The sequence below is a fragment of the Pseudodesulfovibrio senegalensis genome (assembly GCF_008830225.1).
Classification (GTDB): domain Bacteria; phylum Desulfobacterota; class Desulfovibrionia; order Desulfovibrionales; family Desulfovibrionaceae; genus Pseudodesulfovibrio; species Pseudodesulfovibrio senegalensis.
This window is the reverse complement of the sequence record NZ_WAIE01000006.1, coordinates 1-200,622: the sequence shown is the minus strand read 5'-3', so window position 1 is coordinate 200,622 and position 200,622 is coordinate 1. Positions and strand designations below refer to the sequence as shown.

The 200,622-nt window shown below is 60.3% G+C and carries 179 protein-coding genes and 2 riboswitches; of the genes, 85 read left to right on the top strand and 94 right to left on the bottom strand.

Annotated features, from left to right (window positions below; all coding sequences use genetic code 11):
• Positions 1-85 precede the first annotated feature (85 nt).
• The 3 genes from F8A88_RS13375 to F8A88_RS13365 form a co-directional block, all read right to left on the bottom strand.
• A complete protein-coding gene (locus F8A88_RS13375; RefSeq protein WP_151151672.1) occupies positions 86-463 on the bottom strand; it encodes a CGGC domain-containing protein in 378 nt (125 codons plus the stop codon).
• A gap of 14 nt (positions 464-477) precedes the next feature.
• Positions 478-1,011, bottom strand: a complete 534-nt coding sequence (locus F8A88_RS13370; RefSeq protein WP_151151671.1) for a NifB/NifX family molybdenum-iron cluster-binding protein — start codon at positions 1,009-1,011, stop codon at positions 478-480.
• 342 nt (positions 1,012-1,353) lie between these two features.
• Complete coding sequence (locus tag F8A88_RS13365) at positions 1,354-2,346, bottom strand: Gfo/Idh/MocA family protein (RefSeq protein ID WP_151151670.1); 993 nt, start codon at positions 2,344-2,346, stop codon at positions 1,354-1,356.
• Between the two features lie 124 nt (positions 2,347-2,470).
• Between F8A88_RS13365 and F8A88_RS13360 the strand changes: the two genes are divergently transcribed.
• Positions 2,471-3,211: a DUF4197 domain-containing protein gene (locus F8A88_RS13360; RefSeq protein ID WP_161598426.1), complete on the top strand. Its 741-nt coding sequence runs from the start codon at positions 2,471-2,473 to the stop codon at positions 3,209-3,211.
• A 389-nt stretch (positions 3,212-3,600) separates the two neighbouring features.
• On the opposite strand, the gene F8A88_RS13355 is transcribed toward F8A88_RS13360, so the two are convergent.
• Complete coding sequence (locus F8A88_RS13355; RefSeq protein WP_151151668.1) at positions 3,601-4,152, bottom strand: hypothetical protein; 552 nt, start codon at positions 4,150-4,152, stop codon at positions 3,601-3,603.
• Between the two features lie 202 nt (positions 4,153-4,354).
• Here F8A88_RS13355 and F8A88_RS13350 point away from each other — a divergent pair, with 202 nt between their 5' ends.
• On the top strand, positions 4,355-5,182 hold the full coding sequence (locus tag F8A88_RS13350; protein ID WP_161598425.1) for a transporter substrate-binding domain-containing protein: 828 nt from the start codon (positions 4,355-4,357) through the stop codon (positions 5,180-5,182).
• Positions 5,183-5,215: 33 nt separating this feature from the next.
• Positions 5,216-5,364, top strand: a riboswitch (FMN riboswitch).
• Between the two features lie 115 nt (positions 5,365-5,479).
• A complete protein-coding gene (gene ribB, locus F8A88_RS13345) occupies positions 5,480-6,124 on the top strand; it encodes a 3,4-dihydroxy-2-butanone-4-phosphate synthase (protein WP_151151666.1) in 645 nt (214 codons plus the stop codon).
• A 341-nt stretch (positions 6,125-6,465) separates the two neighbouring features.
• On the opposite strand, the gene F8A88_RS13340 is transcribed toward ribB, so the two are convergent.
• A complete protein-coding gene (locus F8A88_RS13340; RefSeq protein ID WP_151151665.1) occupies positions 6,466-7,119 on the bottom strand; it encodes a DUF2959 domain-containing protein in 654 nt (217 codons plus the stop codon).
• An 83-nt stretch (positions 7,120-7,202) separates the two neighbouring features.
• Entirely contained in the window at positions 7,203-8,093 is an 891-nt protein-coding gene (locus tag F8A88_RS13335; RefSeq protein WP_151151664.1) for a LysR family transcriptional regulator ArgP, read from the bottom strand.
• Positions 8,094-8,196: 103 nt separating this feature from the next.
• Between F8A88_RS13335 and F8A88_RS13330 the strand changes: the two genes are divergently transcribed.
• From F8A88_RS13330 to F8A88_RS13295, 8 genes are all read left to right on the top strand, one after another.
• Entirely contained in the window at positions 8,197-8,808 is a 612-nt protein-coding gene (locus F8A88_RS13330) for a LysE/ArgO family amino acid transporter (RefSeq protein WP_151151663.1), read from the top strand.
• A gap of 64 nt (positions 8,809-8,872) precedes the next feature.
• A complete protein-coding gene (locus F8A88_RS13325) occupies positions 8,873-9,688 on the top strand; it encodes an AraC family transcriptional regulator (protein ID WP_161598424.1) in 816 nt (271 codons plus the stop codon).
• A gap of 100 nt (positions 9,689-9,788) precedes the next feature.
• Positions 9,789-10,688, top strand: a complete 900-nt coding sequence (locus tag F8A88_RS13320; protein ID WP_151151661.1) for a DMT family transporter — start codon at positions 9,789-9,791, stop codon at positions 10,686-10,688.
• Between the two features lie 192 nt (positions 10,689-10,880).
• Positions 10,881-11,198, top strand: a complete 318-nt coding sequence (locus F8A88_RS13315; RefSeq protein ID WP_151151660.1) for a cereblon family protein — start codon at positions 10,881-10,883, stop codon at positions 11,196-11,198.
• 156 nt (positions 11,199-11,354) lie between these two features.
• Positions 11,355-12,173: a substrate-binding periplasmic protein gene (locus F8A88_RS13310; RefSeq protein ID WP_151151659.1), complete on the top strand. Its 819-nt coding sequence runs from the start codon at positions 11,355-11,357 to the stop codon at positions 12,171-12,173.
• Positions 12,174-12,272: 99 nt separating this feature from the next.
• A complete protein-coding gene (locus tag F8A88_RS13305; protein ID WP_241667457.1) occupies positions 12,273-12,845 on the top strand; it encodes a YigZ family protein in 573 nt (190 codons plus the stop codon).
• A gap of 232 nt (positions 12,846-13,077) precedes the next feature.
• Positions 13,078-14,814: a carbon starvation CstA family protein gene (locus tag F8A88_RS13300; protein ID WP_151151657.1), complete on the top strand. Its 1,737-nt coding sequence runs from the start codon at positions 13,078-13,080 to the stop codon at positions 14,812-14,814.
• A gap of 164 nt (positions 14,815-14,978) precedes the next feature.
• Positions 14,979-15,428, top strand: coding sequence for a hypothetical protein (locus tag F8A88_RS13295; RefSeq protein ID WP_151151656.1), 450 nt, complete (start codon positions 14,979-14,981; stop codon positions 15,426-15,428).
• A gap of 50 nt (positions 15,429-15,478) precedes the next feature.
• On the opposite strand, the gene F8A88_RS13290 is transcribed toward F8A88_RS13295, so the two are convergent.
• Complete coding sequence (locus tag F8A88_RS13290; protein ID WP_151151655.1) at positions 15,479-16,354, bottom strand: PHP domain-containing protein; 876 nt, start codon at positions 16,352-16,354, stop codon at positions 15,479-15,481.
• Between the two features lie 188 nt (positions 16,355-16,542).
• Between F8A88_RS13290 and F8A88_RS13285 the strand changes: the two genes are divergently transcribed.
• The 4 genes from F8A88_RS13285 (at position 16,543) to F8A88_RS13270 (ending at position 18,770) form a co-directional block, all read left to right on the top strand.
• A complete protein-coding gene (locus tag F8A88_RS13285) occupies positions 16,543-17,496 on the top strand; it encodes a chemotaxis protein (protein WP_151151654.1) in 954 nt (317 codons plus the stop codon).
• A gap of 82 nt (positions 17,497-17,578) precedes the next feature.
• Positions 17,579-17,770, top strand: coding sequence for a Trm112 family protein (locus F8A88_RS13280; protein ID WP_151151653.1), 192 nt, complete (start codon positions 17,579-17,581; stop codon positions 17,768-17,770).
• Between the two features lie 208 nt (positions 17,771-17,978).
• Positions 17,979-18,392 (top strand): Hsp20/alpha crystallin family protein, encoded by a 414-nt coding sequence (locus F8A88_RS13275; protein ID WP_151151652.1) that lies wholly within the window; start codon positions 17,979-17,981, stop codon positions 18,390-18,392.
• 12 nt (positions 18,393-18,404) lie between these two features.
• A complete protein-coding gene (locus tag F8A88_RS13270) occupies positions 18,405-18,770 on the top strand; it encodes an Hsp20/alpha crystallin family protein (RefSeq protein ID WP_151151651.1) in 366 nt (121 codons plus the stop codon).
• 127 nt (positions 18,771-18,897) lie between these two features.
• Here the strand turns inward: F8A88_RS13270 and F8A88_RS13265 are convergent, their stop codons facing one another.
• Entirely contained in the window at positions 18,898-19,560 is a 663-nt protein-coding gene (locus tag F8A88_RS13265) for a response regulator (protein ID WP_151151650.1), read from the bottom strand.
• A gap of 142 nt (positions 19,561-19,702) precedes the next feature.
• Positions 19,703-21,154 carry an alpha/beta hydrolase family protein gene (locus F8A88_RS13260; protein WP_151151649.1) on the bottom strand — a complete coding sequence of 484 codons (1,452 nt, stop codon included), beginning with the start codon at positions 21,152-21,154 and terminating at the stop codon, positions 19,703-19,705.
• 187 nt (positions 21,155-21,341) lie between these two features.
• Between F8A88_RS13260 and F8A88_RS13255 the strand changes: the two genes are divergently transcribed.
• Positions 21,342-24,230: a response regulator gene (locus F8A88_RS13255; RefSeq protein WP_161598423.1), complete on the top strand. Its 2,889-nt coding sequence runs from the start codon at positions 21,342-21,344 to the stop codon at positions 24,228-24,230.
• Between the two features lie 21 nt (positions 24,231-24,251).
• Here the strand turns inward: F8A88_RS13255 and F8A88_RS13250 are convergent, their stop codons facing one another.
• Positions 24,252-25,193 (bottom strand): bifunctional enoyl-CoA hydratase/phosphate acetyltransferase, encoded by a 942-nt coding sequence (locus tag F8A88_RS13250; protein ID WP_151151647.1) that lies wholly within the window; start codon positions 25,191-25,193, stop codon positions 24,252-24,254.
• Between the two features lie 210 nt (positions 25,194-25,403).
• Here F8A88_RS13250 and F8A88_RS13245 point away from each other — a divergent pair, with 210 nt between their 5' ends.
• Positions 25,404-26,075: a CBS and ACT domain-containing protein gene (locus F8A88_RS13245; RefSeq protein ID WP_151151646.1), complete on the top strand. Its 672-nt coding sequence runs from the start codon at positions 25,404-25,406 to the stop codon at positions 26,073-26,075.
• Between the two features lie 385 nt (positions 26,076-26,460).
• On the opposite strand, the gene F8A88_RS13240 is transcribed toward F8A88_RS13245, so the two are convergent.
• From F8A88_RS13240 to F8A88_RS13215, 6 genes are all read right to left on the bottom strand, one after another.
• Entirely contained in the window at positions 26,461-27,222 is a 762-nt protein-coding gene (locus tag F8A88_RS13240) for a substrate-binding periplasmic protein (RefSeq protein WP_161598422.1), read from the bottom strand.
• A 120-nt stretch (positions 27,223-27,342) separates the two neighbouring features.
• Positions 27,343-28,077, bottom strand: a complete 735-nt coding sequence (locus tag F8A88_RS13235; protein WP_151151644.1) for an ABC transporter ATP-binding protein — start codon at positions 28,075-28,077, stop codon at positions 27,343-27,345.
• Complete coding sequence (locus F8A88_RS13230) at positions 28,074-28,841, bottom strand: ABC transporter ATP-binding protein (RefSeq protein WP_151151643.1); 768 nt, start codon at positions 28,839-28,841, stop codon at positions 28,074-28,076. Before F8A88_RS13230 ends, F8A88_RS13235 begins: the two co-directional genes overlap by 4 nt.
• A 12-nt stretch (positions 28,842-28,853) precedes the next feature.
• On the bottom strand, positions 28,854-29,867 hold the full coding sequence (locus F8A88_RS13225) for a branched-chain amino acid ABC transporter permease (RefSeq protein WP_151151642.1): 1,014 nt from the start codon (positions 29,865-29,867) through the stop codon (positions 28,854-28,856).
• Positions 29,868-29,888: 21 nt separating this feature from the next.
• Positions 29,889-30,803, bottom strand: a complete 915-nt coding sequence (locus F8A88_RS13220; RefSeq protein WP_151151641.1) for a branched-chain amino acid ABC transporter permease — start codon at positions 30,801-30,803, stop codon at positions 29,889-29,891.
• A gap of 102 nt (positions 30,804-30,905) precedes the next feature.
• Entirely contained in the window at positions 30,906-32,030 is a 1,125-nt protein-coding gene (locus tag F8A88_RS13215) for an ABC transporter substrate-binding protein (RefSeq protein ID WP_421958118.1), read from the bottom strand.
• Positions 32,031-32,721: 691 nt separating this feature from the next.
• Here F8A88_RS13215 and F8A88_RS13210 point away from each other — a divergent pair.
• Positions 32,722-35,397 (top strand): cobyric acid synthase, encoded by a 2,676-nt coding sequence (locus F8A88_RS13210; RefSeq protein ID WP_277752591.1) that lies wholly within the window; start codon positions 32,722-32,724, stop codon positions 35,395-35,397.
• 906 nt (positions 35,398-36,303) lie between these two features.
• Here F8A88_RS13210 and F8A88_RS13205 read toward each other — a convergent pair.
• The 5 genes from F8A88_RS13205 to murI all read right to left on the bottom strand — a co-directional run bounded on the left by F8A88_RS13205 (position 36,304) and on the right by murI (position 39,647).
• Positions 36,304-36,945 carry a TPM domain-containing protein gene (locus tag F8A88_RS13205; RefSeq protein ID WP_151151640.1) on the bottom strand — a complete coding sequence of 214 codons (642 nt, stop codon included), beginning with the start codon at positions 36,943-36,945 and terminating at the stop codon, positions 36,304-36,306.
• Between the two features lie 45 nt (positions 36,946-36,990).
• A complete protein-coding gene (locus F8A88_RS13200) occupies positions 36,991-37,728 on the bottom strand; it encodes a TPM domain-containing protein (RefSeq protein WP_206666411.1) in 738 nt (245 codons plus the stop codon).
• Positions 37,729-37,793: 65 nt separating this feature from the next.
• Positions 37,794-38,393 carry a LemA family protein gene (locus F8A88_RS13195; protein ID WP_151151638.1) on the bottom strand — a complete coding sequence of 200 codons (600 nt, stop codon included), beginning with the start codon at positions 38,391-38,393 and terminating at the stop codon, positions 37,794-37,796.
• 90 nt (positions 38,394-38,483) lie between these two features.
• The gene (locus F8A88_RS13190) at positions 38,484-38,705 is read right to left on the bottom strand and encodes a hypothetical protein (RefSeq protein ID WP_151151637.1); all 222 of its coding nucleotides are present in this window, start codon (positions 38,703-38,705) and stop codon (positions 38,484-38,486) included.
• A gap of 90 nt (positions 38,706-38,795) precedes the next feature.
• Positions 38,796-39,647 (bottom strand): glutamate racemase, encoded by an 852-nt coding sequence (gene murI, locus F8A88_RS13185; RefSeq protein WP_151151636.1) that lies wholly within the window; start codon positions 39,645-39,647, stop codon positions 38,796-38,798.
• Between the two features lie 103 nt (positions 39,648-39,750).
• Here murI and F8A88_RS13180 point away from each other — a divergent pair, with 103 nt between their 5' ends.
• From F8A88_RS13180 to F8A88_RS13170, 3 genes are all read left to right on the top strand, one after another.
• Positions 39,751-40,434, top strand: a complete 684-nt coding sequence (locus F8A88_RS13180) for a queuosine precursor transporter (RefSeq protein WP_151151635.1) — start codon at positions 39,751-39,753, stop codon at positions 40,432-40,434.
• A gap of 33 nt (positions 40,435-40,467) precedes the next feature.
• On the top strand, positions 40,468-41,535 hold the full coding sequence (gene waaF, locus F8A88_RS13175; protein ID WP_241667456.1) for a lipopolysaccharide heptosyltransferase II: 1,068 nt from the start codon (positions 40,468-40,470) through the stop codon (positions 41,533-41,535).
• 67 nt (positions 41,536-41,602) lie between these two features.
• Entirely contained in the window at positions 41,603-42,025 is a 423-nt protein-coding gene (locus F8A88_RS13170) for a DUF4079 family protein (protein WP_151151634.1), read from the top strand.
• A gap of 67 nt (positions 42,026-42,092) precedes the next feature.
• Here F8A88_RS13170 and F8A88_RS13165 read toward each other — a convergent pair whose 3' ends face one another.
• Both F8A88_RS13165 and F8A88_RS13160 read right to left on the bottom strand, forming a co-directional pair.
• The gene (locus F8A88_RS13165; RefSeq protein ID WP_151151633.1) at positions 42,093-43,301 is read right to left on the bottom strand and encodes an HDOD domain-containing protein; all 1,209 of its coding nucleotides are present in this window, start codon (positions 43,299-43,301) and stop codon (positions 42,093-42,095) included.
• Between the two features lie 24 nt (positions 43,302-43,325).
• The gene (locus F8A88_RS13160; RefSeq protein ID WP_151151632.1) at positions 43,326-44,198 is read right to left on the bottom strand and encodes a CheR family methyltransferase; all 873 of its coding nucleotides are present in this window, start codon (positions 44,196-44,198) and stop codon (positions 43,326-43,328) included.
• 220 nt (positions 44,199-44,418) lie between these two features.
• On the opposite strand from F8A88_RS13160, the gene F8A88_RS13155 reads away from it, so the two are divergent.
• Positions 44,419-46,467, top strand: a complete 2,049-nt coding sequence (locus tag F8A88_RS13155) for a GAF domain-containing hybrid sensor histidine kinase/response regulator (protein ID WP_161598421.1) — start codon at positions 44,419-44,421, stop codon at positions 46,465-46,467.
• Between the two features lie 50 nt (positions 46,468-46,517).
• Here F8A88_RS13155 and buk read toward each other — a convergent pair whose 3' ends face one another.
• The 3 genes from buk to ilvN are packed head-to-tail and all read right to left on the bottom strand — an operon-like array spanning position 46,518 to position 49,010.
• Positions 46,518-47,597 (bottom strand): butyrate kinase, encoded by a 1,080-nt coding sequence (buk, locus tag F8A88_RS13150; RefSeq protein ID WP_151151630.1) that lies wholly within the window; start codon positions 47,595-47,597, stop codon positions 46,518-46,520.
• Positions 47,594-48,529: a bifunctional enoyl-CoA hydratase/phosphate acetyltransferase gene (locus tag F8A88_RS13145; protein WP_151151629.1), complete on the bottom strand. Its 936-nt coding sequence runs from the start codon at positions 48,527-48,529 to the stop codon at positions 47,594-47,596. The genes buk and F8A88_RS13145 overlap by 4 nt, the downstream gene beginning before the upstream one ends.
• 1 nt (position 48,530) lies before the next feature.
• On the bottom strand, positions 48,531-49,010 hold the full coding sequence (gene ilvN / locus F8A88_RS13140; protein WP_151151628.1) for an acetolactate synthase small subunit: 480 nt from the start codon (positions 49,008-49,010) through the stop codon (positions 48,531-48,533).
• Between the two features lie 422 nt (positions 49,011-49,432).
• Between ilvN and argS the strand changes: the two genes are divergently transcribed.
• Complete coding sequence (gene argS / locus F8A88_RS13135) at positions 49,433-51,076, top strand: arginine--tRNA ligase (RefSeq protein WP_151151627.1); 1,644 nt, start codon at positions 49,433-49,435, stop codon at positions 51,074-51,076.
• Positions 51,077-51,096: 20 nt separating this feature from the next.
• On the top strand, positions 51,097-51,804 hold the full coding sequence (locus F8A88_RS13130; RefSeq protein ID WP_151151626.1) for an SPOR domain-containing protein: 708 nt from the start codon (positions 51,097-51,099) through the stop codon (positions 51,802-51,804).
• A 345-nt stretch (positions 51,805-52,149) separates the two neighbouring features.
• On the opposite strand, the gene hcp is transcribed toward F8A88_RS13130, so the two are convergent.
• Positions 52,150-53,787 carry a hydroxylamine reductase gene (gene hcp, locus F8A88_RS13125; protein WP_151151625.1) on the bottom strand — a complete coding sequence of 546 codons (1,638 nt, stop codon included), beginning with the start codon at positions 53,785-53,787 and terminating at the stop codon, positions 52,150-52,152.
• Positions 53,788-53,997: 210 nt separating this feature from the next.
• On the opposite strand from hcp, the gene F8A88_RS13120 reads away from it, so the two are divergent.
• Genes F8A88_RS13120 through F8A88_RS13110 form a run of 3 tightly spaced genes read left to right on the top strand, consistent with a single transcriptional unit; the run spans position 53,998 to position 60,014 of the window.
• Positions 53,998-57,528, top strand: coding sequence for a PAS domain S-box protein (locus F8A88_RS13120; RefSeq protein ID WP_151151624.1), 3,531 nt, complete (start codon positions 53,998-54,000; stop codon positions 57,526-57,528).
• Positions 57,529-57,586: 58 nt separating this feature from the next.
• Entirely contained in the window at positions 57,587-58,753 is a 1,167-nt protein-coding gene (gene ercA / locus F8A88_RS13115; RefSeq protein WP_151151623.1) for an alcohol dehydrogenase-like regulatory protein ErcA, read from the top strand.
• A 1-nt stretch (position 58,754) separates the two neighbouring features.
• On the top strand, positions 58,755-60,014 hold the full coding sequence (locus F8A88_RS13110) for a PAS domain-containing sensor histidine kinase (RefSeq protein WP_151151622.1): 1,260 nt from the start codon (positions 58,755-58,757) through the stop codon (positions 60,012-60,014).
• Positions 60,015-60,032: 18 nt separating this feature from the next.
• Here the strand turns inward: F8A88_RS13110 and F8A88_RS13105 are convergent, their stop codons facing one another.
• Positions 60,033-60,797 carry a substrate-binding periplasmic protein gene (locus F8A88_RS13105; protein WP_151151621.1) on the bottom strand — a complete coding sequence of 255 codons (765 nt, stop codon included), beginning with the start codon at positions 60,795-60,797 and terminating at the stop codon, positions 60,033-60,035.
• 140 nt (positions 60,798-60,937) lie between these two features.
• Here F8A88_RS13105 and F8A88_RS13100 point away from each other — a divergent pair, with 140 nt between their 5' ends.
• The 5 genes from F8A88_RS13100 (at position 60,938) to F8A88_RS13080 (ending at position 69,258) form a co-directional block, all read left to right on the top strand.
• On the top strand, positions 60,938-65,056 hold the full coding sequence (locus tag F8A88_RS13100) for a PAS domain S-box protein (protein WP_151151620.1): 4,119 nt from the start codon (positions 60,938-60,940) through the stop codon (positions 65,054-65,056).
• Positions 65,057-65,061: 5 nt separating this feature from the next.
• Positions 65,062-65,871: a glycosyltransferase family 2 protein gene (locus tag F8A88_RS13095; protein ID WP_151151619.1), complete on the top strand. Its 810-nt coding sequence runs from the start codon at positions 65,062-65,064 to the stop codon at positions 65,869-65,871.
• A 123-nt stretch (positions 65,872-65,994) separates the two neighbouring features.
• A complete protein-coding gene (locus F8A88_RS13090) occupies positions 65,995-66,957 on the top strand; it encodes an HD-GYP domain-containing protein (protein WP_241667455.1) in 963 nt (320 codons plus the stop codon).
• A 127-nt stretch (positions 66,958-67,084) separates the two neighbouring features.
• The gene (locus tag F8A88_RS13085) at positions 67,085-68,137 is read left to right on the top strand and encodes a GGDEF domain-containing protein (RefSeq protein ID WP_151151618.1); all 1,053 of its coding nucleotides are present in this window, start codon (positions 67,085-67,087) and stop codon (positions 68,135-68,137) included.
• Positions 68,128-69,258, top strand: coding sequence for a type 1 periplasmic-binding domain-containing protein (locus F8A88_RS13080; RefSeq protein ID WP_151151617.1), 1,131 nt, complete (start codon positions 68,128-68,130; stop codon positions 69,256-69,258). Before F8A88_RS13085 ends, F8A88_RS13080 begins: the two co-directional genes overlap by 10 nt.
• On the opposite strand, the gene F8A88_RS15795 is transcribed toward F8A88_RS13080, so the two are convergent.
• The 16 genes from F8A88_RS15795 to larC form a co-directional block, all read right to left on the bottom strand.
• Positions 69,242-69,403 (bottom strand): hypothetical protein, encoded by a 162-nt coding sequence (locus F8A88_RS15795; RefSeq protein ID WP_161598420.1) that lies wholly within the window; start codon positions 69,401-69,403, stop codon positions 69,242-69,244. The two genes, F8A88_RS13080 and F8A88_RS15795, sit on opposite strands and share 17 nt — an antisense overlap.
• Positions 69,404-69,423: 20 nt before the next feature.
• Positions 69,424-71,997, bottom strand: a complete 2,574-nt coding sequence (locus F8A88_RS13075; protein ID WP_161598419.1) for a methyl-accepting chemotaxis protein — start codon at positions 71,995-71,997, stop codon at positions 69,424-69,426.
• 169 nt (positions 71,998-72,166) lie between these two features.
• The gene (locus tag F8A88_RS13070) at positions 72,167-73,189 is read right to left on the bottom strand and encodes an HD-GYP domain-containing protein (protein WP_151151615.1); all 1,023 of its coding nucleotides are present in this window, start codon (positions 73,187-73,189) and stop codon (positions 72,167-72,169) included.
• Between the two features lie 69 nt (positions 73,190-73,258).
• Positions 73,259-73,486: a competence protein ComEC gene (locus tag F8A88_RS13065; protein ID WP_151151614.1), complete on the bottom strand. Its 228-nt coding sequence runs from the start codon at positions 73,484-73,486 to the stop codon at positions 73,259-73,261.
• Positions 73,487-73,631: 145 nt separating this feature from the next.
• Complete coding sequence (locus F8A88_RS13060; RefSeq protein ID WP_151151613.1) at positions 73,632-75,074, bottom strand: DNA integrity scanning protein DisA nucleotide-binding domain protein; 1,443 nt, start codon at positions 75,072-75,074, stop codon at positions 73,632-73,634.
• Between the two features lie 86 nt (positions 75,075-75,160).
• Positions 75,161-75,646, bottom strand: a complete 486-nt coding sequence (locus F8A88_RS13055) for a KdsC family phosphatase (protein ID WP_151151612.1) — start codon at positions 75,644-75,646, stop codon at positions 75,161-75,163.
• 3 nt (positions 75,647-75,649) lie between these two features.
• Positions 75,650-78,865, bottom strand: a complete 3,216-nt coding sequence (locus F8A88_RS13050) for an efflux RND transporter permease subunit (protein ID WP_151151611.1) — start codon at positions 78,863-78,865, stop codon at positions 75,650-75,652.
• Between the two features lie 18 nt (positions 78,866-78,883).
• Positions 78,884-79,969 (bottom strand): efflux RND transporter periplasmic adaptor subunit, encoded by a 1,086-nt coding sequence (locus F8A88_RS13045; RefSeq protein ID WP_241667454.1) that lies wholly within the window; start codon positions 79,967-79,969, stop codon positions 78,884-78,886.
• A 16-nt stretch (positions 79,970-79,985) separates the two neighbouring features.
• A complete protein-coding gene (locus tag F8A88_RS13040; RefSeq protein WP_151151610.1) occupies positions 79,986-80,618 on the bottom strand; it encodes a TetR/AcrR family transcriptional regulator in 633 nt (210 codons plus the stop codon).
• Between the two features lie 119 nt (positions 80,619-80,737).
• Complete coding sequence (locus F8A88_RS13035; RefSeq protein ID WP_151151609.1) at positions 80,738-81,238, bottom strand: DUF2867 domain-containing protein; 501 nt, start codon at positions 81,236-81,238, stop codon at positions 80,738-80,740.
• On the bottom strand, positions 81,228-81,878 hold the full coding sequence (locus tag F8A88_RS13030) for a TetR/AcrR family transcriptional regulator (RefSeq protein WP_151151608.1): 651 nt from the start codon (positions 81,876-81,878) through the stop codon (positions 81,228-81,230). Before F8A88_RS13030 ends, F8A88_RS13035 begins: the two co-directional genes overlap by 11 nt.
• A gap of 487 nt (positions 81,879-82,365) precedes the next feature.
• Entirely contained in the window at positions 82,366-83,274 is a 909-nt protein-coding gene (locus F8A88_RS13025; protein WP_241667453.1) for a M48 family metalloprotease, read from the bottom strand.
• Positions 83,261-83,779: an SH3 domain-containing protein gene (locus tag F8A88_RS13020; protein WP_161598418.1), complete on the bottom strand. Its 519-nt coding sequence runs from the start codon at positions 83,777-83,779 to the stop codon at positions 83,261-83,263. The genes F8A88_RS13025 and F8A88_RS13020 overlap by 14 nt, the downstream gene beginning before the upstream one ends.
• Before the next feature lie 110 nt (positions 83,780-83,889).
• Positions 83,890-85,119, bottom strand: a complete 1,230-nt coding sequence (locus F8A88_RS13015; protein WP_151151606.1) for an ABC transporter permease — start codon at positions 85,117-85,119, stop codon at positions 83,890-83,892.
• A 60-nt stretch (positions 85,120-85,179) separates the two neighbouring features.
• Positions 85,180-85,845, bottom strand: coding sequence for a DUF3431 domain-containing protein (locus F8A88_RS13010; RefSeq protein WP_151151605.1), 666 nt, complete (start codon positions 85,843-85,845; stop codon positions 85,180-85,182).
• On the bottom strand, positions 85,835-86,626 hold the full coding sequence (gene larC / locus F8A88_RS13005) for a nickel pincer cofactor biosynthesis protein LarC (protein ID WP_151151604.1): 792 nt from the start codon (positions 86,624-86,626) through the stop codon (positions 85,835-85,837). Before larC ends, F8A88_RS13010 begins: the two co-directional genes overlap by 11 nt.
• 297 nt (positions 86,627-86,923) lie before the next feature.
• Here larC and thiC point away from each other — a divergent pair, with 297 nt between their 5' ends.
• On the top strand, positions 86,924-88,228 hold the full coding sequence (gene thiC, locus F8A88_RS13000) for a phosphomethylpyrimidine synthase ThiC (protein ID WP_151151603.1): 1,305 nt from the start codon (positions 86,924-86,926) through the stop codon (positions 88,226-88,228).
• A 216-nt stretch (positions 88,229-88,444) separates the two neighbouring features.
• On the opposite strand, the gene larB is transcribed toward thiC, so the two are convergent.
• The 5 genes from larB to F8A88_RS12975 form a co-directional block, all read right to left on the bottom strand.
• Complete coding sequence (gene larB, locus F8A88_RS12995) at positions 88,445-89,191, bottom strand: nickel pincer cofactor biosynthesis protein LarB (protein ID WP_151151602.1); 747 nt, start codon at positions 89,189-89,191, stop codon at positions 88,445-88,447.
• Entirely contained in the window at positions 89,184-89,963 is a 780-nt protein-coding gene (larE, locus tag F8A88_RS12990; RefSeq protein WP_151151601.1) for an ATP-dependent sacrificial sulfur transferase LarE, read from the bottom strand. Before larE ends, larB begins: the two co-directional genes overlap by 8 nt.
• Before the next feature lie 30 nt (positions 89,964-89,993).
• A complete protein-coding gene (locus F8A88_RS12985; RefSeq protein WP_241667452.1) occupies positions 89,994-91,415 on the bottom strand; it encodes an MATE family efflux transporter in 1,422 nt (473 codons plus the stop codon).
• 315 nt (positions 91,416-91,730) lie between these two features.
• Positions 91,731-92,717: a glycosyltransferase family 2 protein gene (locus F8A88_RS12980; RefSeq protein ID WP_241667451.1), complete on the bottom strand. Its 987-nt coding sequence runs from the start codon at positions 92,715-92,717 to the stop codon at positions 91,731-91,733.
• A gap of 28 nt (positions 92,718-92,745) precedes the next feature.
• Positions 92,746-93,600 carry a ChbG/HpnK family deacetylase gene (locus tag F8A88_RS12975; protein ID WP_151151600.1) on the bottom strand — a complete coding sequence of 285 codons (855 nt, stop codon included), beginning with the start codon at positions 93,598-93,600 and terminating at the stop codon, positions 92,746-92,748.
• A 120-nt stretch (positions 93,601-93,720) separates the two neighbouring features.
• Here F8A88_RS12975 and F8A88_RS12970 point away from each other — a divergent pair, with 120 nt between their 5' ends.
• From F8A88_RS12970 to F8A88_RS12955, 4 genes are all read left to right on the top strand, one after another.
• Positions 93,721-94,203, top strand: coding sequence for a MarR family winged helix-turn-helix transcriptional regulator (locus F8A88_RS12970; RefSeq protein WP_151151599.1), 483 nt, complete (start codon positions 93,721-93,723; stop codon positions 94,201-94,203).
• 58 nt (positions 94,204-94,261) lie between these two features.
• Positions 94,262-95,878 (top strand): ArnT family glycosyltransferase, encoded by a 1,617-nt coding sequence (locus F8A88_RS12965; protein WP_151151598.1) that lies wholly within the window; start codon positions 94,262-94,264, stop codon positions 95,876-95,878.
• Positions 95,879-96,051: 173 nt separating this feature from the next.
• Positions 96,052-96,297: a helix-turn-helix domain-containing protein gene (locus tag F8A88_RS12960; protein WP_151151597.1), complete on the top strand. Its 246-nt coding sequence runs from the start codon at positions 96,052-96,054 to the stop codon at positions 96,295-96,297.
• A 10-nt stretch (positions 96,298-96,307) separates the two neighbouring features.
• The gene (locus F8A88_RS12955; RefSeq protein WP_151151596.1) at positions 96,308-96,700 is read left to right on the top strand and encodes a hypothetical protein; all 393 of its coding nucleotides are present in this window, start codon (positions 96,308-96,310) and stop codon (positions 96,698-96,700) included.
• A gap of 343 nt (positions 96,701-97,043) precedes the next feature.
• Here the strand turns inward: F8A88_RS12955 and F8A88_RS12950 are convergent, their stop codons facing one another.
• The 3 genes from F8A88_RS12950 to F8A88_RS12940 form a co-directional block, all read right to left on the bottom strand.
• On the bottom strand, positions 97,044-98,369 hold the full coding sequence (locus tag F8A88_RS12950) for an ATP-dependent 6-phosphofructokinase (protein WP_151151595.1): 1,326 nt from the start codon (positions 98,367-98,369) through the stop codon (positions 97,044-97,046).
• 64 nt (positions 98,370-98,433) lie between these two features.
• A complete protein-coding gene (gene rfaE1 / locus F8A88_RS12945; RefSeq protein ID WP_241667450.1) occupies positions 98,434-99,426 on the bottom strand; it encodes a D-glycero-beta-D-manno-heptose-7-phosphate kinase in 993 nt (330 codons plus the stop codon).
• A 142-nt stretch (positions 99,427-99,568) separates the two neighbouring features.
• Positions 99,569-100,483, bottom strand: a complete 915-nt coding sequence (locus F8A88_RS12940; RefSeq protein ID WP_151151593.1) for a ParB/RepB/Spo0J family partition protein — start codon at positions 100,481-100,483, stop codon at positions 99,569-99,571.
• A 95-nt stretch (positions 100,484-100,578) separates the two neighbouring features.
• Between F8A88_RS12940 and F8A88_RS12935 the strand changes: the two genes are divergently transcribed.
• Positions 100,579-100,998: a hypothetical protein gene (locus F8A88_RS12935; protein WP_151151592.1), complete on the top strand. Its 420-nt coding sequence runs from the start codon at positions 100,579-100,581 to the stop codon at positions 100,996-100,998.
• A gap of 56 nt (positions 100,999-101,054) precedes the next feature.
• Here the strand turns inward: F8A88_RS12935 and F8A88_RS12930 are convergent, their stop codons facing one another.
• The 8 genes from F8A88_RS12930 to F8A88_RS12895 form a co-directional block, all read right to left on the bottom strand.
• The gene (locus F8A88_RS12930) at positions 101,055-101,837 is read right to left on the bottom strand and encodes a ParA family protein (RefSeq protein ID WP_151151591.1); all 783 of its coding nucleotides are present in this window, start codon (positions 101,835-101,837) and stop codon (positions 101,055-101,057) included.
• A 214-nt stretch (positions 101,838-102,051) separates the two neighbouring features.
• Entirely contained in the window at positions 102,052-103,056 is a 1,005-nt protein-coding gene (locus tag F8A88_RS12925; RefSeq protein ID WP_151151590.1) for an NAD-dependent epimerase, read from the bottom strand.
• Positions 103,053-103,844, bottom strand: a complete 792-nt coding sequence (locus tag F8A88_RS12920) for a slipin family protein (RefSeq protein WP_151151589.1) — start codon at positions 103,842-103,844, stop codon at positions 103,053-103,055. The genes F8A88_RS12925 and F8A88_RS12920 overlap by 4 nt, the downstream gene beginning before the upstream one ends.
• Positions 103,845-103,870: 26 nt before the next feature.
• Positions 103,871-105,196 (bottom strand): NfeD family protein, encoded by a 1,326-nt coding sequence (locus F8A88_RS12915; RefSeq protein ID WP_241667449.1) that lies wholly within the window; start codon positions 105,194-105,196, stop codon positions 103,871-103,873.
• A gap of 44 nt (positions 105,197-105,240) precedes the next feature.
• Entirely contained in the window at positions 105,241-105,942 is a 702-nt protein-coding gene (locus F8A88_RS12910; protein WP_151151588.1) for a hypothetical protein, read from the bottom strand.
• A gap of 32 nt (positions 105,943-105,974) precedes the next feature.
• On the bottom strand, positions 105,975-107,192 hold the full coding sequence (coaBC, locus tag F8A88_RS12905; protein WP_151151587.1) for a bifunctional phosphopantothenoylcysteine decarboxylase/phosphopantothenate--cysteine ligase CoaBC: 1,218 nt from the start codon (positions 107,190-107,192) through the stop codon (positions 105,975-105,977).
• Between the two features lies 1 nt (position 107,193).
• The gene (locus F8A88_RS12900) at positions 107,194-107,664 is read right to left on the bottom strand and encodes a hypothetical protein (RefSeq protein ID WP_151151586.1); all 471 of its coding nucleotides are present in this window, start codon (positions 107,662-107,664) and stop codon (positions 107,194-107,196) included.
• 18 nt (positions 107,665-107,682) lie between these two features.
• The gene (locus F8A88_RS12895; protein WP_151151585.1) at positions 107,683-108,360 is read right to left on the bottom strand and encodes a MerR family transcriptional regulator; all 678 of its coding nucleotides are present in this window, start codon (positions 108,358-108,360) and stop codon (positions 107,683-107,685) included.
• A 300-nt stretch (positions 108,361-108,660) separates the two neighbouring features.
• On the opposite strand from F8A88_RS12895, the gene queA reads away from it, so the two are divergent.
• The 5 genes from queA to F8A88_RS12870 are packed head-to-tail and all read left to right on the top strand — an operon-like array spanning position 108,661 to position 112,424.
• Positions 108,661-109,761 carry a tRNA preQ1(34) S-adenosylmethionine ribosyltransferase-isomerase QueA gene (gene queA / locus F8A88_RS12890; RefSeq protein WP_151151584.1) on the top strand — a complete coding sequence of 367 codons (1,101 nt, stop codon included), beginning with the start codon at positions 108,661-108,663 and terminating at the stop codon, positions 109,759-109,761.
• A 43-nt stretch (positions 109,762-109,804) separates the two neighbouring features.
• Positions 109,805-110,041: a 4Fe-4S binding protein gene (locus tag F8A88_RS12885; RefSeq protein ID WP_151151583.1), complete on the top strand. Its 237-nt coding sequence runs from the start codon at positions 109,805-109,807 to the stop codon at positions 110,039-110,041.
• On the top strand, positions 110,041-111,108 hold the full coding sequence (locus tag F8A88_RS12880; RefSeq protein ID WP_151151582.1) for a 3-methyl-2-oxobutanoate dehydrogenase subunit VorB: 1,068 nt from the start codon (positions 110,041-110,043) through the stop codon (positions 111,106-111,108). The genes F8A88_RS12885 and F8A88_RS12880 overlap by 1 nt, the downstream gene beginning before the upstream one ends.
• Positions 111,109-111,879: a thiamine pyrophosphate-dependent enzyme gene (locus tag F8A88_RS12875; RefSeq protein ID WP_151151581.1), complete on the top strand. Its 771-nt coding sequence runs from the start codon at positions 111,109-111,111 to the stop codon at positions 111,877-111,879.
• Positions 111,879-112,424 carry a 2-oxoacid:acceptor oxidoreductase family protein gene (locus F8A88_RS12870; RefSeq protein ID WP_151151580.1) on the top strand — a complete coding sequence of 182 codons (546 nt, stop codon included), beginning with the start codon at positions 111,879-111,881 and terminating at the stop codon, positions 112,422-112,424. The genes F8A88_RS12875 and F8A88_RS12870 overlap by 1 nt, the downstream gene beginning before the upstream one ends.
• Before the next feature lie 260 nt (positions 112,425-112,684).
• On the opposite strand, the gene F8A88_RS12865 is transcribed toward F8A88_RS12870, so the two are convergent.
• Positions 112,685-114,355: a glycosyltransferase gene (locus F8A88_RS12865; protein WP_161598417.1), complete on the bottom strand. Its 1,671-nt coding sequence runs from the start codon at positions 114,353-114,355 to the stop codon at positions 112,685-112,687.
• A gap of 194 nt (positions 114,356-114,549) precedes the next feature.
• On the opposite strand from F8A88_RS12865, the gene F8A88_RS12860 reads away from it, so the two are divergent.
• The 3 genes from F8A88_RS12860 to F8A88_RS12850 all read left to right on the top strand — a co-directional run bounded on the left by F8A88_RS12860 (position 114,550) and on the right by F8A88_RS12850 (position 118,505).
• A complete protein-coding gene (locus F8A88_RS12860) occupies positions 114,550-115,791 on the top strand; it encodes a glycosyltransferase family 2 protein (RefSeq protein ID WP_151151578.1) in 1,242 nt (413 codons plus the stop codon).
• 395 nt (positions 115,792-116,186) lie between these two features.
• The gene (locus F8A88_RS12855) at positions 116,187-117,239 is read left to right on the top strand and encodes a glycosyltransferase WbsX family protein (protein ID WP_151151577.1); all 1,053 of its coding nucleotides are present in this window, start codon (positions 116,187-116,189) and stop codon (positions 117,237-117,239) included.
• A gap of 147 nt (positions 117,240-117,386) precedes the next feature.
• Positions 117,387-118,505, top strand: a complete 1,119-nt coding sequence (locus F8A88_RS12850) for a twin-arginine translocation signal domain-containing protein (protein ID WP_151151576.1) — start codon at positions 117,387-117,389, stop codon at positions 118,503-118,505.
• Positions 118,506-118,602: 97 nt separating this feature from the next.
• On the opposite strand, the gene F8A88_RS12845 is transcribed toward F8A88_RS12850, so the two are convergent.
• A complete protein-coding gene (locus tag F8A88_RS12845; protein ID WP_194163286.1) occupies positions 118,603-121,116 on the bottom strand; it encodes a methyl-accepting chemotaxis protein in 2,514 nt (837 codons plus the stop codon).
• A gap of 524 nt (positions 121,117-121,640) precedes the next feature.
• Between F8A88_RS12845 and F8A88_RS12840 the strand changes: the two genes are divergently transcribed.
• A complete protein-coding gene (locus tag F8A88_RS12840) occupies positions 121,641-122,984 on the top strand; it encodes a glutamine synthetase family protein (RefSeq protein WP_151151575.1) in 1,344 nt (447 codons plus the stop codon).
• 93 nt (positions 122,985-123,077) lie between these two features.
• Here F8A88_RS12840 and F8A88_RS12835 read toward each other — a convergent pair whose 3' ends face one another.
• The 7 genes from F8A88_RS12835 to F8A88_RS12805 form a co-directional block, all read right to left on the bottom strand.
• Entirely contained in the window at positions 123,078-125,069 is a 1,992-nt protein-coding gene (locus F8A88_RS12835) for a sensor histidine kinase (protein WP_151151574.1), read from the bottom strand.
• A 151-nt stretch (positions 125,070-125,220) separates the two neighbouring features.
• A complete protein-coding gene (locus F8A88_RS12830; protein ID WP_151151573.1) occupies positions 125,221-126,846 on the bottom strand; it encodes a glutamate synthase-related protein in 1,626 nt (541 codons plus the stop codon).
• Positions 126,847-127,223: 377 nt separating this feature from the next.
• Positions 127,224-128,006, bottom strand: a complete 783-nt coding sequence (locus F8A88_RS12825; RefSeq protein ID WP_151151572.1) for a tetratricopeptide repeat protein — start codon at positions 128,004-128,006, stop codon at positions 127,224-127,226.
• Entirely contained in the window at positions 128,006-130,447 is a 2,442-nt protein-coding gene (gene gyrA, locus F8A88_RS12820) for a DNA gyrase subunit A (RefSeq protein ID WP_151151571.1), read from the bottom strand. The genes F8A88_RS12825 and gyrA overlap by 1 nt, the downstream gene beginning before the upstream one ends.
• A gap of 139 nt (positions 130,448-130,586) precedes the next feature.
• Positions 130,587-132,977, bottom strand: coding sequence for a DNA topoisomerase (ATP-hydrolyzing) subunit B (gene gyrB / locus F8A88_RS12815; RefSeq protein WP_151151570.1), 2,391 nt, complete (start codon positions 132,975-132,977; stop codon positions 130,587-130,589).
• The gene (gene dnaN, locus F8A88_RS12810; protein ID WP_151151569.1) at positions 132,978-134,147 is read right to left on the bottom strand and encodes a DNA polymerase III subunit beta; all 1,170 of its coding nucleotides are present in this window, start codon (positions 134,145-134,147) and stop codon (positions 132,978-132,980) included.
• Between the two features lie 142 nt (positions 134,148-134,289).
• On the bottom strand, positions 134,290-135,597 hold the full coding sequence (locus F8A88_RS12805; RefSeq protein ID WP_151151568.1) for a DnaA ATPase domain-containing protein: 1,308 nt from the start codon (positions 135,595-135,597) through the stop codon (positions 134,290-134,292).
• A gap of 253 nt (positions 135,598-135,850) precedes the next feature.
• On the opposite strand from F8A88_RS12805, the gene F8A88_RS12800 reads away from it, so the two are divergent.
• The 5 genes from F8A88_RS12800 (at position 135,851) to F8A88_RS12780 (ending at position 140,976) form a co-directional block, all read left to right on the top strand.
• A complete protein-coding gene (locus F8A88_RS12800; protein ID WP_151151567.1) occupies positions 135,851-137,020 on the top strand; it encodes a homocysteine biosynthesis protein in 1,170 nt (389 codons plus the stop codon).
• 115 nt (positions 137,021-137,135) lie between these two features.
• The gene (locus F8A88_RS12795) at positions 137,136-138,293 is read left to right on the top strand and encodes an NAD(P)/FAD-dependent oxidoreductase (protein ID WP_151151566.1); all 1,158 of its coding nucleotides are present in this window, start codon (positions 137,136-137,138) and stop codon (positions 138,291-138,293) included.
• An 85-nt stretch (positions 138,294-138,378) separates the two neighbouring features.
• Positions 138,379-138,927 carry an aminodeoxychorismate/anthranilate synthase component II gene (locus tag F8A88_RS12790; RefSeq protein ID WP_151151565.1) on the top strand — a complete coding sequence of 183 codons (549 nt, stop codon included), beginning with the start codon at positions 138,379-138,381 and terminating at the stop codon, positions 138,925-138,927.
• On the top strand, positions 138,896-140,206 hold the full coding sequence (locus F8A88_RS12785; RefSeq protein WP_151151564.1) for a chorismate-binding protein: 1,311 nt from the start codon (positions 138,896-138,898) through the stop codon (positions 140,204-140,206). The genes F8A88_RS12790 and F8A88_RS12785 overlap by 32 nt, the downstream gene beginning before the upstream one ends.
• Complete coding sequence (locus F8A88_RS12780) at positions 140,203-140,976, top strand: aminotransferase class IV (protein WP_151151563.1); 774 nt, start codon at positions 140,203-140,205, stop codon at positions 140,974-140,976. The genes F8A88_RS12785 and F8A88_RS12780 overlap by 4 nt, the downstream gene beginning before the upstream one ends.
• Positions 140,977-140,983: 7 nt before the next feature.
• Here the strand turns inward: F8A88_RS12780 and F8A88_RS12775 are convergent, their stop codons facing one another.
• Both F8A88_RS12775 and F8A88_RS12770 read right to left on the bottom strand, forming a co-directional pair.
• Positions 140,984-141,529 carry a WbuC family cupin fold metalloprotein gene (locus tag F8A88_RS12775; RefSeq protein ID WP_151151562.1) on the bottom strand — a complete coding sequence of 182 codons (546 nt, stop codon included), beginning with the start codon at positions 141,527-141,529 and terminating at the stop codon, positions 140,984-140,986.
• A 9-nt stretch (positions 141,530-141,538) separates the two neighbouring features.
• The gene (locus F8A88_RS12770; RefSeq protein ID WP_151151561.1) at positions 141,539-143,200 is read right to left on the bottom strand and encodes an NAD+ synthase; all 1,662 of its coding nucleotides are present in this window, start codon (positions 143,198-143,200) and stop codon (positions 141,539-141,541) included.
• Positions 143,201-143,381: 181 nt separating this feature from the next.
• Here F8A88_RS12770 and F8A88_RS12765 point away from each other — a divergent pair, with 181 nt between their 5' ends.
• The 6 genes from F8A88_RS12765 to F8A88_RS12740 all read left to right on the top strand — a co-directional run bounded on the left by F8A88_RS12765 (position 143,382) and on the right by F8A88_RS12740 (position 150,113).
• Positions 143,382-144,407 (top strand): elongator complex protein 3, encoded by a 1,026-nt coding sequence (locus F8A88_RS12765; protein WP_151151560.1) that lies wholly within the window; start codon positions 143,382-143,384, stop codon positions 144,405-144,407.
• Between the two features lie 94 nt (positions 144,408-144,501).
• Complete coding sequence (locus F8A88_RS12760) at positions 144,502-144,843, top strand: hypothetical protein (RefSeq protein ID WP_206666410.1); 342 nt, start codon at positions 144,502-144,504, stop codon at positions 144,841-144,843.
• A gap of 3 nt (positions 144,844-144,846) precedes the next feature.
• Complete coding sequence (locus tag F8A88_RS12755; RefSeq protein ID WP_151151559.1) at positions 144,847-145,983, top strand: amidohydrolase family protein; 1,137 nt, start codon at positions 144,847-144,849, stop codon at positions 145,981-145,983.
• Positions 145,984-146,310: 327 nt separating this feature from the next.
• Positions 146,311-147,243, top strand: a complete 933-nt coding sequence (locus F8A88_RS12750; protein ID WP_151151558.1) for an aspartate carbamoyltransferase catalytic subunit — start codon at positions 146,311-146,313, stop codon at positions 147,241-147,243.
• A gap of 175 nt (positions 147,244-147,418) precedes the next feature.
• A complete protein-coding gene (locus F8A88_RS12745; RefSeq protein ID WP_151151557.1) occupies positions 147,419-148,708 on the top strand; it encodes a dihydroorotase in 1,290 nt (429 codons plus the stop codon).
• Between the two features lie 82 nt (positions 148,709-148,790).
• A complete protein-coding gene (locus tag F8A88_RS12740) occupies positions 148,791-150,113 on the top strand; it encodes an HD domain-containing protein (protein WP_151151556.1) in 1,323 nt (440 codons plus the stop codon).
• Between the two features lie 163 nt (positions 150,114-150,276).
• Here the strand turns inward: F8A88_RS12740 and F8A88_RS12735 are convergent, their stop codons facing one another.
• A complete protein-coding gene (locus F8A88_RS12735; RefSeq protein WP_151151555.1) occupies positions 150,277-151,143 on the bottom strand; it encodes a DMT family transporter in 867 nt (288 codons plus the stop codon).
• A gap of 300 nt (positions 151,144-151,443) precedes the next feature.
• Here F8A88_RS12735 and F8A88_RS12730 point away from each other — a divergent pair, with 300 nt between their 5' ends.
• Both F8A88_RS12730 and F8A88_RS12725 read left to right on the top strand, forming a co-directional pair.
• The gene (locus F8A88_RS12730) at positions 151,444-153,603 is read left to right on the top strand and encodes a methyl-accepting chemotaxis protein (protein WP_151151554.1); all 2,160 of its coding nucleotides are present in this window, start codon (positions 151,444-151,446) and stop codon (positions 153,601-153,603) included.
• A gap of 87 nt (positions 153,604-153,690) precedes the next feature.
• Positions 153,691-153,765: riboswitch (cyclic di-GMP riboswitch) on the top strand.
• 102 nt (positions 153,766-153,867) lie between these two features.
• A complete protein-coding gene (locus F8A88_RS12725) occupies positions 153,868-154,869 on the top strand; it encodes an HD-GYP domain-containing protein (protein WP_161598416.1) in 1,002 nt (333 codons plus the stop codon).
• Positions 154,870-154,943: 74 nt separating this feature from the next.
• On the opposite strand, the gene F8A88_RS12720 is transcribed toward F8A88_RS12725, so the two are convergent.
• From F8A88_RS12720 to yedE, 8 genes are all read right to left on the bottom strand, one after another.
• On the bottom strand, positions 154,944-155,204 hold the full coding sequence (locus F8A88_RS12720) for a hypothetical protein (RefSeq protein ID WP_151151552.1): 261 nt from the start codon (positions 155,202-155,204) through the stop codon (positions 154,944-154,946).
• 101 nt (positions 155,205-155,305) lie between these two features.
• A complete protein-coding gene (ald, locus tag F8A88_RS12715; RefSeq protein ID WP_151151551.1) occupies positions 155,306-156,418 on the bottom strand; it encodes an alanine dehydrogenase in 1,113 nt (370 codons plus the stop codon).
• A gap of 54 nt (positions 156,419-156,472) precedes the next feature.
• Positions 156,473-156,955 (bottom strand): Lrp/AsnC family transcriptional regulator, encoded by a 483-nt coding sequence (locus F8A88_RS12710; RefSeq protein ID WP_151151550.1) that lies wholly within the window; start codon positions 156,953-156,955, stop codon positions 156,473-156,475.
• A gap of 222 nt (positions 156,956-157,177) precedes the next feature.
• Complete coding sequence (locus F8A88_RS12705) at positions 157,178-157,396, bottom strand: hypothetical protein (RefSeq protein ID WP_151151549.1); 219 nt, start codon at positions 157,394-157,396, stop codon at positions 157,178-157,180.
• A gap of 23 nt (positions 157,397-157,419) precedes the next feature.
• Positions 157,420-158,325 (bottom strand): carbohydrate kinase family protein, encoded by a 906-nt coding sequence (locus F8A88_RS12700; RefSeq protein WP_151151548.1) that lies wholly within the window; start codon positions 158,323-158,325, stop codon positions 157,420-157,422.
• The gene (locus F8A88_RS12695; RefSeq protein ID WP_151151547.1) at positions 158,313-158,861 is read right to left on the bottom strand and encodes a putative Se/S carrier protein; all 549 of its coding nucleotides are present in this window, start codon (positions 158,859-158,861) and stop codon (positions 158,313-158,315) included. Before F8A88_RS12695 ends, F8A88_RS12700 begins: the two co-directional genes overlap by 13 nt.
• Before the next feature lies 1 nt (position 158,862).
• Positions 158,863-159,078: a sulfurtransferase TusA family protein gene (locus tag F8A88_RS12690; RefSeq protein WP_151151546.1), complete on the bottom strand. Its 216-nt coding sequence runs from the start codon at positions 159,076-159,078 to the stop codon at positions 158,863-158,865.
• Between the two features lie 79 nt (positions 159,079-159,157).
• Positions 159,158-160,240, bottom strand: coding sequence for a YedE family putative selenium transporter (yedE, locus tag F8A88_RS12685; RefSeq protein WP_151151545.1), 1,083 nt, complete (start codon positions 160,238-160,240; stop codon positions 159,158-159,160).
• A gap of 398 nt (positions 160,241-160,638) precedes the next feature.
• Here yedE and F8A88_RS12680 point away from each other — a divergent pair, with 398 nt between their 5' ends.
• Together F8A88_RS12680 and htpG are read left to right on the top strand one after the other, a co-directional pair.
• On the top strand, positions 160,639-161,250 hold the full coding sequence (locus F8A88_RS12680) for a MerR family transcriptional regulator (protein WP_151151544.1): 612 nt from the start codon (positions 160,639-160,641) through the stop codon (positions 161,248-161,250).
• 116 nt (positions 161,251-161,366) lie between these two features.
• Positions 161,367-163,265, top strand: a complete 1,899-nt coding sequence (gene htpG / locus F8A88_RS12675) for a molecular chaperone HtpG (RefSeq protein WP_151151543.1) — start codon at positions 161,367-161,369, stop codon at positions 163,263-163,265.
• A gap of 430 nt (positions 163,266-163,695) precedes the next feature.
• On the opposite strand, the gene F8A88_RS12670 is transcribed toward htpG, so the two are convergent.
• On the bottom strand, positions 163,696-164,088 hold the full coding sequence (locus F8A88_RS12670) for a DUF2721 domain-containing protein (RefSeq protein ID WP_151151542.1): 393 nt from the start codon (positions 164,086-164,088) through the stop codon (positions 163,696-163,698).
• A 300-nt stretch (positions 164,089-164,388) separates the two neighbouring features.
• Between F8A88_RS12670 and F8A88_RS12665 the strand changes: the two genes are divergently transcribed.
• From F8A88_RS12665 to F8A88_RS12650, 4 genes are all read left to right on the top strand, one after another.
• Positions 164,389-164,883 carry a rubrerythrin family protein gene (locus tag F8A88_RS12665; RefSeq protein ID WP_151151541.1) on the top strand — a complete coding sequence of 165 codons (495 nt, stop codon included), beginning with the start codon at positions 164,389-164,391 and terminating at the stop codon, positions 164,881-164,883.
• Positions 164,884-164,962: 79 nt separating this feature from the next.
• Positions 164,963-166,474, top strand: a complete 1,512-nt coding sequence (locus F8A88_RS12660) for a catalase (RefSeq protein ID WP_151151540.1) — start codon at positions 164,963-164,965, stop codon at positions 166,472-166,474.
• Positions 166,475-166,701: 227 nt separating this feature from the next.
• Positions 166,702-167,421, top strand: coding sequence for a glycosyltransferase (locus F8A88_RS12655; RefSeq protein ID WP_151151539.1), 720 nt, complete (start codon positions 166,702-166,704; stop codon positions 167,419-167,421).
• Between the two features lie 291 nt (positions 167,422-167,712).
• Positions 167,713-169,257, top strand: coding sequence for a YifB family Mg chelatase-like AAA ATPase (locus F8A88_RS12650; protein ID WP_151151538.1), 1,545 nt, complete (start codon positions 167,713-167,715; stop codon positions 169,255-169,257).
• On the opposite strand, the gene F8A88_RS12645 is transcribed toward F8A88_RS12650, so the two are convergent.
• Positions 169,254-169,592 carry a carboxymuconolactone decarboxylase family protein gene (locus F8A88_RS12645; protein ID WP_161598415.1) on the bottom strand — a complete coding sequence of 113 codons (339 nt, stop codon included), beginning with the start codon at positions 169,590-169,592 and terminating at the stop codon, positions 169,254-169,256. The two genes, F8A88_RS12650 and F8A88_RS12645, sit on opposite strands and share 4 nt — an antisense overlap.
• Positions 169,593-169,760: 168 nt before the next feature.
• Between F8A88_RS12645 and F8A88_RS15790 the strand changes: the two genes are divergently transcribed.
• The 14 genes from F8A88_RS15790 to F8A88_RS12575 all read left to right on the top strand — a co-directional run bounded on the left by F8A88_RS15790 (position 169,761) and on the right by F8A88_RS12575 (position 182,249).
• Positions 169,761-170,192 carry a FecR family protein gene (locus F8A88_RS15790; RefSeq protein ID WP_161598414.1) on the top strand — a complete coding sequence of 144 codons (432 nt, stop codon included), beginning with the start codon at positions 169,761-169,763 and terminating at the stop codon, positions 170,190-170,192.
• Positions 170,193-170,234: 42 nt separating this feature from the next.
• Positions 170,235-170,825, top strand: a complete 591-nt coding sequence (locus tag F8A88_RS12635; protein WP_151151535.1) for an OmpA family protein — start codon at positions 170,235-170,237, stop codon at positions 170,823-170,825.
• A gap of 177 nt (positions 170,826-171,002) precedes the next feature.
• Positions 171,003-171,452 (top strand): flavodoxin, encoded by a 450-nt coding sequence (locus F8A88_RS12630; RefSeq protein ID WP_151151534.1) that lies wholly within the window; start codon positions 171,003-171,005, stop codon positions 171,450-171,452.
• 165 nt (positions 171,453-171,617) lie between these two features.
• On the top strand, positions 171,618-172,466 hold the full coding sequence (locus tag F8A88_RS12625) for a zinc metalloprotease HtpX (RefSeq protein ID WP_151151533.1): 849 nt from the start codon (positions 171,618-171,620) through the stop codon (positions 172,464-172,466).
• Positions 172,467-172,468: 2 nt separating this feature from the next.
• Complete coding sequence (locus F8A88_RS12620) at positions 172,469-173,803, top strand: trypsin-like peptidase domain-containing protein (RefSeq protein ID WP_151151532.1); 1,335 nt, start codon at positions 172,469-172,471, stop codon at positions 173,801-173,803.
• A gap of 466 nt (positions 173,804-174,269) precedes the next feature.
• On the top strand, positions 174,270-175,397 hold the full coding sequence (locus F8A88_RS12615) for a glycosyltransferase family 4 protein (RefSeq protein ID WP_151151531.1): 1,128 nt from the start codon (positions 174,270-174,272) through the stop codon (positions 175,395-175,397).
• The gene (locus F8A88_RS12610; RefSeq protein WP_151151530.1) at positions 175,394-176,056 is read left to right on the top strand and encodes a sugar transferase; all 663 of its coding nucleotides are present in this window, start codon (positions 175,394-175,396) and stop codon (positions 176,054-176,056) included. The genes F8A88_RS12615 and F8A88_RS12610 overlap by 4 nt, the downstream gene beginning before the upstream one ends.
• Positions 176,053-176,475 (top strand): universal stress protein, encoded by a 423-nt coding sequence (locus F8A88_RS12605; protein ID WP_151151529.1) that lies wholly within the window; start codon positions 176,053-176,055, stop codon positions 176,473-176,475. Before F8A88_RS12610 ends, F8A88_RS12605 begins: the two co-directional genes overlap by 4 nt.
• Before the next feature lie 239 nt (positions 176,476-176,714).
• Complete coding sequence (locus tag F8A88_RS12600; RefSeq protein WP_151151528.1) at positions 176,715-177,284, top strand: hypothetical protein; 570 nt, start codon at positions 176,715-176,717, stop codon at positions 177,282-177,284.
• Positions 177,281-177,775, top strand: coding sequence for a hypothetical protein (locus F8A88_RS12595; protein ID WP_151151527.1), 495 nt, complete (start codon positions 177,281-177,283; stop codon positions 177,773-177,775). Before F8A88_RS12600 ends, F8A88_RS12595 begins: the two co-directional genes overlap by 4 nt.
• A 6-nt stretch (positions 177,776-177,781) precedes the next feature.
• Entirely contained in the window at positions 177,782-178,534 is a 753-nt protein-coding gene (locus tag F8A88_RS12590) for a hypothetical protein (protein WP_151151526.1), read from the top strand.
• Between the two features lie 11 nt (positions 178,535-178,545).
• Positions 178,546-180,798, top strand: a complete 2,253-nt coding sequence (locus F8A88_RS12585; protein WP_151151525.1) for an STT3 domain-containing protein — start codon at positions 178,546-178,548, stop codon at positions 180,796-180,798.
• A gap of 14 nt (positions 180,799-180,812) precedes the next feature.
• The gene (locus F8A88_RS12580) at positions 180,813-181,946 is read left to right on the top strand and encodes a DegT/DnrJ/EryC1/StrS family aminotransferase (RefSeq protein WP_151151524.1); all 1,134 of its coding nucleotides are present in this window, start codon (positions 180,813-180,815) and stop codon (positions 181,944-181,946) included.
• A gap of 3 nt (positions 181,947-181,949) precedes the next feature.
• Positions 181,950-182,249, top strand: coding sequence for a hypothetical protein (locus F8A88_RS12575; RefSeq protein WP_151151523.1), 300 nt, complete (start codon positions 181,950-181,952; stop codon positions 182,247-182,249).
• An 89-nt stretch (positions 182,250-182,338) separates the two neighbouring features.
• Here F8A88_RS12575 and nhaB read toward each other — a convergent pair whose 3' ends face one another.
• Positions 182,339-183,979: a sodium/proton antiporter NhaB gene (gene nhaB / locus F8A88_RS12570; protein ID WP_151151522.1), complete on the bottom strand. Its 1,641-nt coding sequence runs from the start codon at positions 183,977-183,979 to the stop codon at positions 182,339-182,341.
• A gap of 403 nt (positions 183,980-184,382) precedes the next feature.
• Between nhaB and F8A88_RS12565 the strand changes: the two genes are divergently transcribed.
• Entirely contained in the window at positions 184,383-185,381 is a 999-nt protein-coding gene (locus F8A88_RS12565; protein ID WP_151151521.1) for a glycosyltransferase, read from the top strand.
• A 355-nt stretch (positions 185,382-185,736) separates the two neighbouring features.
• Here F8A88_RS12565 and F8A88_RS12560 read toward each other — a convergent pair whose 3' ends face one another.
• The gene (locus F8A88_RS12560; RefSeq protein WP_151151520.1) at positions 185,737-187,449 is read right to left on the bottom strand and encodes a Na+/H+ antiporter NhaC family protein; all 1,713 of its coding nucleotides are present in this window, start codon (positions 187,447-187,449) and stop codon (positions 185,737-185,739) included.
• 326 nt (positions 187,450-187,775) lie between these two features.
• Between F8A88_RS12560 and F8A88_RS12555 the strand changes: the two genes are divergently transcribed.
• Positions 187,776-188,360 (top strand): peptidylprolyl isomerase, encoded by a 585-nt coding sequence (locus F8A88_RS12555; RefSeq protein ID WP_151151519.1) that lies wholly within the window; start codon positions 187,776-187,778, stop codon positions 188,358-188,360.
• Between the two features lie 298 nt (positions 188,361-188,658).
• Here the strand turns inward: F8A88_RS12555 and F8A88_RS12550 are convergent, their stop codons facing one another.
• Genes F8A88_RS12550 through F8A88_RS12540 form a run of 3 tightly spaced genes read right to left on the bottom strand, consistent with a single transcriptional unit; the run spans position 188,659 to position 191,083 of the window.
• Positions 188,659-189,396 carry an adenosylcobinamide-GDP ribazoletransferase gene (locus F8A88_RS12550; RefSeq protein WP_151151518.1) on the bottom strand — a complete coding sequence of 246 codons (738 nt, stop codon included), beginning with the start codon at positions 189,394-189,396 and terminating at the stop codon, positions 188,659-188,661.
• Positions 189,393-190,205, bottom strand: coding sequence for an SAM hydrolase/SAM-dependent halogenase family protein (locus tag F8A88_RS12545; RefSeq protein WP_151151517.1), 813 nt, complete (start codon positions 190,203-190,205; stop codon positions 189,393-189,395). The genes F8A88_RS12550 and F8A88_RS12545 overlap by 4 nt, the downstream gene beginning before the upstream one ends.
• Positions 190,205-191,083 (bottom strand): YitT family protein, encoded by an 879-nt coding sequence (locus F8A88_RS12540; RefSeq protein WP_151151516.1) that lies wholly within the window; start codon positions 191,081-191,083, stop codon positions 190,205-190,207. The genes F8A88_RS12545 and F8A88_RS12540 overlap by 1 nt, the downstream gene beginning before the upstream one ends.
• Positions 191,084-191,277: 194 nt before the next feature.
• Between F8A88_RS12540 and F8A88_RS12535 the strand changes: the two genes are divergently transcribed.
• Positions 191,278-191,790, top strand: coding sequence for a PocR ligand-binding domain-containing protein (locus F8A88_RS12535; RefSeq protein ID WP_151151515.1), 513 nt, complete (start codon positions 191,278-191,280; stop codon positions 191,788-191,790).
• Between the two features lie 123 nt (positions 191,791-191,913).
• Here the strand turns inward: F8A88_RS12535 and F8A88_RS12530 are convergent, their stop codons facing one another.
• From F8A88_RS12530 to F8A88_RS12520, 3 genes are all read right to left on the bottom strand, one after another.
• Complete coding sequence (locus tag F8A88_RS12530; RefSeq protein ID WP_151151514.1) at positions 191,914-192,660, bottom strand: substrate-binding periplasmic protein; 747 nt, start codon at positions 192,658-192,660, stop codon at positions 191,914-191,916.
• Between the two features lie 166 nt (positions 192,661-192,826).
• Positions 192,827-193,360, bottom strand: coding sequence for a hypothetical protein (locus tag F8A88_RS12525; protein ID WP_151151513.1), 534 nt, complete (start codon positions 193,358-193,360; stop codon positions 192,827-192,829).
• Between the two features lie 87 nt (positions 193,361-193,447).
• Positions 193,448-194,164: a class I SAM-dependent methyltransferase gene (locus F8A88_RS12520; RefSeq protein ID WP_151151512.1), complete on the bottom strand. Its 717-nt coding sequence runs from the start codon at positions 194,162-194,164 to the stop codon at positions 193,448-193,450.
• A 440-nt stretch (positions 194,165-194,604) separates the two neighbouring features.
• Between F8A88_RS12520 and F8A88_RS12515 the strand changes: the two genes are divergently transcribed.
• The gene (locus F8A88_RS12515) at positions 194,605-194,835 is read left to right on the top strand and encodes a hypothetical protein (RefSeq protein ID WP_151151511.1); all 231 of its coding nucleotides are present in this window, start codon (positions 194,605-194,607) and stop codon (positions 194,833-194,835) included.
• A 377-nt stretch (positions 194,836-195,212) separates the two neighbouring features.
• Here the strand turns inward: F8A88_RS12515 and fmt are convergent, their stop codons facing one another.
• From fmt to hisS, 4 genes are all read right to left on the bottom strand, one after another.
• Positions 195,213-196,187: a methionyl-tRNA formyltransferase gene (gene fmt / locus F8A88_RS12510; protein WP_151151510.1), complete on the bottom strand. Its 975-nt coding sequence runs from the start codon at positions 196,185-196,187 to the stop codon at positions 195,213-195,215.
• A complete protein-coding gene (def, locus tag F8A88_RS12505; protein ID WP_151151509.1) occupies positions 196,187-196,681 on the bottom strand; it encodes a peptide deformylase in 495 nt (164 codons plus the stop codon). Before def ends, fmt begins: the two co-directional genes overlap by 1 nt.
• 92 nt (positions 196,682-196,773) lie before the next feature.
• Positions 196,774-198,597 carry an aspartate--tRNA ligase gene (aspS, locus tag F8A88_RS12500; RefSeq protein ID WP_151151508.1) on the bottom strand — a complete coding sequence of 608 codons (1,824 nt, stop codon included), beginning with the start codon at positions 198,595-198,597 and terminating at the stop codon, positions 196,774-196,776.
• Positions 198,598-198,687: 90 nt separating this feature from the next.
• Complete coding sequence (gene hisS, locus F8A88_RS12495) at positions 198,688-199,929, bottom strand: histidine--tRNA ligase (RefSeq protein ID WP_151151507.1); 1,242 nt, start codon at positions 199,927-199,929, stop codon at positions 198,688-198,690.
• A 475-nt stretch (positions 199,930-200,404) separates the two neighbouring features.
• Here hisS and F8A88_RS15915 point away from each other — a divergent pair.
• A partial coding sequence (locus tag F8A88_RS15915) for a hypothetical protein (RefSeq protein WP_206666409.1) occupies positions 200,405-200,622 on the top strand: 218 nt, incomplete at its 3' end.

Genomic DNA, 200,622 nt, shown 5'->3' with positions numbered 1-200,622 from the left:
CCAAGGCCGACGCGTACAACACGTACGCGAGGGGTTGGTCTTTTTGCATCAACGAAGCCGTCGGCCCCGTATCGGCAGCCTGATGTTATTTCACGACTTCGGGCTGGTAATCCCTGGGCAAATGCGCGGTTCCCTTGACCACGGGAATGTCCGCGTCATTGGCGGCGCGTTCCAGAAGGTCGTCCACCTTCATGCACAGGCCGTCGCCCAGAAACCATTCCCCGCCCTGCTTGTTGGCGAAGCTGCAGGTGGGAACGTGGACCACCTCCGCGCCCTTGGCCTTGAGCGTGCGCACCAGCGTGCTGAAATTGTCACCGGGACAACGGCAGGTAAACACGCCCACAGGCACACATTCCTCATAGTCCGCAAACCCCTCGCGGGTTTCCATCAGACATTTGAGGCAATTGGTCATGGGGCACCGTTCCTCGTTCTTTTCGCAACGTATGATTCCGATCTTGGTCATGCCTTCCTCCATTATCATGAACCGCGATTGCGGCCCATGCCGCCACCGCCTATTCCACGGCCGCCCATGCCGGTTCCGCGACCGCCCATGCCGCGTCCGCCACCGCGGCCGCCACCGCGCCCCATGCCCATGCCCATGCCGGAACCGCCGAGCCTGCGGCAACCCTGGCCTCCGGGCGTGGCCGGAGCCGCACCATATCCCATGGCCGGATCACCGGCCGAAACCTGCAACTGGTTGTTCTTGAAGCGGGCCACGGCTTCGCTCACCGAGCAGCCCGAGCAGTTGTGCACCGGGATATTGCCCGCATTCAGGGCCTGCGCGGCCTTGGGGCCAACCTGTCCGGTGATCACGGCCTTGACCCCGCGCGCAGCGAGATTCTGGGCCGTCTGGATCCCGGCGGCCTGCGGCAGGCCCGCGTTGGCCGCATTGTCCATATAGGTATATTCGCCGGTTTCCGTATCGTGGATCAGGAAGCCGGAAGCCCTGCCAAAACGCTCTTCCATGGGAGCGTCCGGGCTTTCGCCCGTTGCGCTGATAGCAATAATCATATTCTGCCTCCTTGGCGTTGTATTCATTTCCCACTCTGCATGCACAATCAACGCCAAAAGAAAAAAACATTTTATTTTAGCATATTACAAAAAAACACTCCCGCGAACGGCGCAACTTTCGCCCATATGGCACTGCCGCCGGGCTCATCCTGCTGAGGCCAGCACAAATCATCGGGCGAAAAACCCGCCCAACTCGGGGCAGGCAGCATGATTTGGGCAGCCATGCACTGAGCAGCCCATGCGCTCCGGCTTTCCCCATCCGCAAAAAAACGCCGACTTCAACAATGAAACCGGCGCATTGGCTGCCAACGAAAGGCCGAAGGCTTGCTGGCTAGCATGAAATCAAAGCGTTTCGTGTTTGCCGCCATTGCGCGCACTGCGCATCAGGGCCTCGTGCACCCGCAGATTGGCCTCGGCGTCGGACAGCGGCATGGGCACGGGTGCGTCGTCCAGCACGGAGCGGGCAAACGCTGCGGCCATGGCCGCATACTGGTCGCACTCGAACCGGATTTCCTCCACGCCACCGCCGTACGACAGAAATGCCGATGTTTCGCCGTCCTGCGGCGGATTGAAGGGAAGCAGCAGCTCCATGCGTCCGCGCGTTCCCAAGATGTCCACACGCTGATGGGCTTCCAGCTGTGTGGAGCAGGTGAACGAGGAGACTCGGGCCCCGAACTGCATGGTGCCGCAGAACAGGCGGTCCGTGCCGAAATCCGGGTCCATGTCCACGGTGCCGCGCACCATGTCCGGCTCGGCACCCAAAAGCCAGCGGGAAAGCGAGATGCAGTAGCAGCCGATGTCCATCATGGCCCCGCCGCCCATGTCCGGACGGTTGCGGATATTGGCCGGGTCCGTATTGTAATAGGAAAACACCGAACGGATGGCGCGTACCTTGCCCAGACTCCCGTCGTCCACCAGCCGCTTTGCCTCCCGCCACTGGTCGTGGTGCCGGTACATGAACGCCTCCATGACCTTGAGCCCGGGATGCCGTGCAGCTTCGTCCGCCAGCTCCCGGGCCTGTTGCGCGCTCATGGCCACAGGCTTTTCGCACAACACGTGCTTGCCCGCGCGCAGGGCCTTGATGGCCCACAGCACATGCATATGGTTGGGCAGGGGAATATAGACCGCATCGATATCCGGGGATTCCAGCAATTCTTCATAGCTGCCCATGACCTGCCCGATCCCGGCCTCCCGGGCCGCCTGCTCCGCCCTGGCCCGGTTGCGCGAGGCAATGGCCTGCACCCGGCACAGGGATGATTCCTTATGCATGGCCGGTATGGTGCGTTTTAATGCTGTACCGGCCGTACCCATGACGCCCATGCGAACATATTCCATGATCATGCCTCCGTTCTTGCGAAACGCGATTTCCCGGCCCGCGTTTCATTGCTTGCCCGCAACCTGTCTGTTCACGTATGCTATCATGAGAGACAAGGAAACACTGCAACAGGATGTAAAAACCATGAGACAAGTATTCTGTGCCGTGGCCGTGACTGTTGCCCTGCTTGCGGGGCCTGCCTATGCCGGCTGGCAAAACAACCTGCAAAACGTCATCACCAACACCCTGACCGGTCCGGACCGCTCGTCCGCAGACTCCCAGACCGCGCAGGGTCTCAAACAGGCTCTGGAAAAAGGTGTGGATGTGGCCGTAAAACGGCTGGGAGTTGTGGGCGGTTATCTGGACAACCCCAGCGTGCGCATCCCCCTGCCCAAGGACGCGGCAACCGCTGCCGACGCGCTCAGGCTGGTGGGCCGGGGCGACATGGTGGACCAGTTCATGGAAAGCATGAACCGTGCCGCGGAAAAGGCCGCGCCCCACGCAAAGGATGTCTTTCTTGATGCCATCACGGCCATGACCTTCCGCGATGCGCGCAGAATCCTCACCGGCCCGAACAACGCGGCCACCGCATATCTGGACCGCACCACGCGCGACACCCTGTTCGAAAAGTTCCTGCCCATCGTCAAACAGATGACCGATCGCTACAACGTGACCAGCCAGTACAAGGCCTTGGCGGCAAGCGCCAGCGGCGTCGGAACCATGCTGGGCAGCAAGGACCCCCTGCTCACGGACATCGATGCATACGTCACCGACAAGGGACTGGACGGCCTGTTCACCATCATGGCCCAAGAAGAAAAAAACATCCGCGAAAACCCGGCCGCACGCACCACCGAACTGCTTAAAAAGGTTTTCGGCTCCAACTAACCTGCCGTTCCCGCACGGCCGAATACGAACTGAAATACATAACAACGGCAAAACCGGCGTCGCTTTGTATGAGGCGGCCACGCAAATCTTTTCCCTCAATCCGGCGGGGGGGCTGCAAACATGCGAGCGCAAGGCGAAAAAAAGACCAAGGGCGAAGCGTACTCACGTACACGAGCCTTTGATCTTTGTGCATTAACGCAGCGATCGTGCCTGTGTCGGCAGCCGAAAGGCGCAAAGCCTTTCACCGGATTGATCACGAATCAATCAGGAAGGCTGTCGAGACCGGTGCGAGCGCAAGGCAAAAAAAAAGACCAAGGGCGAAGCGTACTCACGTACACGAGCCTTTGGTCTTTTTGCATTAACGCAGCGATCGTGCCTGTATCGGCAGCCTAACCGAAGGAACGGGCAAACAGGTCCTGCAAGGCCTTCTTGCCGTTTTCTTCAATAAAACGGGTTCCGGTTCCCGTGAACCGGGCCGAGGTGATGACCGGATTTTCCACGGTCTCCCATTCGCCCTTGTTCCATTTGAACCAGGCGTTGCGGGCCTGGCCGAACACGTAGAGCGGCTTGTTGCAGATCTTGGCGAATTCGGCGCCCCAGCCGGTACCGCCCTTGACCGTGCCATCATCCTGAATCACGCCCACGATGAAAACCTCGTGGCCGGAATCAACCTGATACATGATGGTCTGCAAGACCTTGCGCATCTTTTCCGCGTTGGTGAACGAACGGTTCAGCAACCGGGAGACGTAGGTCAGGCTGACATCCTTGCGCACCAGTTCATCGTCGCTCAGCACGCGCAGGCCCTCGGTGCGGTCGTTGCTGTGACCAGCAAAGGTAAAATTCACTTCCGTCACGCCATATTGGGCCGCCAGACGGCCGAACTCGGATTCCGCGCCACGAGCCGCCCCACTGTACAGGGTGCACGATTCAGGTTTGAGCATGGGTTCTCCTTGTTTTCATTTCAATGTCGGTAATGGCACACGATGCCCCACTCTAAGGCGCAACCCGTGCCCTGACAACGCAAAAGGCGTTATTATCTGTGGGAAAAGCCTTGCCCCGGCTGGACAGATCGGCTTCTCCCCACTAACAGTATATGTTCTTGTAACCGCCCAAGCCCACATGGGCAAGCATACGGGATCGTTCATGCGTACAACAGTCTTACTGCTACTTGCCACGGTCTGCCTGCTCGCCTTTTCCCCGGCGCATGACACCCATGCCGCAGGACAGGTCGTTCACGTTGTCACCCTGAACGGATATGCCCCCTACTGCTTTACCTATCCCCCGTCGCGCATCGTCAGTGGCGAGACCATCCCTCCGGGAAAGGACTCCCGTTACCTGCAGGGCTACAGCTGGGATGTGGTGCGCGAAAGCCTGCACTCGCAAGGCCTGACCATTGTGCTGAACGTGGCGCCATGGGCCCGCGCCATGGCCCAACTGAAAGAAGGCAAGGCCGAACTTCTTTTCCCTGCCGGGGAAAACAAAATACGGCGCAAGCTGTACGCCTATTCGGAAATGCCCGTCAACACCGCACGCATGCTCATCTACACGCGGTCGGATTCAACCCTGAACTGGAACGGCCTGAAACAACTGAACAACGTAACCATCGCCGCACTTCGCGGGTTCAATTACGGCGACCAGTGGAACGAACTCGACCCGCTACGCGTGAACAAATACGCCGTAAACACCATCCGCACCGGATTCAAAATGCTCCGGGCCAGACATGTGGACGGTTTTATCGGCTACGAGGCCAACTGGGACTACGTCATCCGCGCCTTGGGATGGCACGGACAATTCGTCAAGCAGCCCGTGTTCCACGAGGCGAAAGAGTACTGCATAACCCTGCTTGAAAACGTCGGAGCGCAATCGTATCTGAGGGACTTTGACCGGGGAATGGAAATTCTGAAAGAAAATGGCACCCTCGAGGTGCTCCGCAAACGCTGGGACATTCCGGAACAGCCCACCATCCATTGACAAAACCCGCTGACGGGTGCATTGACTTTCCTATCTTACTTCTCAGGGCGGGGTGCAATTCCCCACCGGCGGTATCCCGGCTCGGCCGGGGAGCCCGCGAGCGCTCCTGCATGGGCAGGAGGTCAGCAGATCCGGTGAAACGCCGGAGCCGACGGTAACAGTCCGGATGGAAGAGGGTAAGACAGACCGGCCTCCATGGCCGTGCGCTCCTGCGCACGGTCGCCTGCTGTCCGTTTTTCGGACGCCTGTCTCTTCCTGCGCCCTGATTCATGTTTCAACGGTTCAAGGAGAACTGCCATGAATCAGACTTTGCTTTCACGTTTTGGTGCGCCCCGCGAGCGCGTGGAGCGGGCTTTGGCCTCGCTTGCCGCGGGCAGCGGCGTGCTTGTCACGGACGACGAGAACCGCGAGAACGAGGGCGACCTCATCTTTGCGGCCGACTCGCTCACCAATGAACAGATGGCCATGCTCATCCGCGAGTGCAGCGGCATCGTCTGCCTGTGCCTGCCCGAGGAACGCGTGAGCCAGCTGGGCCTGCCCATGATGGTGGAAGAAAACACCAGCCGATACGGCACGGGATTCACCATCTCCATCGAGGCTGCCGAAGGCGTGACCACCGGGGTTTCGGCCGCGGACCGCGTGGCCACGGTCAAGGCCGCGTCCCGTCCGGACGCGCAACCCTCGGACCTGCACAAACCCGGACACATCTTCCCGCTGCGGGCGCGCTCCGGCGGCGTGCTGGAACGCGACGGCCACACCGAGGCCACCGTGGACCTCATGCGCCTTGCCGGGCTCAATCCCTGCGGCGTGCTCTGTGAACTGACCAACCCGGACGGCACCATGGCCCGACTGCCCGAGATCGTGGACTTTGCAAGGCAACACGACATGCCCGTGCTGTCCATCAACGACCTTGTCAAATATCGTCAGTCTTCCAATAACTAGAAAAAACTGACTTCTCTCCTTACTGAAAACCTACCGACACTGTATACCGACAACAGTCTGCCAATAGGTTCGGCCCCTCTCCGAACGGAGAGGGGCCGTTTTTTTGTGCCGCCTTTCCGGGGAAAAGGCAGGGCCCTGCACCCGCAAGGGACACGTCCCTTGACTTTTCTCCGTTTTGCATTCTGCGAATGCAAAACGGTTTGGCGCTCTTGAAAAAAGCTGACCAACCACCCAAAACCAGCGGCCCGGTCAGCATCGCTGACCGGGCCGCTGGCCAAAAAGTTTGCGGGGAAGGGGGCTTTGCAAAGCCCCCTTCCCCGATTTCCCGAAATATTCACACCCTACTTGCCGGACTCCATGCTCTTGATGAACGAGTCGGCTTCCTTGATGGACCGCTCCATGTCCCGAATGAGCACGGACACGTCGGAGCGGATGGAACTCAGTTCACCCTTGAGCGAAGCCACGGCACGGGCGTTGAGATTGTGCTTGAGAAAGAGCACCTGATCCTTGAACGCGGCCAGCACCGGGTCCATCTTGGCCGAGGCGCGTTTCATGGACTTGATCAGCCGGTTGTAGCGGGTCTTGGTGTCGTTCATGACCTTGCGGCTCTTGGAGCGCAGGCTGGCACTGGTATATTGGCCGATCTCCTCTTTCCATTCCCTGAACAGGGCCTCGGCCACGTCTTCCACGTTGGCAATGCGCTTGCGCACGGTCTCGGCCCGGTCCTCACAGTCCTCATATTCTGAATTCAGGGCATCGTAGCGTTCTTCCAACTCGCCGCCGTCCACCTGCACCACGGAACGGAACCGCTCCAGCGCGTCGGCAAACTGCTCCTTGGCGTCCTGATTGGCTTCACGGGTGTCTTCCACCCTGTCCACCAGGATATCCCTCTTGTGGTATCCCACGGACTCCATGGTTTTGTAATACGCGCTCTGGCAGGCGGTCAGGCTGGCGACCATGACCACAAGGAACAGCAAACGAATGATACGGCGCATGAACGCTCCTTGATTGTTCTGTTTCAAAAAAATGCAAACGCCCCCGTCAATACCCCAAGCCGGTCCGGAGTGCAAAACCATGATTACCGGTTTCGGGCAAGCAGCCGGGAGGCTCCGGCCTTGAGCGCGCGGGAAAAGGAATCCATCACCGAAGATTCGATATTCCAGCAATGCCAGAAAAGATCGACTCGCTCGCTCTCCCCGGGGATGAGGTTCACGAGCCGCCCTTGGGCAACGAGTTCCCCGCACTGCTGCTCGGGCAGCATGCCGCAGGCCAAACCCTGTGCGATGAAATCCGCAAAACGTCCCGAAGACGGCACATAAAAAGGATTCAGGTCCGGACACGCTCCCAGCACGCGCTGCAACAGGAGCACGTGCATTTCGTCCTTGCGGTTGTAGATGAGCATGGGCGCACGACTCAGGGACTTTGCCGAAAACCCTCCGGAAAACCATTTGTCCCGGAATCCGGGGCTGGCCAGGAGCCTGTAGTCCATGTGCCCGAGATAGTCGCACCGGCAACCCTGAAACGGCTCGCTCCGGGAAGACACGCAGCCAAGCACCACGCCGTCGCGCAGCAAGCGGTGTGTCTGGTCCTGATCATCGGAGCGCAAATCCAGCAACACCGGCCTTTCCGCAAGGTAATCCTGCATGGCCGGGAGAAACCATGTTGCGAGACTGTCCGCATTGATGCCCACGGGCAGGGTGGTGAACGAATCCCCGGCCAGATTCAGGTCCACGTCCAGATCGTCTTCGAGCCTGCGGACCTGGCGGCAATGCTTGAGCAGGCGCATGCCCGCCTCGGTGGGCTGCGGCGGATGGGAACGGACCAGAAGAATCTGCCCGGACTGCTCCTCCAACAGCTTAACCCGCTGCGACACCGCCGACTGGGTCAGGTGCAACACGCGAGCAGCGCGTTCGAACCCGCCTTCATCCACCACTGCGGCCATCGCTTCCAGCAATTTGTAGTCGAGCATGGTTAATTATTACTGTTTCTAATCTAAAATCAATACCATTAAATTTACTTTTATAACAGCTCCCACTATTATGCCCGCTAATCACTTCTTGGGGGTTTTACCAATGTATTCAGTATTTTTTGAGGGTTTCGGCATGGGCGGCAGCCTGATCGTGGCCATTGGGGCACAAAACGCGTTCGTGCTTTCGCAGGGCGTGCGCCGCAACCACCACCTTGCCGTGGCCCTGCTGTGCACCCTGTGCGACGTGATCCTGATTTCCGTGGGCATATCCGGCGTGGGAACGGCGGTGGCGAGCAATCCGCAACTCGGGCAAATCGCGGCATTCGGCGGCGCGGCGTTCCTGTTCTGGTACGGCTTTGGCGCATTGCGCTCGGCCATGAAGGGCCAAAGCCTGCAAACCGACGACCACGCGCCCGACTCCCTGCGTGCAGTGCTCGCCCTGACCCTCGGGGTCACCCTGCTCAACCCCCACGTATATCTGGACACCGTGGTGCTCATGGGCAGCATCAGCGGCCAATATCCGGCAACAGCCCGGACCCTGTTCGGGCTGGGGGCCATGAGCGCGTCGCTGGCATGGTTCCTGTTGCTGGCCCTCGGCGGTCAGGCATTGGCCCCGGTCTTCCGCAGGCCGGCCACATGGCGTATGCTGGACGGAGCCGTTTGCGCCACCATGTGGTTCCTTGGAACGCGGCTGATCCTCTCCACCCTGGCCTGAAAGCAATTTTTTACAAGACATCCGCAGCCACCCCGGCTAGGCTTCAATGCCGAGGATAATCGCCATGGACAAGGAACATATACGCTATTGGCGCGATCCGGATCTGCATTCGCTGGAAATCCGCCTTTCCGCCAACTCCGCGCACAGCTTCCCTCACCACACCCACGACTGCTACACCATCGGCGTCATGGAACAGGGACGCTGCTTCGTGCTTGGCCCCGGGCACGGCTCCATCCACATCGACCCGGGCCAAATGTGCCTCATCAACCCCGGCCAGGTGCACTCCGGCATCATCATGGACACCGATGCACGGGTGACCTACCGCATGTTCTTCGTGCAGAACCACTGGCTCCGGCGCATGGCCGGGGACCTGCGCGACGGCCGGGACGCCCTGCCGGAATTTCACGACCTCACCGCGCACACCCCGGTGCTTTCCGCGCGGCTGCAAAAGCTGAACGCGCTGGTGCACGGCCACGCAGAGCCGCTGGAAAAGGACGCGGCCATGATGCAGGCCATGGCCGGGCTGTTCTTTGCCCACGGCGGCATTCACCGGCCCCGCACCGGCAACGAACCTGCAGCCGTGCGGCGCGCCCGCGAGTACCTCAACGACAACCTCAGCCACAGGGTTTCGCTGGACACGCTGGCCACGGTCAGCGGATTGAGCCGCTACCACTTCCTGCGCGTGTTCAAGAAAGCCACGGGTCTGCCGCCCCACCGCTTTCACCTGCAATGCCGGGTGGACCGCGCCAAGGGGCTGCTGCTTTCGGGCATGTCCATTGCCGAGACTGCGCAGGAAACGGGCTTTGCGGACCAGAGCCATTTCACCCATAAATTCAAGTTGTTCACAGGGGCCACGCCCGCGCAGTACGTCCGGGGCTGACGCATACCCGCGCCCGAGGCAATAACGCACAAGACGCTGAAGCACCCCCCATGGCAAAAAGCCGTTGCAACCCACCGATACTCGCAACCAAGGATTTCGCATGAGCAAGTCAGCAACCGCCCGGCAGCCCGCCGCGCTCATATCCCTGCCCACCATGACCCTGCTCGGGGCCGTGCTGTTCTGGGGCAGTTCGTTCCCGGCCATGAAGGCCGCCCTGCGCGTGCTGGACCCGTGGAGCATCATGTGGCTGCGCCTGACCGTGGGCAGCCTGATCCTGACCCCGGTGCTCGGCCGCATCGTGCAGCCCCGGGTCATACTGAACCGGTGGAAACTGTTCCTGCCTCTGGCCGCGTTACAGCCCTGCCTCTATTTCCTGCTGGAGTCCTACGCGCTCAAATACACCACCTCGGCGCAGGCCGGGATCGTGGCCGCATGCCTGCCCATCATGGTGGCTGTGGGAGCGCGCGTATTCCTTGCGGAAAGAATCAGCCCCCGAGCCTATGCGGGGCTGCTGCTTTCGGTGCTCGGCGTGGTCTGGCTCACGCTGGCCGGCACGCCCTCGGGCGACGCGCCGAACCCGCTGCTGGGCAACCTGCTGGAACTTGGAGCCATGGCCGCGGCATCCGGCTCCATCCTGATCATCAAGCACCTGAGCGAACAATTCGGCCCATGGACCATCACTGCGGTGCAGACCCTTGCGGGCGCGATCTTCTTTCTGCCCGGCATCGGCCCGCTGCTGCACGTTCCGGCCGCAGACCTTGCGTCCGTGCTGCCCGTGGCCGCGTACCTCGGCTCCTGCGTCACGCTGGGCGCGTTCGGCCTGTACAACATCGGGGTCGCACGCATCCCTGCCAGCCGGGCCTCCGTGTTCATCAACCTCGTGCCCGTGGTGGCCGTGTTCTTTGCGTGGCTCTTTCTGGGCGAAACCCTGAACCCCATGCAGCTTCTGGCTGCCGGGTGCATCTTCCTCGGGGTCTGGGTCACGCAGAAAAGCGCATGACCGATTTGGGGCCCCTGCGATTCCGCACTTGCCGTCCAGGCATAATGCGGTATCATGGGGGCCATTATGCACGCCTTCACGCAATCATCCCTCGTGCCCCTGCTGACAAAAAAGCAACACGAAACACGCCCGGGCCCGCCACGCCGCCCCCGGGCGAATCCGCAACGACGCAGCGCGGATCACGAAGGGCCCATGGTCCTGTGCCGCGCCTGCGGGGCCACCATTGCCCCGGCCTGTTCCCGCATGGCCGTGAACGGCAGCAACACCCACGTATTCTTCAATCCCCACGGCCTTGTCTTCGAGGTCTCCTGCTTTGGCCCGGCGCCGGGCGCAACCCCGGTGGGCCGAGCCACCATCGAATACACGTGGTTTGCGGGCCACGTCTGGCGCATCGCCCTGTGCGCCTCCTGCCAGGCGCATCTGGGCTGGCATTTTCAGGGCGAGGGCAACAGCTTTTTCGCCTTCATGACCAAGGCCATCCGTGAACACTCATCGCCGTCCAAAGCCTGACACCCGCCACAGACTCCCTACTGCACGAAAATCCTACTTCTCTGTAATTATTCACACTCTAATTCATTTACATTTTTTTCACACTCATTTGCATTACCCCCTTGATCCAAAGGCTGTATACGCATATTGTCTTCCGCAAAGAATTCGGAGTGATACATGAACTCGGCCTCACGAATTGCGGCTGCCATGCTTTTCTGCATGGTCCTGCTGACAGCCCATTCCAGCCTTTGCGAACAGAAAGGCATGCACCTGGTTTTCGAAAACCAGCCCTATGCCGGATACATTTGCGGGGACGGGTACACTGTTCCAAAGAATCGCCCCGGGCTGGCCGTGGAACTGATCACCATGACCGCCAAACGTCTTGGCATCGCCCTCTCTCTGGAACGCATGCCCTGGAAACGCTGTCTGTACACGGTCAGGAGCGGACAGGCCGACGGAATTTTCCCGGTCAGCCAAAACAGGGACCGCAGCCGGTTCCTGGCCTTTCCCTCCGAGGCCCCGGGCCAACCGAAAACGACCATGGCCCTCTGCAACCGCTCCCATTCCTTTTTCACGCTCAAACAATCCCGCATCAGCTGGGACGGCATGGAATTGCGCAACCTCGGCAGCGCGCCCGTGGCCACAGGCACGGGGTACACCTTCATCCACACCCTCGACAGCATGGGCATCCGCCATGTGGAATTCCCCACACAATCGGAATGTTTCGAAAAACTGCAGCAGGGGCTGGTGGGAGCCGTGGCTACCCTCGACGACATGGGCCAAAGCGTGCTGGCGGAACACCCGGAGCTGCTCCGCAACGTGGTCAAGCTTTCGCCTCCCATCGGCTCGAACCATTATTACCTCGCCTTTTCCCGCAACTTCGTCCGCCACAACCCTGCGTTGGTGCAGCGCTTCTGGAAAACCATGTACGCCGTGGCCCGTTCAAAGGAATTCTCGTCCATCAGAAACACCTACGCGGCCAACCTGCCGCATTGACCCCGCCCCGGGCCGCGCGTACATCTTTTGTCCATGCCAGAAGTACCGCCTGACACGCCAAACGGACGTTACGACATCCCGGCAGAACCGGAACATTCCGTGCTCGAGACCATCAAACGCTCCCGTTTCATCTGCACCGTGGCCCACGCCCCGGACATGGAATCGGCGCGGGATTTCGTGGCCCGCACAAAAGCGCGCTACCCGGACGCCACCCACAACTGCTGGGCCTTTGTTGCCGGCCCGCCCGGCGATACGGCCCGCATCGGCATGAGCGACGACGGTGAACCGCACGGTACCGCGGGACGCCCCATGCTCAACGTCCTGCTCCACTCGGGCGTGGGCGAGGTGGCCTGCGTGGTGACCCGCTATTTCGGCGGCACCAAACTCGGCACCGGGGGGCTGGTCCGCGCCTACTCCGGCATGGTCTCCATGGCCCTGGAAACAATGCCCCGGGCACAGCACGTCCGGACAGCCGACGTCGAAGCCGTAATCCCCTATGATGCGATAACCCTGTTCAAACGCCTGCTCCCGGAGCACGAAGCCCGCATACTCCACGAACAGTTCGACGTGGACGCATCCTTTTCCCTCAGACTTCCGGCAAGCAACGTTTCCCGTCTCGAAACCGCATTGCAGGAACTGACCAACGGCAACCTTCTCTTCAGTACCGAATAATATTCACCCACGTTGCTTTTTCGCTGATTCGGCGTTACGGGTAGTCAAATGCGCACAGTTTGTGCGCTTATTCACATACTGCACCGTCCTGTTCACACGATGCAGTATGGCAAAGGCTACAACCATTCGACGCGACTCCCAGGAAGCCCGGATGGCTTAGATCTGGCAGCGGCTTGCACCGTGTGGGGCGGCGCACTTCATCCAACCCGACCATCCCTCAAGGGGGGGCAAAATGAATTCTTTAGTGATTGCGGCACTATGCTTTGTAGGCTATTTCGTGGCCTACTACACCTACGGAAAGTTCCTTTCCAAGAAAATTTTCAAAATCGACGAGGCGCTGGAATGCCCGAGTTGTTCGCTGCGCGACGACAAGGACTATGTTCCGACCAAAAAGGAAGTGCTCTTCGGACACCACTTCACGTCCATCGCCGGCCTCGGCCCCATCGTGGGCCCGGCCATCGCCATCATCTGGGGATGGGTGCCGGCCGTGATCTGGGTCTTTTTCGGCGCCGTGTTCATGGGCGCGGTCCATGACTTCGGTTCCCTGATGGTCAGCATGCGCAACCAGGGCCGCTCTGTGGGCGACGTTGCCTCCAAGCTCATCAGCCACCGCGTGCGCACCCTGTTCCTGCTGATCATCTTCTTCGAGCTGCTCATCGTCATCGCGGTGTTCGCGCTGATCATCGGCATTCTCTTCAACATGTACCCGGCATCGGTCATCCCGGTCTGGGGCGAAGTACCCATCGCCGTCCTGCTGGGCTATCTGGTCTACAAAAAAGGCCAGGGACACACCATGTGGGGCATCGTGGCCCTCGTGATCATGTACGTCACCGTGGTCATCGGCGCATACGTCCCCCTGACCATGCCCTCCATCGCCGGGCTCAACCCCATCGTGGTCTGGGTGCTGATCATGCTGGCCTACGCCTACATCGCCTCGGTGCTGCCGGTCACCACGCTGCTGCAGCCCCGCGACTACATCAACGGCCACCAGCTGCTCGTGGCCCTGACCCTGCTGGGCCTCGGCGCGGTGGTGGCGCATCCCACCTTCGTGGCTCCCACGGTGAACATGTCGCCCGAAGGCGCGCCCCCAATCCTGCCCTTCCTGTTCGTGGTCATCGCCTGTGGCGCGATTTCCGGGTTCCACTCCCTTGTTTCCTCGGGAACAAGCGCCAAGCAGTGCGAATCCGAAAAAGACTGCCTGTTCATCGGCTACGGTTCCATGCTCACGGAATCCGCGCTCTCAACCCTGGTCATCGTGGCCGTGGGCGCGGGCATCGGTCTGGGCATGACCCAGTCCGACGGCAGCATCCTCACCGGCACGCAGGCCTTCACCACGCACTATGCCTCCTGGTCCTCGGCCGCCGGCCTCGGCGCCAAGCTGGGCGCATTCGTGGAAGGCTCGGCCAACCTCATGGCTTCCTACGGCATTCCCAAGAACATCTCCCTGGCCATCATGGGCGTGTTCCTGGTGAGCTTCGCGGCCACCACGCTGGACAGCGCCACCCGCATCCAGCGCTATGTGGTGGGTGAGCTGGCGCAGGCATACAAGATGCCCGCACTGGCCAAGCCCAACGCAGCCACCTTCATCGCCGTGGGCACCGCCGCAGTGCTGTGCTTCAACGGCGGCTTCGGCATTGCCGAGGTCAAGAAGGGCGCACTGGCCCTGTGGCCCCTGTTCGGCACCGTGAACCAGCTCATGGCCGCCATGGCCCTGCTGGTCATCACCGTGTACCTTGCGCGACGCAAGGCTCCGGCCTATATCACCGGCATCCCGCTGGTGTTCATGATCGCCATGACGGGCTGGGCCATGGTCTACAACCTCCAGAACTTCATGACCAAGGGCAACATGATGCTCTTCGTCATCGGACTCATCGTCCTGCTGCTGGAAGTATGGATGATCTTCGAGACCCTCGTGGTCATGAAGAAGGTCGCCAGCGGCGAGGCCGAGCCCGTCGAGGACTGCGCCTAACCGCACCGCCTGAAAACATCGAAGGCCGCCGGATTTTCCGGCGGCCTTTTTTTTCGGCAAAAGGATCAATGTTTGCGATCAATGCGGACGCTGTTCACAGCCACTTTTTTTTCTGCTAGCGTATAGAAAAAATCTAGACACAGTGCCCGGGGAGGCGGAAATCCATGTCGATGCATAAAATCAGGGCAGTATTCAAAGACCTTACCGCAAAAGTGGACAGGGACAGGGAGGCCGCACTTTTCGAGGTGCAGGAACTCAAAAAGGACCTCGGCGAAATGCAGCGCCATCTTTCGGGGCGCAAGAAACAGACCTCGCTGGAGCCCGAGGATTTCATCCGCTCGGCCTACGACATTGCCCACCATTTCCGGGGCATGAAGCAGCGTCTGGCCATTCTTCAGGAACTGGAAGAGGAGATGAGGGTTGCAGACGCCCTTGAGTATCTGGAATCCCGGGGCGCGAAAATGCTGCAGCGGCCGGCCGGATGGCACTGGACCAGTTCACAGGACGAACGATTCCTGCTGCACGAGGATGATCCGCTCAAGGCCGAAAAAAAGCTGCGCACCCTGCTCGCCAACGGCAAGCGACGGAAAAAAACCAGAAAAAAGAAAAAATAAGGCGCGACAAGCCTGCCTGCCGCGCCCGGAAAAAACCCATACCGAATGACTCAGCCGTGCACCCGTTCGGTGATCCACTGGCCCTTTGCCATGCGGTATTCCTTCATGGCCTGCACCAGATCATAGGAAATGTTCAGGTTGCCCTTGCCCACCCCCAGCTCGATGTGCGGCTTGACCGATCCGTGGTAATCCGAGCCGCCGCTCTTGAGCAGCCCCAGCCTGTCCGCCAGTTCACCGAACCGGCGCGTGGTCACTTCGTCATGCTCGGAATAATAGACCTCCATGCCTTCGAGACCGAGGTCGCGCAGATTGCCCACCACCGACTCCACCAACGGGAATGACGGCCCGATGATGTAGGGATGCGCGAGTACGGATGTGGCCCCGATCTCGGCCAGCACGCCGAGGGCCTGCTCCTGATTCAGCTTGCGCTTGGGCACATAGGCCCGGCCGTTGTCGCCCAGATAACGCCCGAACGCCTGCTGCACGTTGTCCACCACCCCGAGGGAGACCATTTCCTGCGCAATGTGCGGCCGCCCCACCGTCCCCCCGGCACGGGCCGCCACGCCCTCGTAGGTAATGTTGACGCCCAGCCTGCGCAGCTTGGCCACTATCTCGTGGTTGCGCACGCGCCGTCCCTCCTGCACCCATTCAAAGGCCTTGAGCAACGGCTCGGGATTCTCGGGAACCCACAGGCCCACGATGTGAATCCAGCCGGCGCCTTCCGGCGACTCCACGCTCAGTTCGCAGCCCGGAATGACCTCCACCCCGAATTCCTTTCCGGCCTCCATGGCCTCGGGCAGCCCCTGAATCGTGTCATGGTCGGTCAGGGCCAGGGCCTCGATCCCGGCTTGTGCGGCCCTGCGAACCAGCTCCCGGGGAGAAACCGTGCCATCCGATGCCGTGGAGTGCGTATGCAAATCAATCATCGTCAATAATCCTGTTGTATTTGATAATCTATCGGGCCTCACGTATGTTCGGCAAGAGGACTAGATGTACCGTGTTGCGGGGCAAAAGGCCACAACACCAGAGACCAAGGCATGATTATACTTCCCACCGCAACCATGCCCCCGTATATCTGGCTCAGAGTGGGAAACCTTTCATCAGCGAGGGCACCATGGACATAAAAAAGGAAATCCTGCTGGAGACCGGAACCAACGAACTGGAAATCCTTGAATTCTTCATCAACGAGCCGGGGAAAAACGGGCAAATGGATTCCTGTTATTTCGGGGTCAACGTTGCCAAGGTCATGCAGGTCATCGAAAGCCCGGACCTTGAACCGCCGGAATCCGCGCCCCACCCGTGCTTCATGGGCACCATCCCCCTGCGCGGACATATCCTGCCGGTGCTGGACCTTTCCATCTGGCTGGGCATGGACAGGGTCAAGGACCCGCTGGACGTGGTCATCGTCACCGAATTCAGCCAGTCCGTAACCGGATTCCTCGTGTCGGGCGTCACGGAAATCCACCGCGTGGGCTGGCCCGAAGTCATCCCGCCCCAGGGCGTGCTCAGTACCGCGGATCAGAACACCATCATCGGCCTCGTGGACATCAACGACCATTTCATCCAGCTGCTCGACCTGGAGCACATACTCTCGGCGCTGGACCCCACGAGCCAGGATGCCCTGTGGACCGCGGACGTGCGGGCCGAAAACCAGGTCACCGCGCTGGTGGCCGACGATTCCGCGACCATCCGGGCCATGCTCAAGAACAATCTGGAGGCCGCCAACTTCCGCATCATGCTCACCAACACGGGCGAAGAAGCCCTGAACAAGCTGCAGGAACTCAAGGCCACGGCAGAGGAACAGGGCAAACGCGTTAATGATTTTCTGGACATCGTCATTGCCGACATCGAAATGCCGCGCATGGACGGATTCACCCTGACCAAGAACATCAAGGAAGACAATGCCCTGCAAAACCTGCCCGTGATCCTGTATTCGTCCATCATCACGGACGAGTTGCGACACAAGGGCGACTCGGTGGGCGCAAGTGCGCAGATATCCAAGCCGGACATGGACAAGATGGCCGGACTGGCCATCGACCTGCTGGGCAGGGAAGCCGGGGCGTCCTGACCCTCTGCCCCCAGTTTGGCGTTGCCCTGCGTTGCGGACGCAGGTACAACCACGGGCAGAAACCAACCCGGAGGAACAACCCATGGCTTTGAACAAGGAACTGCTGGATATATTGGCCTGCCCGGAATGCAAGGGCGAACTGACCCTGCTGCCGGACGAGGACGGCCTGTACTGCCCGAAATGCGCTGTGGTCTATCCCGTCAAGGATGAAATCCCCATCATGCTCACGGATCAGGCCGTAGCCTATGACGATTGGGAAGGCAGCAAGGCGTAAGAACGTTCCATCACGGAAGGCCAGGGCCCGGCGGACACAGTCCGCCGGGCCCTGGCCGTTTTATGTGTTATTTTTTTGCCCCTGCCCCTTGCCTTGCGTGCCCCGCGGATTATTCTTGAAAAAGTTATCCACAACACGTGGCGGCATGTTGACAATACGATAGGCAGTCTTATTTATCTCCATGTAAACGACGACAAGGAGGTTGGATATGGTACTTGATTTCAATACGTTGTATTCGCCCTTCGACCGTTTCGACAAACTGTTCGAAGAATTTCTGAGCCCGGGGGTGGCCGGCCGCAAGAGCATGGCCTACCCGCCCCTGAACCTGAGCCAGGACGACGACACCATCTACGTCCGGGCGGAGATTCCGGGTGTGGACATGAGCGGCATCGAGCTGACCCTGACCGACAAGACACTGGTGCTCAAGGGAGAACGCAAGGCCGAGGAAGGCAAATACTATCGCCAGGAACGGCCCGCCGGAGTTTTCCACAGGGTTATCAACCTGAACATCCCGGTGCAGCGCGACAAGGTCAACGCCACCATGAAGGACGGCCTGCTCACCGTGGCCCTGCCCAAGGCAGAGGAAGTCAAGCCGCGCACCATCAGCATCGACGTGAAGTAAAGGAGGCAAGCCATGAGTGACGTCATGAAAAAGGAAGACAAAAGCCTGCCCACCTTCCGTCCGGCAACGGACATTCTGGAACGCGAGGACGGCTTCTACATCTATATGGACCTGCCCGGCGTGCACAAGGACGCCCTTGTCATCGACCTGCAGGAAAACGACCTGACCGTGTCGGGAAAAACCTCGTATCCGGCCCCGGAAAACGAACGGTATTCGGAAATGCAGTTCGGCAACGGCGAATACCGGCGAAGCGTGTCCCTTTCGGACATCGTGGACCGTGAACGGATCAGGGCCAACCTCAATGACGGCGTGCTGGAACTCTATCTGCCGCGCGTGGAAAAGACCCAGCCCAAACGCATCGAGATCACCAGCGGGTAACCCCGCATACCTTCCCCCACAAAAAAGCGAGGCTGCCGTTTTCGGCAGCCTCGCTTCATATTGAAATAAAAAATTTCTTGACTATCGATAACTTTTCGAAAGCTATTGTTTAGCCATACAGGCCCAATCAGCTCGACCATGTGTCCAGATCAATGACCCCGGTGCGCGCGGCAAAGCGCAACAGTTCCACCGTGGAGGAAAATCCGAGCTTGCGCATCATGTTGGCGCGATGATTTTCCACGGTTTTGGGGCTGATGAACAATTCCTCGGCAATCTCACGCGTGGTCTTGCCCTCCACCACATGCTGCATGACCTGCCGCTCCCGAGAGGTCAGCAGGGAGACGGGGTCATTTTCGCCTTCGTCCTCGTCGCTCAGGTTCACGAGTCGCTGCATGACCTCGGCGGAAAGCGCGCTGTCCAGAAACATGCCGCCCGAGGCAACGGATTTGAGACCTTCAAGCAGCTGGGTTCCTGCGGATTTCTTGATCATGTAGCCGTTGGCCCCGGCCCGAAAGGCCTCCACAATGTAATCGGCCTCGGAATGCATGCTGATGACAACATACTTGGTGTTCGGCAACTTGCTGCGCAGTTCCGCAATGGTCTGGATGCCGCTCTTGCTCGGCAGGGCTATGTCCATGAGCACGATGTCCGGCCTGTGTTCAAGGGCACGATCCATGGCCTCGGTTCCGCTTCCGGCCTCGGCCACCACCGAAAAGCCCTCAGCCTCACGCACAATCGCCTTGAGCCCCTCCCTGAACAGAGGGTGGTCGTCAACTATCATCACCCGCATATGTCTCGCTCCCCTTACGGCCCTTCGCAACAATCCCAAACCGTGGACACGGCTTCCGTAAAATACGAACATGCCCAGCAAGGCACAGTAACCGATTCCCGCAGAGAAATGAAGTGGACCATCCGCCCCCTGCAGATCGACCTCAGCGCGCCTTCAGGCCCGCTATCCACGAAGCTGCCAGGGATGCATGCCCGGCCGAAACCGCCTGTACCAGCGACCCGGCTTCCCCTGTTTCGACATCACCCTTGTTGCCCGGAACCACGGACGGAGCTTTTTTCAGGTCATCCACCACCACGGTAACGGGTTTGCCGCGCTTGTCGCGCAATGTTTCCAGCCCGCTGCGAAACGAACGCCATGCGCGTCCGGAAGGAACAATCCACAGGGACGGCACGCCCAGCCGCGCCACCTGTTTCAAATCCGGCGCTGCGCCCCTGGCCTCTGGCAGGCAGATCAGGAAGTCCGGATTGCTCCCCGGCAAAAGCGTTGCGCGCACAGCTTCGGCGCACCCTTCGCCAACCCCCAGATATCCTGAAAGGCTGTTGCCGACTTCCGGATGTTTTCTCAAATTTTCCAAGACTTTGACAGCATCTCCGGCAGCGTCGGGCGCCCGCTTGACGCCCTCCTGCCCGCATCCCTGCGGCGAAAAGGCCATGAGTACGGTTCCGTGCATGCCCAATGCGCGCACAGCCCCCTGCACCAGCGCCGGCGGAATGCACTCGCTGCCATGCAACAGCACCACGCCCGGATAGGTTCCCTTGGTGGGAGGCAGGGTCACGATGCCGTCCACCTCGGCCTTGCCCGTGGCAACACGCACCTTTTCCTCGCGAAAATGAATCTTGGACGGAAACAGCCCCTTTTCTCCGTCCGGCAGATAGATGAACCGCTCGATGCGGTCGTCCTTGGCCAGGAACGTCACCGAACCCGTCACCGGTTCGTCCTTGTCCAGCGATGGCCCTATGGTATAAATATATTTATTGAATTTCTTGAGTCTGCGCAACTCGCCCCGATAGGAATCATAAATCAGAAAGCGGCCGTAGGCCGTGTTGCGCGCATCGATGATGGTCACGACCCTGCCCCCTTCCACACGGAACTGGCCCGCGAACTCATCCGGGGAATAGGAATAATAGTCCGCAAACATCATGCGCCCGAACCGCGCCTCGGCACCGCGGTGGGCCACCGCGTCCATCTGGATGTGATGGACGCCTTCCTCGGATTCATCCGAAAACGTGGGCGCCGGAGTTGGGCTGATGTCCTTGACGCCGGGCTCCGGTTCGACAATTTCCGCCGGGGCGGGCGCCGAGTCCGATACCGTGGGCAACAACGGCGGGGGCTTGCGGGTCAGCACCACGGTTTTATCCGCAGGCAGGCCGGGTTTCCGGGCCTGCAACGGGTCCTTGGACGGAGCAGGCATGGACGCAACCGGAGCAGGAACCGGTGCAGGCATTGGCATCGGTGCAGGTTCGGGCTCCACCTCGGTCAGTTCCACGTCGATGATGGACAGGTCTTCGGGCTCGAAAGAGCCCACGGCGGAGACAAGCACCACTGCGGCCGCCGCGTGTATCAATAACGACAATATCCAGCTCAACGTTCGCATGGAAATCCCGAGAAAAGCTTTGGCGGCCGGGAATGACTGCCTTCAAACAATGTAGCCACCCATTTGAAATTATGCAAGAAGCCCGGAACATTTTGCCCATTGCCGTAAACAGGCACGCCGACAGCGCACATGATGCCGTCGCCCCGGCGGTATGGACTGCCCCGGCGTATTGCGTTACCCGACAAATATGAACATCGCGTCGCACACTATCTGGGTTTCCAGTCAGGACACGGACCTTGTGAACAGGCTTGGAAAACTGCTGCGCTCCCGGCCGGAATACACACTCCGCCCAGTGAACGGAACGGGCGCCATTCCCCGCCCCGATACGCCGCTGCACACCACCGCGGTGATCGCCGTTCCCGCCTGCGCCCCGGACCGTCTGCCCGATTTCGTGAAGCGCATGACCGGGGAAACAGACGGCATCCCGCTCATCGTGCTCGCACCACAGGGCACGAACAGGGAAAACCAAGCGCTGGCCGCCGGAGCCCTGGAGTACCTTGAAGACGACGAAGCCCTGGAAAAAACGCTGCCCATGGCCTTGCGCCATGCCCTGTCCGGCTCCCGGCAGGCAGGCATGTGCCCGGAACACGCGGGCATGGCCCAGCAAATGGCCCGCACCGGAAGCTGGCACATGGACGGCAACAGGCAAGTGACCTGGTCCGAGGGCATGTACCAACTGCTGGACTGCAGGCCCGAAGATCTGACCGGATTCGAATCCCTGCGCAACTACATCCACCCGGACGACAGAAACACCTTTGACCAGGCCAACCGGGCCACCCTCGACCAGGGCTGGCCGCTGGATTTCGAATACCGAATCCTGCGCCGAAACGGCGAAGTCCGCCATATGCACATCAGGCGGCATGTGGAGATGGACTACGCCGGGCAACTGGTATGCGCCCACGGCATTGCACGGGACATCACGGCGCAGAAATACTACGAACGAACGCTGGAACAACGGGACAACGTGCTCCACGCCGTGAGCCGCGCGGTGGGGCTGTTCCTGCGCGATCAGGACATCAGCACCGGGGCCGGCGGCGTATTGCAGGCTCTGGGCCTGTCGCTGGGGTGCGACGCCTGCCTGCTGCTTGGAAATCACAGGGAATCCCCCAACCTGCCCGGCACCACGGAACATCAATGGCTGGCCGAGCCCCTTCAAACGTCGGCAAAGGAACATGCCTCCCTGCAGCTGGACCGTTTGCCCCGCTGGCAGGAACGACTCGGCGCAGGCAAGGGCGTCATGGGGCAAACCAGAAACTTTCCGGCCCGGGAACGGGACGTGCTCGCCAGCAACGGAATCAGCTCTGTGCTGGCCGTGCCGGTGTTCGTGGACGGCAACTGGTGGGGCACCCTGTGCGCCCTGCATTTCCGAAACGAACGCGAATGGCAGCCCACCGAGGCCGAATCGCTGGCCGTGGCAGCGGAAATCATGGGCAACGCCATACTGCGTGAACGCATGCAGCAGAAACTGGTTGCCGCCAACGCCGCCGCCGAACAGGCTTTCAGGGACGCAGAAGAGGCCAACAAGGCCAAAAGTCGTTTTCTGGCCAACATGAGCCATGAAATCCGCACGCCCATCAGCGGCATCATCGGGCTCGCGGAAATGACCATCACCACCGGCCTCAAGCCGGAACAGCGCAACAACCTGGACATGATCCGCGACGCCGCAAAATCCCTGCTGGCGCTGGTCAACGACGTGCTGGACATCTCCAAGATCGAAGCGGACAAGATGACCCTTTCCACGGGCGACTTCGACCTCGTGCCCGCGCTGGAACGCATGGTGCAGCCCTTTCAGGCCCAGGCCCGGCACAAGGGGCTGGCCATGGACATGCGCATCGACGAGGACGTTCCCCGGCGCGTGCATGGCGACGAGGAACGGCTGGGCCAGATCATGCGCAACCTGCTGAGCAATGCCGTCAAATTCACGGATGCGGGCCACGTGGACATCTCCGTGGAATCGGGCGCCTCGAACAAAGACCGTTTTTCCGTGATCTTCCGGGTGGCGGATACGGGCATGGGCATTCCCGCAGACAAGCAGGACACCATTTTCGACAGTTTTTCCCAGCTGGAAAGCCCCAAGGGAAAACTGCATCAGGGCACGGGACTTGGCCTGGCCATCACCAGTGAGCTGGTGGCGCTCATGCACGGCGACATCACAGTCTCCAGCGTACAGGGGCGCGGCAGCCTGTTCACCTTTGAAATCTGGTTCTCACAGCCCGCCAGCAGCCACGACAAGGCTCCTGCGCAGGCGGAAATCCTGCCGTCGCTCATGAACCTGCGCCTGCTGCTGGCCGAAGACAATCCCCTGAACCAGAAATTCCTGACCCACTTCCTGACCATGTTCGGGCATACCGTGGTGCTGGCGCACAACGGGGCGGAGGCGCTGGAAGCCCTGCGCAACGAAAAAGAGCCGTTCGACCTGATCCTCATGGATGTGCAGATGCCGGAAATGGACGGGCTGGAAACGGCCCGGGCCATCCGCAAGGGAAAGGCGCGCACCACGCACCGCAACACGCCCATCATCGCCCTGACAGCCTATGCCATGAAAGGAGACCGGGAAAGGATACTGGCCTCGGGCATGGACGATTACGTAAGCAAACCCGTGGACATGAAAAAGCTCTCCAACGCCATTTCCCGGTTGGTGCAGGCCGCCAGAAAGCCGACCGGACACGCCTGCGCCCTGCCGCGCCGCACCATGCCCAGAACAAAATCGACAGCGGCAACGCCCAACAGTTCGCCGCTGGACATGGCCGCCCTGACAGAACGTTTTCAGGGCAATACGGAACTGCTGGTCGAAATTCTGGAGCTGTTTCTCAGGGAAGCACATGAAAAGGGTGAACAACTCAACGAGGCGCAACAGGCGCACGATGCGGCCGGGCTTGCCAAGGCCCTGCATTCCATTTCCAACATGGTCAGCCATGTGCACGCGCTGGACATCATGAACGAATCGCGCCAGCTGGAGCGCTGGGCCACGCAGGGGCGCATGGACCTGGCCTGCAGCGGGTTGCAGGGGCTGCGCCAGCGCTTCAACCGGGTTGTGGAAGCCGTGCGCCTCCATTTGGCGAAACTCAGGAAATAGCCCCGGCCAGCCCGCCCGGGATCAAATCATTCCCCGGGCATGGGCCATGACCACGCCCAGGGCCATGGCATTGAGCTTGGTCTCGTCCGTGTCTGCGCGTGAATTGAGCACCACAGGAGCGCGGGTTCCCACCACCACGCCCGCAGCACGGGCCCCGGCAAAATACATGAGCCCCTTGTAGAGGATGTTTCCGGCGGCCAGATCCGGGGCCAGCAGAATGTCGGCGTTACCGGCCAGAGGGTCGTCCATGTTCTTGTGCTGTGCGGCGTGCACGGAGACCGCGTTGTCCAACGCATACGGTCCGCCCACCCGGCAACCGGGCAACCGCCCGTCCCGGTTCATGGCCACCAGTTCCTGTGCGTGGACCGTGGCCTCCATCTTGGGATTGACCTTTTCGGACTCGGCCAGCACGGCCACCACCGGGTTCTCCAGCCCCAGGGCGTGGGTCACCTGCAGTGCGTTGGTGACCATGAGCGCCTTTTCCTCCAAACTCGGCTTGATGGCCATGGCCGCGTCCGTGAGATAATACATGCGCCCGGCAGCGGGCATTTCCATGAGCACAGTATGGCTGATCATGGCCTGCTCGCGCAACCCGCACTCCCGGTTGAGAACGGCGCGCAGAAATACGCCGGAATCCAGAAAACCCTTGAGCAGTACGTGCGCCCGGCCCGAGGCGACCAGTTCCACGGCCTTTGCCGCGCCCTGTTCCTCGCCCGGGGCGTCGTGTATTTCGCACCCGGCCACGCACACGCCCAGTTCCCGGGCAAGGGTGCGGATGGCTGCCTCCTCGCCAACAAGGTCGAAACGGCCGATGCCATGTGCCTGCGCACGGCCCACGGCCTTGAGCACTTCGCGGTCGTGGGCGCAGGCAACGGCAATGCGCGCGCGGCTTCCAAGGCGTTCGGCCTCGTCCAGCAAGGCGTCCATGTTCCGGATCCGGGTACGGTTCTCGACACAATCCATGGGGAATCTCCGAAAATGCGGGGATGTTCTCGGTCGGCGGCCCGGCCCGCATGCACGGCCACATCTTGAGCTAATACGTGATGTTCGCTTTTTCAAGCCCGCAAACAACGTTTTGCGAATTTCAAGGACATCTTCTTTGCTATTTCGCGGCAAACCGAATACAACAATGTGACGCATACTCTACGTATAGTCACACATGAGGAGGGAGCAATGCTTGTACGCGAATGGATGACCTGCAATGTCATCACTCTTGGTGTAAATTCTTCTATCCTTGATGCTGCCGAAATATTGAGGGAAAAGAACATCCGTCAGTTTCCGGTAATCGACGATGACAACCAATTGGTCGGCATCGTTTCCGACCGCGACATCCGCGATGCCATGCCGAGCAAGTACGTGCCCGGGGACGGGGCTGCCAACGGCGGCCTGACCACGCTCACCGCGGCCGACATCATGACCCCGGACCCCATCTCCACCAACTCGGACACCTGCATGGACATCGTGGCCGAGGCCTTGGTCAAGAACAAGGTGGGCGGCCTGCCCGTTGTGGACAACGGCGTGCTCAAGGGCATCATCACCCAGGCCGACGTCATGCGTTTTCTCTGTAGCACCACGGGCGTGATCCGGGGCGGCATCCAACTGGCCTTCCGGCTCGAAGCCCGGCCCGGACCGCTGGCCGACCTGCTGAGCGACCTGCGCGACAAGGGCGTGGTCTTCACCAGCGTGTTCACGGCCTATGACCTGGACAATCCGGGCTACCGCCACGCCTATCTGCGCGTTTCCGACACCGGTGACCGCACCGTGGAAAAACTGGTGGAACATTTGCAGGCAGCCTATGAACTGCTCTATTACGTCAACGAGGGCGTGACCATCGATCTGGCCTAGCGCGGCCACCGTCACTGCACAAAACAAGGCCCCGGACGCATGTCCGGGGCCTTGCTATTCGGCCAGCTGTTGCAAACAATATGCGCCCAATGAAAGCCTGCACTGGCGTTGCGGTGCCCACGCACCGACGGCACGGCCGTACCGCCCCATGCTTCCTGCCGCGTCCACCCTGCAGCCCCAAGCATCCAGAAAATGCTCTTTTTTGCATCAAGGCGATCATCGTGCCGCGGTATACACAGACCCGCCTCCCTGCCATCCTACAGGCTGTCGAGAACAGTGCGAGGGCAAGGCGAAAAAAAAAGCAGGGCCTCGCGTACTCCGTGTACGCGAGGCATTGCTCTTTTTGCACCAACGCAGCCATCGTGCCGTTATCGGCAGCCTGCGGTTACTGTAAATATTCCAGATAGCGAATCTTGATCTGCTCCCGCCGGCCTGCTTCGGTGAGTTCGCGCATGACCGCGTTGAACTCCTTCAGCCGCGGGGCAAACCGGGATGTCGACGAGAGCACCATGTAGACCTTGTTTTCGGCCTGATACACGTAGGGGGCCTGGACAATGCAGTCCGCATAGCGATTCTTGCGCAGCAGCAACCGACCGGTGACCTCGGACAGGGCCACCACGTCGAGCCTGTGATTCTTGAGCTTTTCCAGATTGAGGAGCGCCTTGCGCACCGGCTCCTTGGTCAGCTTCATGTCGTTGTCAAACCGCGGAAAATACCGGGTGCCGAACGTGGTGCCGATGCGTTTGCCATACAGGTCGTCAAAACGCCGCACGGTATCGCGGTCCTCGCGGCGCACGAAAAAGGCCTTGTTTGAACTCGAATCGTAGGAAGGCTCGATGAACAGCAGGAATTCCTCGCGCTCCAGGGTCTTGAGCACCCCGGTCATCAGGTCGATCTCACCCTTGCGCATGAGTTCCAGCCCGCGTGCAAAGGGAACATGCACGAACTGAACGTCAAGGTGCAGCCGGTCGGCCAGTTCACGCATGAAATCGATGTCCACCCCCCGTTCCTTGCCCGGACTGCCGATCTTCCAGGGAGTCATGCGGCTGAACTGCACACGCAACACATCGCGTTCCTGCGCCCGCACCGGCGGGCTGCTCAGGAAAAGCATGCATGCGACAATGATACCCGCAACTATTCCTTTCAAGAAAGGCACTCCCGAAAACATGGTTCAAGCCAGCCCCGGCCAGCCTCCATTCTGATCATAAACAAAACGACGCCAAAGGGAAAACCCCTTGGCGTCACTAATTTTATTGACTTTAATTCCCTACCCGCCCAAATAGGCCTTTTTGACTTCCGGGTCGTCCATGAGCTGGTCGCTCGGTCCCTGCGCCACGATTTCGCCGGTGTCGATGACATACCCGCGGTCCGCGAACTTGAGCGCAAGGTTGGCGTTCTGCTCGATGAGCAGAATGGTCATGCCTTCCCTGTTCAATTCCTTGAGGGCGCGGAACATGTCGTACATGAGCAGCGGGGCCAGCCCCATGCTCGGCTCGTCCAGCATGATGAAGGTGCACCCGGACATGAGCGCGCGGCCCACGGCCAGCATCTGCTGCTCGCCGCCGGAAAGGGACTCGCTCTGCTGCTTGCGCCGCTCGTGCAGGCGCGGAAACAGCGAGTAGACGCGCTTGTAATCGCGCTCCACGTCCGTGGGCGTGTCCTTGCGGGCATAGGTAGCCAGCCGCAGGTTCTCCTCCACCGAAAGGTTGCCGAAGATGCGCCTGCCCTCGGGCACCAGCGCAAGGTGCAGGTCGGCCACGATCTTGTCCGGCACCCAGTCCAGCAGGGATTGTCCGTCATACAGGATGTCGCCTTCGATCACCTTGGGAGCCTCGGGCGGGGGCAATCGCGAAATGGACATGAGCGTGGTGGATTTACCCGCCCCGTTCGCGCCGATAAGCGTAACGATCTCGCCCTTGTCCACGTACAGGGAAACACCATGCAGGGCTTCGATGTTGCCGTATTTGACCTTGAGGTCCCTGATTTCAAGTAGCTTACTCATATGTTGTCGTCTCCCAGATACGCCTTGATGACCGTGGGATCGTTCTGAATCTGTTCGGGCGTGCCCTCGGCGATGGTTGCGCCGAAGTCGATGCACTTGATGTACTGGCACAGGCTCATGACCACCTTCATCTGGTGTTCGATCATCCATATGGTGATGTCGAAATTGTCATGAATCCAGCGCACCAGCTTGATGAGCCCTTCCACGTCCGCGGAGTTCAGGCCCGCGGCAGGCTCGTCCAGCAGCAGCAGCTTGGGCTTGGTGGACATGGCCCGGGCTATTTCCACGCGGCGCTGCAACCCGTAGGGCAGGTTGGTGGGCAGTTCATGCGCGAATTCCTTGAGGTCCATGGCCTCCAGCATTTCCCAGGCAATGCCGTCGATGCGCGCCTCGCCCTTGCGGTACCGTCTGGTGCGCAGGAACGAATCGAACACCGAATACCCCAGCCGGTAGTGCTGGGCGACGCGGATGTTGTCCAGCACGCTCATGTCGTGCCAGAGCCGGATGTTCTGGAACGTGCGGGCAACGCCCATGGCCGTTACCTGATGCGGCTTGAGCCCGCGCGTGTCCTTTCCGTCAAAGGTGATGGAACCCTCGGTGGGCTGGTAGAACCCGGACACGAGGTTGAAGATGGTGGTCTTGCCCGCGCCGTTGGGACCGATCAGCCCCACCAGCTCGCCGCCCTCAAGCTCCATTTCGAACTTGGAAACCGCCTGCAGCCCGCCGAAGCGCTGCGTCATCTCGTCTATGGTAATCAGTGACATTGTGCGGCCTCCCTATTTGAACCTGAAGTAGCGTTTCAGCCGGGGGAACACGTCGCTCAGTTCCTTGTTGCCCAGTATGCCCTCGGGCCTGAACTGCATGAGCAGCACCAGAATCAGCGGGATGATGACCCACTTGACGATCTGCAAGGGCCGCAGCGCCTCCAGCAGCAGGGTGAACAGCACGGCCGAAAGCACCGAGCCGGACAGGGAGCCCATGCCGCCCAGATAGACCATGACCATGCATTCCGTGGACTTGAGGATGTTGAACGACTGCGGGTTCACATAGCCGATCACGTGGGCGAACAGCCCGCCCGCGACTCCGGCCAGCCCCGATGAAAGCATGAAGGCCACCAGTTTCATCTTGTTGGTGTTCACGCTCATGATCTCGGCCGCGATCTCGTCCTGACAGATGGCGGAAATGCCCTTGCCGTACGTGGAGGAGACGAACCGGCGGATGATCCAGATGGTGAACACGGTACCGAGAATGGTCCAGATCATCATCCACGGGATGTCCACCACGTCGCCCATGGCGTAGACCACCTGCTTCATGCCCATGAATCCGCGCGAACCGCCGATGATCTCGAGGTTCTCGATGCCGGAGATGACCATGTAGTTCACGGCGATGGTGATGATTGCCAGATAGTCGCCGCGCGTCTTGAAGGACGGCACGGCCACGAGTATGCCCACCAGTGCGGCCACCACGCCGCCCGCCAGAATGGCCAGCGGCATGAAGAACACGGCCATGTCCGGCGGCAGGATTGGCGCGCCGAAGATCTTGTTCTGGGCGAAGAGCACCACGGTGATGACCGAGGACACGTATGCGCCCACGCACATGAAGGCCGCGTGGCCGCAGGAGAATTCGCCCATGTAGCCGTTGACGATGTTCAGGCTCGAACTCAGGATGATGTTGATGCCCATGAACATGATCACCGACTGCACATACAGGTCCACCATGCCGAACTGTGCGGCGAGGACTATCAGCAGGCAGCCGGCGAAGAATGCGATATTGATTGCGTATTTTTGCATTTCGTATTCCTTGCGGTTGCCCTAGATTTTCTGGTGCCGGGCCACACCGAACAGACCGGTGGGTTTGATCCACAAAATGAGCAGCAGGATGGAAAAGGCGATGAGGTCGCGGAATGTGGAGGGGAAGACCGCCACCACGCCCACCTCGATGAACCCGAGCAGGAAACCGCCCACAAAGGCACCGCGAATGTCACCGATGCCGCCCACCACGGCCGCGATGAACGCCTTCCAACCGATGAGCGCGCCCATATAGGGCTCGAGGATCGGGTAGGACATGGCGAAGAGCATGCCCGCCAGCCCGGCGAACCCGGAACCGAGCACGAAGGTGAACACGATGACCGTGTCCACGGGAATGCCCATGAGCGGAATGGCGAACTTGTCATAGGACACCGCGCGCATGGCCATGCCGATGCGTGTACGGGTCACGATGAAGTTCAAAAACGCGAACGTGGCGAACGCCGCCACGATGACGATGACCTTGAGGTTGGTCACGGACACGTTGCCAAACGTCCAGATGGTCTTTTCCATGAGTTCGGGAAATTTCTTGCGGCTGGCGCCCAGCAGGGCCAGGTTCCCGTTTTCAAGGATCAGGCCGCACATGAGTGCGGTGATGACCACGTAGAGCCTGTGCGCCCCTTTCCGGCGCAGGGGCCGGTAGGCGATGCGCTCCAGGGTTACGCCCACGCCGGCGGTCAGGACCATTGTCAGCGGCACGCCGCAGGCCAATATGGCCCAGTTGGGCAGGTCCAGCCCCTGCGTGCCGAGCACGAACACGGACACGCCGAACGCGATGTACGCGCCCACCATGAAAATATCGCCGTGGGCAAAGTTGATCAGCAGGAGCACGCCGTAGACCAGCGTATAGCCCAGCGCGATGAGCGCATAGAAGCTGCCCCACTGCAATGCGTTGATGATGTTTTGAAATAAAGCTTCCACGTTGTTCCCCTGTCCACGCGCTTGCGGGATGAATCACGAAACGGGCGGGAGCCGGTAAACCGGCTCCCGCCAACAATTACCCGATTGTCGTTGATCGTCTCCCTAGGGGCAGACGGATTCCGCAAACACGAACTGGCCGTTCTCGTCGATGCGGACCACCACGGCGCACTTGATGGGGTCGCCCTGCGCGTCGAACTTCATGTTGCCGGTAACGCCGGCAAACTGCTTGACCGCGGCCAGGGAGTCGCGAATGGCCTTGCGTTCCTTGCGCACGTCGGAATCGATGGAACCGGCGTCCTGAATGGCCTGCAGCACGAGGCGGGTGGCGTCCCAGGTCAGAGCGGCCACGTCGTCAGGCGTGTAGCCGTACTTTTCGGTGTAGCGATCGATGAAAACCTTGGTGTCGCCCTTGGCGCCGGCCGCAGCATAGTGGGTGGAGAAGAACTGGCCCTTGCAGTCGTCGCCGCACAGGGTCATGAGCTCCGCGGAGCCCCAGGCGTCCGAGCCCATGAACGGGCCGTTCCAGCCGAGGTCGTGGGCCTGCTTGATGATCAGGGCCACCTGGTTGTAGTTGTCCGGAAGGAAGATGAAGTCGGGCTTGGCGGACACGATCTTGGTCAGCTGTGCCGAGAAGTCCTGGTCCTTGGTGCCGTGGGACTCAAAGGCCACCACAGCGCCGTCGCCGAACTTCTTGTTCCACTCGTCGCGGAAGATTTCGGCCAGCCCCTTGGAGTAGTCGTTGGAGATATCAAACAGCACGGCCGCGGTCTTGGCGCCGAACTGCTTGGCAGAAAAGTTCACGGCCACCGGACCCTGGAACGGATCGAGGAAGGCGGCGCGGAACACCCACGGACGGTCCTTGGTGGTGTCCGGGTTGGTGGACCACGGCGAAATCATGGGCACGCGGTTGTCATTGCAGGTGCCGCCTGCGGGCACGGCCTGCTTGGAGGAGTTGGGACCGATGATGGCCACAACCTGATCCTGCTCGATGAGCTTCAGGGCCGCGTTCACGGCAGATTCAGCCTTGGATTCGTTGTCTTCGTACACGAATTCCAGCTTGTACTGCTTGCCACCCACTTCAAGTCCGCCCTTGGAATTTATGTCTTCCTTAAGCATTTCGGCAGCATACTTGGACGCCTCGCCCACCTTGGGGATATCACCGGTCATGGGAATGTTGAAGCCGATCTTGATGGTATCGCTATCTCCACCGCCGCAACCGGCCAGCATGAACGCCCCCACAATGAGAAGAGCGGCCATCAGACCGAGTTTACCGAAAAAATCTTTCATACTGCCTCCTGGTACTTGTTGTGTCGAACGATTGTGGCGCAAACCCTCAGAAGCCAATACACAATTTAATAATAAACACAAAGCGTTGCGACGTATGTACCGCCGCACGGCACCTATGCGATGCGAAAGCATCGCATAGGTTTATTGCGCAAAAGACAAAAAAACAGCGCTTTCATTTTTCGTTTGAATCTTTTTTTAACTTTTTTGAAAAAATCGACACTTTTTTTGTTCTTCACTCCCTCCCCGAGAGGCGGCCCATCAAACAAATCCCGCAGATACACCGGCGAGCGCCAGCCTGTGGTCTTGCGGTTGCCCCTGATGCAGCGCCCGCTCCACAAACGCACCGGCCATGCTGTCCTCAAAAGGGCGGCCCGGACGGATTCGCTCAAATGCAAAAGACCACAACACAAAATAATCGATTATCATACCGAAATAAAATGATATAAGTTTAAAACCAACTTTCGACCGCAATGTGAAGCAAAGCACAAAACAATCGTCGGCGATCGAATCATCCTGCTGTCGTGTGTTGCATCTTGTGGAAGTCGAGTTTTCCGAGTACAAGGGTACAACATCTTGAAAAAGTCTAGACATCAGCCGGGCCAACTTGGGTTCGGATTTGGTGGAGGTAGATTTGAAGCAGAGCGTATTTGACGGTTTTCCGCAGGTGCTGGAGCAGCAGCGATACGCCCACGGCGGCAACCTGACAAAAATGGCCGAACAGGCCGGGTGCGCCGCGGACGAGATCTTGGACTTTTCCGCCAGCATGAACCCGCTCGGGCCGCCGGAATGGCTCGGCTCCGAGGTGGGGCGCGCGCTGAACGAGGTGACACACTATCCGGACCCGGACTGCACGGACCTGATAATGGCCGCGTGCGAGGCCTACAAGGTCTGGCCCGCGCAGGTGCTGCCCGGCAACGGCGCGTCCGAACTGCTGCAGGCCGTGGTGGGGCTGGGCGGGTATCGCCGCGCCGTCATCCCCTCGCCCACCTATGTGGACTATGAACGGCTGTGCGCGCTGCACCGGCTGGAAACCGAACACCTGCCCCTGAAGCTGGAAAACGGCTTTCAGGTGGATTTCGTCAAGCTGGGTTCCATGCTTACCACCCCGTCGCTCGTGTTCCTGTGCCAGCCCAACAACCCCACCGGGCAGGCGTTCGACCCGGCCGACCTGCGCGAAGTGGCCGCCATGTTCCCGCAGTCACGGTTCATCGTGGACGAATCCTACGCCGAATTCATGCAGGGTCACCCGGACCGTCTGGTCAAGAACCGTCCCTCCAACGTGATCACCATCATTTCCCTGACCAAATTCTTTTCCATCCCCGGGCTGCGTCTGGGGCTGGCCTTTGCCGATCCGGAAACCATCCTGCGCATGAAGAACCGGCTGCCTGCGTGGTCGGTCAACGCCATGGCCCAGCGCGTGGGCGCGCGCGCCCTGCGCGACACGGACTATGCCGAACGCACCCGCGAGCAGACCCGCCTGCTGCGCAACAGCCTGGCCTCGGCCCTGCGCGAACTGCCCGGCATCCAGGTCTTTCCCTCCAACGCAAATTTCCTGCTCTGCAAGATGGACCGGCTGGGCATGGATGCTCTGCCACTGTATGAAAAGCTGCTCAAGGACAAGGTCGCCATCCGGCTGTGCGGCAACTTCGAGGGGCTGGACAACCAGTGGTTCCGCATTGCCGTGCGCGGCGAGGACGACAACGACCGGCTGGTCCGGGCTCTGCGCCGCGCCACCGGTGTTTCGCGCGGGCCCGTGGTCAAGCGCAACCGACGCACCCCGGCCATCATGCTGCAGGGCACCTGCTCCAACGCGGGCAAAAGCGTGCTGGCCGCAGCCCTGTGCCGCATCCTGCTGCAGGACGGATTCCGCGTGGCCCCGTTCAAGGCCCAGAACATGTCGCTCAACTCCTATGTCACGGCCGACGGCGCGGAAATGGGACGGGCACAGGTCACGCAGGCGGCCGCCTGCCGCCTCGGGCCGGACGTGCGCATGAACCCGGTGCTGCTCAAGCCCGGCTCGGACGTGGGCTCGCAGATCATCGTCATGGGCAGACCCGTGGGCAACATGAGCGTGCGTGAATACGTGCAGTTCAAGCCCCGCGCATGGGAGGCCGTGAAGACCGCCTACGACTCGCTGGCCAACGAGCATGAGGTCATGGTGCTGGAAGGCGCGGGCAGTCCGGCGGAGATCAATCTCAAACACCACGACATCGTGAACATGGCCATGGCCAGGCATGCGGACGCCTCGGTCATTCTCGCGGGCGACATTGACCGCGGCGGGGTGTTTGCCTCGCTGGTGGGCACCATGAACCTGCTCACCCCGGCCGAACGCAAACGGGTGCTGGGTTTCGCCATCAACCGCTTCCGAGGCGATGCCTCCCTGCTGGACCCGGCCCTGAGCTTCACTTTCCAGAACACGGGCAAGCCCGTGCTGGGCGTTGTGCCGTACATCCACAACCTCGGCCTGCCGGAAGAGGATTCCGTGTCCTTCAAGGACGGTTTCCGGCCCGACGAAAAGGACAAGCTGCCCCCGGACCAATGCGTGGACATCGCGGTCATCGACCTGCCGCGCATCTCCAATTTCAACGACATCGACCCGCTCTACGCCGAACCGGACGTGCATGTACGCATCGTGGACTCCGCGCTGGAATTGGGCACGCCCGATGCGGTCATCATTCCGGGCAGCAAGAGTACGGTGCCGGACATGAAGGCGCTCAAGGGCATGGGCATGGCTGCGGCCATCCGCTCTCTGGCCCAAAACGGAACTACCCGCATCATCGGCATTTGCGGCGGTTTCCAGATGCTGGGCGAACGCGTGGACGACCCCTTCGGGCTGGAATCCGACTGCATCCGGCAGGAAGGGTTCGGGCTGTTGCCCGTGCAGACGGAGCTGACGCAGGACAAGACCCTCAAACGCACCGTGGGCGTGCATTGCAAAAGCTCCATGCGCGTGCACGGTTACGAAATCCATCATGGCGAGACACGCCCCCTGTCCTCCGAACTGCGCGTGGCCCTGCGCGACCGCGAGGACCAGCCCCTCGGATTCGGCCTGCCCGACGGCCGGGTCTGGGGAACGTATCTGCACGGCCTGTTCGATTCCGACGACTTCCGCCGCTGGTTCGTGGACCAGTTGCGCATGGACAAGGGGCTGGAGCCGCTGGAACACGTGCAGACCACCTTCAACATCGAGGCCGGGCTTGACCATCTGGCCAGCGTGGTGCGCGAATCGCTGGACATGGACCAGATCTACAATGCGCTTGGGTATGGCCCGTGTTGCAGGCAGGCGCCGCTTATCTACAAGTTGTAGCCTCCGGCGGGCCAAGGGGATTCCCTTGGCAATTCCTTTTGGGCGGCGGAAGGACTCATCTTTCGGGTGGTTGCGCTGACGCGCAGTGAAAAACTCTTTTTTATAGTTCATGCATGAGACGGTTGCGCTGACGCGCAGTCGGACACCGTAGAAGCACCTCTATTGAAGGTTTCGCCCTCCAGGGCGACCTTCTTTTTCTGCTGGCGCAGAGAAAAAGAAGGCAAAAAGCTGCGCTTGACCCGCAGCAGCCCGCGTTCCCTCTCGGCAAGTGCCGTAAACCTTCGCTCCGGGCCGAGCCTTGCTCGGCGAATCCTCCGCTCGCTTAAACGGCACTACGCCTCGTGGGTTTGAGCGGGGTTCGAGGGAAATCAATAGGCTGACCGACGAACAGGCGACGAGTTAATTGATCGAACGGACGCATTTGGTTGCCGCACAATTCCGAAGGACTTTTCCCTCTATTCCGAGTGTCGACTGGAATCGAGCCATCGTATGGCTCGGTGCGATGCTGTACGCACGAGGTCGGTGGTACAAGGTCTAGAAAATCAGCGAGGCACTTCAAATTGCCGACGCAGGGATTGGTTCGTGGGGAGGGAGAGGAAGGTAGGTCGCAGGAAGGGAGGAGAGGGAGGGGGACGCCCCCTCTCTTTCCTCCCTTCCTCAAATGGTTCTCGACTGATAGGTATAAAATACCCCTGTGCGAATGCGCGTCAGCGCAACCCAAAGAACTGAAAGGCTTGTCAATTTCATTGTTGTGCTGACGCGCAATCGTGCAGTGACACGTTGCACCAATCAAAGTAAAAAACTACGCCGAACAATTTCCCACACGCGTGAACGCACCACACAAAAAAGACCCGTTCAGATAAAACGGGCCTTTTCTTTCGTGCGCAAACGCGCAGGTAAAAACAACTACCCCTTGGCCACGCCATCCACAATCAGGTTGGGCAGCTCGTCCGTGTCGTCGGACTTGATGGGGAAATGCTCGGTGATGAGCTCGCCGCAACGCTGCACGGCCGTGCAAATGCCCTCGGCCGGGTTGCGCTCGCGCATGCTGCGGGTAACGATGCCCACAACCTCCTGCCAGACTTCAGGGCTGACCTTGTCGTTGATGCCCTTGTCCGCCAGCACCTGCACCATGCGCTCGTACACGGAAACATAGATGATGATCCCGGTCTGGTCGCGCGTGCGGTGCAATCCGTTGAGGAAAAAACTGGTTATGGCGGCCTCGTTCACTTCCTCTGCCATCTGGCGCTTGGAAAGAAACGGCTTCCTGAACACGGGAACCGTCCGCAATATAACCTGAAAAACAAGATAGCAGGCCAGAAACGCGGTCAGAAACATCCACATGTCGTTCGTGCCGAACCCTGTGCACAGGGCCAATGCCCCGGCCACGCCCAGCACCAGCGCCCCGAAGGCCACGGCCGCGGGATACTGGTAGCTCTCGGCCGCGATGACCGGCACGATCTCGCCGGACGTGCGCGTTTCCACGTCCCTGACGCATTCGATAATGCGCTTCTGCTCTTCCGGAGTGAGAAAACCTTTGGCACCCATTGCAGTTCCTTGAAGTCGTTTGTAGTTGATGGCGAAAAACCGATTCTACCAGCCGCCGGACGCGCCGCCGCCGCCGAATCCGCCGCCACCGCCGGAAAACCCGCCGAAACCGCCGCCACCGAACCCTCCCGAGGACCGGGACGAACCGCTCATCATGGACCCGGCGATAAGCAGCGGCAGTATGCCGCTGGAACGTCGTCCGCCGCGCCTGCCCAGACTCCCGAACATCCAGATGGGCACGAACAGGGCCAGAAAGACCAGCTTGAAAATGGACCCTGCGCCACCCGAACGTTCCCGTTTCAGGCCGCTGCCCTTGTATTCGCCGCGCACGGCCTTGGCCATGGCCGTGGTGGCCATGAGAAAGCCCTCGTCAAACCGGCCGGCCTTGAACGCGGGAGTCAGCACATTGTCGATGATCTGGCCGGAAAGCACGTCCGTGAGACGTCCTTCCAGACCGTAGCCCACCTCGATGCGCATCTTCCTGTCGCCCTTGCTGACCAGCAGCAGGGCACCGTTGTCCTTGCCCTTTTGCCCGATGCCCGCAGCCTCGGCCACGCGCAGGGAGAAATCCTCGAGGGAATCGCCCTGCAGCGAGGGAACCGTGACCACCACAACCTGCGTGGAGTCCGAGGCCTCCAGCTGCGTCAGCATGGCGTTGATCTGCTGTTCGGTCTTGGGTGAGATCATGTTCGCGTAGTCGTTGACCCGCGCCTTGACCTCGGGAACGTCCAGCGCCCGGGCCGACGGCGCGGCAAGAAAAATCGCGCATGCGAACGCGACCATTCCCAATACGGCCGTCAGGTGTCTGTGCATGAAGTGTGTGTGCATGGTGTGCCTATGGATTCCCGCTAGCTCTTGGACCCGAAGTCAACCTTGGGTGCGTTCTTGGCGCCGCTTTCCGCCGCAAAGAATTCCTTGCGCTCCAGATGCAACAGCATGGAGTTGGTCAGGGAATTCGGGAATTTGCGGATGGAGAAGTTGAACGCCTTGACCGCATCGTTGTAGCGCTTGCGGGCCACGGCTATACGGTTTTCCGTGCCTTCGATCTGGTGTTGCAATGCAAGAAAATTCTGGTTGGCCTTGATTTGCGGATACCGCTCCACCACCACCATGAGCCGGGACAGGGCCGAACTCAAACCGCCCTGCGCGTCCGCAAACTTCTGCAACGCTGCCTTGTCGCCCAATTGCTTAGGAGTGATGGTGGTTTGGGTAGCCTTGCTGCGCGCTTCCACAACAGCCTGCAAGGTATCCTTTTCGTGGGCTGCCGCCGCCTTGACCGTTTCCACGAGGTTGGGAATCAGGTCGGCACGGCGTTGCAGGGCCGCTTCAAGATCGCCCCATGCGCCAAACACGTTTTCCTCGCCCTGCTGCATGGAGTTGTAGCCGCACCCGGTCAGGGGCAGGCAGAAAAGGGCCAGGGCCAGCAGCATGACAATGCGTTTGATCATATTGGAATCCCGTTGTTTTCAAGTTTACGATACGGAACCCTAATACCCAACCCCCAGCAGTGCCGCAAGGGAAATGATCCGCTTTTGCACCTACGCTTTTTCCGGCGTGCCCGGCAAACAGAATGACCGATCATGGTCCGGCCTGTGCGCGGCTTTTTGTCTGGTTCCGGTCTTTGGCCCCGATTCCATGCGCTGCAGGGCTTCGGCCAGCATCTCCGCATTGGGGCTGCGGGGTCGCAGAAAACGAAACGCCGTGAACACCGCCACCACCAGAACCAGCCCCACGGCCATGTCCAGATGAATGCAAACCATGGTCTCCTCCCGTGCTGATCGTCCATGATCAGACAATCACACGGGAGCTACAACCGTGCGGCAATCCGGTGCCAATTCGGTTAAGGCGGGCTACAGGTCCACCAGCTCCACCTGCTCCGGGCCGATGTGCGTACCCAGAAAGCGCGTGCCCGTGCGCGCGAACCGCTCCACGTCGTCCGTGGTCAGGAAACGCGCCTTGCCCAAACAGCCGGACTCGGCCAGCATGCCGGATTCGACCAGCCGGTCGTGGACCACCTCTGCAGTGGTGGCTGCGGAATCCACAATGCGCACGCCCTTTCCGAGCACGGCGCGAATGGCCGGTTCCAGCAACGGGAAATGGGTGCAGCCCAGCACCAGCGAGTCCGGGCGCTCTTTTTCGGGAAGGGAAAATATCGGCTCCAGATAGCGGGCGGCAACAGCCTCGGCAATGGGACCGTCCACCCAGCCCTCCTCGGCCAGCGAGACAAACAGGGGACAGGGCTGCCCCTTGATATGCGCTTCCGGCCGGATGTGTGCGATGGCGCGGTGATACGCCCCCCCGGCAATGGTGCCCTCGGTGGCCACCACCGCGATGATGCCGTTGCGCGAGGCTGCGCAGGCCGCGCGTGCACCCGGCTCCACCACCCCGACCACGGCAAGGCCCGGATAGGCCTCGCGCACCGCGTCCAGAGCCACGGCACTGGCCGTGTTGCAGGCTACCACCAACATCTTGATGCCGCGCCGCACCAGTGCCCCGGCCGCCTGTACCGCATAGCGTGTCACGGTCTGCGGGCTCTTGGTGCCGTAGGGCAGGCGCGCGGTGTCGCCCAGATACAGGACATCCTCGCCGGGCAGCCGTTCGCGCAGGGCCTTGAGCACGGTCAGCCCGCCCACGCCGGAATCGAACATGCCCACGGGCTGTGCGGAATCAATGGGTATTTCAATAAAATCGTCTGCGTTCATGATGGGGGACTGCACCACATTTCCGGCCAAAAACCAAGAACAACCTGCACGCCCGGCCCGCCCGGATTTGACACGGCCGTGAAATGGGGGCAAAGGAACGCCCATGAACGAAATCCTCTGGCTTGTTTTCGCGGTCATGGACCTGTGTCTGGTTCTGGCGGTCTACCGTCTTTTCGGACGCACCGGCCTCTTTGCCCTCATCGTCTTCAACCTGCTGCTGTGCAACATACAGGTCATGAAAACCGTCGAGCTGTTCGGGCTGACCACCACGCTGGGCAACATTCTCTATGCCAGCGTGTTTCTGGCCACGGACATGATCAGTGAATTCTACGGCAAGAAAGACGCCAAAAAGGCGGTCATGCTGGGATTCGTGACGCTGCTCATGATGGTGGGCTACATGCAGCTGGCCCTGCTTTTCCAGCCCGCAGCCGACGACTTCGCCCAGCCGCACCTTGCGGCCCTGTTCGGGTTCATGCCCCGCATCGCGCTGGGCAGCCTCGCCGCCTACCTTGTTTCCCAGATGCATGACATCTGGATCTTCCACATTATCAAGGAACGCACCGGCGGCAAGCATCTCTGGCTGCGCAACAACCTGAGCACCATGTCCAGCCAGCTGCTGGATTCGCTGGTCTTCTGCTCCATCGCCTTTCTGGGCCTGTTTCCCATGAACGTGTGGTGGGAGATCGTGATCTCCACCTACGTCATCAAGCTGGCGGTGGCCGCTCTGGACACGCCGTTCATGTACCTTGCCCGCCGCCTGTTCCACAGGCCCGAGGCCACGGCCTAAAAGCCGGAAGACCCTGCCCGGAAAGACCGCCACATGAAGGACAAAAACCGGAACATGCACGAATACAGAAAGATAGGCGTCTGGCAGACCGCGTTCATCGGCGATGCCGTGCTCACGCTGCCCCTGCTGGCCGCCCTGCACCAACGCCACCCCGAAGCCGAAATCCATCTCTGGGTACGCGCCGGGCTGGAACCGCTCTTTGCCGGGCAACCCGGCGTGCATGCGGTCCACGGCTTCGACAAACGCGGCACGGACCGCTCCCTGTTCTCGGCCATGCGGCTGGGCAGACAGATCCGCGCACAGGGTTTCGACCTCTGGATATCCGCACACCGCAGCCTGCGCAGCGCACTGGTGGCCCGCAGCACCGGCATTGCCACGCGCATCGGTTACGACACGCCGTGGTTCAACCGCATGGCATACACCACAACCGTTTCGCGCCGCTTTGACCAGCTGGAGGAAATCGAGCGCCTGCACCAGCTGCTGGCTCCGCTGGGCATTTCCCTGCCCGCACCCCAGGCCCGGCTGACGCTGCCGCAGGCGGAACAGGACCGGGCCGAAAAATTCTGGCACGAAAACGGACTGGTCGGGGACCGCGTCCTGGGCGTGCACCCCGGTTCCACATGGCCCACCAAATGCTGGCTACCCGAATATTTCGCGAAAATCATCCGCAAGGCCGCCAACCACGGCATCACCGTGCTCGTTTTCGGCGGTCCCGAGGAAACCAGACTGGTGGCGGACATCATTGAAAAGGCAGGAGGCACGGGCCGCTATGTGCACAACCTCGCGGGCAGGCTCTCGCTGGTGGAACTGGCCGCGGCCATAGGCCGCCTCGATGCCTGCCTGACCAACGACTCCGGCCCCATGCACCTTGCATGGACACAGGGCGTGCCGCTGGTGTCCCTGTTCGGCCCCACTGTGCGCAAGCTGGGCTTTTTCCCGCGCGGGGAAGATTCCACGGTTCTCGAGGTCGAGCTGGGCTGTCGGCCCTGCGGCCTGCACGGCCCCAAACGCTGCCCCAAGCGCCACCACAAATGCATGAAAGCCATTACCCCGGACATGGTCTGGGACGCCCTGGCCCCCCTGCTGGACGAAGAACTGTAACGTCCCCCTTGAAACCGGCGGATAATGCGGTAGTATCAAGCGAAACCGGAACAACATCGGAGGCGTCATGCTTTGGATTCATCCCCTGCTTCAGGCCGTGGCCACCCTGTTGGCCCTGAACGTGGCCTATCTCGGCGTGGAACGTTTTGCCGGACGCCACCTCGGCGCACGGCGCACCTTTCTCTGGAAACGCCACGTACGCCTCGGCCTGATCGCGGAACTGCTCTGGCTCGGCGGGCTTGTTGGCGGCCTGCTCATGGTCCGCATGTCATGGTCCGCAAACTTCGTGACCGGCAATCACTACAAGGTGGCCTTTGCCATGCTGCCGTTCATGGCCCTGAGCATGGGCACGGGCCTGTTCATGAACAGCAACAGGAAAAAACGCACCCTGCTGCCGCTGGTGCACGGGGCCGCCGGGGGCATCCTGCTGCTCATGGCCCTGTATCAGGTGGTGTCGGGCTGGCGAGTGGTGCAGGACTTCCTGCTCTGAAAAACAAGACCGCAACTCATCATTGTAGAGAGTTGCGGTCTTTCAACCTGCCGATTTACTTTTTCATTCAAAAAAAGGCGTGCTGAATCTGGTCTATCTGCTCATCGTAGGCCGAGATGGCCTCGCGCAAAAAGCCCACGCCGGTTCCCATCAATTCCCACGCGCCTTCGGCCATGCCCGGCACCACGTACATGCCACCTTCGGCAATGCTCACCGCGTTGGCGATATTGTCGGCCACGTTGACGATGGCCGGCTCCAGAGGATTGGGATAGGCCATGGGGTCATGGTGGTAATTGATGATCTCCGAAAGCCCCTGCGGGAACTTCCATTCCGCCAGAAGGTGGCGGCTCACGTCGGTATGGTCGAAGCCGATGACCTCCCGCTCGGCCTCATGCAGGGGAATGCTGTTTTCACGTGCGAACAGCATGGCCTCCCGCGAGGCGTAGGGGATTTTCTTGAACATGATCAGGCGGCCCACGTCATGCAGCAACCCGGCGATGAACAACCGCTCGGGCTGCAGTCCGTTCTGCTTTTCCGCCAGCAGGCGTGCAAACACACCGCAGGAAATGGAATGCCGCCAGAACTGCTCCATGTTGATCAGTTCGGGCGGGATATCCTTGAAATAGCTGATGGTCGAAATGCCCAGCGCCAGCGTGGAAAGCTCCTTGCCACCCACAAGCGCCACGGCCCGGCTGATGGAATCGATGGATGAGGTAAACCCGTAGAACGGGCTGTTCACCAACTTGAGCAGCTTGGCGGAAAGCCCCACGTCCGTGCTGACCACCTTGGCGAGCCTGTCTGCGGACACGTTGGGGGAGTCGAGCACTTCCCGAATGCGGAAATACACGTCCGGAAAACTTTCCAGCTCGGTTTCGTGTTTCACGATATCGGCCGGGGTGCCCATATCCTTGAGAAAGATGTCGTCCATGTGTTCCACGGTCTGCGCCCTGCGTTCCTCCTCGGAAGGCAGGTTCCAGCCCGAAGCAACGGCCACGGCGGTCCTGTCCAACGAAATGCGGAACAATTCGAGCATGGGGGCGTGGTCGGGATTCACATACAGATAGAAATCCCGGACATATTCCTCCAACGCTCGGACCATGTCCGCGTTCAGCTCTGCCTTGGGGGCATCGACCTCCACATCTTCGATGCCCGCGCGCACAAGCATCTGAATGTGCCTGTCAGTCAACTCAAGCCCCCTGGGCAGCAGCATCCTGCCGTCCGAGGTCTTGAGGTCGCACGACAGGACCATTCCTGATTGCAGCTCGTTTATGCGCATTCTCTGTCTATCCTCCCCGCTCCCCTATTCCTTCCTGTAGGCAATGGTGCCGGGATGAAACTCCGGCTTGAAGGCCTTGGTGATCTTGTGCAACGACTCGGAATGGCCGAGCATGAGGTATCCGCCCGGCACAAGGTTGTCGTAAAACGAATTGATCACCTTCTTCTTCATGGCTTCGTCGAAATATATGATCACGTTCCGGCAAAACACGATGTGGGAACGCGGAATCCGCTTCAGTGCAAGGGGGTCGTTCAGGTTCATGAGCCTGAAATCAACTAGTTTGGCCACTTCGGGCTTGATGCGCAAGCCATCGGCTTCCTTGGTGAAATACTTTCTCTGAATGGCTTCCGGCGTGGTCTTCATGGCGTAGTCGTTGTAAACGCCCTCACGGGCCTTCTTGATCATGGCCATGGAAATGTCGTTGGCGTTGATGCGGATGCGCCATTGCGAAATGGTCGGGCCGAGCAGTTCGAAAAGCAGAATGGCCAGCGTGTACGGCTCCTCTCCCGAGGAACACCCTGCGGACCAGATGTTCAATTCCTTCTTGCCCAGTTTGCGCTGGCCGTCCAGCACCGACGACAGCACCTTGGAGGAAAACGCCTCCAACTGCCTCACATCGCGGTAGAAGCTGGTCTCGTTGGTGGTGATCATCTCGAACAACCGGACCATCTCGTCCTTGCGGCTCGAATCGAACTTCAAAAACTTGAGATAATCGCCGAAGCTGCCAAGCCCCAATTCCTGCAGACGCTTCCTGAATCGACTTTCGAAAAGATACTTGCGCTTTTCATCAACAAAGATACCACTCTTTTCATAGATGAAGTCGCGCAACTGGACGAACTCGTCGTCCGTTATGGAGACTCCCTTGCGAAGAGAAATGGAACTTGAAAACAGGGACATTCAGCTTCCTCGTTGCACTTTGCCTTCAAATAAAACAGGCCGTTCTAACCTATTCAATATCTTCTTAATCGGGAAATGGCAATTCCCACCACCCTGCGGCGGAAAAGCATGCCCTGTCCCATTAGGCGTCATTGCGAACCAGCATGCAATTATATGCTCTTCTGCATTCGATGTTTTTCAGGTACTACCTTCCCAGCACCACCCAAGGGAGAAGACTACCATGCCCGGAACTGATTACTCGCCCACGCTGTCGAAACTCAACGCCCTGTTCGGCGAACTGGGCACCAATCCGGATGAAAACATCCAGCGCATCGTCCGCGCCACAGGCGAGATACTGCAGGGAGCCTGCACCCTGTTCAACAGGCTGGACAATCAGGAACAGTCCCTGTGCGCCTGGGCCGCGCACAACGCGCCCCACGACCTTCCGGAAAGCGACCCGGCCTGCGGCCACATATGCTACGAGGCAACCATCACCGGCCAGGATCGGCCCGTGTCCATTCCCGACATAAACGAAACCCGCTTCGCCACCACCGATCCCTATGTCCGGCGCTACGGTCTGCGCAGCTACCTCGGCCATCCGGTGCGGTTGCAGGGCAAGGCCATCGGCGCCCTGTGCATCGTGGACATGCAGCCCCGGGAATTTTCACGGCGCGACATAGACACCATCTCCACATTGGCCAAGGCCATATCGCTGGAAGAAGAACGCAAACGCATTCAGGACGGGTTCGAGAAATCCCGGAGCATGCTCGAGGAAATGCAGAGCCTTGCCGCCATCGGTGGCTGGGAAGCCGACCCCGTGACCCTCAAAAGCACATGGACCCCGGAAATATACCGCATTCTCGAAATCACCGGCACCCAGCCCCCCCCGGGCATGGAGCTTCTGGGCATGTGCGCCGGGCCGCGCCAGCGCCGGCGGGTGCTGGCGGCCATGCAACGCGTACGCCGCGGACAAAGCCCCCAGACCACGGAATTCAAAATCCGCACCCCCAGGGGAACCCTCAAGTGGATCCGGGCCTCGGCCCGTGCCCACGCGGACAACGGTGTCATTCACAAGATTTTCGGTTCGGTGCAGGACATTACCGCCAGCAAGGAAGCAGAGCGTGCCCTGAAACGCGCACGCGACGAGGCCCAGGCCGCCAGCACGGCCAAAACCGAATTCCTGGCCAACATGAGCCACGAGGTGCGCACCCCGCTCAACGGTGTGCTGGGCATGCTCCAACTCACGCTCAGGACCGAACTGGACCAGGAACAGCGCGAATACATGGACATCGCCCTGCATTCCTGCCGCGGCCTGCTGACCATCATCAACGACCTGCTGGACCTTTCCAAGATCGAGGCCGGAAAAATCACGCTGGCCCGCGATCTGGTGGACCTGCCCCAGACCGTGAACGCGGTTGTGCAGGGCTTCCGGCATCAGGTGGCGGACAAGGACGTGAACCTGAGCTACTCGCTGGACAGCCGCATACCGGACAATCTGGTGGGGGACGGCGGACGCCTCCGGCAGATTCTATTCAATCTGGTGGGCAATGCCGTAAAATTCACGCCCTCGGGAACCGTGCGCCTGGACGTGACCCCGCTGGCCCGCAACAAGGACACGGCCCATATCCTGTTTTCGGTTTCGGACACGGGCGTGGGCATACCGGACGAGGCCCTGGAACGGATATTCGAACCCTTTGAGCAGGCGGACACCGGGCTGCAACGCTCCGTGCGCGGAACCGGGCTCGGGCTGGGCATCGTGCGCAAGCTGGTGCACCTCATGGGCGGCACCCTGACCCTTGCCAGCGAACAGGGCAAGGGCACCACCATCTATGCCTCCATTCCGCTGGGCCTGCTGGAGGCGCAGGAAGACGAGCAGCTCTCCCCGACAGACCACGCCCAAGGCGAGGGCCTGAACATCCTGCTGGTGGAGGACAACCCCGTAAACCGCACCGCGCCCAAACTGTTTCTGGAAAAACTGGGCAACACCGTGCGCTGGGCGGAACACGGACGCCAGGCCCTGAACCTTATGCAGGAAAACCGCTTTGACGTGGTGTTCATGGATCTGGAAATGCCGCACATGGACGGCATAGAAACCACCAAACGCATCCGCGCGGCAACGGACATGGCCACCCCGGCCTCTGTGCCGGTCATTGCCATCACCGCGTTCGCCTTTCCTGCAGATCGCAAACGATGCTTTGACGCGGGTATGGACGCCTTCCTGACCAAACCCGTGGACTTCAAGGAGCTGGAACAGATCGTGCGCAGCATCCACAAGGCACCGGCCCGCTGACAAAAAAAGGCCCCGGAATCCCGGGGCCGTGCAAGCGAAAACGATCTGCCCTATCCGGCATAGGTCCGCACGGGCTCGCTGCCGGCAAGGGCCATGCACACGCCAAAGGCCAGCGCCGCCATTTCCACGCTTCCGGGCACCACCTTCACCGGAGCCAGACACGAAAGCATGCGGGTGAGTTCCTGCACCAGAGCGGTACTGCGGGCCATGCCCCCGGTGAGCACGATGGCGTCCAGCCGGTCCTGCACGCCGTCCAGAGCGGAAGGCACCATGGCCCCCACATGCTTGGCTATGCTGTAGGCCATGGCCTTGAAAATCGCGATGCAGTGTTCGTCGCCCTCGTTCATGCGCCGTTCCACCTCGCGCATGTCGTTGGTGCCCAGATGCGCCCACAGTCCGCCCTCGCGCAACACGGTCAGGCGCAGGGACTCGAAGCTCTGGCCGTTGTGCATGCGCTCCAGCATGGGCAGTACGGGCAGGGTCCCGGTGCGTTCGGGCGTAAACGGCCCTTCGCCGTCCAGACCGTTGGTAACGTCCACCACCCGCCCCCTGCGGTGCGCGCCCACGGACATGCCGCCGCCCATATGCGCCACCACCAGACAACAATCCTCGTACACGCGGCCTGCCAGTCGCATGGCCCTGCGGGCGGCCCCGCGCTGGTTCAGGGCGTGAAACACGCTGCGCCGTTCCAGCCCGGGCATGCCGGTGACCCGGGCGCGCGCGTCCATTTCGTCCGTAACCACCGGATCCACGATGTAGGCGGGCACGCCCCATTTCTGCGCCAAGTCACGCGCAAGCCCGGCCCCCAGATTGCAGGGATGTGAGCCATACTTGCTGGCTGCCAAATCGTCCAACATATTGTCACACACTTCGTAAACCCCACCTTCAAGGGGTGCCAGCAGGCCGCCACGGCCCGCGACCGCGTCCACATCGGATCCGTCCACGCCGTGATCGGCCAGCACCTTTTCGATGGCCAACATGCGCAGGGGGGCCTGCCCGCTCACGCTGCCGCAAGCGGCCAGCTCTTCCTTGGAATGCTGCAATTCCTCTTCGAAAAGCTCTTCACGCTCGCGAAACAGGGCCAGCTTGGTGGATGTGGAACCGGGGTTGATGACAAAAACCGTGCTCATTGTTGCGCTCTCCTGCCCAGATAGGCCGCAAGGGCGAGTGAATAGAATTTGGACTTGTCCGAATCGCCGCGGGACGGCACCACCACGGGAACGCGGCTGCCCACCACCACACCGGCAATGGTCACCCGGCAGAACGAACTGAGGGACTTGTACAGAATGTTGCCGCTCTCGATGTCCGGGGTCAGCAGTATGTCCGCCTGCCCGGCCACGGGACCGGAAACGCCCTTGCAGGCCGCGCTGTCCAGATTCACGGCCAGATCCAGCGACAACGGGCCATGCACCTCGGCCTCGCCGAATTCGCCCTTGGAGGCCATCTTGGTGATCACGTCGCCGTCCAGAGTGGCGGGCATGGCCGGATAATTGACCTTTTCCGTGGCGGCCAGCAGTGCGCAGCGGGGCTTTGCTATGCCCAACGTGCGGGCCACGCCAATGGCGTTCTTGAGGATGTCCACCTTGCGCTGCAGGTTGGGCGCAATGTTCACGCCAGCATCGGTCACGAACATGATGCGCTCGTCCGTGGGCGACGTGAATACGCCCACATGGCTGAGGATGCCGGTCTCGGGCGGCACGCCGGTTTCCTTGTTGAGCACGGCCTTGAGCAGCGTGGCCGTAGGCACCAGCCCTTTCATGACAAAGGAGACCTCGCCCTCGCGGAACAGGCGCACGGCCTCGGTCACGGCCTGCCCGTCATCGGGCATGTGGATCATGCGCAGGCTGGAAATGTCCAACCCGTTCCTGTCCGCCACCTCGCGGGTCTTGTCCGCATCGCCGATGAGCACGGGTTCGGCAACGCCCTGTTCATAGGCATGCAACCCGGCCCGGAGCACGAAATCCTCTGCCGAGCGGGCAATGGCCACCCGGGGCATGTCACCCAACGACTGAACGGCCCGGACAATATCGTCCAGGCTCCTGATAATCGGTAGGCTGTCCATGCTATTCGTCCCCGCGCTTCAGGGCGATCATGCCGGAACGGCACATGCTGCGGATGCCGTAGCCCGCCAGCATGTTGATCAAACCGTTGACCCGGTCCTGATCGCCGGTCATTTCCACGGTGATGGTTTCTTCGCCCATGCCCACCACGTTGGCGCGGAAAACCTCGAAAACCTGCATGAGCTGGCCGGTCTTTTCCCGGTCCATGTCCACCTTGATCATCACCAGCTCGCGGTCCACGAACTCCTTGCGGGCAAGATCGTCCACCTGCACGATGGGCTCCATGTCCTCCAGTGCGCGCGTGATGGTGTCGATTTCCGCTTCCTCGCCCTCCACCTGAATAACCAGGCGCGAGACCTCGGGGTTCTCGGTTTCCCCGGCCGCCATGGACCGGATATTGGCATTGTATTTTCCGAACTCCGCCGTCATTTCGGCCAGAACGCCGGGGCGGTTCTTGGCCAGAGCGCTGATGGTTCGCAACATTATTTCGTCTCCTGTATTTTGGGATTTTTCCGTGTATACGCTCATGGGCAAAAAAACGAAAGTCCGGCCCCAGAAACCGGACCGGGAGAAAGTCCCAACCCGAAGGCCATTGCATAAGCGTACCCTTCCTGCGGCAACGCCAGTGTGCCGCCTGCACACCCAGCGGCACCCCCTCCCGGACTCCGAACCCGAAAGCTCCCCGGTCTCCGAGGCTGGCGGGAACCGTGCGAAGACGATGCGCAAGAAACGGACAGGGACGACGCGTACACAACGTACGCGAGGATCTGACCGTTTTGACGCAACGCCGCCAGCGTGCGGTTCCCGCCAGCCGGGGGGAGCCGTGCAATAAGACTTGGATTAGCAAACAAAAGGTGCTACGCCCACTTCCACGACGATATATTTCCATAGGAGATGCACGAATAATGCGAGCAAAACTGCACCTGGAAGAGATTCTCAGGCAGATTGTGGCCGAATGCGGCTGGGAGTGGCCGGAAAAGGCCGTCATAGAACCGCCCAAGGACAAGCAGTTCGGTGACATGAGCGCCAACGTGGCCATGATGCTGGCCAAACAGGCCAAGAAGGCCCCGCGCCAGATCGCCGAAGACATTGCGGAAAAGGCGCGTCAGGACAGGCATGTCGAATCCGTGGACATTGCCGGGCCGGGCTTTCTGAATTTCACCATGGGCCGCGACTTCTGGCAGGAGACCGCGCGCATCGTTGCCGAGCAGGGCGCTGACTACGGCACCCTGACCGTGGGAAAGGGCACCAGAGTTCAGGTGGAATACGTTTCCGCCAACCCCACCGGGCCGCTGCACATCGGCCATGGCCGCGGCGCGGCTCTGGGCGACAGTCTGGTGCGCATTCTGGAAAAAGCCGGGTACGAGGTGGAGGCCGAATACTACGTGAACGACGCGGGGCGCCAGATGCTCATTCTGGGCCAGTCCATTCTCTATCGCCTGCGCCAGATCAAGGACCTGAACCCGGCAGAGCCCGAGGACTACTACAAGGGCGACTATATCCGCGACATCGCCGCGCAGGTTTTGGAACTGCATCCCGGCATTCTGGACGGTTCCGAAGAGGATGCCGCGGAAATCTGCAAGAATATCGGCATGAACGCCATTCTTGACGGCATCCGCGAGGACCTGGCCGCGTTCGGCGTGCGCCACGACGTGTGGTTCTCGGAAAAAAGCCTCGTGACCGACGGCATGGTGGACGAGACTTTCAGCGATCTGCGCAAATCGGGCCTCGGCTTCGATGATGACGGCGCCTTCTGGTTCAAATCCACGGATTTCGGTGACGACAAGGACCGCGTGCTGCGCAAGTCCAACGGCGACACCACCTATTTTGCCTCGGACATCGCCTACCACGACAACAAGTTCAAACGCGGCTTCGACGTGGTCATCGACATCTGGGGCGCGGACCATCACGGCTACATCCCCCGCATGCAGGCGGCCTGCGAGGCCATCGGCAACAAGGGCAAGCTGCACGTGATCCTGGTCAACCTCGTGAACCTGCTGCGCGACGGCACGCCCATCGCCATGAGCACGCGCGCCGGGCAATTCGAAACCCTCAAGGACGTTGTGGACGAAGTGGGTGCGGACGCGGCCCGGTTCATGTTCCTTTCCCGCAAGTCGGATTCCGGCCTTGATTTCGACCTTGAACTGGTCAAGCAGAAAACCATGGACAACCCGGTCTACTATGTGCAGTACGCCCATGCGCGCATCTGCTCGCTCATGCGCAAGGCGCAGGAACAACAGGCAAAAAAGGCCGACCCCACCCCAGAGGCACTGGCCCTGCTGAACACGAAACACGATTTCGAACTGCTGCAGTTGCTGGACCGCTACCCCGACGCCGTGGAAGCGGCCGCGCGCGGCGAAAGCCCGCACATCATCAGCATTTATCTGCGGGAACTTGCCTCCACCCTGCATAGATACTATACCAATTGCCACGTACTTTCCGCCGAGGCCGAACTCTGCGCCGCCCGACTGCTGCTGCTGGACTGCGTTGCCGGAGTGGTGGCCAACGGCCTGGGACTGCTCGGCGTGGGCGCTCCCGAACGAATGTAACGACCGTCCCGGAGGGATGCATGACGGCCAGCAAGGAAAAAAAGAAATACAACGTGCGGGTCCCCAAAATGCCGGGGGAACAAAAGACATGGACTTTTACCCTGTCACTTTCCGGTATGATCACGGTGCTTGGCTCCGTGGGTGTGGCCCTGAGCCTGTTTTTCATTCTCGGCCTGCTCGTGGGACGCGGCTACCAGCCGGAACAGTCCGTGCCGCAGCTTGCGGCCATCATGCCCAGCCAGCACGGCGCGGCCAACGCCACCAAGGCGCCCTCCGTGCTCAAGGCCGAAGAGCTGACCTACCCGGAAACGCTGGCCAAGGCCCCCAAACAGGTGGGCCAGCCCGAAGAAGCCGAACCGGAAAAGCCCAAGCCGACCACGACAAGAAAAGCGAAACCGGCAACAACCGCTCCCAAAGCTGAACAGGCCGCTCCGGCAGCCAAACCCGAGGCGCAGACCGCCGCCGGGCAGAAAATCTACGACTACACCTATCAGGCTGCATCGTTCCGCAAGCAGGACATGGCCGAATCCCTGCGCACCAAGCTGGCCGGTGCCGGACTGAACGCGGTGCTCGAATCCGCGGACACTGCCAAGGGCACGTGGTACCGGGTGCTGGTCAGGCATCGCGGCACGCCGGATTCCACGGCTGCCATGAAGTCCACCTTGAACAAATTCGGCATTGCACGACCGCTCATGAAGCGCAAAAAACTGGTTGCCCCAGCCCAATAAGCACAACGGCCCCGGATGCACGTCCGGGGCTTTTTTTTATGCGCTGTGCTGACGCGCAGTTTTTTGCCTTCTTTTTCCTGCTCCATCAAAAAATGATGATCGCCCTAGGGGGAGCGAAGCCGCCCCCCGGTGTTCCACCGTGCGTAAGCGTACAAAACAAATGCAAACGCTGCGCCCCCCATCCTCTTCACGCAACAACCCCAAAACCAATCATTCAATCAGAGCCTTACACTATTTCTAGATATTTTCTAGAAATACGCCCGTATCCCGGAAACCACAAAAAAACGGGCGGAACAGCAACCGCTGCCCCGCCCGAATGACGTATCCCGATGCAACAGTAAGCGCCTAGCCCAGAATGGCTTTCAAGTCCTCATCCGGGGTGGAAATGGGCTTGAGATCGTACTTCTCCACAAGGAAGTTGAGCACGTTGGGCGTAATGAACGCGGGCAGGCTGGGTCCGAGGCGGATGTCCTTGACTCCGAGCGCCAGCAGGGAAAGCAGAATGGCCACGGCTTTCTGCTCGTACCACGAAAGCACCAGCGACAGCGGCAGGTCATTGATGCCGCAGTCAAAGGCCTCGGCAAGGGCCGTGGCGATCTTCACCGCGGAGTAGGCGTCGTTGCACTGACCCACGTCCAGCAGGCGCGGGATGCCGCCGATGTCGCCCAGCTTCTTGTCGAAAAAGCGGAACTTGCCGCAGGCCAGCGTCAGCACCATGCAGTCTTCAGGAACCTTTTCCACGAACTCGGTGTAATAATTGCGGCCGGGCCGGGCGCCGTCGCAACCGGCCACGAGGAAGAAGTGACGAATGTCTCCGGCCTTGACCGCATCAATGACCGTGTCGGCAACGCCCAGCACCGCATTGTGGCCGAACCCGACCATCACGGAACCCTTGTCCTCGTCCTGCGCGAACCCGGGCATTGCCAGCGCCTTTTCAATGACAGCGGAAAAGTCCTTGCCCGAACCGTTCTCCGTGATGTGGGCCGCGCCGGGCCAGCCCACGAGGCCGGTGGTGAAAATGTTGCCCAGATAGGATTCGGCGGGCTTCTGGATGCAGTTGGTGGTCATGAGAATGGCTCCGGGGAACGCGGCAAACTCCTTGAGCTGGTTCTGCCACGCCGTGCCGTAATGACCATGAAAGTGTTCGTGCTTCTTGAGCTCCGGGTAGCCGTGGCAGGGCAGCATTTCCCCGTGGGTGTATATGTTGATGCCCGTGCCCTCGGTCTGCTGCAGGAGCATGTCCAGATCCTTGAGGTCGTGGCCGGATACCAGAATGGCCTTGCCCTGCGTGGCGCCCAGCGGCACTTCGGTGGGGACGGGATGCCCGTAGGTCCCGGTGTTGGCCGCATCCAGCAGTTCCATGGCCATGATGTTGGCGTTGCCGCAGTCCAGTGCGCGCTGCACCCATGCGCCGAGGTCCATGTCCGTGCGCAGGGTGTCGGCAAGCAGACCTTCCACGGCCTCGTACAGCGCGGGGTTTTCCTGTCCGAGAATCTCGGCGTGGTCCGCATAGGCGGCAACGCCCTTGAGCCCGTAGATGACGGTCTGCTTCAGGGACTTGATATCCGCATCGGTTTCCGGGTCGTTCTCAATGCCCACGGCCTCGCCCTGCGGCACCAGCGCGGCCATGTCCGCAGCCGGCACAAGCCTGGCGGCCTCATGCCATGCCGGAGAAACGCCCTTGGCGGCCAGCGCGGCCTTCAGGGATTCGCGACGCTCCACCACTTCGTTCAGCATGGGCACGAAACGCGCGGCATCGAAATTCACGTTGGTCAGGGTCGAAAAAAGTGCACGACACGTGAACGCGCCTTCGCCGCCGCTAGCCACATGGTTTTTGCGGGCCTCGACAGCCACCTGCGAAAATCCCTGCAACGCATACACGAGCAGGTCCTGAAGCGCGGCCACGTCCGGCTGCTTGCCGCACACGCCGATCCTGGTGCATCCGGAACCCTTGGCAGTCTGTTCGCACTGGTAACAAAACATATGGTCTCCTCCTGTTTGAAAAAACGGTTTCACTGTTCTGTGTCCATTGCCTAGCCCGGAGCAGGGGCACACTCCATGACTTGAGTCAAAAAACAACAGGCAGCCGGCTTTTCCCGCAAAAAAGGGACCAAAAAGTCGCAAACACGGTTTGTTGGCAAAAATACGTACCATCTGATAGAAAGCGGACAGACATGAACAACCGGGTCTGATATGCGCTGGCAAAAAACATCCTGTTTCCTGTGGGCCGCCCTTGTGTTGGCGAGCGTCACGGCTGCGGCCCCCACTGCGGCCCGCGCTGCCGCGTCCCCGGAAAACCGCGGGCGGCAGGTGCTGCTGCTCTGTTCCTACCACCAGACCCTGCCCTGGCAGGAACAGGTGCTGCGCGGCGTGGACAGCGTGCTGCATCCCAAGCAGGCAGGCATCGACCTCATGGTGGAGAACATGGACACCAAACGCGTGGCCTTCACCCCGGAATACCGCGAACAGCTGCGGCAGGTCTTTGCCCACAAATACGGAAACAAGAAACTCGACCTGATCCTTGTCTCGGACAACAATGCCTTCGATTTCCTGCGCCAGTACCACGACCAGCTGTTTCCCGGCGTGCCCGTGGTCTTTTGCGGGGTCAACTTCTTCCGTCCCGAAGACCTGACAGGATATCCCCTGTTCACGGGCGTGGCCGAAGAGTTCGACGCGCTGGGCACCCTGAAACTGGCGCGCACCCTGCATCCGGGCGTGGAGCAATTCTACATCATCAACGACTACACGCCCACGGGCATCGCCTGGGCCGAAAGCATGCGCAGGCAACTGGACGGCTTTGCCCCCAGCCTGCGCATTACCTACGCGCCGCCGCTGCCCATGGACAAACTGCTCGCACAAGTTGCGGCCCTGCCCAAAAACACCGTGGTGCTGCTGGGCGCGTTCTTCCGGGACAGCGCCGGAAAATTCCATGACAGCGCAACGGCCTCGCGCCTCATCTCCAAAGCCAGCAAGGGCCCCGTATACGGGCTGCTGGAAGCGGACATCAACAACGGCATCATAGGCGGCAAACTCATCAGCGGCTTCCATCAGGGGCAACTCATGGCCCAGATCGGACTGCTCGTGCTTTCGGGCCGCCCCCCGTCCCTCATCCCGGTGAACACCACGGGCCGGACACGGACCATGTTCGATTTCAACCAACTGAAACGATTCCACATCCCCCTCTCGGAGCTGCCGCAGGACAGCTTCATCACCAACCGGCCGCGCTCGTTCTACAGCGAATACGGCAATCTGGTCATCGGCGGCGTGGCCTTTCTGGCCGCCCAGAGCCTGATCATCATATTTCTCATGCTGAACACGGCCAAACGGCGCCAGGCCGAAAAGCACCTGCGCCGCGCGCACCACTCCCTCGAAGAACGCGTACAGGCCCGCACCGCAGAACTCAAAACATCGGAAAGCGCCCTGCGCACCGTGTTCGACAGCACCCACGACGCCATCATCATCCACCTCAAGGACGGCACCATCCTCGATGTGAACAAACGCATGCTGGACATGTTCAAGGTGTCGGAAAAACAGGCATTCAACCTTTCCTTTGCCCGCGACATTTCCAGCCCGGCCAGCCCGGTGCACCGCCTGCCCACGGTCTGGGAACGGGTGGTTCGGGGCGAGGCCCACTTTTTTGAATGGCGCATGCGCCGCCCCATGGACGGCGTGGAATTCGACGCGGAAATCCAGCTCACGGCCATAAGCTACAAACAGCACGACGCCATTCTGGCCAACATCCGTGACATCAACGTGCGCAAGGAGTCGGAAAACAGGCTCAAGCAGACGCTGGAAAAACTGGAAGCCATTCTGGAAAACAGCCTCATGGGCATCGCCATGACCAAGGGGCGGCATTTTTCGGCCATCAACCGACGCGGCGCGGCCATCTTCGGCTTTGAACCCGAGGACTTCATCGGCATGAACCCGGCCACGGTGCTTCCGGGCGACAGCTTTGAATCATTCCTGACCGTGGCCCGGGATTCCCTGCGCATGACCGGCGAATACAACGCGGAGCAGCTGTTCAGGACCCGCGACGGTCGCGACATCTGGTGCTCCATGTACGGCAAGGCCATTGACGCGGACAATCTGGACAAGGGCGTGATCTGGGCCTGGGACGACATCACCCACAGCCGCCAGTCCCTGAAGGAGTTGGAAAAAGCCCGCGAAGAGGCCGAATCCGCCAACAAGGCCAAAAGCGAATTCCTGGCGGCCATGAGCCACGAAATCCGCACGCCCATGAACGCCATCGTGGGTATGACGGACATCACCCTGCAGACCGATCTCTCCCGGGAACAGCGGGACTATCTGGGCACTGTCAAGGACTCGGCCGAGCACCTGCTCTCCATCATCAACGACATCCTCGACCTGACCAAGATCGAAGCCCGCAAGCTGGAACTGGACCGCGTTGATTTCGACCTGTTCCAGCATCTGGAAACCACGGTCAAGGGCATGGAAGTACAGGCGCAGCAGAAAGAGCTCGACCTCTCGCTGCACATCGGGCAGGACGTGCCGTCCTGCGTCAAGGGCGACCCGGTCTGCCTGCGCCAGATTCTGGTGAACCTGCTGGGCAACGCGGTCAAATTCACCCACAAGGGCGGCATCGAGGTACGCGTTTCCGCATCCCCGGAAACCGCACCGGACGGGGCGCGGGTCAACGGTGTGCGTTTCGAGGTAAGCGACACGGGCATCGGCATTCCCGAAGAATTCATGGAATCCATTTTCCAGAGCTTCAGCCAGAGCACGCGCCAGTATGGCGGCACCGGGCTGGGGCTGGCCATATGCAAAAATCTGATCGGTCTCATGGGCGGGGAAATCCACCTGACCAGTACCGTGGGCAAAGGCTCCTGTTTCCGGTTCGACGCATGGTTCGAGCCGGGCATCTGCCCGCTGCCCGCACCCAGAAACGAACAAAGCGAGAACACCGGGACCAAACCCGGCTCGCTGCGGGTGCTCCTGGCCGAGGACAACGAGGTCAACGTCATGGTGGCCAGCCTGCGGCTGGAGGAAATGGGGCACACCTTCGAGGTAGCCCACACCGGGGAGGAAACCCTGTCACTGCTGGCCGAAAAGACTTTCGACCTCGTGCTCATGGATGTTGAAATGCCGGTCATGGACGGCCTGCAGGCCACCCGCATCATCCGGGCCGGAGGCAAAAACAACGACATCGACAATCCGGACGTGCCCATCATCGCCATGACCGCCCACGCGCTCAAGGAATTCAGGGACAAATGTCTGGAAGCGGGCATGAACGCCTATGTTGCGAAACCAGTGGACTTCGCGGAACTGGGCACGGTCATGGACCGGCTGACCAGCATAACGTCCCGCTCCCCGGGTTCCGACCCGGCAACACCGCCGCAGGCCGCCGCCCAAGAACAAACAGAGGCGGGGCTTCCGGAAGACGACGACAAACCGCACGTGCCTGCCATGCAGGAACTCGGACTTTCCGAAGAAATGTTCCGGGACATGCTGCAGACCGCACACCGCCTGTCGCACGAACATGCCAACACCCTGCTCCACGCTCTGGATCAATCGGACATGGACGCGGCCCGGCAAACGGCCCGAACCCTGAGCAACGTCTGTCTTGTGATCGGGGCAACCCAGGCCCGCGACACCGCGCTGCATCTCATGGCCGCCTGCCGACTGGGAAGCATTGAAGAAAGCCGCGCCCTGCTGAAAACCTTTGTTCAGGATCTCGACACGCACACTCAAAGCATCACGAAATAACGGGTTTTACTTTGCGATTGTCGCTTACTAGGGTAACAATACGACAAAGGAGCAACCCATGTCCGAGACAGGAGCCTCGCTCAGAAAATTCGTTGCCCCGGAGTTCATCTTCGGCAACGGTGCCCGCATGCTTGCCGGGCAATATGCCCGCAATCTGGGGCTACGCCATGTGCTGCTGGTAACCGGCCCTCACCTCATGGAGCTTCCGTGGCCCCATGACGTCATGAGCAGCCTGAAAAAAGCCGGGGTCGGCTACACGCTCTTCAGCGACATTCTGCCCAACCCCCGGGACCATCAGGTCATGGCTGGCGCGGAAACATTCCGAAAAAACGGATGCGACGCCCTTGTGGCCGTGGGCGGCGGCAGCCCCATGGACTGTGCCAAGGCCATCGGCATTGTGGTCACCAACGACCGCGACGTGCTGGAATTCGAGGGTGCGGACAACGTGGAAATCCCGGGCCCGCCCCTGATCTGCGTCCCCACCACATCGGGCTCGGCAGCGGATGTCTCCCAGTTCAGCATCATCAGCGACACCGCACGCAAGGTCAAAATCGCCATTGTCAGCAAAACCATGATTCCGGACGTTTCCATGATCGACCCGGAAACCACCACGACCAAAAGTCCCGAACTCACGGCCCACACCGGACTGGACGCGCTGACCCATGCCATCGAGGCGTACGTCTCCAATGCAGGCTCCCCCTTCACCGACCTGCATGCGCATAAAGCCGTGCAACTGGTCGGCCAACACCTGCTCCGGGCCATAAACAAGCCCGACGACATGGAGGCCCGTGCGGGCATGGCTCTGGCAAGCACCCACGCGGGGCTGGCCTTTTCCAACGCCATTCTCGGCGCTGTCCATGCCTTGGCCCATAGCCTGGGCGGCTACCTCGACCTGCCCCACGGCCAATGCAACGCCCTGCTGCTGGACCACGTCATGGCCTGCAATTTTGACAACGCCGCAGACAAGTACTTCGAAATAGGTAGGCTTCTGGGCGCTGAAACGAATGACGAATCGTCATACGAAAAGCGCAAGATGACCACGCTGGACGCGGTGGCCTCGCTCAAACGGGCTGCCGGGGTCACACAGGGGCTTGCCGAACTCGGCGTTTCCTCGGCAGACTTCGAGAAGCTGGCGGAGCACGCCCTGCTCGACCCCTGCATGCTCACCAACCCCAAAGAAATCTGTGCCAACGATATCAGGGCAATACTTGAGGCAGCGCAATAACGTGGATCCCAAAAAAGACAGTCAACGCAACCGGCTCATGGGTCTCGGCGACCGTTCGCTGAGCAAAAGCTATTATCCGGAGTTGCGGCAACGACTTGAGGAACTGGAGCATTTTCGTGAGCTGCTGAACACCATCAACGACACCATCCTGTTCGTTGAAACCGACACGGGACGCATCAGCACCGTGGTCGGCGCCGCCCACTCCATGCTGGGGTGCACCCCCGAAGAACTGACAGGAACCGTTTTCGCGGACATGCTACCGCCGCACATACGCAAGCACGCGGACGCGCTTTTTGCAGGGAAACGGGAGTTCACCACCCTTGAAGCCGAGGTCCAGCCGCCGGGCTGTAACGCCTCGGTTCTCGTGGAACTGAAAATCCGCGTTCCGTCCGAAGACGCACACGGTCCCGTCATCATCGTGGCCCGCGACATCCGGGAGCGCAAACAGGCGGAGGAGGAAGCCAAGCGGCACAGCATGGAGCTGGAAACGCGCGTTCGCCAACGAACGCAGGCCCTGAAACAGGCCAACCAGGCCAAGGACGAATTCGTATCCTTCATCAGCCACGAGTTGCGCACGCCCATGACGTCCATACTCGGATTCACGTCACTGATACGCAAGAAGCTGGCCCGCACCATCTTCCCGAACATGCACAACCCGGACGAAAAAACCATCCGCGACCAACACAAGATATTGGATAATCTGAACATCATCATGCAGGAAGGCAACAGGCTGACCACGCTGATCAACGACACGCTGGACCTGAGCAAGCATGAGGCCGAACGCATTGAATACACCATGCGCACCGATTCCATTGTTCCGGTAATCGAACAGGCCATGAACGCGGCACAGGGGATCTTTGACGCCGCCGACATCGTGCTGCAGACCCATATTGCGGACAATCTGCCCCCGGTTACAGCAGATGCCGACAGGCTGGTGCAGGTGTTGCTGAACCTGCTCTCCAATGCGGCCAAGTTTTCCGAAGCGGGCAGCACGGTTCATGTGCGGGCGCAAACGGCCGGAACATACGTGCTGATCAGTGTGGAAGATTCGGGACCCGGCATCGAACCGGACATGCAGGATGCGGTTTTCGACAAATTCACCCAGGCGAATGCAGCCCGAAAAGGAAGCAACAAGGGCACCGGACTGGGGCTGGCCATCTGCCGTCACATCATTGCGGCCCACGGCGGCCGCATCTGGGTGGAAAGCGAACCCGGCAAAGGCAGCACCTTCACCTTCTCCCTGCCCACGGCCCGCAGCTGAGCGGGCTCCCCTTTCCGCCTAAAATCGAAAGAGATACCGGCGCGCTATGGAATTGTAGGTTCCGTCTCGGTACATGGACTGCAAGGCCTTGCCCAGACGTGCGGCCACACCCTCCAGCCTCTCGGACAATGCCGCGCGGGAAAAACCGATATAGGCCGGCCTGCGACTGCGCACGAGCTTGGGCAGATAGACCACGGTATTGGTCATGCCCATACGGTTGAGCTGGTAATGGGTGGTGTCCAGCTGCCCCACGAAACCGTCGATCTCACCCTTGAGCAGCCCGCCCACGCACGACGCCTCGTCCACATAGGCCCTGGAGGTGAAAATTCCGTTTTTCGCTGCCTGCTGAAACCCGTCGCTCATGGCGAACCCGCCGATGGAGCCGATGCGCTTGCCGCGCAGGTCGTCCCATGAATCAAAGGCCAGCCCGCTGCCCACGCGCGTGAACAGGCCGTAGTCGCTGTAGTGCATCACGGCCCGGTCCACGAAAAGCACGTCCTTTTCGCGCTCCGGAGTGCGGAACAGGGAAAACGCAGCGTGACACTGTCCCGTATGCAACCGCTTCACCAAATCCTCCCATTCCACAAGCTGCAGGGAATAGTCCACGCCGGCCCGCTTGCACGCTTCGGCAAAGACCTCCACGTCGATACCCGAGGGCTTGCCGTTCTGAATCATGGAATACGGGGCGAAATCGCGGTCGGACAAGACCCTGAGCTGTTCGGAGGCCAGGGCGGAGCCTGTACCCAGCAACAGTGTCAGGACAATCAGCAGCAGGCGTTTCATACACTCTCTCCAGGCGGTTGTGGTGCGGGCGGGGCGCCCTCATGCAGATACATGGCAAACAGGGACAACACAAGCGCGTTAGCTGGAAAAGGCCCAACATGACACATGATATTGTCAGCGATACGTGCTAAACACCCGTCATGGGCAACAACAAGCGAAAAACGGCCATAAGCCCGGCACGCATACTCGTCATTGACGACGACGAACGCTACACCACGCTGGTCAGCCTGCTGCTGCAGGGGCTGGGATACGAAGCCCTGACCGCAAACGACGGCAGCCCCGGACTCGAACTGTTTCGCAACGAACAGCCGGACGCGGTGCTGGTGGATCTGCGCATGCCCGGGCTGGACGGCATCCACGTGGTGGAAGCCATTGCCAACGAAGCCCCGGACGTGGCCCTGATCGTGCTTTCCGGCGAAGGCTCCCTCGAGGATGCCATTTCGGCCATGCGGCTGGGCGCATGGGACTACATCATAAAAAGCGAAACCGTGCGCGAAGATATTGCCCAGGCCCTGGACAAGGGCCTTGACCGGGTTGCGCGGCTGCGCGAAACCCAGCGGCAACATGACGAGCTCCGTCAGCTTGCCGAAGACCGGGCAGACAGGCTGACCCGCACCAACAAACAGCTCAAGCGGGAAATCCGGGAACGCAAAAAAGCGGAAAAGGCCCAGCGCGAACAGCTTGAATACCTGCAAACCATCATCGACGTCCTGCCCCACCCGGTGTTCATGAAAACCGTCGATGGCCGCTATACCGGGTGCAACAAACGTTTCGAGGAAATCTCCGGCGTCAGCCGCGCACAATTGCTGGGCTGCACGGCCTTTGACGTGTTCGACCACGCCACGGCCACACTTTTTTCCGACAAGGACAAATGGCTGCTGGAAAACCACACCATTCAGGAATACGAGCACACCATGGAGACCACGACCAGCTCTGCCGAGCACATGCTGGTCCGCAAGGCCACCTACGGCCCAAAAGACGCGCCCGAAGGCATCGTGGGCGTCATGACCGACATCACCGGCATAAAGCGCGTGGAACAGCAACTGCGCGAAAGCGAACACTGGCTCAGAAACCTGCTCGACCTCTCGCCCCTGCCCGTCATCATCTCCGAACTGGAAACACACCGCATTCTCTTTGCCAATCAGGCCTGTTGCCGGGCCGTGGATGCCCAGAATCTTGAAGGCAAAAAAACATCCGACTTCATTGTGGACCCCAAAGAAGTAACTGCGATCAGCCAAACCCTGCAAAAGAACAAGGCGCTTTCCAACCTTCGCCTCCTGCTGCAAAGCGCGAAAGGCCGAAAAATATGGGTGCAGGCGTCCACCCTGCTCATCGAATACGAAGGCAAGACCGCGTCGTTCACCTCGTTCATGGATGTGACCGAGCACAAACGGCTCGTGGACACGCTCAGCCGCTACGAGTTCATTGCCAACGCGGCTCAGGACCACATGACACTGGTGAACAGGGACTACGAATATGTGGCCGTGAACCGTGCCTATGTTGAACGATACGGCGGCACAGCGGCAGAGATACTGGGCCGTACCGTTGCCGAAATATGGGGCGAAGAACTTTTCAACACCTCCATCCGGCGGCATCTGGAAGACTGCTTCACCAACGGAAGGGAAGTTTCCTACCGGGCGTGGATCCCGTTTTTCAGTCAGGAGGAACGCTACTTCGAGGTCCGGCTCTACCCCTACAAGACCGCCTCCGGAACAACCACCCACGTTGTGGTTGTTTCACGCGACATCACCGAGGAGGCCCTTGCCCATGCCCGCATCGTGGAAAGCCGCGAACACTTCCGGGCCATATTCAGCAACTCCATCGACCCCATCGTGCTCTTTGACCCGGACATGACCATCACGGACCTGAACCCGGCAGCGCAGGAAGTCTTTCGCCTCACGCTGCAACAGGCTGTGGGACAGGATATTCGTGTTCTGGGCATGAGCCACGACCAGCATGAACGGTTCCTCCAGTCCAGCACCCCGTTTCTGGAACGCACGGGGTCATGGATCGGTGAATGGGAATTCTATCCGGACAAAACCCACAATATCGTGGCCGAAATTTCCATTTCCATCATGCCCAAACGGCCGGGCGGCCCCCCGGCAGGCTATGCGGCCATCATCCGCGACATATCCGACCGCAAGGCCGCCGAGCGCAAATTGCGCGAAACCCTCGACGAAATGGAAGCATTGTACCAGAACACGGTCATCGGCATAGCCATGACCAAATCCGGCCGCATCGTGCGCATCAACGACCGGGGCGCCGAGGTGTTCGGGTTCGCTCCCGAAGCCCTGCTGGGCAAACGGATTTCCTATCTGTTCACGGGCGAGGAGGAATACGGACGCTACCGCCGCGAATGCCGCAAATCCATTGCCGAAACCGGCCAGTATTCCATTGAACGGTCCTTCGTGCACAAGGACGGCACCCAGTTCTGGTGCAGTTTCTACGCAAAGCCCGTGGACAACCGGGACATGAGCCAGGGAATCATCTGGGCCTACATCGACATCACCGAACGCCGCTACAACCAGTCCGTGGCCGAGCTGCTCTACCAGATTTCCAACGCCGTGAGCCTGACCACGGACCTGAACGCCCTGTTCCGGCGCATCAACGACGCCCTGAACCAGCACATGGACGCGAGCAACTTCTTCATCGCCCTGCTCAGCCCGGACCGCAACACGCTGGTGTTCGAATATTTCAGGGACAAATACGACCCGTGTCAGGGCAGTACCTTCGACATGAACGACAAGAAAGCGGCCAGCATGTCCGCCCACGTCATCCGCACGGGGCGCCCCCTGTTCGTTACCGCGGAAAAACATCCAGAAACAACGGACCACAACAACGAACAGGGCCCCATATACATGACGCGCAAGGAATTCATGCGCATGTACAACGTGGCCGAAAAAAACATCCTCGGCGTGCCGTCCCGGGCGTGGCTGGGCGTGCCCCTGAACGTGGGCGGCAAGGCCATCGGGGTCATGGCCGTGCAGCACTACGAGAACCCGCGCCATTACACTGTCGGCGACATCGACCTGCTCATGGCCGTTTCCGAACAGACCGCGCTGGCCATCGAACGCAAGATGAACGAACAGGCGCTTCGCGAGGCCAAGGCGCTGGCCGAGGCCGCCAACGAAACCAAGAGCGAATTCCTGGCCAACATGAGCCATGAGATCCGCACCCCCCTCAACGGAGTGCTGGGCATGCTGCAGCTCTGCCAGACCACCGAACTGGACGAAGAGCAGAAGGACTACGTGCAGACCGCGCTGGCGTCGGGCCGCAGCCTGCTCTCCATCATCAACGATATTCTGGACTTTTCCAAGATCGAGGCGGGCAAGCTGGACGTGATCCGGGAGCGGTTCAACGTCTACAATGTGGTGGAAGACGTGCTGCAGACTTTCCGGGACCAGGCCGAAGCCAAGGCCGTGGCCCTTTCCTGCGTTACAACGCCGGACATTCCGGCCCCGCTCATGGGCGGCAAGGGCCGACTGCGCCAGATTCTCTTCAATCTGGTGGGCAACGCCATGAAATTCACGGAGTACGGATCCATCACGGTCAGCGTCTCCCTGCAGCACACGGGTTCCGGCCCGGAAAAGGCACGGCTGCTGTTCGTGGTCTCGGATACGGGCATCGGCATTCCCGCGGAAAAACTCGACCATATTTTCGAGCCGTTCACGCAGGTGGACGGCTCGTCCATGCGCCGCCATCAGGGAACCGGGCTGGGACTGGGCATCGTCAAGCGACTCATCGGCCTGCTCGGCGGGTCCATGTCCATGGTCAGCGAACTGGGCAAGGGCACGGATATCTATCTCTCCATCCCCTTTGACCGCGAGAACGTCTGCCCGGCCCCAGAATCAGCAGACGTCTCCGGAAACGGGCGCCGCGGCCTGCACATCCTCGTGGTGGAGGACAACCGCATCAACCGCCTGTTCGCGGCCCGCATGTTCGGCAAGCTCGGCCATGTTGCCGAAACCGCCCGCAACGGCGAAGAAGCCCTGAACCTGCTGCAAAAACGGTCATTCGATGCCATCTTCATGGACGTGCAGATGCCGGGCATGGACGGCATAGAAGCCACCCGCCGCATCCGCAACGCCACTTCCGGCATGGTTGCGGACCCGGAACTGCCCATCGTGGCCATGACCGCCCACGCCATGCGCGGCAACAGAGAACAGTTCCTGGCCGCAGGCATGGACGAATATATTGCCAAACCCATTGAAATAGAAGAAGTTCAAACCGTTCTTCATCAACTCTTTCCCGAGGCGTGACCACCATGAGCCGAACCCGCGTATCCATTGTCATTCCCAACTACAACTACGGACGCTTCCTGCCCCGGCTGGCCCTGAGCCTGACCAACCAGACCATCGGCATCGACGTGTGCGAAATCATCGTTGCGGACGACGGCAGCACCGACGAATCCATGGCCATGCTCTGCCATCTGGACGAACTGCCCAGCGCCGGATTCCGCGTGGTGGAGCTTGAGCACACGGGCGATCCGGCCCGGGTATGCAACGCAGGCCTTGAAGCGGCCTCGGCCCCGTATGCCGTGTGTCTGGACCCGGACGACCTGCCCTCGCCCGAATGGCTGGCCGCATGCGTGGCCACGCTGGAAGAACAACCGCGCACCGGGCTGGCCTATACGCACTTCATCCGCTCCGAGGCCGGAGATTGCCGACGCATGGAACTGCCCGGGTACAGTGCCGGGGAACTGGCCCGGCGCAACATAACGGCTCCGGCCCCGCTCATGCGCAGGGAGGTTTTCGAAGCCTCGGACGGATACCGCGCCAACACCGCGTATTACAAATGGGATTTCTGCATACAGGCCGCAGTGAACGACTTCGGGCTCTATCGCGTGGATGCCACCTACTATGCCCACATGATTCATGGCGAAAACCTCTCGCTGACCGCCCCGGCCAACGACGGCCAGGCCAAGGCGAACGTGGTGCGCAACAATCCGGATTTCTTTCCGGAAAAAGTTGCGGACTGGGCCCGGGCCCTGCTTGATGGTGAACCGTGGGCAGACCCGTTTGCCGCCGGGACCATACCGGACGGACCGGCTGTGGAAAAAATGTTGAAAAAATAGAAAATTACCAGCGTTGTCAATTAGACTTGGCAACAATTACGCAAAAAGGGCAGATCAACGCCTTTAGCGCTGGCAATTCCAATTCTTTTGTACTATGGCTCCTGCATGGAACCAAGCACGGCAATGTCTCGTCCGGTTTCGTATTTTCCCATATCGCCCATGATGCTGTTCCCCAACGCTATGGGGAGCTTTTCGGTCTACCTCTGGCAGGGGAACGACTTCGTCCTGTACACGCGCTCCGGCCAGACGTTCACCGAAAAACACCGGCAGACGCTCTACAACAACGGCGTCAAGGAAATATACGTCCAAAGCGAAGACAAACCCCACTACGAAAAATACATCGAGGAAAACCTCGGCTCCATCCTCACCAACGAGGCCCTGCCCCTGGAAGACCGCTCCAGGGTCTTTTACGAGGCGTCCTCCAGCGTGGTGCAAAGCGTCTTCAGCAACAAGCTGCCCGGCGCGCTCAGTTCCGCCTATTTCAACAGGGTCAGCGCCGTTGTCGAAAACAGCATCCGCTTTCTCTCTTCCGGCCACTCCCTTTCCACGCTCGGGCCCTTCATTTCCCACGACTACAAGACCTATACGCACTGCATCCATGTATTCATCTTTCTGGTGGCCATCCTCAACACCTATGATCTGGACGAACCCGAAATCTTCGAGTGCGGCCTGGGCGCCATCCTGCACGATCTGGGAAAGACCAAGATCCCGAAAAACATTCTCAACAAACGCGGCGCACTGACCCTGGGGGAACGCGAAATCATCGAGTCCCACCCCATGCACGGGGTTTCCATCTGTTCGCTGCTGCCCCTGAGCCAGAACACCATCAACTGCATCCTCTTCCATCATGAAAAGATGGACGGCAGCGGATACCCCGCGGGGCTGCGCGGCGACGACATCCCCCTGCCCGTCCGCGCCATAGCCATAGCCGACATCTATGATGCCCTGACCTCGGCCCGCCCCTATGCGGACGCCATGGCTCCCTACGAGGCGCTCAAGCTCATGCGCCACAAGATGCACAAGGAACTGGACATGGATGTTTTCAAACGCCTGGTGGCCGTGCTGGGCGGCGCCAACATGCTCTGAGTTTCCACAGCCCCTCCCCGCATTCCCCTACATCCCGGAATTTATGCTTTGCCCGTTGCATTGATCATGGGCTATGTTTTTCAGACCGTACGACCAGCTCCCGAACGCATGCAACAGGCAGGAGACAATGAGCACGGACAATAGCCCGGAATACCTCGAAGAACTGCACGCACTGCTCCAGGAATTCAACATCACCTCGGAACTGGAGTGGGTGGCCGTGGTCCTGTTCGTCCGCAACCTGATACGGGACCTTTCCATCTTCACGGACAAACGCAAGGCCGACCTCCAGCAGGAGGTCTTCGCGGTCCTGGGCACCAAAGATCTCTCTGCCGAGCAATACGAGCGCGTGGTGGAAAAAATCGAAGTGTTCGTCATGCACAACGCGGCCACACTGGAGCTGGAAACCGCCCTGGCCGAGGAAAAACGCTCGGCAGCCGCCCTGCTCGGGGAAATGAATTCCCTCATCAACATGATCCGCGGCACGCAGGAGATGCAGCAGACATCGCTCACGAAATTCGAAGACAAGACCGTGGGCGTGATCCGCGAATCCGAAGACCGTTCGGTCATCGTTTCCCGCGTGCGGCAAATGTTCAAGGAACTGGTGGCTGAATTCCGGGAAGAAACCCGGGAATGGGAAAGCTTTGCCACGGAGTTGCAGCGCACGGCCACCTTCGACCCCTTGCTCACCGAGCTTTACAACCGCCGGGCATTCGACGCCACCCTGATCTCGGCGGCGCGCACCGGCCACGACCAGGACCCGCCGCCCACGCTGATGATGATCGACGTGGACAAGTTTAAACGCGTCAACGACGAATGGGGGCACCAGGCCGGCGACGAGGTGCTCAGGACCCTGGGACGCATCGTCAATTCGCAGGCCATCCAGTACAACGGATTCGCGGCCCGCTACGGCGGGGAGGAGCTGGTGGTGCTGGTGCATGGCATTGACAGGGAAACCGCCAACATCAAGGCCGAGGCCATCCGGCTGGACGTGGAACGCCACACGGTTCCGATGCGCCGGGAAAAGGATGCCCCTCCCACACCGCTGTCCTTCACGGTCAGCATCGGCGTGGCCCAGCTGGAGCCGGGCTGGGGTCCGGGCGACCTTGTGCGCGCCGCGGACAAGGCCCTGTACCGCGCCAAGGAGAACGGTCGAAACCGGGTGGTGGCCCATTGGGAGTGATATCCGGTCCGGTCCGCCTGCTGCACACGACAGCCCTTCTTGTTTTGCTGTGCGCATGGGCGCTGCCCTGCCGCGCAAACCTGCTCCTGCTCCACTCGGATTCGGCAGGCTCGCCTGCGGCGGCCTGCGTGCTTCAGGGCATGCAACAGGCCTTGGACGCCCACGGCGTGCACACGGACATCCTGCAATACCACCTCGGTGCCGACCGCAACGACAGCGAGGAGCATTTCGACGACATGGCCGAGGCGCTCGCCCGCCTGCTGAAGGAACACCCGATTCAGGGCGTGACCTGCGACGGTGATGCCGCTCTGGCCGTGCTGCAACGCTACCGGGCCTCGCTGTTCGGCACGATTCCCGCCACATTCTGCAATGTCGATCACTTTGAGCCGCGCATGGGCCGCGATGGCAACTGTACGGGCCTGACAACCGAGCCGGGGGTGGCCCCCCTGCTGGAAACCATGCTGGCCCTGCATCCCGAGGCGCGTACCGTGGTCGTGTTCACGGACCACACTCCGGAAAGTTACGAAATTCGCCACGCGGCGCAGGAAGTTTTCTCGCGGCATATGGACCGCATGCAACTGGTGCTGCCCGGGTTCGAGGCCGGACGGGAAGCCGGCCTGGACAAAAAACAGGTCGTGCGGATAGCCCGGAACATGCCTGCTGACGGCCTGGTGCTGCTGGCGCGCTTGACCCGAGATGGAAACGGCTCGTTCATCGACCAGCCTGAACTGGCCCGGACCATGGCCGCATCCTGCCCGGTGCCGGTCTATGTTCTGCACGAGGCGGACATGGCCGCTGGCACGGCCGGTGGATACGTGACAAACGAGAAGGAACAGGGACGCATGGCAGCGCAGGCCCTGCTGGCGCTCATGCAGGGGCACTCCCTTTCCGAATTCCCGGTGACCAGTCTTCCGCGCCAGTGGCGGTTCCACAAAGCACCTCTGCAAAAGGCCGGAGCCGACCTTGCTGCGCTGCCGCCAAACGCCCTTGTGGACGGAAAACAACAACAAACCGCAACAACATGGTTCCCCCTGCCGCCGGGCATGGCCGCACTGGGCGGCGTCCTCATTGGCCTGCTGGCGGTGCTGCTGATGCGCAAACGGCCTAGAAACCGGCAATGATCAGGGCGTGCAGCCCTGCGGCAACGCCCAAAAAAGCTGCGGCAATGCGGACCATGTGCACGGTGTGTGCGCGAACCATATTTCCCAGTTCCGGGGCGCGGCGCGCCTGCCGGGCAAGCAGTTCCCTATCGCAAATCCAGAGCATCACAACCCTCCTTGCTGTTTTCAGGAAGTCAGTTCCTGCGCCGTGGGACGGATATCCGCGGCAAATACGCCCTTGGGAACGCCGTCCCCGTTCATGACGGGTGCTGAAATGGTCAGACAATAGTCGTTGACCACTTCCGAATAGTAGATATTGGACACGTAGGTTTCGCCGGTGCGCAGCGGCTCGGTGTGCCAGTCGCGGTCGGTCCAGTCCTTGTCGCAGAGATCGGCGCCCAGCGTGCACACCGCGCCCGGAGCCTGGGCAAAATCCGTAATCATGCGCCCGTTGGCGTCCGTAACCCAGACCATGTCCAGATACTCCTTTTCACGCACCAATGAATCGAGAACGGCCTTGAGCGGACCGGGAGCCATATCCCTGACGGCCGGCTGCGTGGCCAGCTTTTCCACTTCGTCCTGAACCCTGCCCTCGCCCAGCATGCGAAACAGCCCGTACAGACGCGTGAGCGCGTCTATCTGCCGGGTGATGCGCGAGATGGCCTGCCCGGTCTCGTTCACGGCCTCGGCCGTGCCCAGTGTGACCTTGTCCACCTCGCCCACGGCAAGGGATATCTCTTCACCGGCAAGAGATTGCTGTTCGCTGGCCCGGGCAATGCCCTGCACCTGCTCCGAGGTGACGCGAAAATGGTCCATGATCTCGTTGAGCACGGCCCCGGATTCCCCGGCCATGCCGTTGGCGCGCTCCACCGCGCCCGAGGCCCGGTCCATGCCCTCCATGTTGGTGTGCACACCTTCCTGAATGGCCTTGATGCTCTGGCCCACCTCGCGGGTGGCGTCCATGGTTTTCTCGGCCAGCTTGCGCACTTCGTCCGCCACCACCGCGAACCCGCGCCCGGCCTCTCCGGCGCGCGCCGCCTCAATGGCCGCATTCAGCGCCAAAAGGTTGGTCTGGTCCGCAATGTCGGAAATCACGTTCATGACCCGGCCGATGCCCTTGGCCTTTTCCCCGAGGTCCCCGGCCTCTTCCTTGAGCTGCACGGTGATCTGGCTGACCTCGCCCATGGTCTCCACGGTACCGTGCACCACCGCAGCACCGCTCCGCGCGCGATCCGAAGCGGCCTCCACCGTGGAGGCGGCCTCTTCCGCAGAGCGGGCCACTTCCGCAATGTTGTGGCTCATGGCCTCGATGGCGTCCACGGTCTGCTCCACGCGCATCTGCTGGGAAAGCGCGTTTTCACGGATGTTCTCGGACTCGCGGTTCACCTGTGTGGAGGCGTCGTTCATGCGCGTGACGATATGGCGCAACATGCCGGCCGCCTGCAACATGCCCTTGCGCTGTGCCTGGTCCGCGTCAAAACGGGCCTGCCGCGCCTGACGGGCGTCCTCCAGCGCGGCCTCGGCTTCTTCGGCGCGCTTGCGGGCCGTGTCCCCGGCCTGCTCGGCTTCATGCATCTTGTCGCGCAGGTTGCCCACCATGATCACGATGGCGTCGCGGACCTCGGCCAATTCGGCCTTGAACCGGCCCGTGGCTTCGGCCTCGAGGTCACCGTCCGAAACAGCCCCGGCAAAGGCGCGTAGCGAGTTGAGCGGCTTGAACAGGGCGATGCGCAAAAAGCCGAGGGTAATAAATATGATGCAGACGCAGGAACCGGCCGTGAGCACCAGACCGGCATGTTCCAGCCGGGTCACCCCGGCAAAGGCTTCGTCCGTGTCCATCTGGGCTACCAGCGCCCAGCGCACGTCGCCGATGGAAACCGGCGCATAGGCGGCCAGCACCTCGGTGCCGTCAAATGCCTCGGTGGTCATGGTGCCGGACTCACCCTTCAGGGCGCGGTCAACGGGCTTGATCTTCATGGCCCCGGTTGCCGGACTCCGAAAGGACGCGGCCACGGAATGACGTTCCATGTCCGCAGACAGGTCCGAACGCATGAGACGGTCCGGCCCCACCAGAAAAACCCCGCCCGAATCGCCCATGCCCGCTCTGGCCTTCATGAGCCGGTTCACGGAATCGAGCGAAATGCGCAGGCCGGCCACACCTTCGATCTCTCCGGTGATACGGCGCACGGGCGCAAGAATGAATGCGCTGGGTTCGCCGTCCAGCGGGCCATAGGCATGAAAATCCACGAACACGGTCCTGCCGGAAAGCGCAGTCTTCCACGCCGTGGCCAACGGCGTCCCGGCCATGGTTCCCCTGGCAAGGTCCGCGCCCAGCTCGCGCCCTTTTTTGGCCGTGAACACGATACGCCCGGTATCATCCATGAGCAGGGCGTCATGGTAGCCCATGTCATCCACGAACACGGAAAAATCGCGCTGCACCCGCTTCAGGGCATGGGCGAATTCCTCGTTGCTCACGTCCATGGGCTTGCCCGGCTGGGCGTTGTAAAAGGCGATGTCGCGCAGGCGCACCAGCGCGCTGTACACGCCGCGCGCCTTGGCATAAACCGCCACGTCCTGCTCCCAGGAACGGGTGATGTCTTCAAGGTTGTGCTTTTTGGCCTGGGTGACCGAAGCCAGCTTGTCAAACACTTCGGACCGAAGGCTTTCCGAACCGGAGACGATGCTGTACCCCACCATGCCCGCCAACGGCAAAACGCCGATGATCAGGCAGAAAAAAATCATCTTCACACTGAGTCGCACGTATTCCCCCTCCTTGATCATCCACGAACAGAACGTTCACATGAATGAGTTAGAATGGGGCAGAAATACACGGAATCAAAACAAGGTGAAGCATGATATTGTTACGATCATGCAACATTACATTGCAAAATCAGGCAAGCAATTCAAACCTTTGCAGGGGGGGGGTGAACTAAAACGTGATGTCCTTGAGAAAGGTGACCAGTCCGCGGCTGACGTCGCTGTCGTAGGCTCGGTCCTTGCGGATCAGCTCGGCGGCGGCCTCGGCCGGATCGCGGCCCGGGCAGTGGGGTCGATCCGTGATCATGGCCATGTAGGAATCGGCAACGGCCATGATGCGGCCCAGCTCGCCTATGGCAGAGCCCTTGAGCTTGGCCGGGTAGCCCGAACCGTCCAGCCGCTCATGGTGCTGCATGATGGGATCTTCAATCTCCGGTCCGGTCAGGCCCAGACGGTTGACGATCTCAACACCCTGGCGGCTGTGTTCCTGCATACGCCGCTTTTCGTCCGGCCTGAGCTGCTGGCATTTGTCCGTGACCAGCCGCGAAACCTTGGACATGCCCAGATCGTACAGGAAAAAACCGAGCGCGATGCGGCTCAGGTCGTCCACGGCCACGGCATGATCACGGGCAAGGCAGTACAGGGAAACAGCCACCAGCGAGGCGTTCACCCGCTGCCGCTGGCGCGTGCGGTGGCGATGGGCGGTGGCGGCCAGATGCGCGGCATTGCGGGAATCCACACCCACGAAAACCGCCAGCAAATCCAGTGCCCAACCGAGCATTTCCAGAACATCGGGCCGGGGATTAACGAACATTTCGTCCACCAGCGCCACGAGCTGTTCCGCAAAGATGTCAGCCACGTCCGCAGACGAAAGGTTGGGGTCTTCCACGGCCACGTCCAGACTCGAAGACAGGCACTCAACGTACGAGGCCTGCTGATTGCGCGAAAAAAAGAGCTGCCCGGCTTCGGACAATGCACGGGCCTGCTTGCGCAACTGTTCGGAAAAGGGTGTGCCGGAACGGTACAGGGGAACAAGCACGTTGATCTCCTCCTTGTAGTGGAAAAGATCAAGCGGCAATTCCCGGCGCGGAAAACAATCGAACGACTCGGGGTCGACCTGATTGTACTCCTCGATGTTGATTTCGTCGGCATCCACGGCATTCACCGACTTCCGACCACTGTTATCCAAACCCATGCGCCCTCACGAATCAATGCGTTGTATCTGCTGCAACACTACAATGCCAACGGCCCGGCGTCGATGCCCTTATAACCCGGAAACCGCAAAAGCCGTAAAAAAAACACACGCCCAGAGCACGGCCGACACGAGAAGCCCGGCCGGAATCATCCACCAGCGCAACAGTACGGACCGTCCGCGCAACCGAAAGGTGGCACAGCAGGAAAACAGGGCGGTCGTCATCTGAAAAACAAGGCCGCTCGCGGCCAGCGCAGGCAACAGGAACACCCATACCAATGGGTTGGAAAGCCAGGACACTCCAATGCCTCCCATCACAAACCGCAAATGGAGTCCGGCCTGTGAACAGCTGATTTAATGGTCTGAAAAAAAAGGAAAACCATCGTCAGAAAAACTCTCACTGCAACCCTAGACAACAACCGACCGCAAACTCGCCGCCCGCAAATCAGTCCATGAGCCAGTCCGCCAACAGGGGCGGGGTCGGGCAGCCCCTGATCGGGTTGAAACAGCAGGCCGCGGTCAGTTCGATGCCGTTCTTGATGATGGACACGGGCCGGTCGCTGGAAACCACCACCACGATGATGTCCTCGTTTTCCGCCGTGAACCGCAGCGCGGAGTTGAAACGCGCTCCCCGGCCCCGGTTCTCCCCGGGAACGCTCTTGCCGTCCATGAGGCAGGCGAACCCGTGCAGCTTGAGGTCCGAGCCGATATGCAGGGCACCGTCGATCTTGGCCAGCGAACAGGCCAGCTTGAGGTGGCTCTTTTCCCGCAGGTCGAGCGGCTGGTCGAACCGTTGCCCGGCCGCCGGGACCAGCATGTGCCCCAGGTCGATGATCAGGGTGCAGCCGTGCTTGCGGTCGCGCACGCGGTCCACCAATCCGGTGATGATATGCATCATGTTGTGATGGTTTTCCATGGGCATGGCGGATTCCAGCAGCAATTCCTCCAGCTGCACAAGGTTGGCCTTGAGGTTCTTGGAGTGGAAATTGCCGTCCGAAAAGGTGCAGACCAGCTTGTCCATGAGCATGAGCAACCCGTGCGATCCGCTGAACTGTGCGGCCATGAACGCGCCGGGCATGGGGCCGATGGCCACGCCCACGATGCTGACCCCGTCCGACACCAGCACGCGGCCCGAGTATTCCACGGCCTGCAGCATCTTGCGCACATGCTTGAAGTCTCCGAGCAGGGGGCGCTGGTGCTCGGGAAAGGTGCAGATGAAGCGCACCTGATTCATGTCGCATGGCTCCACCACCACCAGCCGGCCGCGCGGCCAGGCACCCTCTTCCTTGGTGCGCGAAATGCCCAGCACCGCGTCCAGAAACGGATAAACACGGATGCGGGTATCCAGCCGTCCGAGACCGCTGCGCTCGTCCACCAGATGATCGCGCACCGCGTGGATGGCGCAGTTCTGGAGAACGTACCCGGCCGTGTCGATATTCATGATGCTCTGGATCTCGTAGTTCTGCGAAAACAGACGCACCGCGTATTCCAGCCAGCGTCGGGTGGGACCGACCACGCACATGTCCGGGTGTTCCTCGGTGAACCACATCTGGTAGGGCACGGCCTTGGACCGGCCGCCAAAGCAGACCAGACCGGCCAGTTCCAGACCTTCGTAGTGCTCCTCTTCAAGAAAACGGACCTCGGCATCGTCGAACTCCCTGCTTGTGCGCCACTTGCCCGAATGCAGGTAGAATTGCTGCAAACGGGGTTCATGGCCGCGCAGCAGGTGCTGCGGATCATAGACCCGCAAGGGGCCGTTCGGCGATGTGGTGTAGATGAGCGCGGCCCGGCTCGGGCCGGAAAAATGGGACAGGCCGTCGCGCAGCCCGTCCAGAATATGGAAAATGCAGATATTTTCAAAGGAGCTGCGGGGCGATGGAACAGACATGATGCCTCCGGGTCGGGGGAAACGGGCTACGGCCCGTGGTTTGGCATCAATTTACCCGCAAAAACAATCGCATGTCCAGACCGGTATCATTTCAGGACAGCCAGAAACATGTCCGCAAGCTCGCGCACGACCCCATGACCGCCCCGGGCCGAGGTCACCAGATGGGCCATGCCCAGAATTTCCGGGTGCGCGTCCGACGGTGCTGCCAGAACCCCGGCCAGCCGGAACGCGGGCAGATCATTGGTGTCGTTGCCCACGAAAAGTATTTTGGAAAGGTCCACACCGCGCTCCCGGGCAAGTTCGCGCAGCCCCTGCCCCTTGTCCGCGCAGCCGTGCACGGCCGGAATGCCGAGTTTTTCGGCCCGGGCCGCGACAACCGGATTGGTCTCGGTGCTCAGGATGGCCTGTTCCAGCCCCAGCGAACGCATGATGCCCACGCCGTGGCCGTCGCCACGGTTGCAGAACACGGCCTCGGTCCCGTCCTCGCCCACCAGCACCCGGTTGTCGGTCATGACCCCGTCGAAATCATAAACCACCAGCTCGACGTCTTTGAGTTTTTTCGTATTCTGCACGCCCTACTCCTGTTCCGCGGACCCGGCCCGCCTGTTTTTCCTGCCCCGCTTCCATTGCTCGAAACGCATGAGCAGACTCCATTCAACAGGAATGATGAAGAGTGTCAATGCCGTGGCAACACACAGGCCCGTGACGAAGGTGGTGGCCATGGTGCCCCACACCAGCGAATAATAGGGAATGCCTATGGCCATGGGCAACAGCCCCAGCGTGGTGGTCAGTGTGGTCAGCAGGATGGGTCGCAACCGGATACGCACGCCCTCGCGCGCGGCCTCGCTCAGGGACATGCCCCCGCGGTAGAGCTTGTTGATGAAATCCAGCAGCACAAGGGAATCGTTGACCACGACCCCGGTGACCCCCACCGTGGCGATGAAACTGTTGATGGTGAACAGGGACCGGGTCAGGAACGTGCCCCAGACCACGCCGGTGAGCGCGAAAATGACCACGGACATGATCACCAGCGGCTGGGTGTAGCTCTGGAACTGGCAGGCCAGAATGGTGTACATGATCATCAGCGCGATCACAAAGGCCGAGGCCAGCGAGGCAAACGAACGCCCGGTGCTCTCGTATTCTCCGGAAAAGTCCACGGCCGCGCCCGGATACTTGTCCTTGACCGTATTGTAGTAAGCGCGCACGTCATGCACGATGCTGGTTGTGGTCACGGGCGATCCCGGGCGAATGTCCGCGGTCAGGGTCACGGCCCGCTGGCCCTGATAGCGATTGCGCTGACCCGGTTCGCGGTAGGAGCGCACCCCGCACAGGTCGCCGAGGCGCACCGGGCCGGACTGGTGCTCCAGAACCGGTATGTTCAGGGCGTCCTCGGGCGTTTCCAGCCGGTTCGGATCAATCATGAGCTTGAGGTCGATGTCTTCATCCGCCACGCGGAATTCACCAACGAAACGACCATCCAGCACGCTGCCCGCAAGTGCCGCCACCTGATCCTTGGCCAGCCCGAATTCCGCAATGCGCACCGGATCGGGCAGAAAGCGGAACACGCGGTTGTCCGTGCCCGTGTCTGCGTGCAGATCAATGAGGTACGGCGCAATGGCCGTATTGGCGGTCAGCCACGAATGCAGGTCGTTCTTGAGCGCGGCAACGGCCCCGTGGTCCGAACCGAGTATGCGGATGTTCACGTCCTTGCCCGTGGGCGGGCCGTCCTTCTGCGGCCAGACCCTGATCTTCCAGCCGCCCTCGGCAAAGGGCGCCAGATGGCCGCGCACCCATTCCAGCATCTTGAGAGGGTCGTTGTCCGGATTGTCCACGAACGCCTGATTGTCCTTGTCCGGCAATTCCACGATGACGATGCCCAGATTGGACCCGTAGATGCTTTCGTAGTCCGTGTTGATGTCCATGCCCGCAAGCCCGGAGCAGGACACGGCCATGCCCTTGCCCAGCGATTCGATATCGCGGGATATGGCCTTGACCTTGCGCGAGGAGTCTTCCACGGGCGTACCCACCGGTCCGCGCAGGCTCACGTAATACGTTGTGTAATCATCGGGGAAAAACTTGATGCGTATCAGGGGCATGACCCCGGAAACGGACACGCCCAGAATGATCATGGCCATGACAAAGGCCACGGCAATGACGCCGAGGCTCTTCCACTGGTGGCGCATGACGAACACCAACGTCTTGTCCACCCGCGCGCGCAACCGGAGCAGGAAATCCGGGTCCGGGCGCAGACCGTGACTCACGGCCTCTTTGGAGAGCCGACTGGCCCCGGGCCAGTCCAGAATGTGCGAGGGCAGAATGAACAGGCATTCCAGAAGGGAGGCGATGATGGCAAAACTCACGGCCTTGGGCACCAGCGCAAAGAACTCGCCGGTGGAGCCGCTCATGATCAGCATGGGCAGAAACGCGGCCACCGTGGTGGACGTGGCCGCGATCACGGGCAAAAAGACCTCCCCCGTACCGTGGATAACGGCCACGCGCAGGTCCTTGCCCTGCTGGATGTGGCGGTACACGTTTTCCACCACCACGATGGCGTCGTCCACGATGATGCCGCTGACCAGCACAAAGGAAAACAGGGTGATCTCGTTCAGGGAGTTGCCCGTCAGCCACATGATGACCATGGTCACCAGAAAGGAAAACGGCACGCCCACGGTGGTGAGCATGGCGTTGCGAAAGCCCATGACCACCCAGATGCACACGCACACGAGAAAAATGCCCACCAGCAGGTTGGAGCCCAGGGTGCTGATGTTGTCGTCGATGTAGTTGCGCTGGTTCTGGGTCAGGACAGCGGCGACCCCTTCCTTTTCCATGGTCGACTCATAGTCGGCCACGATCCTGCGCACCGAGGATTCGATTTCCAGCGAGTTGCCCTGCGGGGTCTTGAGGATGTCCACGCTCACGCAGTCCTGCCCGTTGACCGAGGCGATCACGAAGGGATCGCGGTATCCCAGCCCGGCATGGTCAATGACGTCGCCCACCGTGACCAGCGAACCGTCCAGATCACGCCGGACCACGGTGGCGGCCACCTGCTCGCGGGTGCGGAACTTCTCGTCCACGAGAATCACGTATTCACCGGTCCGGCTCACGAAATCCCCGGCCGGAATCGTGACGTTGGACTGCTCCAGCGCCCGGGCCACCTCGTCAAAGGTCACCCCGAAGCGCATGAGCTTGTCCGGATCCAGATGCACATGAAATTCACGGGCATATTCCCCGTCTATCTGCACTTCCTTGACCCCGGGGATGCGTTCCAGCGGGACCTTGATCTCCTCGGCCATGAGGGTCAGGGCGCGGTTGGAACGGTCGCCCACAAGGTTGACGCTGACCACGGGCAGCCATTCGCTGATGCGCACCACCATGAACTGGGGCGGGTCCATGGTTGAGGGCAGGTCGTTTTGTACGGTTAACACCTTGAAGCGCAGTTCGTCATACAACCTGTCGTAATCCGTATCGTCCAGAAACTTGACCATGATGCTGGAACGTTCGCGGTAGGAGCGCGACCGCACGAACTCCACGTTTTCCAGATCGTCAAGCGCATCTTCGATCTCACGGGTGACCAGCGCCTCCACCTCGGTGGCGCTGGCCCCGGGCAGGTACGCGGAAATGATGACCTTGCCCATGCGCACGTCCGGGTAGCGTTCCACGGGCAAATCAAACGCGCAAAAAACGCCCACCACCATGAGCAGGACAAAGACGAGGTTGACGAAAACCTTCTGGCGCAGGGTCAGGTCCACCAGCCCCCGCACCGGGCCGAGATGTTGCTTGCCGGGTTCCATATGCTCGTTCCTCCCGGCCTACTTCGCGCTCGCGGCTTCAGGGAATTTCAAAAACCGGTCGCCCACGCGCACGTCCGGGGACGTGACCCGCACGAAACCGCCCGGCGCGCTGCCCAGCAGCACCACCCGCACCCGCTCGTTATCCGGTGTCATCAGAAAATACTCTTCGTAGGCCTTGACCAGAGCCGAGGACGGCACCAACACCGAACCGCCCGGATCCGGCAGATTCAGCACCAGTTCGGTGCGCACTCCGCCCCGGAACGGCAGGTCGCCCGAGGATATCTGCAAATCCACGTTGATCTTGCGCGTTTCCGGGTCAAAACCCGGGGAAACCCGCTCCAGCGTGGCCTGCACCGTGCCGTGGCTGTCCGGCAGATTCAGTGTCACGGTATCGCCCAGAGCCTTGAGCGCGGCATACTCGGTGCTGCTCAGGGCAAAAGGCACCAAAAGCACATCGTAACGGCCCAGTTCGGCCACCTTTTCGCCGGTGTTGACCCATTCGCCCGGCTCGATGTAGCGCTCCACCACCTGCCACCCTTCCGGACCGCGCAGGGTGTGGCGCCGCAACTGCTCTTCCAGCCGCCGTTCCTCGATTTGCAGGCCCTTGAGCTGTTGCAGGGCCGTGGCGTGGTCCCGTTCGTGACTGTCCAGCGTGGATTGCGCCGCAGTCCGACTCTTGACCAGATCACCGTACCGTTCACGCTCGCGCCCGTAAAAGCGCACGTCACTCTTGAGCCGTTTCTGATCCGCACGGTTCTTTTCCAGGTCCAAACGAATAAAGGTGCTGTCCAGCCGGGCAAACAGGCCATCCTTGCCAAGCGTATCGCCCACATCCGCCTGCACATCCTCGACCCGGGCAGAAACTTCGCTCACCAGCGTCATGCGGCTGCGCGCGCGGGTAAAGGCGGTCAGTATGGCCCTTCGCGCGGCCTTGCGCACCGCAAAGGTCTCGGTGGATGCGGGAGCCTTGGCACTGGCCGGCGCAGCCGGCGCCTTTTCTGCCGCTGGCTGGTTTGCACTGGCCTGATCATCGCCGCCCACGCACCCGGCAACAAGCGGCACAGCAATCAAAACCGCAACCAACCACAATGTATTCATTCTCATGACAAATCTCCGAAATTCATGATTTATCTTCTTGTTTACAGTCGCAAGTTGTCCCGGGCCTGCGCAAAAACCGCAATGTTTTTTCCAAAAGGGTGTCCAGATCGCTGTCGCTGAAAACACCGAGCCGCCCGGAAACCGCGAGGCTGGCCAACCCATGCACCCCGGACCACAGCCCGAAGACCACGGCCTCTTCATCCACGTCCCCGAAATAGCCGCTGCGCACCACCTGCGCCATTCTGTTTCGAAAATGGTGATAGGACTGCATCGACTCCTCGGCCAGCTCGCCCTCAAGGTCCACTTCCTCGCACGAAGTACAGAACATCAGATGAAAATCGTCAGGGTTCTCCATGGCAAAACGCAGATAATTGCGCCCGGCGCGCCGCAGCATCTCTTCGGGCTTCTGCGCTCCCTCCTGTGCCAGCTGCCCGGCATGAAATTCCCGGAACCCTTCGTTGCGCAAATGCGAAAGAATGGCCCGCTTGCCCGGAAAATACCGGTATATGGCCGCGGGGCTGTACCCTGCAGCTGCGGCTATGCCGCGCATGGAAACATTGTCGAACCCCTGCCGGATGAACAGACCCTTGGCCGCGTCCAGTATCAGCCGCCGCTTGTGTTCCCGCTCCTGTTCCTTTCTCGCTTGCTTGCCCATGCGACTCCCTAGCAGTACTTCGCCCGAAAAGTAAACACTGTTCACAAATAAAAACAGCGTTTATCTATAATCGTAACACAATGGCGGGATGCGCCGTTTCATGCTGTCCTAGCAGGATGTCACGAAGCCGGCCTGACCGATTTTCTCAAGGACAACCAGACGATCAGGTGGTGAAACGGTCGCACCAGATTGAAATAAACCGGCCCGGTCCAGTGCCGGTAGTGCACGATGGTGGCCACGTGCATGCGGTTATCGCCGTTCGCGAGCGGCTCGCACACGGAAACCAGATAGGCGAGCAGATGGCGGTCTTCGGCCTTGGCGATCCAGTAGTGCCCTTCGGCCGCTTCCACCACCACGAAAGGACCGGCCGTACCGCCCGGTTCCATGGGCACAGACTGCAAGCCCTGCGTGTTGAAATCCGCCTGTTCCAGCCCCATGAGCGCGGCCACGCCCCTTCTCAGGCCGTACAACATGCGCAGCCACCACGGCTTCCAGCCCAGCATGGCCGCCAGATGTTCCCGGTGGCCCACCGGCCCCTGCGCGCTGCGCACGTCCACATGATCCGCGCCGTGCAGCAACGGTCCGACAGCTTCGATCCGGCGAATGTGCTCAAGACTCATGCCCCGCCTCCGTGTTTGCTATACCGGCCCGAAGGCCTTCCACCAGTTGGCGAACCATGGGCAACGCTGCCTGCATGGCCCGCTCTCCGCTGAACGGTTCCACCTGCACGCCGACCACAATGCCGAACATGTAATGGGAAAAACAGGACATGGCCGCTATTTCGCTGTCGGCATCACCGCGAATCTCCCCGCGCTCCCGGGCCGCGTCGAACAACTTGGCCAGCTCACGGATATAACGGTCCGCCTGCTCCTCGTATCGCTCGCCCCAACGGCCGCCCACGAAAAATGACGCCTTGACCGCATGAACGAAAACCGCACCTCCATGGCCATAGAAATCATATTCGCGCTCCAGCAGGAATTCGAGTTGCGCATCCAACGGAGCATCCGGTACGGATTCCAGGGCCGCGAACGACTTTCGCTCGATCTCATCATAAAAGACCGCGTGCATGAGCGAGGTCTTGTCCTTGAAATGCAGGTTCACGCTGCCCAGCCCCACACCGGCGCGAGCCGCTATTTCTCGCACGGTGCCCTTGTCGAACCCCTTTTCCAGAAAGACCTCCCGGGCCGCTTCGAATATGCGGGCGTGCGTTTCGCGCCGTCCCTGCTCGCGCACTCCCTTGCTGTTGTCCGCTCCGGTCATGACTCCTCCTTTTCTACTGGCACCATCGCGCTGCGCTCTCTCTGAACATGTTCACTGAACATGTTCATTGCATGCTTTCATTCACATTGGCAATAAAAACTTAGCGGAAAGAATTTCCTCCGGGAGGAGCAGGGCGCTGCCCTGCACCCGCAAGGGACACGTCCCTTGACCCTGTTCGATTTTGCATTCTGCGAATGCAAAACAGGTTGGTTTGAAAGACAAAAATATCATGACGAGGCGCACAAACAACAGCGGCCCGGTCAGCATCGCTGACCGGGCCGCTCGCCAAAAAATTTGCGGGAGGGGTCCGGGGAGGGGGCTTTTCAAAGCCCCCTCCCCGGTCTTTTTCTCACTCTTCTTCCGGCTAGGATATTGAGAAACAGCTTGAGCGCAAGACGAAAAAAAGACCAAACCCGACGCGTACCTTCCTGTACGCGAGGGGTTGGTCTTTTTGCATCAACGAAGCAAACAGGCCTTTATCAACAGCCTAGACGCGCTTCTGGTACCATTGCAAACGCCCTGTGTGCTGGCGCATCTGCTTGTAGTCGGAAAAGTCCCGCAAATGCGCCTGACAGTTGGCAATGCGCTTGGCCAGGGGCGGATGCGTGGAATACCATGATCCCTTCATGATGGCGCCCTTCTCCTCGCTGCGCAGGATTTGCAGGGTTTCGATCATGCCGTTGGGCCCGTAGCCGGTGCGATATGCCGTATCCATGCCGCCCAGATCAGCGGCATACTCCATCTTGTATGACAACCCCGTGTCAAACAGCGTGGTCTGCAGATCGCCGATCATGGCCTGGAACTGCCGCCCCTTTTCCCCTTCCATGGCGGACGAGGTGATGGTGCCCACGCCCTTGAGGAACTGGGCCTGCTGTATGGACTTGATGGCGTCCTTGTGGGCCACGTGCGCGATCTCGTGCGCCAGCACGCAGGCCAGTTGCGCCTCGGTCTTCAGACTGGTGAACAGCCCGGACGAAAGAAAGATGATGCCGCCCGGACAGGAAAACGCGTTCTTGACGTCGTTTTTGACCACCACGAAACGGTACGGGATGTCCGGGCGCATGGAGTCGCGCGCCAGCGAAACGCCCAACAGGTTCACGAACCGCTGCACGTGCTCGTCTTCCACGGGCATGCCGTAGCGCTTGAAGCCTTCCAGCGCGAGACTTTCGCCGATGGTCTTTTCCGACTCGTAATCCAACCCCTGCGAAGCGCGCAGGATGGTACCCAGGCCCTGAAACAGCTTGCGGGTGTCAAAACCCTTTTTTTCCTGGTCCTTTTTCACGGCCTCGGCCGCCAGCACCGGTCCGGCCGCCACCGCGGTTCCGGCCACGGCCAGAAGTCCGGCCAACACCTGACGCCGCGAGCGCGGCACGATCATGCTCTTATTGCTGTGCATATTCACCCACCTTGCCGCGCTTGAGAAATTCCTCAACATCCTGACGAGTTATGGAACGATCCAAAACCGTGTCCAGCGCCCTGCGATACTCCTGCGGCGTTCTGGTGCTGTTTGCATATTGTTCGGTCTGCGGATTCAGGCCGCGCACTGCCCGGTCCGTGGTGGCGCGGTCTGCGCGGACATCGCTGGACATGTCGCCGAACAGCGCGGTGTTGTTGGAGGTGGTCTTTTTGGGCTGTGCCCCGGTAATGCGGCCACGGTAGACCCACCCGGACTTTCCTGCGTTGTTGCGCACCCTGTACCAACGACCGCTGCGCTCCAGCACGGCCAGACGCTCGTGCAGCCTGAGTTGGGCGGTCACCTGCGCCGATGCGGTCGGCTCTTTCTTGAGGGTGGCGCCCTGCGATGCCACCCAGACATACTTCGCGGCCCACGCGGCCCCGGCCAGCAAAGCCAGCAGAAGCACGGCCGTACATACGGTTTTGACGACAGGCGATTTCACCATCAGGCCTCCTGTTTCGAGTCGTTTCATGAAAATATACGCGAGGCGCGCGGGAATGCAACGTGCAAAAAAAGCCAAAAACAACACAAATCACCCACGCTCGTCCGCCAGGATCACCCCTGGCTCTTGAGCACGTCCAGAATCTCGATATGCGCGGCCTGCCAGGCCGGATAGGCCCCTGCCGCAAGCCCAAGCACGCAGGAACCGGCCATGGTCAGCAACAGGCTTTCGGGCAGGATTATCAAGGGCAGGGAAGCGAACTGGTGCAGGCCCAGAACAAGGACAAGGGTGGCCAATGCGCCGCAGGCGCCGCCCGCCCCGGCCATGAGCCCGGCCTCGAACAGGAACTGGCGCACGATGTCGCTGCGCTTGCCGCCCACGGCCCGGCGCACGCCGATCTCCACCCTTCGCGCACGCACCACCAGAATCATGATGGACAGGATACCCATGCCGCCCACACCGAAGGACACCACGGAAGTGATCACGCCCAGCGTGGACATGAGGTCCAGCGCCTGCTGTTGCAGACGGATGGTATCGCGTGCGGCCAGCAGGCTGAAATCGTCCGCCTGCCCCTTGCCCAGCTTGTGCTGCCGCCGCATGACTCTTCGGGCTGCATCCTCCACAACGGCAATGTCGGCATCCTTGGCCAGCCGCAAAAAAACGCCGTTGATGTAATCCACGTTGGAGGCGCGGCGCATGAAGGTGGTCAGAGGCATGAACACGAACTCGTCCTGATTATCGCCCGCAAGGTCGCGGCCCTTGGGTTCCATGATGCCGATGATCCTAAATGGGGCGCGGTAAATACGCATGATCTTTCCCATGGCCTTTTCCGGCGATCCGAACAGCCGTTCGGCCACGGTGGGACCGAGCACGCAGACCATGGCCCGTTCTTCAAGCTCCCGCTCGGTAAAATAACGGCCCTGCGCCAGGCTCACGCTCCGGACCTCGGGCCATGTGGGCCATGTGCCGTAGACACGGGCGGTCAGGGCGTTGCCCTCGGCCTTGAGCAGATCGTCCGTGCTGGCAAAGGGGGTTCCGGAGAGCACGGAGGGCACGCCGTCCATGACCGCGCGGGCATCCGCCACCCGGAAATTGGCCCGGTTGCCGCGCACGCGCACCCCGCCGCTGCGGCGAAAACGTATCTGCCCGGCCACAACGGCGTACAGGTTGGGTCCGAGCTTTTCTGTTTCCATGACCGCCTTGCGCACCATGATGGCGGAAACGTGCTGCACGCCGGTAAAGGCCAGCGCCCCCAGAAAAACGCCGAGCATGGCCAGCACGGCGCGCACCTTGTGCGCCGAAAGAGAGGAAACAGCCATGCTCAGGTTCAGGGGCAATCGCATCCGCAATATTCTCCAATGGTATCGGTTCAGCGGCGGACGGTTACCGCCGACCCGGGGTTATTATGCGTATGTATCCTTATTCCACAGGGTATTGCCATTAAAAATCAACTGCCAGAGCCGTTCGAAGGCGTGCCCGGTGTTCTCGGCGTCGTGCGGATCGTCTTCAATCAACCGCAAGGCGTGTTCGTACATGGCCCTGGGCCGGGTGCGGACACGAGCCGCAGACACGCAAAACAGTCCGGCCGGAGCACGCGCAACATAGTGCGCCGGCGGTTCCGCATTGAAAAGCTCACGGAAAACACGCTCCACGGGAATGTCCTTGCCCCATCCGGCCCATCGTCCCTCGTTTTCGGGCTTGTTCAGGTCATGTGGGCGGCCCAGCCCGTCGCACTTGAGTTTGAACCAGGCAAAGCCGCGAAACGGTACGCCACGCTCCGCGCACCGAATGATCATGGCCGCAAGGTCCTGCGGTCCCGTGGCCCGGTCCGGGTCCAGATGGTCGAAAGGGTCGCCCTGCACAAAGGCCGTATGCGGCGCAAGCGAATCCCATTCGCGCACGATATGGGTCAGATAGGTATGGGCCTCTCGCCCGATGTTCGGCAGTATCCGTGCATCGGCAACCGGATCCGGTCCCTTGTCGTACACAACGTAATCGAGGCCGGTCTGCTCCAGCCACGCAACGTCCTCATTGTACCGGGCCACCACCACCCGCACGTCACTTCGCATATTCGTCTCCTGCGGCCCGCTCCGTCATGACGGCCGTGTGATCGAGTTCCATGATCATGAACGCGCGCACAAAAGAAGGACTTGCATCACTGGAACGCGTACCACAACCGTATCCAACGCCTTCGACAATGCCGGGCGGCAATGTCGAGAATTCCGGATTCATGCCCTTGAGCAAGGCCAGCCCGGTGGGCGTTGCACGCTCAATGGCCGCGTCCGAACCGAACACGGCCATGCCTTTGGACAATTCCGCGCACGCGGGCGGCGGCACGGGCATGCGGCCGTGGGCGATATCCACGAACCCACTGCCCAGATCCACGGCCGAACACAGGATCCGCGTTGGAGCAAGCGCCGCCATGAGCACTGATACTCCAACGACATCAACCACGGTATCCACGGCTCCGATTTCGTGAAAATGCACCGTGTCCACAGGGATGTCATGCACCGTTGCTTCTGCATGAGCAAGGGTTTGCAACACATGAAGACTCTGTTCACGAACCGGTCCCGGCACGCGGGATTCCGCCAGCATCCGGGTCAGGTCCGCAAGATGCCGCAATGGCTGTTTTGCGGTCTGGAACACTTCCATGCGAAAACAGGATATCCCGGCCACCAACTGCCGGGAATGACGCAGTTCAAAGCCGTCCAAGCCGAGCCTTTCCAGCTCCTGCCGAAGAAAATTCGCCCCGGACGCCACTGGGCGCACCTGTTCCAGAACGTGCGCAAGGGATGCCAGCAGCATATCGCCGCTGACTCCGGTGGTACAGTCCAGAAACAAGGTACTCATGGTTTTCTCCACATCCATCTTCAAACGACCACAACCCTCTCCACATGCGTTTCTGTGCGCATGCCGCCGTGATCAATCGGTGATGAAAGGTCAATGATGATCATGATCCAAGCCAATAACCGATTCTTATCATTCCCTATACCTTCCGCACGGCCTGCGGGCAACCTCAACCCGCCCCCGGCAACGGCCCCGCGCATGATATTCGTTCGGGTCCTTGACATTCCCGCACATCCGGTCAATCGTTTGCCACCCACCATATCCACACAGGATATCCTGTCCCCAGTATGAGGAGATTCAATGAGTTATACCACACAAATGGACGCTGCCCGCAAGGGAATCGTCACCGACCACATGAAACGTGTGGCAGAAAAGGAATCCGTCGGGGTGGAAAGCCTCATGGCGGATATCGCAGCCGGGCAGACCATCATTCCGGCCAACGTGCACCATACCAGCATCGACCCAGAAGGGGTCGGCCGCGGACTGCGCACCAAGGTCAACGTCAACCTCGGCATTTCCAAGGACTGCCAGGACGTTGAAGCCGAAATGGACAAGGTCCGCTCTGCCCTGGCCATGAAAGCCGAAGGCATCATGGACCTGAGCTGCTTCGGCAAGACACAGGAATTCCGGGCACGGCTGGTGCAGGAATCCACGGCCATGATCGGCACGGTTCCCATTTACGACGCCGTGGGCTTTCTGGAAAAAGACCTCAAAGACATCTCGGTGGACGAATTCTTCCGTGTTGTGGAGCAGCACATTGCGGACGGCGTGGACTTTCTGACCATCCACGCGGGCTTGAACCGCAAGACCGCAGAACAGGTCGAAAAAGACGAACGCCTGACCCGCGTTGTTTCGCGCGGCGGCTCCCTGCTTTTTTCGTGGATGAAGCTCAACGATGCGGAAAACCCGTTCTACGAGCACTATGACCGGCTGCTGGAGCTGTGCGAAAAACACGACGTGACCCTGAGCCTCGGCGACGGTTGCCGCCCCGGTTCCATCCACGACGCCACCGACGCCGCCCAGATTCAGGAAACCATCGTGCTGGGCGAGCTGACCAAGCGCGCCTGGGAACGTAACGTACAGGTCATGATCGAAGGCCCGGGGCATATGGCCCTCAACGAGATCGAGGCCAACGTGCTCATCGCCAAAAAACTCTGCCACGGCGCACCCTTCTATGTTCTGGGACCGCTGGTGACGGACGTGGCTCCCGGTTACGACCACATCACCGCCGCCATCGGCGGGGCCATTGCCGCCGGAGCAGGGGCCGACTTCCTGTGCTATGTGACACCGGCCGAACACCTGCGCCTGCCTTCGCTCGACGACATGAAGGAAGGCATCGTGGCCACCCGCATCGCCGCCCACGCCGGCGACATAGCCAAGAACGTTCCCAACGCCCGAGAATGGGACAACGCCATGTCCAAGGCGCGTGCGGACCTCGACTGGCCCAAGCAGTTCGAACTGGCCATGGACCCGGTGCGGCCCATGGAATACCGCGAATCCTCCAAGCCCGAACACGAGGACACCTGCTCCATGTGCGGCAAGATGTGCGCCGTGCGCAACATGAACCGCGTCATGGCCGGGGAAGACCTCAACCTCGACGATTAATACGTGAAAAGTTGAGGGGCGGCTTTTGAAAAAGCCCCCCTCAAACCTCACTCGCACATTTTTTTGCGCCACGGCCCGCCCTGCTTGAGCAGGGCGGGCCGTGGTTTTGGATGCCGGGTGCAGTGATATGGTGCAAAAGCGGCAAGCATCCGCAAAAAAGGTGTAGCGAAACAGCGGAGACCGGAAACACATACGCTGCCCGCCAGGGGCAAAAAACTATTCCCGGCTCGCCCCCCGCACAATGCGCGCGGCAAAGGCCGCAGCCCCGAACCCGTTGTCGATATTGACCACGGCCACACCCGGCGCGCAGGCATTGAGCATGGAAAGCAGCGGGGCCAACCCGTCGAAGGCCGCGCCATAGCCCACGCTGGTGGGAACCGCCACCACGGGCACAGCAGACAGGCCACCCAGCACCGAAGCCATGGCGCCGTCCATGCCCGCCACGGCGATCACGGCCCCGGCCTGCTCCAGGTCGGCACGCACGTCCAGCAAACGATGCAACCCGGCCACGCCGCAATCATGATACCGCTCCACACGGCATCCCAGAAACGCCGCACAGCGAGCCGCTTCCTCGGCCACAGGCAAATCCGCTGTTCCCGCGCTGATCACGGCCACCGCAGGCTTGCCGTCAATCGTTTCCATGGTGTTCCCGGCCCGCAGCACGGAGGATACCGGATCATATTCGCAGTCCGGCAACAGGGCTTCCACAGCGGCAAACTGGTCGGCGTCCGCACGGGTGCCCAATGCGCGGCCATGATGCGCGTACAGCCCCTGCATGGCGATCGCCACCTGATCAGGGGTCTTGCCCTGGCAAAAGACAACTTCGGGCTGCCCGGTCCGCTCCAGCCGCCCCGTATCCAGCCGACCCACTGCAACCTGCGCGCAGCCGAGGGACACCAAGGCCTTGCGGGCCTGTTCACGGGTCAATTCCCCCTGCGCGAACCTGTCCAGAATATCATCCATCCCAGTGCTCCCACGGCGCAAAACGCACCCGTTCATACCCGTACCGTGCGGCAAGGGCGTGAACATCCGAACGCAGGAAATCATCGATTCCCCCGTTATGCGGCGCATGACGCGCGGTTATCATCAGCTCATCAACCAGCAGGCGCACATGGCGCAATCCCTTGGCCAGCAATAATTCCTCGATGGTTTCAACCATGATCAACGGCACGGCGCGCAGATCCGTGCCCGTGGCAATGCGCGTTGCCCGGCAACTGTCCGACGGCCTGTCATGCGTGCTCACGCCGAGCAGGCGCGCCTCCCGGCACACGGCCTCCTTGACCAGACAAGCCCGGGCCAGCGGCGAGACCACGCCATGTTCAGCGGCTGCACGCATGCCCGGCCGTTGCGGGTCGTCATCTGCCGTGGTTCCGTCCATGATTACGGCCCGGTCGCCGAAACAACGGCGCATGGCGCTGAACATGGCGCGCTTGCACCAGTAGCAGCGATCCGGCCCGTTGGCGCGTATTCCCTCGTCATCCAGCAGTGACACAGGCAAACAGACGTGCTCGATCCCGGCCTCGGCGGCAACCACCCGGGCGGCGTTTGCATCGCGCGCAAATCCCAATTCGCTGGTTATGGTCACGGCCGACACAGGAACGGATGCGCCGCCGAGTTGGCGCCCAGCCACGGCCGCAAGCAGGGAGCTGTCCACCCCGCCGGAAAGCGCGATCACTACGTGCTCACCCGCCCCGGCCAGACCGCGCAGGCATGATTCCAACCGTTGCAACGCCATGGACTCAGGGTACTGAAAGCCAGGCAGGCGTCAAGCCGAGCCGGTTTTGACGACATCCGCGGAGTCGATGACCCGCAGCCTCTTCCAGACCCCGGTCCTGAATCTCCAAACGAAAAGGCCGGACAGGACCATGACATACAGCAGCAGGCACAACCACGGTCCGTGTATATTCATGTCCGTAAAATTGTAGAGCAGGATCAGGGGAACGACCATGACCCCGAGGGACGAGCAACCGATGCCCCACATGATGAAGCGCGTGTCTCCCGCGCCCTTGAGCCCCCCCATGTATACGATGGCCAACGCGTCCATGAGCGTGAACAGAGCCACATAACGCATGAGCACCACGCCCAGCGCAAGAATGGGTGCGAACTCGGCGTCGCTCATGCCGTTGGCGCGGAACAGGCCCAGCAGGAACTCCGGAGCCAGCACGAATACCAGCCCCATGCCGCCCATGTACAGCAACACCAGATGCAGCACGCTCTTGAGTGCATATTCGGCCCGGCGCAGGTTGTTGCTGCCCATGGCCTGCCCCACCATGACACTGACGGCGATGGACATGCCGATGGCCGGAAGAAAGGCCAAGGTGTCCACGGAAATGGCCATATTGGATGCGGCCAGCTCCACAAGCGTAAACTTGCCCACCATGACCCCGAAAAACGAAATGGCAAACATGTCCAGAAAGAACTGGATGCCCCCGGGCAGGCCGAAACGCATGAATCGTCCGAACAGGGACCTATCGAACCGCCAGCCGGAGAACACGTTGAACCGTTTGTTGTGGTCTGTTGTAAACACCAGCTTCACCAGCAGCACGAACGTGACCACATAGGCGGCCACCGTTGCCAGCGCGGCGCCGGTGATGCCCATTTCCGGGAATATCCACTTGCCGTTGATCAGCATGTAATCAAGGGGAATGTTCACGGTGGCGGCGATCATGTTCACCACCATGACCGGCTTGGTGATCCCCCGGCCCGAATAAAAGCAGGACAGGGCCACGCCCACCAGTCCGAAACCGCTGCCCATGGCCACGGTCCTGAAATAGGCGGTTTCCATTTCGCGCAGGGCCGGATCATGGCCCACCAAGGCGAAAATATCGCCGCAAACCATGCCGAGCACGGCAAGAATGATGGTGGCCGGGATGCAGAAGTAGACCCCCTGCCACATGGCCGCGCCAACGCGGTCCGTGCGGCCTGCCCCCGTGTACTGGGCAACGAATACGCTCACGTACTCGATTGTTCCCAGAAAGAAGGAATAGAAAAGAAAATAGGCTATGCTGGCCGGAAAGGCCGCGGCAATGGCATCCACGGAATAGCGGCCCAGAAAGACCCTGTCCGTGAACATCATCACTGTGGTCGAAGCCATGCTGACCACCAGCGGCATGCCGATGTTCAGGGCTTCCCGGTAGCCGCCCCGGGCTTTCCAGCGGTTGTGCAGTCGATGCATGATCCTGTTCATTATCGTATTATCCTGAAATGTATTTTTGTTTTGCCGTGTATCTGCATATCCGTATCTCTTTCCGACACGGTCTGCCTGTCCGAATTTGCCATGAAAAAAAGGCGGTCCCCGGAAGGACCGCCCCTGAAATACCGCATTGTGCCCGAATCAGCGCACAAGCCTCACCACAGGACGGTCCACTCCCCCGGATCGGGAAAGATCCACGGAGTTGATTGCAGCGTTGGTTGAACCGATCATAAATGCTTCCTTGGTGTTGGCTGTTCGCCGACTTTCTATCGGATGACTTGTACGCCGGGGTCAGAGGGTTGGCAAGTCCTAATTTTGACCGTTGCCGTTCGGCCGTTCGGTCCTGCCGTTCTTCAGGATGTCGCGCACCACATAGGGCCGCGTGTTCATGACCGAATCCATCGTGTCGCCCAGAGCCTCCAGTATGAACCCGGTGGACATGAACCCCAGCGAGGCCAGATAAAAGAGTATGGCTCCGAAGAACGGAGGACGGTTGCCCATGTGTTCGCCAAAAAACACTTTTTCGAAAAGCACCCAGGCCATGAGCAGCGAGGCCGCCAGAAACAGGGCCAGGGCAATGCGGCCGAACAGGTACACGGGCCGCTGCTTGAACGAATTCTGGAACCACAGGGTCACGATGTCGAAAAGCACGTCCACGGAACGGCCGATGCCGTAATGGCTGCTGCCCGCGAACCGGGGCGGGGCCGAGGTGGGCACTTCCGTTACCCGGCCGCCCATACGGTAGACCAGCGCCGGGATGATGCGGTGATGGCCTTCGCGCAGGTGCAGGCTGCGGGCCAGTTCGCCGTCCAGACAGGAAAGCCCGCCCATGTCGTGCACCTCGCACTTGCTGGCCTTGCGGATCATCCAGTTGGCCACGCGGCTCGGTACAAGCCGCAGCCATTTGGATTCGCTGCGCTTCTGTCGCATGCCGGAAACAAGGTCATACCCGCCGTCCTTTTTCATGGCCTCCACCAGCGAGGGCACTTCCTCGGGCTTGTGCTGCAGGTCGCCGTCCATGATGACCACATAGCGGCCGCGGCTCTGCTGGATGCCCGCATAGATGGCCGTGCACTGGCCGCGGTTGCGCGAAAGATTGACGCCCACAAGGTTGGGATCCCCTTCGGAAAGCTCGCGCATGAGCCGGGGGGTGCGGTCCGTGGACCCGTCGTTGACCAGTATGATCTCGTGGGAGTAGCCCGCACCGGTCAGCGTGGTGCTGATCCGGCGATGAAATTCCTCGATGCACAATTCCTCGTTGTGCATGGGCGTCACAACGCTGACTTCAATATCCATGTATATTGTTCCTCATGATTTTGTCTGCTCATTTTCGCGGCTCGATATCGCCATAGCTGACGATCTCGGCTCCCAGTTCGCGGAACACTCCGGCCCAATCCGGGCTGCACAGGGCATCGTATTCATCCTGCCACTGGGCGTCCACGCGCATGGGCCCGAATTCTGCGGGCAGCGGGCCGTCCCCTGCCTTGGGAAGTCCCGGATGACAACAGATTTCCACCACCGCGTCCGGGCGGTTCAGTTCATGACGGGTCGTATACTCCAGAAAGGCCTGCGGCAACAAGTCCCTGCCCTGATCCGCAATGCCCCAAAGCGAATCCGGCCAGTCCACGCCCTTGGGCCGCCGCTGCAGCAGGGAACACAGGCTCAGGAACTTGACCCGCACCCCGCCCTTGTCCAGACGGGTGAATTCCGAGCACTCGCGCGGCCTGCGCACCCAGCGGATGTTGTGGCGCGCGGCCAGCTTGCCCACGGCGTGCATGATGGTGGGCCATGCGTGGATATGCTTTTCGCTGTCGAAATGGGTCAACTCGATGCCCAAATCCCGCAGCCGCCCGATCTGGGCATCCAATTCGGCCTCCACCTGCGCATGGTCGATGCGTCCGGTCACATACCGGGCGAACAGCGCCGTGTAATCGCCAAGAAACAATCCGTCTTCCCCGACCAGCGAAGTGACCCTGTCCGCGGGAAGCACAGGCCGCCCCCGCAGCAGGTTCAAATGCGCGCCAAGGCCCACGCCCTGCATCTTCGCGGCCTGCTCCACGTCCGGACCGTTGGCCAGCACCGTGGTGGAGCTGACCATGCCCCGGGCATGCAGATCCTGCACGGCGCGGCGCACGGCCGGGTGCAGCCCGGAATCGTCTACATTGATGACCACATTCATGCGCGCAACCTACCTCTTCCTTTTCCCGGCGTAAACCTCTGCATCCATTCCCCCGTTGACCGGAAACACATAGCCTGCTATCCATCTTCATATAGCACGCTATTTAAATGAGGTTTTCCCATGCCGTTTCAAGTGGATGAATATATTTTTGACCATCTTGCCGCTCTTGAGCGCATGGTTGGTCGCGCACTGCGTTCCCGGCTGGATCCTTATGATGTCCGCCCCGGCCAGATACCCGTGTTGCGCGCCCTGCAGCCCACTCGTACCTTGAGCCAGAAAGAGCTTTTGAACACCGTCCCCGTGGAACAACCCACGCTGGCAAACACATTGCGGCGCATGTCACGAGACGGCCTGATTTCGTCCCGGCGCAGGCAGGACGACCGGCGCACCGTGCTGTATGCGCTCACGGAAAAAGGATTGCAGGCGCACGGGGTGGCCAGTGCGGCGCAGGAGGATCTTCGCCGCGTGTGTGAACACGGGCTGACCCGCAACGACCTTCGTTACTTTCGAAAAATCCTTTCGCAGATGACACAACATATAGAAAAAGATCTCAATGAACCGGCCCTGTTCCTTGCAGACGTGGTGGATACGCCGCGCAGTTGACTGCACCTGCTGGACAGGCCGGGCGGGTTCGGCTAACTAGACCACGTCCGGAGAAACAATGAGAAAAATACGCTCTTCCCTGAATACGCACCCCGGCCTGTGGGCCCTGGCGCTGGTCGCAATCCCTTTTCTGCTGCGCGTGGTCTTCGTGGCCTCGGGCCAACTCAATCTCGTGCAGGACGAAGCCCAGTACTGGGATTGGACCCGGCACCTGCAACTGACCTACTATTCCAAAGGTCCGCTCATCGCCCTGATCATCAGCTTCTGGACCAACCTGCTGGGCAACACCGAACTGGGCGTCCGCTTCGGTGCCATCGTTGGCATGGCCCTGACCCAGGCCATGCTCTACCTGTTTCTGGCGCGTTCATGGAAGCGGCCGGACATCGGCCTGTGGACGCTGGTGATTATGAACACCATGCCCCTGTTCATGGGGCTGGGCGTGCTCATGACCACGGACAACAGTTTCGTATTCTGCTGGACCGGTGCGGTGTTCAGCCTCTATCTGGGCAGTCGGCCGGCCAACAACATTCCCGAATCCATGACCACGGCCCGCGCCATACCGTTTGTTTTCGTGGCCCTGTTCCTGGGCGTGGGCATCCTCGCCAAATACACCATGCTGGGTTTCGTGGGCCTTTCCGTGATCTACGGCGCCGGTCTGGCCTACAAACGTCTGCTGCCGCAACGCTTCTGGCGCTATCTTGCCATTTCGCTGGCCGCCGGCCTGTTCATCGGCTTTCTGCCCACCCTCATCTGGAACTTCCAGAACGATTTCGTGGGCTACAAGCACGTATTGTATCTCATCGGCGTAAGCGGCAAGCAGTCGCACACCCTGATCCGCTTTGACCGCATCCCCGACCATCTTGCCGCCCAGTTCGGCCTGGCCACGCCGTGGTGGATGATCTTCATGCTTGTCGGCGGGGTTTCGGCCATGGTCAAATACTGCAACAACGTGCTGGTCAACCCCTTTGAAGACAGGCCGCGCATGGATCAGCGCCAAGCCCTGCTTTTATCCGTGTTCTTCTGGCCCGTGTGGGGTTTTTTCCTGCTCTGGAGTCTACACGCCAAGATCATGCCCAACTGGACCACGGTGAGTTACGTGACGGGCACTGTGCTGGCGGCCTACGCCTTCAGCGGCTTCGTGCGCACTGCCCGACGCAGGGGACGCATGGTGGTCGTTACCGTGCTGGCGCTTTCGGCCTTTGTTTTCGTGCTGGTGCAAACCGCGCACCTGCTGCCCATTCCTGCCAAATACAACATTACCAACAGGCTCAAGGGCTGGGACCAGCTTGGCCAGACCGTGGAAAAACTGCGCACCACCGAATTCAAGGACCCGGACAAGGTCTTTGTCTTCTCGGAGCTGTACGACCTTACCGCGGCACTGGCCTTCTATGTTCCGGGCCAGCCGAGAACCTATTGCGCATGGGTGCATGACCGTCGCATGAACCAGTATGACCTCTGGGACGGTCCGAACAAGGACAAGATCGGCTGGGACGCCATCCTTGTGCGCAAGCACTATGATCCCCATCCCTATCAGGACCTCATTGACATGTTCGATTCGGTGAGCAGGCCCATCCGCCTGCAAACCACCTATCACGGACATCCCGCACGGGAATTCACCCTTTTCATCTGCCGTGGCTACAACGGCAAATGGCCCTCAAAAGCCGGTTCGTTCTAAAACTTTTTTTACAACGAACCACAAGAAAACAATCCCTACTGCAATAACCCCTTGCCACTGCAGGGGGTTAGACATTGTCTAGACTTTGTGGTGCAACGTTGTACTTTGTTGACATTTATTGACAGACTATGACAATAATTGCCGCGTATACGAAAATAATGAACAGTGCGGCCATGAACGATAGTCAGACTCCTGTACTCCTCACGGTCAAGGAAGTGGCCTCTACCCTTCGGGTGCATTACAGAACCGCATACCGAATGGTCACCTCCGGCGAACTCAAGGCCATCAGGATAGGAAAGCAATGGCGCGTTCATCAGTCCGCACTGCTTGAATTCATTGAAGATGGATGGAAAGAGGTCCAAAAATCCAAAAAGAGGATGCACTCGGGCCCCAAACAGCTTAAACTCCCGCTGGAGTAAGGAGCACACCATGAAGATGAAGAAAAGCGCAGGCGGCGACATGGATCAGAACGTTTCCCTGGCCAACGATTTCGGTGACGACATTACCTTTTCCGGCCATCTGGTGGGTGAAGAAATGTACTTCAATGACGACACCGGCATGCTGACCATGGAAAAGCTGTACAAGGATGACAATGAATCCCTGGCTTACAGTATCATTTCTGCCATCGGCCATGCCCGCGAACGGCGCAGCTATTCCGTGATTCCCGGCGAGACCACCTGCCGCGTGGACAACGGAACCCTGCAGCTGGACCTTGATACGGAGATGCTCTTTGAACTCCTGACCCTGGCCATTGAATCCGAACAGGGCAAAAGCTCCACCGTATATGACCATGTGCGCAGGAAGCTGGCCGCCAACGAATAACCGCAATTCGTCCCTGCACTGCAAAGAGAGCCGTAAGGCTCTCTTTTTTTTGTTATTCACCCGCCCCTTGTTGAATAACACCAACAACCGCAAAAATTTCCCCAACCATTGTTTTCCCATCATATGACGCAGGGCACTGCCCTGCACCCGCAAGGGACGTGTCCCTTGACCCTGTTCTGTCTCGCATTCGGAGAATGCGAGAGGGGTTGAATACAAAGGGTTCCCTACACAACTCCGGCCCACCCTGCGCGAGCAGAGCGGGCCGGAGCGCCATAAAATTTACGAAGTGAAGTTTGTGAAGGTCGCCTTTCAAAGCGCCCCTCCCTGAAAAATCCTGTCTTTGCTAGATTTCGCAGGAGCGGCAGAAATCTTCCTGCCCGGTGGATTCGAGCACTGACCGCCAGTACGCGGAATTGACGTTGAGCTTCTGGCGCTTGGCCGTGACGATCTCAAGCGGCAGATGCACCATGCGATTCTGCAACATGCTGATCACCATGCCGGTCTTTCCGGCCATGGCCGCGTGCACGGCATTCTGCCCGAGAAATCCGCAGTAAATGCGGTCGTTGGAATTGGCCGGAACCGAACGAATGATGTAGCTTGGATCAATGTATTTCAACCCGTATTCCATGCCCTTTTCCGAAAAATACGCCTTCATTTCATCCTTGATCACGGAACAGATGTCCCCGAGAACAGGATTGCCCGAAGCATCGGTTTTGCCCTGCGTGTCGCAGAGCTCCTGCCCGGCCCCCTCCGCGCACACGATCACCGCGTGACCGCGTTCCGCCAAACGTCGCTCCAGCGCCGGAAGCAGGCCGGTCGCGCCGCGCAGGGTAAAGGGATATTCCGGCACCAGCACAAAATTGACTTCCTTGAGTGCCAAGGTGGCCTGAGCCGCAATGAATCCGGACTCACGGCCCATGAGCTTGACCAGCCCGACCCCGTTCTGCATGCCCACGGATTCGACATGGGCGCAGCGGATGGCCTCGGTGGCCTTTTCCACCGCGGTATCGAACCCGAATGATTTGGTCACCAGATTGATGTCGTTGTCGATGGTCTTGGGGATGCCGATAACCGCGATCTTCTGGTTTCGACGCTCGATTTCAGCCACCACGCCCTTGGCGGCCTTCATGGTGCCGTCTCCGCCGATCATGAACAAAACGTTAATGTTGGACCGTTCCAGCGCATCCACAATGTCTTCGGCAGGCTGATGACCGCGCGATGATCCGAGCATGGTGCCCCCGAACTGGTGAATATCCGCCACTGTGGAAGGATTCAAATCCACGAAATCATGATGATATTCGGGAATGAACCCGCGCAGGCCGAACTGAACGCCCACAATGGAAGCCACGTTGTAATTATGGAAGGCCTCCATGACCACGGAACGGATCACGTCGTTGATGCCCGGGCACAAGCCCCCACAGGTCACGATGGCGCACTTGGTCTTGGAGGGATCAAAATACAGCTTTTCACGCGGGCCGGCAGCTTCGAGCTCAAGCGTGATATAGTCTTCCTTGAGGTCGGAAATCTCGTCCGGCGTCAGGGTGACCCCCATGGGCCGCGACTCGTTCACGGACAGGCACAAGGGAATGCAGGTGGGAATCTTGGCCGTGCCCAGTGTTTTGATGCTGGTGTCAATAGGCATCACGTGCGGTGCTGTCTTGCTTTTCATGAACGTATGCTCCGCGTACTTGTGGATTGTTGTGGTTATCTAACCATATACAAATATTGAATTACTACCATTGAGTAACCGGATGACCCTGATGGTCCGCAACAACGGCATCGAGCTCGTCCGCCGTGGCGCAGGCGGCTCCCACCTGGCCCACCACGATACCGGCCGCATGATTGGCCAGTGTGCAGGCCGTGAGCAGATCGACCCCGGCCGCAAGGGCAAGGCCAAGGGTGGCGATCACGGTATCCCCAGCTCCGGTTACATCGAACACGGTCTTGGCGAAGGTGGGGATATGGCGGATATTGTGCGTTCCTTCAAACAAGGCCATGCCGTCACCGCCCATGGTGATCAGCAGATTGCGGCACTCGAGGCGCTTGAACAGGGCATGACCGGCCCTGATCACGCTGTGCTTGTCGGAGACCACGATTCCGGCCCCCTCCCCTGCTTCCTTGGTGTTTGGAGTCAGGATGTCCACACCTTTGTACAGATCGTAATTGACCACCTTGGGGTCCACCAGAACCTTGGGTCGAGCCTCCATGGATTCCAGCAAATCATTGAAGCGATCCATGAACTCGGCCGAAATGAACCCCTTGCCGTAGTCGGACAGAATGACCACGGGATACTCATGAAGATGGGCTTGCAGATACTTGAAGAGTTCATCCATAAGCACCGAACCGAGCGGACCGCAATCTTCGGAGTCGACGCGGCAAATCTGCTGGTTCTGCGCCATGATTCTCGATTTTTTCGTGGTGGGACGCGACGGGTCGCAGAGCAGGTTTGTACTCAGTTGCGCTTTATTGCAGAGGCCACGCAGCTCATCCCCTTCCCTGTCGTCTCCCACAACCCCGACCAGCAGGGATTCCCCCCCCAGTGCGGCAATGTTCACGGCCACGTTGCCGGCGCCCCCAAGCAGGAACTTTTCCTTGTCCACCCGGACGACAGGAACCGGGGCTTCCGGTGAAATGCGCTCCACCATGCCGATCAGGTAATGGTCGAGCATAAGGTCGCCGATGATCATGACCTTTCTGCCGCGCAAACGTGCTATTGTTTCGTTCATATCGTGCTTCATTTTGTAATCTTTCTTTCAAAACAATGCTTTTTATCTCATGATCACTGTCCGAGAGTCTCATGAACAGGCATGATGGCTCCTGACATGATCACGCATCCAGACCGAATGAGCCAGCCCGGCCACGGGTTTGCTATTGCGGAAAATCAACCCCAAAAGAATCCAACAACGCCTGCAATTCTTCTCCGTCCTTGTAGGACAGGGTGATCCGACCCTTGTCCGTGGATCCTGACACCTTGACCGCAACACCCAGATGTTCGACCAGGGAAGCCTGCAGGCCCACCATGACCTGATCAAGCTCCTGCCTGCCGCCCGAAGAGCTTTTCTTGCCCGGAGCAATGGCTTCCTCCACTCCCGGGAGTCGGCCATTCTGCTTCCAAAAGGAAGCCTGCGCCTCGGCCTGACGAACGGTCAAGCCGTTTTCCACCACGCGGGCGTGCAGTTCGGCCTGCGGTTCGGGGTCGGTGATGCTCATGAGCGCACGGCCATGCCCCGCACTGACGACGCCCGTCTGTATGTTCTTCTGCACGTCGGCGGGCAGGTTCAGCAGCCGAAGGGCGTTGGCAACGGCCGAACGGCTCTTGCCCACCTGCCGTGAAAGTTCTTCCTGGCTCAACCCGAACTGTTGCTGCAGCTGCTGGTAGCCCAGTGCTTCTTCAACAGGGTTCAGGTCTTCACGCTGCAGGTTTTCTATCAAGGCAATGGCCAGACTTTCCTGATCGGTCATTTCCCGCACAAGTGAGGGGATCTCTTGCAACCCGGCCAGTTTGGATGCCCGCAGGCGGCGCTCACCGGCCACCAGCTCAAAACGGTCTGCCGAAACAGGACGAACCAGCACCGGCTGCAACACGCCCTGCGCCCGAATGGAAGAAGACAAATCCTCCAGAGCCGCCGCATCGAATTCACGGCGCGGCTGGTGCGGGTTGGGGATGATGGCATCTACCTTGATCAGGCGGACGCTGGAGGCGTCCAGCCCCTGTTCCTCTTCCTCGCGAACGCCGCCCAAAAGAGCGTCCAATCCACGGCCAAGACCCTTGTTCATCGACATATTCGTTCCTCATTCTTTGTTTGCAGCAATCGCTTCTTGCCCCACGCCCGGTAAATGCCTATAACCCCTGCAACCAAAACGTTGCGAGGACCAACATGAGCAATGACCACATCACCGAACTCTTCGACAAGGACGGCAACCTGATCGGGTGCCTGCTTTCTGCCGACGCATGGGCTGCGGCCAAACCCCACGTGCACAAGCTGCTGGACATCAAGCCCAAGCCGGAACTGCGTCCCGAGCCGCTGGCCGACTGGGAGATGCTCAAGGAGTATTGGGACTTCCCCTACCCCGTGGACATGGACGTCCATTGCGAAACCTGCGGCGCACGCACGGAAAACTGGCAGCAGGACGACCCCCGGAAATTCAGGCTCAGTTCCGCGAACCTTGCCGGTCTGGTCTCCTTTGCCTGCCAACAGTGCCAGTCAAAGATCGTAAAAAAGCATTTCAAGGACGAGATCACCTCGGAAACCGTTCCCTATCAGGAAAAGAATCAGCGCAAGGAAGGCAGATACTAGCCTGCCCCTGCCGATCACGGCGATCACGACAGCATTACAGGCCGCCTTCGGGCGGCCTATTTGTTTTCCTTGCCTGCGGTATGGCTGCGCACGACTTCCTGTGCCAAGGCCAGATACGCCTCCGCCCCGCGCGACTTCACGTCATAGTTGATCACGGGTTTGCCAAAGCTCGGCGCCTCGGAAAGGCGAACATTCCTGGGAATGATCACCTCGAAAAGATGCTGAGGAAAGGCTTTGCGCACCTCATTCTTGACCTGCCAGGAAAGACGATTTCTGGAATCATACATGGTCAGCACCACGCCCAGCACATCCAGATCCGGATTCAGCCGCTTACGCACCAGCTCGTATGTCATGAGCAACTGCGCAATGCCCTCCAAGGCGTAATACTCACACTGCAACGGCACCAGCAGTTCCGTGGCGGCACAGAGAGCGTTGACGGTCAGCAACCCGAGAGACGGCGGGCAGTCTATGATGATGAAGTCATATTCCGCGTCCACCTCTTCCAGCAGCTCCTTGATGTAGAACTCCCGGCCGAACTTATCCACAAGCTCGATTTCCGCGCCCACGAGGTCCTGCGTGCCGGGTAAAATATGCATGAACGGGATGCCGGTGTCATAGATGGCCTTTCTGGCGTCCTTGGGCGAAAACAGAACGGAATAGATGTTTTCCCGCTTGTCTCCAGGATAAAACCCGAGTCCGCTGGAGGCGTTTCCCTGCGGGTCGCAGTCCACGATGAGCACATTCTTTTCCATCACAGCCAACGAGGCTGCCAGATTCACGGCCGTGGTGGTTTTGCCCACGCCGCCCTTCTGGTTTGCAATCACGATTCTTCTGGCCACAGAACTTGTCCCCCGAAGATTATCATCATCACCATCACGGTGTTTCACGTGAAACACCCACCCCCTTGATCATAAATGTTTCACGTGAAACACCAACAAGGGGCGATTAATTTCAGTAGAACGAATGCAGGTTCATGGCAAGGGCAAGCTGGCAGGGGGGACGTAAAAAGACAAAAAAAAAGCCCCCGACCTCGGCCGGGGGCAATGGTGAACGCTAGCAGTAATACTCTTTGTACCACTCCACAAACTTGGCAATGCCGTGTTCGATGGTGGTGTCGGGCTTGAAGTCCACATCGGCCACAAGGTCGGAAACGTCTGCCTCGGTGGCAGGCACGTCGCCCGGCTGCATGGGCATGTAATTGATGATGGCCTTCTTGCCGATCTGCTCCTCGATGACCTCGATGTAGCGTGAAAGTTCCACCACGGAATTGTTGCCGATGTTGTAGATGCGGTACGGCACCGGGCTGGTGGCCGGGTCCGGATTGGCTCCGTCCCATTCGGGGTTGGGTGCAGCCGTGTTCTCGGTCACACGCACAACGCCTTCGATAATGTCATCAATATAGGTGAAGTCACGGCGCATCTTGCCGTAGTTGAACACGTTGATGGGCTTTTCCTCGATGATGTTCTTGGTGAACAGGAAAAGCGCCATGTCCGGCCTGCCCCACGGACCATACACCGTAAAGAAACGAAGCCCTGTGGTGGGCAGGTCATACAAATTGCTGTACGAATGCGCCATCATCTCATTGGATTTCTTGGTGGCCGCGTACAGGCTCATGGGATGATCCACGGCCTCGTGGGTGGAAAGCGGCATGTTGGTATTCATGCCGTAGACCGAGCTGGACGAGGCATAAACAAGATGCTCCACCTTGTTATGGCGGCAGCCTTCAAGGATATTCAAAAAACCGATGATGTTGGAATCAATGTACGCACGCGGATCTTCGATGCTGTAACGAACACCGGCCTGCGCAGCCAGGTTGACCACATGGGTGAACTTTTCCTCGGCAAAAAGCTTTTCCATGGCAGCGGTGTCCACCATGTCGATCTGCGCGTGCCGGAAGGAAGACGACTCCTGAAGAATCTTCAGGCGGTCCCACTTGAGGTTCTGGTCGTAGTAGTCATTGACGATATCAAGACCCACAACCTCATGGCCCATGGCCAGAAAGCGGCGGGAAAGATGAAATCCGATGAATCCGGCAGCGCCGGTAACAAGAATCTTCATGTGTTGTCGGTGTCCTTTTTGGTTATGGCATTTCCGGCGGCGGTGTTTCCGGACATGCTCTGCAACAATGTCACGAAGTCGAGCGGAATGGGAATGATGGTGCTGGCAGCACTTTCCGCACTCATTTCGCGCATGGTCTGCAAATAGCGAAGTTGCAAAGCCTGCGGGTAGGCACTGATGATCTTGGCGGCTTCCGTCAGACGGTCCGCAGCCTGATACTCACCCTCGGCTCCGATGACCTTTGCCCTTCTCTCTCGTTCGGCCTCGGCCTGCTTGGCCATGGCTCGCTGCATTTCCTGCGGCAGGTCGATGTATTTGACCTCCACCGTGGAAACCTTGATGCCCCACGGGTCGGTGTGCTCGTCAAGAATCGACTGAATCTGATCGTTGACCTTGTCGCGGTGGGAAAGCAGTTCGTCCAATTCAACGCCACCACATACGCTACGAAGGGTCGTTTGCGCAAGCTGCGAAGTGGCGTACATGTAATCCTCCACCTCAAGTATGGAACGGACAGGATCAACGACGCGGAAATAGACAACGGCATTGACGCTCACGCTGACATTGTCCTTGGTGATGACGTCCTGATTGGGCACGTCCAGGGTCAGCACCCGCATGGAGACCTTTACCATGCGATCAATAACAGGGATGAGGATAATCAACCCCGGCCCCTTGGCCTCGATCACACGACCGAGGCGAAAAATAACACCGCGTTCATATTCATTGAGAACCTTGAGCGCAGCAGCCAAAAACAACACGACCAGGGCCAAAATGGGCAGATACGTAAACATCGGATACTCCTTTTCGAGCGTTAGCCCTAGAGCTTCAACGGTTTTGGAGGTAAAGCCCGTATTTCGAGCGTCAAGCCACGCACATCCACAATTTCAACCTCATCATCGCGGGAAAGGGGAAAATCGCTCTGCAGGTCCATTGCGGCCCAAATTTCGCCTCGCACCGAAATGGTGCCACGATTCCCTTTCCATTTGCGAACGGTTCCCACAAGTCCGATCATGGCCTGCAATCCGGCCGCCCTTTCCCGGCGCTGGGAACGTATGACCAAAAAAACCAAACCGCCAGCAACCGAGCAGAAAAAAAGCACCACCGGAATAACCGTGCTCAAGGGTATGTATACATATCCGAACTCGTCGCGGAACAGGATCAGTGACCCAACGAAAAGCGCGGCGGCACCGCCAAGGGCAAGCAACCCGAAACTGACAATCTTGATTTCCAGACCGAAAAGCACGAGCCCGAACAAAATCAGCAGCAGACCGGCGGCATTGGTGGGCAGCACGGAAAGCGCATACAACCCGAGCAGCAGTCCAAGGGTTCCCAGCACGCCCGGTAAAATCACACCCGGATGGGTCAGCTCAACGAACAGCCCGAGCATTCCGGCCAGCAGCAGCATATAGGCAATCTGCGGATGCAGCAGCCAGGACAGCAACCGATAGCGAACGCCCGGATCATATTCATGCACCACAATATCATTGGGAGAAAAACGGATTGTCTGATCCTTGAAGTCCACACCGCGAACTCCAACAGACTGCAAGAACGTGGTTGCAGAGCCGGAAACATATTCCACGGCACCCAGTTCCAAGGCTTCGGCTGCGGTCACGGAACTGGCCTTGTCCACGGCCTCGGCATACCAGGTGGCGTTGCGGTCCCGTGCCCCGGCCACCCCGCGCACAAGACTCAGAAAATCGGCTCGCACCTTGGCTGCCATGGTCTTTTCTATGTCGCCCCCGCCAAGGCCCACCGGCGACGCCGCACCCATGGTGGTCTGCGGAGCCATGCCCGCCACTGTAGACGCAGCAACAAGAAACACGCCGGCCGATGCGGCCCGGGCCCCGGACGGACCGACCCAAACGGCTACCGGAACCGGGGCATTGAGCATGGCCTTGACCATGTTGCGCATGGACTCGCCCAGACCGCCGGGCGTATCCAGCACAATGAGCAGCATGGAACAGCCGATGCGTTCGCATTGGGCAACGGCTGCGGTGAGCATCTCGTCCTGCGCCGGGCTGATGGGACCGGAAACATCGACACGAAGAACGCTCATGGGCACGGCCACGGCATTGCTGGCCGCCATGCCACACAGGGCAAGGCACAACAGACAGCTCAACAGAAAACGGTGAACAAAAAACATAGAGCCTCCCGAAAAAGGAAAGCGGAAATAACGAACAGAAACGATTATACGCGCAATTGTGCGATATCGCCAAGCGACAAGAGCAATTCGTGCGGCAATTTGCCGGAAAGGTCGGCAACGGACGGGGCAAGGTGCAGGGCGCACGGCTCAAGAAGCACTGTTGTGGTGCCTTGGGGAAAATCCGGCACAACAGTGCGCATGGCCTGCATGCCGAAGCATACAACGTGCTGGCAACCAAAATGATGCACGCCGCGCCAGAACATGTCGTATTGCGGCTGCAAAACACCGTCCTCGGGCAGGGCGCAGGGCCAGAACGCGGCCGTGCCCTTGGGCCATTTCAAATAGGAAAGAAGCGTACGCATGAGCTGGCCGCGAGCCTTGTCCGCCTGCCCAGTGAGGTCGAACCCAAGCTCCGGATAGGTAAGCAGAACCCGAGGGGAACCCGAACTGGCCATGGACGCAAACCGGTCCCATGGCGCGGGCAACGGCGCAGAGTTCGGGGCCGGGGGCTGGCGCAGTTCGCCGGGGGCGGCGTTGCGTGCCGTGTTCGTAGGCGTATGGGAAGAGGACTGCGCAGGCGCGGCACGGGGCGGGATGTTCTGCGCGTTTGCGGACTGCGGCGAACCCGGCTGCTGTGCGGGACGTGTTCCCTGCGGAGACGCGCTGCCCTGCCCTGCTCCGGGTTGTACACCCTGCACGGGCTGCGCAACAACAGGACCGCTCGAAAGCAGAAATTCAAGGCCCATGGAATGCCACGGGCGCAGTGTTTCGGGTATGTTCAGCTTAGAAGCAGGTGATCCCATAAGCGCCACGCGACCTCGGTTTTCTTCAAATTGGGCCATTGCTCACGGCGGCCATGCGCATCCAGCACGAACATTTCGTTGGTGGTAACCGCAAAACCGCTACCCTCGCGGTCAATGCGGTTGCAGGCGATCAGGTCGAGATTCTTGGCGGCCAGCTTGCGCTCGGCTTCCTCGCGGCAGGACGAGGTTTCTGCGGCAAAGCCCATGAGCCGCTGTGCTTCGGCCTTGCGCTCACCCAGCGTGCGCAATATATCGGGATTATTGTTAAATTCCACGGTCAGCCCGCTGTCGGCTCCACTCTTCTTGAACTTGTCCGCACCGTGGGGAACAGGCCGGTAATCGGCCACGGCCGCCGTGCAGCAGGCCAGGTCCATGTCCGGCCACAGGTCCGTGGCCGCGTCGAACATCTGCTGTGCGGTCTGTACGCGCACCTGCTTGATGCCGGAATGAAAATCAAGGGAAACCGGACCGCTGACAACGGTCACGTCCGCGCCGCGCAGCCACGCGGCAACGGCCATGCACGCGCCCATGGTGCCGCTGGACGGGTTGGACCAAAAGCGAACCGCGTCCCATGGCTCGCGCGTGGGACCGAGCGTAACCATGACCTTTTTACCGGCCATGTCCTGCGGGGATATGGCCTTGAGCACAACCGGCAAAAGCTCGATGTATTCGGCAAAGCGGCCCGTGCCGGTTTCGCCGCAGGCCACAAGCCCGGAATCCGGCTCAACCGGGATGAAGCCCAGCTCCTTGATGGCAGCCCAGTTGCGCTGCGTGGCCGGGGCCTTCCACATGCGCGGATTCATGGCCGGGGCCACGATGACCGGACCGTCAAAGGCCAGCGCCTGGCAGGAAAGCATGTCGTCGGCAAGGCCGTTGGCCAGCCGGGCCATGGTGGAAGCGGTTGCCGGGGCAATGACCATGGCGTCCGCGATCTCGCCCGGCTCCAGATGCCCGAACGGGTCCGAAGCCTTGGCGTTGAACATGGAGCCGTAGACCGGATTGGCGCCCAGCGCCTCGAAGGAAAGCGGGGTCACGAACCGTGTTGCCGCGTCCGTGAGCGTGGCCGAAACCATGCAGTCTGCTCCAAGAAGCAGGCGCATGAAATCGAGCATCTTGTAGGCCGCAATGCTGCCGCAGACCCCGAGATGTACGCGCCGGCCCATGAACCCGGCAAACCGGTAGTGTTCCTGCATGCTATTTTGCCAGATCGGTCTCGCTGCCGGAGCCGTCCTTGGTCTCCACGGCAATGATGGTCACGGTGTCGCGCGCAAAGGTGTCTTCCACCTGAATCACGCAGCTTTTATTGAATTTTTCAAAAGAAAGGATGGAGGTCTTGCCCTTGACCGCGGCGATCTTTTCCCAGTTGTCCTTGGCCATGTTGTTCAGGAAGAACTGCAGCAGGTCGGGAATCTCCACGCGACCGGTGAATTTCATGATGCCCACGCGGAACTTGCGGTTGTCCAGGGTGTAGGAATCGTCGGACTGAAAATCCAGTTCCTTGGGAATAAGAATATCGTCGAACTCATAGTAATAGTTCAGGTCTTCGTAATTTTGCGCAGAGGAATCCACGGGCTGGTCCGTGCTGGTGGAAGTTGTGGAAGCCGTGCACGCACCAAGGACGAAACACAGGCAGACCACTGCACCGAAGTGAAAGAAAAATCGCATGGGAACCCTCCTGAAAGGCTATTTGGCTGTTTCCTTGAGCCGCTCGATCTTGTCCTGAAGATACTTTTCCATCTCGCGGCGGTCCTTTCTGAGCCGGACCAACTCGTTTTCCAGAATCTGGAGCTTGACCTTGATGTCCGAGGTGTCAAAAGAGAGGCCGAGCGCCATCTCCTCGAGTTCGACATCCTTCTGCTCCAGTTCGCGCGTCTTGCTCACCAGCTCCTCGGCCACGGCCCCCACGCCGGACGACTGAGGCAGCTCCTTGAGCTTCTTCTGGCTGCGCGCCAGCATCACGAAGGCGGTCTTGAGCCGCTGTATGTCTTCGTTCTGCCGTTCGATCATGGACTTCTGGTCAGCAATGACCTCCATGCAGTCGGCCACCTTGCCCATCATGCCCTTGAACACGCCCGCCAGTTCGGAGGTCATGTCCGCCTGCGCAACCGGGGCCACATGGTCCACGTCAATGGTGCGGCTCATTTCGGAATGCAGGATTTCCTCGATCTCGTTGGTGACGCGCCCCTCGGCATACAAGGCGGATATGCGTTCGAAGACCACCACGGACGACTCGGGGTAGCGGGTAACCCGCCCCACCTTGCGTCCGTCCAGAAAATCCTTGAACAGGGAAGCGTACCGCCGCGCCGTGGGCGCGGGAATACGTGTCTGTTTGGCTATGTCGGCCACGGTCAACATGTTCATGATTGTATGAAATACCACGAAACACGGCAAATTCAAGACATTAGCGCATCCTGCGGACGGAAAACGCTAGTGCGCTGATATTGTTGAAATAACTAAAATAGCGAATCACCATGGGAACTTGGAATCACATCCATGAAAACGCGATGAAGCCATTGATGAACGGCTTGTGGTGCCAATTTGGTGGATATGAGGACGAAAAAGAATATATCGGGAAGAACGTTTCACGTGAAATATCAAGGCAGTGCATGGGGCGTAAAACGCGGCTTGCCTTGGGGGTGACAAGGCCGTACCATCCGCGCCATGCACAAACCGAGTTCAAGCGCTGTGCCGGCCGACTTCCGGCTGCACAGCTATTCCTATGCCCTGCCCGAGGAAAACATTGCCCAGCAACCCGCGGACAAGCGGGACGGTTCCCGCCTGCTGGTGCTGGACCGCGAGCAGGATTCCATTGATTTCAAGCAGTTTTCCGACGTAGTGGACGCTCTGCCCGAAAACGCGCTGCTGGTGGCCAACAACTCCAAGGTCATCCCGGCACGCATGTTCGGCACCAAACCCACGGGCGGCAGGATCGAGTTTCTGCTGCTGACCCCCCTGCCCCTGATCGCGGCCACCGAGAGCAACGGCTGGAACGAGGCCCGCGTGGAAGGGCTGCTGCGTTCGTCCAAGCCGCCGCGCCAGGGTGCGGAAATTACCATTCTGGACGGGCTGCGGGTCATCCCGGAACAACGCGGAGAGTTCGGCAAATGGGTGGTCACCCTGCGCTGGCAAGGCCAGTTGGTGGATCTGGTGCGCAGTATCGGGCATCTGCCCCTGCCGCCATACATCCACAGGCCGGATACCGAAGACGACGCCAAACGCTACCAGACCGTGTACGCCCGCGAGGAAAAGGCCGGTTCCGTGGCAGCTCCCACGGCCGGACTGCACTTCACCCCGGAAATACGGGAACGGCTCGGGCAAAAGGGCATCTCTTGGGCCGAGGTAACGCTCTATGTGGGCTACGGCACCTTCAGCCCGGTGCGCTGCGCGGACATCCGCGACCACGCCATGCACAAGGAATACATCGAAGTGCCCGAAGCCACGGCCGAGGCCATACAAGAGGCCAAGGCGCAGGGGCGGCCCGTTGTGGCCGTGGGCACCACCAGCGCGCGCACGCTGGAGGGCATGTTTGCGCAACGCGAAAACATCGAACCCTTTGCCGGAGAAACAGACATTTTCATCTATCCCGGCTACGAATTCCGCGTGGTTGACGCGCTTTTGACCAACTTCCATTTGCCAGAGAGCTCGCTAATTATTATGGTGTCCGCACTGGCTGGAAGAGAACGGATACTGGAAGCTTATTCGGCAGCGCTGGACAACGGCTTCCGGTTCTTCTCCTATGGGGACTCAATGCTCATACGCTGAGCCGCCTCACAATATTTCCCACACAGCAACCAGGGAGACGCATATGTCGCGAATCGTGATCCAGGAGGACAGGTGCAAGGGCTGCCTGCTCTGTACCACTGTCTGTCCGACCCAGATCATCGTGCAGTCCGACCGGTTCAACCAAAGCGGCTACAAGGTCGCGGAGGTGCCCGAAGCGGATATGGAAAAGTGCATCGGCTGCACGTCCTGCGCCTTGATCTGTCCGGACCTGGCCATCAAGGTCTACAAAACCCCTAAGAAAAAGAAGGGGGCAGCATAATGACCAAGCAACCCGAAAGAATTTTCGTCAAGGGCAACGAGGCCGTTGCGCGCGGGGCGCTGGCCGCACGCTGCAAATGTTTCTTCGGCTATCCCATCACGCCCCAGAACGAAATCCCCGAATTCATGTCCGCGGAAATGCCCAAGACGGGCGGCCGCTTCGTGCAGGCCGAATCCGAGGTGGCCGCGGCAAACATGCTGCTGGGCGCAGGCTCCTGCGGTATCCGGGCCATGACGTCTTCGTCCAGCCCGGGCGTTTCGCTCAAGCAGGAAGCCATCTCCTACATGGCCGGTTCGGAAATCCCGGCCGTCATCGTGAACATGAACCGCGGCGGGCCGGGTCTGGGCGACATCGGCCCGGCACAGGGCGACTACTACCAGTCCACGCGCGGCGGCGGCCACGGCGACTACCGCCTGCTGGTGCTGGCTCCGGCCACCGGACAGGAAGCCTACGACATGACCATCAAGGCCTTTGACCTGGCCTTCAAGTACCGCAACCCCGTCATGGTTCTGGGCGACGCCATTCTCGGACAAATGAAGGAAGGCATCACCCCGTGGCAGCCCGAAGGCATCGACGACGAAGCCGGGCGCGACTGGGCCCTGAACGGCGCGGACAAGCGCGAAAAACGGCTCATCAAATCCCTGTTCCTTGAAGAAGGCGCACTGGCCGGCCAGAACAAACACCTGCAGGCCAAGTACGAGGACATGCAGTCCTACGTGGAATACGAGGAATTCGAGACCGAGGATGCGGAACTCATCGTCTGTTCCTACGGCTCCATCGGCCGCATCGCCAAATCCGCGGTGCGCACGCTGCGCGCACAGGGCAAAAAGGTCGGCCTGTTCCGACCCATCACCCTGTATCCGTTCCCCAGCGAACCGCTGCTGGCGCTGGCCAGGCAGGGCAAACGCTTCCTGACCATCGAACACAATCTGGGCCAGATGGTGGACGACGTGCGTCTGGCCATCCGCACGGTCGCCGATTCGGAATTCGCACCGATCTATCCCGGCAACCTGCCCGTTCCCGAAGACATCGAGGGACCGGTCCTCAAATGCCTGGAGGGTAAATAAATGTCCGAAATGAACGAAAAGCTCGTTTTCGACCGGCCTTCGGCCATGATCGACCGGCCCACACACTACTGCCCGGGCTGCCATCACGGCGTTGCCCACCGGCTGGTGGCCGAACTGCTCGAGGAACTGGGCGTGGTGGAAAAGACCATCATGATCGGCTCCATCGGCTGCTCGGTGTTCATCTACAACTACCTGAACGTGGACGCTGTTGAAGCACCGCACGGACGCGCCCCGGCAGTGGCCACGGGCGTCAAGGCCGCGCGCAACGACAAGTTCGTGCTCGCCTATCAGGGCGACGGCGACCTCGCATCCATCGGCATGGCCGAAATCCTGCACGCCGCCAACCGCGGCGAACGCATTGCCGTGGTCTTCGTCAACAACACGGTCTACGGCATGACCGGCGGCCAGATGGCCCCCACCACACTGGTGGGCCAGAAGACCACTACCTGCCCGGACGGCCGCTGCGCCGACCGCGAAGGCTCGCCCATCCGCATGACCGAAATCATCGCCGAACTGGGCGGAACCGCATTCGCAGGCCGCGCCTCGCTGGATTCGGTCAAAAACATCCGCACGGCCAAGAAATACATGCGCAAGGCCTTCCAGTGCCAGTTGGAAGACCGCGGTTTCGGTTTCGTGGAGCTGCTCTCCGCATGCCCCACAAACTGGAAAATGACGCCGCTTCAGGCCAACGAGCGCATCACCAATGAAATGATTCCCTACTTCCCGCTCGGCGTGTTCAAGGACGTGACCGAGGAAGGAGGTGCCTGCTAATGGCTCGCCATCTCGATGCAATCATCGCCGGATTCGGCGGACAGGGCGTCATGCTCATCGGCAACCTGCTTGCCTACGCGGGCATGAAAGACGGCCTGAACGTGACCTACATTCCGGTCTACGGCCCGGAAATGCGCGGCGGCACAGCCAACTGCACCGTGGTGCTTTCCGAAGAGGAAATCGGCTCGCCCATCATCCACAGGCCCTCCAGCCTGATCATCATGAACCGCCCGAGTCTGGACAAGTTCCAGCCCCGGCTGCAGGACGGCGGGCTGAACATCATCAACTCGTCGCTCATCGACATGGAACTGGCGGACAAGGACCGCGTGGACTGCCACGCCATCCCCTGCAACGACGTGGCCGACAAACTCGGCAACACCCGCATGGCCAACATGGTCGCCCTCGGCGCCTACGTGCAGGCCACGGGCATCATCCCGCTGCAGGCCGTCATCGACAGCCTGCCCAACGTCATCTCCGCCCACTACCACAAGCTCATCCCCGCCAACACGCAGGCACTGCAGGCCGGTGCCGAGTTGATCGGGTAAGAAACGAATACACTTGGGGAGGGGACTTTTGAAAAAGCCCCTCCCCAAACCCCCAAAACTTTTTGGGACTGCGCCCCGCCCTGCTTTCGCAGGACGGGGCGCAATTTTTGGCGTGGGTACAACAGTTAAAGATAAACTTTCTCTTCTCGATCCACCGTGTCCCGCATTCGCAGAATGCGGGACAGACTCAGGGATGCAAGGGACACGTCCCTTGCCCGCCGGAGGCGAAATCCTGTTGTCAAAATCCGCCGGAGGCGAGTCTACTCCCCCTTGAAAACCTCACGGGCCATGGCCGCATAGCGATCGGCCAGCTCCCGTTCCTGCGCGGACAATTCGAATTCCGTTTCCAGCCGCTCCAACAGGGCCAATGCCGGGTGCGGCCTGCCGAGTTGCAGCTGGGCCAGCGCCGCATAGAGAAAATCCGCAGGCAACCGGCCCTGACCGTCCATCAGGCAATGCTGCAGCAGGGCAAGGCAGGACTTGGCATCGCCCGCCTGCAAAAAAACAACGGCCAGGCTGCGCCGGGCCACCGTGGCTTGCGGGCAGAAACGCCGGGCCAGCCGCAGGGACCGCAACGCCCTGCCGGGCCGCTTGTGCTGCACGAAGGTGATGCCCCGCTGCAGCAGAAAATCGAAACACGCCTTGCGCCGCACCTGTGCCCAGCGGTCCGAGACACGCTGCGGCATGGGCTGCGGCAAGCGCTTGGACAGGATGCAATGCCTGTTTGCCAGATAGCGCACCGGGTCCCGCTGGAACAGGCCGGTCATCTGCGAACGCGCGGGGTCGTCGTGCGCCCAGACGTAAAATTCGGCCGTGACCTGCCGCACGTGGCAGGGGTGGGTTTGCGCGGCCAGCCGCCGCCACATGTCGAAATCCACCAGCGTATCCAGCCGCTCGTCAAAACGCCCTGCCTCGCTGAACAATGCCGTTTCATGGGCCACGGTGATGCCCAGAATGGAATTGTCCTCCAGAATGTCATACAGCGACACATGGCCGCTGTGGGGCGTGGTGCGGGTGGACTGGTCGACCTCCCAGCCGTTGTCCGTCCTGCGCCGCTCCAGCCGGTCCCCTTCTGAATGGGCCATGCGCACCCCGGGCGCCAAAACCAGCATGCGCATCAACGCCTCGAGATGCTCGGGCAGCCAGATGTCGTCGTCATCCAGATAGGCCACATAGGCCCCCTGCACATGCGCAAGGGCCATGTTCAGGGCCGCGGGCTTGCCCATGTTGCTCTCGGTGCGCAAAAGCCGGATGCGCGGATCCCGGCGCGGTTCAGGAGCCTCCAGCACGCCGGAAACGTCCGGCCCGCCGTCCTGGATGACCAGCAGCTCCCAGTTGGCGTAGGTCTGCGCCAGCACGGAATCCACGGCATGGCCCAGAAACTCCACACGGTCATGGGTGGGCAACAGCACCGACACCAGCGGCCCCTCGTCATTCAGGGCGCGCACCCGCTCCCGCGCCGATTCCAGACGCCGGGCCACGGGCGGCTCGTCCAATGCGTCGGTCAGCGCATCAACCAAAAAGGCGGGCAAATCCGCAAACGCAGCCTGTCCGGGTTCGATCAGCCCTTGCGGGCTTTCCATGGCCACGGTGGAGCCGGAAACGCGGCACAGCACATCATACCGGGGCAGGTTGGGCGGGAGTTCGGCAACGTCTTCAGGTATCACGGCCACGTTCAGGTTCCACGGCTTGGGGTGATACAGGGTCGCGCCATGCAGCACATGCACGCAGATGTCCGTTTCCAGATCCGCCAAGCCCCATTCGCGGGTTGCGTGCTGCTGCACGCACAGGCCACGGGCTTGGGCCTGCCGCACAAGGGCTTGCACAAGGCCGACCGCCCGGTCCGGAGCCGGAATCCTGTCGTCGATCTTAAGCGCCATGGTCGGCGTATTTTTTGAGGATATGGATGTCATTGTGTGCTCGATGGCCATGAAAACATCTCGAAATACTGAATGATTGCGCCGCATCGCCCACAGGGGGACATTGTCTGACACCTTAGGTTGCAGCAATGGCCCCGTCAAGAAGCCCCGCCGAATCCGCGCCTTCCTGACCGTTGACATTTAGGCACGGTCCAAGGAAGTTAAACCTGTCACAACAAAACCATCTCAATGCGTGCGGAGCCTGCATGGACCATGTCGTTCTTTCCATCGTCATTCCGGTTTTCAACAAATTCGCGCTGACCCGGGACTGCCTGAATTCGCTGGCCCAGCACCCGCCCGGCGTGGAATTCGAGGTGATCGTGGTGGACAACGGCTCCTCGGACGAGACCGCCGCGCAACTCGGCCCGCTGGGCGAATCCCTGTTTCCCGGACGCTTCCGGCACATCCGGCTGGAACAAAACAGCAACTTCGGCCCGGCCTGCAATCTGGGCGCGCGCAGTGCGCACGGCTCGCATCTGTTTTTCCTGAACAACGACACCCTGCTGACCCCGGACTGGTGCGCGCCGCTGATGGACGCATTGAGCAACGGGGCCGGGATTGCCGGGCCGTTGCTGGCCTACCCGGAATCCGTGAGCCACATGGGCGAGCGCGTGCAACATCTGGGCGTGGCCTGCCTGCCCCGGCTGCACCCCTGCCATCTGTACGAGTTCTTTCCCGTGGACCATGCGGTGGTGCGCAAAAAACGCTCCCTGCAATTCCTGACCGGCGCGGCCATGCTGCTGCCGCGTGCCGTGTTCCTCCAAGCGGGCATGTTCTGCGAGCAATACGTCAACGGCGGCGAAGACCTCGACCTGTGCGTACAGGTGCGCAAGAACGGCCATGAGTTGGCATTCGTGCCGGAAAGCAGGATATACCACCTGCAAAGCCAGACCAGCGGGCGGCACGACCACGAACGCCACAACGCGCAGGTGCTCAGGGAACGCTGCCTGCGCCACATGTACCCGGATTTTCATTTCCATCTGCGCAGGGACGGCTACGAGATCGCGCTCAACGAAATGATGACTCCCGTTGCCCGGCTGCCCGAACGCCGCCGTGAACTGATCCGCAAAAGCTTCCTGCGCGAAACCGACCAGCCCGACGAAAACGCCTGCTTGCGGCTCATGGTTTCGGAGCCGCTCTTTCTCCCGGCCTACGAGCGCCTTGCCGCGATCCGGGCAGGGCAGGGCGACCACGCGGCCGTGGTCTCCATCCGCTTTCTGCAAACCCGGCTGTTTCCCTCACGCGTGCATGGCCGACTCCTTGTGAATGCCGCGCAAAAAGCCGGAGACCAAACCATGCGGACCGAAGCCCAGACCATTGTGGCGCAATTCGACCATGCGGCCAAGGACAAGAACCTCGGACCCATGGCCCAAGAGTTGGAACGGCACTTCAAACAACTGAACATGCCCGAGCTGGCAACGCTGTATGCGCATTGGGTTGGAGAGTGACTTTTTTCGGGGAGGGAGGCTTTGAAAAGCCCCCTCCCCAAACCCCACCCCGCAAACTTTTTGGCGCTGCGGCCGTACCGCTTCCGCGGTACGGCCGCAGTTTTTGGTGTGGGGAAAAATAAATTAAAACGGAAAGGGTATGTTTTGCTAATCCCCCAAATATGACAGGCTGTTGAAAAAGGTTTGAGGGCAAGGCGAAAAAAAAAAGCAGGGCCGACGCGTACTCAACGTACGCGAGGGGTTGCTCTTTTTGCATCAACGCAGCAATCAGGCCTTTGTCGGCAGCCTGAAGGGACACGTCCCTTGCCCGCCGGAGGCAAATCCTGTCATCCAATTCCGCCGCAGGCGGACTCAAGCCTTGTCTTTCAATCCCGGCCCGGTATAGTCTCGGGCGCATGAACCCGGCCAAGCTCATAGCCCTGTACCTGCCCCAGTTCCACGCCATTGCGGAAAACGACCAATGGTGGGGCAAGGGCTTCACCGAGTGGGTCAACGTGCGCGGGGCGACCCCGGGCTTCGAGGGGCATTACCAGCCGCACGAGCCAGTTTCCCCGTTGGAATACTACGACCTGAGCAATCCGCGCGCGCAGCAGATGCAGGCCCACATGGCCCGCCGCTACGGCATCCACGGATTCTGCTATTATTACTACTGGTTCGGCGGAAAAAAACTGCTGCAAACGCCCATCGAAACCATGCTGGCGTCCGGCAGGCCGGACCTGCCGTTCTGCATCTGCTGGGCAAACCACGACTGGACGCGGGCGTGGTACGGCCAGAACAAGCAGGTGCTCATGGCGCAGGACTATTCCGACGAATCCATGCGCGCATTCGTGGAGGACGTGGCCCCGCTGCTGGCGGACGGACGCTACATCCGCGTGGACCAGAAACCCATGCTCTGCGTGTACCAGAGCGAGGAAATGCCGGACTCGAAACGCATCACCGACATATGGCGCGAACGCGCGCACAAGCTGAGTCTGGGTGAACTGCATCTGGTGCGCATGGAAGCGCTGGACTGGGACCGCGACCCGGCAACGCTGGGCTTTGACGCGGCCGTGGAGTTCGCGCCGGACTGGCGCATGGCCGGGCAACTGCTCAACCCGGGCCAGCAGCCCAGAAGGGTGGACTACAAGACCACGGTCACCAATATGCTGCTCAAACCCCCGGCGCCGTATACGCGCTATCACGGCGTGTTTCCGGGCTGGGACAATTCCCCGCGCTACAAAAAGGCCGCGCTGGTCTTTGACAACGCCTCGCCGGGCGTGTTTGCCTACCATCTGGAAAACGCCATCCGCAAAACCATGCGCAACACCCCGGACAACCGGCTGGTGTTCATCAACGCGTGGAACGAGTGGGGCGAGGGCTGCCATCTGGAGCCCTGCCGCCGCCACGGCACCGCATGGCTTGAGGCCTGCAGAATGGCCCTGCAGCGCGCCGCCCTACACGCCGAATAGTCCGCCTCCTTCATTTCCGTAACCAAACCACAACCTGATATCGCAAAGCTTTTTCATTGCCGTAACCATCTGCAATGCAAAGGACTATAATCTCCCATGGTATTTTCGCGCTCACGCGAACAACAAGCCATTCAAGGAGAATACCCCATGTCACAGATGGAACGCAGAGACTTTCTTCGCTTCGGCCTTGCGGCCGGAGCCGTTGTGGCGGCCAGTACACTGCCCAAAAAGGCGCAGGCCGCCTACACCCGCATCTGTGTGGACGAAGTCCGCGCCATGACCCCGCAGGCCATGGCCGAGCAGTCCGGACTGGTCATGAGCGGCTGGGACAGCCTGCACGCCTCGGCCAACACGATTCGCAACCCGAAAATCCGCGCCACCGTGCTGGACATCATGGCCAAGCCCGCGCCCACGCTCATGCAGCGCATCGGCTCTTCGGAAAAAAAGGAAATCTGGAAGGAGCTAACCGCCAAGGGCCTGCTCAAGGACGTGGCCCTGAAAGACTTTTTGCCCCCGGCCAAATCCGCGAGCGCCGAGCCCCAGCCCTTTTATTCCGCGCCGGGCAGCGGCTACGGCAGCCACCATTCCTACCCGGGCGGGCTGGTGACGCACACGGACCTGAACACCCGCGTTTCCATGGCCCTGTACGAAGGCTACCGCGAGGTCTACGACTACCTGCTGGACCGCGACGTGGTCATCGCCTCCCAGCTGCTGCACGACCTGCACAAGCCGTGGGTCTTCCAGTGGCAGAAAAACGGTGAATCGCGCGGCGAAATGAAGCTGGGCGGCACGGGCGAGCATCATCCGCTGGGTGTGGCCGAATCCATCGTTCGCGGCCTGCCCGCCGAGGTCTGCGTTGCCCAGGCCTGCGCCCACAACCACCCGCGCACGCCCGAGGACGAGGCCAAGGTGGTGGGCTGGATCACGGCCGCAGCCATCATCGCGGGCGTGGACCCGGTCAAACGCGGCCTGCTGGAGCCGGGCGGCAAGACCCTGCCCATGCCGCGCCGTCAGGAAGGTTTCGTGTGCCACCTGGGCGACCACGACTGGATCCTGACCGTTCCGGCGGCCCAGTGGACCATCCCGGTCATGAAGACCATTGCCGAGCGCGACTACAACATCAAGTCCGACGACGCCAAGGGCTTCAACAGCCTGCGCAACTACGTGTTCTCGCAGGCCACCATCATGGGCCTGTACGAAATATACGCGGCCAAGGGCGAGCAGGAGCTCACCCGCACCGTGCATTCCATCGTGACCCCGGCCTAAAAAGAAAAACCCGGCCAGCATATGCTGGCCGGGCCTTGTTGATACACATGCCAACGCGAGGCTTTGGCCTTTTTGCGGCAACGTAGCGATTGGGCCCTTATTGGGAGCCTGAATTCAAATCAGCGATCAAGGCGTCCAACTCGCTGGCCACGCGCGAAAGCTCCACGCAGGCCTCGGCTGACTGGTTCATGATTTCCGTGGTTTCCTCTGATATTTCGTTGATTTCATCCGTGGACCGGGCCACCTGTTCGGTCGCTGCGGACTGTTCTTCGGCGGCCGTGGCAATGCCACGCACCTGATCGGCCATGTTCTGTGCAAGGTTCACGATCTCCTGCAACGAATCCCCGGCCGCGTGGGAAAGCCCGGTGCAGTCATCCACCACCTGCGCGGCCTTGTCGGTCTGCACCACGTTGCGCTCGGTCACGCCCTGAATGGCGTTGATGGCATCGCCCACTTCCTTGGTGGCCACCATGGTCTTTTCCGCAAGCTTGCGCACCTCGTCCGCCACCACCGCGAACCCGCGCCCGGCCTCGCCCGCGCGCGCAGCCTCGATGGCCGCGTTCAGGGCCAGCAGGTTGGTCTGATCCGCAATGTCGGTGATGACCGTCATGACCCGGCCAATGCCGTCGGCCTGCTCGCCCAGCTCGCGCATGTTGCCCTTGAGAACCGAGGCAAGGCTGGCCACCTCGTTTACGGCGGCGACCACCTCGCTCACCTTGCCGTGGCCGTCCTGAGCCTGATTTCTGGTGGCTTCGGCATTTTCCGCGGCAAGGCTGGAATTTCTGGCCACTTCCATGACCGTGACATTCATCTCTTCCATGGCTGTGGCCGTTTCCGTGGTGCGCCTGCCCTGACGCACGGCCCCCTCGCTGGCACCGTGCACGCGCTCGGCAAGCTGGGTGGACGCCGCAGCCATACGCCGGGAAAGCTCCCCGGCCTGATTGGCGATGCGCTCCATGGTGCGCCGGGATTCCACGATGCTGGTCTGGTCCACCACGATCTCCAGCGCGCCGGCGGGTTCGCCCCGGTCGTCGAACAGGGGAATGGCATGGTTGACCGCCTCCATGGTTCCATGGACGGTTTCCACGGTGCTGCTGCCGCTTTCGCCCTTGAGCGAAGCCATGGCCCGCTGGCAGGCCCACTGCCCGCCGCTGCACTTGTCACCAAAGGCATCCACGCACTTTCTGCCCTGCAAGGAAGCGGCATCACCGCCCGCGCATCTGGCCGTGGATGTGTTCACGTACAACAGCCGCGCATCGCGATCCACGGTAAACAGGGGAAAGGGCATGGCGTCGAAAATGGCGGTAAAGGTGTCGGCCAGCCCGTTGACGCTGCGCACCATCTGGGCGAACGCGCCGTGGAATCCGGAAACATCGCCCCGCGCGGTCATTTCTCCGGTACGCACCTTGGCGGCCGTGCCCTCGCATTCATCGATCAGGGCGGCCATGCTCCGGGGAATGCGTTCCACCGAAGCCGCGATCTCGCCGATCTCGTCCTTGGCGTCCACATGCACGGACGCATCCAGATTGCCCGTGGCCACATCCGCGGCAAAGGTGCGGATGCGCGCCAACGGGCGGAAAATGACAAAGGGCAACACCCCGAGAATGGCCAGGGCCGGAAGCAGCACCGCGCACAGGAAAATGCCCAGCACCAGCATCATGGCGCTGCCGATCATGGCGTTTTGCAGGGAGATGTCTTCGGCCACGGCAATGACCCCGATGGGCTTGCCGTTGTAGTCCTTCACCGGAACATAGGCCAATGCGTAGTTGCCGGAAACGGTCATGACCCGCTCCTGCATACCGCGCCTGAGGTTTGCCGGGGTCACGGCCTTGTCCAACTGCTCGTTGGCCTTGCCGGCCACGCGCACGAACGCGTTGTCCAGCACCGGGTTTTTGGACGGGTCCTGCAGCTTGGTGGTGGTGGGCAGCAAGGCCGCATCCATGTACAGGGTAAAGAACTTGTTGTCGTCATCCTTGAAAAAACGGAACACGTCGTCGTAGCTCTTGAGCACTTCCACGGAACCGAGATGCCTGCCGTCCGGGGATTTGACCGCGGCCAGACCGCGGATGGCAAAACCGCCGCGCCCGGGCTCCACGCCGCGCCGGGAACGGCCGTCGCGGTTCACGTCCAGCACGGTCTGGCGAAACCCGGAAAGATCGTCGGAAACGTCCAGCCACTGGCCGTTGCGTTTGGCCTGCTTTTTCCGCCACATGCGCACAAGGCTGCGGCCGTTGGGCAGGTGGAAATGCAGCTTGAGATTGCCGCCCGTGCTCGCGGAATACCCGTCCAGAACAGACTTGAGTTCGGTGCGCAGCAGTTCGCGGGCCTGCTGGGACGCCGGATCGCTCTCGTCGTCCATGTTGCCGGACTGCGCCAATGCATAGGCGTTTTGCACCACGCCCATACGGCTGAACAGGGCGGCCTCCTCCTGCGCGCGGATGGCGGCGCTTTCCGTGTTCAGGGCCAATTTCTCCGCAGTGTTGCCCAACATCATGTCGGCAACCGAATAGCGCAGGTCGTCGAACTGGTCCGTCAACAAAAAGTATCCGGCCAGCCCGATCACCAGCACGAGCGGCACGATGGGAATGAATATCTTGTATTTAATGCTCACCTTGATTCTCCTGCAAAAACGCGTTGTCTTTGATTGAACCTCCCAAGCGCCGAAACGGACGATAAACCGCAGGACGCATGGAACCATCACGCTCTATACAGTGGGAAAAAAACAAGGCAACCATTGTTACAAAATGAACGAAGAAAAACATATGCTCACATGATCACACAAAAAACGCGTTGCCCGAGAGGTGAAATAATTCACAAGTGCTTGGCACGCAAAAAGAACCAAAACGTACGTCTGTGGTTTTTTCAGGTGCATTTTGGAACAAATGTATGGCAAAAAATCGATACTTTCGATACTTGTAGGGACAATGTGAACATATTTGTCATCGATTTTCGATTTTTTACGCCTTTTTTTACATTAATCGCAAAACAGACTCCGTTTTTCCCGTGACACAGACACGCGAAATCGGATAACGATCTTGAATCATTGCCATTCATCTGCTTGGCACAATGCTTGTATTTTCAACCGGGTTCACTCCGGTCTGCAATACCGAAACCACCAACCAATGGAGGAATCCCATGGACATTCCCGTTTTCAACTGCAAAAACGCGGACGACGTTCTCAAGGCCGTCAAGGACTACAACGTCAGCTTCATCCAGTACTGGTTCGTCGATATTCTCGGAACCCTGAAATCCTTCCAGATCACGCCCAGCGAGCTGGAAGCCTCCTTTGAGGAAGGCATGGGCTTCGACGGTTCGTCCATTCTGGGATTCTGCCGCATCGACGAATCCGACATGGTGGCCATGCCCGACCCCACCACCTTCCAGATATGCTCATGGCGGCCCACGGAACGCCCGGTGGCACGCATGTTCTGCGACGTGGTCACCCCGGACGGCGCACCCTTTGCCGCGGATTCCCGCTACATCCTCAAAAAGGTCATTGCCCAGGCAGCGGAAAAGGGCTTCACCTACTACGTGGGACCCGAGCTTGAATTCTTCACCTTTGCCGACGACCAGGACACGGAAATCCTCGACCGGGGCGGCTATTTCGACGCACCCCCGCTGGATCTCGGCAACAACATCCGCCGCGACATCATCTTCGCGCTGGAAGCCATGGGCATGAAGGTCGAATACTCGCACCACGAGGTTGCCCCTTCCCAGCATGAAATCGACCTGCGCTACGACGAAGGCCTGCGCATGGCGGACACGGCCATGACCTACCGCGTGGTGGTCAAGGAAACCGCGCGCAAGCACGGCTGCTACGCCACGTTCATGCCCAAGCCCATCTTCGGTGAAAACGGATCGGGCATGCACGTGCACCAGTCCCTGTTCAAAAATGGCAAAAACGTGTTTTACGACGCTTCCGACGAATACCATCTTTCCGCGGAAGGCAAGAGCTACATCGCGGGCATCCTCAAGCACGCCCCGGAATTCGTGTGCGTGACCAACCAGTGGGTCAACTCCTACAAACGCCTTGTTCCGGGCTATGAAGCCCCGGTCTACATGGCCTGGGCCCGCCGCAACCGCTCGGCGCTGGTGCGCGTGCCCATGTACAAGCCGGGCAAGGAGGCCGCCACCCGCATGGAGCTGCGCTGCCCGGACCCGGCCGCCAACCCGTACCTGTGCTTTGCCGTAATGCTGGCCGCAGGCCTCAGAGGCATGGATGAAAACTACAAGTTGGCCGATCCGGTGGAAGAAGACATCTTCGAAATGAACGCCCGCCAGCTCAAGCGCAACAAGATCAAGGCCCTGCCCGGTTCCCTGTATGAAGCGGCCATGATGCTCAAGAAGTCCAAATTCATGAAGGAAGTGCTGGGCGACCACCTGCACACCGCGCTGGTGGAAGACAAGATCGCGGAATGGGACGAATACCGTACCCAGGTCACGGAATTCGAACTGGACAAATATCTGCCCATTCTCTAGCGGCGGCATACCCCACACAAATGAAAAAGCCCCGGTTTGCCGGGGCTTTTTTTGTCGTTGTGATCACAACCCGTGTCAGGCGTACGACACGCCTCAAGCGCGCCGTGCCGGTATGGTGAACATGATCACGGCCCCGCCGCCCGGATTGTGGTCCGCCCAGATACGGCCGCCATAATGCTTCACAATGCTGCGGCTGATGGCCAGTCCCATGCCCGAGCCCTTGCCCGTCAGATTGTCGCGCAGGGTGTTGTCCGTGGCCTGATGGAACTTGTCGAACACCAGCTCGAGTTCATCGTCCGGAATGCCCGTGCCCGTATCAGCAACGGCAAAAAGCACGTATCCGTCCTGTTCGCGCACCCTGAGGGTCACCGTGCCCTTGTTCGTAAAGCGTTTGGCATTGGCAAGCAGATTGGCCAGCACCTGCCGCAAACGATCGTAATCCGCGACGATGGGCGGCAGGGTTTCCGATATCTCGGCAATCAATTCCACATCAGCATTTTCGCTAAACGCACCGGAATAGGCCTCGATGGCATCCGCAGCCAGTTTCACCGGATCAATTTCACGGTCCTGCCACGGCATGCGGCCGGCATCCAGGCGCGACATGTCCAGAAAATCGTTGATGAGGCGGGACAAACGCTCGGCTTCCTTGATGATGATGTCCATGTTGGAAAACACGCGCCGCATTCCGGGCAATTCACATGCGTCGGCACAGGTGCCCGTACAGAATTTGGAAAGTTCCTTGCGGATGAGCAGGGCAAAACCCAGTATGGACGTGAGCGGCGTGCGCAGATCATGGGAAACCGTGTTCATGAGCGATGTCTTGAGCTCGTCGAGCTTCTGCAGCTTGGCGTTGGCTCCCTCCAGCTCCATGCTGCGATGATGCAATTCATCGGTTCGCTCGGCCACCAGTTCCTCAAGGCTGGCATTGATGCGTTCAAGCTCGGATTCGGCCTTGCGCCGGGCCATGACCGCGATGCTCAGGAACATGATCAGCGACAGAAGCACGACTATAGTGATGGACCCCCACATCACCAGCCTGAAATGCGTGCGCCAGAAACTCTGCGGCTCGTTGATGATCACGCTCGATTGCGGCACAAAGTGGTCGGCAATGCCGAAATGCTGCAATTCATTGTAATCGAACATGTACTGATTGGGACTCTTGCGCAGCATGGGAATCGAGCTCGCGGACTCGCCACCGAGAATGCGCAAGGCCATTTCCGCGGCCTTTTGCCCCTGCACGCTGGCCGAGGTGATCATGCCGCCAACAATGCCCTTGCCCAGATAAAAATCCCACACGCCGTACATGGGCCGTTTGCACACGGAACGGAATAACCCGATACTCTGTCGGAATGTAAAACTTTCTCCAAGCCGGTCCTGAACAAAGCTCAGGAGCAGAACCGCGCTCTTTTGCGGCAGATCCGAGAGCGCATGAAGCATTTCCTCCATGCTCAGATCCTGCAACATCCTGAACCGCACCCGGTTCTTGAATTCCATCATGACCGCGTCCAACTGATCCTTGTTGGCCAGGCCAGTGGTGGTCCGGTCATTGACCACATAAATAGTTTCCACGTCCGGATTCTGGGTCATGATCACGGCAACGGTCATGGCCAAGTCGACTTCCTCGTAAACCCCGGTCGTGTTGGAAAGGTCGAATTTCTTGCCCATGTCGAGGTCGTTGACCCCGCAAAAGACCATGGGCACACCGGGAAAAAGGCGCTTGCGCAGACCCAGGACAAACCGGGCCGCATTGTCGTCCGCCGTGATGATGAGGTCAAAATGAACACCGGTGTATTTGCGCTCGAACATGCGCGTGAGGCTTTGGTAATGTTCGTCCGAGGTGTATCGTTTGGTGTCCATGTATTCGGTCGTTATCTCGGCGCAATAATCATCGGCGTAGATATTTTCCCGAACGGACTCGCAGATGTCCGCACTCCATTGCAGGCGGGTGCTGTAAGAGCTGACCAGCAGAATGTGATGGCAGGCATGCCGGGCGGCATGGGACTGGGCAGGGAACAAACATGCAGCCAGCAGCACCCAGAATACCGCGGCTCGCGCATGCGTTCGTGTCCTTGCTGATCCGCCCATGAATCATCCCCTGTTTTTGGATTTACCTATTTTTACGTTGATCCTTTTCAAACGCACTGTCAAAGCCGTTAGTAAATGAAACAAATTATCAACAAAAAAGGGTCCGGACGATTGTCCGGACCCTTGAATGAGCTGATGTGCGTATCTGAATCTACATGTCCAGAATCTTCTTTGCGGTCTCGTCCATCACGTCGGTGATGAAGCGGACGCCGGTTTCCCGTTCGGTTTCGCGGTTTCCGGATGCGATGTCCGCACGGGTGATGTCCTCCAGAGAGAACTTGCGGCCGCCGCACATGAGCTGCTGCAGTCCTGCGGAGAGCTTGTCCACCAGGCACCAGATGGCCACCGCGCCCAGAGGCACGTTCTTCATCTCGTCCTTGCCCACCTTCTTCTCCACATCCTGATAGCAGGCGAAGATTTCCTCGGCCGTGGAGCCGTAGCGGGAGACCGCTGCCGGGAGCTTGTCCCAGTTGCCGCAGACCTTTTCGCGGCGTTCCGGGTGCAGCACGCCCTCGATGTTGGAACCGAGAAAACCGGGAATCATCATGGCGCGGCCCATGCAGATCATCTTGGTGTAGGGTGCGCCCATGGCCAGGGCCTTGAAGATGTTGCTTCCCTTGGCAAAACCGCCGGCAAAGGACATGTCCACCACGCGTTTGCCGCGTGCGGCAAGACGGCTGGCATATTCATGCGCCTTGGCGTGCAGCAGGATGGAAGGCACGCCCCAGCTTTCCATCATGTTCCACGGGCTCATGCCGGTACCGCCGCCGGAACCGTCCATGGTCAGAAGATCCAGTTCGGCTTCGGAGGCGAACTTGATGGCCATGGCCAGCGCTTCCATGCCGTAGGAGCCGGTCTTGAGCGAAATGCGCTTGAAGCCAAGCTTGCGCAGGTAGTTGACCGAGGTCATGAACTCGTCGTGGACCTGATCGTACGTGGAAAGATTGGTGTAGCCCAGACGGCTGTGGCGGGCGAAATGCTTGATGGCGCCGCGCCTGAAACCTTCCTGAACCTCGGGCTTTTCCGGATCCGGGTCCACGAGGTAGCCGCGATCCTTGAGGAACTGTGCGTAATCCAGGCTGGTGACCTCGATTTCGCCGCCGATATTCTTGGCGCCCTGTCCCCACTTGAGTTCGATGATGACCTTGTCGCCATACTTTTCAGCCAGGTATTCGGCCACGCCGTTGCGGGTGTCTTCAACGTTCATCTGCACGATGATGGCGCCATAGCCATCGTAATAGCGCATGTAGGTGTCGATGCGGCGTTCCAGCTCGGGCGCCTTGGTGATGCGGCCCTTGCTGATTTCGGATTCGCGGTCCACGCCCACCACGTTTTCACCCACCACGATGGGCGCGCCCACGAGCGCGCAACCCGCGGCAAAGGAATCCCAGTACTTGGCGGCGATGAAAGTGGAACCCAGCGCACCGGTCATGAACGGAACGCGACATTTGGTCTTTTCCTCGGCGCCGAACGAGGTTTCCAGACTCACGTCCGTGAACAGCAGGTCTTCTTCGGTATTCACGGAGCCGAACGCGCCGTAGTTCAACCCCTGAATACGCAGGGAATTGTAGGAAACACCCACATGGGTTGTGTTGCCGCTGCCCGCCGTAACCAGACCGAAATCGCGGGGATACAGGATTTCGCGCCCACGCAGGGAAGACAACCAGGTTTCACATTTACCCTGACAGTCGGCGCGGCACAGTGTGCAGAGCCCGGATTCGATTGCGTTGCCGCGGTTCACACTGCCGAGAACATCGTTGCTTTTTGGCCAATTCATTGTTTCAGCACTCCTTAACAATTATTGTGTATAGGCGAAGACTCCTATCAACTTTTGACATAAGTGTCATCATAAATATGCATTTGCGCCAAAAAGCAGGGTTGTTTTTGTCTGAAAATTGCCTTTTTTGTGCAAAGCGGCAAAGTTTTTTTGCCGCTGCGCCACTTTCCCCAATATTCGGATTGCACACATCCATCTGATACAAAAGAATAATTCCCCTACAAACAATAGGATAATGGTGGTTTCAAACAAAAACCCGGATTGCATTGACGTTGTTCTCCGGCAATTTCATGAACGCAAAAGATGAATGCAGACATGAAAGCCCCCTGTTCGGCGTCGAACAGGGGGCTTTTGTACGGCAATGACCGTTTATTCGGCTATTTTTGCCCTTTCAGGGCACGAAGACGTGCTTCCACGACCTTGGGGTTCGGATAGGTTTCCCGAATCGATTCAAGCAAGGAACGGACCTTGTCGTAATCATGTGCGTATTCAAAGGCCTCGGCCAGCAGAAATGTGGCCATGGCCCGTCTTTCCTCATCAACATTGTCAAGGGCCAGCAGCTGTTCCAGGGCCTTGCGGACCAGCCCCCAGTTGTTGATCAGGCTGTAGCTCTGCGCCAATTCATACAGGCAGGTGGCCTTGTCTTCATTGGTGGACGCACTTTCCGCGCAGTTGTTCAGGGCTTCCATGACCAGATCATAATTCCCCTGCAGGCGGTAAATGCGCGCCAGCCTCAGCTGGGTTTTCACGGTCTGCTCAGGCATGTCCTCGGCCAGCATCAGCGATTTTTCCAGCGTCTCGACAGCCTTGGAACGTTTTCCCAGCTGCATGTAGATGTCGCCCAGCTGGTACATGATCTTCCATCGTTCCAGCTTGTCGTGGCTTTCCTCAAGGCTCATGGCTTCCAGCAGGGACACGGAACGCTCGAGATCGCCCTTGATGTTCAGGGCAATGTTCAAAAGGCGATTCCAGGCCTCCTTGCGGAATTCTCCCTGAGGATTGCGCTGCAGGTACCGCTCGTATCCGGTTTCGGACTGCAGGTAGTATCCCTGCGAATACTGCTCGCGCGCGGCCTTGAGGTCCGCATCCACGGGCTGTCCGCCGCACGCGGCGCACCACAGCATAACTGCGGTCAAAAACAGCGCCTTGAGCGTATGCATCAGGATTCGTCGTCCTTCTGGATTTCCTTGTCCGTAACCAGATCGAATCCGGCCACGAAGATTTCTTCGTCCATGCGCACCAAGCGCACGCCCTGTGTTGCCCGTCCACGGGTCAGGGTTATCTCGCTGACGTTCATGCGAATGATCTTGTTGCCGGAAGTCAGCAGGATGATGTCGTCGGTGTCATTCACCAGACGCGCACCCAATACATCGCCGGTCTTGTCGGTCAGGCGCATGTTCAGGATGCCCTTGCCCCCGCGGGACTGGACCCGGTACTGTTCGATGTTGGTGCGCTTGCCGAAACCGCCCTGCGACACGGTCAGCAGCTCGAAACGGTCGGCATCGCTGGTGGTCACGCAGGCAACCACTTCATCGTTTGCACGCAGGGATATGCCCTTGACTCCGGCCGTTGCGCGGCCCATGGGGCGTGCATCGCGGATATTGAAACGGATGGCCGTGCCTTTCTGCGTGGCCAGGATGCAGTCCGCATCCGGGTTCACTTCCTGCACGGTCATGAGCTCGTCGCCTTCCTTGAGGTTCACGGCCCGGATGCCGGTGGTGCGGCAGTTCTGGTACAGGTCCATGCTGGAACGCTTGATCATGCCCCGCTTGGTCACGAACAGGAAGAAACGGTCCTCGGACAGTTCCTGCAGACTCATGGCCGTTGCGATCTCCTCATCCTTTTCCAGGGGAAGGAGGTTGGCGATATGCGCGCCTTTGGCATACCGGCTGCCTTCGGGAACCTGATGCGCCTTGATCTTGAACATCTTGCCAAGGTTGGTGAACAGCAACAACCACTTGTGGTTGGTGGTCAGCATGAAGGTGTGGATGAAATCGCCATCGCTGGTCTGTACCCCGGCAATGCCCTTTCCGCCCCGGCGCTGTGCCTGATAGTTGGTCAGGGGCGTGCGCTTGATGTAGCCGCGCCTTGAAAGGGTGATGACGGTTTCGTCATCGGCGATGAGGTCCTCGATGTCGATGCTGTCCAGATCGTGCTGCAAAAGCTCGCTCTTGCGCTCGGTGGCGTAGATCTTCCGGACATCGGCCAGCTCGTCGCGGATAACACCCTTGAGCACGTCCTCGTTGTCCAGAATGGAGCGGTAATATTCGATGCGCTTGAGCAGTTCCTTGTATTCTTCCATGAGCTTGTCGCGCTCAAGTCCGGTCAGGCGCTGCAGGCGCATGTCCAGAATGGCCTGCGACTGTACCTCGGAAAGCTCGAAGCGTTCCATGAGGTTGGCCTTGGCCTCGGGCGCGGAAGCGGATGCGCGGATGATCTTGACCACTTCGTCGATGTTGTCCACGGCGATGCGCAGACCCTCGAGGATGTGAACCCGGCGTTCGGCCTTGTCCAGATCGAACTTGGTGCGCCGGATGATGACCTCGCGCCTGTGGTCGAGGAAGCAGTTGAGCACTTCCTTGAGGTTCAGGAGCATGGGCCGGTTGCCCACAACGGCCATCATGTTGATGCCGAAGCTGGTTTCCAGCGGGGTGAACTTGTACAGGGAATTGATGATGATATCGGGAATGGAACCGCGCTTGAGATCCATGACGATGCGGATGCCGTTGCGGTCCGATTCGTCGCGCAGGTCCGTGATGCCCTCGATCTTCTTGTCGTTGACCAGGTGGGCGATCTTTTCCACCAGCGTGGATTTGTTCACGGCATAGGGGATTTCCTTGACCACGATGGAATGGCGGTTGCCCTTGCGTTCCTCAACCTCCATGACACCGCGGATCTTGATGGAGCCGCGGCCGGTGTTGTAGGCGTCCACAAGGCCCTGACCGCCGAAAACCGTTGCCCCGGTGGGAAAATCCGGTCCCTTGATGAAACCCATGAGGTCGGTGACCGTGCAGTCCGGGTTGTCCAGCAGGTGCGTGGTGCCGTCCACCAGCTCGCCCAGGTTGTGGGGCGGGATGTTGGTGGCCATGCCCACCGCGATACCGGCGGTACCGTTGAGCAGCAGGTTGGGCACCTTGGTGGGCAGAACCGAAGGCTCGTTCAGGGTGTTGTCGTAGTTGGGCCTGAAGTCGACGGTCTGTTTCTCGATGTCGGTGAGAAACTCGCTGGCAAGGCGGGCCATGCGCACTTCAGTGTAACGCATTGCCGCTGCAGCATCGCCGTCGATGGAGCCGAAGTTACCCTGACCATCCACAAGGGGATCGCGCATGGAAAAATCCTGCGCAAGGCGGACCAATGCGTCATACACGGCCGAGTCGCCGTGCGGGTGGTATTTACCGATGACGTCACCGACCACGCGCGCGGATTTCTTGTAGGCGCGGTTGTAGGAGTTGCCGAGGTCATGCATGGCAAACAGGATGCGCCGGTGCACGGGCTTGAGCCCGTCGCGCACATCCGGGATGGCCCGGCCTATGATGACGCTCAGCGAATACTCGAGATAACTTTTCTTGAGTTCGCTCTCGATGGAAATCTGGTTATTCATTCATTTGCCTCCGGCAGTTCGGAGCAGGGACCATGTCCCCGCTATCCGAAGTATCTTCCAAAGCGTTTTGGCGCGCTCCCGCAGGAAAACGGCGCGTGCCGCAACAATTTTCTATTTGTTTCAGCCGCTCGTTGCGGTCCTAGATGTCCAGCTCCTGCACCATGAGCGCGTTGCGTTCAATGAACGCCCGGCGCGGTTCCACGTTGTCGCCCATGAGGTCCATGAAGATGTCGTTGGCCTCGGCCGCATCGTCCACGGTGACCTTGAGCATGGTCCGTTTTTCCGGGTCCATGGTGGTTTCCCAGAGCTGCTCCGGGTTCATTTCGCCCAGACCCTTGTAGCGCTGGATCTGCCAGCCGCGGTGCGCTTCCTCGATGACCGCGTCGTACAGGGCGAAAATGCCCCGGATTTCCGTGATCTCGTCCTTGACGTTGAGCTTGAAGGAAAAGGCGCCGCAGTCCTCGCGCATGTCCACGAAGCTCTGGTAGCCCTGCTTGTATATCTTGGAATGGAAGAATTCCATGGCCAGCCGCGTGCGGTGCGCGTTGTCGTCCTCGAAAATCAGGTAGGTACGGTCCTTTTCCAGCTCGTAGTCGCGCTCGGCAATGATCTCCACCTTGAATCCCTTTTCCCGCATGTCGCTTTTGAACACTGCCGGATCATTTTCCTCGAAATGATTGAACTGGATTCGTTCGGGGTATTCCATGAGCACCTGGTACAAACCGGACGGAACGCCCATGTTCTCGGCCTCCGAGAACTTGTCGCGAATGAAGTGCACGCGCTGCAACAGGGTCAGCAGTTCCGTGCCTTCGTATTGCTTGCCGTTCTGGGTTTCGAGCTTGAGGTCGCTGCCCGCCTTTTCCAGCAGGAATGCGTGCAGTTCGTCCTCGTCCTTGATGAATCGTTCGAACTTGCCCTTGTGCGCCCGGAACAGGGGAGGCTGGGCAATATACAAATGACCGCGGTCAATGACGTCGGGATACTGGCGGAAGAAGAATGTCAGCAACAGGGTCCGGATGTGCGATCCGTCCACGTCTGCGTCAGTCATGATCACGATCTTGTGATAGCGCAGCTTGTCGTAATCCTTTTCATCCTCTTCCTTGCCGATGCCGATGCCGAAGGCCGTGATCATGGCACGGACTTCCTTGTTGGCCAGCATCTTGTCGAAACGGGTCTTTTCCACGTTCAGGATCTTGCCTCGCAGGGGCAAAATGGCCTGATGCTTGGGATCGCGTCCCTGCTTTGCGGAACCGCCTGCGGAGTCACCCTCAACAATGAAGATTTCGGAATCCTCGGGGTTCTTGGACTGGCAGTCGGCCAGCTTGCCGGGCAGGGAGTTGTCGGAAAGGGCGCCCTTGCGTCGCACCAGGTCGCGCGCCTTGCGGGCAGCCTCGCGGGCCCGGGCAGCGTCCACCACCTTCTCGATGATCATCCGCGATTCCTTGGGATTCTCTTCGAAGAAGGTGCACAGCTTTTCATACACGAGACCCGCCACAAGTCCCGCAGCCTCGGAGTTGCCGAGTTTGGTCTTGGTCTGGCCCTCGAACTGCGGATCGGGCAGCTTGATGGAAATGACCGCGGTCATGCCTTCGCGCACGTCGTCACCAGTCAGGCGCTTGACCAGCTTCTTGGGCAGGTCCGCGGACTGGATGTAGCCGTTGATGGCGCGCGTAAGCGCGGTCTTGAACCCGGCCAGGTGTGTGCCGCCTTCAATGGTGCGGATATTGTTGGCGAATGTGTACAGATTTTCCTTGTAGGCCGAGCAATACTGAATGGCGAATTCCACCATGATGCTTTCGGCTTCGCCCTCACCGTAGATGATGTCGCCGATGGTGGTCACGCCGGTGTTGATGTGCTCGACATACTGGCGGATGCCGCCGTCGAAACGAAAGGTCTCCACATCGCCGCTGCGCTCGTCCTTGAATTCGATTTCAAGGCCGGAGTTCAGGTAGGCCAGCTCCTTGAACCGTTTCTTGAGCGTATCGAAATCGAACTGATTGACCTCGAAAATTTCCTCATCCGGACGAAAACGCTGCGTGGTTCCCGTGGAATCGGACGGACCGATCTCCTCCAGCTCGGTGACCGGAACCCCGCGTTCGAACTTCATGCGATAGGTCTTGCCGTTGCGCTTGACCGTGGATTCCATGAATTCGGACAACGCGTTGACGCAGGAAACACCCACGCCGTGCAATCCGCCGGAAACCTTGTAGGAATCGTTGTCGAACTTGCCGCCCGCGTGCAACATGGTCATGACCACCTGAAGCGCGGGAACGCCTTCCTTGGGGTGGATGTCCACGGGAACACCGCGGCCGTTGTCCGAAACCGTGCACGAGTTGTCCATGTGCAGGGTAACCTTGATCTTGTCGCAATGACCGGCCATGGCCTCGTCTATGGAGTTGTCGATGACCTCGTAGACGAGATGATGCAGCCCACGGATGTCCGTGGAGCCGATGTACATTGCCGGACGCTTGCGGACAGCCGCAAGGCCCTCGAGAATCGTGATGCTCTCGGCTGTGTACTGTGAACTCATTTAAGCGTTATCCTCGGTGTAGTAGGTCTCTTCCTGAATCATCATGGGCATGACAATGACCTTGTAGTCCGGGTCGTCTTCACCGCTGATGCCGCAGGGCGCTTCGCCGCCGGTCAGGGTGAAGGTCACGGACTCGGAATTGAAGTGATTCAGGATGTCGATCAGGTTCTTGGTGGGAAAGGCGATGCGTTCCAGATCGCCGGAATAGGTAGCGCCGATGGACTCGCGCGCAGCACCCGTATCCTGTCCCTGCGAATGAACGGTCACTTCGCCTTCGCCAAAGGTGAAATACGCGCAACGGTTGGAGTCCGTGTTGAACAGGGAAACGCGGCCCAGCGCGTCCACCAGCTCGGCACGGTTGACCTGCAGCTTGGACACGTCGTCGTCGTTCAGCTTTGCCAGGAAGTTGTAATAATTGGGATACTGGTAATAGGAAAGCGGCAGGGTGAAGGTCTCGGACTTGTCGCCCGTGCGGAAGAAAAGCCGCTTTTCGCTGATGGCCATTTCGATTTCATCGGCGGTCAGCCATTTCTTGAGCTCGGCCAGATATTTTTTCTGGATGAGCACGCCTTCGGCCGGAAGCAGGTCGGCAATGTCGTCGTTCACGAAGTTGAACATGGCGAACTGATGGCCGTTCAGGCCGCAGACCTCGATGGAGCGCGTACCGTTTTCCTCGCGGGGAATCATGTACAGGCAGGCGATGGCTTCCATGGAATCTTCATCGGAAATGCAGAACGATATCTTTTCGATGATCTCGTGCAGGAAATCACCGGACCAGAATACGGTTCCGTTTTCCGGGAATTGCGAAAATTTCTGGAACCATTCGGGATCGTTCACCGGAAAGGTGTATTTCCTGGCTTTCTGTTCCATGAGGAGATTCTGGTTCTCGCCGTCGGTCTTGATGACCAGCTCGCCCTGATCCGAGCGCAACTGGCGCACCAAATCATAGAAAGCGCGGCCCTGCACTCCGGCGAGACCCTCGTCCGTGACCTCGGCCTGATAGGAACCCATGAATTCCAGATTGGAATCCGTGGACATGATGTTCAGGGTTCCGTTCTCCGCCTTGAGCCAGATGGTGCGCAGGAAGGCGGCCCCGGTTTTGGCAGGAATGATGTTGGCCGATTTCTGAAGGCCTTCAATGATACCATCCCTGTTCACTTTCAAAAACATAATAAAATCTCCTTTTAGTGAAGATTAATAATCTCTGTAGCTTTGTAGCTAACCTAGATATCAATTTGAAATAAAAGAAAAAAATTGGAACACCATATGTCCGTCTTTTGGAACAGGATGTTCAAGGGGCAAGGGATTTCCATTATGAACCCGACATGCGACATTTTTTCTTCAACGTTTTCAACATCTGTTTCAAATCGTTATCATCTACCTGTAATTGTTTTACTTTTTTCACAGAATACAAGACCGTGCTGTGGTCTTTTCCTCCGAAGGTGCGGCCAAGGGCCGGATAGGAAACATTGAGCATTTCGCGGCACAGGAACATGGCTACCTGCCGGGCCTGGGCAATGTGCTGGTGACGTTTGACGCCCACAAGATCTTTGTAGTTGACGTTGAAGTGCTCGCAGACCACCTGCATTATTCTCTTGGGCGTCAGGTCGTCCGTGTTCTTTTCTTCAGTGTTGTTCAGGATATGGTCGAAATCCTTTTGCGATATATCCTTGTGCACCAGTTCGCGGTAGGCGAACAGCTTGAGCAGTACGCCCTGCAGATAGCGGAAATCGGAAAACCGCTGGGCAAGGGTCAGAATCTGTTCCTTGGTCAGGGGCAGTTTCTTGAAGCGGCACTGCTGCTGGATATAGCCCACGCGGATTTCAAGGTCCGGCTCCTTGAGCGTGACGATAAGCCCCCAGCCCAGCCGGGATTGCAGGTCCGCGTCCAGAAAGTCGTAGGCACTGATCTTGTCGCGGCAGGTGAAGACCATCTGTTTCTTGTTGTCATAGAAGTGGTTGAATATGTTGACAACTTCGTGCTGCATACTCGGATATTGGCGGATCTGCTGAAAATCGTCGATGAACAGGTAATCGAAATCGAACACGTGGTGCCGCGCCCGGAAGGAATCGCCGTTGAATTTGACCGCATAGAGATTGTTCAACTGGTCCATGGACCCGAGGAATATCTTGGAACAGTCGTGCTGTTTGCTGATTTCGTTGGCAACGGCCTTCATCAGGTGTGTTTTTCCGGACCCGTTGGGACCGCAGATGATGAAGGGGTTGAACAGCGAACCGGATTGCTTGGCCACTTCTCGTGCCGACGCCAGGGGAAAATAGTTTTTCTTGTTGATCAGAAAGGTGTCGAACGTGAATTGGCGGTCAAAGGGAAAATCGATGCGTTTGGTCATGGAAACGGCGGGCATGCCCTGACCGCCCGTCTGGCTGCCGCCATTGGTGTCGTAGCTGACCGAATAGCCGTTGCCCAGGAAGAGGTTGAGCTGGGACTCGAATGCGCTCTGCACGGATTTTTCGAACCAGGAAGCAAAGAACAGATGCGGAAACAGTACCACGAGCTGATGATCCTCTTCCGAGAAATCCAGTTGCAGCGGGTCATACCAGCGCTTGAGCTCGTCGTTGGAATAGCTTTGCTTGAGGTGTTTTCGAAAGGCTTGTTTCACGTCGATAGCGTCTTTTTGGATGTCTGTTTTCAACTACATGATATATATGAATAAAAAAAATCAGTTTCAGAACTTTTTAAACACCATCCCGCAGATGCGGTTTTATAGCCTAAAATCGTCGTAAAGCCAAGTCTTCATGCCGAAAGCGCGAGGAAAATGATTTGCCTTGCGTGGAAAATTCGGCCATTATTCTCCGGCTGTTTCCACAAGTATGGAAAACAGTGAAGAAGCGTGTTTTTTTTTGGAGGATTTCATGCCCGTGCATCAGGTGAACAAGACGATCGGCGAGATCAACGAGCGCATCCGCAAAGGCAAGGCCGTGGTGGTCAATGCCGAGGAAATGGCGCGCATCGTCAACAAGGAAGGCAAGGTCAAGGCGGCCCGCGAAGTGGACGTTGTGACCACGGGGACGTTTTCCCCCATGTGTTCTTCCGGACTGCTTTTCAACATCGGCCAGCAGCCGCCGGTGATGAAGGTTTCCCGAATGTGGATGAACAATGTTCCCTGCCATGCCGGCCTTGCCGCGGTGGACTGTTATCTTGGCGCCACCGAGCCGAGCGAGGACGATCCCCTGAACAAGGTGCATCCGGGCCGTTTCCGCTATGGCGGAAGCCACGTGATTGAGGATCTGCTGCGCGGCCGCGCCGTGCATCTGCGCGCACAGGCCTACGGTTCGGACTGTTACCCGCGTCGCGAGCTGGACAAGGACGTGACCCTTGCGGACCTGCCCAACGCCTGGCTGTTCAACCCGCGCAACTGCTACCAGAATTACAATGCGGCCGTGAACCTGACCAGCCGCACAATCTATACCTACATGGGGCCGCTCAAGCCCAACAGCCGCAACGTGAACTACGCCACGGCCGGCCAGCTTTCGCCCCTGTTCAACGACCCCTATCTGCAGACCATCGGTCTGGGAACCAAGATATTCATGGGTGGCGGCATCGGGTATGTTCTCGGTTCCGGCACCCAGCACGTGGCCAAGCCCCCGCGCAACGAACGGGGCATCCCCACCAGCCCGGCCGGAACCCTCATGCTCAAGGGCGACCTCAAGCAGATGAAGCCGCGCTATGTGCGCGCCGTCAGCATCGTGGGCTACGGCTGCTCGCTGTCCATGGGCGTGGGTATTCCCATTCCCGTGCTCAACGAGGAAATGGCCTGGTTCACCGGCGTTTCCGATGCGGACATCCAGATGCCCATCAAGGATTACGGCTATGATTATCCCAACGGCCTGCCGCGCGTTTTGGGCCATGTGACCATGGAGGAACTCAAGTCCGGCGAGATTGAGCTGAACGGCAAGTCCACGCCCACGGTTCCGGTGACCAGTTATTCCATGTCGCTGGAAATCGCGGATGAACTCAAGAAATGGATCGAGGACGGCAAATTCCTGCTTACGGAGAAACAGGAAGACATCGTCAGCCTGTAATATCCCTCATACAACCATTGCAAAGGCGTCCCGGTTCACCGGGGCGTCTTTTTTTATGCTCTTGTAAAATTGTGGCATACTATAGTAACTTGTTACCATTCAAGTGAGTGGAAGAATGGGAGAATTCGACGTCGTCATCATCGGTGCGGGGCCTGCGGGTTCCGTGGCGGCCCATGTTCTGGCCGGTTCCGGCCGCAGGGTTGCTGTCGCGGACAGGGCCGTGTTTCCGCGCAGCAAGCTGTGCGGCGGGCTGCTGACATGGAAAAGCGTGCGCCTTCTGGAAACCACCTGCGGTCTTGATCTGGAACGCCTGCGTGCCGAAAAAGCGGTCCACCACCAGTCCTCAGCCTATTTCGTTTACGGGTCCGGTTCCCTTGTTGCCAGGGGACAGTTGCCGTTTCCCTTTCATTTTTCCGACAGGAGCATTCTGGACCGCTGCCTGCTGGATGTTGCCCGGCAATCCGGGGCGCAGGTTTTCGAGGGCTGCCGGGCCGTTGACTGCGAGCCCAACGCCGGAACCGTGATCTGCGCGGACGGAACCGTGCTGCGCGGAAAATTCATAATCGGCGCGGACGGGGTCAACAGTGTGGTGCGCCGCCACATGCCGTTTTTCGGCCATATGCGCGGCATGTGGCGTTCGTATTTGGCTCCGGCCATGGAGGCGCGTATTCCTGCGGATCGATTCCCGCGCAGGGTCATCGATCCGGAATTGCATGTGGGGCGGATACGGGACGGATATGGCTGGGTTTTTCCGGGCAACGACCATGTGCTGGCGGGCATCTGCGGACTCAGGCGCAGCAACGGGAATTTTACGAGCCTGTTCCGGGACTTCATTCGCGATCTGGGCGTTGCCGATCCTGAAAGCGTGCATCCGGGTGCGTATCCATTGCCGTATGGTAATTATTGCATGAATCCCTGCCACGGGCGGGCCATGTTGGCCGGGGACGCCGGGGGATTCGTGGAGCCGTTTTTGGGCGAGGGCATTTTTTTTGCCATGGCCACCGGCTATTGCGCGGCCCGGGCCATCGCGGATAACGGGGACGACCCGGTGCAGGCTGCGGCCGCCTATCAGGATATGCTCAACAGGCAGATATTGCCGGAGATACGCGGCTCTGACCGTTTGCGCTGTTTTTTGTTCCACTCCATAGCCGCAATGGGAACGGGGTGGCTTTCGTTGTTCATGCGCATTTTCGGTTCCCGACTGGCCCAGACCGTGCACGGCATGCGTTCCTATGCCTGGACCCGGGCCAAACAGTGGGATTTTCTGGGCTGATTTCCGTTTTCCGTTCGGCTGGCCTTTTGTCTCCGGTTTCCGTATCGTGCCCGCAGGGCGGCGATTCCCGCCCGGAGCCCGATTATTGCGCATACTTCTCATCGACAACAACGACAGTTTTACCCGCAATCTTGAGCATCTGCTGGTCCGTGCGGTTCGGCAGGCCTGCGCTGACGTGCGCGTGGACGTGCTCGGCCATTCGTCCATGCCCCGCAAATTCGATTCGTGGGACATGATCGTCATTTCCCCGGGACCGGGTGCGCCCCGTGATTACGCGGGATACGGCGCGGTCATGGATTCCGGGCTGCCCGTGCTGGGCGTGTGCCTGGGCATGCAGATCATCAACGTCCATTTCGGCGGCAGCGTGGACCGGCTGGCGGATTGCGTGCACGGCAAGACCGATACCATCCGTTATAATGACCGGACCATGAGCGTGGCCCGCTATCATTCCCTGTACTGCTCCACAGTGGGAAAGGGACTGCGCGTTGCGGCCGCCAACGATGCGGGCGTTCCCATGATCGTTGCCCATGAATCGCGACCGGTCATGGGTATGCAGTTCCACCCGGAATCCTTTCTGACCGAACACGGAGAATATTTCATCCATGATGCCCTGCAACGAATCGTTCGTTCTTGAGCCGGGCCGCATCCCGGACCTTGAAGCGTGGCTGGTGCGCAATGGCGCGGACGCGTTTTTGTCCTCGCCCGGGTTTGCCGGGGAAACGCGCTGCCTTTGCGGTCTGGAACCGCTGGATGAATTGGTGGTGCGCGAGGATACCGCGCGTGAGCAACTCAAGGGTTTCGCGTTTTCCGGTCCGGGGCCGTGCCTCGGTTTTCTGAGCTACGACTACGGCATGCTGCTGCGCGGCATTGGAACGCAAAAGCAATCCGGTTTTCCCCTCGGCCATCTCAGGAAATACGCGCTGCTGGTGGAGCATGACTGTGTGAGCGGAGCCGTGAGCGTATCCGGCCGGGACAGCGAACAGGTTCGGCGCACGGCCCGCATTTTGTCTGAACCGGGTCCGCAGCGCCACCCCGGATTCTTTCCCGATCTGGGGCAGCCTGTCGCGTCCATGGACAGGCCATCCTATGAGCATGGCGTGCGCGGGACGCTGGAGCGCATCCGGCAGGGCTGGACGTATCAGCTCAACCTGTCCACGCGGCTGGGCTGGGCCTGCGATTGTGCGGCCCATGACCCGGCTGAACTGTTTTTGGCCCTGCACGCGAGCCACGGCGCGCCTTTTTACGCCCATTTTTCCAGTGGGCAATACCGCATTCTGTCCACATCGCCGGAACTGTTTGTGCGCGTGCGCAATGGTCGGGTGCTTTCCCGTCCCATCAAGGGAACATTGGCCGTGCCTGGCGAGCGCGTGTATTCCGTGGCTGACGTGGACCCCGAATTGGTGCGTGCGCTGACCGAATCCGAAAAGGAGTGCGCGGAGTTGTCCATGATCGTGGACCTGATGCGCAACGACATCAGCGCCAATTGCGAATACGGGTCCGTGCGTGTGGAAAACCACAGGTCCGTGTTCGTGGTGGACAATTTGCTGCAGATGCATGCGGACGTGCGCGGCACCCTGTGCGCGGGCAGGGACTGTCTTGACCTGTTTCTGGATGCGTTTCCGGGCGGTTCCGTGACCGGGTGTCCCAAGGCCAGCTCCATGCGCATCATCGACGAGCTGGAGCCGCACGCGCGCGGCATGTTCTGCGGCAGTCTGGTGATCATCGAGGACGAGCGCACCATGGATTCGTCCATTGCCATCCGCACGGCCGTGGCCGATACAAAGGGCGGCACTCTGGATTATTGGGCCGGGAGCGGAATTGTAATTGATTCATGTCCGGCCCGCGAATACCGTGAAACCATGGCCAAGGCAGCCAAGTTTTTTGGTGCTGCAGCAAAGCGAGGGTCTGCATGACGCATTTTTACAACAACCGCTACGCCAAGGGCGGTGTGCCTCTGGAAACATATTCGCCCGCGTTCCGGTTCGGGACCGGATTTTTCGAAACCCTGCTCTACAACGGGAAACGGCTCATGCATTGCGACCGCCACGTGGGCCGCATTCATGCCAGCCTCGATCATTTCTGCATCCCCTATGAGTCGGTACCCTTTGAAGAGGTCTGCTTCCTGTTGTTGGAAAAAAACGGGCTCACGGGCAGTCCGGCGCGGGTGAACATCTTTTATCCCGTGGCCGGGGAAGTCACCCGTCCGGTGGTCACTGCCGCGGCCTACACCCCGGACCCGGAGCGCACCTACCGGCTGAACGTCTGCCCGGATCGGCATGTTTCCACACTGAACGTGCACAAGACCATGGCCTACATGTTTTTCAATCAGGCCCACGCGCAGGCCGTTGCCCAGGGTTTCGACGACGCATTGCTGCTGGATTTTTCCGACGAGGTGCTGGAAACCACGACCGCCTCGCTGCTGTTTTCCAAGGACGGTCAGCTGTATGAAACCGACACGCCCTACAAACTGCCGTCGCTGGCTTTGGAGATCGCGCGCGAGCATCTGGACATCGAGCCGAGGCCCGTTGCCCTGGCCGAGCTTTCGGTCATGGATCACGCCTATGCGCTCAATTCATTGGTGGGCATGCGTCCGGTTCGGCGCATCGGGCACGTGGAATATGCTCTGGACGAGCAAAGCTGTGGCGGGGTAACGGCTGCGGTGTGCGGCCGCACGGGCGGGTGAGCCGGGTTCAGCCCCTGCGCTCGGCAGATCGTGCAAGGAATCTATCCGACCGTTTTTCAAGCTCGCTCAGATACGCGCTGGTTTCCGGGTCGCCCTCGGCCGGGGACCATGGTGCGAAATCCTTGTCCGAGGCCTGTTCATAGGGGCCGTTCTTGGTTTCGAAGACCACGGAATCCGGCTCCAGCACCATGAGCGAATGCCAGACTCCGGGTTCAATATCTACCCCGAACACCGTTGATCCCGCACGCATGTCCAATACCTGCGTGATGGTTCCCTGATCATCAAATGATATGTAGCGCACCGCGCCCGTGAGCATGACGAAAGTTTCGGCCTTGGGCGGATGCTGGTGCCGGTGCGGCCGCAGGTACGAGCCGGGCTGCATGGCGTTGAGCATGCGTTGCAGGGGCGCGTTGTCCGGTCCGTGCAGCCGCTGGATGATGCGTTTGCGCGGGCTTTTGCGCGAGAGCCGCACCACGTTTTCCAGCATGTCCCGGTCCAGCGGGGTGCTCGGTGATTCGGGCGCGTGCAGTGCTGCGGGAATGGAATTGGACATGATGTTTTCCTAGAGGTTGCGTTTGCAGGCCAGAGGCATGCGCCAGCCCGTGCCGAATGAACGGGGCGTCAGCTTGATGCCGGGCGCGGCCTGCCTGCGCTTGAACTCCGCCATGCTCACCAGCCGCAGCACGTGCAGCACGGTCTGTTCGTCAAAACCGAGGGCTGTTATTTCTTCGGCATCCTTGTGCTTTTCGATGTGCAGTTCAAGGATGGCGTCCAGAATTTCATAGGGCGGCAGGGAATCCTCGTCTTTCTGGTCCGGCCGAAGTTCCGCGGACGGCGGCTTGGTGATGACGGCCTCGGGTATGCGCTGTCCGAGGGTGGCGTTGATCCAGCGGCACAGGGAAAAGACCAGCACTTTGGGCACGTCCGAAATGACCGCGAACCCGCCGGACATGTCGCCGTAGATGGTGCAGTAGCCCACGGCCAGCTCGCTCTTGTTGCCGGTGGTCAGCAGCAGGGATCGGTATTTGTTGGAAAGGGCCATGAGCAGGTTGCCCCGGATGCGCGACTGGATGTTTTCCTCGGTGGTGTCCGGCTCCATGCCCGCGAACGGTTGGGCCAGTGCCTGCGTGAAGCTGTCCATGATGGGTTCGATGGGCAGGGTCAGGGTTTTGATGCCCAGGTTTTCGGCCAGCGCAATGGAATCGTCGATGCTGCCCTGGCTGGAATAGGGCGAGGGCATGAGCACGCCGGTGACGTTTTCCGCACCCAGCGCCTCCGCGGCCACGGCAGCGGTCAGCCCGGAATCGATGCCCCCGGAAAGGCCCAGCAGCACCGTGGAAAATCCGCTCTTGGTCACATAGTCGCCCACACCCATGACCAGCGCGCGCCATGTTTCGGCCTCGCGGGAAAAATCGTCGTCGGCCACGGCGTTGGGCGCGGTCTCGAAAACCTCCGTCACCAACACGGATTCATCGAATCCGCGTGCCCGGGCCACAAGTTCGCCGCGAGCGTCGAATATGCAGGAACGCCCGTCGAACATCAGATCGTCGTTGCCGCCGGTCTGGTTCACGTAGACGAGCGGGACACCGTATTTTTCGGCGATGGCCCCCAGCATGTTCTGGCGCAGTTGCTGCTTGCCCAGCGAAAAGGGCGAGGCCGAAAGATTGAGGATCAGGTCCGGGCTGTGCGCGGCCGCCTGTTCCAGCGGGTCGGTATGGTAGGGCCGCGTTTCCCAGAAATCCTTGTCGTTCCATGCGTCTTCGCAGATGGTCACGGCCATTTTCCGGCCCATGAATTCCAGAATGTTGGCGCTGCCGGATTCGGACTTGGGCGCGGGTTCGAAATAGCGCGCCTCGTCAAATACGTCATAGGTGGGCAGCAGGCTCTTGTGGAAGCTGCGCTCAATGGTGCCGTCCCTCAGCCACAGGGCCGCGTTATACACGGGTTTGCCCGTGTCCGAATGGTTGGCCAGCACCGAACCCATGAGCAGGGGCGGCAGGTCCGCAAGCTGTCCGGCCAGTTGCTCAGCGGCCAGTTCGGCCTTGCGCACGAACCCGGCATAGAGCAGCAGGTCGCGGGGCGGATACCCGATCAGGGCCAGTTCCGGGGCAATGCTGAAATCCGCGCCCTGAGCCGCGGCCTTTTTCGCGGCGTCCAGAATTCTGGCGCAGTTGCCTTCCAGATCGCCCACCACCGGATTGATTTGCAGTATGCCGATTTTCATGTGGTTGTAGTATCCTCTATCCTCGGGCAGGGCAATACGGCGGGTTTGTGATTTCCTGACCCGCCGCCATTGGCCCCGGCGTTTTTCCCGGCCCCGTTCCGTACCGTTTCAGGGGGTTGGGATTCGTTGCACTTGGGTGTATACCGGGTGCGTCGGCCACAACCAACAAGGATCTTTTTCCATGCGTTCGCTTGCCTTTGCCCACCCTGAACCCCAACGCCCGCGTTCCCGGATCTGGCCCGTGTTCATTCCCTTTGCGGGCTGTCCGGGCCGGTGTGTTTTCTGTGCCCAGCATATCCAGACCGGTTGTGCGCAGACAGGGCTGGACAGAGTTCTGGAGACTGTGGAGGCCGACCTCACGCGAGCGCACGAGTTGGGGCGCGGTCCTTATGAACTGGCCTTTTTCGGGGGCACGTTCACGGCCCTTCCCGAGGGATATCCCGAGCGTTTCCTTGCGCTGTCCGATACGTTTCGGAAGCTTGGATTGATAACAAAAACGAGATGTTCCACGCGACCTGATAGGGTGACGATTCCCATGCTCAAGGAGCTTGGCGCACGCGGGCTGCACATGGTGGAGCTGGGGGTGCAGAGCTTTGACACCACGGCGCTGGACGTGTCCGGCCGGGGGTATACCGCGGATCAGGTGCACCGTGCCTGCGATGCCGTGCGCGCTGCCGGGATGGAGCTCGGCATCCAGCTCATGCCCGGCCTGCCCGGCGACCATGATGATGTTTTCCGGCAGGACGTGCGCGAAACCTGCGCCATCGGACCGGACAATACGCGGCTGTATCCCTGTCTTGTATTGCGGGGGACCGAACTGGAACAGTGGTGGCGCGAGGGCCGTTATGCGCCGTGGGATCTTGAGCGCACCCGCATTGAACTGACCTGTGGCGTTGGCGAGCTGTGGGCGGCCGGTGTTCCGGTCATCCGCATGGGCGTTGCGCCCGAGGAAAAACTGCAGCCAGAAATCGTGGCTGGACCATGGCATCCGGCCCTTGGCCAGTCCGTGCGCGCCCGGGTGCTTCTGGAACATGTAAAGGCACGCATTGCCGAGCTTGGCCGCGCTCCGCGTCGGCTGGAGGTTCCCTTCCGGCACAGCGGCGAGATATTCGGCCACGCCCGCGAGCTGGTGGACGAATACGCCCGCATCGGGCTGGACCGCGAATCCATTCGCATGGTGGACAGGAAGCGGTTTTCCCTTTGCTGATGGTTGTGTTGCCGTCCCTTTTCCCGGTCCGTAATTTGGGATAGGCTCATTGGTCATGCGTATTTTCAAAAATTCCGTGCGCCGGAAAGTGCGCTTGGCGATCATTGTTTTTGCCGCACTGAGTGCGGCCATTGTGTTGTGGCTGGTCATGCGGCCCGCAACCCGCGAAATCGCCACCGTGGATTGGACCGGCACAAACGGCGTGGTGGAGATTTTCGACGGCGACCGCTTGGCGCGGCGCTATATGGGGATTGATGAATTGAGCACGCTCAGGCGCGTGAAAAACGGCATGGAGCAGGTCTGCCGTGCCGGGCGCGGATATCTGGACGCCAATCTGAATTTCATGGTGGACCCCGACGAAAAAAAAGTTTACTTCGAAATCAGCGAATTCACGAACTATATCTTCTTTGAACAACCTGACATTACGGATCAGTAAGGAATGCCGGAACTTACGCGCGCTCGACGCGCCTTGACCATGACCCCCGAGCAGCCCGCGATCGATGACGCAGCCATCATCTCGGACAAGGGGGTAATCGTTTCTGTCGGCCGATATCGGGATCTGGCCCCGGATTTTTCCGGGTCGGTCAGCGATCTCGGCCATGTCACCGTTGTTCCCGGACTGATCAATGCCCATTGCCATCTGGAGCTTTCCCACCTGCGCGGCGCCACTGTTGCCGGGCAGGGGTTCATGGTCTGGGTGGAGGATTTGCTCAAACAGCCCATATTCGATCTCCCCGAAGACGCGCTGGCAAAGGCCAGCCGGGAGCTCAAGCGAACCGGGACCGTGATGGTCGCGGACATCGCGACCCGTTTCCCGCAGCGAATGGCCGGATTTCTTGAAGAATCCGGCTTTTTTTTCGTGGTTTTCACCGAGGCCATCGGCGAAGCCGTGCCCGAGCACGGGTTTGTTCCCGCCGGAGAATATGAACTGGGGTGCGGGTCCGTGGCCGGGCACAGCCTGTACACCACGCATGTGGACGTGTTGCGCGCGGCCAAGGCCGAATCTTCGCGTCTCGGCTGCCCGTTTTCCCTGCATCTGGCCGAGCACGACGACGAGGTGGCCATCATGGCGGGCGAACCATCGGAATTTCTGGATCTGTTGCAGGGGCGCGGCCGGTTGCTGGATTTCGAGCCGCCGCGCACGGCCCCGGTGCAGCAGGCACAAGCTCTCGGTTTGCTGGACGAAAGCACGCTCTGCGTGCATTGCGTCAAGGTCTCAAATGCGGACATCGAAACCATCCGCGAATCCCGCGCGTCCGTGTGCCTGTGCCCGCGCTCCAACGAGTTCATCGGCGTGGGGCGCGCACCGTGGGAAGACATTCGAGGCGTGGGCATCAACTGTTGCCTTGGCACGGATTCATTGGCTTCCAACCATGATCTCAACCTCTGGAACGAGGCCGCCTATTTCAAGGAGCGGTACCGGGGTTCGATTTCGCTGGCCGAGGTGCTGGCCATGATGACCGCGAATCCGGCGCGCGCCCTGGGCGTGGCGCACAGGCTGGGAACGCTGGAGCCGGGCCGGGCCGCTGCCTGGACCACCGTGCCCGAGGCGTTTTTGCAGATGTTCGAGGAATAGTTTTTTGCGGGGGAAGGGGAGAGGGAAACCTTTTGAAAAAGGTTCTCCCTCTCCCCTTCCCCCGGACCCCATCCCCTCACCCTTCCAAAACTTTTTGGGTTGGGGGAAGTTGGGAAAAGAAGAGAAAAAGGATCAAAGAAAAGCGTGGCTTGTTGTGTGAGTTGGAAAGGCTTTTCATCGAAAAAACAACGTTGAATCGTCCGTAGCCGACCAGTGAACGACAACCCCAACCCATGAAGCGCCGCAGGCGCTGCAACGATACAAAGTTTTGGAGGTTCTCAGGAACCTTTTTCAAAAGGTTCCTGGGCCGCCGGAGGCAAAGCAAAGATGAAGTGGTTGCACAAAGATCTGCTGGACGTGAGCCAGCTGTCCCGTTCCGAGGCCATGTCCCTGTTCGACACGGCCGCGCATTTTCAGGAAATCAACACCCGCCCCGTGAAGAAGGTGCCGACCCTCAAGGGCCGCAGCGTGGTGCTCTTTTTCGCGGAGCCGAGCACGCGCACCAAGACCAGCTTCGACGTGGCGGCCAAGCGGCTGTCCGCGGATTCCTTTTCGCTGGCCAAGAGTTCGTCCAGCCTGACCAAGGGCGAGACCCTCAAGGACACGGTGCTGACCCTGCAGGCCATGGCCCCGGACTGCATCGTCATGCGTCACTGGTGCAGCGGCGCGGCCAAGTTCATTGCCGACCGGCTGGATTGTGCCGTGATCAACGCGGGCGACGGCCGCCATGCGCACCCCACGCAGGCGCTTCTGGACGGGTTCACCATGTTTCAGGAATGGGGCGACCTCGCGGGCAAGACCATCCTCATTCTCGGCGACATCAAGCACTCCCGCGTGGCGCGGTCCAACGTGATCCTGCTCAACAAGCTCGGGGCCACGGTGCGCATGTGCGCGCCGCGCACCCTGCTGCCGTCCACGGTGCGCTCATGGCCCGTGGAGGTCTATTCGGATCTCAATGAAGCCGTGAAGGGCGTGAATGGGATCATGTGTCTGCGGTTGCAGCTGGAGCGGCAAAAGGACGGGCTGCTGCCCGACCTGCGCGAGTACGCCTGTACCTACGGGCTGGGACCCAAACACGTGGAGCTGGCCGACAAGGACGTGCGCATCATGCATCCCGGTCCCATGAACCGTGGCGTGGAAATCAATTCCGAGCTGGCCGACTGCGATCGGTCCCTTGTGCTGGATCAGGTGGCCAACGGCGTGGCCATGCGCATGGCGCTCCTGTTCCTGTACATGACCCGCAAGGGCGCGGAGGAATAGTTTTTTTGCGGGGGAAGGGGAGAGGGCAACCTTTTGGAAAAGGTTCTCCCTCTTCCCTCACCTTTCCAATAACAACCCCCACCCATGCAGTGCCGCAGGCGCTGCATCGATACAAAGTTTTGGAGGTTCTCAGGAACCTTTTTCAAAGGGTTCCTGAGCCACCGGAGGCAAAAAAATGGCAAAAAAGAAGTTCGACCTCATCATCAGGCGCGCGTTTCTCAAGGGACGCGAAGTGGACGTGTACGTTTCCAAGGGCGTCATCGCCGAGATCCGCGATACGCAGACCGAGTTTGACCCGGAAGGGGCCGAGGTGCAGGACGCCTTCGGCCTGACCATGATGCCGAGCATGATCGACGTGCACACGCATCTGCGCGAGCCGGGCTTCGAATACAAGGAAGACGTGGAATCCGGCCTGCGCGCCGCCGCATGGGGCGGATTCGGGGCCATCCTGTGCATGGCCAACACCAACCCGGTCAACGACACGGCCGCCACCACGGAACTCATGCTGGAAAAGGCCCGCCGCCATTGGCCGGACGGCCCGAGGCTGGTGCCCATCGGCGCGCTGACCAAGGAACTCAAGGGCGAAGAGCTGGCACCCATGGCCGAGCTGGTCCGGGCGGGCTGCGGCGCGTTCTCCAACGACGGCCTGCCCGTGAAGAACACGGACCTGTTCCGCAAGGCCATGGAATACGCCTCGGACTGGGGCAAGCCGGTCATCGACCATTGCGAGGACCCGTTCATGGCCGTTGGCTGCGGCGTGAACGAGGGCGAGGTCTCCGACCGTCTCGGGCTGCAGGGCCAGCCGGACATGGCCGAGGCATTGCAGGTCTCGCGGGACGTGCTCTTGGCCGAATATCTGGACATGCACATCCACCTTGCCCACATTTCCTGCCGCAAATCGCTGGACGTCATCCGTCAGGCCAAGGCGCGCGGGATCAGGGTCACGGCAGAGACCTGCCCGCACTACCTGATCCTGACCGAGGACTATCTGGAAGATCCGGCCACCCAGTACAGCACGCTGGCCAAGGTCAACCCGCCCCTGCGACCCGAGGCGGACCGGCTGGCCATGATCGAAGCGCTCGAGGACGGCACCATCGATTTTCTGGCCACGGACCACGCCCCGCACGCGGCCCACGAAAAGGAAGTGGAGTTCGACATTGCCCCCTGCGGCATTTCCGGGCTGGACACGGCCTTTGCCACCACATGGGGATTGGTGCGCGACGGCGTGATCAGCGAGGAGACCTTCAACCGCGCCTGGGTCACCGGCCCGGCCGAAACCTTCGAGCTGCCCTGCAACCGATTCGAGATCGGCGACCCCGCGGACTTTTTCCTGTTCGATCCGGAAGAGGAGTGGGAGGTCTGCGCCGCCACCATGCAATCCAAGGGCAAGAACACGCCGCTGGCCGGTTCCGTGCTCAAGGGCCGGGTGAAAACTCATTTCCTTCACGGCAAAAAGATTGTATAAGCAACGCGTGACGATTGACGGGTCCGCTCTGTTTTCGGGCGGGCCCCTGACAGTTTGAACAACAAGAATTCCAAGGAATATCATGAGTCAGCCTTTCAAAGATGCCATCGGTTTCTGCAAGACCATCATGCGTAACGGCTTTGACGCCTACGTCATCAACGCCCGTCTTCAGGAACTGACCCTGGCGGAATCGGGCAGCGAGCAGGAAATCGACATCTGCACCGAGGCCGGACTTTCCGAACTCCAGAAGCTGTTCCCCAGCATTCAGGACTCCGCGGACAAGGGCATTGTCGGTTCCCTGTCCGAAGGCGGTGTGACCTTCTATTTCTACGTTGCGGACGTGGAGCTGAGTTCCTACACGGAAGAGAGCGTTTCACGCATGACGCCCCGGCTGCTCAAGCGGCTGGAAGAGCGCGGCGACATTCCGCTTTCCTCGGTCTGTCCCTACATCCCCAAGGCCAAGGACATGTACGCGGACTTTGCGGACCTGTCCGAAGGGGTTGTCCGCTTCAAGGGCATTGCCGACGAGGCCCTGAAAAAGGACTACTCGCTCGCGTTTCGTGCCCTGCGCTTTGCCGCCAACTACGGGCTGGAAATCGAGAGCAATTCGTGGATGAGCATCGTGCGCAATGCGCGCCGCGTGTTGGACTATGTGCCCATGCCCGACTTCATCGACGAATGGCGCAAGGTCGAGGCCGAGGCCATGTACAAGTTCGTGCAGCTGCTGTTCGATTCCATGCTGCTGCACGGGCTGGTGCCCGAGCTGGCCGCCCTGTCGCGGGTCAAGCAGATCAAGAACGAGGAAGAGGGCGAGGAAACCGTGCTTCAGCACACGCTGGACGTGATGCGCCATTATCCCGAGGAACTGCCCTACGACTGGTACGGCACCGTGGCCTGCATGTTCCACGACGTGGGCAAGCTCTACACCGCCGACTACTACGACGACACATGGCATTTCCTGCAACACCACCGCGTGGGCGCCAAGGTCACCCGCAAGATTCTCAAGCGGCTGAGCTTCATGCACGAGGACATCGACCTCATCTGCGAACTGGTGCAGAACCACATGCGTCCCCATTTCATGCTCACGGACAAGGGCATCCGCCGCCTCAAGGCGCTGGACGAGTATCCGCGCATCATGGAAATGGTGCGGGCGGACATCAAGGCCCGCAACGGCTCCTGGCGCGAGTTCAACCACAACCTCAAGATGGCCGAGCGCGCGGACATTCCCGAGGAAGCCATCGAACCGTTCATGAACGGCAACGAGATCATGCAGGCCACCGGACTCAAGCCCGGTCCCAAGGTGGGCATCATCCGCGATGAAATGCTCAAGGCCCAGATCGCCGGGGATGTGCTTACTTACGAAGACGCCGTGGCGTTCGCCAAGAAAGCCTCCAAGCGTATGTAGTTACGAGCGAAATGAAACGAGAAAGCCCGCCCCGGATTCCGGGGCGGGCTTTTTGTTTGTCCGGGAGTGAGATTGTTGGGGAGGAGGCTTTTTTTGCATCAACACAGGAATCAGGCCTTTGTCGGCAGCCTGAAGGGACATGTCCCTTGCCCGCCGGAGGCGTTCAGGCTCCGGCCTTGCGCACCTGTCCGAGGAACAGGGTACCGCCCACCACCAGCGCGGCCCCGGCATAGGTCCAGATGTCAGGCATGTCGCCGAACACCAGCGCCCCGAACAGCGCGGCCAGGGGTATTTCCACATAGCCGATGGCCGCGATCACGGCTGCCCGCTCCCGCTGGTAGGCCATGGTCATGAGGTGCTGCCCCATGTTCATGAGTATGCCCATGGCCAGCAGGTACAGAAATTCCGTGGGGGTTGGCATGGACCAGCTTGTGCTGTCCAACAGCGGGCCGAGCACGAGAACGGCCATGGTGGGGTAGGCGATGATGGTCAGCGGATGCTCGTGGCGGGAAAGAAAGCGCACCGTGACGATGGCTCCGGCCGAAAGAACGGCCGCGCACAGGGCGATGCCAACGGCGGCGGGGTCCAGCGGGGAGGCGTCATGAAATATGAATGAAGGCCGCGCCACCAGCACCACGCCGGCCAGAGCCGCGCCAATGCAGAACACGCCGCGGGTTCCGAGGGTTTCCTTGAGCAGGAATGCCGCCAGAATGGCCACGAAAATCGGATGCGCAAAGAATATGACCGTGGCGTCCGCAAGCGGCAGCAGTATGAACGCGGAAAACATGCAGAACAACGCCCCGAATCCGAGCAGCCCGCGCAGGGCCAGATACAGGCGTTTGGTGCCGAAAATGGAATGCCCGGTGCCGCGCAGCAGGAAGAAGCAATAGAAAAAACCGATCAGCGAACGGGTGAACAGTATTTCCATGGGCGGCAATCCCATCCCGGCCAGTTTGATGAACAGCGTCCCGGTGCTGAAGCAGACAGCAGCAGCAAGCATGAGGCCTACCCCGGGCGAAAGAATCGGCATTGGTTTCCCCGTCTTTGGAATTGCAGGGTGCTTGGTGGTGTTTTTTCTATTTCATATGTGTTGCCGTTTGCCAAGTGTCGACCACGGATTATTGCACAAAGCCCAAGAAAAAGCGCTGTTTTTTTGTTTTTCGCATTGTTTCACCATGTGTTGAGAATGCTTTTCATATGAATGCTTTATTTTGATTATAAATTCATGTAATTCAACCTTGAATTGCATGTAGTCGCGAGGGGGCTGCACACATGCGCCGTTTGTGAGGGGACGGTGCAGACATCATGTTACAATAAGGGGAATTTGTTCATGTTTCGCAATCTCAAGATGCGTTGGAAGATTCTTTTGCCCATCTGCACGGCCGTTGTGCTCATTTTTGCCGTGTTCATGAGCATCACTCTGTACAAGGTTCGGGAAACATCCCGGCAGGATGCCGAAGCCCTTGGCCGGGAAATGGCCGAAAGCCTGGGCATGAAGGTGGCCCGGGACATCGACAGCGCCCTCGGCGTTGCCCAAACCCTTGCGGACGTGCTGGCCGGTGCCAAGGAAGCCCGCATGGTCAACCGCAAGAAAGTCATCGGCATCCTTCGCCACATCATCGAAGGGCATGAAGAGCTCTATGGACTTTGGACCACGTGGGAGCCGGACGCCTTTGACCGCATGGACAAATTCTATCGCAATTATGACAAGTTCACGGATGAAAACGGCCGTTTTGCTGCCTGCTGGAACCGTGAAGGCGGCGAACTGGTGGGCGGGCATACCGAGAATTTCGAAGAGGATAACCCTTTGTCGGCGTGGTATTACCAGCCGCTGCGCACGGGCCGGCAGTATGTGACCACACCGGTGTTCCGCAAGGTGGATGGCAAAACCATGCTCACGGTCAGCGTGAGCGTGCCCATCATCATCAGCGGGAAGGTCGTGGGCGTTGCCGGGGCCGACATCGTCATGGACCGTTTTTCGGACATGGTTCGGCGTGAGGTGCTTTTTGATACCGGGTACGGGTTTGCCCTGTCCAACGAGGGCGTCATAGCCGCACATCCGGATGCCAAGAAGCTGGGCAGCGTGGTCTACGGGCTCATGGCAGAAGAGGTGCGCAAGCCGTTGGCAACAGCCGTTTCCAAGGGCAGAAATCTTGATTTTCACATGATTCATCCCGAAACCGGAAAAGACATGTACTACATGTTTGTTCCCTTCAAGGTGGGCAGTTATGACAAGCCATGGAGCTTCGGCGTGAGCATTCCCACGGATGAAATCATGGCCGACGCCAACAGGCTGATGCTGCTGTGCGCGGGCATGAGCGTGGGCGCGGTGTTGCTCATGGTGCTCATCGTGGTGCTGGTGGCCCGCACCATCGTGCGGCCGGTGAACGAGCTTGCGGGTGCGGCCCAGTCGGTTGCGGCAGGCGATCTGGAGGCTGATATCCGGCTCAGGCAGGACGATGAACTGGGCATGCTGGCCGAAGCCCTGCGCAACATGGTTACCAGCCTCGTGGAAAAGATCGCCGAAGCCAACGCCAAGACCGAGGAGGCCGAAAAGCAGAGCCGCATGGCCGAAAACGCGGTGCGCGAGGCCGAAGAGGCCCGGTCGCAGGCGGAAAGCGCCCGGAGCGAAGGCATGCAGCAGGCCGCTTCCGAACTAGAGGTCATCGTGGAGCGCGTGTCTTCCTCGTCCGAGGAGCTGACCGCACAGGTACACAACGCCAGTGCCGGAGCCGAACGGCAGAGCCGCAGAAGCTCCGAGGCGGCCACGGCCATGTCCCAGATGAATTCATCGGTGCTGGAAGTGGCGCGCAATGCCTCGGATGCGGCGGATAGCACCATGAGCGCGCGCGACAAGGCCGACACGGGTTCCGAGGTGGTCAAGAGCCTCATGGATTCCATCACGCAGGTCAGCGAACGTTCCGCGGTTGTGCACGGCCAGCTGGACAGCCTCGGCGGTCATGCAGAAAACATCGGGCGCATCATGAACGTGATCACCGACATTGCGGACCAGACCAACCTGCTGGCCCTAAATGCGGCCATCGAGGCCGCACGCGCCGGGGATGCCGGGCGCGGATTCGCCGTGGTGGCGGACGAGGTGCGCAAGCTCGCGGAAAAGACCATGCAGGCCACCAAGGACGTGGAAGACGCGGTGCGTACCATTCAGGACGGCACGCGCGAAAGCCGCATCAGCATGGACGAGGCCAACGAGGTGGTCGGCCGCAGCACGGACCTTGCCCGCAACGCAGGCGAGGCTCTGGGCGAGATCGTGGAGATCGTGGAAACCTGCGCGGATCAGGTGCGGGGCATTGCCGGAGCCGCCGAGGAGCAGTCCGCCGTCAGCGAGGAGATCAGCACGTCCGTGCAGGATGTGAACGACATCTCACGCGAGACCGCCGAATCCATGACCCAGTCTGCGGAGGCCATTGCCGACCTTGCGCGTCAGGCCGCGCAGCTGGACGGCATTATCCGCGAATTGAAGAACCAGTAGTTGAGCGACCGGGGGCGTTGTAACGGATATTTGGTATTTACTGACGAATGTGCTTTACAACGCGCCCGGTTTTGCATAGGGTCCGCGCATCGAAAAAGCCAAACCTGCCGCGAGGCAGGGACGGAAAGCCACGGGTCTCTCTGAGACAGCCGGGTTGCCAATGCTGACGAACTCTCCCTTCTCATGTCGATTCCCCACCGATTCGACATACTCGTCTGCCCCCATCCGTCCCTGTCTCCCTGCAGATTTGGCAAGGGGGAGACCGTGTCCACGACCAAAACCGGTGTTGCAACCGAACCACAGCCCGAATCTGACGGGCTGCATCCTGTTTCGCCTTCCATGCTGTTGCCCGAGCGCTGCGGCGATTTTGAACTGTATCTTGCCCAGAACGGCTCCATGGTGCTGTACGCGGTCCGTGGAGAGTTGTTTTCCGAAGAGCACCGGGAGCGCCTTGCTGACCGGGGCGTGGATCGCCTGTACGTCAAGAGCGTGGAAAAGGAGCATTTCGACAACTACGTGCGCGAGCATCTGGACGACATTCTTGCGGATGAATCCATTCCGGTGCAGGAGCGCGCCAACGTCTGGCTGGATGCCACCTCGGTTCTGGCCCGCAAAGCCTTTGATCGCACCTTTCCCAAATCCCTGAACAACGTCCGTTTTTCCCGCATTCGCAAAATTCTGCGCCAGAGCATGTCCTTTTTTTCCCGGCCCGAGGTACTCAGGCATCTGGCCGTTTTCACGGGGCAGGGCAGGGAACAGTATCATCACGGCATCGGGGTCATGGTCTTGGCCGCAGGGGTCATGAACACGCTGGTGCGCGACGATGCGGACCATCTTGTTTCGGTCTGTTCCGGTGCCATATTGCACGACGTGGGCAAGCTGACCCTGCCGGAAAACCTGTTCGACAGGCATGAGGATGACCTGACCCCCGAAGAGCTGGAGCAGGCGCATTCCCACCCTGTGCTGGGCGTGAGCCGGTGCGCCTCGGTGCAGCTGCCGCAGGAGGCCCTGCATTGCATCCTTTTTCATCACGAGCGCGAGGACGGCAGCGGTTTTCCTTCGCAGGCACTGGGCAGCGTGCTGCCCCTGCATGCCAAGGTGGTGGGCCTGTGCGACGAATATGAAAACCTGACCCGCGAGAAACCGTGGCGCAAGGCGTTCACCCCGTTCGAGGCCCTTTCGCACATCAAGGCGGAAAAGGACCGTTTCGACCCGGACCTGATCAAGCGGCTCATTCTGGTGCTTTCCCGGGCAGAAATCATGTAGGGAATCCCCGTTTTCACGACAAGAGGCCGGACTCCGCAATGGGGTCCGGCCTCTTGTCGTGATTTGAAAGCAGGCTATGCGTCGGCAGGCAGTACTTCGGGGTTGTTCTGCCGGGCTTCCTGCGCCAGACGCACCACGCGGGTGGAAAACCGCGTTTCCCCGGGCTGGCAGGACGGGCAGCCGTCCGAGGCCAGCATGCAGTGTTCGTCCAGCGTGGCCGGATCAATGCCCGCCATGTTCAGGAGCTTGGTGGTTTCACCGGCTCGCCAGAGCAGGGGCTGGCCGCATTTGGTGCATTCCACATAGAGCAGTTCCGGATCGAAAGTATTGTTCATGGGTCAAGTGTACGCAGGGAAAAGGCGAAACACAAGGAAGGCGGGTTATTATCATGGCGGCGGCACGAGCCGTGCCGTGCCGCCGCTTCATGATGGTGATGTTAGATGCCCAGAGCCTGTTCCGGGGTGGTGCAGTCCATGCCGAAGGCATCGCCCACGGCAGGACAGGTCAGGGTTCCTTCCATGGTGTTCAGGCCCAGAGCCAGACCCGGGTCCTGCCGCAGGGCGCCGAGGCCGTCCTTGGCGATGCGCAGGGCATAGGGCAGGGTCTGGTTGACCAGTGCGAAGGTGGAGGTCCGGGGAACCGCGCCGGGCATGTTGGCCACGCCGTAGTGGACCACGTCGTCCACCACGTAGGTGGGCGCGTCGTGCGTGGTGGCCTTGATGGTTTCCACACAGCCGCCCTGGTCCACGGCCACGTCCACGATGACCGAGCCTTTCTTCATGGTGGGCAGCATGTCGCGGGTCACCAGCTTGGGAGCCTTTGCTCCGGGCACGAGCACCGCGCCCACCAGCAGGTCGGCCTGTTGCACGGCCGCGCGGATGTTGGGTTCCGTGGAGGTCATGGTCACCAGACGGCCGTCAAAGATGTCGTCCAGATACTGCAGGCGCTGGTGCGAAAGGTCGATGACCATGACGCGCGCGCCCATGCCCATGGCGATGCGTGCGGCATTGGTGCCCACCACGCCGCCGCCGATGACCACCACCTGCGCCGGGGGAACGCCGGGAACGCCGCCCAGCAGCATGCCGCGGCCGCCCTGGCTCTTTTCCAGATGGTGCGCGCCCACCTGCGTGGCCATGCGGCCGGCAACCTCGGACATGGGGGTCAGCAGGGGCAGGGTTCCGGCCCTGTCCTTGACCGTTTCATAGGCGATGCCGGTCACGCCGGAATCGAGCATGGCCTTGGTCAAAGCTTCCTCGGCAGCAAGGTGCAGGTAGGTGAACAGGAGCAGGTCCTTGCGCAAAAAACCGTATTCCGGGGCAACGGGTTCCTTGACCTTGATGACCATTTCCGCGCCCCAGGCCTCGGCTGCCGTGGGCACGATGGTGGCTCCGGCCTGACGGTATTCCTCGTCGGCCAGTCCGCTGCCCACGCCTGCGCCGCCTTCCACCAGCACGGAATGGCCTTGGCGGACAAGGGTTTCCACCGCGCCGGGGGTCATGGAAACACGGTTTTCCAGTGTTTTGATTTCCTTGGGGATACCGATGATCATGGTCTGCTCCTTGCGTGAAAGTTGTTATGGTTTCCGGATGGGTCCGGTGTTTGCCTATTTTTGGAATTTTTGGGTCACGGCCTCGGGGAGGTAGAGCCATTTGCGCTTGCTCTTCATGACCACGAACGACTCGCTGGAGTTGATGCCGCCCACCTGCGAAAGGTCCTTGTCCAGAAAGTCGTAGAGGTCGCCAATATCCTCGCCGCAGGTTATCTCCACAATGATATCGTAGCGGCCTGTGACCACGGCGCACCAGTTCACCCGCGCCAGCGTGGATATCTGTTCGAGCTTTTCGTCCAGCATTTTGTGGCTCTGCAGGGAGATTCCCACCAAGGCCACGGTCAGGCCGCGCGCCTTCATGGGGTTGACCAGCGCGGCCACGCGCACGGCTCCGGCCGTGACCAGATTCTTGAGCCGCGAGCGCACTGTGGGCGCGGTCACTCCGAGCCGGTCCGCCACCTTGCCAACGGACATTTGTCCGTCGTTGGTCAACGTGGCCACCAGATGCCTGTCGTGGGCATCGAATTTCTTTTTCATGAAAGCCCTCACTGTTTCAAAAAGAAAAGTTCTGGCTTTCTATTTATCTAATGAAAAAATATTATGTCAATGAATTTTGCTAAAATAAGAAATGTGCGCAAAAAAAGCCGATGGGCACAAAACGGATGCGTCGAGTGGTGAACACGGAGTGAAAAAGCGGAAAAAACAAAAGCGAACCGTGCGGTTTTGTACGGAAAACGTGACGAAGGGGCAAAAGGCGGGTTACCGGCCGGCAGCCTCGTTCAGTTCGGTAAGCAGGGATTCCAGGTCAAGGCAGTTGTCCTGAGCCACCTGTGCGATGGTGTCGAACAGCGCGGTGCACAGCAGGCATTTTCCGGCCTGTTCGTCGCGGGAGCGGAACACGTCTTCGGTGGCCGGGAACTGGGCCACGGTGTCCAGCAGGGTCATGCCCGGATGAACGGGCGCGGTGTTGTCCTTCATTGCTGTGTTTTCGCGGTTTGTGCTCAACCGGCCTGTTTCATGACCCGATCGAGGGCTGCGGGTATGTGTTGGATCAGTTCATGGATCTGGCTGGCAGGCGTGGGGCGGGCAATGTCGCCGGCCACGCGGTTTGCCTGCGCCGCCACATGGGCGGCCTCGGGCGCGGCCATGCCGGATTCCATGAGCGCCGCGGCCATGCCCGTGATGGTATCGCCGGTGCCGCCCATGGCCTCCATGGCCTCCACCGCTTTCATGCTTGCGGCCTCCATGGGGGAATCGCTGCCCGGGCGCGTACCGTTCACCGTGTACAGGACCCGGCCGTTTTGAGCAACGCGGTCCGTGCCGCCCTTGACCAGCAGGCAGCGCGCGCTGTTGCCGTGCTCGTAGGCCTCGGCAATGCGGGCCGGGACGTCCTGGTCGTCGTGCAGGATGAAGCCGCGCGTGTAAAAGGGATGGGGCGCGTCCGGGTCGGCCAGAAAGGCCAGTTCTCCCGCGTCCGGGGTGAACAGGTCGTAGACGCCCGACTGCCCGCTCATCTTGGCCGCATACATGAATCCGGCGTCGGCCACGATTTTCGGCATGGTTGCCATGGACTGCATGGCCAGCAGCACGCGATCGTGCCAGTCCGTGTCCGGCTGCAGGTAGTGGTAGGCCATGGTGGTGTAGTTTCGTCCGGGCAGCACTTCGCTCAGGTGGCGATAGAGGTTGCGGCTGCCGTGGCCCAGACCTTCGTCCCCAACCAGCAGGGCGTGGGGCACGTCCAGCCCGAGAAATTCGCAGGCCGCAAGGGCCGAGGCCAGCAGGGCCGGTGTTCCCCGGTCCGTATCCACGGCCTGTTCTTCCACGAACATGGCCTGTCCGCGTCTGACCACCGGGCCGTCCAGAATGTCCACGCCCGGGTCGGGTATGGTGCCTACTATTGCGAGCATTGCCTGCGCATCTCCTCGAAAGCCAGTGCAAGGGCGTAGCCGCACAGGGTGTGGCCCACATCGCGCGGGTGCGGCGCGTCCTCAAGGGTCTTGCCGATGAGCCGCACGCCCAGATAGGGCACGTCCGGGCAGCCGCCGCCCGAAATGTTGACGATGGTACGGCTGGCCTTTTCCACGGTCAGCTTCATGTTGGCGGCGCGGACCATGATCCAGTCGCCGAAATCCTTGACCTGAAACAGGTCCACCGGGGTCAGCAGGGGGCTGTTCACCGGCACCACGGAAAGGGGCAGGCTCGCTCCGGCCTGCTCCAGCAGGCGGATGGCGTTCAGCTCTTCGATGAGCGGAAACTCGATGACCAGATCGCAACCCGTGCGCAGTTCCGGGGGCGGCCCCATGACCCGCACGGTCCAGCCGTGCTCCTTGAGCACGGATTCGGCGCGGATGACTTCGCTGGTGTTTTCAAAGACCAGCAACCCCCGGTCCGCCGAAGCAGAACCGGGAGCCGCCTTTTTTTTGCCGAATTTCCAGAAAGCCATGTCAGCCCTTGGTGATGACGATACGGTATTCGTTGTTTTCCTCGGTGTCCGATTCCACGGACCAGCCCTTGGATTGGGCCGCGCGGCACACGTTTTCACGCGATGCCTGCGTGTCCACGAGGATTTCGATGGACCCGGAAGGCTGGCCCGCAATGGCGGTCAGCGTGTCCAGAACCGGTTGGGGGCAGGAAAGGCCCCGTGCGTCAACTGTATTCATGCTCGACTCCTTGGTCATTAAGGTACTGTTCGCTGACGAATCTGCTCGGGCCGGTGACGACCCGGCAGCATACTGTTCGTCAGGCCTTTTTGCGCATGGTGAATCCGATGGCCAGGCAGGTGACCAGTCCGATCACAACCGCGGCCATGCCATGCGGGCCGATGCCCTTGGGAGAACTGGCCAGCCCGAAGTTGTGGGCAAAGGCCGCACCAACGACCATGCCCAGCACGAACACGGCGGCGTCGCCGTCGCCCTCGCCGGAAAGGAAGAGCTGGCGCCCGGGGCAGCCGCCGGCCAGCGCAAAGCACAGGCCCGCCAGCACCATGCCCATGAAGTTCCACAGTCCCTGCGTGTGGGCCACGGGCTGTCCTTCAAACCCCGTGTGGAACTGGCCGAGCACGAGGTTCATGACCGTGGCGGCCACCAGCAGGGCCAGCACGCCGCAAAGCAGGTGCGTCTGGCGGAAGAGGATCACGTCGCGGAATGCGCCCATGGTGCAAAAACGGCTGCGTTGGGCGATGATGCCCACCACAAGGCCCACGCCCAGCGCGATGAACAGGGGCGCGTGCATGGCACCGGGGCCCTTGAGGCTGTAAAAGAGCACACCGCTGGTCGGCTTGCCGGAAATCTGCGGGAACAGCAGCAGCAGCGCCAGCGCGCCGACCATGATCACGGGCATGAGCAGGCCCACGGTGGCCGGAGCCTTGTTGGCGCGGCCCAGCGTGTAGCCGGTGCGGAAGAAATAGGTGCCGATCCAGACACCGGCGATGAGGCCGATAATGCCGAAGATGGCGTTCAGGTCGCCGCCGGCCAGCCGCAGCAGGGCACGCCACGGGCAGCCCAGAAATACCAGCGCTCCGATCATGGCGAATACGCCCAGCACGAAACGCACGATGGGCGCAGACCCTGCCCGGGGGCGGAAGTCGCGGGCCGCAAAGGCCGCCACCAGCGAGCCGAGCACGAAACCGATGATTTCCGGTCGCATGTACTGGACAACGCCGGCCCGGTGCATGCCGATGGCCCCGGCAATGTCCCGCTCGAAGCAGGCCACGCAGATGCCCATGTTGCCGGGGTTGCCCATGTATTGCAGCAACGGGGCGAGTACGCCGATGATCAGTCCCACGATCACGATGCCCGATCTCGTGGCAAGAAAGTTTTTCATGAAGCCCTCTCCTTGGAAGATGTGGTGAGCCGATGCCGTGTTCCTCGCGTTTTACCGGGCAAATCGGCGATTATGCATCATAGAAAATGGAAGCTTTGGATACCAATCGTTATTATCGGTATATATCTATGTTATAAATAGACACAATCTATATCTGAATATGGAGTCGTATACGGGGAGGTTGTGGATCGCACACTGGTATTCGCTGGTCCCCAGTCTCTTTTGCAAAAAAGTCTAGAAAAAATCATGAATTATGAACCACAACGTATTCTGCGAACAACGGTGAACGGAAAAGTTCCGAAATTCAGAGGGATAAAATGTCGTAGCAGGGTTGCGTGGCGCACGGAAAGGTTGTACTACAATGAAAAACAACAACAGTCTGCGAACGAGGGGGTTTCATGACTGGCAAGAAGTTGCTTTCCGTGGCGGAGATCGCGCGCGAGTTGGAGTTGCCCGAGTCCACGGTGCATTACTGGAAGAACCGGTTTGCGCAGCACCTGCCCAGCGTGGGGCGCGGGCGGCAGAAGCGGTTCAGGCCCGAGGCCGTGGAAATTTTTTCCGTGATCTCCACCATGCTCAAGGAAGGGCATACGGCTCGGGATGTCATGGAGCATCTGAGCCAGTCCTATCCCTTGCAGGCGGACGCTGTTCCGGCCGTGGGCGATGCCCCGGCGTCCGGTTCGGGCGTGGCCGTGGCGGGCATGGACGGCGCCATGAAGATGGCCTCGGCCATCGGCCTTGAGATTGCCCGGTCCATCGGCGAAGGCGTGCGCAGCGTGTTGGCTCCGGGGGCCGCGGATTCTGCGGAATTGGATTCCATCCGCGAGGAAGTGCAACAGGCCGTAAGCCGTATTTCCGCAAGCACGGATGATGTGGACGCCCTGCGCAGCGAAAATGCCGAGCTCAAGGAAAAGCTGCGCATCATGGAGGCCGAGCTGGTACGCATCCGCAAGGACCGGCGCGAGATGGAAAAGTACCTTCTTGACAAGATCAAAACCGTAACTACCTAATATCGGTCGCGGTTCGCAGCCTGCGATTTCGCGGCAACCATTCCCCCATAGTTTGAACCGGGCCGGGCGGTCACGTGGCCGCCCGGTTCTCCGGCGTTTTGCAAGGAGGTTTATCCATGGGTAGAAAAACCACCCACAAGTTCAAGGCTGAAATCAGCCAGCTTCTCGATATTCTTGTTCATTCCCTGTACACCAACAAGGAAATCTTTCTGCGCGAGCTGGTTTCCAACGCGTCCGACGCATTGGAAAAATACCGGTTCCAGTCCAGCACTGCGGACAACGGGGCCGATGATTCCCTGCCGCTGGAAATCCGCATCGAGACCGACGAGGAAGCCGGAACCGTCACCGTAACCGATACGGGCGTGGGCATGACCCGCGAGGAAGTCATGGCCAACATCGGCACCATCGCCCATTCCGGCACGGCCCAGATCGCCAAGCTGGCCCAGGAAGGCAAGGAATCGCTGGATACGCTCATCGGCCGGTTCGGCGTGGGCTTCTATTCCGTATACATGGTGGCCGACGAAGTGACCGTGAAGACCCGCTCCATGCAGCCGGATTCCCCGGTCATCGTTTGGACCTCGGACGGCCGCACCGACTACAAGCTGCAGGAGCTGGACGAAGACCTGCCGCGCGGCACGTCCATCACCGTGCAGCTCAAGGACGACCTCAAGGGCCAATTCACCAACACGGCCCACATCAAACAGGTGCTGACCAAGCACTCCAACTTCGTGAACTTCCCCATCATGGTGGGCGACGAGCGGGTCAACACCGTGCCCGCCCTGTGGCGCGAGCCCAAGTTCCAGATCAAGCCCGAGCAGTACGCGGAGTTCTACAAGTTCCTGACCTTCGACAGCGAAGATCCCTTTGACACCATGCACATCTCCGTGGACGCGCCCGTGCAGTTCAACGCGCTCATGTTCATCCCGCCCAAGAGCACGGATTTTCTCACGGGCATGAACCGCGACAACTGGGGCCTGGACCTCTACGTGCGCCGGGTGCTCATCCAGCACCAGAACAAGGACCTGCTGCCCGAATACCTGAGCTTTGTGCGCGGGGTCGTGGACACCGAGGACCTGCCCCTGAACATCTCGCGCGAGACGCTGCAGGACAACGTGCTCATGCGCAAGATCAGCTCCACCCTGACCAAGCAGGTGCTTTCGCATCTGGAAAAGATGGCCGCGGACAACGCGGACCGCTATGCCGAGTTCTGGAAGGAGCACGGCTCCATCTTCAAGGCCGGGTACATGGATTTCATCCACAAGGACCGCTACGCCAAGCTGGTGCGTTTCAACTCCTCGGAGCAGGAAGACGCGGACGGCCTGACCTCGCTGGCCGACTACGTGAGCCGAGCCCGCGAAGGCCAGAAAGAGATATACTACGCCTACGGGGCGTCGCGCGAGGCGCTGGCCCTGAACCCGCATCTGGAAATGTTCCGGCGCAAGGGCATCGAGGTGCTCTACCTCTATGAACCCATCGACGAATTTGCCATGGACACCATCCGCGAGTTCGAGGAATTCAAGCTGGTGGCCGCCGAGCACGCGGACCCGGCCGCGCTGGACGCCTTTGAGAGCAAGGCCGACGAGCCGGACGTTCCCGAACTGAACGAGGAACAGTCCTCCACGTTGGACAAGCTCATGGCCCGCATCAAGGAAGTGCTGGGCGATTCGGTTTCCGAGGTCAAGGTCTCGGCCCGTCTGTCCGACTCCCCGGTCTGCCTCTCCAACCCGGACGGCCACGTCACCAGTTCCATGGACAAGATCATGCGCGCGGTGAGCAAGGACACCTCCATTCCGGTCAAGGTGCTGGAGATCAATCCGGACCACGCCCTTGTGCGCAACATGATCGACATCTACGCCAAGAACAACGACGATCCGTTCGTGGAGCAGGCCGCGCGCCAGCTCTATGAATCCGCGCTGCTGCTGGAAGGCTACCTGACTGACCCGCACGCGCTGGTGGGACGCATCCAGTCCCTGCTGACCCAGTCGTCCGGCTGGTACGTCAAGGCCGAGGACTAGGCCTCATACCAATCATCCGAACCCCGCGCACCGGAAATGGTGCGCGGGGTTTTTTTTTGAAGAAGAGACGGTTGATGCCGCCTTCGGCGGTATTGGACGATGGGATTTCGCCTCTGGCGGGCAAGGGACACATCCCTTCAGGCTGTCGATAAAGGCCCGATTGCAGCGTTGATGCAAAAAGAGCAAATCCTCGCGTACATGAAGTACGCTTCGGCCTTACTCTTTTCTTTCGCCTTGCACTCAAACCTTTTTTAACAGCCTGTCAGATTGGGGGGTAACAAAAGACAGAATTTTCACCTGTTTTTTAATGTGGTCAGCCCCGCCAAAGACCAGCGGCCCGGTCAGCATCGCTGACCGGGCCGCTCGCCAAAAAATTTTGGAGATTCCAAAGAACCTTTTTCAAAAGGTTCTTTGGCCGCCGGAGGCTCTCTTATCTTTTTTCCAGATCCGCGAGCAGGATTTCCAGCGCGTTCACGGAGATTCTGATTTCCAGAAACGATATCCACAATGATGCCAGCAGCAGAGCCAGGCTGATGCCGAACAGGATTTCTCCGGCCAGCTGCCAGTTTTCGAACAGGCAAACCATGGACAGCACGCAGGTGAACATGGACATGACGCCCAGTCCCTGCATATTGCGGATCATGAAGATCCGCTTGCGCAGGTTGTCGATCTGCTTGCGCACGGACTCGTCGCTGGTCTGGCGAAAATGGTCGTGCAGCGCACGGATGCGGCTGCCCAGCGAAAGAAAGCGGTTGGTAAAGGCCAGCATAAATAAGGATATGGCCGGAAACAACAGGGCTGGCGTGGTCACGGTTATGGTCATGAATCTGCTCCTTTGCTGGTGCGCGTTGCATGATGATGGTGAGCCAGCACGCCCGGGCTGTCAAGAGTCGCGGTCCCAAGTCGCTGCAATCGTGGGAAAAGGACTGCGTGGCGTATTCTTGATGTTTATTCGTGTGCATTTTGTCCGCATATTGGTATATTGATCCTGATTTTTCCGTTGACAGAGTTGCCCCCTTTTTCTAAATAGGAATGGTTACTACTTAGTTGCATCCAATAAATATTCGATCCGGATATCCGGGTCATTCATGAAACGGAAAATCAATTCAGGGAGTTGTGAATCATGAGCAAGACGCAGGAAAATCTGAAAAACGCATTTGCCGGAGAGTCGCAGGCCAACCGCAAGTATCTCGCTTTTGCCGCGCAGGCGGACAAGGAAGGCCTGACCCAGGTGGCCAAGCTGTTCCGTGCCGTGGCCGAGGCCGAGACCATCCACGCCCACGCGCACCTGCGCCTGATGAAGGGCATCGGCACCACCGAGGAAAACCTGCGCGCCGCCAACGAGGGCGAAGTGTATGAATACGAAAGCATGTACCCGGCCATGATCAAGGATGCCGAGGAAGAGGGCAACCGCGCCGCGGCCCGGTATTTCGACTTTGCCAATCAGGTGGAGGAACTGCATTCGGGCCTGTACACCGAGGCGCTCAACGACCCCGCCGGGCTTGAGGGCGTGGACTACTACGTGTGCTCGGTGTGCGGCAACACGGTCAAGGGCCAACCTTCGGAAAAATGTTCGGTGTGCAACGTTGCGCCGGACAAGTTCTTCAAGAGCGAATAAACAGCCGCCAATGAACGGGGGGAGCGACGGGCTCCCTCCGCTCCGGTCGGCTGCAACTTCGGCAACAGGGAGATCAGTCATGGCTGGGAAAAAAAAGACACTGACCACGTCGTTCGGCTCCCCTGTGGGCAACGACCTCAACAGCATGACCGCAGGCCCGCGCGGCCCGGTGCTCATGCAGGATGTTCATCTCATTGAAAAACTGGCGCATTTCGACCGGGAGCGCATCCCCGAGCGCGTTGTGCACGCCAAGGGGGCCGGGGCCTACGGCTATTTCGAAGTCACCGCGGACCTGACCCCGTACACCAAGGCCGCGTTCCTTTCCGAAAAGGGCAAACGCACCGAGGTCTTTGCACGTTTTTCCACGGTGGGCGGGGAAAAGGGCTCTGCCGATGCCGAGCGTGACCCGCGCGGTTTTGCGGTCAAGTTCTACACCGAGGAAGGCAATTACGATTTCGTGGGCAACAACACGCCCGTGTTCTTCATCCGCGACCCCCTCAAATTTCCGGACTTCATCCATACCCAGAAGCGGCATCCGGCTACCAATCTCAAGGATGCGGACATGTTCTGGGATTTTCTGTCCCTGACTCCGGAATCCGTGCATCAGGTCACGGTGCTGTTTTCGGATCGCGGCACCCCGGCCACTTACCGCCACATGAACGGCTACTCCAGCCATACCTATAAATGGTATAATGCGGCGGGCGACTATTTCTGGGTGCAATACCACTTCAAGACCGACCAGGGCATCCGCAACCTGACCCGGCAGGAAGCGGGCGAACTGTGCGGCTCGGACCCGGATCACGCCACGCGCGACCTGCATGAAGCCATCGAGCGCGGGGAGCATCCTTCGTGGACCCTTGAAATGCAGATTCTGACCCCGGAACAGGCGCAGGATTTCGGCTGGGACATTTTCGACATCACCAAGGTCTGGCCGCACGCCGAGGTCCCGCCCATGACCGTGGGCAAGCTGGTGCTGAACCGCAATCCGGAAAACTATTTTGCCGAGGTGGAGCAGGCCGCGTTCTGCCCCAGCATGCTGGTGCCGGGAATCGCGCCATCGCCGGACAAGATGCTGCAGGCGCGCCTGCTTTCGTATCGCGATACGCATATTCATCGCCTCGGTCCCAATTACCATCTTATTCCGGTCAACGCGCCCAAAAACGCCCCGGCCGCCAACTATCAGCGGGACGGGGCCATGCGCACGGACGCCAACGGCGGCGGCGCGCCCAACTACTGGCCCAACAGTATGGGCGGTCCGGTGCCGGACGGGGTTTCCGACGAGCCGCACATCCCGTTGGAAGGCATGGGCGGGCGTCATGAGTTCAATCATGACAACGATGACTTCGTGCAGCCGGGCAACCTGTTCCGCACGGTCATGAACGACCGGGACAGGGAGCATCTGGTGGGCAACATCGTGGCCCATCTGGGCGGTGCGCAAAAGCGGCTGCAACGCCGTCAGGCCGCCCTGTTCTACAAGGCCGACCCGGACTACGGGGCACGCGTGGCCGAAGGGCTGGGACTGGAGGTGGATGAAATCCGCGCCCTGGCCGACATGACGCAGGAAGAGCGTGTTCAGGCCACGGCCGACTGACCTTCGGCGTTTGCCATGAGTGTGTATCCACAAGGGCCGACCGGGCGACCGGTCCGGCCCTTGTTTTGCGAACCTTGCCAAGGCAACCGGGTGCAACGCGGTGCATTCTTTACAAAAGAGCATGGGCTGAATACAGGTATGCGAGGGATCAGGATCATCAATGCCCGTTGCGCGCCGTGTTGCGCTGGCGGTGTTCATGGGCAACAAACGGGTTCGCAGAGGGGATCATGGAGTATCATCATTTCATCATCACGCGTTTCAATGTGAACATCTATCCCACGGAGTTTGCCAGCCGCCTGGAAAACGCGTGGCTCTCGCTGCGGCTCGACCTGTTCCAGCGGTTCTGCTTTCCCACGGTGCAGGCCCAACTCAATCAGGATTTCACATGGCTGGTGCTGTTTGACGAACAGACCCCGCCGCATATCCGGCGCATCATCGACACCTATGCCCGCTACCCCAATTTCGAGCCGGTCTACTGCGGAGCCTTTGACACGGTCATGCCCACGGCCGTGAGCCGCATGCAGGAGATCGCCCCGGATGCGGAGTGGTTCCTGACCACGCGGCTGGACAATGACGACGCCCTGTCCACGCGCTTCGTGCATTGCCTGCACGAGGTGGCCAACTCGCTGGACGAGGCCGCGCTCCAGCCCTCGGACACGCTGTACGTCAATTTTCCCAACGGGTTGCAGTGGTTTGACGGCGATTTCTACGACTTCGAGGACGCCACCAACGCGTTCGTGAGCCTCATGGAGCGCAGGCACGATCCGCATACTGTCTTCTGGGTGGACCATCCCTCCATTCATGAGGTCGCCCCGGTCATACAGGCCAAAACGCTCCCGCTGTGGCTGCAGGTGGTGCATGATACCAACATGTATAACCATCTGCGCGGCTCCAAGCGCGAGCCCGGAGACATCGTGTCCTCGTTCCCCTGCAATTTCGGCGCATAGCCGCCGAGGCCGTGGGCGCGCCCCCGGACCGTCAAACGGGCGAACGGCATCCGCCCGCGGCACAGTCATTCCGGTTTGAAGATCATCGCGTATTCAGGATGGCCTGTGTGCCTGCCGTGCCCATCGTGAAGGTGGGCATGACCCGGCAAAGAAGAATCGCAAGCGTTCGCATTGCTGGCCCAGATAGGCCGTCTTTTTCGTGGCGGGAAAGCGGAGGGTTTGCAGTGGCCTCTATATATGTGTACGTTTTCGATACTCGTTGTCCGTACAAGCAACTCATCTGGAAGTTACATGATCGCTACTGTCTCCTGCGCCGCCCTCATGGGCATCGATGCCTTCAAAGTCGAGCTCGAAGTTGATTTCTCCCGCTCGGGCCTGCCCGCCTTCACCATGGTGGGGCTGGCCGAGGGCGCGGTGCGCGAATCCAAGGAACGCGTCTATTCCGCGCTCAAGAACAGCGGCTACAAGCTGCCGCCCGCGCGCATCACCGTGAATCTTGCCCCTGCCAACATGCGCAAGGAGGGCAGTTCCTATGACCTGCCGCTGGCCGTGGGTCTTTTGGCCGCGTCCGGGGTGTTGCCAGCCGAGGCCGTGCACGGCTGGTTCATGGCGGGCGAGCTTTCGCTCACCGGGGAATGCAAGGCCGTCAACGGGGTCCTGCCGCTGGCCATGGCCGCGCACAAGGGGCAGGCGCGCGGGCTGATCGTGCCTGCTGCCAATGCGGGAGAGGCCGCCGTGGTGCGCGATTTGCCCGTATACGGCGTGGAGAGTCTGGCGCAGGTCGTGGCCCTGCTGCTGGGCGAAGAGGACATGGCCCCGGCCGACGTGGACATCGACACCCTGTGGGCCGAGCGCCGCAATTTCCTCATGGATTTTTCCGAGGTCAAGGGACAGGAGCATGCCAAGCGGGCCATCGAGATCGCGGCCGCGGGCGGGCACAACCTCTTGTTCATCGGGCCTCCGGGCAGTGGCAAGACCATGCTGGCCCAGCGAATTCCCACGGTGCTCCCGCCCCTTGATTTTTCCGAGGCCCTCGAGGTCACCAAGATTTATTCCGTGGCCGGGCAGCTGGACCGCACGCGCGCGCTCATGGTCACCCGACCGTTCCGCTCCCCGCACCACACCATTTCCGATGTGGGACTCATCGGCGGCGGCCGCACGCCCCTGCCGGGCGAGGTCTCGCTGGCGCACCGGGGCGTGCTCTTTCTGGACGAAATGCCCGAATTCAAGAAGGGCGCGCTGGAAGTATTGCGTCAGCCCATCGAGGACGGCGAGGTGTCCATTTCCCGTTCGCTGGTGTCTCTGAGCTATCCCGCGGATTTCATGCTGGTGGCGGCCATGAACCCGTGCCCCTGCGGCTACCTGACCGACGACACCCACGTGTGCACCTGCTCGCCGCTGGCCGTGCAGCGCTATCGGGGCAAGCTTTCCGGCCCGCTGCTGGACCGCATCGACCTGCATGTGGACGTGCCCGCCGTGCCCTATGAGGACTTGAAGCAGACCGGCAGCTCCGTGGATTCCGCAGGCATGCGCGAGCGTATTCTCGCGGCCCGCGCCATCCAGCGGGAGCGGTTTGCGGACCTGCCCCTGCACACCAACTCCGAACTGACCGGCTCCAGCCTTGAGGAGCATTGCGCCTGCGGCGCGGACGAGCACGCCTTTCTGGAACAGGCCGTGCGCACGCTCGGGCTTTCCGCGCGCGCCTATACGCGCATTTTGCGCATCGCCCGCACCGTGGCCGACCTTGAGGCTGCGCCCGCCATCACCGTGGACCATCTGGCCGAGGCCATTAACTACCGCACCATGGACCGCACCGCGGACGGCACCTCGCCCTAGATTTTACCCAGCTCCGCCAGATATTCCATGACCACGGTAACCTCGGAGGCCGCCATGGTGCCGCCCAGCGAAACCGCCACCCCGCAGGCTTCCATGATTTCCTCGGGGGTCGCGCCCTGCTCCAGCGCATGGTCGGTCTGAAAGATCATGCACCCTTCGCATTTGCTGGCCACGGCCACGGCAATGGCCATGAGCCGCTTGGTCTTGGCGTCCAGATGTCCCGGCGCATAGGCGGCCCGGGACTCGCCGTCGTAGGCTTCGGCCATTTCGGGCAGGTGTCTCTTGAATTTCTGCCAATGGTGGACGAGGGTGTCCCTGTTTTCCGTTCGTTTCATGCCGGTCTCCTTTTTCCGTTGCATATGGCAGGGCCGCACCAAACGGTCAATGCCGCGGCAGGTTTTGCCCCGGACAATCCCGGTTTGATTTTTTTGCGGCACGCGGTGTATGGTTGCGGCATCAAAAACCGCCAATCCGATCCGGATTGGCGCATCAGGGGGGATGGCATGCGTCTGGCACTGGTTTTGGCATTTTTGGTTCTTGTTCTGGCCCTGCCCTGTGCAGCCCTTGATTTTGCCGGTTCGGTCAGGACCGTGGACGGAGACTGCCGCATCCTGCGCGGCGCGGAGTCTCTGGCTGCCGAGACCGGGCTGCACGTGCTGCAGGGAGACGTGCTGGAAACCGGGGACGGGTCCATGGGTGTGACCTTTCGCGACGACACCATGCTTTCCATGGGGCCGGGATCGCGCATTGCCGTGGACTCCTTTGTTTTTGATCCAGCGGAAAAGGCCACGGACTTTCTGGTGAACATGACCCGCGGCACGGCCCAGTTCATTACCGGCCAGATGGCCAAGGTTTCTCCGGAATCCATGAAGGTGCGGACCCCGCTTTCCACCATCGGCATTCGCGGCACGCGCTTTCTGGTCAAGGTTCCCTAGCGGGCGTTTTCATTTTCCAAAAGAGATTCAGGGGGGATACGCATGAAACGACTGCTGTTGCTGCTGGCGCTGGTTCTTGTTTTGGCTGGGTGCGGCAAGGAATCCTTTGTACTTTTGCCTGATCTGGACGGCAATGTCGGGGCCATTTCGGTCAGGCCGGAGCAGGGCGAGCCCGTTGTGGTCAACACGGCCTATACCGCCGTTGCCGTGAGCTCCAAGTCCGAGGCGGGCGAACCTGAGGCTGTTTCAGAACAGCGGGTGCAGCGCATGTTCGCTCAGGCGCTCAAGGCCGCGCCCCAGCGCCCGGCACGGTTCATCCTGTATTTTTTCCACGATTCCACGCGGCTCAAGCCGGATTCCGCAAAGCTCCTGCCTGAAGTGGTGCAGACATGGAAGGACCGCGCCTCCACGGACGTGAGCGTCATCGGCCATACCGACTCCATGGGCGACGCCACCTACAACTTCGGGCTTTCCCTGCGCCGGGCCAAACGCATCGGCAGGCAGCTGGTCAAGCGCGGCCTGCCAGCGGACATCGTGCAGATCATCTCCCACGGCGAGGAGAATCCGCTCGTACCCACGGCCGACGGGGTCAGCGAACCGAAAAACCGGCGCGTGGAAGTCATCGTGCGCTAGTACCTGTTTGCGAAGATTCATGCCATCGCGCCTTGTGCACGGGCTTTTTCCGTGTGCGCCGCTCCATGATTATTACAGCCTGTCGTGCTCCTCTTATGTTGACTTTGAAATTCAATTTCAATAATACACACATGCGCCCGGCGCATGGCAACAGGTTACAACAATGAGGATGCCAACATGTCCAAAGTCTTAATCGTGTATGGTTCCACCACAGGCAATACGGAAACCACGGCCGAATACATTGCGGGCGTCTTTTCCGAGCGCGGGTTCGATGTGACCCTCAAGAGCGCGGAAGACGTGTCCGCGCCGGAACTCGGCAACGGCGACAACGTGCTGACTCTGCTCGGCAGCTCCACCTGGGGCGACGACGAGATCGAACTGCAGGACGACTTCATCCCCCTGTACGAGGATATGGATAACGCCAACCTCAAGGACAGGAAGGTCTCCGTGTTCGGATGCGGCGATTCCAGCTACACCTACTTTTGCGGTGCGGTGGACGCCATTGAGGAAAAGGCCGAAAAACTGGGGGCCACCATCGTGGGCGACTCCCTCAAGATCGACGGTGACCCGGATCGCGATGAGATTTGCGACTGGGCCGGAAAAGTGGCTGACGCGGTTCAGGCCTAGCCTTTCCTTGCAATCCCTGAAAACAGAACCGGCCCGTGATGTTGCGCACGGGCCGGTTTTCTTTTTTTCGATCAGATGCGCTTCTTCTGGATTTTGCCCGCCACGCTTGACGAAGCCCGTACAGGACCTATTTAGTAGTTCGTGCTTTTACGGAGGTAGCAAGAAATGACGAGCAATATAAAAACCGTTCTTCTGTTGGGTCTGCTCACGGGCCTGCTCATGTTCCTCGGCGGCATGTTCGGCGGCCGCGTCGGGCTGTTCATCGCCTTCATGGTCGCCATTGTCATGAACCTCGGCAGCTATTGGTATTCCGACAAGGTCGTGCTTTCCATGTACAAGGCGCGCGATCTTTCGCGCGGAGACGCCCCGGCCATCCACGCCATGGTGGAGGAGCTGGCCGCCAACGCGGGCATTCCCAAGCCGCGCATCGTGCTGGTGCCCCAGGACCAGCCCAACGCCTTTGCCACGGGACGCAACCCGGAAAATGCGGTGGTGGCCGTGACCCGCGGCATCGTGCGCATGCTCAACCCGGACGAACTCAGGGGCGTGCTGGCCCACGAGATCGGGCATATCGCCAACCGCGACATACTGGTGCAGACCGTGGCCGCGGTGCTGGGCGGCGCCATTGTCATGCTGGCCAACATCCTGCAGTTCACCGCCATTTTCGGCATCGGTTCGGACGACGAGGACGGCGGCAATCCATTGGCCGCGCTGGCCATGGCTTTTCTGGCCCCGGTGGCCGCCACCCTGATCCAGATGGCCATCTCCCGGTCCCGGGAGTTTCTGGCAGACGAGACCGGCGCGAAAATCTCCAGGGAACCCCTGTCCCTTGCCTCGGCTCTGGCAAAGATGGATACGGCCTCCCGACAACTCCCGCTTGAAGGCTCTCCAGCCACGGAAAACATGTTTATCGTCTCCCCGTTCAGCGGGCGGCGCATGGGCAACCTGTTCAGCACGCATCCGCCCATTCAGGAGCGCATCCAGCGCCTGCAACGCATGGCCCGGAGGCCCTAGTCATGGTACGTTTTCTTGCTGTTCTCTTGTTGTTTGTGACCGCGTTTCCGGTTTGCGCGAACGCCTATGTCGATGAATTGCGCCGCACCCCGGTGGTCAAGGCCGTGCAGTCGGTCAGCCCTTCCGTGGTCAGCATCACCGCCGTGCGCATTCGTCAGCGCGGGTCCATGTTCGGGGACGATCCCATTGCCCGTTTTCTGGAACAGCGGCTGTTCGGCGGCAATCAGGGCCGAACCCGCAAGTCCGGCAGTCTCGGCTCCGGGGTCATCATCAACGGCAAGGCCGGGCTGGTGCTGACCAACGCCCATGTCATTTCCGGCGCGTCCGAGATTTCCGTGCGGCTTACGGACGGGCGCGAACTGCCCGCGGAAATGATCGGTTCGGACCCGGACTTTGATCTGGCCGTGCTGCGGGTCAAGAACGATGCGCCCCTGCCCGCCGTGAAGATGGGTGATTCGGACGGCATCCTCATCGGCGAGACTGTCATAGCCATCGGCAATCCCTACGGGTTCGACCACACCGTGACCACCGGCGTGGTCTCGGCGCTCAACCGCACCATCAACACGGACCGGGGCCGGTCCGGCAACTTCATCCAGACCGACGCGGCCATCAACCCGGGCAACTCGGGCGGGCCGCTGCTGAACATCCGGGGCGAACTCATCGGCATCAATACCGCCATCCACGCCAAGGGCGAAGGCATCGGGTTCGCCATCCCCATCAACAAGGCCCGGTCCGTGGTTACGGAACTCATCAGCTCCGGGCATGTGGCTCCGGTGTGGCTCGGGCTTTCCGGACAGAACATTGATCAGGGTGCGGCCCTGTATTTCGGGCTGACCAGCCTGCACGGCATGATCGTCACCGAAGTTTTCGAAAAAACCCCGGCCCGGGCGGCCGGCATCCAGCCCGGCGACGTACTCCTGACCGTGAACAATACGGCCGTGCGCGACAAGGACGACTATCTGGTGCGCCTGCGCAGCCAGACCCGTTCCGAAGAACTCACCCTCGGGCTTGTGCGCGGCGGCAAAAACATGCAGGTGCGCGTGCGGCCGGCGGCCATGACCCGCAATGCGGCGGCCAGCCTCATGGCCCGGCGCTGGGGGTTCCGGCTCAAGGACAATCCCCGGGGCCAGGGCGCGATGGTTTCCTCCGTGGAACCCAATACCGCGGCCCAGCGCATTCACCTGCGGCCCGGCGACATCATTCATCAGATCGGCAACCTGCGGCTTCGCAGTGCCGGGGACACGCTGTCCGCATTCCTGCGCAACCGCCTGGCCAACACCATCCTGTTGCGCGTGCAGCGTGATCGGCAGTTGCATTGGGTGCGCATGAGCCTTTGAGGCAAAGGCGGATAAAGGGCCGATAGCGGCGTTGCTGCAAAAAAGGGCAGAGCCTCGCGTATGCGAAATACGCGTCGACCCTGCCTTTTTTTTGCGTCTGGCTCTCCGCCCTTTCTCCACTTTTGCCTTTGGCGGAATGTGTGCAGAGGCTGTTTTGCGTTTGGGTGTGCGGAGAAAGGGCCGATAGCAGCGTTGCTGCAAACAAGGGCAGAGCCTCGCGTATGCGAAATACGCGTCGCCCCTGCCTTTTTTTTGCGTCTGGCTCTCTGCCCTTTCTCCACCTTTGCCTTTGGCGGAATGAGTGCAGAGGGGCCTGTTTGGGGGGAGGCGTACGGACCGCGTTCCGGACAATACCCGGAGGCAATAAAGGATTTGCCCGCCGGGCCGGGCTCCTGCTACCATTGTCGCGAACCGTCCGTCCCATGCCGCCATCTTGCGCCCGGACCGGCAAGCCAATCGCCAGCGCATGCACATAACCCTGTTCGGAAGTTTTACCCCGTCGCTCATCAAGTTTCGCGGCCCGCTCATGGCCGAGATGGTGCGGCGCGGCCACACGGTTTGCGCGCTGGGTCCGCCCACCGTGCCGGACATGGGCGCGCAGATCCGCGCGTTCGGGGCCGAATATGTGCCCATGCCCATGCAGCGGCGAGGCCTGAACCCCATTGCGGACGTGCGCCTGATCCTGCGGCTGGCGCGAACCCTGCGCTCCCTGAACACGGACATCTTTCTGGGCTACACCATCAAGCCTGTGGTTTACGGCATGCTGGCAGCGCGTTTGGCCGGGGTGCCCCGCTCCTTTGCCATGATCACCGGGCTGGGTTACGCCTTCACCGAAACCAGCGGCCTGCGGCGGCGCATGATCTTCAGCACGGCCAAGGGGCTGTACGCGGCCGGGTTGCGACTGGCGAACGGCGTGATCTTCCAGAACCCGGACGACCGCACGCTGTTTGCGCGCATGGGCGTGCTGCCCGAGGCCAAGCCGTGGCTGATCACGGGCGGTTCGGGCGTGGACCTTGAGCACTACGGATTTTCCCCGGTGCAGCAGGAAAGCGACGCCCCGGTATTTTTGTGCCTTTCCCGGCTGATCCGCGCCAAGGGCGTGGGCGAATTTGCCGAGGCGGCCCGCCGCATCCGCTCCCGCCATCCCAACGCGGTCTTCCGGGTGGCCGGTCCCATGGAAGAGGGCGAGGACGGCATCACCCCGGACGAGCTGGCCGCATGGAAGCGGGACTGCGGGCTGGAAACCCTCGGCCCGGTGGAGGACGTGCGCCCGCTCATCGCCAACGCCTCGGTCTATGTGCTGCCCTCCTATTACCGCGAGGGAACGCCGCGTTCCATTCTGGAGGCCATGAGCATGGGCCGGGCCGTGATCACCACGGACGCGCCCGGCTGCCGCGAAACCGTGGAGGACGGGGTCAACGGATTTCTGGTGCCCGTACACGGCGTGGACAGGCTGGAACAGGCCATGGAGCGCTTCATCACCGAGCCGGACCTGGCCCGGACCATGGGTGAACAGAGCCGCCGCCTTGCCGAGGAGCGTTTCGACGTGAAAAACGTGAACCGCGCCATTCTCGATTTCATGGGGGTGGCATGACCGCTCCGGTTGGCCCGTCATCCCGATCCCGTTCATTCGCCGCATCCCTGTGGAGCCGTTTTTTCAAGCGTGCCGTGGATATTGTGGTCAGCGCCCTGCTGCTTTGTCTGCTCTGGCCGCTCATGCTGCTGGTGGCCGCGCTGGTGGCCCTGTCTCTTGGCCGTCCGGTGCTGTTTCGCCAGCAGCGTCCGGGCCTGCGCGGCAGGCCCTTCACCATTGTCAAATTCCGCTCCATGCGAACCGGCAGCGGATCCGACGGTCAGCGCCTGACCCGGTTTGGCAAAATGCTGCGCTCCACCTCGCTGGACGAGCTGCCCGAATTGTGGAATGTATTGAAGGGTGAGATGTCCCTTGTGGGACCGCGCCCCCTGCTCATGGAATACCTTGACCGCTATTCCCCGGAGCAGGCCCGGCGTCACGAGGTGCGCCCGGGAATAACCGGATGGGCGCAGGTCAATGGCCGCAATACCGTGGGCTGGCCCGAGCGGCTGGCCATGGACACCTGGTACGTGGACAATCTCGGTCCCGTGCTGGACGCGAAGATCATGCTCACCACCCTGAAGCGCATTGTCATGCGTCAGGGGATCGCCCAACCCGGGCAGGTTAGCTGTGAACCGTTTTCGGGAACCGAATGCAAAGAAAAACGGGAGGATGTATGAACGTTAAAACAATCATTCTGCCGGTGGACGGGTCCGGGCATTCCGACAAGGCCGCCGAACACGCGGTCGAGTATGCGCTGGCCGCAGGGGCCGAAGTGGTGCTGCTGCATTGCCGCCGCGCCGTGCCGCCTGAACTGGGCGAGCCCAACGTGCAGTGGGTTCTGGATCAGTATGCCGCCTCGGCGCAGGAGGTGGTCAAACCCTATGAAGCATTGCTCGGGGAAAAGGGCGTTGCCGTGCGCACGGAGATCGTGGGCGGCAGGCCCGGGCAGGTCATCGCGGACGTGGCCAGGGCTGAAAACGCGGACCTGATCATCATGGGTTCCAAGGGCAAGTCCGATCTTGAAGGGTTGATTCTCGGCAGCGTGACCCATGCGGTGCTGCATACCGCGCCCTGCCCGGTGCTCGTGGTCAAATAGTCGTCCGATCCGTGGCACGACCGTTTTAAGGGCGTGCGTGCTGATTCGGCGGCAGGTGCGGGCCGTGGCCCTGTGCCGGAATGCGTCCTGCGCACTGACGTCGCGGCCGGTCAACCCCGCAGTTCCTTTTTTTCAAAATATTGTGGCCATATTGCGCCCGTGCCCGTCTTGCCGCTGCAACGGCTTTGGTTTACATTGCGCGCAACGTGCCCACGGCACCAACACCGGAATAAAGGCCCATGGCTCAGAATACGAACGACACCCCTCCCCGCAAGCGCGCCGTCAGGATCAGGCCTCGCGGTGTGCGCATCCGCAAGGAGCCGCCACGCTATGATGCCGTGGCCGCCTCGTCACGGTTCGTTTCCTCCATGTTCTGGATTCTGGTCCTCGGGCTGCTGTTTAACATCGGGCAGGCCGTGCGCTGGTACAACCATAGCGCACAGCTGGCCAAAATCGAGCGGGAACTCTACGGCCAGTATCACTCCGTGCTGGGCGAGGATGTGGGGGCCGCGCCGTTCGGCCGCCTGCAGTTCGAGCACGACAAGCTGGCAGCAGTGCGTCCCACCGGGCTGGACCCGCTGGCCGTGACCGCCGCCCTGAGCGCGCACGCGGACGCCATGGTGCGCGTGGACGCCGTGAAACTCGGGCGCAAGGTCGGCCAGATACGGGGCCTGTACATGCCGGACCCGGCCGCATTCGATGAATTCATCAAACGTCTTGAACGCGACGACACCTATTTTTTTGAATTGCAGGACCACAGCGACGTTTTCGGCGGCATAGGCTTTCAACTGCGGGTGGAGCGCAAATGAGCAAAACAACGCGCAACTGGTTCTGGCTCAAATGGCCGGAGCACAAGCAGAAGCGGTTCATGGGCATGACGCGCTGGCTTGCCGTGGTGTTGATGCTGTGCGTTTTCGGTCCTCAGTATTTCATGACCGTGGCCACGCAAAAGGAGATTGTGCGCAAGCGGGAGCTGTATGCCCGCGTTGTGCCTGTGGTGCAGAACATCAAGCGTCTGCGGGCCCGGCAGATCATGAATGCGGAAACCCTGCGTTCGGCCGTGCTCAAGATAGCCGAAGGCGCGGGCATCGGCTGGGACCAGCTGTCCCTGCAGGAGGAGCCCTTTGAATACGGCGAACCCGGCGTCCTTGTGGAGTTGCAGGACGTGACGCTTGTGCAGTTGACCGCGTTTCTGGAAACCTGCCGCGAGCAGGCAGACCTGCGATTTTTGTCCTTTGATATGGAGCGGGACGCCGAACAGTCCGTGCTCGCTGACGTAAAAACCCTTCTGGTCCGGTAGCCGAGCATGACAATCAGCGATACCACCACGGGCAAAAAAACGTTTTTCGTGCGGTTTCTGACCGTGTTTCTGGGCTTTGCCCTTGGCGTGGCCCTGTTCATGCCGTGGGAAAAGCTGTGCGTGCGGCTGGTGGAGTATGTTGACGCCAGGCTGGTCAATACCCGGTTTACGTGGACGGATCTGCGACGCGCCGGGCCTTCCGGTTTTCGCGTGGACGATCTTGTGGTGGGTTTTGCCAATGCGCCGGGCTCCATGTTTTTCGAGCACGCGGACCTGCGCTTCGGTTTTTCGCCACTGGCCCGGGTGCGTCTGAACACGGGCGGCTCCGAATGCTATGTGAGCGTGGACACCAAGGGACGCCTCAAGGTGGAGGGGCAGGTGAACCTGACCTTTCTGTTCGGGCGCAGTGAACTGGGCGGCGTGGTCCACGTCAAGGGGCGGCTCATTCCCACCAGCGACGGCAGGCTGCTCGGTTCTGGCTGGTTCGACCTGCGCGCCCCACGGCTGGTGCTGCCGGACGGAACCGTGTGCACCGATGTTTCCGCCACCGCGGAAATGAACGAGCATCAATGGAACATCAAGAATTTTTCCGTGAAACAACCCGTGGACTATCAGGGCAAGGGAGTCATGCAGCTGGACCCCGACAGTGTGCCGCGCAGCGTGGTACGGCTTGACGGCGAACTGATCGTGGGCGGGCGGCCCCATGCCTACGATGTGGAAGGCACCCTGCACGACCTGCTTGCAGGGCCGCGTCAATAGGGGCGGAAAAAATGATCTTCACGCGACTGCGGCAGCATCTGGCCCTGGCCTTTGACACGTCTGCGCTGTGCGCGCCCGGACGGTTCCGCGCGGATGCGCGCTGGCTGGTCACGGTTTCCTGCCTGTGCTACCTGATCACACTTGCCCTGCGCCTGAGCCTGTGGACCGCATGGGACAACGCGGCCTGCCGCGTGGGCGACGAATTCATCATGGCTACCCATGATTCCTACTTGTGGCTGGCCCACTCCCGCGTGGCCGTGTTCGGCGACGGCAGGCCTCTGGCCCTGTTCACCCGCTGGCTGCACGAGTGGTTCGGGGTGGGCCTGGGCGACATCGGCTTCTGGATGCCCGCGTTTCTCTCCAGCCTTGTTTCGGTTGCCTGCCTGCTTTGGGGCTGGCTGCTGGGCGGGCGCAACAGCGGCCTGTTTGCCGGGCTGGCCGGGGCGCTCATGCCCGGTTTCTATGCGCGTTCCCGCCTCGGCTATTACGACACGGACCTGTTTACCCTGCTCATGCCCCTGCTCACGGCCTTTTTATTGGCCTGCTGGGTGCGGGCCAACGCCCGGCAGACGTGGCTGCGGTCCGATACGTCAGAAGAGGCCGAGGCCGCGCCGAACCTGTGGGCGGTTCTTGGCCTCGGGTTGTTCACGCGCATGGCCGGTTGGTGGCATCTGGACATCGCCCATTTCAACGTGCTGCTGTTTCTGGCCGCCCTCGGCCTTGCCCTGCTGCTGGCCTGTCCGGGACGGCGCAGCCAGGTGTTGCTTCAGGCTGCCATCATCATTCTGGCGGCGTTTCCCGGGCTTGCACCCCTGCATTGCAGCACCCTGATCACGGATTTCCATTTTCCGGCATGGACCATCGGCCTGTGCAGCGTGCTGCTGGCCGCGGCCCTGTGCGCGGCCATGCGATTCAAGGGCGGCCGTCTGTTGCGCCGGGTCCCGTGGTGGGCGCATGTGGCTCTTTTCGCCGTGGTGCTGGTGCTCAGCGGCATCGCAGACCAGGCCGTGACCGCGCCCCTGAACAAGCTCCTGCTGTATTTCCGTCCTGCCGCCACGCAGGGCGCAACCACCCATGCGGACGCGCCCGTGTTTCCGGGCGTGGTGCAAAGCATCATCGAGGCCCGCAACATCCCGCTTGCGGACGTGTTCTACCGTGTGGCCGGTTTTTCATGGGCGGGCTACGCCGCGCTTGCGGCCTGTTTTTTCACGTTGCTGGCACGCCCCCTGTCCCTGCTTCTGCTGCCCATGGTGGTGCTGTCCCTGCTCAGCCTGAAGATCGGGGTACGTTTTTCCATGTTCGGGGGCGCACCGCTCATGATATTTATGGGCGTGGGCCTTGGCGCGCTGGTCCGTTTGTTTTTGCGGCCCGGTCCGTACCGCAGGCGTTTGGGCGCGCTGGTTTGCGTTGGCGCGGCCCTGACGCTGGTCGTGCCCCTGTATGCGCAATACGCCTCGTTCCGGGCCACGCCCGTGCTTTCCCCGCCCCATGCGCAGGCCCTGCAATGGCTGGGCAGAACAGTCCCCCGGGACGCCGTGGTCTGGACATGGTGGGATTGGGGCTACGCCACCCAGTATTACAGCGGCCGGGCGACGCCCATTGACGGCGGCCGCCATTCCGGGCGGGACCTGTTCCCCTCGGCCATGGTCATGGCCACGGATTCGCCGGCCAAGGCCAACCGCCTGATACGGCTTTGCGCCGGGTTCCCGCATCAGGACCCCTCCCTCCTGTGGCATGGGCGCACCGGCGCGGAGGTGCAGTCCATGCTGGAGGCACTGGGCCGGGAAGCGCCGCATCTCAAGCCGGTTCCCCCGCAGTATCTGGTGGTTTCCTACAAGGATCTGCGTATTGCCAGCTGGATACTGTATTACGGCAACTGGAACGTGCGCACCGGCAGTTCCACGACACCGGAGATGTATCGCTACAGTCCCGGTTCCATAGCCTTTTCCCTTTCGGACGGCATTGTGGAAAACCGGCACGGCGATCAGGGAAGGGTGCGCACCGCGGATGTGCTGGGCGTTGACGGCGTTGTGCACAGGGAGTACGCCGAACAGGTGACAGACGGTACGCTGCTGGCAGGCGCGCCGCACATGATCATCAACAAACTGACCCGGGAAAGCCTGTTTTTCGACCGCAGAAGCCGCGAGTCGCTCATGGTTCGCCTGTTCACGGAAAATCCCCCGGGCAACGACGTATCGAAATATTTTCGCCTTGTTGCGGACGGACTGCCGTTCGTGCGCATATACGAGGTGGTGCAACAGTAAGTGAGGATATACATATGGGAATACCGTTCATTGATCTCAAGGCGCAGTATCGGCGCATACAGGATGAAGTAAAAAGCGGCATCGATGCGGTGCTGGAGCACGGAGCCTACATCATGGGTCCGGAAATCCGGGATATCGAATCCACGCTCGCCGAATTCTGTTCGGTCAAGCATGCCGTGGGCTGCGCCTCGGGCACCGATGCCCTGACCATGGCGCTGCTTTCGCTGGGCGTTGGCCCGGGCGACGCCGTGTTCACCACGCCGTTCACCTTCATGGCCACTGCGGAAACCGTGGCTCTGCTTGGCGCAACCCCGGTGTTCGTGGATATTGACCCCGTGACCTACAATATTGATCCTGCGGACCTCAGGCGCAAGATTTCCATGGTCCACGATGAGCAGAAGCTCACGCCCAGAGGCGTCATCGCCGTGGACATCTTCGGCGTTCCCGCGGACTACGACCGCATCGAACCCATGGCCAAGAACAACGGCCTGTTCCTGATCGTGGACGCGGCCCAGTCGTTCGGGGCCACCTACAAGGGACGCCCCGTGTGTTCCTTCGGCGATGTGGCCTGTACCTCGTTTTTCCCGGCCAAGCCGTTGGGCTGCTACGGGGACGGGGGCATGGTCTTCACGGACGACGACACCCTGAACGAACTGTTGCTTTCCGTGCGCGTGCATGGTCAGGGCAAGGACAAGTACGACAACGAGCGTCTCGGCATCACCGGGCGGCTCGACTCCATGCAGGCCGCCGTGCTCAAGGCCAAGTTCACCATATTCCCGGAAGAGATCGAACTGCGCAACAAGGTTGCGGACCGCTATGCGCGGGAACTGGCCGCGGTGCCGGATCTTGTGGCCCCCAGCGTGCCCGATGATTGCGTGGGCGTCTGGGCGCAGTATTGCGTCATGGCGCGCGACTCCAGGCACCGGGCCGAACTGCAGGCCAAGCTGCAGGCCGAGGGCATTCCCTCGCCCATCTACTACCCGATTCCCCTGCATCTGCAGACCGCCTATGCCTCGCTGGGCTATCAGAAGGGCGACCTGCCCGTGAGCGAGAACGTGGCCGAGCGCATTTTTGCCTTGCCCATGTATCCGTACCTCTCGAACGAGCATCAGGATCTGGTGGTTTCCACACTGGCCAAAGAGGACTGATTCATGACCGGACGCACAGGCACGGGATTCGGGCGGCTGTTTCTGCTGGGGCTGGCTCTGGCGTATGCGGCCACGGGCTTTGTGGACAAGCCCGCGCCCATTCATTTCCGCACGGATACGTCCGCGCCCAGCCAGAGCATTGCCCGTGAAAGCGATGCCCAGGCCGTGCTGCGCATGAACGTGTTCAAGCTGGGCGATCCCCTGTCCATGCAACTGCTTTCGCCAGATGCCGCACCCGAACTCGCGGACGACAACTGGAACTTCAAGGGCGAAGTGCAGCCCTTTACGGAGCAGGAAAAGTAGCACCCGGCTTTGTCCGGACCGCGCTGAAGACGAAGGCCCCTGCCGGAATTTCCGGCAGGGGCCTTTTTTGTCGAGTGTGCCTTGTTCGGCTAGCCGCCGAAGAAGTGCAGGATCTCGTTCATGTAGTAGGTGGCGGTGAGGCCGGTGATGGACATGACGATGGTGTAGGGCAACGCCAGCATGACCATGCGCCCGTAGGACAGCCGGATGACCGGAGCCAGTGTCGAGGTCAGCAGGAACAGGAACGCGGCCTGTCCGTTGGGAGTCGCCACGCTCGGGATGTTGGTCCCGGTGTTGATGGCCACGGCCAGGTGGTCGAACTGCTTCATTTCCGTGGCAACGGTCTGCTGGATGGCTTCGGGCAGTGTGGCGATGACGTCCGCGCGAACCTGATGCGGGTCGGTCAGGGCGGCCATGAGAGCCTTGCCGTCTTGCACGCCGGGCAGTGCGGAAAGCACGTCCACGAAGTGCATCTTGGTTTCCGAGATGTACACGGTGGCCACGAACACGTTGTCCGAGATCATGGAAAGCAGGCCGTTGGCCAGATAGTAGGCTGCCAGCTGCACGTGTCCCTTGAGGCTGAGCACGTAGTGGATGACCGGGGCGAACAGGTGGTTGTCGTGGATAACCGCGACGATGGCGAAGAAGACCACCAGCAGGGCGGTGAAGGGCAGGGCCTCTTCAAACGCCTTGCCGAACTGGTGCTCTTCCACGAAGCCGTTGAAGGAACTCAGCAGCACGATGACCGAAAGGCCGATAATGCCGACCTCGGCAAGATGCAGGCCCAGCGAAACGATGAGCCAGATGGCCACGATGATCTGGGTCACGAGCTTGGCCTTGCCGGTGATGCCGCGTTTTGCTTCGTCTTGGGTGGCCTGCTCCAGCAGGATGGAACGCACGTTGCCCGGCAGAGCCGCGCCGTAGCCGAACAGGTGGAATTTTTCCAGGGAGGCGCAGGTCAACAGACCCATGATCAGCACGGGCATGGAAATGGGCGCCACCATGATGAAGAAGTCCATGAAGTGCCAGCCCATTTCATGGCCGATGAGCAGGTTCTGGGGCTCGCCCACGATGGTGCACACGCCGCCGAGCGCTGTACCCACTGCGCCGTGCATCATCAGGTTGCGCAGGTATGCGCGGAATTCCAGCAGGTCTTCGCGGCCCATTTTCACGGCTTCGTCATTGACCAGGTCGTGGGACGAGGTCATGGGCACGCCCGAGGCGTAGCGGTGGTAGACGTTGTAGAAGCCGTAGGCGACCGAGATGATGACCGCGGTGACGGTCAGGGCATCCAGAAATGCGGAAAGGAATGCACCGGAAAAACAGAAAAGCAGGGAGATCAGTATTTTGGACTGAATCTTCACCAACAGTTTGGTGAAGGTGAACTGCAGCAGGTCCTTCATGAAGTAGATGCCGGCCACCATGAAGATGAGTAGCAGGATAACCGGGAAGTTGTGCACCGCTTCATGATAGACGCTTTGCGGCGAAGTCATGCCCATGGCGATGGCCTCGATGGCCAGCAGACCGCCCGCGGGCAGCGGGTAGCATTTGAGCGCCATGGCAAGGGTGAAGATGAATTCACCGATGAGAATCCAGCCGGCAAGGAAGTGCCCGTTGGGCACCCCGAACCATACGATGGGGTTGATGATCAAGAAGGCCAGCAGGCAAAGCTTGTACCATTGCGGTGCGTTGCCCAGGAAGTTGGCCTTGAAAGCTTGGCCAAGAGTCATTCGGTCTCTCCTTTATTTGGATGTATGGGGCCGAGTCTCCAAGTATGAAGTATTGGGCCTATGTATCGGGTTTGCAGGAACGAGTCCAGAAAATTTGAAATCTCTTTCCTGTCAGAAAGCCATGGTGGGCAAGGGTTTTGCCCTTTCGGGGGCAGGGGGAGACTGAGTGGACGCTCAGGGGGCGGGTGCAGGAGTTTCCGAATCGCCCATTGACCGTCATACGGCTGTGACGCGGGGAACGTAGTTCCTTGTGTCAGCGACAGCGTACAGAACCTCCCATCCTGACAGTTGGCGCGGCGGTCCCCCACACTCACCGCCGCGCCAAACCTCTTTTCCGGCCCTGTTCTTGCCAAAGACCCATGATTGTGGTTCCCTGCCTTGAATCAGGAGACAGGAACCGACCATGAATACATATGTTTTTCTTCCTCCGGCCCGAAAGCCCACCGGCGGGATCACCGTGCTTCGCCAGATCGCGGACATCCTGCACGGGGCCGGGCGCACTGTGCACCTTGTGGCGCGTGATCCGGGCGGCTGGCGGCCCACGGGACTGGACGATGCCGCTCCCGTGCTGGAATGGGACGACCTTTCCCTGGAACCCGGCGACCTGTGGCTGGTTCCCGAGGGGTGGGTCAACGCCCTGAGCCCGGGCCTGCAGGCCAAGGCGCGCTGTGTGAGCTACGTGCAGAATTGGGCCTACCTGTTTTCCTCCCTGCCTCCGGGCGTGCAATGGCATTCCCTGCCCGTGGAGTTTTTGTCCGTGTCCGACCCGGTGGCGCGCTATGTGGCGCAGGCCACGGGGCGGCCCTCGTCCATTCTGCGGCCCGGCATCAACCGCGAAATTTTTCATGCCCCGGACATCCGTCCGTCCGGACGCGTGCGCATCGCCTACATGCCGCGCAAGAACAAGGCCCTTGCCGCGCAGATCCATTCCCTGCTGGAACACCGCATGGGCGCGAACCGCGTGCAATGGCTGGAAATACAGGGCATGGATGCGTTCGGTGTGGCCGAAGCCCTGCGCTCCTCGCACATCTTTCTCATGACCGGATTCCCGGAAGGATGCCCTCTGCCCCCGCTGGAGGCCATGGCCTGCGGCTGCCTGCCCGTGGGGTTTTCCGGGTACGGCGGCTGGGACTACATGCGGCAGGCCGAGGACGAGCCACGGTTTGTGCCGTGGTGGCCCCTGCGCGAAGTGGACTGGGGCGGCAACGGACTGTGGTGCGCGGACGGGGACGTGCTGGACGCGGCCCTGTGTCTGGAAACCGCCGTGAACTGGTTCGAAAACGGCGACGTAATTCTGCAATCCGTGCTGGATGCCGGGCAGCGCACGGCGGACGCCTATGATCTTGCGGCGCAGCGGGCAAACGTGCTGGCCATCTGGAAGGAAATGGCTGGCTGCCGATAAAGGCCCGATTGCTGCGTCACTGCAAAAGGATCAAATCCTCGCGTACGTTATGTACGCGTCGTCCTTGCTCCTTTTTTGTTCCTTGCCCTCGCACCTTTCTTGGCAGCCAGCGGATTTGTCGGGGCGAGTAATCCGTTTTTTCGCGTACCCGTGCGGTGTTTCGAGGCGATAAAGGCCGATTGCTGCGTTACAGCAAAAGGGTCAAATTTTCGCGTAGGTTATAAACGCGCCATATGTATTCGTTTGGCAGCCTGTGGGGCAGAGCCTTTTGATTTGTCTCTTGGGGTCCTGAAACAACGAATCCCGGCCGCGCAGTGCGCGGCCGGGATTTTTCATTGCGGTCTGTTCTGAAGGGCTATTCCGGGACGCGTTTGCCCAGCAAGCGCACGGCCACGGCCACGGCCACCAGACCGAGCGGCAGGACCAGCAGAACGGGCATGCCCAGTCCCGCAGGCAGGTAGCCGAACAGGATGGAGATGGTCGCCACGGTCACGGCGTAGGCCAGCTGGGTCTTGACGTGGTCGATGTGGTCGCAGGCCGAACCCATGGAGGACAGGATGGTGGTGTCCGAGATGGGCGAGCAGTGGTCGCCGAAGATGGCGCCGGTGAGCACCGCGCCCACGTTCATGATCACGTAGGAGGCGTCCGGGTTCAGGGCGTGCGCCAGCGGGATGGCCAGCGGCATGAGGATGCCCATGGTGCCGTAGGACGTACCCGTGGCGAACGAGATGATGGAGCCGAGGATGAAGATGATGCTCGGCAGCAGGAACACGGGCAGTGCGTCGGAAAGCACGTTCACCAGGTAAGTGGCCGTGCCCAGCTCCTTGATGACCCCGGACAGGGACCATGCCAGCAGCAGGATCACCGCGGTGATGTTCATGGACTTGATGCCCGTGACCCATGTTTCAATGGCGTCCTTGATGGGCAGGATTTTCTGGAACACGGCCATTCCCATGGCCACGATGCCCGCGATGAGGGCGGCCTGGAACAGCACCACCGAGGCATCGGAAGCGCCGAAGGCCTCGCGCATGGCCGTAAAGGACATGGGGGAATCGTTCAGCAGGGAGATGAGTGCGCCATCGTCGCCGCCCATGATGGCGTTGTAGCCGTTGAAATAGAAACCCAGGAACGCGGCCACGATCAGCGTGCCGATGGGGATGATGGCGTTCCAGATGCTCAGCTTGACCGAGGCGTCCGGCTCCAGCCCGGTGGCTTCGTCCGAGGCCATGGGCTTGGCGTTGTCGTCCAGCACCTTGCCGGTGGTGCGGGTGCGCATTTCAGCTTTGTGCATGGGGCCGAATTCGCGCAGCATCCAGATGGTGCAGAGGATGAAGAACAGGATCAGGATGTTGTAGAAGCGGTAGGGAATGGTTTCCACAAACACGCCGTAGGCGTTGGTGGAAATGCCGATGGCTTCGTAGCCGTCGCGGATCAGGCCCACTTCATAGGCCACCCATGTGGAGATGAGTGCGATGCCTGCAATGGGCGCGGCCGTGGCGTCGATGACAAAGGCCAGCTTTTCGCGGGAGACCTTCATCTTGTCCGTGACCGGACGCATGATCGGGCCAACGGTCAGGGAGTTGGCGTAATCGTCGAAAAAGATGAGCAGGCCCATGAGCCAGGTCACGAACTGGGAGCTGCGCGGGGTGCGTGCGCGCTTGGCCAGCGCATCGGCAATGGCCTTGGCGCCGCCCATCTTGGACACCAGCGCGATGAGTCCGCCGATGGCCAGACACTGCAGCACGATGCCCGCGTTCCACGAGTCGGCCAGCGAGGCCAGGATTTCATTGGAAAGGCGAAGGAAACCGCCCACAAAACCGTTGTAAATCCCCGCCATCTGATATTCCAGCATGAAGCAGCCGGAAAAGACGCCCAGGAAAAGCGACAGCACAACGTTCTTGGTCAAAAAGGCCAGCACAATGGCCACCACGGGCGGAATCAGCGTGAGCAGACCGAATACCTCGGCGTTTGCCGCTCCCTTGCTGGAATCCGCGGCCAGCGCCGGGCAGGCCATGGCAATGACGGCCATGACCACCATGAACGATAGAGCGATTCTTCGTTGAATCATGAAATATAACCCCCCACGTTTGAACATTGAATCATTTGCATCCGTGCGGATGCGCCTCCCTCTTGTTGTGCGGCGAAAAAAAAATTCCACAGCGAAGCCGTTGCCGTGCGCTTGCGGCAGCGCGGACACCGGAATGGCTTTCTCTTCGGATTTTTTAATGAAGTGCATCAAAAAATCAAATACACGAGAATAAAAGAATCTTTTTTACGATAACGCGAAGGACGGTGTAAAACATCCGTTTGTGGTCGTCAAGGTGCCGGGAATTGCGGATTGGAGCGGTATTCCGTATAGTTCGCGGGTTCTTTCACCAAAAACAAGGAAACAGCATGCGATACTTCAAGGTTTTGTGCGCCGTGTTGGCGTTGATGACGGCATTGTGGGCTTTGCCCGTTCAGGCGGGTCCTGCCCCCGTCGTGGTCATCGAAACCAGCATGGGCAAGGTCATCCTGATGCTCGATGAACGCAATGCGCCGGAGACCGTGAAGAATTTTCTGCGTTACGTGGACGAGGGCTTCTATGACGGGACCATTTTTCACCGGGTCATCGATTCCGCGGACATGGCTATCGTGCAGGGCGGCGGCTTTGCCTACCCCATGAAGCGCAAGCGCACCTATATGCCCATCAAGAACGAGGCCATGAACACCCAGAGCAACGACGCGGGCACGGTGGCCATGGCCCGGTCTTCGGACCCGGATTCGGCCACCTGCCAGTTCTTTTTCAATGTTCAGGACAACCCGGTCTTCAATTATCAGGGTCCGTCCAATCCCGGCTATGCCGTGTTCGGCAAGGTCATCCGCGGCATGAACGTGGTCAAGGAGATCGTCAAGGTCAAGACCGGCCGCAAGGGACTGTTCGATGACGTGCCCAGGGAGCCCGTGTTCATCAAGAAAGCCTACCGCATGCACGGGTAGTCATATTTACCGGGAAAAGGATGTTGGGGAGGGGGCTTTGAAAAGCCCCCTCCCCAACCCCCACCCCGCAAACGTTTTGGCGAGCGGCCCGGTCAGCGATGCTGACCGGGCCTCTGGTCTTTGGTGTGGGGATGGTTGGGGAAAGACATGAACAAGTAGTAAAAGCCTAAAAAGCTGAAAGAGTGAAATGCGATCAGGGGATTTTTGTTTATCGGCTCCTGTCCCGCCTTCGCAGAACGCGGGATAGATCAGGGAGGCAAGGGACGTGTCCCTTGGCCGCCGGAGGCGTTTTTTGCCCTCACGGCAAGGCCACGGCGGCCAGCGCGGCGCATAGCTCGGCGAGCACGGTGGCTGCGCCCAGGAAATCGCCGTTGGCGCCCTCGACCGTGCGGGCAAGGGAATGCAGGGAAAAGAGCACGCAGCCGAGCAGGGCAAAGGCCAGCAGCAGGGCCAGCGGCGGCATTCCGAGCAGCCCCAGAACGATCGTCAGCACAAGGGCGGCTGTCGTGCCCGTGAAGGTGGCTCCCTGCATGAGCAGGCTGCCCATGCCGGGGCGCGCGATGTCGCGGGCCATGTACGCGAAGGCCACGGACCCGAACCGGCCGAAAACGAACACGAAGGCCAGCGCGGCAAAGGCCTGTGCCTGCAACAGGGCGTGGAACAGCACCATCTGCCCGGCCATAAGCCCGACCAGCGCCAGCACGCCGAACGCGCCGCAGCGGCTGTCCTTGACCACCTCCCAGAACCGCTCGGGCCCGGCGTGGGTGGTCACGGCGTCGAAAATGTCGGCCAGCCCGTCATGGTGCAGCCCGCGTGTGAGCCACGCGCCCAGCATGACCACCAGCCATGCCTGCACCCACGGATGCCCGGCCAGCAGGCCCAGCTTCCACGGTGCGGCCAGCACCAGCCCGAGGATCAGCCCCACCAGCGGCATCAGGGGCATGGACGCGAAGAGTTCGTTGTCCGGCACCACCCGGGCCGGGGCCAGCCGGGTCATGAAACCCAGCGTGTTCAGGAAATTGCGGATCATGTTCATGGCGTCCACTCCAGTTCCAGTTCGTCGCCGATGGCCAGCCCGAAATCGCGGGCGGCCGAGCCCCGGTTCACGGCCACTTCAAAGAATCCCTGACTGCCTTCCAGCAGTCCGGGCGTGCCCTGCGGCAGTTCCGAATAGGTGTTCACGGCCCGCAGTTCCCGGCCCAGCGGGGTGCGCAGCCGCAACCCTTCCAGCGGTCCCAGTTCGCCCACGCGCAGATTGAGCACGCAGTTGCCGAAATGGTCCACATGCAAGACGTGCACGCGTGCGCAGCCCCGGCCAACGTCCGCATGGGACCATGCGGGCCGCACAAGGTCGCTGACCGGTATCTGCGGGCCCATGTTTTCCGGGCCGCCGCCGCAGGCCAGCCATGCGGCCACCGGCGAGAAGACGTCGCGGCCGTGGAAGGTATGCGAAACCTCGGCCACCGCGTTTTCCGCGCTGCTCAGGTCATAGGCGCACACGTCGCCGTACTCGGCCACCAGTCCCAGCAGTCCGTTGTCCGGCGCCACGAAGAGCTGTTCGTCGCGCCGCAGCACGATGATGCGCCGGTTTGATCCCACACCCGGGTCCACCACGGCCAGCAGCACTGCGTCCCGAGTGAAATGGGGCGCGGACGAGGCCAGGAAAAATGCGCCCTGCGTGATGTTGAACGGCTGCACCCCGTGGCTGATGTCCACCACCCGGCTGCCCGGGGCCAGCCGTGAGAGCACGGCGTGCATCTGCCCCACATAGGGGTCGGAAAGTCCGAAATCCGAGATCAGCCCGATGGCACGGGAAGCCGCGCCCTTTTTGCGCACGGAGAGCATCAGTACACCTTCCTTGACGAAAAGCCCCGGCCCAGAACGCGGAAACCGGAACCCATGATGGTGAACGCGTCCGGGTCCACCTCGTAGACGGCCTCTTCCAGCTGTTTGAGCTGCATGCTGGTGACCATGGTCATGACCACCTGCTTGTCTTTTCCGGTGTAACCGCCCTTGCCGTCCAGAATGGTGGCCCCGCGGTCCAGGCGGTCGAAAATGGCCTGGATGATGCGTTGCGGATGTTCGGAAATGATGATGGCCATTTCCCGTTCGCCGAACATGTTCATGATGTGGTCGATGGCCACGGCCGTCACAAAGGTCATGGCGATGGAATAGAGCATGATGGACGGGTCCAGCCATGCGAACCCCGCAAGGAATATGGTCACGTTGAACCAGAATTCGAAGGTGCCCATGGACATGTTCAGCTTTTCCTTGCACATGACCGCCAGAATGTCCGAGCCGCCCGTGGAGCCGAGCGTGCGCAGGGTCAGACCGGCGCCCACGCCCAGAATGCTGCCGCAGGCCAGCACGGCCAGCCATACGTCCTTGATGGGCATGGTGTAGGTGATCATGTCCAGAAACAGCGCGGAGACGACCATGCCGTACAGGCTGTAGAAAAAGAAGCGGCGGCTGATGAATACCCAGCCCATGATGAACACGGGCACGTTGAGCGCGAAATACCATTGGCCGGGGGTGAGGCCGCCCGCGATATAGTACACGAGCAGGGCCAGCCCGCTCATGCCGCCGGTGAGCAGTCCGTGGGGCACGGCAATGGCCTTGACCGAAAAGGCGATCAGCCACGAACCGACCGTGAGCAGAAAGATGTTCCACGGGATGCCGAAGGTGATTTTGCGAAAGCGTTCCTCAAAAGCGGGGCTGAACATTGCGATTATTCCTCCAGGCTGGAATCTAGCCGGGAAAAACGGATTTGGAAACCCCTGCGTCATTGTTTTTCCGAATCATATCAGGGTATTTTTCCAATGATGAATTTTCCCATCTCATTGGTTGGATTGGAAAAACGACAATTCCCCTCTTGCCTGTATCGTTTTATGAGCGTAGCCTTGAGCGGAAAAATTCAATGAGAGAGGACATTGCCATGAACATGCTTGACGTGGCTCCCATGGAAACATGGAAGCAACTGGAAAAGGAAATCGGGGAAAATTTCAGCATCAACCCGGGCGTGTACGACACCGAGCACAAGCGGGTCACGGACGGGGCCGACTGGTGCAACAAGCTCTGTCCGGCGCTGCGCTCTTCCGCCAAGGGCATTGGTGCGGTCTGCGCCGTTGCCGGGCAGAATTTTGCCGCAGCGTTGAAAAAGGACCTCAAGCCGCGGGCCGACGAATGTGATGCCGGGCTGGTCAAGGTCGTGGTGCCGGTCATCAAGGATGGCGAACTCGTGGGCGCGGCCGGAGGCTGCGGCTGCATCGCACCCGAGGGCGAAGTGGACTGTTTCTTCCTGCACAAGGTCATGGACGTTTCCGAAGAGGAAGTGGGCGAACTGGCTGCGTCCGTTCCGGTGGTCACGCGCGAAGACGTGGACCGTCTGGTGGCTTTCGTGGAAAAGAAAATAGCCGAAATCGTGGGTTAGATTGGCGGACTCCGTTTCGGATTCTTGGGCGTTTTTCATGAAACCGCCGGGATTGCAATGCAGTCCCGGCGGTTTTTTTGTGTGCGGTTGGCGACCTGTGCCTGCCGATGCCGGAGGCTTATGCTACCGGTTTTTCGGGAAAGGATAGGGCGGGGTCATGTCTGCCCTTCGGCCGTACAGACGCGCCATGGTTCCGTCCTTGATCATGTCTTCCAGAGCCTTGTTGACCCTTTCGGCCTGTTCAGAGCTGTACGAAGAGATGTTGATGGCGTGGTACAGGTAGGACGTCGCCAGAGGTTCGGACTCGGCGTAGTCGTGGATGTTCGATTCGGCCAGAAATATGCGCGCGGTAGTCCGGCTGAGAAGAATCGCGTCCACCCGACCGTCTTGCAGCATGGAGACAAGGTTTTTCATGGTGTTGGTCACATGCCGTTTTGCCATGAGTTCTTCGGTCAGCCGGGCGGTCAGGTACTGACCCCGGATGATGCCGACCGTGTATTTTTCGAGATCCCGGCGGCGGGTGATGGAAACGGCCGGGTTGAGGGAAAACGCGGCCACGGCCACTTTGAGTATGGGGGACGGCAGGGTTTTGAGCTTGTGAAAGTCCGAAAGAGCCTCTTGGGAACAGACGGCCACGGCATTGGCACTGCCGTTGTCCGCGGAATGCAGTGCGCGGAGCCGGGGCATGTACTGGAAACGCACGGCGTAACCGGCACGGGCGTAGGCCTCGGTGAGCATGTTCTCCAGTTCCGGAGCCGAGCATTTCGACTCGAAGGGACACGATATGGCGATGGTGAACGCGTCATCGCCATGCGCGTCGAGGGGAGTGAACACCGTCAAAAGGAGGATCATCCACAATAGTTTATTCATGAATTACAACACTCCAGATTCCGGATTGCCGAAAAAAACGGTTTGCGCGCTGTTCGGTTGCAAACGCTTGCACGCGCCACGCCCGTGAGGGCGCAGCAAAGCATTGAAGCGGCAGGTTGCGGCTGTCGGCATACGCAAAATCGGTAGCGTTCGACCCGGAAGATCCTTATTTTTTCCCCTTTCCTTTCCCCTTTCCCTTGCTGCCGCCATTATTGCCTTTGGCCTTCTTGTTTTTTGGGGCGGCCTTGGTTTTGGTCTTTACGGCCTTTGCGTTGCCTATGCCGAGGGCCGAGGGGTGAACGCCCAAATCCCGGGCCATGCGGCCCCAGCCCATGCCTGATTGACGCATGGCCTGCACTTCGGCCTCGCTTTTTCCGGATTCCCGGGCGAGAGCCTGCACCCGCTGGTTTTCAAGGTCCTGGTTTGCGTCCTGCAGCGAGCTTTGGGCTTCCGTGCGGGCCTGCTCCATGGTCACCTGCTGGTTTCTGCTTCGGATTTTTTCTGCGATGGCTTCCGGGATCTGTCCGTTTTGAACGGCCTGATAGTCCTGCTGGGCCTGATGGTACATGTCCATGGCGCGCTGGATGTTGTCGAGCGTTCCGGCTCCGTCTGTCTGGGCCATTGCGGCGCCATGGGAAAGCAATACGGCGATGCCCGCAAGAATCGTGAAAGCTACGAAGGAAACGATGTGTTTTGCCATGGATGAAACCTCCTGCTGGCTGTTGGTGTCCCGAACGGGAAAGTATGTCGTTAGTCTAGCCGGCGAGAAGTTTGTCGGCCATTAGAATCAGCCCAGTTCCGGTTCGGTGCGCCAGGCAAAGAGGGGGGTGAGCGGCTTGCCACTCTGAAAGTCCACGCGCATGGCAGAAAACGCGCCCAGCCACGGCGGATAGAAGCGGGAGTTGACCTGCTTCCAGAAAAACGAGTTTTTCCATGTCGGCAACGGCCCGGGCAACACGGAACCCGCCATGACCGGATGGAACCCGCTGGCCCGCCAGACCTTGTGGCGCAGGCGCATCCATGAAAACATGTTGGCCCGGCTCATGGTGCCGCCGCTGTTGCGCACGTTGCGCCAATAGTAGAGCGACTGGCGGTTCAGGAACCCCACCAGCAGACCCTTTTCCGCCACGCGGCAGGCCTCGGCCAGCATCGCATCCGCATCGTCGCAAAATTCCAGAACGCTCCACAGGAACACGTAGTCGAAGCTGTCGTCGTCAAAGGGCAGTAGCGTGCCGTCCGCCTGATGCAGGGTCGCCCGGCTGCCGAACCGTTTTCTGGCCGCGTCGATCATGCTCGGGCTTTTGTCCACGCCCGTGACGTCAAAGCCCATCTGCCACAGCATTTCCAGAAACAGTCCGGTGCCGCAGCCGATTTCCAGCAGCGTGGAGCAGCGGCTGGGCCAACCGGCCGCAAGAGACTGCAACAGATGCGCTTCGCGTTCCAGCGCAAACCTGCCTTCATCCGTGTCGAACCACGATTCGTATCGTTCCGCGTCCCAGGCCATTGATTTTCGATCCTTTGTCCTTTCTGGTCCGAGTCTAGCCAACCACGGCTCTTGGCGCAACGGAAAGAGCAAAGCTTTCGCCGTCGCCTCCTCGCTGGAGGCTCGCCGCAGCGACCCGCAGTCATGCGATGATTCGGGGGGGTGTGCAGAAGAGTGCAGTTTTATGCTGTTTTTCTGTGCATTGTTTTTCACATGCATTCAGGTGTTTATAGGTCCTGCACGCAACTGTTAAGACGTATTCATTTAAAATACTTGAATAATCAAATTGTGTCACGGTTGTTGCTTTGTGGGGGCCATCGTCCGGCTTTGCTGTGGACGAGGAGAGGGCCTGTTCGCCGTCCCCACCGGGCGAAGGCCCGTCCGCCAGCCAAAGCCGTGTGTCCTCAAGGACCGGCCGTATGGCCGAAACATGAACCTGAAAAACTGCACGAGGTAACAAAATGAAAACGTTCAAGACCATTGGTATGTTCTGCATGGCCCTTCTTCTGGCAACCGCCATCATGGCACCGCTCGCCAACGCTGACGACCAGCAGGCCAAGCAGGAAGAAATCACGGCCGCTTGTGAAGCCCAGTGCTCCGGCGATGCCGAGTGCGTGAAGGCATGCGTCGAACAGATGCAGGCTCAGGACAAGGCCGCTGCCGACAGCAAGGAAGGTGAAGAAAAGAAATAGCACACTGAACCAACGGGCTTCGGCCCGGACCGGTTGGAAGGCTGTAGCTTCAGGGGACGGTATCGGGCCGTCCCCTTTTTTTTTGTATGCGGGAAGAGATGATTGATGCCGCCTTCGGCGGTTTTCAACGACAGGATTTCGCCTCCGGTGGGCAAGGGACACGTCCCTTGCATCTCTGGGGGTGTTTCGCATTCTGCGAATGCGAAACGGGGAGTGAAACAAAAGGCAGAATTATTTCTGTTTTTATAACCCGCACCAAAGACCAGCGGCCCGGTCAGCATCGCCGACCGGGCCGCTCGCCAAAAAGTTTGCGTGGTGGGGGTTGGGGAGGGGGGCTTTGAAAAGCCCCCCTCCCCAACTTCTTTCCCGAAAAATGCCTAGGCCGGGCAGTCCTTCATGTAGCCGCAGGCAAAGGCTTCGGCGCTCATGGCCTTTTTGCCCTGCGGTTTGACTTCCGGGGTCAGGTAGATTTTGTCCGCGGTGGTGATGGCCAGCATGTCGTCCATGCGGCCGATCACGGTTCCGGGGGCGATGGCTCCGGAATCCTGATCGCTGATACGGCCGGGCGTGACGTTCAGGCGCAGGGGCTTGCCCTCGGGCCGCTCCCAATCGAAGAACGCGCCGGGCCACGGATACATGGCCCTGATCTGGTTGTGGATGTCCTGAGCCGGACGGTCCCAGTTGATGAGCCCTTCCTGCTTGGTCAGCTTGGCCGCATAGGTGGACAACGTGTCGTCCTGCTTTTTGAGCTCGTAGTCGTTGCGCCGCAGGCGGGCGAGCGCTTCCACGATGCACACGCCGCCCAGCGAGGCCAGCTCGTCGTGAATCTGTCCGGCGTGGTCGTCGTGGCCGATGCGCAGTGCGCGGGCCACCATGACCGGCCCGGTGTCCAGCCCGGCCTCCATCTTCATGATGCTGATGCCGGTGACCACGTCGCCGTTTTCAATGCTGCGCTGGATGGGCGCGGCCCCGCGGTACTTGGGCAACAGCGAGGCGTGCACGTTCAGGGGCATGTGTTTGGGGATGTCCAGCACGGACTGCGGCAGGATCAGGCCGTAGGCCGCCACCACGAGCACGTCCGGCGAGAGCGCCGCCAATTCGGCAACGGCCTCGTCGCTCTTGAAATTCTCGGGCTGGTACACGTCCAGTCCCTGCTCAAGGGCCAGCTTCTTGACCGGGGACGGCTTGCACTGGCGGCCGCGTCCGCAGGGCCTGTCCGGCTGGGTGTAGACCCCGATGACCTCGCATTCGTCCGAGCCGATGAGCGCGGCAAGGCTCTGGGCAGCAAAGTCCGGGGTGCCCATGAACACCACGCGCAACGGCGCGCCGAGAGTTGCGTCCTGTGCGGCCATTACGCCCACCTCGCGGCTTTCTTGCGATACATGGTCCGCTTCAGGCGGCTGGCGCGGTCCACGACGGTCACGCCGTTGAGGTGGTCGGTTTCGTGTTGCAGGATGATGGCCAGATAGCCTTCGGCGTCAAAGCAGACTTCCTTGCCCTCTCGGTCCATGGCCTTGACCTTGAGCTTTTCGAAGCGCTTGACCTTGCCCGTGAATTCCGGGCAGCTCAGGCAGCCTTCTTCGGAATCCACGGACCCTTCGCATTCGGAAAGCTCGGGGTTGATGAGCACCATGAGGTCGGAGCGTTCCTTGGGGCCGCTCTGGTCCACGCAGATCAGGCGAATGCTTTCACCCACCTGCGGGGCGGCCAGTCCAACGCCGTCGTCCTCGTACATGGTCTCGATCATGTTTTCGATCAGCTCCTCGATCTCGGGAGTGATCTCCTTCACGGTCTTGGCTTTTGCGGCCAGCACCGGTTCCGGCCATCTGCATATATCCAGCTTCATCTCGAATGCCTCCCGGCTCGGCCTTCAGGCGCAGGCCGCTTGAAATCGGGTTCCGGGGAAAACGTTTTGCAAACCGTTTCCCCGGTGTATGATTATTCCTGTACTTTTTCTCTCAGGCGGATGCCCAGCTCGCGCAACTGCTTGCTGGCCACTTCGCCGGGCGCTTCGGTCATGAGGCAGGTCGCCTTCTGGGTCTTGGGGAAGGCGATGACCTCGCGGATGGACTTGGCGCCGCACAATATCATGATAAGCCTGTCCAGACCAAAGGCAATACCCCCGTGCGGCGGCGCGCCGAAGCGCAGGGCGTCCATGAGGAACCCGAATTTTTCGCGGGCTTCCTCTTCGCCGATGCCCAGGGCCTTGAACATGATTTCCTGCTGTTCGGGCGTGTGGATGCGGATGGAGCCGCCGCCCACCTCAAAGCCGTTGAGCACGAGGTCGTAGGCGCGGGCAATGGCGTTGCCCGGTTCGGATTCCAGCACGTCCATCTGCTCGGGCCGTGCCGAGGTAAAGGGATGGTGCCGCGCCACATGGCGTTTTTCGTCGGCGTCCCATTCCAGTAGCGGGAAGTCCGTGATCCACAGAGGCGCGAACGCGGATTCGTCGATGAGGCCGAGGCGTTCGCCCAGCTTGCAGCGCAGGTTGCCCAGCGCGGCGTTGGCGATGTCCGCCTGCCCGGCCTGGAAAAAGAGGATGTCGCCGGGCTGTGCTCCGGTGCGTTCGGCCAGTGCGGCGCGCTCGTCGTCCGAGAAGAACTTGACGATGGGGGACTGCCATTCGCCGTCCTCCTTGACCTTGATCCACGCCAGCCCCTTGGAACCGTAGATTTCAACGAACTTGGTGTATTCGTCGATTTCCTTGCGGGAAAGCTCTGCACCGCCGGGCACGCGCATGACCTTGACCAGCTCGGCGCTGGCAAAGACCTTGAATCCGCCGCCCGTGAAGATGTCGGTCACTTCCTGCAGCTTGAGGTCGAAACGCACGTCCGGCTTGTCCACGCCGTAGTCCCGCATGGCGTCCGCATAGGTCATGCGCGGGAACGGGGTGGGCAGTTCCTTGCCCAGCGTGTTTTTGAAGACGCTGGTTACCAGCCCTTCGGCCATGTCCTGCACCATCTGCTCGTTCACGAAGCTCATCTCGATGTCGATCTGGGTGAACTCGGGCTGGCGGTCGGCGCGCAGGTCCTCGTCGCGGAAGCATTTCACGATCTGGTAGTAGCGGTCCATGCCCGAGACCATGAGCATCTGCTTGAACAGCTGCGGGGACTGGGGCAGGGCGTAGAACTGGCCCTGGTTCACGCGGCTGGGCACCAGAAAGTCGCGCGCGCCTTCCGGGGTGGACTTGGTCAGCACCGGGGTTTCCACTTCAAGGAATCCGATGTCGTCCAGATAGCGGCGCACGGCCTGTGCGGCCTTGTGGCGCAGCTTGAAATTCTTGGCAAGGTTCGGGCGGCGCAGGTCCAGAAAACGGTACTTGAGGCGCAGGTTTTCGCCGGCTTCCACGCGGTCCTCGATGGTGAACGGCGGGGTGTCCGAGGTGTTGAGCAGCTTGTATTCCTCGACCACCACCTCGATCTCGCCGGTGACCAGCCCGGCATTGGCCATGCCTTCGGGCCGGGGGCGTACCGTGCCCTTGATGGCCAGCACGTATTCCGTGCGCAGGGCGTGCGCGCGTTCATGCGCATCGCCGTCCTGTTCCGGGCTGAAGACCACCTGGGTCAGGCCCTCGCGGTCGCGCAGGTCGATGAAGATCAGGCCGCCGTGGTCACGCCGGAACTGCACCCAGCCCATGAGGGTGACCGACTCGCCGATATTGGCCGCCGTGAGCTCATTGTTGTGGTGGCTGCGCTGCCAGCCGCCAAGGTCTTCAATGACTCGGTATTCGTCGTAGTCGCGTTCATCCTGATGTTCCGACATGGTCACTCCTTTTATGCCTCGTGATTCGTGGTATGCGTGTCGCAAGCGCGGCGTTCTGATTGTCGCCGGACCGGTACGCCGGTGCACTTGCTAGAGGCTATTGATGTATTCTTGTTGGCTCGTGGTGTATTGTTCGGCGTCCCCGGCCATGTCCTTGACCGTGACCGCCCTGTTTTCGAATTCGTCCTGTCCGATGATCAGGCAGGTGGCGGCATTGCTCTTGTTGGCCGCGCGCATGCGGCTCTTCATGGAACCGCCCGCATAGCTGACCTCGCCGCGCAGGCCTTTGTCGCGCAGTTGCTGGGCAAAGAGCATGGCCTGATTGGCCGCGTTCTTGTCCACCACCGCGAGGTAGAAATCCGGGGCCTGCTGTTCGAGCTCGCCCAGCAGCAGGGCAAGGCGCTCCATGCCGCAGGCAAAGCCCGTGCCCGGACAGTCCGGTCCGCCGAGGTTGCGCACCAGCCCGTCATAGCGGCCGCCGCCCGCAACCGCGGTCTGGGAGCCGATGTCGTTGCTGACCACCTCGAAGGTGGTGCGCACGTAATAGTCCAATCCGCGGACAAGGCGCGGGTTCAGCTCATAGGCCACGCCCGCTCCGTCCAGAATGGCGCGCACGTCCGCAAAGTGTTCCCGGCATTCCCCGCACAGGTGGTCGCCGATGCTCGGGGCGTCCTTGACCAGCTCCTTGCAGGCCGGAACCTTGCAGTCCAGCACGCGCATGGGATTGGTGTCCATGCGTCGACGGCAGTCTTCGCAGAATTCCTCCCTGTTCTTGGAGTGGTAGTAGTCCACGAGGGCCTGCCGGTAGGCCGGGCGGCATTCGTGGCAGCCCAGCGAATTCAGCTCGATGCTCAGCTTGGAAAGCCCGATGGCGTTCAGAAACGTCTTGAGCATGAGGATGAGTTCCGCGTCCGCCGCAGCCTCGGGCGCACCGAAAATTTCCACGTCCAGCTGGTGGAACTGGCGCAAACGGCCCTTTTGCGGCCGCTCGTAGCGGAACATGGGGCCGGTGGCGAAATACTTGCTGATCCTGCCGGGCTGGTGTTCCTTGGACTCGATGAAGGCGCGTACCATGCCTGCCGTGGCCTCGGGGCGCATGGTCAGGGAGCGGCCCTTGCGGTCCGGGAAGGTGTACATTTCCTTGCCCACCACGTCCGTGTCCTCGCCGATGGATTTGGCAAAGAGTTCGGTCTTTTCCAGCACGGGCAGGCGCAATTCGCCGAATCCGTAGCGTCCGAAGACCTCGCGGGCCGTATTTTCCAGAAAGGTGAACACTCCCGCATCCTTGGGGAACATGTCCGCAAAACCTTTGATCTTTTGAATCTTCGCCATTATTTCATCCAGTACATATAAAGATTGCGCCGTGGGAAACGAATTTGGTTATTCCATCCGGGTGCGATTGTCAAAGGGCAAGGGGCGCGGAAGGGGCACGATAGCGGGGTTGCGGCGGAGTTTGTGCGTTGCGTTTACGCGCAGAGGGTAAGTTTTTTCATAGTTTGTTTATGAGGCGGTTGCACTGACGCGCAGTCGGACAAAGCCGTAACTTTTTTGCTTGAGGGGTCTCGCCCCCTCGGGCGATTTTCTTTTTTAAGGATAAATAAGGAGGCAAAAAATTCTTTTTACCCGTCGCCACTGAAAGCCCTCGCCGCAACCCGCTGCAATCGCCTGCGGGCCGTCATACAGTCGCTGCGAGTACGTGCCCTTACCCTGTGCGACAGCATAACGCGTTTACTCGTTCTGCTGACTCGTCTTCTTTTCGTCAGTTAATTGGTCGCTTTCCCCCGAACCTCGCTTAAACGAACGGAGGATGGCTCAATTTTACAGGCTGTTGAGGGTCAAGCGCAGCTTTTTGCCTTCTTTTTCTCTGCGCCAGCAGAAAAAGAAGGTCGCCCTAGAGGGCGAAACCTTCAATAAAGATGCTTTTGCGGTGTGTTATTGTGCATCAGCACAACAACGAAATGGACAAGCCTTTCGGTCTTTGGGTTGCGCTGACGCGCAGTCGGACAGCGACACATTGCACCAAGC

Excerpts from the sequence above, each read along its gene's own strand:
- F8A88_RS12950 (WP_151151595.1), bottom strand. The coding sequence starts at position 98,369 with ATGAAAAGCAAGACAGCACCGCACGTGATGCCTATTGACACCAGCATC.
- thiC (WP_151151603.1), top strand. The coding sequence starts at position 86,924 with ATGAGTTATACCACACAAATGGACGCTGCCCGCAAGGGAATCGTCACC.
- F8A88_RS13230 (WP_151151643.1), bottom strand. The coding sequence starts at position 28,841 with ATGTCACTGATTACCATAGACGAGATGACGCAGCGCTTCGGCGGGCTG.
- F8A88_RS12850 (WP_151151576.1), top strand. The coding sequence starts at position 117,387 with ATGTCACAGATGGAACGCAGAGACTTTCTTCGCTTCGGCCTTGCGGCC.
- F8A88_RS13090 (WP_241667455.1), top strand. The coding sequence starts at position 65,995 with ATGTCTCGTCCGGTTTCGTATTTTCCCATATCGCCCATGATGCTGTTC.
- F8A88_RS12625 (WP_151151533.1), top strand. The coding sequence starts at position 171,618 with ATGACGAGCAATATAAAAACCGTTCTTCTGTTGGGTCTGCTCACGGGC.
- F8A88_RS13060 (WP_151151613.1), bottom strand. The coding sequence starts at position 75,074 with ATGTCTGTTCCATCGCCCCGCAGCTCCTTTGAAAATATCTGCATTTTC.
- rfaE1 (WP_241667450.1), bottom strand. The coding sequence starts at position 99,426 with ATGAACGAAACAATAGCACGTTTGCGCGGCAGAAAGGTCATGATCATC.
- F8A88_RS13205 (WP_151151640.1), bottom strand. The coding sequence starts at position 36,945 with ATGGGTGCCAAAGGTTTTCTCACTCCGGAAGAGCAGAAGCGCATTATC.
- fmt (WP_151151510.1), bottom strand. The coding sequence starts at position 196,187 with ATGGCCGCACAGGACGCAACTCTCGGCGCGCCGTTGCGCGTGGTGTTC.
- F8A88_RS13170 (WP_151151634.1), top strand. The coding sequence starts at position 41,603 with ATGCTTTGGATTCATCCCCTGCTTCAGGCCGTGGCCACCCTGTTGGCC.
- F8A88_RS13025 (WP_241667453.1), bottom strand. The coding sequence starts at position 83,274 with ATGCACAGCAATAAGAGCATGATCGTGCCGCGCTCGCGGCGTCAGGTG.
- F8A88_RS13255 (WP_161598423.1), top strand. The coding sequence starts at position 21,342 with ATGAACATCGCGTCGCACACTATCTGGGTTTCCAGTCAGGACACGGAC.
- hcp (WP_151151625.1), bottom strand. The coding sequence starts at position 53,787 with ATGTTTTGTTACCAGTGCGAACAGACTGCCAAGGGTTCCGGATGCACC.
- F8A88_RS12910 (WP_151151588.1), bottom strand. The coding sequence starts at position 105,942 with ATGGGCCTTGAATTTCTGCTTTCGAGCGGTCCTGTTGTTGCGCAGCCC.
- F8A88_RS13285 (WP_151151654.1), top strand. The coding sequence starts at position 16,543 with ATGGACATAAAAAAGGAAATCCTGCTGGAGACCGGAACCAACGAACTG.
- F8A88_RS12745 (WP_151151557.1), top strand. The coding sequence starts at position 147,419 with ATGGCAAAAAAGAAGTTCGACCTCATCATCAGGCGCGCGTTTCTCAAG.
- F8A88_RS13300 (WP_151151657.1), top strand. The coding sequence starts at position 13,078 with ATGAATTCTTTAGTGATTGCGGCACTATGCTTTGTAGGCTATTTCGTG.
- F8A88_RS12955 (WP_151151596.1), top strand. The coding sequence starts at position 96,308 with ATGAAGATGAAGAAAAGCGCAGGCGGCGACATGGATCAGAACGTTTCC.
- hisS (WP_151151507.1), bottom strand. The coding sequence starts at position 199,929 with ATGGCGAAGATTCAAAAGATCAAAGGTTTTGCGGACATGTTCCCCAAG.
- F8A88_RS13340 (WP_151151665.1), bottom strand. The coding sequence starts at position 7,119 with ATGCGCCGTATCATTCGTTTGCTGTTCCTTGTGGTCATGGTCGCCAGC.
- F8A88_RS13275 (WP_151151652.1), top strand. The coding sequence starts at position 17,979 with ATGGTACTTGATTTCAATACGTTGTATTCGCCCTTCGACCGTTTCGAC.
- F8A88_RS12695 (WP_151151547.1), bottom strand. The coding sequence starts at position 158,861 with ATGGCTTTCTGGAAATTCGGCAAAAAAAAGGCGGCTCCCGGTTCTGCT.
- F8A88_RS13160 (WP_151151632.1), bottom strand. The coding sequence starts at position 44,198 with ATGTCCCTGTTTTCAAGTTCCATTTCTCTTCGCAAGGGAGTCTCCATA.
- F8A88_RS13250 (WP_151151647.1), bottom strand. The coding sequence starts at position 25,193 with ATGGATTGTGTCGAGAACCGTACCCGGATCCGGAACATGGACGCCTTG.
- F8A88_RS12575 (WP_151151523.1), top strand. The coding sequence starts at position 181,950 with ATGACCGGACGCACAGGCACGGGATTCGGGCGGCTGTTTCTGCTGGGG.
- F8A88_RS13370 (WP_151151671.1), bottom strand. The coding sequence starts at position 1,011 with ATGATTATTGCTATCAGCGCAACGGGCGAAAGCCCGGACGCTCCCATG.
- F8A88_RS13325 (WP_161598424.1), top strand. The coding sequence starts at position 8,873 with ATGGACAAGGAACATATACGCTATTGGCGCGATCCGGATCTGCATTCG.
- def (WP_151151509.1), bottom strand. The coding sequence starts at position 196,681 with ATGAAGCTGGATATATGCAGATGGCCGGAACCGGTGCTGGCCGCAAAA.
- F8A88_RS13215 (WP_421958118.1), bottom strand. The coding sequence starts at position 32,030 with ATGCTGGCCGGTTGCGGCGGTGGAGATAGCGATACCATCAAGATCGGC.
- F8A88_RS12605 (WP_151151529.1), top strand. The coding sequence starts at position 176,053 with ATGAACGTTAAAACAATCATTCTGCCGGTGGACGGGTCCGGGCATTCC.
- F8A88_RS12595 (WP_151151527.1), top strand. The coding sequence starts at position 177,281 with ATGAGCAAAACAACGCGCAACTGGTTCTGGCTCAAATGGCCGGAGCAC.
- F8A88_RS12780 (WP_151151563.1), top strand. The coding sequence starts at position 140,203 with ATGACGCATTTTTACAACAACCGCTACGCCAAGGGCGGTGTGCCTCTG.
- F8A88_RS13315 (WP_151151660.1), top strand. The coding sequence starts at position 10,881 with ATGGTCCTGTGCCGCGCCTGCGGGGCCACCATTGCCCCGGCCTGTTCC.
- F8A88_RS13145 (WP_151151629.1), bottom strand. The coding sequence starts at position 48,529 with ATGGACAGCCTACCGATTATCAGGAGCCTGGACGATATTGTCCGGGCC.
- F8A88_RS12960 (WP_151151597.1), top strand. The coding sequence starts at position 96,052 with ATGAACGATAGTCAGACTCCTGTACTCCTCACGGTCAAGGAAGTGGCC.
- F8A88_RS12585 (WP_151151525.1), top strand. The coding sequence starts at position 178,546 with ATGATCTTCACGCGACTGCGGCAGCATCTGGCCCTGGCCTTTGACACG.
- gyrB (WP_151151570.1), bottom strand. The coding sequence starts at position 132,977 with ATGAGTTCACAGTACACAGCCGAGAGCATCACGATTCTCGAGGGCCTT.
- F8A88_RS13100 (WP_151151620.1), top strand. The coding sequence starts at position 60,938 with ATGGGCAACAACAAGCGAAAAACGGCCATAAGCCCGGCACGCATACTC.
- F8A88_RS13095 (WP_151151619.1), top strand. The coding sequence starts at position 65,062 with ATGAGCCGAACCCGCGTATCCATTGTCATTCCCAACTACAACTACGGA.
- F8A88_RS13030 (WP_151151608.1), bottom strand. The coding sequence starts at position 81,878 with ATGACCGGAGCGGACAACAGCAAGGGAGTGCGCGAGCAGGGACGGCGC.
- F8A88_RS13360 (WP_161598426.1), top strand. The coding sequence starts at position 2,471 with ATGAGACAAGTATTCTGTGCCGTGGCCGTGACTGTTGCCCTGCTTGCG.
- F8A88_RS12895 (WP_151151585.1), bottom strand. The coding sequence starts at position 108,360 with ATGAACATGTTGACCGTGGCCGACATAGCCAAACAGACACGTATTCCC.
- F8A88_RS13335 (WP_151151664.1), bottom strand. The coding sequence starts at position 8,093 with ATGCTCGACTACAAATTGCTGGAAGCGATGGCCGCAGTGGTGGATGAA.
- ercA (WP_151151623.1), top strand. The coding sequence starts at position 57,587 with ATGTCCGAGACAGGAGCCTCGCTCAGAAAATTCGTTGCCCCGGAGTTC.
- F8A88_RS13040 (WP_151151610.1), bottom strand. The coding sequence starts at position 80,618 with ATGGGCAAGCAAGCGAGAAAGGAACAGGAGCGGGAACACAAGCGGCGG.
- yedE (WP_151151545.1), bottom strand. The coding sequence starts at position 160,240 with ATGAAAAACTTTCTTGCCACGAGATCGGGCATCGTGATCGTGGGACTG.
- F8A88_RS12870 (WP_151151580.1), top strand. The coding sequence starts at position 111,879 with ATGGCTCGCCATCTCGATGCAATCATCGCCGGATTCGGCGGACAGGGC.
- larC (WP_151151604.1), bottom strand. The coding sequence starts at position 86,626 with ATGAGTACCTTGTTTCTGGACTGTACCACCGGAGTCAGCGGCGATATG.
- F8A88_RS12770 (WP_151151561.1), bottom strand. The coding sequence starts at position 143,200 with ATGAAAATCGGCATACTGCAAATCAATCCGGTGGTGGGCGATCTGGAA.
- F8A88_RS13105 (WP_151151621.1), bottom strand. The coding sequence starts at position 60,797 with ATGAAACGCCTGCTGCTGATTGTCCTGACACTGTTGCTGGGTACAGGC.
- larE (WP_151151601.1), bottom strand. The coding sequence starts at position 89,963 with ATGGCGTTGCAACGGTTGGAATCATGCCTGCGCGGTCTGGCCGGGGCG.
- argS (WP_151151627.1), top strand. The coding sequence starts at position 49,433 with ATGCGAGCAAAACTGCACCTGGAAGAGATTCTCAGGCAGATTGTGGCC.
- queA (WP_151151584.1), top strand. The coding sequence starts at position 108,661 with ATGCACAAACCGAGTTCAAGCGCTGTGCCGGCCGACTTCCGGCTGCAC.
- F8A88_RS12730 (WP_151151554.1), top strand. The coding sequence starts at position 151,444 with ATGTTTCGCAATCTCAAGATGCGTTGGAAGATTCTTTTGCCCATCTGC.
- F8A88_RS12620 (WP_151151532.1), top strand. The coding sequence starts at position 172,469 with ATGGTACGTTTTCTTGCTGTTCTCTTGTTGTTTGTGACCGCGTTTCCG.
- F8A88_RS12750 (WP_151151558.1), top strand. The coding sequence starts at position 146,311 with ATGAAGTGGTTGCACAAAGATCTGCTGGACGTGAGCCAGCTGTCCCGT.
- F8A88_RS12825 (WP_151151572.1), bottom strand. The coding sequence starts at position 128,006 with ATGCATACGCTCAAGGCGCTGTTTTTGACCGCAGTTATGCTGTGGTGC.
- F8A88_RS12975 (WP_151151600.1), bottom strand. The coding sequence starts at position 93,600 with ATGAATGTGGTCATCAATGTAGACGATTCCGGGCTGCACCCGGCCGTG.
- F8A88_RS12600 (WP_151151528.1), top strand. The coding sequence starts at position 176,715 with ATGGCTCAGAATACGAACGACACCCCTCCCCGCAAGCGCGCCGTCAGG.
- F8A88_RS12530 (WP_151151514.1), bottom strand. The coding sequence starts at position 192,660 with ATGAATAAACTATTGTGGATGATCCTCCTTTTGACGGTGTTCACTCCC.
- F8A88_RS13350 (WP_161598425.1), top strand. The coding sequence starts at position 4,355 with ATGCGTACAACAGTCTTACTGCTACTTGCCACGGTCTGCCTGCTCGCC.
- F8A88_RS12710 (WP_151151550.1), bottom strand. The coding sequence starts at position 156,955 with ATGAAAAAGAAATTCGATGCCCACGACAGGCATCTGGTGGCCACGTTG.
- ribB (WP_151151666.1), top strand. The coding sequence starts at position 5,480 with ATGAATCAGACTTTGCTTTCACGTTTTGGTGCGCCCCGCGAGCGCGTG.
- ald (WP_151151551.1), bottom strand. The coding sequence starts at position 156,418 with ATGATCATCGGTATCCCCAAGGAAATCAAAACACTGGAAAACCGTGTT.
- F8A88_RS12515 (WP_151151511.1), top strand. The coding sequence starts at position 194,605 with ATGAAAACGTTCAAGACCATTGGTATGTTCTGCATGGCCCTTCTTCTG.
- F8A88_RS12700 (WP_151151548.1), bottom strand. The coding sequence starts at position 158,325 with ATGCTCGCAATAGTAGGCACCATACCCGACCCGGGCGTGGACATTCTG.
- F8A88_RS12900 (WP_151151586.1), bottom strand. The coding sequence starts at position 107,664 with ATGCGATTTTTCTTTCACTTCGGTGCAGTGGTCTGCCTGTGTTTCGTC.
- F8A88_RS12535 (WP_151151515.1), top strand. The coding sequence starts at position 191,278 with ATGAGAGAGGACATTGCCATGAACATGCTTGACGTGGCTCCCATGGAA.
- F8A88_RS12855 (WP_151151577.1), top strand. The coding sequence starts at position 116,187 with ATGAACCCGGCCAAGCTCATAGCCCTGTACCTGCCCCAGTTCCACGCC.
- murI (WP_151151636.1), bottom strand. The coding sequence starts at position 39,647 with ATGAACGCAGACGATTTTATTGAAATACCCATTGATTCCGCACAGCCC.
- F8A88_RS12670 (WP_151151542.1), bottom strand. The coding sequence starts at position 164,088 with ATGACCATAACCGTGACCACGCCAGCCCTGTTGTTTCCGGCCATATCC.
- F8A88_RS13130 (WP_151151626.1), top strand. The coding sequence starts at position 51,097 with ATGACGGCCAGCAAGGAAAAAAAGAAATACAACGTGCGGGTCCCCAAA.
- F8A88_RS12615 (WP_151151531.1), top strand. The coding sequence starts at position 174,270 with ATGCACATAACCCTGTTCGGAAGTTTTACCCCGTCGCTCATCAAGTTT.
- F8A88_RS12720 (WP_151151552.1), bottom strand. The coding sequence starts at position 155,204 with ATGAACAATACTTTCGATCCGGAACTGCTCTATGTGGAATGCACCAAA.
- F8A88_RS13295 (WP_151151656.1), top strand. The coding sequence starts at position 14,979 with ATGTCGATGCATAAAATCAGGGCAGTATTCAAAGACCTTACCGCAAAA.
- F8A88_RS12875 (WP_151151581.1), top strand. The coding sequence starts at position 111,109 with ATGTCCGAAATGAACGAAAAGCTCGTTTTCGACCGGCCTTCGGCCATG.
- F8A88_RS13165 (WP_151151633.1), bottom strand. The coding sequence starts at position 43,301 with ATGCGCATAAACGAGCTGCAATCAGGAATGGTCCTGTCGTGCGACCTC.
- F8A88_RS12660 (WP_151151540.1), top strand. The coding sequence starts at position 164,963 with ATGGCTGGGAAAAAAAAGACACTGACCACGTCGTTCGGCTCCCCTGTG.
- F8A88_RS12940 (WP_151151593.1), bottom strand. The coding sequence starts at position 100,483 with ATGTCGATGAACAAGGGTCTTGGCCGTGGATTGGACGCTCTTTTGGGC.
- F8A88_RS12560 (WP_151151520.1), bottom strand. The coding sequence starts at position 187,449 with ATGATTCAACGAAGAATCGCTCTATCGTTCATGGTGGTCATGGCCGTC.
- F8A88_RS13120 (WP_151151624.1), top strand. The coding sequence starts at position 53,998 with ATGCGCTGGCAAAAAACATCCTGTTTCCTGTGGGCCGCCCTTGTGTTG.
- F8A88_RS12885 (WP_151151583.1), top strand. The coding sequence starts at position 109,805 with ATGTCGCGAATCGTGATCCAGGAGGACAGGTGCAAGGGCTGCCTGCTC.
- F8A88_RS12920 (WP_151151589.1), bottom strand. The coding sequence starts at position 103,844 with ATGTTTACGTATCTGCCCATTTTGGCCCTGGTCGTGTTGTTTTTGGCT.
- F8A88_RS12680 (WP_151151544.1), top strand. The coding sequence starts at position 160,639 with ATGACTGGCAAGAAGTTGCTTTCCGTGGCGGAGATCGCGCGCGAGTTG.
- F8A88_RS12740 (WP_151151556.1), top strand. The coding sequence starts at position 148,791 with ATGAGTCAGCCTTTCAAAGATGCCATCGGTTTCTGCAAGACCATCATG.
- F8A88_RS12980 (WP_241667451.1), bottom strand. The coding sequence starts at position 92,717 with ATGGATATTGAAGTCAGCGTTGTGACGCCCATGCACAACGAGGAATTG.
- F8A88_RS13290 (WP_151151655.1), bottom strand. The coding sequence starts at position 16,354 with ATGATTGATTTGCATACGCACTCCACGGCATCGGATGGCACGGTTTCT.
- F8A88_RS12965 (WP_151151598.1), top strand. The coding sequence starts at position 94,262 with ATGAGAAAAATACGCTCTTCCCTGAATACGCACCCCGGCCTGTGGGCC.
- F8A88_RS13270 (WP_151151651.1), top strand. The coding sequence starts at position 18,405 with ATGAGTGACGTCATGAAAAAGGAAGACAAAAGCCTGCCCACCTTCCGT.
- F8A88_RS13010 (WP_151151605.1), bottom strand. The coding sequence starts at position 85,845 with ATGCGAAGTGACGTGCGGGTGGTGGTGGCCCGGTACAATGAGGACGTT.
- F8A88_RS15790 (WP_161598414.1), top strand. The coding sequence starts at position 169,761 with ATGCGTCTGGCACTGGTTTTGGCATTTTTGGTTCTTGTTCTGGCCCTG.
- F8A88_RS13225 (WP_151151642.1), bottom strand. The coding sequence starts at position 29,867 with ATGCAAAAATACGCAATCAATATCGCATTCTTCGCCGGCTGCCTGCTG.
- F8A88_RS12590 (WP_151151526.1), top strand. The coding sequence starts at position 177,782 with ATGACAATCAGCGATACCACCACGGGCAAAAAAACGTTTTTCGTGCGG.
- F8A88_RS13155 (WP_161598421.1), top strand. The coding sequence starts at position 44,419 with ATGCCCGGAACTGATTACTCGCCCACGCTGTCGAAACTCAACGCCCTG.
- F8A88_RS13180 (WP_151151635.1), top strand. The coding sequence starts at position 39,751 with ATGAACGAAATCCTCTGGCTTGTTTTCGCGGTCATGGACCTGTGTCTG.
- F8A88_RS13190 (WP_151151637.1), bottom strand. The coding sequence starts at position 38,705 with ATGGTTTGCATTCATCTGGACATGGCCGTGGGGCTGGTTCTGGTGGTG.
- F8A88_RS12650 (WP_151151538.1), top strand. The coding sequence starts at position 167,713 with ATGATCGCTACTGTCTCCTGCGCCGCCCTCATGGGCATCGATGCCTTC.
- F8A88_RS12860 (WP_151151578.1), top strand. The coding sequence starts at position 114,550 with ATGGACCATGTCGTTCTTTCCATCGTCATTCCGGTTTTCAACAAATTC.
- F8A88_RS12690 (WP_151151546.1), bottom strand. The coding sequence starts at position 159,078 with ATGAATACAGTTGACGCACGGGGCCTTTCCTGCCCCCAACCGGTTCTG.
- F8A88_RS13020 (WP_161598418.1), bottom strand. The coding sequence starts at position 83,779 with ATGGTGAAATCGCCTGTCGTCAAAACCGTATGTACGGCCGTGCTTCTG.
- F8A88_RS13365 (WP_151151670.1), bottom strand. The coding sequence starts at position 2,346 with ATGGAATATGTTCGCATGGGCGTCATGGGTACGGCCGGTACAGCATTA.
- F8A88_RS12550 (WP_151151518.1), bottom strand. The coding sequence starts at position 189,396 with ATGAACATGATCCGCAATTTCCTGAACACGCTGGGTTTCATGACCCGG.
- F8A88_RS12665 (WP_151151541.1), top strand. The coding sequence starts at position 164,389 with ATGAGCAAGACGCAGGAAAATCTGAAAAACGCATTTGCCGGAGAGTCG.
- dnaN (WP_151151569.1), bottom strand. The coding sequence starts at position 134,147 with ATGTTTTTGAAAGTGAACAGGGATGGTATCATTGAAGGCCTTCAGAAA.
- F8A88_RS13245 (WP_151151646.1), top strand. The coding sequence starts at position 25,404 with ATGCTTGTACGCGAATGGATGACCTGCAATGTCATCACTCTTGGTGTA.
- F8A88_RS13355 (WP_151151668.1), bottom strand. The coding sequence starts at position 4,152 with ATGCTCAAACCTGAATCGTGCACCCTGTACAGTGGGGCGGCTCGTGGC.
- F8A88_RS12525 (WP_151151513.1), bottom strand. The coding sequence starts at position 193,360 with ATGGCAAAACACATCGTTTCCTTCGTAGCTTTCACGATTCTTGCGGGC.
- nhaB (WP_151151522.1), bottom strand. The coding sequence starts at position 183,979 with ATGACTCTTGGCCAAGCTTTCAAGGCCAACTTCCTGGGCAACGCACCG.
- F8A88_RS13085 (WP_151151618.1), top strand. The coding sequence starts at position 67,085 with ATGAGCACGGACAATAGCCCGGAATACCTCGAAGAACTGCACGCACTG.
- F8A88_RS12655 (WP_151151539.1), top strand. The coding sequence starts at position 166,702 with ATGGAGTATCATCATTTCATCATCACGCGTTTCAATGTGAACATCTAT.
- waaF (WP_241667456.1), top strand. The coding sequence starts at position 40,468 with ATGAAGGACAAAAACCGGAACATGCACGAATACAGAAAGATAGGCGTC.
- F8A88_RS13280 (WP_151151653.1), top strand. The coding sequence starts at position 17,579 with ATGGCTTTGAACAAGGAACTGCTGGATATATTGGCCTGCCCGGAATGC.
- F8A88_RS12775 (WP_151151562.1), bottom strand. The coding sequence starts at position 141,529 with ATGTCCAATTCCATTCCCGCAGCACTGCACGCGCCCGAATCACCGAGC.
- F8A88_RS13330 (WP_151151663.1), top strand. The coding sequence starts at position 8,197 with ATGTATTCAGTATTTTTTGAGGGTTTCGGCATGGGCGGCAGCCTGATC.
- F8A88_RS12520 (WP_151151512.1), bottom strand. The coding sequence starts at position 194,164 with ATGGCCTGGGACGCGGAACGATACGAATCGTGGTTCGACACGGATGAA.
- F8A88_RS12970 (WP_151151599.1), top strand. The coding sequence starts at position 93,721 with ATGCCGTTTCAAGTGGATGAATATATTTTTGACCATCTTGCCGCTCTT.
- F8A88_RS12705 (WP_151151549.1), bottom strand. The coding sequence starts at position 157,396 with ATGAAGGACAACACCGCGCCCGTTCATCCGGGCATGACCCTGCTGGAC.
- F8A88_RS12580 (WP_151151524.1), top strand. The coding sequence starts at position 180,813 with ATGGGAATACCGTTCATTGATCTCAAGGCGCAGTATCGGCGCATACAG.
- F8A88_RS13015 (WP_151151606.1), bottom strand. The coding sequence starts at position 85,119 with ATGCGATTGCCCCTGAACCTGAGCATGGCTGTTTCCTCTCTTTCGGCG.
- F8A88_RS12610 (WP_151151530.1), top strand. The coding sequence starts at position 175,394 with ATGACCGCTCCGGTTGGCCCGTCATCCCGATCCCGTTCATTCGCCGCA.
- F8A88_RS12835 (WP_151151574.1), bottom strand. The coding sequence starts at position 125,069 with ATGGGCGGATCAGCAAGGACACGAACGCATGCGCGAGCCGCGGTATTC.
- ilvN (WP_151151628.1), bottom strand. The coding sequence starts at position 49,010 with ATGTTGCGAACCATCAGCGCTCTGGCCAAGAACCGCCCCGGCGTTCTG.
- F8A88_RS12865 (WP_161598417.1), bottom strand. The coding sequence starts at position 114,355 with ATGGCCATCGAGCACACAATGACATCCATATCCTCAAAAAATACGCCG.
- F8A88_RS12830 (WP_151151573.1), bottom strand. The coding sequence starts at position 126,846 with ATGAATTGGCCAAAAAGCAACGATGTTCTCGGCAGTGTGAACCGCGGC.
- F8A88_RS12800 (WP_151151567.1), top strand. The coding sequence starts at position 135,851 with ATGCCCGTGCATCAGGTGAACAAGACGATCGGCGAGATCAACGAGCGC.
- F8A88_RS12985 (WP_241667452.1), bottom strand. The coding sequence starts at position 91,415 with ATGAACAGGATCATGCATCGACTGCACAACCGCTGGAAAGCCCGGGGC.
- buk (WP_151151630.1), bottom strand. The coding sequence starts at position 47,597 with ATGAGCACGGTTTTTGTCATCAACCCCGGTTCCACATCCACCAAGCTG.
- F8A88_RS13050 (WP_151151611.1), bottom strand. The coding sequence starts at position 78,865 with ATGGAACCCGGCAAGCAACATCTCGGCCCGGTGCGGGGGCTGGTGGAC.
- F8A88_RS13265 (WP_151151650.1), bottom strand. The coding sequence starts at position 19,560 with ATGCGGGTGATGATAGTTGACGACCACCCTCTGTTCAGGGAGGGGCTC.
- F8A88_RS12635 (WP_151151535.1), top strand. The coding sequence starts at position 170,235 with ATGAAACGACTGCTGTTGCTGCTGGCGCTGGTTCTTGTTTTGGCTGGG.
- F8A88_RS12555 (WP_151151519.1), top strand. The coding sequence starts at position 187,776 with ATGCGATACTTCAAGGTTTTGTGCGCCGTGTTGGCGTTGATGACGGCA.
- F8A88_RS13035 (WP_151151609.1), bottom strand. The coding sequence starts at position 81,238 with ATGAGTCTTGAGCACATTCGCCGGATCGAAGCTGTCGGACCGTTGCTG.
- F8A88_RS12795 (WP_151151566.1), top strand. The coding sequence starts at position 137,136 with ATGGGAGAATTCGACGTCGTCATCATCGGTGCGGGGCCTGCGGGTTCC.
- F8A88_RS13235 (WP_151151644.1), bottom strand. The coding sequence starts at position 28,077 with ATGAGTAAGCTACTTGAAATCAGGGACCTCAAGGTCAAATACGGCAAC.
- F8A88_RS12925 (WP_151151590.1), bottom strand. The coding sequence starts at position 103,056 with ATGAAGATTCTTGTTACCGGCGCTGCCGGATTCATCGGATTTCATCTT.
- F8A88_RS12765 (WP_151151560.1), top strand. The coding sequence starts at position 143,382 with ATGCGTTCGCTTGCCTTTGCCCACCCTGAACCCCAACGCCCGCGTTCC.
- F8A88_RS12540 (WP_151151516.1), bottom strand. The coding sequence starts at position 191,083 with ATGTTCAGCCCCGCTTTTGAGGAACGCTTTCGCAAAATCACCTTCGGC.
- F8A88_RS12565 (WP_151151521.1), top strand. The coding sequence starts at position 184,383 with ATGAATACATATGTTTTTCTTCCTCCGGCCCGAAAGCCCACCGGCGGG.
- larB (WP_151151602.1), bottom strand. The coding sequence starts at position 89,191 with ATGGATGATATTCTGGACAGGTTCGCGCAGGGGGAATTGACCCGTGAA.
- F8A88_RS12915 (WP_241667449.1), bottom strand. The coding sequence starts at position 105,196 with ATGTTTTTTGTTCACCGTTTTCTGTTGAGCTGTCTGTTGTGCCTTGCC.
- F8A88_RS12785 (WP_151151564.1), top strand. The coding sequence starts at position 138,896 with ATGATGCCCTGCAACGAATCGTTCGTTCTTGAGCCGGGCCGCATCCCG.
- F8A88_RS13310 (WP_151151659.1), top strand. The coding sequence starts at position 11,355 with ATGAACTCGGCCTCACGAATTGCGGCTGCCATGCTTTTCTGCATGGTC.
- F8A88_RS13195 (WP_151151638.1), bottom strand. The coding sequence starts at position 38,393 with ATGATCAAACGCATTGTCATGCTGCTGGCCCTGGCCCTTTTCTGCCTG.
- F8A88_RS15795 (WP_161598420.1), bottom strand. The coding sequence starts at position 69,403 with ATGCTCTGGATTTGCGATAGGGAACTGCTTGCCCGGCAGGCGCGCCGC.
- gyrA (WP_151151571.1), bottom strand. The coding sequence starts at position 130,447 with ATGAATAACCAGATTTCCATCGAGAGCGAACTCAAGAAAAGTTATCTC.
- F8A88_RS12630 (WP_151151534.1), top strand. The coding sequence starts at position 171,003 with ATGTCCAAAGTCTTAATCGTGTATGGTTCCACCACAGGCAATACGGAA.
- F8A88_RS12880 (WP_151151582.1), top strand. The coding sequence starts at position 110,041 with ATGACCAAGCAACCCGAAAGAATTTTCGTCAAGGGCAACGAGGCCGTT.
- F8A88_RS12755 (WP_151151559.1), top strand. The coding sequence starts at position 144,847 with ATGCCGGAACTTACGCGCGCTCGACGCGCCTTGACCATGACCCCCGAG.
- F8A88_RS12735 (WP_151151555.1), bottom strand. The coding sequence starts at position 151,143 with ATGCCGATTCTTTCGCCCGGGGTAGGCCTCATGCTTGCTGCTGCTGTC.
- F8A88_RS13320 (WP_151151661.1), top strand. The coding sequence starts at position 9,789 with ATGAGCAAGTCAGCAACCGCCCGGCAGCCCGCCGCGCTCATATCCCTG.
- F8A88_RS12840 (WP_151151575.1), top strand. The coding sequence starts at position 121,641 with ATGGACATTCCCGTTTTCAACTGCAAAAACGCGGACGACGTTCTCAAG.
- aspS (WP_151151508.1), bottom strand. The coding sequence starts at position 198,597 with ATGTCGGAACATCAGGATGAACGCGACTACGACGAATACCGAGTCATT.
- htpG (WP_151151543.1), top strand. The coding sequence starts at position 161,367 with ATGGGTAGAAAAACCACCCACAAGTTCAAGGCTGAAATCAGCCAGCTT.
- F8A88_RS13375 (WP_151151672.1), bottom strand. The coding sequence starts at position 463 with ATGACCAAGATCGGAATCATACGTTGCGAAAAGAACGAGGAACGGTGC.
- F8A88_RS13200 (WP_206666411.1), bottom strand. The coding sequence starts at position 37,728 with ATGGTCGCGTTCGCATGCGCGATTTTTCTTGCCGCGCCGTCGGCCCGG.
- F8A88_RS12645 (WP_161598415.1), bottom strand. The coding sequence starts at position 169,592 with ATGAAACGAACGGAAAACAGGGACACCCTCGTCCACCATTGGCAGAAA.
- F8A88_RS12935 (WP_151151592.1), top strand. The coding sequence starts at position 100,579 with ATGAGCAATGACCACATCACCGAACTCTTCGACAAGGACGGCAACCTG.
- F8A88_RS12545 (WP_151151517.1), bottom strand. The coding sequence starts at position 190,205 with ATGCTCTCCGTGCGCAAAAAGGGCGCGGCTTCCCGTGCCATCGGGCTG.
- F8A88_RS13070 (WP_151151615.1), bottom strand. The coding sequence starts at position 73,189 with ATGGGTTTGGATAACAGTGGTCGGAAGTCGGTGAATGCCGTGGATGCC.
- F8A88_RS13260 (WP_151151649.1), bottom strand. The coding sequence starts at position 21,154 with ATGCGAACGTTGAGCTGGATATTGTCGTTATTGATACACGCGGCGGCC.
- F8A88_RS13045 (WP_241667454.1), bottom strand. The coding sequence starts at position 79,969 with ATGAGAATGAATACATTGTGGTTGGTTGCGGTTTTGATTGCTGTGCCG.
- coaBC (WP_151151587.1), bottom strand. The coding sequence starts at position 107,192 with ATGCAGGAACACTACCGGTTTGCCGGGTTCATGGGCCGGCGCGTACAT.